We start from the raw sequence: 222,254 nt of genomic DNA, 5'->3' as shown, positions 1-222,254 counted from the left end.
GACCGATAGTGAACCAGTACCGTGAGGGAAAGGTGAAAAGCACCCCGACGAGGGGAGTGAAACAGCTCCTGAAACCGAACGCCTACAATCAGTTGGAGGGCCCTTGCGGCCTGACAGCGTACCTTTTGTATAATGGGTCATCGACTTGGTCTATCTAGCAAGCTTAAGCCGTTAGGTGTAGGCGCAGCGAAAGCGAGTCTTAATAGGGCGTCGAGTTAGGTGGATCAGACCCGAAACCGAGTGATCTAGGCATGATCAGGCTGAAGGTAAGGTAACACTTACTGGAGGGCCGAACCCACATCTGTTGAAAAAGATCGGGATGAATTGTGCCTAGGGGTGAAAGGCCAATCAAACTCGGAGATAGCTGGTTCTCTGCGAAATCTATTTAGGTAGAGCGTCATCCGAATACCCCGGGGGGTAGAGCACTGGATGGGTAATGGGGCCCCACAGGCTTACTGATCCTAACCAAACTCCGAATACCCGGGAGTACTAGATGGCAGACACACGGCGAATGCTAACGTCCGTCGTGGAGAGGGAAACAACCCTGACCTACAGCTAAGGCCCCCAATTCATGGCTAAGTGGGAAAGCAAGTGGGACGACCAAAACAACCAGGAGGTTGGCTTAGAAGCAGCCATCCTTTAAAGATAGCGTAACAGCTCACTGGTCTAAATAAGTTGTCCTGCGGCGAAGATGTAACGGGGCTCAAGCCATGAGCCGAAGCTTAGGATGCCGTAAGGCATGGTAGCAGAGCGTAGTGTGACATAGTTCCATGTGTCCTTACCGTCTTCGGGCGGATTGGACACAAGGAGCTTTCTGTGAAGCCGGCGCGTGAGCGATCCGGTGGAGAGATCACTAGTGAGAATGATGACATGAGTAGCGACAAAGAGTGTGAGAGACACTCTCGCCGAAAGTCCAAGGGTTCCTGCTTAAAGCTAATCTGAGCAGGGTAAGCCGACCCCTAAGGCGAGGCCGAAAGGCGTAGTCGATGGGAACCAGGTTAATATTCCTGGGCCGTGGAGTGGTGACGGATCTCGAAGGTAGTTCATCCTTATCGGATTGAATGGGCTGCTAAGAGGTTCCTGGAAATAGCCCTCCTATAAGATCGTACCCTAAACCGACACAGGTGGACTGGTAGAGAATACCAAGGCGCTTGAGAGAACTATGTTGAAGGAACTCGGCAAAATACCTCCGTAAGTTCGCGAGAAGGAGGCCCGGTTCCTAGGCAACTAGGGGCTGGGGGCACAAACCAGGGGGTGGCGACTGTTTATTAAAAACACAGGGCTCTGCGAAGTCGCAAGACGACGTATAGGGTCTGACGCCTGCCCGGTGCCTGAAGGTTAAAAGGAGAGGTGAGAGCCTTGAATTGAAGCCCAGGTAAACGGCGGCCGTAACTATAACGGTCCTAAGGTAGCGAAATTCCTTGTCGGGTAAGTTCCGACCTGCACGAATGGCGTAACGACTTCCCCGCTGTCTCCAACATAGACTCAGCGAAATTGAATTACCTGTCAAGATGCAGGTTTCCCGCGGTTAGACGGAAAGACCCCGTGCACCTTTACTACAGCTTCACACTGGCATCAGGCCAAGCATGTGCAGGATAGGTGGTGGGCTTTGAAGCAGAGACGCTAGTCTTTGTGGAGCCTCCCTTGAGATACCACCCTTGCTTTGCTTGATGTCTAACCGCGGTCCGTTATCCGGATCCGGGACCCTGTGTGGCGGGTAGTTTGACTGGGGCGGTCGCCTCCTAAAGCGTAACGGAGGCGCGCGAAGGTTGGCTCAGAGCGGTCGGAAATCGCTCGTTGAGTGCAATGGCAGAAGCCAGCCTGACTGCGAGACTGACAAGTCGAGCAGAGTCGAAAGACGGCCATAGTGATCCGGTGGTCCCGAGTGGAAGGGCCATCGCTCAACGGATAAAAGGTACGCCGGGGATAACAGGCTGATACTGCCCAAGAGTCCATATCGACGGCAGTGTTTGGCACCTCGATGTCGGCTCATCTCATCCTGGGGCTGGAGCAGGTCCCAAGGGTACGGCTGTTCGCCGTTTAAAGAGGTACGTGAGCTGGGTTTAGAACGTCGTGAGACAGTTCGGTCCCTATCTTCCGTGGGTGTAGGATACTTGAGAGGAGTTGCCCCTAGTACGAGAGGACCGGGGTGAACGAACCACTGGTGGACCAGTTGTCGTGCCAACGGCAGTGCTGGGTAGCTATGTTCGGACAGGATAACCGCTGAAGGCATCTAAGCGGGAAGCCCCCCTCAAAACAAGGTATCCCTGAGGACCGTGGTAGACCACCACGTCGATAGGCCAGAGATGTAAGCGCAGTAATGCGTTCAGTTGACTGGTACTAATTGTCCGATAGGCTTGATTTGATCCAGTAGAAGCAAGACTTCGAAAGATACATCAAGAGCATACACACACAATCAGTCGTACATGACTTGGACATACACAGAGGGCTTTTTCGGTTTGGTGGTCATAGCGCAAGCAAAACACCCGGTCCCATCCCGAACCCGGCCGTTAAGTGCTGTTGCGCCGATGGTACTGCGTCTTAAGGCGTGGGAGAGTAGGTCACTGCCAAACCTAAAAAGCCCTCTGTGCGTATCTCTCTGACGATGATCAATAGAATTCAAGCTGCACGGTTCGCGCCGCTGCAGCTTTTTCTTTTTTCGGGCAGTTGATTTGGCATCCGTTCGGGTGATACCGGCATTTCCATGAACAAGCAGATCATGTGTATCAATTGGGGCACCCGTTACGGTGCGCCATATATCAATCGTCTCTACGAGATGGTCCGCCGCAATATCACACCGCCGTTCAGGTTCGTCTGTTTCACCGACACCCGCGATGGCGTGCGGTCCGAAGTCGAATGCTATGATCTGCCGCCAATGCCGGGCTTCATGCCCAAGAATACCTTGGGAAAATGGCCCAAATCGCGTCTGTGGGCGCCCAAATTGGCAGAATTGTCCGGTCCCATCCTGTTTATCGACCTCGATGTCGTGATTTTGGGCAGCCTTGATCCGTTTTTTGAGTTCGGCAGCCCGGATGATGTGGTCCTCGCGCGCAATGCGGCAAAACCGTTTCACAAACTTGGGCAAACCTCGATTTACCGGATGCCTGTCGGTGCCCTGGCCCCATTGCAGGACATGTTCGCGGCAGATCCGCAGGGGATCGCCGACACATACCGGTTTGAACAGCATTTCGTGACGAAAAACGCGCCCGGGGGCGTGTCGTTCTGGCCGAAGGAATGGGTGACGCATTTCCGTGTTGAATGCATTCCGTCCTTCCCGATGAATTTCTTTGTGGAACCGCGCAAGCCAAAGAACGGGCGTGTCGTCATTTTTGCCGGTGGATTGAACCCGCCAGATGCGATCGAAGGCCAATATGGCAAGGACCGGCCCCACCTTCCGCCAGCCGCCCACATCCGCCGTGCGTTGAAATCAAAGCGCAAACTTCGCAGCATTCGACAGTTTCTGTTGCCATCGTCCTGGGTGCGGGAGGCGTGGACGTCCGCGTCGACCGACCAGCCGGAAGAGCGCACATAAAAGTTGCATATTCGCGCTCTGCCCCCTTGCAGACGGGCTGAACTTGCCATACCTGTCCCGCATTGGCGCGGGATGGAGCAGCCCGGTAGCTCGTCAGGCTCATAACCTGAAGGTCGTAGGTTCAAATCCTACTCCCGCAACCACTGACAACGAACGCCCCGCAGTTCCAACTGCGGGGCGTCGTTCGTTTGTGCCCACCATTTCCATAATAGCACCCAATTCACCATGGAGTTCCACGTCAAACCCAGTGTTTGTTGGTGTGATCTTGATGTGGTCGATCAAGCCCTGGATTGTTTCGATGGCCTTCAACCGAATAGCTGGGTCATTCAGCCCATCCGTCAGTTGCCTGATCTTGGTTCGATATACCTCACCGATGTTGTGGATTGGAACGACCGTGGTTTGCGCCTCACCTTGGCTAACTTCGGCTTCAAGCGATTCTTGTTCAGCTTCCAGATCATCCAGCTTATTTGTGACGCTCTTATTACCAATCCCGTTCATGATGTTCTCGACAATGCGATCAATCTGACCAGTGACCTGACGGAGCCGCTTCTTCTTCGCTGCAAGCTCGGATGTATTGGACTTGCGTAGCCGATCAATCTCTTTTTGAAACTCAGCCGTGAATGCGTCCATGTATTTGGAGTCCAACAGGCTCCGCTGCAATCCAGCGAAGACCCTTTCCTCGATCTCGCTGCGAGGCACGGTCTGTTTGTTGTTACAGGTGCGCGAGGCGCGATACGCCGAACAGCCGTAACGGTCCTTCGCTGTGATGGCCATTGGACCACCACAGAACCCACAAACCAAAGTTCCAGACAAGGCATGTGTCTTGCGATGCTTTCGGTTCAGTGCGCGATTGTCCCCGTCCCTTGGCATGACAATTGTGTTCGCCTCTTGGCGCTCTTTCACACGCTCCCAGAGATCGTCGTCAATGATCCTAAGTTCTGGGACCTCAGTCACAATCCAAGCATCCTCAGGCTGGGGCACAGCCACACGCCGCCCAGACTTTGGGTTCTTGACGTATGCTGTCCGCCCATAAATCAACCGTCCAATATATGCTTCATTGTTAAGCAGACCTGTCCCACGGGCACGTTGCCCGCGAATGGTGGTATCCTTCCAGATATTTCCCTTCGGCCCTGAAACGCCTTCATCGTTGAGAACCTTAGCAATTGTCCTGGGACTCACCCCGTCGGCATACATGTTGAAAATGCGGTTCACGACCGACGCTTGCTCTGGATCGATGCTGCGTTCACCAGGTGCTCCGACACCATAGCCATACCCGACACCCCCAGCAGCCTTGCCGTCCAACACACGTCCACGTTGCCCTCGTTTGACCTTGTCTTTCAGGTCACGCGAGAATTGTTCGGCCACCATCCCCATGATCGCAACCATCATGTGATTCACCTCACCTTGGTGAACAGTGAACAAGCGAATGCCTCGAAAGCTAAGATTCTCATAGAGCTTCGCAGTAACGGCCAGGTTTCTGGATAGACGATCAATATTCTCAGACAGGACGACATCAAAGAGGTTTCCCTCTGCATCCGTTTGAAGCTGTTCAAACGCTGGACGATTGCTCGACCCACCGCTCATGGCCGCATCTGCATAGACGTTCACCACCGACCAGCCTTGCTTCTTGGCGTATTCACGAGCTTCGCGCTCCTGATCAATCAAGGAAGTCTCTTTCTGCATATCCGTCGAATAGCGGCAGTAGATTACGCAACGAGTCATTCTGAGCCTCCTTCATTCAGCATGTCAGCATCTTTCAAGAAATCCAGTGCGGACTGTCGCCCAAACAAGCGGCTCAGGAGGAGGAGTGCATCATCCAGTTTGTCTGGCTGGTGCGCTGTCTTTGTCTTCAACTTTTGATATTGTGGTTTAGTGTGTAGGGATTCCATAATCAGGCCCGTGCTTCGGCCTGAGTTTTCCACCCTCAGTTCCAGTTAATGAAGCTCACATACAGGCACGGCGCTTGCGCACCGTTTACATCGCGTTTGACCTGAGTGTGGTTCGGCTCGGACCTATGGTCGAAGCAAGGGAACATCACAGTGATCTCCACTTGGTATCACATCTGCGATGTTTCAAGTCCCCTTTCCAGAATTAGTCAGTCAATAAAATTTCGACCAGCCCATCGAGATGATACTTAGCCTTCCGCCAGTCACCTGCATGGGCGTCGATCAGTTTCCAGAATGCGGTCCCGTGATCGTGGTGCTTCAGGTGCGCCATCTCATGGATCAGCACATAGTCAATGCAGTTGCGTGGGGCTTTGACCAGATGTGGGTTGATGATGATCTCACCAGATGGTGAACAGCTTCCCCACTGGCGTGACATCTCCAAAAGACGAAACGGCGGCGGTGCATCCACCCAGGGCAGGCTCTTGGCCAAGGCATCAATGCGGCGGCTCAGGTAGTCCCGTCCTCGGACGCGATACCAGGCTCGGAGGCGGACCTTGATGTCGTCCTCAGTTCCTTTGGCTGTCTGCACCTCCAGTCGATTGCCACGCATCCGTGCTGGGGCTGGTGTGCTGTCAGTGGGGATCACCTTGAGCATGTAGCGGCGACCCAGATACAGCACTTGTTCGCCAGAGACGTATTCTCGAGGGCGGACGTGGGCGTAGCGTTCCCTGGCTTCGCTGACATGACCTACGACCCAGCGGGCCCGTTTCTGGACAGCCTGCCTGATACTGTCGTCAGAGAACCCGTGTGGCGCATCCACGGCAACTGATCCGTCTGGGTTCACATGGATTGCGACACGGGATTTGCGGCTGTCGGCGTATGACACTTGATAGGGGATACGATCATCCCCGTATGCCAGAACGAATCCAGTCATGACCTGGTTGCACCAGCGCGAACGATACCGACGATCTGGTCAATCAATGCATTCGCGTCGTCCAGGCCACCAAAGAACTTGAAGTAGCGGGGGAGCAGAGCCTTACGTATCTCAGCCTCGATACTGCCTGGATTGATTGAATGGGTCTGCACGGCATCATCAACCGTGCTGTCGATGTGCATGGCCTCTTCGACCATTGTGTCCTCAGGGTGCTCGGTGTCACCTAGCTGCTCAAGGATTGCACCGTAGTAGGCGGCAGCCCGTGGGTGGTCCGTGAAGCGATCAGGCACACCAGGCGTGTTCCGTGCAACCACCTGCTCTTCCAGGTCCTTGAACAGGGTATATTGCTTCCTTGGATGATCGAACATCGCCTCAGCAGCTTCGATGGCTTCCTTGAGCAGTTCAGAGAACACCCGTTGCGCATAAGGGTCGTCGATCAGGTCTTGTTCGATGGTCTTACGAATCCGCGTCTTGATGACATCCGCTTCAGTGCGTGTCTTCTCGTCAGTCCAATCATCAGGATCGTCTGACTGGCCGAGTGTATCAACGCGGATGAAGCCCTCAGGATCAACAACCTCTTGGCCGATGACCTGCTTGTCCACCATGCGGCGGATTTGGTCTTCGTATTCTGAGAAGTCCACAGTTTCTTGGGCGTCACGCTTTGCCTGCACCCGCAGTTCCGTGAAGAACCGCAGATCGCGTTTATAGCCCTGGATGGTCTTTTCATCGAACGCCCCGTCCTCGAAGAACGTTCGTGATGACAGGGCCAGTTTCAGGCACATCCCAAACTTGGTCAGGGCATCATAGAAGTCCTCGCGCACCTTCTGGTTTTGGTCGATGCTATGGCCCGTTTCATCTTCGGCGATTTGAGGGACCAGCACACGGCGGAACTGTTCCGTGTCCTGCTTGTTCGCCACGTCTGCAAAGATCGCCCACAGGGCATCATGTAGCCCAGGGAGGCGCTTATACTCGACCGATACGTTGGACACGGTGCCTGCCAGATCATCAATCTCATATCCAGCCTGCGTTTCCTCTGCCAGGTTCTGGTAATCCTGAATCGATGTATCAAGCTCGGCGAGGATGCCACGGTAGTCGATCAGGTATCCGAACTGCTTGGCCTCATGCAGACGGTTCACACGTGCAATCGCCTGGAGCAGGTTGTGCCCCTTGAGATGCTTGTCGATGTAGAGGACGGCATTGCGCGGTTCATCAAAGCCCGTCAGCAATTTGTCCACGACAATCAGGATATCTGGGGCCCCATCGGTGCTGAACCGCTCGATGACCTCGGTCTCGTAGGTCTCCGCATCATTGCCAACGTTCATCTTCCACCAGGTTTGCACCTCTGGTGTCTTAGCCTCGTCGGTATCCTCATGACCTTCCCTGGTGTCGGGAGCCGAAATCACAACCGCACTGGTCACCATGCCCGTCAGATCGAGGGCGTTCTTGTAGCGGATCGCTGACAGCTTACTGTCCGTCGCAAGTTGCGCCTTGAGACCCAGTCCCAGCTTGGCAAAGTTTTCAGTGAAATGCGTGGCGATGTCCCAGGCGATCAAGTCAATGCGACCACCAGCACCGTAAACCTGGCCACGGCTGGAATACTTCTGCTTCAGGTCCGATTTTTGACTATCCGTGAGCCCCGTCGTGATCTTGTCGAACCAGGCATCAATAGCGGTATCGTTGATATCGACGATGGGCTTTCGTTCTTCATAAACCAACGGGGTGACGGCCCCGTCCTCAACCGCATCCTGCATCGTATAGGCATGAAGAATCGGGCCGAACTTGTTGCGGGTCTTGTCCTCCTTCAACAGCGGTGTCCCAGTGAAGGCGATGAAGGCCGCATTGGGCAGGGCCTGACGCATCCGTTCATGGTTTTCTCCACCCTGGCTGCGGTGTCCCTCATCGACCAAAACGATGATCTTGTCAGATGCGTTCTTGCACTCTGGCAGCTTGGTGGCCGAATTGAACTTCTGAAGCAGCGTGAAGATGATCCGCTCCGACCCTAAGCCGATCCGCTTGGCCAGATCACGACCCGACTGGACCTTGGAGGTCTCGCCCTCCTTCTTGGTGGCCACAGCAGACCCAAAGGCTCCGCCCGTCATGAAAGTTGCAGCAAGCTGCTTTTCCAGGTCCACACGGTCGGTCACGATGATGATCCGACATCCAGCAAGCTCCGCATCCAGCAGAAGCGCCTTGGTCAGGAACACCATCAAGTTCGACTTGCCCGACCCCGTGGTGTGCCAGATCACGCCACCCTCACGGCTACCGTCGGGTTTCTGGTTCGCCACCTGCGACAGGATCGCCTTGGCCCCCTGGACCTGCTGATACCTGGCCGCGATCTTGCCCAGCTTACGGTCGAAGAAAATGAACCGTCTGGTGAAGTCCAGCAAACGGTCTGGGCGCAGCAGGCTTATGATCAACCTATCCTGCTCTGTGGGCAGCACAGGGCCGCTGTGGAGCCTGTCGAAGTCATCCCGCATCCACTTGGGCTTGTCCGCAAACAGGGCCGTGCTCTGGGCCTCTGACAGGGGCGTGGACTTCACGGCCTGCATCTCGGCTTCGGTGATCTCTTCCTCGGTCCAGGCTCCCCAGAACTTTGCAGGTGTGCCTGTGGTGCCATAGCGCCCGTCCGTGCCAGAGATCGACATCAACACCTGTGAATAGGCGTAAAGGTCTTGGATGCCGTCGGGCTTCTGATTGCGGAGGTGCTGACTGATCCCCTCGGTGACCATGGCGGCGTCCTTGGTCGATGACACAGGCCGCTTTGCCTCGATCACCACCAGGGGGATACCGTTGACGTAGCACACGACATCGGGCCGATAGCGGCCCATCCCAGCGGGGCGTTCGACGCTCGACTCGTCGGTGACGTGCAGGGTGTTTGCACTCGGATCAGTCCAGTCGATCAGGGGCACGGTGACGGATGTGCGCTGGCCATCCACGAACTCGGTGACGGTTATGCCGAGGGTCAGATGCTTGTAGATCGCCTCGTTTGCAGGGATCAGCCCTTCATTCAGTCCTGTCGCACTGATGTCACGAATCACCTGATCAATGCCGCCTTGGGACAACGGATAGCTCTGGCCCTTAAAGTCGAACCGATGCGCCTTGAGCCGTTCCCGCAGCACAGGCTCTAGCAGCACAGACCGCTCCGACCCGCGCAGGCCCAGTGCGTCGGTAGGGGACAGATACGTCCAACCCATGGCCATCAGCACATGCAACGCTGGCAGTTTTGAGGCCGCTTCTTCGCGGGTGTCAGGGGTGCGGTTCGTCATGCTCATATCCTGTCGAATACCGATCCAACACGCGGTTCAAACAATTGTTGATACCGTTTCGTCGCGTAGTCGTCGGTCATGCCAGCGAGATAGTCGCAGATCACCCGTTGCTTTAGATCGTCAGTCTCCGCCTCTTCGTAGCGTTTTACGTCACGGGGTGGGAGCAACCTGGTGGGATCAGTTGCAAAGGCATGGAAGAGTTCGGTGACGATCTTCTGTCCTTTGAACTCAAGCTGTTGAACTGTGGTGGTAAAGATCACACGTTTAACGACCAACTCCTGCAACACATCCAAAACTTTGCGGGCATCAGGTGCCAGCACTGCCTGATGGCCAAAGATTGGGTTGCCAAAGCCATGTGGGTTGGATGTGTTCAGAGTCGTGTGCCGAATGCAGAAATCAACCAATGCTCCAATTGCGTTCTTTCGTTGATATGTGTGAGATGAGAACAGGTGACCCACCAGATCGTCATAAGACTGGCCATCGGACCAAGCACAGAATCCAGCGATGTCTTCGGCACTCACGGCTTCCATGAATGATGCGCGGTCGATCAAGCCCAAACCTATCGCATCTTCGAGGTCGTGCACCCCGTAGGCGATGTCGTCAGCGATCTCCATGATTGAGGTATCTAGGGAGTGATGCTGGGTCTTCTTGTGTTTCTTGTCGCCCTGATCTTCGAACTCACTGCTGATCCGTGGCCAATCACCAAGGTCTTTGGCGATCCAGTTGACGACTTCAGTCTCAGTATCCAGGTAGCATTTGGGCGGCTTGAATGGCTTGGCTTTGAACACGGATGACGCACTGGCGTCCGCACCTTCATACTGCTTCTTGTTCACCACGGCGCTTAGCGGCGCGGGATACTTCAGAACACCCAGCAGTGACCTTCGGCTCAGGTTCATGCCGAGTGTCTCATGGTAGGGTTCAATCAGAGCCATAATGCGCAGGGTTTGGCCGTTCCCCTCAAAACCACCGTGGTCAATCATGCAGCGGTTCAGAGCGATCTCACCACCGTGACCAAAAGGCGGGTGCCCCAGGTCGTGGGCAAGACAGATGGTGCGGATCAGGATCGGGTCGGGCAGCACCTTCAAGGTGTCCTCATCACCTTGTGCATCCTTGATGAACCGTCGTGCGATGCCTTCGCCGATCTGGCTGACCTCCATCGAATGGGTCAGACGGGTGCGGTAGAAGTCACTGTCACCTACACCCAGCACCTGGGTCTTGGCCTGTAGTCTGCGGAAGGCGGCAGAGTGCACGACCCTGGCATAGTCCCGTTCATAAGGGGTGCGTCCATCTTTGGTAACACCACCGTCTCTGCGTTCTTCCCAATACGTCATTCAATCCACTCTCATACAAAATACTTCAATAAATCAGACTACCACCCGCCGTTTGCCCGTGAGCAGTTGCTGCATCAGGGCCTTCTTTTCGGTGCGAAGTTTGGCCAACTCACGTCGATGCACATCAACCTTAACCTCTGCACTGCCAATCGCACGGGCTATCAGTTTTTGTTCGGTGAGTGACGGGACACTCAGGCGGGCACGGAAGAAATCAGTTGAACTCACATTCAACAATCCATGGTTGCGGGCACCTTCTTGGGCAATCTTGTAGATTTCATGATTAAATCGCCCAGCTTCAAAGAAATGACGGAAAAACTCTCGACTGTTCGCACCTGCATCCGTCAATGCGAAGCAAAGGTAGAGGCTGGAAACAACCCCTGGCTCATCGATCTCCAGCATCTTGATTGCACCTAAGGGGTAACCTTGGGAGTAGCTCTTGTTGAATGCGAAGTCGCCCTGGTGAAGCAGGGTGTAACCGCTGAGGTCTTTGGCCGCGACGCGCTTGTTGAAATACGTCTCTTGCGAGACCAGCCCATGCTGTGCCGATATAGTAAGAACGTTGTCGTTGCCGACTGTATTCTTCCGTCTTACCCGTGAAAATACATCCTCGAACCGCAACTCTTGCCAGGGTTGGCCTTCGAACTCTGGGAAGCGGCGGCGGCCTGTGAGGAGGGATTGCATGAGGGCGCGTTTTTGGGCTTTGGCGGTGGCAAGCAGGGCCTCTGTCTTCTCGATGGCCGCATCCCAGGTCGAGAGGATATCCGCGATCTTCCGTTGTTCGAGAAGTGGGGGATGTGGAATGGTAATCTTACGCAGGGCGTCCAACGACACCTCTGTAAATGTGCTGCCCTTGGCGACTGCCAAGACTTGCCGCATTGCGATGTCAGAAGCCAGGACATATCGCACAAACCTGTTGTCATAGTCTGGACCTACAGCAATTCTAGCGGTTCCTTGGGTAAGGTTCGCTTCTGGAAGACCATCAGGAACGATGCTGGTTGCACCAGTGTTACCACGGAGCGAAAACACGATGTCACCAGGTTGGACTTTTGATCGGTGATATTTTTGATGAATCGAAAGCGCGGTCTTTGTGAGTGTAATGGGCTGAATGGTTTTGCCCACGTCTGAACTCTTGATGTAAGGCATCCCGCCTTCATCATGGTCACCAGCTTGAACAATGCCGTAGACAATCTTCTTCTCGGCGACATTGGCCAGTGTCGTATCTGACCAGTCCTCAATCTGCAAAACCAAGCTCCTGCAAATACTCTGACATCCGCGCTTCCAACTCGGCCAGATCATCCTTGAGCTTCATCCGCTCGGCACGGACGGCCATCAGGTCGATCTCTTCTTCCTCCTCGAACGTGTCCACATATCGGGGGATGTTCAGGTTGAAATCGTTCTCCACCACCTCAGCCCGTGTGGCGCGGTAGGCGTATTTGTCCACTGTGTCCCGTGCGGCGTAGGTCTGGACGATCTTGTCGATGTGTGTGGCGTCCAGTGCGTTCTGGTTGGTGCCAGAGATGAACTCACGGGATGCGTCGATGAACATCACGCTGTCGTCGGGCTTGTGTTTGCGGAACACCATCAGGGCGGCGGGGATGCCCGTGCCGAAGAACAGCTTTTCAGGCAGGCCGATGACGGCATCGAGCAGGTTTTCCTCGATCAGCTTTTGGCGGATTTTACCCTCGGACGATCCACGGAACAGCACCCCGTGGGGCACGACCACGACAGCGCGGCCCGACTTGGGCTTCAGCGTCTCAATCATGTGCAGGATGAAGGCATAGTCGCCCTTGGTCTTGGGCGGGATGCCACGGCGGAAGCGGGCGAACTTGTCGGTCTCGGCGGCCTCGGTGCCCCACTTGTCCAGGGAGAACGGTGGGTTGGCCACCACGATATCGAAGTGGCGAAGGGCGTCGTTTTTGGTGCGCAGTTTGGGATTGCGGATCGTGTCGCCCCATTCGACCTGGTGGTTTTCCTCGCCGTGCAGGAAAAGGTTCATCTTGGCCAGCGCCCAGGTGGAGCCGATGGCCTCTTGCCCGAACAGCGCATAGCCCTTGCCACCGCTGTTGCGGATCAGCCTGCCGCATTTCATCAGCAGGGATGCGGAGCCACAGGTCGGATCGCAGATGTGGTCCCCAGGTTGCGGGTCGGCCAAACGAGCCATCAGGTCGGACACCTCGGCGGGGGTATAGAACTCGCCAGCCTTCTTTCCCGCCGTGGCCGCAAAACGGGAGATCAGGTATTCATAGGCCCCACCGATGATGTCGAGTTGCCCGACACGGGAGGGACGCAGGTCGAGGGCATCCTTGGCGAAGTCTTCCAGCAGGTGACGCAGGATATCGTTCTTCTGTTCCTCATCTCCCAGCTTGTTGGAGTTGAAGCTGATGTCCTGGAAGACATCACGCAGCTTGTCCCCGTTGGCCTCTTCGATGGCATGGAGGGCCTTGTCGATGCGTTCACCATTGCCCGCCTCGTGCCGCCGTTTGTGCAGGGCGTCGAAGCTGGCCCCATCAGGCAGCTTGAACGCCTCTTGCTGCATCATGGCCTCGACCAGTTCTGGGCTGTCGGGGTGTTCTGCCTGGTAACGGGCCTGGTGGTCCTTCCACACGTCACTCACGTATTTAAGGAACAGCAGGGTGAGCACGTAGTCCTTGTAGACGGACGGATCGACGACACCCCTGAAGGTATCACATGCCCCCCACGCAGCTTTGTTGATTTCGGCTTGGGTGACTGGGGTCATTTTTGGCTTGCCTGCTTGAAGAGGAGGGCAACGAGGCCCTGGTATTTTTCGGGGTCGAGGGGGTCGGTCGGCGGGCTGGTTCGGCCCCGTGTTTCTTGACGAAGGATTTCAACGACGGCTTCGCCAACCACATCAGGCGGCGGCTTGGCGTCCTGGCGTTGCACCTCTTGTTCCACCATTGCCACAATCTCACCAATGCGGCTGTAGAGTGCGGTGTATGACTGTGTGGTCGCGTCGATCCCCTTGAACAATGCATATGGGTCCACCTGGTAGATGGCCGCAATAATGAACAAACGTTCTGCCGTGATAGTTTCTGTCTTGTTCTCCATCCTCCAGATTTGGACCCTGCTCACACCTAACTTTTCCGCCGCCTCGTTCACGGTCAAACCTGCACGTTCTCGTGCTTCCCTGATGCGGTCGTATAGATGTTCCACGATGTCGCCTGATGATACTTACGTTTCACCATATGTAACGTTTTGGAATAAAATGCAACAGTCATGTAAGTTACCTATAGCGAATCAATTTGTTTCACGATAGGTAACGTTGCTATGACACTCAAGGATTACCTCGATCAGAACAAACTCAGCCTCAAGGTCTTTGGGGACCGCTGCGGGCTCAGTGCACCTACCGTTCTCCGTGCTCGTGACGGGATCAACATACCCTCCCGCAGAACGTTACAGGCGATTGTCACGGCCACTGGTGGGAAGGTGAGCATCCAGGACCTGATCAGCGTCGATGATGAGGCAGCCGAAAGTAAAACCGACCACCAGAAGCACGAGAAGATATAATGATTGACGTTTTCCTCATGTCACTTACGAGCCCGCAGATCATCGCCTTATTCGGTGTGACAGTCATCGGTGGCCTGCTGACAGGATTCTTCTGCCTCTTCCCTAGTGAAGCAGTGATCGGTTTGGGGGCAGTCATTTTCTTCCAGGTGGTGTTGTTCTGGACATCCGCGCACTTGGACTCGGTCTTGTATGCCTTCGAGGCGGGCATCATGAACTTCAGCCCTGGTGGCTACATCGGCCTTCACCATGCAATCCAGCTTGGGGTCTTGTGGTTCAGCTTCTGGCTGGGTCGATCCATAGCACTCGGCGGGGCACGGTGAGTGGTCGTCCCGTCTTTACAACCCCGCTGGTGGTCTGTGGGTTTGCAGTTGTAATGATATGCGCGGCGTCGGGTTCAGGCGCGCAGACTATCGACGGCCTATTTCAACCTGTCGGCTCCGATTGGTCATGTTCACCCGACCAGATCGGCATAGAGGGCGGCGCTTTGGCAATCCATGGCGGGGTCTTCCAAGGTGTAGAGAATCAGTGCGATCTGACATTGCCTGTAGCACTCGACGACGGCACCCGTTTTACCGCCGTGTGTTCCGCCGAGGGCAGCACTTACCGCGAACAGATGACGATCACACCGACGGTGGATGGTGTGCGGATCGACAGGGTCAGTGGAACAGCCTTCTGGGACCGCTGTGAGCCGCCCAAAGCAGCCTCCATTGCATCATCGTCCAGCAACGGACCATGGACCTTCAGCGGCGGCCAGGGCGTCTACGAGAGCGGCACCAGTGATGGCAACGGCAACTCGGTTACGTTCACGTGCAATGACATCGGCGAAAATGGCGGGCTCTATGTCGAACTGGATGGGGAGCCTGCCCCTGGTGGCCAGATCAGTATTGATGTGGATGGAACAGTATTTGCCATGACCGTTTGGGCAGAGGGTGGACAGATCAATACTGAGTGCAGCGTCTGCGGCCAGACCTACACCGCGCTTTGGGGTGCCACGGCCTCTGGCAACTTGATGACGGTCACAGCCTCAGAGGGGCGCTCTGCCGCGTTCAGCTTGAATGGATCACGTGATGCCCTCGGTGATGTTGCCTGCCAGCCTGACGACGGGTTTTGAAGGGTGCGAACCAGTCCCTTGGTGTCTGTGGCCTAATCTTATCGTCAGAGTTCAAACAGGCCGTCTTCGAAAGGTTGCTCGAACGCCAGCACATCCGTCGACAGTTGGGTATCAAGCCTCTAAACATCACGGTGCTTTACTGGCGAAAGGTGCAGAAGCATGAGAGTTCTTAGCTGTCCAATCAGTAAATACTGGTGAACCTTAACCAGGAGCAGCAGCATGGCCGAAGTCCCAGGATCGAACATCAGAGACGATCTTCCCACCGAACTGCATCAGTTCATCGAAGAGATGGCTGACGAGGAAGTCCTCATATTCCTCAGGAGCTTCATTGTTGTGGGTGCCAATGAGAAAAGCCAAACCACCATCGGTGATCTGGTCTACGAGATGCTGCTCTGGCCCTACGTCAAGAAGGTGTGGAGGGAAGCTGAGGGCAGTCCTGGTGTCGCTGGTCGGATCAGGATGCTCATGGACACCCTGCGGATCAGCGAGGCTGCTCTGGAGGCCGAGACAGGCCGTAAGCGGAGGGTTCCAAGGATCGTGAACCTGAACGCCTTCCTGGAGCAATATGCCGAAGGGTCCGTGTTCGCCTGATTGGCGTTCGGTGGGTGGATACACGAACCCATGAGGCTACACCTTGTCTTGCTACAGCAAGATCAATAATGCGATGATATGGCAAGCACTGTAGCACTTCCAAAACTCTTTCTTCGTGGCAATCGTTGGTATGTCCGTGTCCAGGTGCCAAGGCCAATGCAGGCCACATTGAAGCGCCGCGAATACTGGGTGTCATTGCAAACCTCCGACAGATCGATTGCCCTGGAAAGGTCCGCCCATGCCGTGGAACAAAAGCGTCGTCAGATCGAACATGCATATCGAGAGGCCAACAAGGGGCAGGCCGACGACCTGATCAGGTCCCTCCTTCCTGGCGATGCTGATGTGCCAGACCGTGTAGGACTACCCCAGAGTGAACGGCTGCGCAAATATGACCACCTCAGCAAAGCCGAACTTGTCGGGCTGCTGGAGGCCCAGGACCGCAGCAGAAAGCTTGGTCTCGTGTGGGAGCATGACCGCATTGGCCACCAGGCCAAAGGTGATCAAACCGTTCCCATCGCGCGGCTCGACCTCACATTGTGTGACAAGGCGGCCCCTTGGGAAAACCTCATAATCGAAGGTGACAACTACGATGCCCTGCGATGGCTACGGTTGTCGCATCGTGGTCGGGTCAAATGCATTTACATCGACCCGCCTTATAATACAGGCAACACCGACTGGGTATATGACGACCGATACCGTGACCCTGGGCATCGCTTTGAGCAGTCCACCTGGTTGGAGTTCCTCTACCGCCGTCTTGTGCTGGCCCGTGATCTATTGACCGACGATGGTGTGATCTTGATGTCGATTAGCGATGAGCAGCGGGCCGTTGCCGAGTTGGTGATGAAGGAGGCCCTACCTGACCTCCAGCATGGAAGCTTGGTTTGGCGCACCAGGAACGGCTCGAACGCCGACCAGGGTATCTACCTGAGTGCTGACCACGAGCATGTCCTCGTTGCGGGCAAACGCGGCTTCGCCTTCGCTGGCAACGCCAAGAGCTATGCAGCCTATGCCAACCCCGACTTCGATCCACGGGGTGATTGGCAGGCTGTTCCAATGAAGCTGAGCTTTTCGCATCTGGAACGCCCGAACCTCTACTACCCACTGCACGACTCGAAGACGGACATCTATTATCCATGCAATGCTGACTCTGTATGGCGGTATGCAACACGTAAGCGCCTACCCAGGGGCCGCCGACTGCAAACACAGCCTGTCGAGGACTTTATTGCTCAGGGCCGCATCGTGTTCCCCCTTGAGCAGCGGGTAGAGACGTTTTCCACCCTGGATGATCTCAAGAGCGCGATAGACAAAAAGGACGTTCCACTGAGCGGTGGAGTCCCGATCCTCCGACATGATCTCCCTGACCTCGAATTCTGGGTTGGCAAGAAAATAGGATACGGCACTCCATGCCGAAAGCTATTCAAAGACGAACTGCAACGCACGACACAGCCACTCTCAAGCTGGATTACCCGCCCGTCAGACACGGACACCTCGAACGACGGCAACATCCAAATTCAGGCAGGTTCATACACCGAGGGCACAAAAGAGGTCCGCAGGTTGTTCGGATCGAAGACGTTCAACCACCCCAAGCCCACGTCGTTGATCCGTGAGCTACTTCGCCAGTCAACATCCGCCAATGACCTGATTCTCGACTTCTTCGCGGGCTCAGCAACAACTGCTCAAGCTGTAATGGAACTGAATGCCGAAGACGGTGGTAACCGCCGCTTTGTCATGGCGTCATCGACGGAGGGGACAAATGATCGACCCGACAAGAACCTGTGTCGCGATGTGACCGCCGAGCGTGTCCGCCTGTTGAACGCCTCCGCTGAAAAGCGGCACACAGACCTGTCAGCCGCCTTCGCGTATCTCCGCATACATGACCTCGACCAGCGGCACCTCGACCATGCCCTGCGACCCTCAGATGCGTGGACAAGCCTTGAGGCCCTCCACGGCCTGCCCCTGACCCCATTCGATCCAGATAGCCCCTGGAACGTCCATGTAGGTCAGGAAATGACACTGGTGCTGGTTAATCGGTTCGACGCAGTATTGATCGAGTGGTTAGGTCAACAAATGTCAAAGACCTGCTACCTGTATGCTTGGGACCAAGGGCCATTTGAACAACAGTTCATGGAAATGGGTATCCAGGTGAGGCCCATCGTTCAGGCGCTGAAGCAGGCCGCGCTATAAGACGAAGTCAGGCTGCATTTTCGAAAGCAAGATCGTTTTCAGCTTCAGCCTCAAACAATTCACTCCAGTATGACTGGATGCAATCTTCCAGGATCGCACCTAGCTCACGGCGTTCTTCGGCCCTGATCTCGGCCAGCATGTCGATGGCATCCTGATCCAGGTTGCGCACGGAAAAGCGTTTCATCATTGGTCGTCCTCCTACTGGTATTTAGGGATGATCGGCCTTGGGGCAGACCTGTATCTGACTATCGTGGAATCCTACTTCCTACCCTGGTTCCCAAGTCTGACTACGGTCTGACTAAATACCGATGTCCGTGGGAGCGGATGTTGGCCACTCACCTGATGTCCACCCCCCGATTAACGCTTCGGCGAAAATCTCACTATGTTCCCTCGGTCCAAAGCAAAAGATCGGAAAGGATCATAGCATGGCACGACCAACGATGCGCAGGATGCGCGACAATATCGAGGCGACCGCAATCGGGAAAACAGGACTGGCGAACGATCAGCACTACAAGAGACGAATCCTTGAACGAGAGTTCCAGGCAACAGGAAACTTGGCCATTGCCTCCGTTTTGAACCAGCAGCAAACAGCAATGGACCGCGCCGACGCAGCGAAGCGATACAACACAAGACCTAGGCGGACGCGTCAGGCCGATGGCCTTCGAACAAGGAAGGACTTCAAGTCTCCTGAGGGATTCAACGCATGTGGCTCTGTCCAGGGGCGATCCTATGCAAGCCGTGCTGGAGAACGCATGGAAAAGAAGCAGCAGGGCTTCCCAGATGTGATGCGCCACCCAACCACCGTCAACAATATGATCCTGCCGCTGACAGCGGATGCAAAGTCCAGCATCGATGCATGTCGCAGTCGAATGCGAGATGCATTGAGCCCATTGACTGACGGTGCACAGGTCTCAGGTCGTTTCCACTTCGCCATGGAGACCGCTGGGTATCTGGCCACGATCTTTCCTCAGGACCAATGGCCCGTCGGCTTCGATCCAATCAACCGTCCCGATGAGGTCTTCGCCCTGCTGCACTGGCACGGGATCGTCGCTGACCCTTATCTGAGCAAACAAGAAGTTCGCCGTATCGTCAGGGAAGCGTTCCCAGGCTGTCGCAGGGTTTGTGTCGCGACTGTTCAGCCAGAACGCATCAACAAGCATGGTGAGGTCACCCACGGTGCCCAGGGCTATCTGGAATACTCTGCCATGGAGAAGACCGAGGTTAAGTTGGACACCACTGAGCAGAAGAAGGATGCCGTGATTGGTCATGCCCTCCTGGGTGGTCAGGTCAACAAACGCAATCTTTCCTTCTCGATGGGCAAGTCCCTGGATGTGACTGGTGTCAGTATTGACCCTGCTCGTGTGATCGAACTCCAGGTGCAGGAACGGTTGGCCTATGTGAAACGAAACTTCGCCAAGCTTTCATATGCAGAGCAGTTCATTCATCTGTGGATGTCAGGATGGAACCAGGTCGTTCATAAGCCCCAGCCTTGGCTTCGACATGGTATGATTACTAGGAGTTCCTTTGTTGCCTTCCTCTCTCTAGTTAAGAAATGGTGCGGCGACCCAGACGCTGAAGATACATGTTTTTATGACTATCTGGACGCCCGCCTGGAATAATAGGCTCAGCAGGGCCGAGCCGTCCCAGATGTAAGCCTGGGTGCCGTCCTCGACGCTGCTGATCACCAAAACCACCCAGCTACAGCATTGAAACCCACGCTGAACTGCCCGCATTAGACCATCTCAACACCAGGTTCATTCTGGTGAATGAGACAGGCATGAAAATCAGCTAGGCACTCAACGACGACCGTTCTTTCCCTGGAAGCCAGCGATATAGGGTCGGGACTGAAACCCCCACCGCAGCAGCAGCATCCCTGACAGCGGTGCCATTCGCCAAAAGTTCACGGGCCGCGTTGATCTTGTCGTCAGTCATCTTCTTCGGACGCCCACCGACCCGACCCTTTGCCTTCGCGGCCCTGAGCCCCGCTTGGGTCCGCTCTATGATCAGATCACGTTCGAAGGCTGAGATTGCCCCCATGACGTGGAAGAGCAGTCTTCCGCCAGGGGTCTTGGTGTCGATGGCCTCGGACAGGCTCTGGAACTCGATGTTGTCCTGGTTGAGCCGATCCATGATTTCGATCAGATGTGGGAGGCTACGAGCCACACGATCCAGCTTGTAGACCACCAGCTTGTCATCAGCGTGTGGACGTAGGTAGGCCAGTGCTTCATTCAGCACGGGCCTGTCCTTCTTCGCACCAGATGCGGTCTCTATGAATATCTTCTCACACCCCGCCGCCTTCAGTGCCGCGATCTGGGCGTCATGGGTCTGTGTGTCTGTGCTGATCCGTGCGTATCCAATCTGCATTCGTTCTCCTTCTCAAAACTCGTGACCATCTTAGCAGGAATAGTGATTCGTTACGATAGGGGTTTATGAGAAATTCAGAACCAACGCTACACGGGCCGTTAGCAGCGGGAAGCCCAAGGGTAACGATAACCTTGAAACCAACCGATTTTGAGACACGGCCAAACTTCTTAAAGAAACCGACCAACCGTCAATCTGTATGTTTGGTATTCCTCACCATACTGATCAACAAGCCAAGGTTCTTCGGCGAACGGTGCGGCGGCTAGGACAACAATGGATGCAGACGCGATCAGCAATGCATTTGGTGACGCCGACATCAACGTCCAGCCGAGCACGATCATCATATCTGATACATATTGCGGGTTACGGGAATACCGATACAGCCCTGACGTTCTCAGGTTACCTGGCGCACCGCCTGTTTGATCGACGCCAAACTTCAGCACTTCCGACCACACACCCAGATTGCCCAGGACGATCAACGTCCCTCCCAAGGAGTATCTGATAGCAGCGGGAATGGACCAAGACCCCCACTCCATGACACCAACTGCGATCATGGTGCCAAACAGGGTGAAGGTTGGCACCCACACCAAGATCGGTGTCAGTGCCGTATACTCTTTTGGCGGCCACAGTCGGCGTTCGGGATAAGCGATGGACCAGACAATCGCTGCCAAGGTCCCGAACGCAATAGCGATCCCCATGGTGGTAAGCAGAACGACCGTCATGTTGCCCCATGGATGTGCTGCATCGCATCTCGACGTTCCTGCAAAGCCTGACGCACGATCTGAAACGCCGACGACAGGAACAACGTCGCCATAATCCCCGCAACGATCAGGTCTGGCCAACCTGTCGCAGTTCCCCAAACACCGAGGGCGGCAAAGACAACTGCCACATTGCCGATGGCATCGTTGCGTGAACACAGCCACACCGATCTGACGTTGGCATCTCCGTCTTTGTATCGAACCAGCAGCAGAACGCTGGCCAGGTTTGTTGCAAGTGCCATAACACCTACGCCCCCCATGATGCCCGCTTCAGGCACTCCAACGTAGAATACGCGGTAAAGGGTCGAGCCGAAGACCCAGAGGCCCATCAAGAGGAGGCTCAGCCCTTTTGCCAATGCAGCATTCGTGCGCACCTGAATGGACGCACCAATGACCGCCAGTGAAATGCCGTAGGTCAGGGCATCACCTAAGAAGTCCAATGCATCGGCCTGAAGAGCCTGAGACTGGGCATAGTGACCCGCCGACATCTCGACCACAAACATCGTGGCGTTCAGGGCGATGACGATCCAAAGGCGGCGTTTGTAATCAGCCGAGACGCCTTCGAACTTCGCATCATGTCCGCAGCAACCCGACATTACATAGCCTCCTTCACATTCGGATGTTGAGGGGGCAATGCTGTTGCGGGACCGTTAGGGATGGTCGGCACCAGGCCACGACGGAGGCGTTCCACACGTGCATTCATCCAGTGGCGGATCATGAGTCTATACAGCAATCCTTTGATGCCACGCAGTTGCTGGTGTTCCGTGTAAAATGCATCTGGTGATGCGAATGCCCCCAAGTCGGCGTTGATCCCCGTTCTCTGGATATATGTGTCACCCCCAGACCAGGCGACAGCAGGGGCATGGAGGTTGTCCGTGCCAGCACCAAATCCGCAGATACTGTCCTGATCGGGGAAAGCTCTTTGCAGTGCATTCAGCACGGCATCATCGAGGATGAAGCCCTCAAGGGTGATCCACCTCCCGTCCAATAAGACTTCTACCCATGAGTGCAGGATATTGGTCGGTGCGAGGGGGTAGACGATTTCGGGAACGATACCACGTTGCAGCGACTTGTGGATCGTGAAGCCATGGAAGCGGCATGGCAAATCCATCGCCCGCAGCAATGCCATCAGTAGGGTGGTCTTTGTATTGCACTGACCATAACCATCCCGCAGCACGTCGGAGGCTGGCAAGGTGTCGTCGCTGTTGTAGCCAAATGCGATTTCATTCCTGACAAACTCATAGGCGGCTTCTGCCCGCTCAGCAGGTTCAAGTTTGGACCACCCACGATCCGCAATCAGTGACTGGATCGGGCCTGCTGAGTAATTGAGGAGTGGGGTCTGTTGGGTCGTTGGATCAGAGGACATACGAATCGCCTTTTCTTTGTGTCCCACCCTATCTACAACCTCTAGTCACTAGAGCTTCAAGAGGTAAATCGCATGTTTTCTATCGGGCAATTGTCAAAGCAGACGGGTGTGAAAGTTCCTACCATTCGATACTACGAACAGGTTGGATTGCTGGTGTCCGCAGGTCGCACCGAAGGCAATCAACGACGATATGACAAAGAGGGTCTGGAACGGCTGGGCTTCATCAGACATGCCCGTGACCTTGGATTCTCCATCGAAGCCATCACCGCGTTGATCGATTTGCAGCAACATCCTGACCGATCCTGCCAAGAGGCCACCGAGATCGCCCAGCATCAACTGACCGACGTGCGTGAGAAGCTGCTAAGACTCAAGGCACTGGAAACCGAACTGGTTCGCATCGCAGACGGATGCGATGGCGAGGGAAGTTCAGAAGAGTGCTATGTTCTGGCATCATTGGCTGACCACGAACACTGTCGTGGTGAACATTGATGCAATCTGGCAAAATTCGCTTCGTTGTCAGTTAGACTTCCAAAATGACAACCATTCGCTTTCGGTGGGTGCGAACTCCCGCAACCAAAAACGCCGTCCCTCGGGGCGGCGTTTCCCGTTTCAGGGGGCTGATGATGCGCGTTTATGTCGTGGGCCCGGAGGCTGCCGATTTCACGATCGCTCCAACTTCCTTGAGCGTGTCGCCCATCGGATTGGTGCGCCGCCAGACAACACCAATGCTTCGTTTGGGAATCGGCGCGTCGAAGCGATTGACGCAGACAGATGCGGACCGTGTTTCGACCTCGATGGCCATTTCCGGGATGAGGGTCACGCCGATCTCTGCGCCGACCATCTGCACCAGCGTGCCCAACGAGCTGCCGTCCATCCCGGCATTTGGGCGGTTTGGACTTATGTTGCAAAACGACATGGCCTGATCCCGAAAACAGTGCCCTTCCTCCAGCAGAAGTAGGCGCATGGCGGACAGGTCAGCCATGGATATGGGGGGCTGATCGACGTCCTTGCCCGGTCGGATCAACACCATTTCCTCTTCGAACAGCGGGGTTTCGACCAAGGACGGTTCGTCCAGCGGCAATGCAACGATGGCGACGTCCAGTTGACCATCCAGCAATTCGTCGACCAGCCGCGGCGTAACCGTTTCACGGACATGCAGGTCTATGGTCGGATGCGCCTGTGTCAAAGCGCCGATCAGGTTCGGCAGAAGGTAGGGCGCAATCGTCGGTATGATGCCCAATCGCAACCGCCCGAGACCGGGCGCGCGTGCGGCTTCCGCCCAGTTCCCCAACTCGTCTACAGTTTGCAGAATAGTGCTGGCCCGGGTCGCAAATTCCTCGCCATGCGAGGTCAGCCGCAAGGATCGCGGGCGGCGTTCGAACAGTTGCAGGCCAAGCCCGTCTTCCAGTTCCCGGATCTGCACCGACAATGCGGGCTGCGAAATCGCACACCGCTCTGCGGCCCGCCCGAAGTGCAGCTCTTGGGACAGGGCCTTGAAGTATCGCAGTTGTTTGAGCGTCAGGTTCATAACCAAAAACTATCGTGATCATAAAGAAATACAACTTAAGTAAATCCATTGCCTCCGTTAGGTTGCGTCATGATCGAGGGGGAAATGGGTCTTGAGCGACGAATCGGGCCCTGACGCGCCTCAGGAAAAAGGAGTTGGAACTCAAGTCTAGAATCATTCTCAACAGACCTTAAGTTCCACCTCAGACCGCAAGACCGCATACATTATCGGAGAGCAATATGGACGGCAACGACATCGGTAAATGCCCAGTGATGCACGGCGCGAGCCTGCAAAGCACCTTTGGTGGGCGCACCAATCAAGACTGGTGGCCAAATGCCCTAAGGGTCGAAGTGTTGCATCAGCATGGGGCGCCGACCAATCCCATGGACCCGAGTTTCGATTACCGGGAGGCCGTCAAGGCGCTGGATTATGATGCGGTCAAAGCTGATCTGCATGCGTTGATGACGGACAGCCAACCGTGGTGGCCCGCCGACTGGGGCCATTATGGCGGCCTGATGATCCGTATGGCGTGGCACGCGGCCGGGACCTACCGGATGCAGGATGGCCGCGGTGGTGGCGCGTCCGGTGACCAACGCTTTGCCCCATTGAATTCATGGCCTGACAACGCGAGCCTCGACAAGGCGCGCCGTTTGCTGTGGCCCATCAAGAAGAAATACGGCAACGCCCTGTCATGGGCTGACCTGATGCTGTTGGCTGGCAATATTGCTTACGACTCCATGGGCTTGAAGACATTTGGATTCGGCTTTGGCCGTGCCGATACATGGGCACCCGGCATCGATATCAACTGGGGCGAAGAGAACGAATGGCTGGCCCCGAGCGAGAACCGCTACGAAGATCTGGATGATCCGTCGACCATGGCGAACCCTTTGGCGGCTGTTCATATGGGTCTGATCTACGTCAATCCCGAGGGGGTGAATGGCAATCCTGATCCCGCCCGCACGGCCCTGCATGTGCGCGAAACCTTTGCCCGCATGGCGATGAATGATGAAGAGACAGCCGCGTTGACTGCCGGTGGTCACACCGTCGGCAAGGCGCACGGCAATGGTGATGCGGGGGCGCTGGGTGCAGAGCCCGAAGGCGCTGGCATCGAGGCGCAGGGCATGGGGTGGACGAACCCCGCTCAGACCGACTCGGCCAGTTCGCTGGTCACGTCGGGCATTGAAGGCGCCTGGACCACGGAACCCACGAAATTCGACATGGGCTATTTCAAGCTGCTCTTTGGTTATGACTGGGAGCTGACCAAGTCGCCCGCAGGCGCGCATCAGTGGCAGCCCGTCGACATCAAGGAAGAAGATATGCCGGTCGATGCCGGTGATGGTGTGACCCGCCGCATGCCGATGATGACGGATGCGGATATGGCGATGAAGGTCGATCCGGCCTATCGCGCGATCTGCGAGAAGTTCATGGCGGATGAGGCCTACTTCCGCGATACGTTTGCGCGGGCATGGTTCAAGCTGACCCACCGCGATATGGGCCCGCGCGCCAACTACATTGGCCCCGATGTCCCCGCCGAAGATCTGATCTGGCAAGATCCGGTCCCTGCCGGCAACACCGGTTACGATGTGGATGCGGTGAAGGCCAGGATTGCAGACAGCGGCATCAGCCATGCTGATCTGATTGCAACTGCATGGGACAGCGCCCGTACCTTCCGTGGGTCGGACAAGCGGGGCGGCGCCAACGGCGCGCGCATCCGTCTTGCGCCGCAACGCACATGGGAAGCGAACGAGCCGGAGCGTCTGGATGCGGTGCTTGCCGCGCTGGAGCCGATTGCGGCCGACACCGGTGCGTCGGTTGCAGACGTCATCGTTCTTGGGGGCAATGTAGCTGTTGCAGCGGCGGCCAAGGCTGCCGGGTTCGACGTGGACGTTCCGTTCACGCCCGGGCGCGGTGATGCCACGGACGAAATGACGGATGCGGAAAGCTTCGATGTGCTTGAGCCACATGCAGACGGGTTCCGCAACTTCGCCAAGAGCGATCTGGCCATCAGCCCCGAAGAAATGCTGCTGGACCGCGCGCAACTGCTTGGTTTGACCAGTCAGGAGATGACGGTTCTGTTGGGCGGCCTGCGTGTTCTTGGGGCAAACCATGGTGGCTCCGAACACGGTGTGTTCACTGACCGCGTTGGTCAGTTGACGCAGGACTTCTTTGTGAACCTGACCGACATGTCCTACAGCTGGCACCCCGCGTCTGACGACAGCTACGAGATCCGCGATCGGGCCTCTGGCGCCGTCAAGTGGACCGCTGCCCGTGCCGATCTGGTGTTCGGCTCGAACTCCATCCTGCGGTCCTATGCCGAGGTGTATGCGCAGGACGACAACGCCGAGAAGTTCGTGACGGATTTTGTTGCCGCATGGACCAAGGTGATGAACGCGGATCGCTTCGATCTGCTGTAAGTCAGCAAAAAAGAACGAAACGCGGGCCCATTGTGGCCCGCGTTTTGCGTTTCAGACGTCGAAAAAGATGGTCTCGTCCGGGCCCTGAAGATGGATGTCGAACTGAAAGGTCGTGGGCGTCTTTTCGGTGGCGATCAGGGTCTGCACCCGGTTCTGATGTTCGATCCGGGTCAGCCACGGGTCGTCTGCCAGCATCGGATCGTTCGGGAAATACATGCGGGTTTGCAGGCCGATATTGATGCCCCGCGCCACGATCCAGAACGAGATATGCGGCGCCATCATGCGCCCATCGGGGAAGGGAACGGCCCCCGGTTTGATCGTCTCGAATGACCAGACGCCCGTGTCATAGTCCCCGGCGGCGCGGCCCCAGCCGGTGAAGTTCTGATCGGCGTCCCCGCGTGGATCGCCGTTTGGATAGATACCGTTGGCATCCGCTTGCCAGATTTCCACCAGCGCGTCCTTGAGCGGGGTGCCGGTGCCATCGAACACGGACCCGGTGACGGTGATCCGGTCCCCCTTGGTCTGATCGTTGACCATGGATGCGCCAAGGTCCTGGTCATAGACGCCTGTGATTCCGCAGAAATTCGGCACGCAACCGATATGCACGTAAGGCCCTGCGGTTTGCGACGGGTTTTCCTTGATGTGGGTGAGCTTTTGCATCAATTCCCCTCCATCCGGTTTTCAAAGAGGGTCGAACGCCGCCCGCGCAGCACGATGTCGAATTTGTACGCGCGGGCATCCATCGGGATGGTGTTGTTCATGTCCAGCGGGGCGATCAGTTGCGCGACCGCGTCGGGGTCGCTGATCGTACGCACGATGGGGCAGAGGGGGATCATCGGATCGCCTTCGAAATACATCTGGGTGATCAGGCGCTGGCCAAAGCTGCGCCCGAAGACGGAAAAGTGGATATGGGCGGGCCGCCAGTCGTTCACGCCGTTGGGCCACGGGTAGGCGCCGGGTTTGATGGTGCGGAAGGCATAGCCGCCATCGTCGCCGGTGATCGTCCGCCCGCAGCCGCCGAAATTCGGGTCGAGCGGGGCCAGATACCCTTCCTTCGCATGGCGATAGCGTCCGCCCGCGTTGGCCTGCCAGAATTCGAGCAGCGCACCGGGCACGCCGCGCCCGTTTTCATCAAGCACCCGACCATGCACAATAATCCGCTGCCCCAGCGCCATCTCGCCCGGTTGGGCAAAGTTCAGGATCAGGTCGTTGTCCAGATCACCCAGCATTTCGTGGCCAAAGACTGGGCCGGTCTCCTCGCTGAGCGTGGTGTTCATCGACAACAGCGCCTTTTGCGGGGATCTCACAACGCTGGTTTTGTAATCGGGGGTGAAACCTTTGGGGTGCCAATTGCGGTCCCGGTGGAACAGGGGGCCGTCGGTCATAGGCCAACCTCCATCTCGGCAAAGGTTTCCTTGGCGATTTGCAGGGCGCGGTTGGCGCGCGGCACACCTGCATAGATGGCGACGTGTTGAAACGCCTCGGCCACGTCCTGTTTGCTGGCCCCCGTGCGGATGGTCGCGCGGATGTGCATGGGGATTTCATCGAAGTTCCCGGTGGCGGCGAGCAGGGCGAGCGTCAGCATTGACCGTTCCCGCAGGCTGATGGCGTCACTGGCCCAGACCGTGCCCCACGCCCCTTCGGTGATCAGTTCCTGAAACGGGGCGTCGAAGGGTGTTTTCACCGCTTCGGCCCGGTCCACGTGGGCGTCGCCCAGCACCGTGCGGCGCACGCCCATGCCCTTCGCCCATTTGTCGTCCATCGAACCCTCCCTTTTTGTCGGTGATAGCATGGGGTCAGGGCCGTTGTCGCCTTGACTTTCCACCCCTTGCCCGGTGTATCTGCGCCGATCTGAATTGCAGCCCCGAAGGGACCACATCATGCATGCTTACCGCTCTCACTCCTGCGCCGCTCTGACCTCGGCCAATGTGGGTGATACCGTGCGTTTGTCGGGCTGGGTCCACCGGGTGCGCGACCACGGCGGCGTGTTGTTCATCGACCTGCGCGACCATTATGGCGTGACGCAGGTGCTGTGTGATCCCGACAGCCCGGTGTTCGCTGAGGTCGAGAAGGTGCGGTCGGAATGGTGTATTCGCATCGACGGCAATGTGAAGGCGCGCGATGCGTCGCTGGTGAACCCCAAGCTGCCCACGGGCGAGATCGAGGTGTTCATTCGCGACATGGAGGTGCTGGGCCATGCGGCCGAATTGCCGCTGATGGTGTTTGGCGATCAGGAGTACCCGGAAGAGACGCGCCTGACCTATCGCTACCTCGACCTGCGCCGCGACAAGATGCAAGAGAACATGAAGCTGCGGTCGGACGTGGTGGCGAGCATCCGCAAGCGCATGTGGGACAAGGAGTTTCGCGAATACCAGACGCCGATCATCACGGCCTCGTCCCCCGAAGGGGCGCGCGACTTCCTGGTGCCGTCGCGTCTTCATCCCGGCAAGTTCTATGCGTTGCCGCAGGCCCCACAGCAGTTCAAGCAGCTGTTGATGGTGTCGGGCTTTGACAAGTATTTCCAGATTGCACCCTGTTTCCGCGATGAAGACCCGCGTGCGGATCGTTCGCCCACCGACTTTTACCAGTTGGACATGGAGATGTCGTTCGTCACCCAGCAGGACGTGTTCGACACCGTGGCCCCCGTGCTGGCCGGTGTGTTCGAAGAATTCGGCGGCGGCAAGAAAGTGGACGCGCCCGAAAGCTGGGAGCAAATCAGCTACCGTGACGCGGCCCTGTGGTATGGATCGGACAAACCCGACCTTCGGAACCCTATCAAAATGCAAGTGGTCTCTGACCGCTTCCGCGATTCCGGCTTTGCGATTTTCGCAAAGCTGTTGGAGCAGGAGGGGACCGAGATCCGTGCGATCCCTGCGCCCACGGGTGGCAGCCGCAAGTTCTGTGACCGCATGAATGCTTATGCCCAGAAGGAAGGATTGCCCGGGATGGGGTATATTTTCTGGCGCGATCAGGGCGAAGGGATGGAAGCGGCTGGTCCGTTGGCCAAGAACATCGGTCCGGAACGCACCGAAGCGATCCGCCAGCAATTGGGTCTGGGCGTCGGCGATGCGGCGTTTTTCCTTGGTGGCAAACCCAAGGCGTTCGAGGCCATCGCGGGCCGTGCGCGCAACGTGATCGGTGAAGAGCTGAAGCTGATCGACGAGGATCGTTTTGCCTTTGCCTGGATCGTGGATTTCCCGATCTACGAGGCGGACGAGGAAACCGGTAAGATCGACTTTGAGCACAACCCGTTCTCCATGCCGCAAGGTGGGATGGACGCGCTGCAAGGCGATCCGCTGAACGTGCTGGGCTTTCAGTATGACCTTGCCTGCAACGGGTACGAATTGGTGTCGGGTGCGATCCGAAACCACCGGCCCGAGATCATGTTCAAGGCGTTCGAGATCGCAGGCTATGACGAGGCGGAAGTGCGCAAGCGCTTCGGTGGTATGGTCAACGCGTTCCAATACGGCGCGCCGCCCCACGGTGGCTGTGCGGCGGGCATCGACCGGATCGTGATGTTGCTGGCAGGTGAACAGAATATCCGCGAGGTGATCCTGTTCCCGATGAACCAGCGCGCCGAAGACCTGATGATGGACGCGCCCAACGATCCGACCAGCGATCAGCTGATGGAACTGGGCTTGCGCGTCATTCCGCAGGACTAGGCAAGCAATCGCGCAATACTGTTCGGTTGCCCCGTGAAATTCGGGGCGATCAATGCTATCTAGGGTCTGTGTTCGATCAGACCCATGGTGTGTAGCGTTGCGTGAATTTGACCCTCAAATTGCTGAAATTCGCTTTGGGTATGGGCTGTCGCCCCTCAAAAAGCCGCCGGAAAACGCCCAGGATGTGCTGGATGGGCTGACCGCTCCGGACGTGATGCAAAGCGCCTTTCCCATCGAACGCTTTGCCAAATTCAGGGCGCGCATGGTGCAGGCACAGGCGCAAAACGCGATTCGCCGGAAAAACCGTGGGACAGACATTGCCGAGGCTGCCCGAAAACAGCGCAACGTGCTGAACAGAGAGGCGCGGACCGCCATGTTTGACTGGTTGGGTCAAACGATGCTGCGGCGGACATATACAGAAACGGCCTTTCGAGAACGGATCATCGCGTTTTGGGCGGATCACTTCACCGCTAGAGGCAAGCGCGGCGTCATTCGGCGCGGCACGTCACCCTATATCGAAGCGGCCATTCGACCCTTTGTGACGGGTCGATTCGACGATCTGCTGCAATCTGCCGTGATGCACCCGCTGATGCTGGATTATCTGGACCAGACCCGCGCCATGGGACCGAACAGCACGCGTGCGATCAAACGCGGGCCCAAAAACCCGGCAGGCCTGAATGAAAACCTCGCGCGCGAGGTTCTGGAACTTCACACGCTGGGTGTGAACGGCCCCTATACCCAAGACGACGTGACGCAATTGGCTGAACTCTTTACCGGCATGACGTTTGATGCCCGAAACGGGTTCAAATTCCGTCAGGATTTTGCGGAACCGGGTGCCGAAACGGTGTTGGGCGTGGCCTATGGCGAAGAGCCGAGAGTGAAATGGGTGCGCGAAGCGCTTGTTGATTTGGCGGCGCACCCCTCCACCGCCCGCCATCTGGCGTGGAAAATGGCGGTCCATTTCGTGTCTGACCATCCCGATCCCAAGCTGATTGACGCGTTGGAGGCTGCCTATATCGATCATGATGGCGCTTTGATGCCCGTCTATGAGGTGTTGCTGGGTCATCCGTCCGCGTGGGAGCCCACGTTTTCCAATTTCAAATTGCCGATTGATTTCGTGTCATCTGCACTGCGTGCCCTCGCCATCCCTGAAAATGCCTTTGCGGGGCGTGACGAAAAGTGGATGAGACGGTTTTTTGCGATGCCGCTTGTGCATATGGGCCAGACATGGGAGCGCCCCGTGGGGCCTGATGGCTGGGCCGAGGAGGATCCCGAGTGGATCACACCGCAGGGTATTTCGGCGCGGGTGGCGTGGGCCATGGACGTGCCTGTTCGAATGAAAGATCCGCTGCCCGACCCGCGCGCGTTCGCCGAAACCGCGCTGGGGCGATTTGCGGATGATGCGGTGCGGTTCGCTGCCGGCGCTGCCGAAAGCCGACCCGAAGCCGTTGGTCTGGTTCTGATGTCCCCTGCGTTTCAGCGCAAATAGGAGATTGTGATGTCTTCGCCTTTATCTCGCCGTGCCTTTCTTGCCCGCAGCGGACTTGTCGGATGCTCGCTGGCTGCCAGCCCCTTGCTGACACCGGTGAGCCTTGCAGCTGCACCTTGGGACACGCGACTTGTCGTGATCATCCTGCGCGGCGGGATGGACGGGCTGGACGTGGTGCAGCCCTATGGTGATCCTGCATTCAGCAAGCTGCGCGGGTCTCTTGCCGTGGGGGCTGAGGGCGGGGCGCATGACCTTGATGGTTACTTTGCCATGCATCCCAGCCTTGGCCCGCTTGTCCCGATGTGGGACGCGGGGCAGTTGTCTTTTGTTCATGCCGTGTCCACGCCCTATCGCGACAAACGCAGCCATTTCGATGGTCAGGACCTGCTGGAGGCGGGGACCACAAGTATGGCGGGCGTCCGTGATGGATGGTTGAACCGTATGCTGCAAGCCGTGCCCGGCGTGACGCCCCAGACGGCCTATGCCGTGGGGCGCAGTGACATGCGGCTGCTTCAGGGTGCGGCCGAGGTGGCCAACTGGGCGCCCGATGCTGACCTGAGATTGAGCCCGCAGGCCGCGCGATTGCTTGAGCTTGTGACGGAGTCTGACCCGGCCTTGCACGCGGCCCTTGCCGAAGCGCAGGTGTTGTCCAGCGTCGGTGAGGGCATCGACAAAAAGGGCAAGAGTGGCCATGTGCAGATCGCTGAGTTTGCGGCTGCGCGATTGTCGGAAGAGGCGCGGATTGCGGCGTTTTCGCTGAATGGGTGGGATACCCATGGCGGTCAGGCCCGGTTCATGGACACGGCACTGACCCGTCTGTCGGAGACCCTTTTGACCCTGCGCGGCAAGATGCGCGGCGACACGTGGCGCAAGACGGCTGTTGTTGCGATGACCGAGTTTGGCCGGACCGCACGGCAGAATGGCACGGCCGGGACGGATCATGGCACCGGCGGTCTGATGATCGTGGCGGGGGGCGCGATCAAGGGTGGTCGCGTATATGGTCAATGGCCGGGCATCGGCGACGGCGATCTGTTTCAGGATCGCGATCTGATGCCGACGGGTGACGTGCGCGCACAGGCGGCTTGGGTGATGCGTGGATTGACCGGTTTGGATCGCAGCGTTCTGGAAAGTTCGATCTTCCCGGGCCTGGACATGGGTGGTGATCCCGGTCTGGTGCTCTGACGCCTGCCGAATGCCCCTTGGCCTTGGGCGTCTGCTTGCCTAACGTCCGGCCATGACTGCGATTTACAAATTGAACGCGGCGCCGGTGCCCAATTGGGTGCCACCGCCTGTCCCGGATGCAAAGACCGTCATGAAAGGCGCGCACACGCGGTTGGAGCCGTTGCGCGCAGATGTGCATGCCGCGCTTTTGTACCGATCCTATGTCGGGCATGACGGTGTTTGGGATTATCTGCCCTACGGTCCGTTTTCGTCGTCCGCGCAATACCATCGATGGGTGCGTGATATGGAACAGGACCCGGCTGTTCAGTTCTATGCGATTTTCAATATCGCCACGGCGCAATACGAAGGCGTGGCAAGCTTTCTACGTATAGCGCCGGAGGCTGGCAGTATCGAAGTGGGCCACATCAATTTCAGCCCCGCATTGCAGCGCACCCGCGCCGCGACAGAAGCGCTTTTCCTGATGATGGAGTGGTCATTTGCGGCCGGGTATCGGCGTTTTGAGTGGAAGTGCAATGCGTTGAACCGTGCGTCGCGCGCGGCGGCCCAACGCCTTGGCCTGAGTTTCGAAGGCATCTTTCGGCAAGCTGCGGTTGTCAAAGGGTGCAACCGCGACACCGCATGGTTTGCCGCCATTGACGCCGAGTGGCCTGCGCTCAAGGAAGCATTTGGCGCATGGTTGTCAGACAGCAACTTCGATGCGGACGGTGCGCAGATCGAGCACCTGTCTGACCTGACCCGGCTGGTGCGTGTGGCAGATGATCCAATGCTGGGTGCGGGCTGACGCCTGGGCTTAGATCGCGATCTTGTCTGCCAACCGGTCCTGGACAAGCCCTGCAATGGCTGCTGTCTCGGATGCGGCTGCGTCACCCCGTGCCCGTTTTTGCGCAAGCGCGTCCGTGGCCTGCAGCAATTCATCGTCCCGCGCACTGCGCGCGACGCCGCCCAGGAATTGAACGACATAATCGAGCGTCCGCATGTCTTGTGCATCTTCCAGAACATCGGCCACATGAACCATGTCGTCGCGATAGGCGATGGGATCGGGTTCAACCTCCCCCTCCGGCACGGCGCGGGGGCCCATCGGCTGCCGATCTTCGGGCAGGTGGGTCAGGATCGCTTCCTGAAAGGCGGCCAGCGAGACAATGGGTTTCGATATGAAGCCGTCAGCGCCAGCCTCCAGCGCGCGGGCTTCGCTGTCTGCGTCGCCCGAGATACCCAGAACCACATCCGGGCGCTGTGCTGCCGTCGCCAAGTCGCGGATCAGGTCAGCGCCGTTGCCGTCGGGCAGGCCCAGATCGATGATCGCAACCGAGGGGCGATAGACCTGCAGGTGCCGCCGTGCCGCGCGCATCGTGTCTGCCCGCCGAATGCGTGCGCTGCTGCGCAGACACAAAAGGCGCATCGCCTCGCACGCATATCGACTGTCCTCGATCACAAGGACTGTCAGGCCCAGCAAGGGACGCATGGCGGTGGGCGCGGGATAGTTTGGTTTGAACGGGTCCGTCGTGTCCATCTGATCCTCCAAAAACTCTTGCGACTCATCGTTACGTGTCCATGCCTAACAGCGCGTTAACGCCCACTTGCACGCAGGCGGCCCCTTGGCGATAAGGGCGCACCGCAGCCCCAACCACAGGAGCCCGCCATGATCGGTCGCTTGAATCACGTCGCCATCGCCGTCCCCGACCTTGAGGCCGCCGCTGCGCAATATCGCAGCGCGCTGGGCGCGAATGTCGGCGCTCCACAGGACGAACCCGATCACGGTGTGACCGTCATTTTCATCGAGTTGCCGAACACGAAGATCGAGTTGCTGTACCCTTTGGGTGAGAACTCTCCGATCCAGGGGTTTCTGGACAAGAACCCGTCCGGCGGGATCCATCACGTCTGCTACGAAGTTGAGGATATCATCGCCGCCCGCGACCATCTGAAGGCCAGCGGCCTGCGGGTGTTGGGGGATGGAGAGCCAAAGATCGGTGCCCATGGCAAGCCTGTCTTGTTCCTGCATCCCAAGGACATGAATGGCACCCTGACAGAGCTTGAGCAGGTCTGATGGGGATCACATCCGCCCTTGTTCTTTATGCCGTCATCTGGTGGCTGTGCTTCCTGATTGCCCTGCCCATCAAGGTACAGACCCAAGGTGATCTGGGCGAGGTTGAGCCCGGCACGCATGCAGGCGCGCCCGAGCATCACCACACCCGCCGCAAGGCGTGGATCGTGACGTGGGTGGCGCTGGTGCTTTGGATCATTATCGCCGGCATCATCCTGTCGGGATGGATCAGTCTGGACGATATGGACTTCTTTGATCGGTCGCTTGAGCCGCTGTAACTGCATGGAAGATGTGAGTGAACGTGGCGGCCCCGATGATCGGGATCAGCAAGTTCACCAAGGGCACGGACAGCGGGATCGCCATCAGCGTTCCCGCAAGCCAGATCGTGCCATTGTGCGCGCGGCGTAATTCCTTTGCCCGTTCCCGTCCCACGCGGCGCATGGCGGCAAGCGTGAAGTATTCCCGGCCCAACAGGAATCCGTTGAGGCCCCAGAAGATGAAGGGCGCTGCCGGGGCGAACATGACATAGAGGATCAGTGCCAGAATGTTGGCAGTGATCAGCACGCCGAGGAAGTTCACTGTATCCACGAGCGCATCGCCAATTGGTATGCTTTTGGCCGGGGGCAGGTGTGGGTAGTGTTTGTCTTCGACCGCTTGCGCGACTTCATCGAGGAACATTGAGGTTATGGCCGAGGCCACTGGCATCATCAGGAAAATCGACAGCACCAAAAACAGGAAGAACGAACTCCAGGTGATGATATCCCCCAGCCATGTGATCGTGCCGATCCACGGCAGCGACACGCCGTCCGCCGTGAGCCAGCCGATGAACCAGACAAAGCCGGATGTGGCGGCGATCAGCAGGGCGACAGTTAGCGCGATGCCGAGGAGCAGGACCCGGCGAAAGCGCGGGTCGCTGATCTGGCCGAGGGCTGCGAAGAAGGACGTGACGATCATGCGTCGACCCATGTGGTGATGGAGGGCACGTCGGGGCGGGGGCGCTCCGGCGGGGTCGCGGTTTCGGTGCCGATGTGGATGAAACCCGCGACGCGTTCGTTGTCAGCAAGGTTCAGAGCTTGGGCCATGAAGCCCCGGTCATGGCTGGGCCAACCGCTGAGCCAGTTGGCCCCCCAGCCTGCCGCAAGGGCAGCGTTCAGAAGGGACAGGCAGACAGCACCGGCGGAGTAAGTCATTTCAAGTGCTGGGATTTTTTCGACTTTGCGGTCGATTTCGATCACTGCAACGGCGAGGTGCCCTTGGTCGAATTGGCTGCGTCCCTTGGTGATTTGTTCGGGGTCGAGGCCGAGGGCACGGCCGCGCGTTTCCGCCGTTTCTGCGAGACGAGGCATGGCGCCTTTGCCCAGCACGATGAAGCGCCAGGGTTCGAGCTTGCCGTGATCGGGGGTGCGGGCGGCGGCGGTCAGAAGCTGTTCCAGCGTTGCGCGGTCGGGGACCGGTTCGGCCAAGGTCTTGGCGGGGCGGGACCGGCGGGTCAGCAGGAAATCGAGGGCGGCTTGGTTGCGTGCGGGCATATGTTACGCCTTTTTACATGTTGAGGGTCATGTCGTGGCGAATGGCTGCGACGTCAAGGGGTTAGAGGCCAAGTTGTTGGACCATATGGTCAATTTCCGCGCGCAGGAACGCATTAAACCGCGGACCGGGTTGGCGGTTGTTCAGGGCGCGGGCCATGGGGTCTGCGGCGGTGATCTTGCTGCCTGACAGCGCCTCGAGCGTGGCGTGACCGCAGAAGGGGACGTAGATTTCGGAATAGCCGCCTTCGTGGCTGAGGACTAGTTTACCGTCACAGATGCGTTCGGCTAAGGCTTTGATTTTTAGCGTCATTTCGCGGAAGGTTTCGGCTGTGGCGAGCATCCGGGCGAGGGGGTCGACGGCCCCTGCATCGTACCCACAGGCGACGATGATCAGGTCGGGGTTGAAGGCTTCGATAGCGGGGGTGGCGACCCGGTCGATGGCATGGAGATACGCGGTGTGACCGGCCCCGGCGGGCAGCGGGAGGTTGAGGTTTGCGCCCTCTCCGGCGCCCGTGCCGCGGTCCGTTAAGTGACCGGTATCCAAGGGGTAATTCCCTTCTTGGTGGATCGAGATTGTGAGCACATCAGGGCGGTCATAGAAGATGGATTCCGTGCCGTTTCCGTGGTGCACGTCCCAGTCGAGAACGGCGACTTTCAGATCAGGGCGGGTGGCTTTGGCGGCCTCGATCGCGATGGCGATGTTGGCCATGAGGCAGAAGCCCATCGGAGTGGCGGCCTCGCAATGGTGCCCCGGCGGGCGGGCGAGCGCATAGGCGTTTTCGTGGGTGCCTTTCAGCACGGCTTCGACGGCGGCTGAGGTCAGGCCTGCGGCGAGGGCTGCGATGTCGTATCCGCCTTTGGCAAAGGGCGCGTGGTGGCCGATCTCGCCGCCATTCGCATCTGATAAGGCTTTGAATTCGTCTAGGTATTCGGCTGAGTGCGCAGCAAGGAGTTGCTCTTGGGTTGCTGCGTCGGCAGAGGTGACGTGCAGGTCGTTCGTCAGGCCGGTGACGTCCATCAGGTTCTTCATGCGGCGCTTGGTCTCGGGGCTTTCTGGCAAACCCCCGGCAGCCAGGGGTTGCACCAATCCACCAAGCGGCACTGTGAAGGCATAGTTGCCGCCGCCGTGCCACATCGTGCGTTCATCCCAGTAGAATCCGGTGCTCATCTCACCCTCCGATTTTTGGGGCAGCGTGGCGAAGGGGGGCGGGGTTGTCCATGGGGGCATGCGGTGGGTTGATCATGGATTTCGGGTGCGGATTTCAGGGCGATGTTCCCATACCTTCCTCAAGCAGGTTGTCGACATCCAGTGGGTCGTTGATCATGGCGAGAGTGCCGTCGGCTTGGCGCGGCCAGTCCGCCTGTGCCCGGTCGCGGTAGAGTTCGATCCCGTTGCCGTCGGGGTCGCGGAAATACACAGCTTCGGACACGCCGTGATCGGCGGCCCCATCCAGCGGCGTGCCGTGGGCGAGCACCCGCCCGAGGGCCGCCCCAAGCGAGGCGCGGTCCGGAAAAAGGAAGGCGACGTGGTAGAGGCCCGCCGCCCGGTCCGGCGCGGGACCTGCACCACGCGAGTGCCATGTGTTCAGGCCAATATCGTGGTGGTAGGCACCTGCCGACAGAAATGCGGCCTGGGTGCCGTAGCGTTGGGTCAACGTGAACCCCAGCACGTCGCCGTAGAAGGCGATGGCGCGATCAAGGTCTGTGACCTTGAGGTGGATATGGCCGACGCGTGTGTCGGCGGGAACGCGGGTGGACATGTGTGCTCTCCTTTGATGTGCAAGGTAAGGGCCGCGGACCCGCGCGCCTATCCGCATATGCGCACAGGATTGGTAGACAGGCGCACGATCCGCGCCCTAGGCTGGATGCCTGCCAACGGAGGATGCCATGGACTTTTTGCGCACCGAGGACGCCCGTTTCGAAGGGCTGCCGGATTATGATTTCGCCCCGCACTATATGGATGTGGACGACACGGACGGTGGAACGCTGCGGGTGCACTATCTGGACGAGGGACCACGGGACGGCGAGGTTGTTCTGGTCATGCATGGCGAGCCGACGTGGTCCTATCTGTATCGCAACATGATCCCGGTGTTCACCCAAGCCGGGCACCGCGTGCTGGCCCCCGACCTGGTGGGCTTTGGCCGGTCCGACAAGCCGACACAGCAATCGGACTATACCTATCAGCGGCATGTGGATTGGATGAGTGACTGGCTGCGGCAGGTTGATGCAAGCGGCATTACGTTGCTGTGTCAGGACTGGGGCGGGTTGATCGGGTTGCGCCTGTTGGCGGCGATGCCGGATCGGTTCAAGCGGTTGGTTGTGGCCAACACGGCCCTGCCCACCGGCGATCAGCCGATGAGTGAGGCGTTCAAGATGTGGCGCGAGTTTTCGCAGACGGTGAACCCGTTCGATTCCGGGCGCATCGTCTATGGCGGGACGGAAAGCAAGCTGACCGAGGATGAAGTCGCCGCCTATAACGCGCCGTTTCCGGATGAGAGTTACAAGGCCGGTGCGCGTGTGTTTCCGATGCTGGTGCCTGACAGCCCGGATGATCCGGCAGCGGGTCCGAACCGGGCGGCGTGGGCCGTGTTGCAAGGGCTGGAATTGCCCGTCTTGACCGCGTTTGGCGCGCAAGACAAGGTGATGGCAGGTGTCGAGAAGGTATTTCAGCGGATCATGCCGGGGGCCGACGGGCAGGCACATGTCATATTTGATGGCGCGGGGCATTTCCTGCAGGAGGATGTCGGACCCGAGTTGGCACGGGCTGCGGTGGCGTTCATGGACGCCAACCCCTAACGCGTGATCCTTGTGCTGCGTCAGGCGGGCCAGCTATTCCAGAATCTCAACCGGCCTTTCCCACTGGATCAGCACCACGCAGCCGGTTTTGGACCAGACCGAATGCGTGCTTCCCTCTGGGTTCAGGACAAATGCACCTTTGGAATAGGTGCCGCGTTCGTCGGATTGCTCCCCTTCGAGGACAAGTATGGTTTCCAGCCCTGTGTGGCGATGACGGGGCACGCGGGCGCCCGCAGCATAACGCAAGAGGGCGACCGCCGGGACGCCGGTCTGTATGTGGTGAATGTCCACACCTGTGCGAAACGGCTCGAACGGCAGATCGTGCAGGCTGCCGGTAAGGTCGGGGATCGAGAACGGCTCAGCCACACCATGCGGCCTTGAGATCAGCAAAGCGCGCCGTCCAGCCGACGATTGCGCCTTGGGCGCGGATCATGTCGAGTGTGGCGGTCTTGAATGCCGGGAAGTAGCTTTCGGTGGCATCCTCGATCAACAGGCAGTCGAAACCGCGATCGTTGGCCTCGCGCATGGTGGTTTGTACGCAAACTTCGGTTGTCACGCCCGCAAGGACAAGGGTGGTGATCTGGCGTTGTGACAGGTGATCGGCCAGTGGCGTGGCATAGAACGCGCCCTTGCCGGGCTTGTCGATCACCCGTTCGGTGTCTGTGGGGGCGAGTGCGGGGATGATCTCTGCTCCCACCTCGCCAGCGACCAGAATGCGCCCCATCGGGCCAGTGTCGCCGATGCGCAATTCGGGATTGCCCCGGTCCCGTTTGGCGCGTGGAAGATCAGACAAGTCAGGCCGGTGACATTCCCGCGTGTGGATGACTTCCGTCCCCTTGTTGCGGCACAGGTCGATCAGAGCGGCTGTTGTGGGCACGATTGCTTGCAAGCGCTTCACGTCATTGCCGAGCGTTTCACCGAAGCCGCCCGGTTCGACGAAGTCGCGCTGCATGTCGATTACGATCAGTGCGGTTTTGGCCGGGTCAAATGCAAAGGGAAAGGGGCGTGCCGCGTCCACCTTGATCATCCTGCGTGCCCCCCCATGAAGTGCCCAAGCGTTCCGATATCTGCGCTGGACGTTGGGGTGTCGTAGGTGATCCGGCCCTCTGACATGACCAGAACACGGTCGGTCAACTCCATGATTTCGTCCAGGTCTTCGGACATGATCAACACGGCGGTGCCTGCGTTGCGGGCGTCCATGATGCGGCTACGGATGTCAGCCACAGCCGAGAAATCGAGGCCGAAGCACGGGTTCGAGATGATCAGCAAATCGACCTGACCCGACAGTTCGCGGGCCAGCACGCTGCGTTGGATATTGCCGCCGGAGAGGGCTGCGATCGGGCTGTCGAGGGAGGTTGTCTTGACCTTGAATTGCCGCACCAGGTCGGCGGCGCGGGCCCGTATGTCACGCCCGGACAGCCAGAACCGGGGCCGCGCACCGTTTGTGTCAAAGCTTCGGAAGGCCATGTTTTCAGCGACCGACATACGTGGTGCGCAGGCGTTTTGCAGCGTCTCTTCGGGCAGAAAGCGAACGTTGTGGCGCAGTGCCTCGTTGCGCCGTGCAGCGTAGGGGGTGCCCTTGACCATGATCTTGCCCGTTTGCCGCGGGCGTTGGCCGGTCAGGATTTCCATCAGCTCCATCTGACCATTTCCGGAGATGCCCGCGATCCCCACGATTTCGCCTGCGTGTACGGTCAACGCGTCAATCCGGATGTCCTTCAAGCCGGTCCTGTCGCGCGCGGTGACGTTGTGCAGGTCCAGCACCGGCGCGCCAACCGTGCCGGACCGGGGCGCGGGGCGAGCAAGCTGCGTGCCGCCCATCATCAGCGCCGCCATGTCGGTGTGGTCGAGGTCGCAAACCTTGCCGCCCCCCACCAGCTTGCCCCGGCGCAGGACCGAAACCTCGTCTGCAAAGGCGGTCACTTCGCGGAATTTGTGGGTGATCATCAGCACGGAGATTTCGCCGTCCCGACACAGCTGGCGGACATGGCCCAGCACCTCGTCCGCCTCGTCCGGGGTCAGCACCGATGTGGGTTCATCAAGGATCAGGAAACGGCGTCCCAGATATAGCTGTTTCAGGATTTCCAGCTTTTGCTTTTCACCGGCTGCCAGTGCGCGCACCGGTTGGTCCAACGGCACCTGAAACGGCATTCGGTCCATGAAGTCTTGCAACGCCGCCCGTTCGGAGCGCCAGTCGATAATTTGAGGTGCATCTTCGCGGCTGATCACAAGATTTTCGGCGGCGGTCAGCGACGGGACCAGCGTGAAATGCTGGTACACCATGCCCAGCCCCAGCGCATGTGCCGCCTTGGGGTCCGTGATCCGGGCTTCGCGCCGGTCCACCAGCATCTCGCCCGCGGTGGCGTGGTAAAAGCCCATCATGCACTTGACCAGCGTCGACTTGCCCGCCCCGTTTTCGCCCAACAGCGCATGGAAACTGCCGGGCGCAATCCTGATCGAGCAGTCGTCGAGCGCGGTGAAAGCCCCGAACCGCATGGTCATATGGAGGGTCTCGACCCCGATGGCCCGAGGTCCGGTCATGGCAGGTGGTCCAGCACTGTGGCGCTGTCGCTGACGGCCCCGAACACACCACCCTGCATGGTCACCATCTTGAGCGCTGCGTCATGGTTGCCCTGATCCGTCGCCCCGCAGCAATCGGACAACACAAGGCATTCAAAGCCGCGGTCATTGCCTTCGCGCATGGTGGTCGACACGCAGACATCGGTGGTGATGCCGGTCAGGATGAGATTGTCGATGCCCCGCGTGCGCAGGATCATTTCGAGGTCTGTGGCGTAAAAGCTGCCCTTGCCGGGCTTGTCGATGATCGGCTCGCCTGCGACGGGATAGAGGTCGGGGATGATGTCCCATCCGGGTTCGCCCCGCACGAGGATCTTGCCGCACGGTCCGGGATCGCCGATACCTGCGCCGATCTGCTGGCTGCGCCAGCGCTTGTTGGCGGGCAGATCGGCCAGATCGGCGCGGTGGCCTTCGCGGGTGTGGATGATGTGATAGCCCTTGGCGCGCATCGCGGAGAGTACCGCCTTGATAGGCTGGATCGGTGCCTGTGTCATCGACAGGTCATAGCCCATCTTGTCGACATACCCGCCCTTGCCGCAGAAATCCGTCTGCATGTCGATGATCATCAGCGCTGTGTTTTCTGGCCGCAGATCACCGTTGTAAGGCCAGGCATAGGGGGTGGCCGCGATGGTCATTCGGCGGCATCCTTCTGCGGGCCGCCAAAGCGCCGTGTCGGGGCGGGGAAGCCGAAATCGGTGCCGTCGGTGGTCTTGACCTCATCCTCCCACGGAAGCTGATACCGCCCCGCCGCCAGATCGGTCATGTAGGTATAAGGACAATCCTGCGCCCCGCCCTTGACCGCGACATAGCCGCGATGGCCGAATTGGTAGATGTTGTTTTCGACCCCCCAGTTCGCCCGCGCTTCGCGCACCAGATCGGGGCGCACCTCGGCGGTGATGATTTCGTCCGCGCGGCCCGACGTGCCGTGCGCGATAATGCTGCCGTCGAAGTTGCAGATCATCCCCTCGCCCATGCTGTCAAAAGTACCGTCGCTGCCGCACATGCAGACATTGGCCGTGACCATCAGATTGCAGAAGGCATTGGATTGGTTGGTGAACTTCCAACTGTCACGGATGGGCGCTGTGTAGCCTGCCGTGCGCAGCATGACCTCCGCCCCTTTATAGGCCGCCTCGCGCGCCATTTCGGGGAACATGCCGTCATGGCAGATGATCAGCGACAGTTTGCAGCCGTTTGGCCCGTCGATCACCGGGATGCCGCCATCGCCGGGCTCCCACGGCTCGACCGGAACCCATGGGTGCATCTTGCGGTAGTAGAGCTTCACTTCGCCTGCGTTGTCGATGATCAGGCCCACGTTGTAGGGCATGCCGCCGGGGTTGGCCTCCATGATCGAAAAGCAGCCCCAGATGTCATTGTCGATGCAGGCCTGCTGGAACGCTGCAACCTCGGGGCCGTCCATGGTGCACATGATGTCGGGATTGATGTCCATCGACAGCCCGTGCAGCGCATATTCGGGAAACACGACCAGATCCATGGTGCCCATGTTGCGCCGCGCCTTGGCCGTCATGTCCACGATCCGCGCGGTTTGTGCCGCCAGATCGGCGGGGGTTTCGACCACGGGCAGCTTCAGTTGCACAAGCCCGATGACAACACCGTTTGACGACTTGTTCAGTCCTCCTAATCCATTCATTGGTGTCTCCTATTTGGTTATGCTCAGTTCGGCTGGCGCGCCGGTCATGGCGCGGGTGGGCGACGAGGTTGCGATCAGAACACCCAGCGTCAGAACGTAGGGTGCCGCGAAAAACAGGTAGTAGCCTTCGGATATGCCGACCGATTGCAGCGTTGGCCCAAGCGCGCCCGCGCCGCCGAAGAGCAGAGCCGCACCGAAACAGGCGAGCGGGTTCCAGCGCGCAAAGATCACCAGCGCGACGGCCATCAGGCCCTGCCCAGAGGAGATCCCTTCGTTCCAACTGCCCGGATAGTAGAGCGACAGATACGCCCCTCCGACACCTGCAAATGCACCGCCCACCGCGGTGGTGCATGTGCGGATCATGGCGGGTCGCAGACCCATCGCGCGGGCCGCATCGGTGCTGTCGCCCACGACGCGGATGATCAGCCCGATCCGGGTGGCGCGCAGCAACCACCACAGTCCAACCGCCAACACTGCTCCGATCAGGAACAGCACGTTCACCTCCAGTGCGGCCCGGATCTGCGGCATATCCGACCAGCCACCGAAACTGATCGCGGGCAGGTCCGGTGCGACCGGCTGCACGAAGGGTTTACCAAAGTAGAAGGCCAGCCCCAGCCCAAGGATCATCATCGCTATGCCCACGGCGATGTCGTTGACCCGTGGCAGCGAACAGATGACGCCATGCAGCAGGCCGAACAGCGCGCCGCAAAGCGCTGCGGCCAGCACCCCCAGCCAAGGCGAGCCCGTCAAATAGGCCAGCGCGTAGCCCGACATGGCCCCGAAGACGAGCGTACCTTCAAGCCCCAGATTGATCCGGCCCGACCGTTCCGTCAGCGCCTCACCAAGGCTGACAAAGAGAAACGGCGTCGACACCCGAATTGCCCCACCTAGGATGGCGAGCGGGATCACCCAAAGGCCCAGATCCGTGTCCATCAGGGTGTCCCCCAACGTTCAGGCGCAAAGATCTTGAACCGTCCATAAAGCGTTTCCGAGATCAGGATCGCCATGAAGACAAAACCCTGCAGCACCAGCACCGTGGCGTCCGGCAGGTCCATGCGGCGCTGGACAAGGCCTGACGACGCCTCGAACCCAGCCAACAAGATCGCGACGGGGATGATGGCCAGCGGATTGTGCCGGGCCAGAAACGCGATCAGGATGCCCGTGTAGCCATAGCCGCCCGCCAAGCTGGCATTGGCCGACCCGTGCACGGCGGCCACTTCGAAGAAGCCGGCCATGCCAGCAAATGCGCCCCCCAGCGCGGTGAAGCCGAGGATCAGTTTGCCCACGGGTAGCCCCTGCACCTGAGCCGCGCGGACGTTGCCACCGGCGATGCGCGCCGCGAAGCCCCATGTGGTTTTGTCGATCAGCACCCAGGCCAGCACGCAGCAGATCACACCGAAAGCCAGCCCCCAATGCACGTCCCAGCCGGGTAGGTTGCCCACCCGCAGTGCGTCATCCAGTGGCGCGGTCGAGGGTTTGTTCAGGCTGGCGGGGTCCCGCAGCGGGCCTTCGACAAGATGGTTCATCAGGGCAATCGCGATGTAGGCCATCAGCAGGCTGGCGATGGTTTCGTTGACGCCGCGAAAGTGGCGCAAGGCCCCGACCGCCCCGATCCAGAGCGCGCCGATGGCCATCGCAAAGCCCAGCATCAGTGGCAGCGCCACGGCGGCTGGTGCGCCGCTGAGCACAACGCCGGCAAACCCGGCGCCGACCCCGCCCAGCACTATCGCGCCCTCGCCGCCGATCACCACCAGCCCCAGCCGCGCAGGCAGGGCCACGCACAGGGCCGCCAACAGCAGTGGGGCCGTGCGCGACAATGTGTTCTGCCAAGAGAACCCGGTGCCGAAGCCACCGCGATAGACCAGCGCGAAGAACTCGGTCGGAGATTTGCCCTGCACCAGCAGAAAAAGGCTGAACACGGCAAAGCCTACCAGCAATGCGCCCAGCGGCAGAACCACCGCCTCGGCGCGGCGGGCCACAACCGCCAGACTGGTCACGGGCTGGACAGGCGTGGCTGCAAGCGGTGGGGACGAGGCGCGCATTGACCCGGTCAGGAGGTTGAGCCGATCACGCCATCCACCAGATAATCCATGCTCTCCAGCGCGATGTCATCCTCGGCAAAGCCTTCGCCATCGGCGGCAATCACGGAGCCTGTGTTGTCTTTGAGCGGCCCTTCGATGGCGGTGAACCCGCCTGCCATGATCTCGGCCTTGGTCGCTTCGAACTGGGCGCGCGCTGCGTCGGACACGGCCGGTCCGAGCGGAGACATCTTGATGAACCCGTCGGCCAGACCGCCCCGCACGAAATTGTCGATGGTGCCGCCATCAAGCACAGTTTGCACCATGCCCGTATAGACCCCGGCCCAGTTCCATTCCGCGCCGGTCAGGTACTTCTCCGGCGCGAGTGCGGATTGGTCGGCGTGGTATCCGCAGACAAAGCAATCGCGCCCGGCAGCGGTTTCCATCACCACTTTGGGGCCATCCACATGGCAGGTGATCACGTCACAACCTGCGTCGGCCAGCGCGTTGGTGGCCTCGGCCTCCTTGACCGCCAGTGACCACTCGCCGGTAAAGATGACTTGGCAGGTGATATCCGGATCGACCTGACGCGCGCCCAGCAGGAACGAGTTGATGTTAAGCAGGACCTGCGGGATCGGCTTGGCCGCGACGAAGCCGATCTTTTTGGTGGCGGTGGCGTGCCCGGCGGTGATCCCGTTCAGGTACTGACCCATGCCGATATAGCCGAAATAGGACCCGACATTTGTGGGCATGCCATCGGTCCAGAGGCCTGCCGCGTGCTGGAACCGCACATCCGGGTGTTTTGGCGCCACCTCCAGCACATGCGGGTTGAAGTAGCCGAACGAGGTCGGGAACAGCAGCTTGGCCTCGTCGAAGGCGATCATCGATTCCATCGATTTCTGCACGTCGATGGTTTCGGCGACGTTCTCTTCTTCGACAACGGTGACGCCTTCGATGGCTTTGACCGCGGCGGCGCCTTCGGCATGGGCCTGATTGTATCCAAAATCATCCTTGGGTCCGACATAGATGAAACCAACTGTCAAAGGCCCGCCGGATGCGGCGTGAGCCAGATGGGGCAGGGCCGTGGCCCCCGCAACGGCGGCGGTCCCTTTCAGAAAGCCACGACGAGACAAGGGTGAGAACGACATTGGCATACTCCTTTAGCGCAAAGCGATATCTGTCTGCAGGCAATGACCATTTGGCCCCCTGCGTGATCGGATTGGAAAATGGCTGGAAAGGAGCGCTGTTGTCGTCTGCTAATATCGCACCGTTGCGATGCGTTTTTTGCAGCGGTGAGCAGAGCACGTCGCCGTGGGGCGGTTACCGCGCGGCCAACGCTTCGAGTGCGGCCACCAATTGTTGACCGAACTTGGATGAGGCGACGGGCAGGGCGCGGCCTTTCATCTGCCCCAGTAACAGCTGTCCGGGCCGCACATCGCGTTCCGCCAGAGGGCGGTGCCCGAAATCCGCTTGCTCTGGCGGTTTGAGGCCAATAGGGATTTGGAACCCGACGGCGTTTTCCTGTGTCACGTAGTGGCGGATCAGATCGAAGGATTCGGTTTCGAGCGTGGGCGTCAGCGTGCGCCCGATGGATGTCGCGCCCAGCTCCAGCAGGTTGCGCACACCGTAGGCTGCCGTTGGCAGGACAAGCCGGTAATTCAGGCAATCACGCAATCGCAGGGTCGGCTTGGTGGCAAGCGGGCTGCCATGGGGGAACACTGCGTGCACCTTTTGCGGCATGGCATAAAGTACATCAAATTCAACCAGATGCACCGGTTCGAACACCAAAGCCAGATCGCTGCTGTAGGATGCGAGATCACGTTCTGCCTGCGCCCTGTCCCGCACATTGATCGAGAACGTGACGCCGGGGTGGTCCGCCCGGTAGATGGCGATTTGTTCCGGCAGGAAGTAGGGCAACAAAGCCTGCGAGCAGGCAATCGAGATGTGACCGCGCCGTTCGCCCGACAGGTCGGCCACCTGCGACTGGACCCGCGCAAGGTCGGTGCGTTGCAGGCGGATATGCTGCATCAGCAATTCACCCGCCGGGTTCAGCCGCATACCGCGCGGCAGGCGTTCGAAGATCGGCCAGCCAAACTCCCTCTCGAACCCCTGAATGCGCCGGTTGAGGGCGGAGGCGGTCAGGTTCGTATCCTCGGCCGCCTTTCGGATGGACCCCGCGCGTACTACTGCCTCAATCAATTCAAAGGTCCGTAAGTATCTCATTTTAGGCCATTTCCAGCTATCGATGCAATTTTTGCACCGATTATATTCTTTTATAGCATTAGATGTGCACGCTGTTCCATCGCAACATCCCTTGCGACGCGATTCCTTCTAAAATTTGACCAACCGCAGGGGTGATGAATGACCGATCCAACTTCGAGACGTAATTTCCTGAAAATGGGTGCCGCTGGTGCCTCTGTTCTGCCGTTCCTGCGCGCGATGCCTGCTGCAGCCGAGGGGAGCGACACCTTGGTGGTGGTGACGGGGGAGACCATCAACAGTCTTGATCTTCATCGCACCGGAACAAGCCGCGCGTCCTATCAGGTCGGCATCAACTGCTATGACCGGCTTTTGACATTCGGCACCAAGGAGGTGCCCGGCAACGGCCTGTCCTATGACTATACGGTTGTCGAACCCGAATTGGCCGAAAGCTGGACGGAATCGGATGATGGGCTGACCCTAACCTTCAAGCTGAAGCCAAACGCGACCTTCTGGGACGGGCGCAAGGTGACGGCGGCGGATGTCAAATGGTCCTTTGACCGCGCGGTGTCTGTGGGTGGCTTTCCGACCGTGCAAATGAAGGCCGGCGGGCTGGAACGCCCCGAGCAGTTCGTCGCTGTGGATGACGACACCTTTGTGATCAATCTGGACCGCCCGTCAAAGTTGACCATCCCGGACCTTGCCGTGCCGGTGCCCTACATCATTAACTCGGTCGAGGCGCTTGCCAATGCCACCGATGACGATCCTTGGGCATTGGAATACTTGCACATGACGCCCGCAGGGTCAGGCGCTTTCAAGGTGGCGCGGTGGAACCCCGGCGAGCAACTTGTCTATGAACGCAATGATAACTGGGTGGGTGGCCCTTTGCCCGCCGCCAAGCGGGTGGTGATCCGCGAAGTGCCCAGCCCGGCGACGCGCCGCGCCCTGATCGAACGCGGTGACGTGCAGGTTGCCTTCAACATTCCGGACAAGGATGCCGCCGAACTGGCGGACAGTCTGGATGTGTTCTCGACCCCTGTGGAGAACTGCATCCATTGCCTGTGCCCGAATTTCGCGTTTGAACCGTTTCAGGACCCGGATGTGCGCAAGGCCATCGCCTATGCCGTTCCCTACGAGGACATCTTTCAGGCTGCCGCGTTTGGTCGGGGTTTGCCGCTGTGGGGTGGGGAGGAAAGGATCACCGACACCGCGTGGCCGCGCAAGACACAGTACAGTACCAACCTCGACAAGGCCAAAGAGCACATGGCCAAGTCGGGCTATGCGGACGGCTTTGATGTGCCCTTGTCGATCAGCCTTGATCTGGCGTCGTGGATGGAGCCGACGGCGTTACTGGTTCAGGAAGCCCTTGGTGAAATTGGCATCAACGTCACCATCGAGAAGATCCCCGGTGCCAATTGGCGCACGGCCGTTCTGGTCGAAAAGCGCCTGCCCCTGCATCTTGAAAACTTTGGCGGTTGGCTGAACACGCCGGATTACTATTTCTTCTGGGCCTACAAGGACGGGCATCTGTTCAACTCGTCGAACTACCGCAACGAGGAGATCGAACAGTTGGTCGATGCCACGCTGCACATGCCGATGGACGATCCGGACTATGCACCGCAGATCAAACGTATGTTCGAGATTGCACTGGACGAGTTGCCACGTATTCCGCTGTACCAGCCCGCGCTGAACGTGGCGGTAAACGGTGCTGAAGGCTACGAGTTCTGGTTCCACCGTCAGCTGGACGCGCGTGTTCTGAAAGCGGTCTGAGCATGCTTGCCGCATCCCCCCGGCTGCGCGCAATTCTGTTGCGCGTGGCCCAGGCCATTCCGGTGGTGATGGGTGTCGTTGTGATCAGCTTTGTGCTGACCCGTGCCTTGCCCGGTGATCCGGCGGTTTATTTTGCAGGGGTCGCAGCAGACGAGGCATCTATCGAACAGACACGCGTGGCCATGGGCCTCGACAAGCCGTTGCCCGTGCAATTCGCGCATTATGTGGCGGACCTGTTGCAGGGTGATCTGGGCCAGTCCCTGTCAAGCGGGCGACCCGTGGCGACCGATCTGGCGAACCGCTTGCCTGCTTCGCTTGAGTTGACCCTGACCGCGCTGATCATCGCCGTCGTCATTGCCGTGCCGCTCGGAGTTCTTGCGGCCACGCGGCCCGGCACTTGGGTCGATCATCTGTGCCGCATCGTGGTGACGGCGGGCGTGTCGTTGCCCACATTCTTCACCGGCATTCTGTTGATCTATATATTCTACTACATTCTGGGCATCGCGCCGTCGCCCCTTGGGCGGCTTGATTTCATTTATCTGGACCCGGATCACGTCACAGGTTTTTATCTGATCGATGCCGCCCTGATGGGTGATTGGGAGACGTGGTGGGGCGCAGCCAAGCAGCTTATTTTGCCCGCCGCGACGCTGGCGCTTTTCACTCTTGCTCCGATTGCGCGCATGACCCGGGCGGCCATGCTGACTGCGCTGTCTTCCGACTTCGTCCGCACCGCCCGCGCGGCGGGTCTTTCCAACCGAACGGTGTTGTACGGCTATGCCTTCCGCAACGCGCTGCTTCCCGTCGTGACCACGCTGGGCATGGTGTTTTCCTTTGCGCTGGGGGCCAATGTGCTGGTGGAAAAGGTCTTTGCCTGGCCCGGCATCGGGTCATATGCAGTCGAGGCGCTCGTCGTGTCGGACTATGCCGCCGTACAAGGGTTTGTTCTGGCCATGGCGCTGCTGTTTGTGGCGCTCAATCTGGTGATTGACCTGCTCTACACGGCGATTGATCCGCGCATCGGGTTTGACGCGAAATGAGCGATATCACCCCCGCCGACCTGCCGCGCCAGAAGGGTACTCTGGATCACATCCTCTATGTGCTGCGGGCCAATCCCGTCACGCTGATCGCTTTTGGCATGTTTGCCTTTCTGATCCTGTCCGCGCTCTTTGGTCCGGCGCTGGTGCCCTATGATCCGCTGGCGACCAATGCGGGCAATGCCCTGCAACCGCCCTCGTGGGCTCATTGGTTCGGCACGGATCAGATTGGCCGCGACGTGTTCAGCCGGGTGATCGTGGCAACCCGGCTTGATCTGACAATATCTGTGGCGGCAGTGGCGATCTCGTTTGTGGTGGGATCGGTGCTGGGTTGCATCGCGGGGTATTGGGGGGGCTGGCCTGATATCATCCTGAACCGGTTTCTGGACACGATCATGGCGTTTCCGCTGTTTGTGCTGGCCATGGGGATCGTGGCGGCGCTGGGCAATTCGGTGGAAAACATCATTTACGCCACCGCAATCATCAATATGCCGTTTTACGCCCGCCTTGTTCGGGCCGAAGTGAACATCCGCCGCGACGCGGGCTTTGTGCGGGCGGCAAAACTGGCGGGCAGCTCGGACATGCGCGTGCTGGCCACGCAAATCTTCCCCAACGCGTTGCCGCCTATGATGGTGCAGGTGTCGTTGAACCTTGGCTGGGCCATCCTGAATGCGGCGGGGTTGTCGTTCATCGGTCTTGGCGTCAGCCCGCCCACGGCGGAATGGGGCATCATGGTGGCCGAAGGGGCCAATTTCATCGTCTCGGGCGAGTGGTGGCTTGCCGTTTTTCCGGGTCTTTGGCTGATGTTCGCCGTCTTCACCTTCAACCTGCTGGGCGACGGGCTGCGTGACATCGTTGACCCCCGCAAGAGGACCTGAGCGATGCTGAGCGTCAAGGACCTGAGCGTCATGTTCCAGACCCGGCGCGGCGCTGTGGATGCCGTGCGCGGCGTCAGCTTCGATGTGGCGAAGGGTGAAATTCTGGGCATCGTCGGTGAAAGCGGGTCAGGCAAATCGGTGACCTCTTATGCCTTGATGCGCATTCTCGATGCGGGCGGCATGATCAAGGCGGGCGAGGCTACCTATTCCGGTGTTGATCTGCGTCGCGCCGCGGAACGGGACATGCGCGACATCCGCGGGCGCGAGATTTCGATGATCTTTCAGAACCCGCGCGCCGCTCTGAACCCGATCCGCAAGGTGGGTCATCAGATCGAGGACGTGTTGCGCCAGCATGCCCAGGCCACTCGCTATGACGCCCGTGGCAAGGCCATCGCGGCGATGGAGGCGGTTCGGATCAACGATGCGCAAGCCCGCTTTGACGCCTATCCGTTCGAGCTGTCTGGTGGGATGTGCCAGCGCATCGTGTGCGCCATTGCGCTGGCCTGCGATCCCAAACTCTTGATCGCGGATGAGCCAACAACCGGGCTGGATATCACCACGCAGAAGGCAGTGATGGATCTGGTCAGCGGGCTGATCCGTGAACGGGACATGAGCAGCATCCTGATCACCCATGATCTTGGACTGGCGGCCCAGTATTGTGATCGCCTGCTGGTAATGAAGGACGGGTTGATAGTCGAACAGGGCGATCCGGCCCAGATATTCGGCCAGCCTGCACACCCGTACAGCCGCAAGCTGGTCGATGCGACCCCCCGTGCAGGCGCATCGGTGCGTGATCTTTTGCCGGCAGAGGCGCGCAGTGCGGAGCCGCGCATGCTGGCAACGGACCAGCCGTTGGTCGAGGTCCGCAATCTGACCAAGACCTATGCCGGCAAATCCGGGCCCGTCCATGCCGTCCGGGGGATATCGTTCACCATCAACCGGGGCCAATGCGTCGGGCTTGTCGGCGAGAGTGGTTGCGGCAAGTCCACCATTTCGGAAATGCTGGTGCGCCTGCTGGACCCCACCTCAGGGCAGATCAAATTTGATGGCGATGACATCGCCAAGACACCAGCACGCCGCTTTGCCCGCGACTCGCGCAGGGCCGATATCCAGATGGTCTTTCAGGATGCCACCGACAGCCTGAACCCACGCCACACCGCCCGCCAGACAATTGCAGAGCCATTGCGGCGTCTGGCCCGGATGCGTGGAAACGCCCTGACCACCCGGATCGAGGAATTGGCTGGTCTGGTTGGTCTGCCGTTGTCCCTACTTGACCGCTTTCCGCATCAGCTGTCCGGAGGGCAAAAAGCCCGCGTCGGCATTGCCCGTGCCGTGGCCCTTGATCCGAAGTTCCTGATCCTGGATGAGCCAACCGCCGCCCTTGATGTGTCGATCCAGGCGGTTGTTCTGAACCTGCTCGTGGACCTGCGCGCCAAGCTCGGTCTGAGCTATTTGTTTGTCAGTCATGATCTGCATGTGGTGCGTCTGCTGTGCGACCATGTGATCGTGATGAAAGACGGTCAGATTGTCGAAGAAGGTCCCGCGCGGGACGTGATGGCGGACCCGAAAGACCCCTATACCAAATCCCTGATCGCGGCTGCGCCAACTCCGCCAGAGCGCGCCGGGGATACTGCCCCTACCCAATTGGAGACAAAGAATGCTCAGCACCTTGCCGTTCACGATACCCGCGCTTCGTGAGGCCTATGCCGCGGGCACCAGCCCCGTTGCTGTAGTTGACGAAGTGCTGGCCCGCCTTGATGCGGTCAATGATCCGGGCATCTTCATCCATCTTTGCGACCGCGACAGCCTTGTGGCGCAGGCAAAAGCGCTGGGCGCGTATGATCCGGACAAACCGCTGTGGGGCATACCTTTTGCGGTGAAGGACAATATCGACGTGGCCGGCATCGAGACGACGGCAGGCTGTCCGGCCTATGCCTACATGCCGGACCGCGATGCCTTTGTGATTGCGCAACTGCGTGCGGCGGGGGCCTTGATGATCGGTAAAACCAACCTTGATCAGTTCGCCACGGGACTTGTGGGGGTCCGCACGCCCTATGGCGCGCCCTTGAACGCCGTTGATCCCGAAATTGTGCCGGGCGGTTCCTCTGGTGGCTCGGGCGTGATCGTGGGGCATGGGATCGTGTCATTCGCGTTGGGCACGGACACCGCCGGGTCGGGGCGCGTGCCTGCGGCGCTGAACAATATTGTCGGGTTGAAGCCTACGCTGGGCGCGCTGTCGGCCAGTGGCGTTGTCCCCGCCTGCCGGACCCTTGATACCGTGTCCATCTTTGCGCTGACCGTCGATGATGCTTATGCCGCGTTTGCTGTGGCGCGGGGGTTTGATGCGTCGGACCCCTATTCCAAAGAGCTTCCGCATCAGGATATGACCGATCCAACCGGCCCGCTGCGTGTGGGCGTGCCGAATGCAGCATCGATCAAATTCTTCGGCGACGAAGTGCAAGGGGCGGCATTCGAGCGTGATGTGGCAACCCTCGCGGCCCGTGGTGCGGTGATCGAACATGTCGATTTCGAGCCGCTCCATGCCATTGCCCGCATGCTCTATGAAGGGGCGTGGGTGGCGGAGCGCTATACAGTGATTGAAGATCTGCTGGCCCAAGCACCGGGTGCCGTCCACCCCGTGACCCGGCAGATCATCACCCATGCCGAAACGATGTCGGCGGCGGATGCCTTCAGGGGCTTCTATCGGCTGGCCGAATTGAAACGCGCTGCCGCACCGATGCTGGACAGGCTGGATATGCTGTGCGTCCCCACCGTTCCCACTTTCTATTCCGTGGCCGATTTGCTGGCGGACCCGGTCACGCCAAATTCCAACAACGGTACCTATACCAACTTCGTTAATCTGCTGGATATGTGCGGTATTGCTGTGCCCACGGCCCCGCGCGGCGACGGGCGGCCCGGAAGCGTCACGCTTTTGGCGGCGGCGGGGGAGGATGCTTTGGTTGCAGCGGTTGCGCGTGGGTTTGAAAAGGACTGTGCCCGTATGATGGGCGCAACACGCCATCCTGTTGCCAACCCCGCGCCTTTGCCTGCTGCTGACCCGGGCACCATCGCGCTTGCGGTGTGCGGCGCGCATATGACGGGGCTGCCGTTGAACTGGCAGTTAACTGATCTGAACGCCAGGTTTGTACGCACGGCGACGACGTCAGCCGATTACAGGTTCTATGCGCTTGCCGATGGACCACCTGCGCGACCCGGTCTTGTGCGGGACAAGGGGCCGAACGCTGGGTCAATTGCGCTAGAGATATGGGACGTGCCGACATCGGCCTTTGGCACGTTCATGGCAGGTATTCCGGCCCCGTTAGGGATCGGTACAATCCATCTGTCGGATGGATCGACGGTCAAGGGTTTTCTGTGCGAGCATGCGGGGCTCGAGGGGGCGACTGACATCACGGAACTGGGGGATTGGCGCCGTTTTCTGGCCAAGTCCAGCGTGCCCGCATGACGTCACAGGCAGAACAGCGCCTCGCCGCTCTGGGGCTTGAACTGCCGCCAGACTGGGTCCCGCGCGGGCAATTTCTGCCGTTCCGCAAGGACGGTGCGACTGTCTATCTGTCGGGTCAAATATGTGAGTGGGCGGGGGACGTTACCCATTCCGGGCCGGTCGAAGACACGGCGCAGGGTATAGAGGCCGCGCGCAAGGCGGCGCAGATTTGTGCCCTGAACCTGCTGTACCGTCTGCGCACAGCCTGCGACGGTGATCTTGACCGCGTCGATGTTGTGCTGCGCTTAGGCGGCTTCGTCAATTGCAGGTCCGGTTTCGCGCAAAGCCCGGCCGTTATCAACGGCGCGACAGAGCTGTTCATCGCCCTTTTTGGCGATGATGGGTGGCATGCGCGCACCGCTGTTGGGGTCGCGGGCCTGCCCGGCAACGCGTCCGTCGAAGTGGATGCTATTGTGCGCCTGAAGGCCTAGGCACGGTCCGGAAAACGGGGGGCGTGCAGTTTTGGTGCATGACGCTCTAACTGTGCTGCGAGGGACAGAAGCCACCGATCGTGCCCCGGGTGTGCTGCCAACATCACCGACCGTGGCCGCGACAGCGCATCAAGACCCCATGGCAGGCAGACAAGCGGGCCGCCAACCACGGTCCAGGGGGTCAGCCAATCCTGAAACCCGGTGCTGCCATCCAGCAAGGGTGCGCCATCGGGAACGGGCAGGGTCAGCACAGCGTTCACCGATGACATCTGTGCCCAGAACGCTTGTTTTGCCTGCGCCAACATGCTCCGAGCGGCTGCCAACGCGTCAGGCGTAACCTTGCGGCCCGCTTCCAGCGCTGCACGGAAATTGGGTTGCAATAGCGGCGCGCGCGCATCCGCGAGTGCGCTGCCATGGGCGATCGCAGCTTCCGCGCCCATTACGGTGCGGTGGGCCGCAACGATTGCGTCCACATCTGCGGGGAGGTGGCTGCTGTTCACGCGACCGGCAATGCTCGCGAACACGTCTTGCGCCTCAAGCAGAGCTTGCGACCAGTCCTGCGCCAAGGTGGCACCTGTGTGCCAAAGTCCGCAAAGGGCTGTTGGCTTTGTTGGGTAACGAGCGGATGCTGGTGGCGCCATTGCGCCAAAGGCGAATTGGACCATGCCAACGTTCCGTCCGATGATCCCAACCGTATCAAAGCTGGGGGCCAGAGGCGTCACGCCTTCCCGAGGCAACAGGCCAGCCGACGGCTTGAACCCAACTGCGCCGCAATAGGCTGCGGGCCGACATAGGGATCCGGCTGTTTGTGTGCCAAGTGCAATGTCCACGATACCAGCGCCAACCGCCGCCCCCGATCCGCTGCTGGAGCCACCGGGTGAGCGTGCCAGATCATGCGGATTGCGGCATTGCGTCGGATCGGTGAAGGCAAATTCCGTGGTGGTTGTCTTGCCCACGATGGTTGCACCTGCGGCCCGTAAGCGGGCCACCACCGGTGCGTCATCCCGTGCGGGCGTCGCGGCCTCGCAGGTGGCGCTGCCGTTTCGAGTGGGCAGGCCTGCGACATCAATGATGTCCTTCACCCCCACCGTGATCCCGGCCAAGGGGCCGGACGCCGAAGCAGAAACCGGATCGGCCAACGTCACGAAGGCATGTATGTGTTGGTCCCAACCCTTCAGCCGCGCCCGGATGTGGGCCGGATCGTCGAAGCCCGTCATAACACGCTGCGCGCCACGCCGATCAAGTGATCGCGGGACACTAGCGCTTCGAGATCCGCGACCCTAAGCGCATGCAAATCCGCCGGGGGTTCCGGCAGGACGAGGTACCGCATGTCCGCGTTGCTATCATGGACATCCAGTTGCACATCGCGGGGCAGGTCCAGCCCGAACTCCGACAACACCCGGCGCGGTTCACGCACCGACCGAGCCCGGTAGGCCTTGGAAATATACCAGGACGGAGGCTGTCCGAGGATTGAGCGGGGATAGCATGAACACAGCGTACAGGTGATCAGGTTGTGTCGTGTTTCCGTATTCTCGACCACGATGATCCGCGCCTCTGTCACCGGAATGTCCAGTTCCTGTACTGCCGCGCGACCGTCGTCCAGCAAGCGCTTTTTGTAGGCCGGATCGGTCCAGGCCTTGGCCACGACCTTGGCCCCCAGATGGATGCCTGGGCTTTCCAACCTCGCAATAGCCGAGGTCACCTCTTTGGCGGTCAGCAGTCCCTTGCGGATCAACAGGTCTTGCAGCGCGTCGGCGATGATCTGGGCCTCTGTGTTGCCCGCCTCATCCTCGATCACCAGCGCTTCGTGTTCTTCGTGAGGGTGATCATGGGGCATGGTGCGCGTCCTCGGTCGGGGCCAGCCAATGGTCGTATATTTCTATGATCAGCCGATCCTGACGAGGGTGGTCCTCATACGGCCAAAGCTGCGTTTGTTTGAAAGCCACGCGATAGAGATCAACGGCGGTGCCCGCGGTGTTGCCCAACGCGAGGTCTTCGGGGTTCAGATAAGTGCCGCAATAGCCCACGATCTGGCCCGTTTGCTGGCGGATGTAGTGCGGAATGCGCACGTGCCCTTGCTTGCCAAGCGCCAGAACGCGCACCTGATCGCCCGCGGCACATCGGTTCATTCGGCGTCTGTCTGGTCCGACCAGCGTGCGCAGACAATTTGGATGCTTGTCTCCAGTTCCGCCCGTGTCACGACCCCTTTTTCGATCAGGATATCGGTCATCGCCTCCAGCCGTCGTCGGTAGAAGGAAAACTCATTGTACTTGTCGATGCCGAAACTTTCGAAGCCGCGCCGGACTTCGTCCAGCGATACGATCCGCCGGGTGCCGTCCCCAAGCAGGCCGCGTATCGCCTCGACCTGCTTTTCCCAATGCAACCACGGCAGTTCGACTTGCGGGATCGCACCGGCCGGATCGCCGCCAACGTCGTGATAGCCGCGTGGCCCCTTGTTGTCCTGCATCTCCGCCCTCCTGTCGGGGGCGAGGATGATCGGGCCAATGCGCAGGCGCAAATGCTATTTTTGCACCTCAGCGGTGCGAATTTCGAAGCAATGCCCGGGGGTGTTAGTCCCCCCGGGCGGGATTGTGCGCTTAACTGCCAACCATTCCAACGATCTCATAGGTTTTCTTGAGGATCGGTGCCGTGATCTCGCGCGCTTGGTCCGCGCCGTGAGCGAGGATCTTGTCGATCTCGGTCACGTCATCCATGAGCCGCGCAATTTCGCCCGAGATGGGAGCGAGCTTTTCGACCGCAAGTTCCGCAAGTGCGGGTTTGAACGTACCGAATTGCGCGCCGCCGTGGTCGGCCAGCACTTGGTCCACGGTCATATCTGCAAGGGCCGCGTAGATGTTGACGAGGTTGCGCGCCTCGGGCCGGTCGTCGAGCCCTTTTGCTTCGGACGGAAGCGCATCGGGATCGGTCTTGGCCTTGCGGATCTTCTTGGCGATCGTATCGGCGTCGTCCGTCATGTTGATGCGCGAGGCATCGGAGGAGTCGGATTTCGACATCTTCTTGGACCCGTCGCGTAAGGACATCACGCGGGTGGCCACCCCTTCGATCACCGGTTCTGTGATTGGGAAAAAGTCCACGCCGTAATCGTGGTTGAACTTCGTTGCGATGTCGCGCGTCAACTCAAGGTGCTGTTTCTGGTCGTCGCCTACGGGCACATGCGTCGCGTGGTAGATCAGGATGTCAGCGGCCATGAGTGCCGGATAGGCGAAGAGGCCCAGCGACGAGGCTTCGGCATTTTTGCCAGCCTTGTCCTTGAACTGGGTCATCCTTTGCATCCAACCCATTCGGGCGACGCAGTTGAAGATCCATGCCAGTTGCGCGTGCTCCGGGACCTGGCTTTGATTGATCAGAATGGATTTCTCTGTAGAGATGCCGGATGCGATGAACCCTGCCGCCAGTTCACGCGTATTGTGCCGCAGTGTGGCCGGATCAAGGAATTTGGCCGTGATCGCGTGCAGATCGACCATGCAGTAGATCGTCTCGAACTCTTCGTTTTGCATGGAAACGAAGCGCTTCATTGCGCCAAGGTAGTTGCCCAGCGTCAGACCACCCGAGGGCTGGATGCCCGAGAACACGCGGGGTGTGAATTGGCTGTCTGACATGGGCTTCCCTCTGGGCAAATTTGCGTCGTTGGCTTACCCATGGGGCAAACAAGCGTCAAGCAGGCAGGCCCCATGTCCGATTACCGTGAACCCAGTCCCGTGAACCCGTTGCCCCCAGCGGTATGGTTGCTGTTTGCGGCCATTGCGCTGCCCGAGTTGGCGTTCTCGCTGGGCGAGGCGAATTTGATTGGTGGCCCTGCCGCTGTTGGTTGGCGCTTGCAGGCGCTGAATGACTACGGGTTTTCGGGGGAAGCCTTTGACTACATGGTATCGAATGGCATTCTATTGCCTAAGCATTTGCTGCGCTTTGTGACCTATCCCTTTGTGCATGGCACCCTCACCTCGACCGTATTTGCGTCCGTGATCCTGCTGGCCATGGGCAAGATGGTGGGTGAGGTGATGGGCGGTTGGGCGGTCATTCTGCTGTTTGTGTTGTGTGGGGTGTTCGGGGCTTTGGTCTTTGCGCTGCTAACGGATCAGGCTTGGCTGATTGGCGCATATCCGAGTGTGTACGGGTTGATTGGGGTGTTCACGTTTCTGCTGTGGCAAAAGCTAGCGGCGACGGGTGGGCCGCAATCGCGTGCCTTTACCCTGATTGGCGTACTGATGGGGTTGCAGCTGTTATTCGGGATGTTCTTTCAGGTGGGTTATGCCTGGGTGGGAGAACTGGCCGGGTTTTGTGCAGGCTTTGCATTGACCGCTTTTGTCATGCCGGGGGGCATGGCGCGGGTGTTGGCGACACTGCGCCGCCGCTAGCTGCGCCGGACAGCGCCTTTGATGTCCGACAGCCGCATCGCGCCGATGGCGTGGGCAATGCCGAAATAGCTGCCTGCGCCCATGACGATCAGGCCCAGAAGCGCGATGTACCTGACGCCATCGGTGCCGAGGGCGGGTTTCAGAACCGTTGCCAGCGCGCCGAGGACGACGCCCATGGCGATAGAGGCTGCAATGATCCGGGGCAAACGATGGCGGTAGCGGTCGTCGGTACGCACCACGTCGCCCATGCCGCGCAGACCCCAGTAGAGTAGGCCGAGCATCGCCCAGCCCGCAACGGTGGTGGCGATGGCCGGTGCGATCCAGCCGATGATCGGGGACAGGCCCACGGCAATCACTGCATTGATGACCATGGCGACCAGCGCGTAATGGAAGGGGCGCCGGGTGTCACCGCGCGCGAAATATTGCGGTTGCAGCACCTTTTGCAGCACAAAGGCAGGCAGGCCCAGCCCGTAGATAGCGACGGCAACCGCGATGGCGGCGGCGTCGTCCACCCCGGTCGCCCCACGCTGAAACAGCACAGACACAAGTGGCAGCGGAATGACCATCAATGCCACGGCGCTCGGCACCGTGAGGGCCATGGAAAACTCGGTCGCACGGGAATAGGCGGTGCGGGCTCCATCGGTGTCGTTGGCCTTGAGCCGTCGGGACAGGTCGGGCAGCAGGACGATGCCCACGGCGATGCCCACGACCCCAAGCGGCAGTTGGTAAAGCCGGTCCGCAGCAAAGAGCCAGCTGACCGCGTTGTCGTAATTCGACGCTACAAGCTGACCCACGACAAGGTTGATTTGCATGACACCGGTGGCAAGGGCAGCGGGCACGGCGGTGCGCACCATTTGGGACATATCGGGCGTCCAGCAGGGCAGGCCGGGGCGCAGGGCAAAGCCCGCATTCGCGGCGGCCCCCCATGTGAGCACCAGTTGGGCCACACCCGCCAGCGGGATGGTCCAGACAAGCCACGTGATAGCCTCACCCCCCGTGGCCCAGGCCAGCGCCATGGCGGTGATGACCAGAACATTCAGCAGGACGGGGGCTGCGGCGGCAGCCGCGAAACGGCCCGTCGCATTCAGGATGCCGGAGAACAGCGCCGAGAGTGACATGAAGAAAATGTAGGGAAAGACGATGCGGCCAAAGCCGACTGTCAGGTCGAACCGTTCCTCTCCGAAGCCGCCTGCGGTGGCCCAGACAAGGGCGGGCATGAAGATCATCGCCAGTGCCATGAGCATCAGCGTGACCAGTGCCAACCCGTTCAGGGCGTCGCGTCCGAATTCGGCGGCATCTTCGTCCCCTTCGAGCTTGGAGGAGAACATCGGGACAAAGGCTGCGTTGAACGCCCCTTCGGCAAAGAAGCGGCGGAACATGTTGGGCAAGCGAAAGGCCGCGACAAACGCGTCCATCAGCGGGCCGGGGCCGATCAGCGACAGGATCATGATCTCGCGCACAAAGCCCAAGATACGGCTGAGCAGCGTCCAGACCCCCACGGTCAGAAAGCCGCTGATAAGGCGGATCGGTTTCATTGTGGAACGGGGTAGCGGGTGGGCGCCGCCTGCGCAATGGGGGGAGGGTGCGAGGGCGCGTGGGTGTGGCAGGCGGGTGATGGATGGCTTCGGTGCAAGCGGTGGCGTGCGGACCATGCGGACGCTGGTTCGGTTGGATTTCGCCGCACTCGCCTGTTTTGGTGAGACAGGGTGGGTGTGCTAAAGCAAAGCCCATGCGCCAAGGGAGGGTGGGCGATGACACGCGACTACTTGTCGATCAACCGAGATGTCTGGGATGCTGACGCTGGCAATTGGGTCGATTTTGCAAAAGGGCATTGGTCGCTCGAGTCTCCGAAGTGGGGCACGTGGGGAAACCCCGATGAGGGCCTGAACCTGCTTCCCGCTGACATGAAAGGTATGGACGCGGTGGAATTGGGGTGCGGAACGGGCTACGTTTCCTATTGGATGACCCGGCGTGGCGCGAGGGTTACGGGCATAGATATCTCCGCAGCACAACTGGCCACCGCCCGGCAACTGGCGACAGACCACAAGGCGGCTATCACCTTTATCGAGGGCAATGCCGAAGCGACCGGTTTACCCGATGCGTCGTTTGATTTCGCAGTGTCGGAGTACGGTGCGTCGATCTGGTGTCGGCCTGACAGGTGGTTGCCGGAGGCGTGGCGGTTGCTGCGCCCGGGTGGACGGTTGGTGTTTCTCGGAAACCATCCGCTATCGCTGATCTGCTCGCCTTTTGATGGGTCGCCTGCAGATCGGACGTTGCATCGTCCTTACCGTGATATGTGGGGTGCGGATTGGACGGAGGTTGAGTTTGAGCCGACAGGCGTGTGCTTCAATCTGACGATGTCAGCCTGGATGGACCTGTTCACCGACATCGGTTTCCACGTCACGAAATATCAAGAGCTTTACGCGCCTGAATGGGCGTTAGGCACTCGTGCGGCAATTCCTGCGGACTGGGCGAAAGACTACCCGGTTGAGCATGTTTGGCACTTGGCAAAGCCTGAATGGCGGTTGTAGTCCACCGCGTCGGGCGCGACACCCAAGCCGCATGTCACTGCATGGCAATGGACCGGCGCCTTTGATCAGACGCCGGTCGCTTTGGGTGCTTCACTGGCCTTTATCGGGGGAACGGCATCCAGATTCCGTCGATGAACCGGGGATATCCCTCATCTTTCCCATCGCTCACCTTTGAGAACCGGGAGTAGCGCGTGCCGTGAAAGAGGTAGATTTGGTCGGTGTCCCTGCGCATCAAGGCGGCGTCAACACGCTGGAGCCCGTCCCAAACGGACGCGATGGGCTTCGGGTATTCGTCTTCCATGGCAATCCCGCTGCCGGTCACTTCCATGCGGACGTATTCGTCGCCCTTGAACAGATAGATACGGTCGTTGGACTTGCGCCAGAACGCGGCCGAAATGTCGGATTGAAAATGTGCGGGCAAACCTTTCCAGCGGCTTTTGATCTTCTTCGGGTATCCGGTCTTCATGGTGTTGCTGCCTTTGTCAAAGCGCACATATTCGTTGCCCTTGAAGAAATAGAGCGCCTCGTTGTCCTCGCGCCACAAAGCCGCATCGATCCCCAGCTTGAAGGACAGGGGCAGCCCTGAGAAGCCGTTCGCGATGTAGCGGGGATAGCCTGTGTCCCGACCGTCCTTGATATCCGAGTAGCGGATGTAGTGCGCCCCTCCGAAAAAGTATGTCTGGCCGGTATCGCCTCGGAAGACGGCCGCGTCGATGTTATCCTCGAACGGACCCCAGCCGACGTGCAGCTTGGTATACTCGCACACGTTGGGTTCGTTGGCATCCATGATGCAGGGTACCGGGCTGGGCGTGCAACTCCGGGAATTGGAGTTCTTTGCCCTGAAAAACCGCCCGTAGAGCTCGGAACAGGATGAGGTGGTCTTGTACTCGTCCTTGGCGCCAAAAAGGTGAAGGGTTTCATGCGCCATTGTGCGGAAAAAGGTGCCCGCGAGGCTTGATTTGGACAGGGTGAACCGATGCCCGCCCGCATAAGCAGAGTGCACGGTGGTCCACTTGGTCACAAAGGCAATGATGGCGTTTTGAGCCCCACTTGCGGCCTTCGCGTTCAAGGCAAGCTGCGATGCGCCGTCCAGGCTCCCCTCGACACCAAGCTGTTCCAAAGCAGGGTTGCGCCACAGCGCTTCGGCATCGTTTTTGGACAAGCCGATGGGCACGCCATTCTTGTATTCGTCGTCGACGGTGAATGTGTCCGGGTCGATTTGCAGATATTTTCCGCCGAAGCGCGAATTGCGGAACATGTAGATTTTCGACGTGCTGTCCCGCCAGAACGCGCAATCAATGCCGTTTGCGAACTTGCCAAGATCGCCGCCGCCCCAGTGATCTGCGATGGATTTGGGATATCCGGGCGCCATGTTGCTGCTGCCGTTGGTAAACTTGATGTATTGAGACCCCTTGAACATGTAGATGCTGTTGTTGCCCTTGTGACCAAGGACGGCATCAACACCTTCCGCAAAGTCGGGATCGATGTTTTTCCAGCCGACTGCGATTTGTTTTGGATAGCCGGGGTCGGCCGCGAAGGTTTCGGGATCGACCCGCACATATTCCGAGCCTTTGAACAGATAGATTTTCTGGTTCTTCTCGCGCCAGCACGCGGCATCCACGCCGCTTTCGAATTGTGCGGGCAGGTCCCAATGGTCTTTGATGTCTTTGGGGTAGCCCGGATCAACCCCGTTGGCGAGGCTGGAGATCCGGAAATACTGTGGCCGAGGTGAAGAGCTGTTGGCGTTGACCTTGATGTCAAACCCATAGATGCGCCCGTTCACAGAGTTGGTGAACATGGCAGACACCCCGTCATAGTTGGGCATGCCTTTCCATGGTGCCCCGTCCCAGGGCGTGATGTCGACCGAGGCGTCATGCACTTCGGTGTACCAGGAGATTTTTGCTGATGGACGTTGGGCACTGATCCATTCGGTTGCTTCCTGCCACTGAACCTCGATGTTCTCGCGCTCGGCCTGTGAAATCTTGAAGTCGGGCCCGGGCCCGTCAACGATCACCAGTGCCACGGCAGTCTTGTTCACCAGCCGCTCAGGTTTTTCGAGGGTCGCTGCCGCATTTGCGAGCGCAAAGGCGACATGGTCACTTTCAGGTAGGTCGTCATGCTCATCCTCCCCGGCGCATCCGGGAAAATAAGCCTCCCAAGACATACCTTCGTCGGGCTGGGGGCTGTCAAACTCTTTGAAATCAGGATGCAAGCGCTGCTCAAGTGCGGCGCGCACGCGTCGTTCACTGGCACGGTTTGCACGGATGTGCGGGACGGTCACTTGCCCTGATACGGCACGCACCGCAGGCACATGCACCCGCCGGAACTGATGGGAATACATCCGGAGCGGGCCGGGTGTGTCCATTTGCGGATCGTCCGGTGTCGCGCGATTGGCAATTACATCGATGTCATCTCTGGACTCGTCAGTCATGGTTTTTCTCCAAAAATACTTGATTGGCTCAACAGATGTGCCGGCAAGTGCAGGACGTGTGGCCGTACGAATGGAGACCCCCGGCAGGAAGGATAATGTGTCTCCGGCTGAAAATGAGATGCCGCACAGTCCTGCAGCAAGCGTCGACGTGCCCATGAATTGAGCACAGCTAAACGGTACAGGGTCGCTTCGCAGCAGTCCGTTGTGTCATTGTGGAGTTTGCCCACCCACGTTTGCCACATGCCCACCAGGCGGCGACGTTGCCGGATGGCACAGGCTTGGATATGTTCAGCACTGTAGTTGCTGCCCAAGTCACAACACCTTTGAAGGTCTTGTTTTGGAACCGCTGTATTTCGACAAGGTGGAAAACAAACTCTGCAGAGCCGGCAAGATCGTTCAGATTACGCCGAAAGCCGCCTCTGTCCTGATCTGCCTTCTGGACAGGCCGGGCGAGATCGTCAGCAAGGACCACATCCTTGATCATGTCTGGCACGGCCTGCATGTGACCGAGGATCTGGTGCGCGAGTACATTTTTGATCTGCGCACGGCGATCGGGGATGATGCCAAGGAGCCTGCTTATATTGAAACCGTTCGCGGCAAGGGGTTTCGGCTGATTGGAAAGGTCATCGAGACGGCGTTGGATGGTCCGAATGTGCAAGGTCCAAGAGCCTCGCCTCAGGATCAGACACCCAACCTTGCCGTGCTGCGGCCCATCGTGCACGGAGATTTGCATACTATCGGCGACCGCTTTGCCGAAGCCGTCATCGCGGGCCTTGTGTCGCACAAATACATGGAAATCGTGTCACGCCAGTCATCCTTTGCAGTTGATCCAACCCGCGAGCTGAGCCAAGTCGCTGGGGAATTGAACGCGCAGTATTTTCTGGAAAGCAGCGTGGCCCGTCTCGACAGCCGTACGCAGATTTCAGTCCACCTGATCGACGGGCAATCGGACCACCATGTCTGGGCCGACAGATTTGAGCTTGTCGACGATGGCGAGGTCGAATTGCTGGCGGCCAAGGTCGTAAATGCAATTTCGGGCTGGCAGGGCGAATTGCACCTTGCCGAATACAAGCAAGGGACCCGAAAACCGCCCCAGACCCTCAGCGCATTTGAGCATTTCATCAGGGGCTGCGATCTGGAGCTCAATTTCGACACAGAAAGCGTGAAGCGTTCACTTGCGCATCTGGACCGCTCTCTTGAGCTTGATCCCAATTTCCCGCGCTGCCTCGTGATGAAAGCGATCATGCTTCAGTGGTCCTATGACGTTTATGCGCAAAAGGACCCGTTTATCCTTGAAGAGTCTGCCGCAGCCATGGCGAAGGCTTTCATCCTCAACCCCCGGGATCCTTTGATTTCCGCCCTGATCGCGCTGCAAAGGGCGCGCGAGGGCGATCTGGCGGGCGCTCTGGAAAGCCTCGAACATGCGGTGCAGACCTGTCACGGCGATGCCGACGCCTGCGTTTGTGTCGCCACATCGCTTTGCGTCATATCGGGGGACTTTTCGCGGGCGCGCGACATGTTTGACCTGGCGCTTCGGCTAAATCCGCTGCCGCCCGGATGGTATCGGTTTGTGGAGGCGCGCATCCGCTTTTTCTTTGGGGACTATGCGCGCAGCGTGGCCGCCTCAAGGTCTGGACCACAGCGGGTGTCCGCGATCATTTACAGATGCCTGTCCCATGTGATGCTGGAGGATCACGCCGCTGCCCGCACGGCTTATCATGACCTCCAGACCCGCTATCCCGGGTTTGCCTTCGACTTTTACGCCAACTATTTCCCCATCGTCGCCAAGGAAGCCCGCGCACATTACGACAACGCCGTCGAGCGCCTCTTCCAAAACGCCCTGCAGAACGAGGACGCGACTCCGATCTGAAAAGTCTTCCGCGGATACGATTCAGGTGACGTTCAATAACGCGGCACCTTCCGGGGCGCTTAGAAGACATCGGACTGACCCGGCAAGGTGAAGCAACGGAATGTGACGCTCTGTTTGCCCCGGATTTCCGGTTTGATGACGAACACCGCAGTCTTCGCATTGTCTCGCAAACGCGCCATCCACGCGATTTCCTACCTGCGACCCCTCTTCCACGCCGTGAATCGTTTGCGTTTTACCTTCCTCGCGCGTAACAGATCGCTTTGAGTGTTAGGGCTAACATTTTGCGAGCGAGGGCATCGACAATGGCAGATGGACAAGACTGGTGGCGCGGGTCTGTGACCTATCAGATCTATCCCCGGTCCTTCATGGACGCGGATGGTGACGGGATTGGGGACCTCAAGGGAATCATGGATCGGTTGGACCATGTGGCATCTTTGGGTGTGGATGCGATCTGGCTGTCCCCGGTGTTTCCGTCGCCCATGGCCGACATGGGCTATGACGTGTCCGACTATCTGGACATTGATCCCACATTTGGCACGTTGGCTGAGTTTGATGCGATGGTTGAAAAGGCCCATGATCTGGGCCTGAAGGTCATCATTGATCAGGTCCTGAGCCACGCGTCGGATCAGCATGCGCTGTTCGAAGAAAGCCGCCAAAGTCGGGACAATCCGAAGGCGGATTGGTTCATCTGGGCCGATCCCAAACCCGATGGCACGCCGCCCAACAATTGGTTGTCGATCTTTGGTGGCCCCGCATGGACATGGGATGCGCGCCGCCGTCAGTATTACATGCACAACTTCCTGAAGGAGCAACCCGACTGGAACCTGCACAATCCTGAGGTTCAGGCGTATTTGTTGGATTGTGTGCGGTTTTGGCTGGACCGGGGTGTGGATGGGTTCCGGCTGGACACCGTGAACTTCTATTTCCACGACCATCTGTTGCGCGACAATGCGGCCAACCCGTCGGATTGGGCGCAGCATGCCGTGCGCCCTTTCGAGATGCAGTATACGCTGTTTTCCAAGAACCGGCCCGAGAACATCGCGTTTCTTGAGAAGCTGCGCGCGCTCCTGGACGAATACGACGCCCGCACCATGGTTGGCGAGGTGGGCGACAGCCACCATTCGATCGAGTTGATGGGCGAGTATACCTCCGGTCAACGGCTGCACATGGCCTACAGCTTTGAGATGCTGGGGCCGGATTTCTCGCCCAAGCACTTTCGTGAACGGATCGAGGCGTTTTTCCGGGATGCACCCGATGGATGGCCGTGCTGGGCGTTTTCCAACCATGATGTGCCGCGCCATGTGGGCCGCTGGTTGGAGCATGGCGTGGATCAGGATGCGCTGGCTAAGCAAGCCGCTGCGATGCTGTTGAGCTTTGAGGGCTCGATCTGTCTCTACCAAGGCGAAGAGCTGGGGCAGGTCGATACCGTTCTCAGCTTTGACGAACTGACCGACCCTGAGGGCATCAATTTCTGGCCGGAAAAGAAGGGCCGCGATGGGTGCCGCACGCCAATGGTGTGGGAGGCTGGGTCTGCCAATGGTGGCTTCAGCCAGGCCAACCGGACATGGCTGCCCGTCAAGGCGCCGCAGCAGGCGCGGGCGGTGTCGGAGCAGGGCGAAAACTCGGTTTTGGCGTTTTACCGCGAGATGTTGGCCCTACGCCGGTCGTCGGATGATCTGCGCGCGGGCAAGACGGAATTTCTTGATCTGCCGGAACCCGTGCTAGGGTTCATGCGTGGAGATAACATGATGTGCATCTATAATCTGTCTACCGAGCGTGTGACGGTGGACTTGCCGCATGCGGTGACGTCTGTTCTGGATCAATCCGCTGATGTGGATGGGTCAAGCGTGACGCTGGGCGGCAGTGGCTTCCTGATCGGGCGTTTGAGCTGATGACGGAGACGGTGACCTTGCCCCCCCATATGAGCCGGGCGGACGTAGATGCGTTGCTGGCGGCGCGCCATGATCGCCCCTTTGATGTGCTGGGTGTGCACAAGACGGGCCGGGCCGCGTGGTGCGTGGCTTTGGTGCCGGATGCAGTGAAGCTGGTGGCAACCGTGGGCCGCAAGAAGGTTGAGTTGGAGCGCATTGAGGGGCCATTGTTTGCCGCCAAGGTGCCAAATTCGAAATTTGCGCATTCCCTGACAGCGACGTTTGAGGACGGGGACGAATGGGCCTTTGACGATCCCTATCGCTTTGGGCCTGTCCTGACGGATATGGATCAGTATCTGATTGGCGAAGGCACGCATCGGCAGTTGTGGTCGGCGCTGGGCGCGCATGTGACTGAGGTGGATGGCGTTACGGGCACGCATTTTGCGGTCTGGGCCCCCAACGCGACCCGCGTGTCTGTCGTGGGTAATTTCAACGTCTGGGACGGACGCCGGCATGCGATGCGCCGTGTGGGCGTGACCGGTATTTGGGAGATTTTCCTGCCGGGGCTGGGCGAAGGCGACCTGTATAAATACGAGATTGCGCCGCAGGACGGCGCGCCGTTTTTGAAGGCGGACCCGGTGGGCTTTGGCGCGCAGCATGCGCCCGAGACGTCGTCCGTGGTGCGCGATATTTCCGGCTATGGTTGGGACGATGATGCGTGGATGACATCGCGCGGGGCGGCGCAAAGTCGCGACAAGCCGGTTTCGGTGTACGAGGTGCATCTGGGATCGTGGCGGCACACAAGCGACGGGCGGCGGCTCAGCTACAAGGAGCTTGCGACCGAGCTTGTCGATTATGCCGTCTGGATGGGGTTCACCCATCTGGAGTTTCTGCCCATCAGCGAGTTTCCGTTTGACGGGTCGTGGGGGTATCAGCCGCTAGGGCTTTATGCACCGACCATTCGTTTCGGTCCGCCGCACGAATTTCGCGATCTGGTGGAGGCGGCGCACAAGGCGGGCCTTGGTGTCATCCTGGATTGGGTGCCGGGGCACTTCCCGTCGGATGCGCATGGTTTGGCGCAGTTTGACGGCACCCATCTTTACGAACATGCGGACCCACGCGAAGGGTTTCATCAGGATTGGAACACCCTGATCTACAATTACGGGCGCACGGAAGTGCGCAATTTCCTGACGGCCAACGCGCTTTATTGGTTCAAGGAATACCATATCGACGGGCTGCGCGTGGATGCGGTGGCGTCGATGCTGTACCGAGATTATTCGCGGGACGGCGATGCCTGGGTGCCCAACAAGGATGGCGGGCGCGAAAACTACGAAGCCGTTGATTTCCTGAAGGAAATGAACACTGTTTGCTACGGTGAGGTCGATGGCATCATGACGGTGGCCGAGGAAAGCACCGCCTTTCCCGGTGTGTCGTCACCCGTCGATGCCGGTGGCCTCGGGTTCGGGTACAAGTGGAACATGGGGTGGATGAACGACACCCTGCGGTACATCGAGAAAGACCCCATTCACCGCAAATACGATCATCACCTGATGACGTTCCCCATCGACTATTCATTCTCGGAAAACTTCATCCTGCCGATCAGCCATGACGAGGTGGTGCACGGCAAGGGGTCGATGATCGACAAAATGCCGGGCAATGAGTGGGAGAAGTTTGCGAACCTGCGCGCCTATTACGGGTTCATGTGGGGGCATCCCGGTAAGAAGCTGCTGTTCATGGGCTGCGAGTTTGGGCAGTGGTCCGAGTGGAACCATGATGTGTCGCTGGATTGGGACGCGCTGCATGGCGCACATCAGCGCGGTGTGCAGGCGCTTGTGCGCGATCTGAACCATTTTTATCGCGAAACGCCGGCGTTGCACCGGCGCGATTGTGATCCGTCGGGGTTTCGGTGGATTGCCAATGACCCCGACCAGTCGCTGACCGCTTTCGCCCGCTTCGGTGAGGACGGCGATGCGCCTGTGATTGTGGTTTGCAACTTTACCCCGGTGGAGCGTCAGTGGCGCATAGGTGTGCCGGTTCCGGGCCTTTGGGAGGAGGTTCTGAACAGTGATGCGGCCGCCTATGGCGGTGGCGACCGGGGGAACGGCGGCGCGGTCCAGAGCCAGTCAGGCGAATGGGACGGGTTGCCGGACTTTGTGGATATCAACGTGCCGCCATTGGCGACGGTGATGTTCCGACTGAAACAATAAGGGAGGAAACGATATGGCGGACATGACACGGTTGTCGCAAAGGTCCATGGCCTTTGTGCTGGCGGGGGGACGCGGATCGCGGCTGAAGGAATTGACCGACCGGCGCGTGAAGCCCGCCGTGTTCTTTGGCGGCAAGACGCGGATTGTCGATTTTGCCCTGTCGAACGCGGTCAATTCTGGCATTCGCCGCATGGCTGTGGCCACACAGTACAAAGCCCATTCGCTGATCCGCCATTGCCAGCGGGGCTGGAACTTCTTCCGGGCCGAGCGGAACGAGTTTCTGGATATCCTGCCTGCATCCCAGCGTGTGTCAGAAGAGATGTGGTATCGTGGCACCGCCGATGCTGTGACGCAAAACATTGATATCGTTGACAGTTACGGCGTCGAATACATCGTCATCCTTGCGGGCGACCATATCTACAAGATGGATTACGAGGTGATGCTGCGCCAGCATGTGGAGCAGGGGGCCGATGTGACCGTGGGCTGTCTGACCGTGCCGCGCGAGGAAGCTTCGGCCTTCGGTGTGATGGCTGTGGATGAGACAAGCCGCATCACGTCGTTTCTTGAAAAGCCCGCTGACCCGCCCAGCACCCCCGAGGATGACACCAAGGCGCTGGCGTCCATGGGCATCTATGTTTTCAACTGGAAATTCCTGCGCGAACTGCTGATTGCGGATGCCGAAGACCCTAATTCGAGCCACGATTTCGGGCACGACCTGATCCCCGACATCGTGAAGAAGGGCAAGGCCGTGGCCCACCGCTTTGACGATAGTTGTGTGCGGGCGAGCGGTGCGCCGAGCTACTGGCGTGACGTGGGCACAATCGATGCGTTTTGGGAGGCGAATATCGACCTTACCAACTTTACCCCCGAGTTGGACCTATGGGACCAAAGCTGGCCGATCTGGACCTATTCGGAAAGCGTGCCGCCCGCGAAGTTCATCCATGATGAGAAGGACCGGCGTGGCGTTGCCATATCATCCATGGTGTCGGGGGGCTGCATCATCTCGGGTACCGAGGTGCGCAATTCGCTGTTGTTTACGGACGTGCACACCAATTCCTATGCGGTGCTGGATCACTCTGTGGTGCTGCCGAATGTGGTCATCAACCGCTCTGCGCGCTTGCGCAAATGTGTGATTGATCGCGGTGTTGAGATTCCGAAAGGGCTTGTGGTGGGTGAGGACCCGACGGAGGACGGCAAGTTCTTCCGCGTGTCCGAAAAGGGCACGACCCTGATCACCAAGCCGATGGTGGAGGCATGGAAGGCCGCACAATGACCAAAGTACTGTCCGTCGCGTCCGAATGTGCGCCGCTGGTGAAAACCGGCGGTTTGGCGGATGTGGCGGGCGCTTTGCCTGCGGCGCTGGCCCCTTTGGGGGTTGAGATGCGGACGTTGCTGCCGGGCTATCCTGCGGTGATGTCGGCATTGGGTGCGGGCCACGTTGTGGCGTCGTTTGACTGCTTTGGCGGGTCAGCGCGTTTGCTGAGCGGTGTGGCCGCAGGGCTGGATTTGTTTGTACTGGATGCGCCGCATCTGTTTGATCGGGATGCAGGGATTTACCTGAATGCCGATGGGCAGGACTGGCCCGACAATCCGGAACGCTTTGCGGCTTTGTGCCGGGTGGCGGCGGATATTGCGGGTGGCACCTTGGGCGAATGGGCACCCGATCTGGTGCATTGCCATGACTGGCAGGCGGGGTTGGTGCCTTATTACCTGAAGCGCGACGCCGTGCCGGTGCCAAGTGTCCTGACCATTCACAACATCGCCTTTCAGGGCCTTGTGCCTATGGACCGGGCCGGGGCGCTTGGGATTGCCAATGCCGATTTGAACCGAGAGGGCGTCGAATACTGGGGCCAGATTTCAGCGCTGAAGGCTGGCTTGATCAGGGCCGATCATTTGACCACCGTGTCGCCCACCTATGCCCGCGAATTGATGACGGCGGAGTTCGGCATGGGGCTGGATGGGGTCCTGCGCGCGCGGCGGGCGGATCTGTCGGGGATTTTGAACGGCATTGATCTGGACGTGTGGTCGCCGTCTGTGGACACCCATGTGCGGCCCTACAAGACCCCGCGCGGGAAGGTGGCGAACAAGGTTGCCCTGCGCGAAGAGTTCGGGCTGCCGGAAGCCGAAGGGCCGCTTTGTGTTGTCGTCTCGCGTCTGACCGAGCAGAAGGGGTTGGACCTGCTGCTTGAGGCGTTGCCTGCTTTGCTCGATCGCGGGGGGCAACTGGCGCTGCTCGGCTCCGGTGATCCGGGGTTGGAGGCGGCGTTTGCCAATTATGATCATCCCGATGTCGCCGCGCGGATCGGGTATGACGAGGCGCTGTCGCACCGGATGATGGCGGGCGGTGATGCGATCCTTGTGCCGTCGCGGTTTGAACCGTGCGGCCTGACGCAGCTTTACGGGCTGCAATATGGCACATTGCCAGTGGTGGCCCTGACCGGGGGCCTTGCCGACACGGTGATCCCCGCGACCCCGGCGACCATGGCCAAAGAGGTGGCGACGGGGCTGCAATTCCATCCAATCACGGCTGATGCTCTGTCAAACGCGCTTGCGCAGCTTTGCGACCTTTTCGAACGTCCCAAGATGTGGTCAAAGATGCAGCGAAACGCGATGGCCCACCCGGTGGGCTGGGCACCGTCGGCGGCGGCCTATGCTGCGCTGTATGCCGACCTGACAAAGGCTGCTGGATGACACCATTCCAATTGAGCGCGGGACGCCCGAACCCGCTGGGCGCCACGTTCGACGGCGAGGGCGTAAACTTTGCCGTCTTCTCGCAACACGCCACGCGCGTGGTGCTGTGCCTGTGCGACGATCAGGGGCGCGAAGTGTACCTTGTCGATCTGGCGGAACGCGAGGGGCATATATGGCATGGTTACATCGCGGGCATGCGTCCGGGTCAGCAATATGGCTACCGTGTGCATGGACCCTACGCGCCCGAGGAAGGGCACCGGTTCAATCCCTACAAGCTGCTGATGGACCCCTATGCCAAGCGGTTGACGGGCCATTTGGAGTGGAACGACGCACTTTATGGCTACGAGATCGGGCATGCGGATCGCGATCTGAGCTTCGACACCCGTGACAGTGCGGAATACATGCCACGGTCGGTTGTCGTGGACCCCGCGTTCACATGGGGCCGGGGTGAGCGGGTGAGCCTTGATACCCCATGGTCCGACACGATCATCTATGAGGCACACGTGAAGGGCCTGACCGCGCAGCGCAAGGATGTGCCTCATGCGGGCAAGTTCCTCGGTATGGCGTCGGATCAGATGCTGGAGCATCTGACCGATCTGGGGGTGACAGCGATTGAATTGATGCCCGCGCAGGCGTCGGTTGATGACCGTTTTCTGGTGGACAAGGGCCTGAGCAACTACTGGGGCTACATGACCTACGGGTTCTTTGCCCCCGAACCGAAGTACCTGAGCAATCACGACATTTCCGAATTCCAGCAGATGGTGGCACGCTTCCATTCCGCAGGGATCGAGGTGCTGTTGGACGTCGTCTATAACCACACGGCCGAGGGCGATCAGCGTGGGCCGACACTGAGTTTCCGGGGCTTTGACAACGCGAGCTACTACCGTCTGGCCGATGATCCGCGGTATTATGTGAACGATACCGGCTGCGGCAATGCGCTGGATCTGGATCATCCCTTTGTGCTTCGCATGGTGATGGATTCCCTGCGCTATTGGGTAGAGGTCATGCATGTGGACGGGTTCCGATTCGACCTTGCGTCGACCCTTGCCCGCACTTCGGGTGGGTTTGACCGCGACGGGCCGTTCTGCCGCGCGATCCGGCAGGACCCTGTGCTCAACAAGGTCAAGATGATTGCAGAACCTTGGGACGTGGGCCCCGGAGGCTACCAATTGGGCGCGTTCCCGTCGCCTTTCGCCGAATGGAATGACAAGTATCGCGACAACGTCCGCAAATACTGGCGTGGCGATGGATGCATCACCCGCAAATTGGCGAGCCATGTGACCGGGTCAGCGTTACGCTTTGACCATGATGGGCGGCCTGCGACCTCATCCATCAACTTTGTCACTGCGCATGACGGTTTCACGCTGATGGATACCGTCAGCTACAATGAAAAACACAACGCGGCCAATGGCGAAGACAGCCGCGACGGGCATGATCACAATTGTTCCGAAAACTGCGGCGTTGAGGGGCCGACTGAAGACCCCAAAGTGCTGGCGTGCCGTGCGCAGCGGCGGCGGAACATGCTTGCTACGCTGATGCTGAGCCAAGGCACGCCGATGATCCTTGCGGGGGACGAGCTGGGGAACTCTCAGGGTGGCAACAACAACGCCTATTGTCAGGACAACGAGATCGGCTGGGTGAATTGGGACGAGGCGGACCCGGATTTTCTGGCCTTCTGTCGCCAGATCATCGCATTCCGCAAGGCCAGCCCCATCCTGCGCCAAAAGCGGTTCTTGCATTCCCGCAAGCGGGCCGTGGATGGCAAGCCGGATGTATTCTGGCGGCGCGCAGACGGTGCGGCGATGTCGGAAGAGGATTGGCAGCGCCCCGAGTTGAAATTCCTTGGCGTCGAGATGCGCATGGCGCGGGGCACGCCGGTGTATGAGCCGCGTCTGGGTGCAATCTATCTGCTCTTCAATGCGGGTGGAAAGACCAAGGCAACCTTGCCCGAGGCTCTGCCCGGCCATCGCTGGCAGCGAGTGATTGATACCTCTGGCCAACCGGCTGACGCGCCGCGTGCCGGTGTCGTGAGTGTGGCACCCAACAGCGTCGTGGCGCTGGAGCTCTGCCCCATTGGCGGCAAAGCGGCCGACGGTCAGGAAGCCCGAGAAAGAAAGGTCAAAGCATGAATGTTCAAACCGTAGAGACTGCGCCCATCGACGGCCAGAAACCCGGCACGAGCGGGCTGCGCAAGAAGACAGCCGTGTTCATGCAGCCCGGGTATCTTGAGAACTACACACAGGCCATTTTTGACGGGATTGGCGGCATCGACGGCAAGACCTTGGTGGTGGGCGGTGATGGCAGGTATTTCAACGACGTGGCCATCGGGATCATCCTGCGCATGGCCGCAGCCAACGGGGCAGCCAAGTGCATCGTGGGGCAGGGCGGTATTCTTTCCACGCCTGCAGCGTCCCACCTGATCCGCAAGCGCGGCGCGGACGGTGGTTTGATACTGTCGGCCAGCCACAACCCCGGCGGGCCGAATGCCGACTTCGGTCTGAAGTACAACGGGCCGAATGGCGGCCCTGCGACCGAGGGCGTGACCGAGAAAATCTTTGCCCGGACAACCGAGATTGGCGCCTACCGCATTCTGGACGGGGGCGACGTCGATTTGGACGCTTTGGGCAACAGCGCCCTTGGTGCGATGCAGGTCGAGATTGTGGACCCTGTGGCCGACTATGCCGAGTTGATGGGCACTCTGTTTGATTTCGAGGCCATTGCGGGTCTGTTCAAGGGCGGCTTTCGCATGGCGTTTGATGCGATGCATGCGGTGACCGGCCCCTATGCGCACGAGATTCTGGAACAGCGTTTGGGCGCGCCTGCGGGGACCGTGATGAACGGTGTGCCAAGCCCGGATTTTGGCGGAGGGCATCCTGACCCCAACCCGGTTTGGGCCAAGACACTGATGGACGTGATGTATGCGGATGATGCGCCTGACTTCGGCGCGGCATCGGATGGTGATGGCGACCGCAACATGATTGTGGGCGCGCATTGCTATGTCAGCCCGTCGGACAGTCTGGCGTTGCTGGCGGACCGGGCTGAACTGGCACCGGGCTATGCCGGTGGGTTGGCGGGTGTGGCGCGGTCCATGCCAACCTCTGCCGCCGCAGACCGGGTGGCCGAGGCCAAGGGTATGGCGCATTTCGAAACGCCCACCGGTTGGAAGTTCTTTGGCAACCTGCTGGACGCGGGCAAGGTGACGCTCTGTGGTGAGGAAAGCGCCGGCACCGGGTCGAACCATGTGCGGGAAAAAGACGGGCTTTGGGCCGTTCTGTTGTGGCTGAACATTCTGGCCATGACAGGTAAATCCGTGTCCGAGTTGATGGTCGAGCATTGGGCGACCTATGGCCGGAACTACTATTCCCGCCATGATTACGAGGCGGTGGACAGCGCCGCAGCGAATAAACTGGTAGCTGATCTGCGGGCGCGCCTAGGCGCGTTGCCCGGTCAATCGGCCGGTGGGTTGACCGTTTCAGGGGCAGATGAGTTTTCCTATGACGACCCGGTGGACGGGTCGACCTCGTCGGGGCAGGGCATCCGCATCTATTTCGACGGTGGTGGGCGCGTCGTGTTCCGCCTGTCTGGCACCGGCACGGACGGGGCTACGTTGCGCGTGTATCTTGAGCAGTTGGAGACTAATCCGGCGGAACTGGACAAAGATCCGCAAGAGGCACTGTCAGGCATCATAGCCGCAGCTGATGAACTGGCTGAAATCACAGCTCGCACCGGGCGCAGCGCACCGGACGTGATCACCTAGTCAAACGGGGCGTGGCGGCGGCGTGCTCTAGCCGGCGGCTCGCTCTACGCCTTCGACAATTGCGGCGCGCAACTTCTTCTCCAGCGCCCTTTGTTTGTTCTCTGAATAGTATTTCAGCCCGAACATGTCCTTGACGTAGAAGGTATCAACCACCTGTTCGCCATAGGTCGCGATGACTGCGTTGGCGATATAAACGTTTGATGCCGCCAGCGTGCGCGTCAGGTCGTGCAGCAGGCCGGGACGGTCGCGGGTGTCCACCTCGATGATCGTGTAGATGTCCGACCCTTCGTTATCAAAGGTGATGTGCGTCGGTACCTTAAAGGCCTTTTCGCGTTTTTTGACCTTGTCGCGGTCCTTGATTGCATCACGGGTCACGACTTCGCCTGCAAGCGTGCGTTCGATCATCTTGCGCAGACGTGGCAGGCGGGCCGCGTCATAGGGGTTGCCGTCGGCATCCTGTATCCAGAACGCGTCCGTCACAAAGCCGTCCGAGGTCGTATAGCTGCGCGCGTCGACCACATTCGCCCCGACCAATGCCAGTGCCCCCGTGAGGCGCGCAAAGATACCTGGATGGTCGGGCATGACAAAGCACGCGCGGGTGGCGTCCCGGTCATCGTCCGGGTGCAGGTCCATTGCGATTTCGTTTTCACCGATGTCACGCAGGAGGTTGGCAAAGACGATGTGGGCTGTGATGTGCAGGCCTTGCCAGTATGGATCGTAATGCCGGCCCGTCTCGGTCTGAAGATCCTTGCGCGGCCAATCTGCCAGTTCGGCCCGCAGTGCCTTCTTCGCCTCTGTTCCACGATTGTCACGGTTGAGCGCTTCCATCCCATCTTCGAGTGCGCGGCGGGTCTGGCGATATAGGGCGCGGATCAGCACCGCCTTCCAATTGTTCCAGACGTTCGGGCCGACGCCCCTGATGTCGCACACCGTCAACACGCACAAAAGGTCGAGCCGTTTGACCGTTTGTACCGCCTTGGCAAAATCACGCACCGTGCGTGGGTCCGCGATATCGCGTTTCTGTGCCATGTCGGACATCAGCAGGTGATAGCGCACCAACCATTCGGCGGTGTCCACCTCGTCCTGTTTCAACCCCAGCCGCGGCGCCACCTTGCGCACGATCTGCGCGCCTAAGATCGAATGGTCCTCGGGCCGTCCCTTGCCGATGTCGTGCAGCAAAAGCGCGACGTAAAGCACGCGTCGGTTCACCCCTTCCTTGAGGATGGATGAGGCAACCGGCAGATCCTCAATCAACTCACCCTTTTCGATCATGGCAAGCTGGGCGATGCATTGGATGATGTGCTCGTCCACCGTGTACGAATGGTACATGTTGAACTGCATCATCGCGACGATGGGTTCGAACTCTGGAATGAAGGCTGCGAGCACACCCAGTTCGTTCATGCGCCGTAGCGCCCGTTCCGGGTTCCCATGCTTCAGCAGTAGGTCAAGAAACAGCCGCTGCGCTTCGGGTGTGTTGCGCATGTCGTCGTCGATCAGATGCAGGTTCGACTTGATGGTGCGCATGGCGTCCGGGTGGATCAGCATGCCGGTGCGCAACGCTTCTTCGAAGATGCAGAGCAGGTTCAGCTTTTCATCCAGAAAGGCGGTCTCATCCGCGATGGCGAGGCGATTGTTGATCACCTCATAGCCGCGTTTGACCCGTGGTTTGCGTTTGAAGAGCCGTTCGAGGATCGGTTCGGCCTTGAGGTGATCCGCTTCAAGTTTGGTCAGGAAGATGCGTGTCAGATCGCCCACTTCTGTGGCATGGAGGAAGTAATCCTGCATGAATTGCTCGACTGCGCGGCGGCCTGCCTTGTCCTGATACCCCATGTCCTCGGCGACGGCGGCCTGCATGTCAAAGGTCAGCTGCTCCGTGGGCCGACCCGAGATCAGATGCATGTGGCACCGTGTGGCCCACAGGAAATCCTCGGCGGCGACGAAACTGGCAAACTCGTCATCCGTGAACAGACCTAGCGGCACCAGTTCGGCGGCATCCTGAACCTTGTGAATGTATTTGCCGATCCAGAACAGCGACTGCAGGTCGCGCAGACCGCCTTTGCCTTCCTTGACGTTGGGCTCAACCACATAGCGCTGGCCCTGCCGGACGTGGCGACTGTCGCGCTCGGCCAGTTTTGCCTCAATGAACTCACGTTCCGTGCCTTGGAACAGTTCGGTCCGCAGCTTGGTGTCCAGTTCGGCGGCAAGGTCCGCGTGCCCAAAAATGAAACGATGTTCCAGCATTGCCGTGCGGATCGTGAAATCTTCGGTCCCAAGGCGCAGGCAATCGCGTACGGTGCGGCTGGAATGGCCCACCTTCAGCTTGAGATCCCAAAGGATGTACAAGGTGGTTTCGATGACGCTTTCGGCCCAGGGGGTGATTTTGTAGGGCGTCAGAAACAGCAGATCCACATCGGAAAACGGGGCCATCTCTCCGCGGCCGTAGCCGCCCACCGCGAGTACGGCCAACCGTTCGCTGCTGGTGGGTGTCGGGTTCGGATGCATGAGCGTCTGCGCGGTCCGCAGAGCCGCTCGCACAAGGCAATCGGTCAGATAGGTGTAGGCCCGCGTGGTTGGGCGCGACGCAAATGGTTCGGCACGGAAAGCGGCAGCAATCGCGTCCCGCCCTGACGTTTGCGAAGCCTTGAGGTGGGCGACAATCTCGTCTCGCTGCGGCGCGCTGGACAGCAGCGCATCGAAAGCGCCGCCATCGAAGATATCGGTGGCGGCGCAGATCAGGCGTTGGTCAGGCGTCTCAAAGGCCTGAAGGGCTGTGTTGCTCAAAATGGTCTCCGATAGCGGAGGCGCGGGTGGATCAGAACCCTACGCCACCAAATCCGCGCGGTGCCGCGTCGATCACGACGACCTGATTGTCACGCACCGTGGCCACCGCCAGCCCACGTTCGTTGGTCCCGTCGGAGCGCAAGCGAAAGATGCCTGTCGCACCCTGGAAGCCTGAGCCTTGTGTCAGCGCCGATCCAGTCAACGCACCGGAATTGCCTTGGGCTGCCAAGGCACCGATGGCCGCGATCCCGTCAAAGGCCAGACCCGCCAACGGGTGTGGCGCGCTGCCATAGGCCGCTTCGTATTGAGACCGGAACGCCCCGGCGCGGGCCGGGTCTGGCAATGCAAACCACCCGCCTTGCACACCGGGCAAGTCCAGCGTCTGGCGCGGGATATCCCAGCGCGTGATCCCCACATATTGCGTGGCGGTCGGGCTCACACCTGCTTCGGGCAGCAGTTGTGACAGAAGTGGCAGGCCACCTGCGGGGGCGGCCGTCATAAAGACCGCATTGGCACCGGCATTGTCGATCGCGGATTTCACGCGTGGCACGGCCGCAACGAGGCCCTGTTGCGAAAGCGGGTAGTCGACCGTGCCTGTCACGGTTGCGCCGCTACGCGACGCAGCCTGTTGAATGGCATTGAGCCCAAGCTGGCCGGCGACATCCTGCGCGTGGACGACCACAATACGGTCCCGGCCCTGTCGCGCGGCATAGCTGACCAGCCTGTTGGCAGTGTTGTCAAAGGTCGACCCCAACACAAAGACATTGCCGCCTGCGATGGTCGTGTTGTTGGAAAAGGCCAGAACGTTCACATTTTGTGGGGCAACCGCGACACCTGCGGCATTCGCGGCCTCGGCATAGAGCGGTCCCACAATGATCTGTGCGCCGTCGTTTACGGCCTGAGCGGCTTGCGCGGCGGCAGTGCTCGCGTTCCCGGCGGTACCGTAGACCCTCAGGTCGATCTCAACGCCATTCAGGTCACGCATGGCCAGAAGGGCTGCGTTCTCAAGGTTGTTTGCCAAAAGCTCGTCGCTGCCCTGGCCCGATCCGCGGGGTACCAAAAGGGCCACCGGTACAGGTTGTGTTGTGTCGATACGGGGCCCACTGTTCGACAGTCCACTGCCCAATCCACCCAACGCGGCGGGATCACAGGCCGCAAGCGCAAGGGCGGCCACAGGCAGGATCGCCTGCCGCACCGCCTTGCGCAGAGTCTTGAAAAACGCAAACATGAACTGTCACTCCCAACGTTCCGGGGCATGACGTTCGCCTGCCCGATCTTCCCGGGCGGATAATAGACGTAAGGTATGGCGGGTCCAGCGTTGAATCATGTCAAAGTCCCCCTCAGCCCGGGGTTGTGGTTCGTGGGCGTGCCCATCGGCACGGCGCGGGACATCACACTTCGCGCTCTGGATGTATTGGCTTCTGCCGACGTGCTGGTGGCCGAGGACACGCGCAGCTTGCGCAAGCTGATGGACATCCACGGCGTCCCTTTGGACGGTCGTCGGATCGAGGCGTTGCACGAACATTCCAAGGCCGGGCAGGTGACACGTCTGGTGGCGCGGGCCGCAGGCGGAGAGAGCGTGGCCTACGCCTCGGAAGCCGGGATGCCGCTGATTGCCGATCCGGGGTTTGAGCTGGGCCGGGAGGCCCGCGCTGCCGGTGTTCCTGTAACCTGTGCGCCGGGACCTTCTGCTGTTGTGACCGCGCTGGTGATCGGGGGATTGCCGACGGACGCCTTCCATTTTGGCGGGTTTCTGCCCGCGACACGCACCGCCCGGCAGCGCGCGTTACAGGAGTTGGCCGGTGTTCAAGCAACGCTGGTGCTCTACGAATCACCCAAACGGGTGGGGGCGCTGCTGGCGGATGCAGCAGAGGTGCTGGGGGCGGAACGGCAAGGTTCGGTGTGTCGCGAGATCACCAAGCGGTTTGAAGACGTCAAAACAGGTACCTTGGGTGAATTGGCCGAGACATATAGCTCTGAGACCCCCAAGGGAGAGATTGTTGTCCTGATCGGGCGATCCGAGGCCGTGGCCGTTAAGGAATTGGACATTGATAGCGCGCTAAGCTCGGCACTGGATGATATGTCAGTCAAAGATGCGGCGGCGTTTGTCGCTGAAACGTTGGGCGTCCAGCGCAGGCGTGTCTACCAGCGCGCATTGGAATTGGCGCGGGACCGGTAAAACAGATCAGGTGCAAGACGATGGCCCGACATGAAAGGTCTTTTGAGACAGCGCAGCCCGTTGACAGCCGGAGTACGCGGGGCCGCGTGTCGTACTTGGCAGGCATGGCCGCCGAAGAGATCGTTGAACGCGCTTATCGCAATGCCGGGTACGTGTTGGCGGCGGAGCGTTGGCGCGGACGGCGTGGCGAAATCGACCTGATCTTTTCGACTATCAAAGGCGTCGTGATGGTCGAAGTGAAAGCCAGCAAGACATTCGCATCTGCTGCGGCTCACGTTACGCCGGCGCAAGTGAAACGGCTATATGCCACCGCAGACGAGTATCTGGCGACGTTGCCGGATGGTGCCTTGACCGATGTCCGATTTGACGTCGCATTGGTGGATCAGACGGGCATGCTCGATATTCACGAAAACGCCTTCGCCGCCTACGTTTGACCTCATGCGCAGCCCGCTCTGCAGCACCGCACAGCGTGTTGCCATTGCGCGTTTGCCTGTGCTGCGCCATCTAAGGGCGCAGACCACAGCGGAGTTGCGCCATGAAAATTGCCTTTCAGATGGACCCGATCGGGGCCGTAGACATCAATGCCGACAGCAGTTTCCGGCTTGCGGAGGAGGCGCAGGCGCGCGGCCATTCCTTGTTTTTCTACTCCCCCGATCAGCTTGCCTATCAGGAAGGGCATGTTACCGCCCGCGGGCATGACTTTACGGTGCAAAGAGTGCAGGGGGATCATGCCGCACTTGGTCCTCTGCGCGAGGTCGATCTCGCAGATTTTGACGTCGTTTGGCTGCGGCAGGACCCGCCATTTGACATGCACTACATCACCTCGACCCATTTGCTGGACCGTCTCAAAGGGGATGCGCTGGTGGTCAATGACCCGTTCTGGGTTCGCAATTACCCAGAAAAGTTGCTTGTTCTCGACTTTCCCGACCTGACCCCGCCCACCACGATTGCGCGCGATCTGGACACCATCAAGGCGTTCAAAGCCAAGCACGGCGATGTCATTTTGAAGCCACTCTATGGCAATGGCGGTGCGGGGGTGTTTCGTCTGGATGCCAACGACCGCAATCTGACCTCATTGCATGAGCTGTTCACTGGCTTCAGCCGCGAGCCATTGATTGTCCAGAAATTCCTGCCCGATGTGTCCAATGGCGACAAGCGCGTGATCCTTGTGGATGGCGAAGCTGTGGGCGCTATCAACCGTGTCCCTGCCGCAGGTGAGACGCGGTCCAACATGCACGTCGGTGGACGCCCGGAAAAGATTGGCCTTTCCGAGCGCGATCTTGAAATTTGTGCGGCCATAGGCCCGCTTCTAAAAGAAAAAGGCCAGGTTTTTGTCGGCATCGACGTGATCGGCGACTACCTGACCGAAATCAACGTGACCTCCCCCACCGGCATTCAGGAGTTGGAGCGCTTTGATGGCGTGAACATCGCCGAGAAGATCTGGCAGGCAATCGAGGCCAAGATCGTTTGAGCCTGCTTCGGCCCCTTCTGAACCAATACCTGCGCCTGACCGAAAAGCCGCATATGCGCAAGGCGTCTGGCCCCGATGCTTTGCGTCGGAGCTTCGAGTTCAAGGCACGCCTGTTCTTTCATGCACCGCGAGCCACACGGCTCGAGCGCGGCGAATTGGCGGGATCAGAGGCGTTGTGGGTACGCCCTCGCCGTGGGCCAATGTCACAATGCACGATCCTTTACTTTCATGGTGGCGGCTTTGTCTTCGGCTCCCCGCGCACACACGGCGCGATGGTGGCCGCCCTAGCGTGCCGCGCTGACGCGGACGCGGTGCTGCCCCGCTACCCTTTGGCGCCGGAACATCCGTTTCCCGCAGCACTCGATCACGCCTTGGCCGCCTATCAAGCGGTGCGGGCAACAGGTGGATCTGTCATTGTGGGCGGCGACAGCGCGGGCGGAGCGCTGACCCTGTCATTGCTGGCGCGTCTGCTGGCTGACAAAGCACCGTTGCCCGAGGCTGTTTTTGCCTTTTCTCCGCTGACCGATCTGACATTTTCGGGTGACAGCTTTGCATCCAACGCTGACGCGGATGTCGAACTGCCTGCCGAGCGGGCGCATGAGATGGCCCAAATGTATCTGAATGGCACCGATCCCACCGATCCGTTGGCCAGCCCGCTTTTCGCTGATTTCACCGGTGCGCCGCCGGTCTGGATCACGGCCGGAGACACCGAAATTCTGCTCGACGACAGTCGCCGCATGGCGGCGCATCTGCAAGCGCAAGGGGTGGATGCCACCTATGTCGAGGAGCATGACTTGCCCCATGTCTGGCCCATTTTCCACAGTACCCTGCCCGAAGCGCGCGCCACTCTGAACACGCTGGGCGCATGGATCAAAGCTCAGACCGGAGCAAGAGCGGTCACGCGGTAACTCACCGCCTCGGCCACGTGAGGTTTCCGAACGTTGTCAGAGCCATCGAGATCCGCGATCGTGCGGGCCACGCGCAAGACGCGGTGGTAGCCACGGGCGGACAATCCAAACCGATCAGCGACTTTGGTCAACAGCGCACGCCCGTCCTCGTCCGGGGACGCGTATTCATCCAGTGCAGCCCCGGACAAGTCCGCGTTGCTGCGCATGCCTGTATCGGCCAATCGTGCGGTCTGGATCTGCCGCGCAGCCGCCACGCGCGCTGCAACGGTGGCTGAACCGTCACCAGAGGGTGGCAAATCGAGATCTGTGTAGGTGACGGGCGGCACATCCACGCGCAGGTCAAACCGGTCCATCAGCGGGCCCGAGATACGCCCCAGATAATCGTCTCCGCAGGCCGGTGCCCGGCCGCAGGCGCGCGACGCATCCGACAGGTAGCCGCATTTGCACGGGTTTGCCGCGGCCACCAGCATGAACCGGCAAGGGTACTTGATGTGGTTGTTGGCGCGGGCCACCATCACTTCGCCTGTTTCAATTGGCTGGCGCAGGGTTTCGAGCACGGTGCGGGGAAATTCTGGAAACTCGTCCATGAAAAGGACGCCGTTGTGCGCCAGAGACGCCTCGCCCGGTTTGGCCCCACGCCCGCCACCGATGATCGCGGCCATCGACGCGGTGTGATGTGGTTCGCGAAAGGGGCGGTCCATCGAAATACCACCTGCGTCCAGCAGCCCGGCAAGGGAGTGGATCATGGACGTCTCAAGCGCCTCCATTGCGGACAGCGGCGGCAAGATGCCGGGCAGGCGCGCGGCGAGCATGGATTTGCCTGACCCCGGCGTGCCGACCATCAGGAAATGATGCCGTCCCGCGGCGGCGACCTCCATGGCGCGTTTGGCCCGTTCCTGCCCTTTGACGTCGCGCAGATCGGGCAGGCCGGTGCCGCGTGCGATCTGCCCCGCCTTGGCCGGTTCCAGCGGCACCTGCCCGGTGTAGTGCCGCACCACGTCGCCCAGCGATGCGGCGGCAATAACTTTTGTCGCATCAACCCACGCCGCTTCAGCCCCCGATCCGGCGGGGCAAAGCAGCCCGCGATCCTGTTCGGCGGCGGACATGGCGGCGGGCAGGGCACCGAGGACGGGCACCAACGTGCCGTCGAGGGACAATTCGCCCAAGGCCACCGTTCCCTCGACCGCGTCTTCGGGCAGAATGCCAAGCGCGGCCAACAGAGCCAATGCGATGGGCAGATCGAAATGCGACCCTTCCTTGGGCAGGTCGGCGGGCGACATGTTGATCGTGATCCGTTTCGATGGCAGCGCGATGGACATGGCTGTCAGGGCTGCGCGCACGCGGTCGCGGGCCTCTGACACCGCTTTGTCCGGCAGCCCAACGATTGAAAAAGCGGGCAGGCCCGGGGTCATGGCGCATTGCACCTCGACCTCTCGTGCCTCGACGCCCTGAAATGCGACTGTGTATGCCCGTGCGACCATGAACCCATCCACCGAATATGGTTAATGGCTAGCGGTCTGCGGTTTACGATTGGTTAACGCGGCGAAGTCGCATTTGGAGGTGTGATCAGGTATACTCGGACCATGATCCGCAGTGTCCAACAGTTGATCGAACGGCAAATACAGAAAGCCCGCGCGCAAGGCGGGCTCTCTGGACTGAAGGGTGAGGGCAAGCCATTGCCCGCCCGCCCCGAAGAGGCGCTGGTAGATACGGCAGATGCCGCAGGGTTTCGCATCATGGCGCAAGCGGGCGTCGTTCCCGAAGAGATCGAGATCAAGAAGGCAATGGAGGCATTGCGCAAGTGTCTTGCAGACATCCATGCCGACGACTCGCGCAAGGATGCGTTGGCCGAACTGGCGCGGCTTGAAATGCGCTACAACATCGCCCGCGAGGCGCGGCAGAAATTCATGCAGCGGTAAACGTCATGCGGGCCAAGGCCGCGTGGGCACACGCATGTCATAGGGGAATGGGTCGTACGTTACCTTTTGCCCCTCCGCCCGCCATGTCTGGAACGCAGTGTCCGTGATCACAGTGTGGCAATAGGCGCGGGATGCGTCCGACATTGGCAAATCGTAACCAACGATCCGTGCGCATACAGGGGCATAGAAGACGTCGGCCAACGAATAAGCTCCAAACAGCCATGGCCCGTCTGTCTTGAATCTTGATGCATGGACCCAGAGGGTTTCAATCCGGTCCAGATCGGTCTGAACCACGTCTGACACCGCAAACCCTTCGTTCACGTGCTGCAATTGCATTGGGCATGCCCCCCGCAGCGCGGTAAAGCCTGCCACCATTTCGGCACACAGCCAGCGGGCTGTCGCACGTGCAGCGGGATCGCTGGGCCACATGTCTGCCTCCGGGTTCTGTTCTGCCAGTGTTTCGGCCAAGGCGAGGCTTTCGCCCACGACCGTGCCGTCTGGCAGTTTCAGCGCCGGCACCAACCGGGCAGGGGCGAGAGGCGCCATTTCCTCGGCCATGGTGCCGGAATACAGTCCAATCATGTGAGTGCGGTAGGGCAGGCCGAATTTCTCAAGCATGAGCCAACCGCGCAAGGACCAGCTCGAAAACGTGCGGTCACCGATATAGAGTTCATAAGTCATGGAGCGCAGGCTAGGTGCAGCGTGCCCCGAATGCCCAACGCTGATTTGTGAGGGGTCGTATCACGGGCAGTGATTGATCACTTCGGCCTGCCCCGTTGCGCGGTCCAGCGTCGTTACAGACAGAGGATCGATCTTGTGAGCGAGCACGTCAGTGGCGCTGAGCCTCAGCACCGCTTGTACCTGTGTCAGGATCACACCGAAATGCGCCACGGCAATGATGTCGCGCCCCGGATGCGCAGCCTCGATCCGGCGCACAGCCATGGCCACACGGGCGGCAGAGGTGTTCCAGCTTTCGCCACCGGGTGGGGTGGGATCGCCTGGTGTTTCCCAATAAGCGCGGCTGAGATCGGGGTGCCATTCAGCCACGGTCGAAAAATACACACCGTCCCAGACACCGAAATGAAACTCACGCAGGGCCGGATCATGGGGCAGGCGCGTGCGATCGCGTTGCACAGCGGAGGCAGTGTTTACGGACCGGGTCAGGTCCGATGACACAACAAGGGCGTCCTCGGGTAAATGCGCCGCCAACCGCTCCACCGCGCCGGTGTCTGACAGATCTGCATCCACGTCACGCCATCCGGTGAAAGCCTTTTGGTGGGTCGGACCGTGCCGGACCCAATGCCACGTGGTCATGGGGCTTCCCCCTTGCGCAATTGCGGCAGCCCGGCCAGCACGTGCCAAACTGTATTGGCCTGTGTGGCGAGCGCGATGTTCAACCGGCCCTGCGCCTCCCGGAACCTGCGTGCAAGCGCGTTATCGGGCACAATTCCCTGTCCTACCTCGTTCGATACGACAACCACGGGTGCGTCACATGCCCCGAGCGCTTCAAGAAAAGTGGTTTGCGCATCGGCCACTTCCAACTCGTCCATCATCACATTGGTCAACCACATGGTGGCGCAATCCAACAGCACGGTTTGATCCGCCGTTGCAGCGCCCAGACCCGCCTCAACACCTTTGGATGCGTCCACTGTAATCCACTCTTCCCCACGCCGTGCTTTGTGCAAGTCAACCTTGGCTTGCATCTCCTGATCCCAAATTCGTGAAGTCGCCAAGTACACCGGGCTTAACCTACTGTTAAGAATAAGGCTTTCCGCCCACTGCGACTTGCCCGAGGCGGCTCCACCTAGAACGAAGGTCAGTGCTGGCAACATTTTTTCATCCCAAGAGTGAACCAATCGCGGATCCGACGCGTAGACAGTTCAAGTGCGCAAAACAAGCATAACCATCCAGGGGGATGACACATGGCGTTGGATAATGTTCGAGACATGTCACTGTCGCGCACGGCCATGAAGGCCGAATTGCTGGACGCAGAGACAGAACTTCGACTTGCATATGCGTGGCGGGACGAGCGGGACGAGGCGGCCTTGCACCGTCTGATCACCGCTTACATGCGCCTTGCCATCTCGATGGCGTCGAAGTTCAAACGGTACGGCGCACCGATGAATGACCTCATTCAGGAAGCTGGACTTGGGCTGATGAAAGCCGCCGACAAGTTTGATCCCGATCGGGGCGTGCGCTTCTCAACCTACGCCGTGTGGTGGATCAAGGCGTCCATCCAGGACTATGTGATGCGCAACTGGTCGATGGTGCGCACCGGTTCAACATCGTCGCAAAAGTCCCTGTTCTTCAACATGCGTCGTGTTCAAGCCCGTCTGGAACGTGAGAGTGCTGCTGCGGGCGAGACGTTGGACAAGCACCAGTTGCGTCAGATGATCTCGACCGAAATCGGAGTGCCCCTGCACGATGTGGAAATGATGGAAGGACGCCTGTCCGGCTCAGACTATTCACTGAACGCGACCCAATCCGTGGATGATGAAGGTCGCGAATGGATTGACGCACTGGAAGATGACAGCGCGCAGGCCGCAGAAACTGTGGAACACAGCCACGACACAGAACAGCTGCGGGAATGGTTGCTCTTGTCGCTCAATGCGCTGAACGAGCGGGAGCGGTTTATCGTACGCGAGCGCAAGTTGCGCGATGCACCCCGTACCTTGGAAAGCCTGGGCCAAGAACTGAGCCTATCAAAAGAGCGCGTACGCCAACTCGAAGCTGCAGCCTTCACAAAAATGCGCAAATCGCTCGAAATGCAAAGCCGGGAAGTACATCACTTCCTCGTATGAAAGACGCGATATACCCCCTGATCCTTGCCGCCGTTGCGACCATGTCGACGGCGGCATTTTCATTTGCGGCGACCGACTGGTCCGACTTTTCCGGCGACGTGCTGATTTTGGGTGAATTCCACGACAACCCCGACCATCATGCCGAACAGGCAAAAGCTGCGCGGATCATCGTGCCCAACGCCGTGGTGTTCGAAATGCTTACACCCGCAGAAGCATCAGCTTTGGCGGACATCCCACGGAACCCCGGCGACATGACCGAAGCCACGGAAGGCTTCCATTGGACCAATATCGCCGACTATGCCGACATCCTCGCAGCCAGCTCCGTGATCATCGGCGCGGCTTTGCCCCGCGAAGACATGCGCGCCGCTTTCAGCGATGGGGCGGCACAGACGTTTGGCCCGGAAGCAGACATTTTTGGCCTGACCGAACCGCTCTCGGAAGACGAACAGGCGGCCCGAGAGCTGGGTCAGTTCGACGCCCATTGCGAGGCGATGCCGCTTGAGATGATGGGCGGCATGGTCGAGGCGCAGCGTCTGCGCGACGCCGCGTTCGCCCGCACCGTTCTGACCGCCATCGACAAGTACGGCGCGCCCGTCATGCTGATCACTGGCAACGGCCACGCGCGCCTTGATTGGGGGGTGCCCGCCTACCTCGCCCGCGTCCGCCCTAATCTGGATGTCACCAGCATCGGTCAGGGCGAAAGACAGGAACCGCCCGAAGGGGTTTTCTCCTGGACCCTGAACGGCGCAGCATCCCCGGACCGCGGCGATCCCTGCGCAGTGTTCACGCAATAGCGCGCGGCACTTTTCCCGTTCAAAAAGGTCTCTGGTGGCAAGGGGGCTGGGCCCCATATGGCCCGAGGGCTGGTCCTTGGCCCACCGTCCGCCTATGGTCACGACACTAAAAGACAGCCGGACGCGCCAACATGCTGCAAAACAAACGTATTCTGCTGATCCTGACGGGCGGCATCGCCGCCTACAAAGGGCTGGACCTGATCCGACGCCTGCACGAACGCGGTGCGGCTGTGACACCTGTTTTGACCCGTGCGGCAGAACAGTTTGTGACGCCTTTATCTGTGTCTGCACTCGCTGGCGAAAAAGTCTATCGCGATCTCTTCGACCTCACGGACGAAGCCGAGATGGGACATATCCAGCTTTCCCGCTCTGCCGACCTGATCCTTGTGGCGCCAGCGACCGCGGACATCATGGCAAAGATGGCGCAAGGCCGGGCGGATGATCTTGCCTCGACCCTCCTTTTGGCCACCGACACGCCTGTTATGATTGCGCCTGCGATGAACGTGCGCATGTGGGATCACCCTGCGACACAGCGAAACCTTGAACAGCTAAGGGGTGACGGCGTTGCAGTCATTGGCCCTAATGACGGAGATATGGCATGCGGTGAATTTGGCCCGGGCCGCATGTCAGAGCCGCTTGAGATCGTTGCCGCGGTTGAGGCGCACTTCGGCCCCAAGCCCCTGACGGGCAAGCATATCCTTGTCACGTCCGGCCCCACGCATGAACCGATTGATCCGGTGCGCTACATCGCCAACCGCTCTTCCGGCGCGCAGGGCACCGCCCTGGCCCGCGCCCTCATCGCGTTGGGTGCCAATGTCACCTTTGTGACGGGTCCGGCAGATGTGGCCGCCCCGCAGGGCGCGACGGTTGTCCCGGTCCAAACCGCACAAGAGATGCAGGCAGCGGTCAATGCCGCCCTCCCGGCTGACGCCGCCATCTTTGCCGCGGCCGTTGCGGATTGGCGCGTGACCTCTGCCAGCGACAAGAAGCTGAAAAAGTCCAAGGACGGCCTGCCGATATTGGAGTTCGCGGAAAACCCAGACATCCTTGCGGGCGTGTCACAAATGACCAAAGGCCGCCCCGGTCTCGTCGTGGGTTTTGCTGCTGAAACCAACGACGTTGTGGATCACGCCACAGCCAAACGCGCCCGCAAGGGTTGCGACTGGATCGTCGCCAATGATGTCTCGCCCAAGACAGGGATCATGGGCGGAACAGAGAACGCTGTGGTCCTGATTACCGACAAAGGTGCCGACGCGTGGCCGCGTATGTCAAAGGCAGATGTGGCAATGCGGCTTGCCCGAAAGATCGCGGATGCACTGGTCTGAGCCCGTCGCCTCTGGCCGCCATGGGATTTGAGTTTATTTGGCAAGATGAAGATGAATACAGTCGCCCTGAAAATCACGCGTGTCGCTGGATCGGACCCGGACATTGCCTTGCCCTCCTATGAAACGGATGGCGCGGCGGGGGCAGATTTGCGCGCCAATTTCCCGGACCAAAAGGCTGTGACCCTTGCCCCCGGCGCCCGTGCGCTGATCCCGACGGGCCTTGCCATGGCCATCCCCCACGGATTCGAGGTACAGGTGCGTCCCCGCTCGGGCCTTGCGCTGAAACATGGCATCGCGCTCGTGAACAGCCCCGGCACTATCGACAGCGACTACCGGGGGGAAGTGGGCGTGATTGTCCTGAACACCTCAAACCTCCCGTTCGACGTAACCCATGGCATGCGCATCGCGCAAATGGTGCTGGCCCCTGTCGTGCAGGCTGGCTTTGAGCTTGTCGACACGCTCGATGAAACGACCCGCGGCGCGGGTGGCTTCGGTTCGACGGGGCGCGGCTGATGCTTCTCGTCTTTGTGCTGGCGGGCGTGATCTGGGGCATTGGCGCTGCCATGAAAACCCCGCGCCGCGCGCGTTGGCTGATGATCGGCATCCTTTATGTGCTGGTCCTTGCCATCCAGGTGGCGCTTCCGGACCTGCACCCCCTGCGCATTGCTACGGGCGAAAGCCCGGCCCTGTGGCTGATCGTAGGCGGGTTTGCCGCCATTGCTGTCGGTTACCGCGCCATCCTGCGCAAGTTGCGTGGTCGGGTTGAGGTGAAGGAGGCCGAGGCCGCCCCCAAACCGGATGGACCGTTCACCGACACCGAACTCAACCGCTATGCGCGGCACATTGTTCTGCGCGAGGTAGGGGGCGTGGGCCAGAAACGCCTTAAGGATGCAAAGGTTTTGGTCATCGGTGCAGGTGGTCTTGGTGCGCCTGTGTTGCAGTACCTCGCTGCGGCAGGGGTCGGAATCATTGGAGTGATCGACGACGACACCGTCGAGAATACGAACCTGCAGCGCCAAACCATCCACACCGATGCGCGCATCGGCATGCCCAAGGTGTTCTCGGCCCAGGCCGCTATGGAGGCTCAAAACCCCTATGTCACGGTGCGCCCCTATCATCGCCGCCTGACAAACGACATTGTGGATGATCTGGTGGCCGACTACGACCTGATCATCGATGGCACCGACAATTTCGACACGCGCTACATGGTCAACGCCGCCGCTGTGCGGGCGGGCGTGCCGCTCATCTCGGGTGCGCTCACGCAGTGGGAGGGGCAGGTGAGCGTCTTCGACCCGGCCCGCAACGCCCCCTGTTATCGCTGTATCTTCCCAGAGGCACCTGCGCCCGAGCTGGCCCCGAACTGTGCCGAGGCGGGCGTGATCGGCCCCTTGCCCGGTGTGGTCGGGTCGATGATGGCGGTCGAGGCGATCAAGCTGATCACCGACGCAGGCACGCCCCTGCGCGGTGAAATGGTGATCTACGATGCGCTCTACGGTGAAAGCCGCAAGATTGGGCTCAAACGTAGAAACGACTGCGAAACGTGCAAAGACGTAGCGGCGCCCTGACCCCGCCCTACATCGTCGTTCAAAGGAGATTGCCCCCATGACAAACGTGCTGCTGCAAGACTGGGACACGCCGTTTCAGATCGCCCCCTTTGATGCCATCTCGGACGATGATTTCGCCCCTGCGCTCGACACTGCGCTCGAAGCGCATAAGGCTGAGATCGACGCCATCGCCGGGTCGGATGAGGCACCAACATTTGCCAACACGATCGAGGCACTGGAGGCGGCAGGTGAAGGGCTGGAAAAGGTGCTTGGCACCTTCTTCACCGTCGCAGGCGCCGACAGCAATCCGCAGCGGGAGGCGTTGCAACGCGACTTTTCCCCCAAGCTGGCCGCGCATTTCGCGGATATTTCCAGCAACAAAGCGCTCTTTGCCCGGATCGCAGCCATCTGGGACGCGCGTGACGAACTGGAGCTGACCGACGAACAGCAGCGTGTGCTGATGCTGACCCATCGCGGCTATGTCCGGTCCGGTGCGGCCCTTGAAGGGAACCAAGAGGCCCGCATGAAGGAAATCAAAGGGCGGCTTGCCGAACTGGGCACCGCTTTTACCCAGAACCTGCTGGCGGACGAACGCAACTGGTTCATGCCGCTGGGCGAAGGCGACCTTGCCGGGCTGCCCGCGTTCGTCGTGGATGCGGCGCGCGCGGCGGGTGACGAAAAGGATGCAGGTGGCCCCGTTGTCACCCTGTCCCGGTCCATCATTGTGCCTTTCCTGCAATTCTCCACCCGCCGCGACCTGCGCGAAAAGGCCTATCGCGCATGGACGGCCCGTGGTGCCAATGGCGGGGACACTGACAACCGCGCCATTGCCGCCGAAATCCTGAAGCTGCGCGAAGAGCGCGCCAAGCTGTTGGGCTACGACAACTTTGCCAATTACAAATTGGAAACCGAGATGGCCAAGACGCCGGAAGCGGTGCGTGAACTGCTGATGGCCGTGTGGGAGCCCGCCAAATCTCAGGCCAACGCCGATGCATGGGCACTTGAACAAATGCTCAAAGCAGATGGCGTCGATGGCCCGCTCGAGCCATGGGATTGGCGTTTCTATGCAGAGCGGCGGCGCAAGGACCTGCACGATCTGGATGAGGCGGAAGTGAAGCCGTATTTCCGACTCGACCGCATGATCGACGCATCCTTCGACTGCGCCAGCCGCCTCTTTGGGCTTGAGTTCAAACTGCTCGACGTGCCCCTCTACCATCCCGACTGCCGCGCATGGGAAGTGACCCGCGCAGGCGCGCATGTGGCGGTGTTCATCGGGGACTACTTTGCGCGCGGCTCGAAACGCTCGGGCGCGTGGTGCTCGGCCATGCGGGCGCAGGCCAAGTTCCCCGAACCGCAGACACCCATCGTCATCAACGTGTGCAATTTCGCCAAGGGCGATCCGGCGCTTCTGTCCTATGACGACGCCCGCACGCTGTTCCATGAATTCGGCCACGCCCTGCATCAGATGTTGTCCAACGTGACTTACGAGTCGATCTCGGGCACCTCCGTCGCCCGTGATTTCGTCGAACTGCCCAGCCAGCTTTACGAACACTGGTTGGAGGTGCCGCAGGTCCTGCACCAATTCGCGATCCACGCGGATACGGGCGAGGCGATCCCGCAGGCCATGCTCGACAACGTGTTGGCGGCGGCGACCTATGACATGGGGTTCCAGACGGTGGAATACGTGGCCTCAGCGCTTGTGGACCTCGAATTTCACGACGGACAGGCGCCTGCCGATCCGATGCAGAAACAGGCCGAAGTTCTGGAAAGCCTCGGCATGCCTCGCGCCATCGGAATGCGTCACGCAACGCCGCATTTTGCGCATGTGTTCGCGGGCGACGGATACTCATCCGGCTACTACAGCTACATGTGGTCCGAGGTGATGGATGCCGACGCCTTTGCCGCCTTCGAAGAAGCCGATGGACCCTTCGATGCAGAAAAGGCCGCCGCACTCGAGGAACATATCCTCAGCACGGGCGGCAGTGTAGATGCGGCTGATCTTTATACAGCGTTCCGGGGCCGCTTGCCCGGTGTTGAGGCGCTGCTTAAGGGGCGGGGGCTGGCCGCGTAGCGCAGCCCCCGGGTCACGGGTTATTCTGCAGGGTGCGCGACGATCACGTCGTCACCTTTATGCAGGCCAACCACCGCCAGTACGGTGCTGCCGATGACAAGATAGTAGGCCATATCAAGGCCGGTGAAGCCGAACAGGAACGGTGCCGCGACAAAGGCGGCACCGACAAGGGCATCAACGGCCAAGTGGAATTTGTAGGGCAGCACCGGCAGCAGGCCGGTTTCGTGGTCGGTCAATGCGGTCAGCAGCAATGCCGCGATACCGGTTGCGATGGACAGGGCAAACGCAATGGCGTTGTCCATGCCGATGCCCAGAACGAAGGGGGCGGCAATCAGGCCAAGGGCCACGGGATAGTCGATGTAAGCGTGCAGTTTTTGGGTCACGAATTTGGACATTGGATCTTCTCCGAAAGGTTAAGCCAGATGGCAGGGGCGCTCTGATGCACCTTACTTAGAGTTTGGAACCAATCGGTTCAAAACAACCTGTCGTGACGATCCTGTAATATTCGTTCAGTAGCCTGCGCCACGATCCACCAGATACAGAAACGGCTCTCCGGCCTCACCCCGCCGTATGTTTTCAGCGATGGTCTTGCTGGAATATGCGGCGCGTGTTTCTGATGCGATATGCGGTGTGACGGTCACCCTCGGGTGGGACCAGTAGGGATGCTCGGCGGGCAAGGGCTCTACGCGGAACACGTCCAAAGTGGCATGGTCGACGTGGCCCGCGTCCAACGCGGCCAGCAAGGCATCGTCATCAATCAGGGGTCCGCGCCCGGGGTTCAGAATGCGTGTACCCTTCGGCATCAACGCAAGCGTGCGGGCATTGAGCGTGTTTTCTGTCGCCGCTGTCTTGGGCAACAGCAACACGCAATAAGTCGCGACGCTCAGCGCGTGATCCAACCCCGCGTCACCCGACAGGCAGGTGATGTCGGGGATGTCTTTTTGAGTCCTGCTCCAGCCAGTGACCGGAAAACCCAATCCGGCCAAGGCGTGCGCGCAGGCGGTCCCCAACTCTCCGAGCCCCAGCACGGTCACAGGCGTGTCAAAGGACAATGGCGGCGCTTGCGGCTCCCATGTCCCTGCGGCGGCATTGATGTGTGCGTCCATGCCCAGATGCAGACGCAGGACGTGGCCCACAACCCATTCGACCATGCCCTGGGTCAGCGCGGGATCGACCATACGCGCCAAAGGCAGGTGCAGGGTTGGATTGCCCACAATCTCCTCCACCCCCGCCCACAGGTTCAGCACCGCCTTGGCACGTGTGAAAGGGGCAAAGTCCTTTACCTCTGAATTCGGGGCATAGACGATGTAGTCGACCTGATCTGCGGGAATATCTGTGGCAACATGTGCGTCGATGCCCGCCGCAGCTATCTCTTTGCGCAAGGGGGTTTCGTACTCCGTCCAGCGGTCTTCCGTGGCGGCAAAAAGGACGTTGACACTCATGTGGTGCAGGCTCCGTTAAGGTCAGCAATGTCCGCAGTCTCGATCGGGTCGCCGGTTGGGTCAGTAAAGATCATGGTCAATTGTTCCCCCGGCTCCTTTTCGGGCTGGGAACGCGGCATCAACGCACCCCGATCACCCACTTTATCCGTGTCGGCTCTGCCCAAAGGGAACCTGGACCGATCCCCGATGAAATCGCGACCAATACACATGCCCGCGCTGCGCCCTTCGGCACAGCCCATCAGCTTACCATGGAAGGTACGGGGCATGTCCCAGTCGGTCACATCAAAGGCAAGGTGAAGCGGGGCCATGGCATCTCCGGTCAGCGTTTGGCACAGGTGTAGCGGCACGGCGATCAAATGCAAAAGCATTGATCGTGATCAGGACCACGCCGTGTCGCGACGAAGTGGATCAGCCAGCTGTCCGGTTTAGATACAGGGTCGACCTGTCGTCCGGTGTGCCCTTGTCGACAAGCATTGTCGTCTTCCATGCGTTGACCTCGAACGCGACAAGCTCCATTTCCCAGACACAGCCAAACACGTCGGCTTGCCCATCGTCGAAGGATGTCGGCGCAGACCATGGCGCGCGGATCTGTTGGATATGTGCCAGCACACTGCCCCACTGCCAATAGAACACGGGCGATACGACAGCCACTTCGGCAAAATGGATGATCTGGAAGCCGACGCCATGATTGCCAGCGACGGCTTCCAACGGTCCGGGGGCGGGCAATCGGTCGAAGGCCGCGTCAGTGCTTGATGCAGCAACCTCGTCTGAAAACTCACGCCCGTCTGCCAAGATGGCGTAGCGTTTCAACCGCCAACCGTCGCGGTCTGCAACGGACAAGGCCCGCACATCTCGCCCCTGAAACGCTTGCAGATGGTCCATCAATGACCTTGCCGTGGGCGATGCACATGGGCGCTTTGGGCCAGACCAAAGGCCAGCATCAGAACCAGCATCGCCGACCCGCCATAGCTGACGAGCGGCAGGGGCACACCCACGACCGGAGCCAGTCCCATGACCATCGACATGTTCACCGCAAAGAACAGGAAGAAGTTGAGTGCGATGCCCAAGGTCAAAAGCGACGAAAACCGGTCCTTGTTGGCCAGCGCAGAGACCACGCAGAACAGGATGATCAGGGCATAGAGGGCCAGCAGCGAAAACGCTCCGATGAACCCGAACTCTTCGGCCAGCGTGGTAAAGATGAAGTCGGTGTGCTTTTCCGGCAAGAAGTTCAGGCGGCTCTGTGTGCCCTGCATGAACCCACGCCCGGTCCAGCCCCCGGACCCCAGCGCAATCTTTGACTGCGTGATGTGATAGCCCGCGCCAAGCGGGTCGGACCCCGGGTCCAGAAAAGTATCAATCCGCCGGTACTGGTAGTCTTTCAGCAACTGCCATTCTGTCCCGCGCGACTGAAACACCGTGGTGATCAAACCCACGATGGCAGCAATCACAGCTGCAAAATAAGCCCAATGCACTCCGGCCAGAAACATGAGGCCCCCGCCCGCCGCCAGCAGCAGGATCGAGGTGCCAAGGTCGGGTTGCCGCAACACCAAGGCGACAGGGATCAGGATCAGAATGACGGGCAAGAGCACCCAGAACGGTCTCGATTTCCGGAAAGCGGGCAGCCAGTCGTAATAGGCGGCCAGCATCATCACCAGCGTCACCTTCATCAACTCGGACGGCTGCAAACGCATGAACCCAAGGTCGATCCAGCGTTGCGCGCCCATACCGACAGAGCCAAAGAACTCCACCGCCACCAGCAAGAGCAGTGACGTCAGATACGCGACCCCCGCCATGCTGCGCCAGAACCAGATAGGCACCATCGCCACCATAAGCATCAGCACGAAGCCGGCGGCAAATCGTTTCATCTGCGGTTCGGCCCATGGGCTGAACGATCCACCCGCGACCGAGTAGAGCATCAGAAAACCGACACCGGCAACAGCCGCCAACAGCAACGCAAGCGGCCAGTTCAGGAACAGGATCTTGCGCGGCCCGGCGGGGACATTTTTGACCGTGTACTCAAGATAGCTCATGCCTGATCGCTTCCCGCGATATTGGCAAGCGGCTGGACACCGCGCAGGACTTGCTGCTGGTTCTTGATCCGGTCACGGTCCTTGGTGGGATACGCCTCCAGCGGTGGCTCACCGCCATAGAGCGCCTGCAAAGTTACGTCCCGTGCGATGGGGGCTGCGGCCTTCGATCCACCACCGCCATGTTCAACAACGACGGCTACGGCATATTTGGGATTGTCGTAGGGTGCAAAGTTCACAAACAGCGCATGGTCGCGGCGTTCCCATGGCAGGTCCTCGTTCCGGACCACGCCTGCGCGCCGCTCGGCTGCAGTGATGTTGCGCACTTGGCTGGTGCCGGTCTTGCCTGCCATCCGCACGGCATCGTCGATGATGCGGCTGCCATAGGCCGTGCCGCGCCGGTCGTTGACAACCTCGTACATCGCCCGGCGCATCTTGCGCAGGTTGTTTTCGTTCATGCCCATGCTTTCACCTGCGCCCGACGGTTGTTCGATCCCGTCAATGGTCTTGATCAGGCGTGGCTTGACCGCCGTGCCCGATGCCAGCCGCGCCGTCATCACCGCCAACTGCAAGGGCGAGGCCAGCATGAAGCCTTGCCCGATCGAGGCGTTCACAGTGTCACCCACAACCCAGCTTTGGTCATGCACGCGCCGCTTCCAGTCCTTGGTCGGCGTCAGCCCCTTTGCCACTGCCGACATGGGGATGTCATGGCGCTCACCCAGCCCAAACCGGTTGGCCATGGCGGTGATCTTTTCGATGCCGACCTTGACCGCCAGATCGTAGTAATAGACGTCGCATGACCGTTTGAGCGAGGTTTCCAGATCGACCCATCCATGTCCCGCGCGTTTCCAGCAGTGAAAGCGGCGGCCGCTGACCGTCAGGTGCCCGGGGCAATAGACCGTTTCGTCGGGACCGATCAGCCCGGCCTCAAGTGCGGCCATGGCCGTGATCATCTTGAAGGTCGAGCCGGGCGGGTACGTGCCCTGCACCGTCTTGGAGGCCAGCGGGCGATACTTGTTTTCGGTCAGTGCCTTGTAGTCGCGGCTGGAGATGCCGCGCACGAACAGGTTCGGGTCAAAGGTCGGCGCTGACGAGATTGCCAGCAGATCGCCGGACTGCGCGTCCATGACCACGGCACTGGCGCTTTCACCGCTCAACCGCGCCTGCACATAACTTTGCAGCTTGGCGTCGATGGTCAGTTGCATGTCGGACCCGGCGATCCCTTCCTGCCGGTCCAGTTCGCGCATCACCCGTCCTGCGGCGTTGACCTCGACCCGGCGGGCGCCCGCCTTGCCGCGCAGGGTTTCTTCGATCTTGGCCTCGACCCCGACCTTGCCAATCTGGAAGCGGGGGATGCGGAGCAGCTGATCGGGGTCTTCGATCCGTTCCAGATCGTAGTCACTGACCGGGCCCACATAGCCCAGCACGTGGGCATAGTCTGATCCGAGCGGATAGACCCGGCTCAGGCCGACTTCGGGCGTGACGCCGGGCAGGGCGGGGGCGTTGACACTGACCCGGCTCAGATCGTCCCAGCTGACCTCATCTGCGAATGTGATGGGCAGGAATGGAGCAGAGCGTTTCATCTCGGCCATGGCCCGCACGACCTCATCGGGGTCCAGGGACACCAGTTTACTGAGTTCCTGCACCACCTCTTCGACATCGCCCGCATCCTCGCGCACGATGACGATCCGGTAACTGGGCACGTTGCGGGCCAGTGGCACGCCGTTGCGGTCAAAGATCTCCCCACGCGAGGGCGGGATCAGGCGGATGTTGATCCGGTTTTCCTCGGCCAGCAGGCGGAACTGGTCGGCCTGATCGACTTGCAGGAACTGCATCCGCGCCCCAAGCGCGCCGACAAAGGCCAGTTGCACCCCGCCCAGGATCGCCGCGCGGCGGCTGAGCAGGCGGTGGTTCGCTTCGACATCAATCCGAGGCCGTTTCATGATCGTACCCCTTTGCCGTCAATGTCACCCGGACCGGGTTTGCGCACGCCCATGAAGGCGTGTGTGATCGCCACGACCAGCGGATAAGCGATGGCCGTGACCACGATCTGGATCAATGCGGGACCAAGCTGTGGCACTTCGACCAGCATGATGGCGAGGATCAGGCGATACGCAATGCCAACCCCCACGATCCACAGGACGGCAGACACCAATTCGGTCGCGAGGCTCGCGTCGCGCAGGGATCGCGATTGTTTTTTCATCTGCTCGCAGGCGATCAGCGCCAGCAGCGCCCAAAGCCCGGGCGGGCGTTGCAGCAGCAGGTCCGCCATCAGGAATGTCAGGGCCAGCAGCACGGCGGGCACGTATTCGGGGCGGCGCACGGACCATGCAATGGCAAAGGTCAAAATCAGATCGGGCCAGATCAGTCCCCCGGTGGCCGTTTGCAGTGGCAACAGGTGAAAAAACAGGATGGCGAGCACCAAGGCGACGAACGAGATGCGCATGGTCCACATGCGGGAGGAAGGGGCGGTGTCGATCATTCCGTCGCCTCCGGTGTCAGAAGGGCCGCCCCGCCCGGCGCGAGCACGTTGCTGTCGTCGCTTACGGGTTCGTTGCCGTAGTGGCGCAGCACGCGCAGGAATTCGAGCCGTTCGTAGTCTGCGGCGAGCCGCACCCGCAAGCGTCCGCCGGGGTCTGCGGCCACTTGGCCGATCAGCAGCCCCGCGGGGAACACGCCGCCGTCGCCGGAGGTGATCACGCGGTCTCCGGGGCGCACAAGCTCCCGATTCTCCAGAAAGTCCACCGGCGGCGCGGCGGAGTTGTCGCCTGCCACGATGGCCTTTTGCCCCGAGGGCTGGATGATCGCGGGCACGCGGCTGGAGGCGTCGGTGACCATGATCACCCGCGCGGTGTTCTGCGCCACACCAGAGATGCGGCCCACGAGGCCGATGCCGTCCATGGTGGCCCAGCCTTCGACAATCCCGTCCCGAGCGCCGACGTTCAGGAGGACGGACTGGCGGAAAGGGGAACCTGAGTCTGCGAGGACCACGCCGGTGATGTATGTCAGGCGCGGGTCGAGGCGGACATTGTTGAGATCGAGGAGGCGGGCGTTTTCCTGTTCGAGCTGGAGGGCCGCCTCTTTCCACGCCTGCATCTGCCGCAACTCGCGCCGCAGTTCCGTATTCTGCTCGGCGATGCGGCGGTAGCTTTGGAAGTCGCGGAAAAGATTTATGGTGCCCGTCACGGGGGCCATGGCCCAGTCCATGTTGGGCACGATCCGGTCCGTCACCTGCGCCCGGAACCGCTCCACCCGCGGGCTGTCGATGCGCCACAGCAGGAACGTGCCTGCCAGAGCCAGCACCAGAACAGCCAGAACCAGCCGCCGCAGCGGGCCGCCGTAATCTACCTGTGTGCGGTCCTTGGCCAAGGCGGTGTCACCTCAAGTTTTGGTCCGTTCCCGGGATGGTCCGACATTTGCCCCGCCAGAGCAAGGGACCACATGTCCCACGCTGGGACATTTTACTTTATGCGCCAAATCAGTGCGTTAGCTGGTTAACCAGACATTAACGCGCATTAGCTGTCGTAGTCGATGGCGTGACGCAGTTGTTTTTCGTATTCCAGCGCCTTGCCGGTGCCAAGGGCCACGCAGTTCAAGCTTTCGTCAGCGATGGACACGGCAAGACCCGTCTGTTCGCGCAGCGCGAGGTCCAGATCACCCAAGAGTGCGCCGCCGCCGGTGAGCATGACGCCCCGGTCCACAATGTCGGCCGCCAGATCGGGCGGGGTGGTTTCAAGGGCGGTCATCACCGCTTCGCAGATTTGCTGGACGGGTTCTGCCAGTGCCTCGGCAATCTGGGCCTGGGTCACTTCGATTTCCTTGGGCACGCCGTTCAGCAGGTCGCGGCCGCGGATCTGCATCGAGGTGCCGCGCCCGTCATCGGGCATGCGCGCCGTGCCGATGGAGGTCTTGATCCGTTCGGCGGTGGTTTCACCCACAAGCAAGTTCTGCTGACGGCGCAGGTAGGAGATGATCGCTTCATCCATGCGGTCGCCACCGACGCGGACCGAGCGGGCATAGACGATGTCACCGAGCGACAGAACGGCCACCTCGGTCGTGCCGCCGCCGATGTCCACGACCATGTTGCCGGTGGGATCGGTGATTGGCATGCCCGCACCGATGGCCGCCGCAATCGGTTCGGCAATCAGACCGGCGCGGCGTGCGCCAGCGGACAGCACCGACTGGCGGATCGCGCGTTTTTCAACGGGGGTCGCGCCGTGGGGGACGCAGACGATGATTTTCGGTTTCGAGAAGGTGGAGCGTTTGTGCACCTTGCGGATGAAGTGCTTGATCATCTCTTCGGCGGTGTCGAAGTCGGCAATCACGCCTTCGCGCATGGGGCGGATGGCTTCGATGCTGCCGGGGGTCCGGCCCAGCATCAATTTGGCGTCTTCGCCCACGGCCAGCACTTTCTTGACGCCGTCCTTGACGTGGTAGGCCACGACCGAGGGTTCCGACAGGATCACGCCGCGCCCTTTGACGTAGACCAGCGTGTTGGCGGTGCCGAGGTCAATCGCCATATCGGACGAAAACAGCCCACCCAGATTTCCGAAAACTGACATGCCCGTACACCCTGCCTTTGCGTGGCCCCAATGAAGTTGGGTCCGCGACTCAGGGCGAGGCGCGGACCGAGCGCTTTATAGGACCGTGCAGGCACGGACGAAAGGGTTGAAAAAGGGGGAAAGTCGGCGAGACCTCGCCAACCTTTGATCGCAATTTGAAAAATTTTCCGACGGGAAGCGAATAAACTGGGTCCGAGTCGTGTTGATACGACAGCTGGGCCCGCTTGCCCGGAGCAACCTGCATTTCGGGAGGATAGAATGAAGACATTGCGTATGGCGGCCCTTGGACTGGGATTGGCACTGGCGGCAACCACTGTATCTGCAGACGGCTGGACGCTGGATGGCGATGCGTCGAACCTTGCGTTTGGGTCCATCAAATTCAATGACACCGGTGAAGTGCATAGCTTCAAATCCCTTGACGGATCCGTGGCCGAGGATGGCACCGTGACCCTTGGCATCGATCTGTCTTCGGTCGAGACGCATATCGACATCCGCAACGAGCGTATGGTCGAGCATGTGTTCAAGAACGCCCCGCGTGCGACCGTGTCCGCCCAGATCGACATGTCCGCGATGGAGGCCGTGGCCGTGGGCGACAGTGCCGTGATGGAGGTTGAGGGCACCCTTGATCTGCTGGGCGTCGAGGTGCCGTTGTATGGCGATATGTTCGTGATGCGCCTGACCGACGACAAGGTGATGGTCACAACAGACAGCATGATGTTCCTGTCGACTGCTGATGCAGAGATTGACCCCGGTGTCGACAAGCTGATGGAGCTTGCCAGCCTGCCCAATATCGTCCGTGCCGTGCCCGTCACCTTGCGTCTGATGTTCGATGCGGATGGCACCAGTGGGTAAACGTGGCGGTGTGCCGTGTATGCGCACCCTGCGGGGTCAGGTGTTCAGTATCTGATCCAACCAGTTAACCAGTGCGTTCTGCTGCTGCGGTGGCAGGACTAGTGACACGTACTGATCGGGGCGCACGAGAACGAGCGCCCCGATCTTTCTGTCGATGCCGCGCGCATCGAAGATGTCTGCCGCAGGGTCCGGGCAGAACAGTTTTTCCATGTCTTGCAGGTGAAGCGTGCCCTTGGTGGGGAAGCGTGTGGCGTCTGTCTGCGTATCCCGGTGCGGGGTTTGCAGAACCGTGCGCAGGTCGATGATGCTGTCCGGGTCTGCGCCTGTGGGCGTGTACCGGGCGATGGTCTCTGTCAGTGCGTCGGTCTGGTCAACGCTGCCCACGAAATTGAACAGCCGCCAGCGCCCGTCTGCTGTGATCGTGTGGCCAAGCTGCATTTTGTGGGCGTCCGCCCAGCGGATCACCGGTGCCGAGTGGAACCGTTTGCCGATTGCGTAGCCTGTGGCGAGGTGCTGGTGTGTGTCCGCGCCTGTGAGTGGCCCGGATTTGTATTGGGTTTCGACGCCTGCGGTGTAGCGGGCGTGTTTCTGGAAGTGGCTTTGGAAGGCTTTTGGGTCTTTGCCGCGGGCCGCAAAGGCGCGGGCGAAATCGCGATCAAAGTCGATGAGGTCCTGCGCGATGGTTTGGCGTTCTGCGGAGTAGCTGTGCAGGAGTGCGGGGTCTGCCCGCCCTTCGATGACGCTTTGCAGTTTCCAGCCGAGGTTGAACGCGTCCTGCATCGACACGTTCATGCCTTGCCCCGCTTTGGGGCTGTGGGTGTGGCAGGCGTCGCCTGCGATGAAGACGCGGGGCGGTGTCGTGTCGCCGGGGGCGGTGTTGGCGAATTGGTCCGTGACCCGTTGCCCGATTTCGTAGACGGACCACCAGACGATTTGTTTCACATCCAGAATGTAGGGGTGGAGGATCCTGTTTGCCGCAGCGATCAGGTGGTCGGGCGTGAGGTCCCGGTCGGCCACCCGTTCGTCGGGGTTGAGCTTGGCCAGTTCGATGTAGAAGCGGACCATGTAGCCGCCTTCGCGCGGGATGATCAGGAGGCTGCCCTGATCGCGGGACTGGATGGCGGATTTGAGCCGGATGTCGGGGAAGTCGGTGGTCGCAAGGATGTCCATGACGCCCCAGGCTGCGTTTTCCGCTTCGCCTTTGAGAGGGATGTCCAGCGCTTTGCGCACCGCGCTGCGTGCGCCGTCGCAGCCGATGACGTATTGGGTTTGGATGTCGCCTTGGGTCGTGTGCGCCGTGACCCTGTCCCCGATGGTGAGCCCGGTGAGTTGGGTGTTGTAGTCCGGTTCCAGCCGCGTGGGCGATTTGCGCATGAGATCGAGGTAGAAGTCGTGTACCCGCGCTTGGCTGAGGATGACATGGGGTTGTTCGGAAAGCCCGTCTTCGACGTCGTCGATGCGCCCGGTGCGTGTGATCTGGCCTGTGTCGTCGGGGTTCCAGAAGGTGGTTTCATTGACGTGGTAGGCTTCGTGTTTCACGAGGTGGGCGATGTTGAACGCTTCGAACATCTCCATCGTGCGGCAGGCGATGCCATCGGCTTGCCCCATGACCAGCGGGCCGTCGCGCCGTTCGATGATGCGCGTGCGGATGTGGGGGAATTGCGCGAGGTAGGCCGCGAGCGTGAGTCCGGCGGGGCCGGTGCCGACGATCAGGACGTCGGTGTCGGTTTTGGTGGTGTCGGCCTGTGGGTGCTGTGTGGGGTCGCCGGGGCGGAAGCCGTTGAGGTGGTATTGCATTGGCTTCGCCCCGGTTGGGTGTTCAGGTCAGCTGACGTCTTTGTAGCTAATCTCGGCCTTGTCGGTGCCGCCCTTTTCGCGCCGGACCAGCAGGCGGTTGAGGGCGTGGACGTAGGCCTTGGCACTTGCCACCACCGTGTCGGTGTCGGCCGATTGGCCGGTGACGATGCGGCCGTCTTCCTCCATGCGGACGGAGACTGTGGCCTGCGCGTCGGTGCCTTCGGTCACGGCGTGGACCTGGTAAAGCTGCAAGCGAGCGTCGTGGGGGAAGAGCGCCTTGACCGCGTTGAAAGTGGCGTCGACCGGGCCGTCGCCGGTCTGGGTGGTGCTGTGCACCGCGCCGTCGATCTCCATGGTCAGTTCGGCCTGTTGCGGGCCTTCGGTGCCGCATTGCACGGCCAGCGAGACGATGCGAAGGCGGGTGGAGTCCTCGTCCTCGGACGTGCGCATCAGCGCGATCAGGTCGTCGTCGAAGATTTCCTTTTTGCGGTCGGCGAGCGCCTTGAACCGGACGAAGACGTCCTTGAGTTGGTTGTCGCCCACTTCGAAGCCCAGCTGTTCGAGCTTGTCGCGCAAGGCCGCACGGCCGGAGTGTTTGCCCATGACGAGGTTGGTCTCGGACAGGCCGACGTCTTCGGGGCGCATGATCTCGAACGTCTCGGCGTTTTTGAGCATGCCGTCCTGGTGGATGCCACTTTCGTGGGCGAAGGCGTTTTTGCCGACGATGGCCTTGTTGAACTGGACGGGGAAACCGCTGACGGCGGCGACGCGGCGCGAGATGTTCATGATCTTGGTCGAGTCGATGCCGGTCTGGAACGGCATGATGTCGTTGCGGACCTTGAGGGCCATCACGACCTCTTCGAGTGCTGTGTTGCCCGCGCGTTCGCCCAGACCGTTGATCGTGCATTCGATCTGGCGTGCGCCTGCTTCGACCGCGGCGAGGGAGTTCGCCGTCGCCATCCCCAGATCGTTGTGGCAGTGGGTGGCGAAGATCACCTCATCCGCGCCGGGCACGTTTTCGATCAGTTTGCGGATCAGATCAGCACTTTCGCGCGGGGCGGTGTAGCCGACCGTGTCGGGGATGTTGATCGTGGTGGCCCCTGCTTTGATCGCGATTTCGACGACGCGGTAGAGGTAATCCATCTCGGTACGGGTGGCGTCCATGGGCGACCATTGCACGTTGTCGCAGAGGTTGCGGGCGTGGGTGACCGTCTGTTCGATCCGTTCGGCCATTTCGTCCTTGGTCAGGTTCGGGATGGCGCGATGCAGGGGCGAGGTGCCGATGAAGGTGTGGATGCGCGGTTTATCGGCGTGTTTGACCGCCTCCCAACAGCGGTCGATGTCACCGAGTTGGGCGCGGGCAAGGCCGCAGATCACCGAGTTTTGCGCGTTCTTGGCGATCTCGCTGACCGCGTTGAAGTCCCCTTCGGACGCGATGGGAAAGCCCGCTTCGATGATATCGACGCCCATTTCGTCCAGAAGGCCCGCGATTTCGAGCTTTTCGGCGTGGGTCATGGTGGCGCCGGGGGATTGTTCGCCATCGCGCAGGGTTGTGTCAAAGATGACAACCCGGTCCTGAGTTTTCGTGTCTTGGGTCATTTGAATTCTCTTTTTCTGTCCTAAGGCCTTGGCGCGAAAGGCATCCTCTGAGCGGTCGCGCCGTTGGGCACGCTCAGAGGCGGATTAGGAGCAGGAGGCCACGCAGGAGCGCGCCGGAACGGCGTGCGGTCGGGATATGCATGGCGTGTGTCATGGGGATAGTTATACGCGCTGCGTTTGAAATGGGAAGTGGGGAATTCCGGAGGCTGGCCGGCCCTCCGGGGGGAGTTTATTTGGCAAGATGAAGTTGATGGATCGGGATTGGCGGCTAGCTGGTGCGGTCATGGATAAGGTTTTGATATTGGGGGCGTCGGGCGGCATTGGGTCTGCCTTGGCGGCCGGGTTTGAGGCGCGCGGGGCTGAGGTTGATCGGCTGTCGCGCTCTGAGGACGGGTTTGATGTGACCGATGCGGCGTCTGTTGCACGGCATTTGGCGGGGCGTGGGCCGTATGGTGTTGTCGTCGTGGCGACGGGGGCGTTGGAGATTGATGGGGCGGGGCCTGAAAAGACCATCAAGGGTTTGGAGCCTGCTGCGATGATGGATCAGTTTGCGCTGAACGCGGTGGGGCCTGCGCTGGTGTTGAGCCATGCGCATGGCCTGCTCGATCGGGATGCGCCGGGCGTTCTGGCGGTGTTGTCGGCGCGGGTTGGGTCGATCGGGGACAACCGGATTGGCGGGTGGATTTCGTATCGGGCGGCCAAGGCGGCGGTGAACCAGGTGGTGCGCACGGCGTCTGTGGAATTGGCGCGCACGCACAAGCAAGCGGCGGTTGTGGCCTTGCATCCGGGGACGGTGAAGACGGCGTTTACCGAGAAATATCTGGGGCGGCATCCGGCGGTGGAACCGGGGCAGGCCGCTGATGAGTTGATATCCGTCATGAAGGGGCTGGGACCGGAGCAGACCGGCAAGTTCTTTGACTATTCTGGGGCGGAGGTGCCGTGGTGAGCCGGTTGATTTTGGTTTTGGGCGATCAGTTGTCTGAAGATGTGGCGGCGTTGAATGCTGCCGACAAGGCGTCGGACATCGTCGTGATGGCTGAGGTGGCGGAGGAGGGGTCTTATGTGCCCCATCACCCCAAGAAGATCGCGTTTATTCTGGCATCCATGCGCAAGTTTGCGGCGCGGTTGCGGGAGGGTGGCTGGACCGTTGCCTATTCCGAATCGGATGATACCGAGAACAGCCAGTCGATCCCCGGCGAGTTGCTGCGCCGGGCGGATCAGTACGGCGCGTCGGAGGTGATTGCGACGCGGCCCGGGGAGTATCGGTTGATTGCGGCGCTGGAAGATTGTCCGCTGACCGTGACGCTGCTGGAGGATGATCGGTTCATTGCCTCGCACAAGGAGTTCGAGGACTGGGCCGAGGGGCGCAAGGCGCTGCGGATGGAGTATTTCTATCGCGAGATGCGCCGCAAGACCGGGTTGATGATGGAGGGCGATAAGCCCGCCGGGGACAAGTGGAATTACGACCACGACAACCGCAAACCTGCGCCCGATGATGTGGATTTTGGCGGGCCGATGCAGTTCACGCCCGACGCGGTGGTGGAAGAGGTGCTGGCGCTGGTCGAGCGCCGCTTTGGCAATCATTTTGGCGATTTGCACCCGTTCTGGTTTGCCACCGATCAGGGGCAAGCGCGGCGGGCGCTGACCCATTTCGTGAAACATGCGTTGCCGAAGTTTGGCGACTTTCAGGATGCGATGCTGGCGGAGAACCGGTTTCTCTATCACGCGGTTGTGGGGCTTTATATCAATGTGGGCCTGCTGGATCCTTTGGAAGTGTGCCGCGCTGTGGAGCAGGCGTGGAAGGATGGCGATGCGCCCATCAATGCAGCCGAAGGGTTCATTCGTCAGATCATTGGCTGGCGGGAATATGTGCGGGGCATCTATTTTCACGAGGGGCCGGACTATCCGCGCCGCAATGGGTTGAACCATCAGCGGAAGTTGCCGGAGTTTTACTGGGGGGCCGAGACGCGGATGCGTTGCGTGTCGAAGGCGGTGGAGCAGACGGGGGCCGAAGCCTATGCCCACCATATTCAGCGGCTGATGGTGACGGGGAATTTTGCGCTGCTTGCGGGGCTTGATCCGGCGCAGGTGTCGGAGTGGTATCTGGCCGTTTATGCGGATGCGTTTGAGTGGGTGGAGGCGCCGAATGTCGTGGGCATGTCGCTGTTTGCCGATGGCGGGGTGATCGCGTCGAAGCCCTATGTGTCGTCAGGCGCCTACATCAACCGGATGTCGGATTACTGCAAGGGGTGCCATTACAAGGTCAGCGTGAAGACGGGCGAGGGGGCGTGTCCGTTCAACCTGCTGTATTGGCATTTTCTGGATCGGCATCGGGACCGGTTTTCGAACAATGCGCGGATGGGGAACATGTACCGGACGTGGGACCGGATGGACGCGGACCGCCGTGCGACCGTGTTGTCGGAGGCGGAGGCGTTTCTGGAGCGGATGTCGGCGGGGGAGCTTGTCTGAGCGCGGATAGCCCGGGGCACAGGTTTGGCCGGATACTTTACAGTTTCGCCGTTACGATACGCGGGCGAATTCCGGCCAAATCGGGTCACATTGGCAATCTTATGCGCCCCGAATTCGTAGCCTGTTGTGCGGCCGGCCCACGTGATCTGTTGGGACACGGGGGGCTGGCTGAAAAATGGTTTCAAATACGGTTACAGGTCTTCCTTGTGTACGCGGTCGGACAGTTCGATCAGCCAGTACAAGGTCTCGGCCTGATCCTGCGACAGGTCCGGCAGGCCATGCATGGACTTGGCCACGGGGCGAAACTCGTCCCAGCGGATGTGGAAGTCGATCACGTCCCGCGCGGTCAGCGGCTCGCCGGTTGCGGCCGTACTTGGCAAGCATTTGGGTGTAATGATCATTGCGCATCTCCCATCCTGAAAGTCCCCCGACATGGGCGCAGGGTGTCCCTGAGGTGAACTATGGCAGGTCCGGTGGATTGCGGCGCGTGAATAAAGCGTGAAGTCGCTTTTTCGGACAGGGGAGTTCCGTTAACTTCTTTGTGTGGCGCTGGGGGAGTTTTCGTGGCTGGCAAAGTGCTTGAGATCAATCTGTTCGGTCCGTGCGTTGTGCGCAAGGCGGGCCAGAACGGCTATGAGATTACCGGAACCAAGCACAAGGCCCTGTTCGCCTTGCTTGCCACTGCGCCCTTTGGGCGTCGCACCCGCAGCTTCCTGCAGGACACGTTGTGGGGCCAATCCACGTTCGACAGTGGGCGGCAGAGCCTGCGGCGGGCGGTCTCTGACATCAAGGCGCTGCTGGGCGAGGATTTCGAGGACTTCCTGACGGCAACCCATTCCGAATTGACGCTGACCATGCAGAACGTGCGGTTTCTGGGCCGTCCGGGGGGCGCCACGTTCCTGGAAGGTCTGGACATCCGTGAACATGGGTTCGAGGAGTGGCTGAACAACATCCGGCAAAACCCCAGCCAGATTTACGGGCTGTTCAGTACCGCCCACCAACCCCCACCGCCGTCCATTCTGCCAACCGTGGCCGTTGTGCCGTTCCGGCTGATCTCGAGCGACCAAAGCATGAGCGTCATGGGGGATTTCGTGGCCGAGGAAGTGTGCCGGTCGCTGTCGAAATCCAGCCTGATGTCGGTGATCTCGCATATGTCGGCGCGACAGTTGAGCGTGCAGAACCTCGATACTCAGACCATCCAGAACACCCTTGGGGCCCATTACTGCCTGAACGGATCGCTGCGCACGCAGAATCTGAATGCCACGCTGGACGCCGATTTCATCGACACGTCGACGGGACGTATCCTGTGGACCAGATCCTTTACCGCGCCTATCGCCGATTTCCTGTCATCCAAAAGCGAGGCCATCGCAGAGCTGACAACCGCCGTCGGGCGCATGATTGCCTCTGACACCGTGCGCTATGCCCGGGGCCGCCACCTGTCTGATCTGGAGGATCACCGCCTGCTGCTGGCCGGGGTCGGCATGATGCACGAGCTGAAACTGGCAAGCTTTGCCAAGGCCCGCCAATTGATCGAGGAATCCGTCGCCCGCGCGCCCCATGCTGCCGAACCACTGGCGTGGTTGGGCGACTGGTACATCATGTCGATCTGGAACGGGTGGAGTTCGGATGCCAAATCGGATGCGCTGCTGGCCTCTGAATTCACGCAGCGGGCGTTGGATCTGGACCCGGACAATTCGTTGTGCCTTGCTGTGGACGGGGTCGTCCATTCGGCGCTGAACAACAGTCAGGGCGTTGCCGAAAAACGGTTCTCAAAGGCTTTGGAGGTCAACCCCAACGACGCGATGTCGTGGCTGTTCAGCGGTGTGACCCATGCCTTCCGCGACAATTCCGCGACGGCGGTCGAATATGTGGAAAAGGCGCATCGCCTGTCGCCGATTGACCCGTTGGGATATCTGTTTCATTCCTTTGCATCTTTTGCTCACGTGTCTGCGGAAGAGTATGAACAGGCGGTCGAATTGGCTGACCTGTCGCTTGAATTGAACGCGCGTCACGTGTCGACCCTGCGCACCAAGCTGTGTGCCCATTATCACTTGGATCAGCATGAAGAGATGATGCAGACGGGCCAGCGCCTGCGCCGTCAATTGCCGTATTTCGATTTGGAGGAATACCGCCAGAAGCACCCGGCCGCGGATTACGACGTTGGCCGTCGCATGGTCACTGCGCTGCAAGCGGCAGGTTTTTAAGGCAAGATTTTTTGCGAATAATTCAGGGGATTTAGTAATGTCATTATTCGGGCCATTTCACGCCGGTCATGCGGGCCACGCTGGCCATGCAGGACACGCGGGGCACGCGGGCCATGCCGGTCATGCCGGTCATGCAGGACATGCCGGGCACGGTGATGCGTATGCCGCCGGAGGCGCGGTGCAGGCCAGTGCAATGGCTTTGGTTCATCTGGCGGGCACCGATGATTATCCGCCTCTCGGGGCCGGGGGGACGCTTGATCCGAATGCGACCACCCACATGGGGCGTTACGGTCAGGATGTACGCGCGACACTGTTGACGATGGAGTTCCTTGAGGCCTTCAAGGCGGTCTACACGTCTGATCCCGATGCGGGGTGCGTGGCATTGTCGTGGGCGGGTACGGACTTTGCGCGCTTTGTGCCTGCGACGGCCACGACCTTGTCCACTCAGGTCAATCTGGTGCGCTATTACATGGATCAGCGCGGCGATCGTGCGTCCGAGATTATCACCCAGACCGGGGGCATCACGCAGTTCTTTGCCCCGGTGCTGGGGGTGCCTGCCAGCCGGTCGACCCATCTGATCGAATTGATGTTGCTGGTTCAGCATCTGGCCGGGATGGCCTCCATGCCTGCCAAGCACGCGCTTGCCTGTCGTCGTCCCGATGAACTGGACAGCCGTCTGGTGCCGCTTGTTCCGACGCCGTCCCATGGCAGCATGCCCAGCGGCCACGCCACGCAGGCCGCTGCGGTGTCGACCGTTCTGGTGGCCTTGCTGGATGCCGCGGGGCAGGGCGTCAGCCATCTGTCCGAGCGGCGTGCCATGATCCGGGCCACGGGCCACCGGGTTGCCGTCAACCGCACCGTGGCGGGCGTGCATTATCCTATCGACAGTGCCGCCGGGTTCATGATCGGCATCAATGTGGGTCGGATCATTGCGGCCCTTGGCCAGAACGCGAAGGCGGAGTTGACCTGCTTCTCCTTTGATCCCAATGACGCGGAGGCCCGGAGCGCCGATTTCATCCTGCGCGACGCCATGGCCCTGTTCGAGCCTGCGTCTGCAACACCGCTTCCCGGGGTCACGATGCAGCGCGAGACCGTCGGTATGCCTTCTGACGACAGCAAGTTTGCGTGGCTGTGGAGCCGCGCGCAGGATGACATCAAGCATCTGCTTGCGTCGGCATGAGTGTGCAGGTGCCCTATGCGCGGTGTGCGCAAGGCCCGTATGAGAATTGGGTCCATGGGTTGGGTCAGGCCTATGCCCATCCGGGGCTCGACCGTGCGTCTGACGTGTTGTCCTGTGTCTTCGAGGCGGATGACCCGTTCGCGATTGGCGATGTGCCGGGGCATTGGTCCACCGGGCAGGGCACGTTTCGGACCCCGGTGTTGTGGTCTGCCAATGGCTTCAGGTCGCGCTTTGTCCCGGCCTTGTTTTGCGAGCGTGATGACGCGCCAAGCGACACGCCTGCGCAAGGTTTGAAGCTGTTTGCCGATGCTGTGAACGAGACCCCGGTGCCAACCGTGGCGGGGCAGGCGGCGGGTTCAGAGGTCGTTGCCCATGTGAACTATCCCGTGCGCGCGCCGACCCTGTGCGCAGATTGGAGCGACAGCGCCGCACCTGACCCCGCACCGCAGCAGGACGCTATTGTTATTGTCGCCATCGTGGATGACGGCATTCCCTTTGCCCATCGCAACTTTATCGCGGCATCCGGGCGTGGCACGCGCATTGAGTATTGCTGGTCCCAGTCCGCCACCAAGGCGGGTCAGCCGATGCTGTTTGGTCGGGAATATGACAAGGCCGCCATTGACGCATTGTACCGCCGTCACGGTGGCGATGAGGGCGCCGTGTATCAGGCTGCCGGTCTGGCCGGTGGGGGCGATCCGACGGTGCGGTTTCCGCTGGACCGGATGTTTTCGCACGGGGCGCATGTGCTGGACAGTCTGGCGGGGCAGACCCCCGGACATGGCGACCCCAGGCAGGACCGCGTACAAATCATTGCCGTCGATTTGCCCGCCATGGCGAGCGCCGATACCTCGGGCTTTGGCAAGGACATGTTTGTTCTGTCGGCCATGCATTACATCTTTGATCGGGCCGAGCGCATTGCGGCGGCTTATGCGGCCCCCGGCGCGCGTGTGCCGCTGGTGATCAACCTCAGCTATGGTCATTCATCGGGGCCGCATGATGGCAACGGGCTGGTCGAGGCCGCCTTTGACGAGATGATCGCGGCCCGCCGTGCCCACCACCCCACGGCCGTGGTGCTGCCCTCGGGCAACATGTTCATGCAGAGCATTCACGCGGTGATGACAGAGCCGCATTTTGCGCAGGCCACCGGCCCTGTGGCTCTGGATTGGTTTTTGCCCCCCGATGATCGCACGTCGAGCTTTCTCGAGATCTGGTTTCCCGATGGTGTGAACCCGGATGATCTGCGTGTGGAACTGGTGCCGCCTGCGCACGCGCGTCTGGATCAGTACGCGTTCGCCTTTCCGGCGGCGCAGACCGTCGCCCATGCTCCCGTCACCAAGGGCGGTGCACCGATTGGTCAGCTGTCGACCGAGCGGTGCCGTGGGGGGCGCTGGCGCCATGTGGTGGCACTGGCCCCGACGGATGTGGGGCAGGATCAGACCCCGGCGCCTGCCGGGCGCTGGACGCTGCGTGTGACCAAGCGCATGGCCGACCCCGTGCCCGGATACGCCACCGATCCCACCCAGCAGATCAAGGCGGGCGGTCTGCAATTCTGGATACAGCGCGATGAGGATTTCGCGGCCAGCGGGTCCGGGGCGCGCCAAAGCTATTTCATCGATCCGCACAACGCCCTGTACGCCGATGACGGGCGTTTGGCGGAGATGGATTCGGGTCCCGGGGCCGCCCTTGTGCGCCGTTTCGGCACGATGAGCGGGATGGCCACGGGCGCACATGTGCTGCGCGTCGGAGGCTATGACGAGATGACCTTGCGGGCGGCGCGGTACAGTTGTGCAGGTGCCTTGCGCGCCAAGGACGGGGCGTCGCCAGAGGTGATGCCCGCGGGCGCGCAAGTGCAGCTTTCCGCAGTGTCGGAGCGGTCTGTCACGCAGCCGGGCATCGTGGGGGCCGGGACACGCAGCGGCACCTATATCGCGCAAAGCGGGACATCATCAGCCGCCCCGCAGGTGGCGCGGGCACTGGTCGACATGTTTCTGGACACGCCGTCCAGCGCGATGACGACGGTGGCGGACTATCTGGACAAGCTGGACGTGCAGACGGGCACGGGCGATCCGAAAGGGCCGGATCGCTTGGGCCATTATGTTTTGCGCCAGCCGCGCCAGTCCGGTGCGGCAGACGAGCAGGTGCGAATAGATTTGATGGTGCAGGCCCGGTCCGTGGATCCGGTCGCCGGGGCCTGAGTGCCTAGTCCCCGGCTGCGACGCAGCTGTCGAAGCCGTCGATGTCACGCTCTTTGCTGATCTTGTCCGAGCAGGTTGTGACCTTCTGAACGCAGGCCATGTCCAGGGTTGGGAACTGGCATGTGGTCATGGCGGCAAGGATGGCCTGCGATGCTGCATCTTCCCACTCCTGCCCGGCGGCGGCCCCTTCGATAGTCAACCCCAGGGCCTGTGCAATCGGGGTGCCTGCGCCCTCCATCGTCCATGTGCTTTGCAGGTCCGAGCCATCCGACAAGGTGAGGCTGGCGGTGACGGCGGGTGCCTCGATCAGGTCATGCAATGTGCCGAATGCGGGTGCGGTGCCTTCACCGTGCCAAAGCCTGTCGCGCAGGGTGCGGCCTGTGCTGTTGGCAAATTCGACGACGCGGCCGGGTTCGGAGCGTGCTTCGATCACCTTGCTGTCGAACCCTTCGGGCGTCAGCGTTGCAACCTGTCCTTCGGGGGCGATGTCTGCGGCACCTTCGGGCAGGGTGATCAGGGCATAGACCCGTCCGATCGGGTTGCGATAGAGGTGCAGGGTGGTGCCATTGGGCGCGGTGCTGGCCGCGGCGTTGGTGTCAAACCCGTTCACCGGGTCGGTAAATCCGTCGACAAAGCGCCACTCGGCCCAGGCAGGTGCACCGCAAAGCAGGCACATGAGGGTTGCGGCGGCGGCCCTAGCTGTCTTCGTTGAGCGCACCGCTTTCCCACTCGCCTGTGGCTTCCTCGCCGGTGGCGTAGCGCATGGTGCCCACGCCCTGACGCTTGCCGTTCTTGAAGGTGCCTTCGTACACGTCGCCGCTGGCATAGGTGGCCACCCCTTGCCCGTTGATCTCGCCCTGCTGCCATTCACCTTCATATGTGAAGCCCGATGCCATGACGATCTTGCCCGTGCCGTGGCGCTGACCATCCAGAAATTCGCCGGTGTAGACCGTGCCATCCGGATAGGTGGCCGTGCCCGTGCCTGCCCGTTTGCCATCTGCCCACGCGCCTTCATACCGGTATCCATCCGCATAGGTCATCACGCCTTTGCCATGGTTGCGCGCGTTCTTGAACCCGCCTTCGTAGACGATGCCGTTCGGGTAGGTGATCTTGCCCTGACCTTCGATCACGCCTGCGATCCATGCGCCTTCATAGACGGAGCCATCCGTATAGGTGATCTTGCCCGTCCCCTGGGGCAGGTCATCGACGAACTGCCCCTCGTAGACCGAACCGTCAGGATAGGTCACCCGGCCCGTGCCTTCGATCTGCCCTTCGGCCCATTGGCCGATATAGGTGTATCCGTCATTGCCGATAAAGGTGCCCTGACCATGGCGGCGGTCATCGGCGAACTGCCCGTCATAGACGTCGCCGTTGCCATAGGTCACGCGGCCCTTGCCTTCGCGCTTGCCCGACAGGAGCGCACCTTCGTAGACGTCGCCATTGGGTTGGGTGAGCGTGCCTTTGCCGTCGATCTGGCCGTCCGCCCACAGTCCCACATAGATCAGACCGTCAGGTGTGGTCAGCTTGCCCTCGCCCTGCCGTTTGCCCGCGTCGATCTGGCCATCATAGACAGAGCCATCGGGATAGGTGATCACCCCCATGCCCTGTTTGATGCCGTCGATCCAGTCGCCCTTGTATTCATAGCCGCTTGGGGATTGCATGACCCCCTTGCCATGGTGCTTGGCGTTGCGAAACTGGCCTTCGTAGCGTACGCCATTGGCGTAAAGTGCCACGCCTTCGCCCACGATGGCCCCCGACAGCCATTCGCCTTCATAGGTGCCCCCATCGGCAAAGGTGATCTTGCCGAAGCCTTCGGGTTTGCCCTTGGAAAACGTGCCTTCGTAGACCGACCCGTTGGGAAAGCGGGCTGTGCCGGTTCCCTTGATCTCTCCGTCCACCCACTCGCCGGAATATTCGTAGCCATTGGGCAGGCGGTACGTGCCCTCGCCATGCTGGAGGCCGCCGCGGAAGGTGCCTTCGTAGACGCCGCCATCATCGTATTGCTTGGTCAGCACATTGCCCGACTGGGCCAGCGCTGCCCCCGGCAACAGGCATAGGCAGAAGATCAGACCGCGCACGGACATGGCTCACCTCTCAGATTCGTTGGCCTGCCCCACCTTTGGCAAGCGGGGAAAGGGTAAGACAGGGGGCGGCGAGGGGCAATGGGGTTCAGGTCGACGTGATCCGAAGGACGCGCGTGCGCGCGACACGATCCATTTCTGGCCATTTCTGGCTGACGAGGGGGCTGTCTGCCCCCTCGAGCTCCCCCGAGGATATTTGCAGCCAAGAGAAGGAAGAGGTGGTGGTGTCGCGGTGGGTTCCCTCGGCCCGGCTTTCTGCTACATGAGCCGGGACGTTGAAGGAGCGCCAGCCATGGCCGATAGATTTCGCATCACTCTGGGTCAGTTGAACCCCACCGTCGGGGATATTCCCGGCAATGCCGCCAAGGCCCGCGCCGCGTGGGAGGCGGGGCGTGACGCGGGGGCTGATCTGGTTGCTCTGCCCGAGATGTTCATCACCGGCTACAACGCGCAGGATCTGGTGATGAAGCCCGCCTTTCACACGACCGCCATGCGCGCGGTCGAGGCCTTGGCCGAAGACTGCGCCGATGGTCCGACCCTTGCCATTGGGTGCCCCTGGACCGAAGGGGCGGAGTTGTTCAACGGCTATCTGATTTGTCGGGGCGGCAAGATCGTCAGCCGTTTGCTGAAACACAACCTGCCCAACGAGACCGTCTTTGACGAGGTGCGCATCTTTGATGCAGGCCCCTTGGGCGGTCCGTATTCCGTGGGCAACACCCGTGTGGGCAGCCCCATCTGCGAAGATGCGTGGCACCCGGAAGTGTCTGAAACCTTGCAGGAAACCGGGGCTGAGTTTCTGCTGGTCCCCAACGGATCCCCCTATTACCGCGACAAGTTCGAAACCCGCCTGAACCACATGGTTGCGCGCGTCGTCGAGACCGGTCTGCCGTTGATCTACCTGAACATGGTTGGCGGGCAGGACGACCAGGTCTTTGACGGGGGCAGCTTTGCCCTGAACCCCGGCGGCGCCCTTGCCCTGCAACTGCCCGTCTTTGACGAGATGGTGGCCCATGTCGATCTGGAGCGCGGGCCCAAGGGCTGGCGCGTCGTCGAGGGCCAAAAGGTGCATCACCCCGATGCGTGGGAGCAGGATTACCGGGTCATGGTCACGTCCTTGCGTGACTATTGCGCCAAGACCGGGTTCAAGAAGGTGCTGCTGGGCATGTCCGGTGGGGTGGATTCCGCCCTTGTGGCCACCATCGCCGCCGATGCGCTGGGCCCCGAGAATGTGCGCTGCGTGATGCTGCCGTCGGAATACACCTCCCCCCATTCGCTGGAGGATGCAGAGGCCTGTGCCACCGCGCTGGGCTGCCACTATGATTACGTGCCGATTGCCGAGACGCGGGCGGCGGTGACCTCGACCCTCGCGCCGTTGTTCGAGGGGTTGGAGGAGGGCCTGACCGAAGAGAACATCCAGAGCCGTATTCGTGGCCTGCTGCTCATGGCCCTGTCCAACAAGTTTGGCGAGATGCTGCTGACCACTGGCAACAAGTCCGAGGTGGCGGTGGGTTATGCCACGATCTATGGCGACATGGCGGGCGGCTACAATCCCATCAAGGATCTCTACAAGACCCGCGTGTTCGAGACGTGCCGCTGGCGCAATGCCAACCATCGCGACTGGATGATGGGCAATGCGGGAGAGGTGATCCCGGACCGGATCATCACCAAGCCGCCCAGCGCCGAGTTGCGCGATGACCAGAAGGACAGCGACAGCTTGCCGGACTATCCTGATCTGGACGCGCTGCTGGATATTCTGGTGGATCAGGACGGATCGATTGCCGATTGCGTGGCTGCCGGGTTTGAACGGGACGTAGCGCAGAAGGTGGAGCGGCTGATTTACCTCAGCGAATACAAACGCTTCCAATCGGCACCCGGGGCACGGCTGACAAAGCGGGCGTTCTGGCTGGACCGACGCTATCCCATCGTGAACCGGTGGCGCGACCCCAGTTGATTTGGCGAAAATTGTCGACAGAAACTGAACGAAACGGGCCTTGGGTTTAACGCGCCATTCGCGCCTTCGTGGTTTTGGTGTGCGGGAAAGGACCCGTGCACCATGCCGCTTACATTTTACGCAGAAGACAATGAATTTGCGGCTGCAACCGATGACAACGTCAACTCAGGCGACGGCACCAGTACGTTCGACTATCCCCCCACGTCCACCAAGAACCTGGTGATCACCTCGCACGCGGATGATGATGATGCGCGGCTGTTCGAGGTGGGCGAAACCTATACACTGTCGTTTCAGGGCAATGGCGGCACGTCGATCGAAAACGCGACCGTGATCCGCAGCGATCCGCTGACCGGCAATGAAGGGGCCGTCGTGTTCGAGGGGCTGAATCCGCAGGGCGATTTGGTGCAGGTTGTCTGGTCGCCCAATTTCGATCTCGAAGGGTGGTATTTCGACAATTTCGACCAAGGCCAGTCGCCCGGGTTTTACACGACAGATCAGGATGCGCAGCAATACAGTTTTGCCTGCTTTGCGTCCGGCACGCTGATCGATACCGTGGCAGGTCCGAAACGCATCGATGATATCGTGACGGGCGACCATGTGCCGACCTGCGACGGGCGCACGGAGCCTGTGTTGTGGGTCGCGTCGTCGACCGTGCCCGGGCTGGGGCGCGGCGCGCCTGTCATCCTTGAACCGGGTCTGCTGGGGGCCGAGGCGCCCTTGACCGTATCCCTGCAGCACCGCGTTCTTGTCAGCGATCCCCGGTGCGAAGCGCATTTCGGCGCGTCCCAAGTGCTGATCCCGGCCGGTCATCTGATCGACGGACATCAGGTCCGGCGCGAAAATAGAAAGCTGGTCACTTATTTTCACCTGCTGTTTGAGCGGCACGAGGTCATTCGTGCGCATGGGTTATGCAGTGAAAGCCTGCTTTTGGGTGACGACATGCGCGGCGTAATGTCTGAGGCGGCGTATGTCCGGTTCGAGGACGCGTTTGGTGGTCGTTTCCCGGATCGCCCGGCGCAAGCCACCGCACGCCGGGTCTTGCGCAAGCGTGACGCCCCGCTGGTGCGCAAATGGCTGGGCCTCAAACCACGTGATCAAACAGTAAACCCGCCAAGTTTCTTTTATGCCGCCTGAAGCGCCGGACACGGGCATGTGAATTGCGGGACACGCCAAGCTGGGCAAGGTGGACACACCCTTTGCCAAGCCGGACCGTGACACATGATTGCTCGACTTCTCTCTGCCTGCATTGCCGGACTGTTGCTCAGCGCCCCGGCGATGGCATGCGGCCCCGACACCGATTGCGTTCTGGGCGACCGGCACTATCGGATCGCGCTGCCCGAGGGGCATGATGGGGTGACACCGGTGGGGGCGATTGTTTTTGCCCACGGCTACCGCGGGTCGGCACAAGGCACGATGCGCAACATGAACATGCGCCGGATGGTGTCGGACATGGGCCTTGCCTTTGTCGCCGTGAAGTCGGCAGGACCGGACTGGGATTTGCCCGGCTCCCCCAGTGACATGGACAGCACCGGCGCGACCGAAATGGCGTATTTCGATGCGGTGGTGGAGGATATCACCACGCGCTTCAGGGTCGACCCGGACCGGATCATGATGTCGGGGTTTTCGGCAGGTGGCATGGTGACGTGGGAATTGGCGTGCAACCGGCCGGGCCTGTTTGCAGGCTTTGCCCCGGTGTCGGGCACCTTCTGGCAAGGCCCACCCGACACGTGCACCGCCCCGGCCAGCGTGATCCACATCCATGGCACCGCAGATCGCACCGTGCCCCTGTCGGGCCGCCCGATTGGCGACACGACCCAAGGCGATGTGGCCGCAGTTCTGGCGATGTACCGGGATTTGGGCGCGTTCGGGGGCGTTCAGACCAGCGAGGCACTAGACGATCTCAGCTGTCAGCGTCAGGACAATGCGGCAGGCGATGTCCTTGAATTTTGCACGTTTCCGGGCGGTCATTCGTTCCGCCGCAGTTTTCTGAGCTATGCCTGGGATCGGTTGCGCGTGGCTGGAAAAGTGTAAGGCGGACCTGTTGGTCCGCCTTGTCCTGTCTTTCAAACTGTAAGGCGGAGGTGTCCTCCGCCCCGCCGGTCAAAGCATCAGCTGATAGCTATGTGCTTCGTACCGGTAGCCGCCTTCGCCGTTGCCAACGACATAGCCGATACCGGGCCATGGCATGTGATAGCCGATAAACGCGGTGCGGTCGGTGGCCATCATGTCAAGCAGGCTCTTGCGTGTCGCGGCTGCGGCTTCCTTGTCCATGTCGAACCGCACTTCCCAATCGGGATGGGCCAGAGACCAGACATAGTGATTGGCAAAATCGGCGCCAATCACCAGCTGCGTGCCGCCGTCTTCGACCATGTAGACCATGTGCCCCGGCGTGTGCCCGAAGGCGGCCATGGCCGTGATCCCGGACGCGGCGGACCCGCCATCGTCCAGCATGGTGAACTGTTCGGCCAGCGGAGCCACTTTGCCATCGAAGTTCTCGTTTCCGGTGCCCGACCACGCATCAAACTCGGTCGCCCCTGTCATGTAGGCGGCGTTGGCGAAGGTCGGTGTGCCATCGGTCGAGATGCCGCCGATATGGTCGCCGTGCATGTGCGTGATGACAACCTTGTCCACCTGATCTGCGGTGTAGCCTGCCGCCTCGATCGCGGCGACGGTGCCTGCGCCTTGCAGGCCGGTGTCGAACAGCACCAGTTCCGACCCGTTGTTCACAAGCGTCGGCGTAAAGAAGAACTGGGCCGCGTCCGTGGACAGGCCCGCCTCTGCCGACACGCCGTCGAACGTTTCCTTATCGACGTTCATGCCGAAGATGCTGTGCGGGTCGTCAACGGACCGTGTGCCCGCCAGCAGCGTGGTCACCTCGAAATTGCCGACTTTTACGCGGCGAAACGGGGCCTGGGCCACGCCAAGCATCGGGGCGGCGGCGCGTGCCTGCGTGGCGGTTGCGGCGGCCAAAGGCAGCGCTGCTGCACTCATCAGCGCCGTGCGGCGGTTGAATTTGGGGGGTGTGGACATGGGTGTTATCCTTCCTGTCAGAGAACCACAACATAGCCCGCCTGCCGCATAGTCACGCGTCACAACGCACGGTGGTCTGTTCATTTTTGCGAGAGGTCCCATGTCCGAGCCGAAAACCAAGGTACTGGCGGCCCCGTTCGAAGATTGGGTCACGGATGTCGAACCAGAGCTGCGCCGGGACGAGGCGCGGGCGCTGGACATTCTGTTTCGCGGTGTGACGGGTTTTGAGGCGCAGGTCTGGACCGGCGGTATCGTGGGCTATGGTGCGTATGATTACACCTATGCTTCGGGTCGGTCCGGGACATGGATGGCAACAGGCTTTGCGCCGCGCAAGGCCAAGCTGAGCGTCTATATCATGCCGGGCTATGCCGATTTCGCGCCCATCCTGGATCGTCTGGGGCCGCATTCGAAGGGCAAGTCCTGTTTGTACATCACCCGGCTGGCACGGGTGGACATGGATGTGCTGGGAGAATTGATCGCCGCCGGGTTGCGTGATCTGGCGACCCATTGGCCGGTGCGGGACCGCGCTTAACTGGACAAGGCGCGGCCCCTGTGACAAGGCAGGCGCAACCTTCGGAGACTGCCATGACCACCACACGTTTCGCCCCGTCCCCCACCGGCTACATCCATGTGGGAAACCTGCGGACGGCCCTGATGAACTACCTGATCGCGCGCAAGGCCGGTGGGACGTTCATCCTGCGCATCGACGACACGGACCCAGAGCGGTCGAAGGAAGAATATGTCGATGCGATCAAACAGGATCTGGAGTGGCTGGGCCTGCATTGGGACCGGGTGGAGCGTCAGTCCGAGCGGCTGGATCGCTATGCCGCTGCCGCTGACAAACTGCGTGAGATTGGCCGGTTCTACGAGGCCTTCGAGACGCCGACCGAGCTGGACCTGAAGCGCAAGAAACAGCTGAACATGGGTAAACCGCCGGTCTATGACCGGGCAGCACTTGCGCTGAGCGATGATGAAAAGGCGGCCCTGCGCGCAGAGCGTGGCCAAGGCGTGTGGCGGTTCAAGTTGAACCACGAGCGCATTGAATGGACCGATGGGATCATCGGTGATGTGAGCATTGATGCGGCCAGCGTGTCGGACCCCGTGCTGATCCGGGGCGATGGGCAAGTGCTGTATACCATCGCGTCGGTGGTCGATGACACCGAAATGGGCGTGACCCATGTGGTGCGTGGATCGGACCACGTGACCAACACCGCCACGCAAATTCAGATCATCGAAGCCTTGGGCGGCACGGCCCCCAGCTTTGCCCACCATTCGTTGTTGACCGGCCCGCAAGGCGAGGCGTTGTCCAAACGTCTGGGCACGCTGGCCTTGCGCGATCTGCGCGACAACGGGGTTGAGCCGATGGCGATCCTGAGCCTGCTTGCACGCCTTGGGTCGTCTGATCCGGTCGAGTTGCGCATGGATATGGAAAGCCTGATTGACGGCTTTGACGTTGGTCATTTCGGCACGGCACCAACCAAGTTTGACGTGGCCGATATCAATCCGCTCACCGCCCGGTATTTGCAGTCGCTGCCCGTCGAGGCGGTGCAGTCTGACCTTGATGCCGCCGGAGTGCCGTCGGATCAGCAAGACGCGTTCTGGTCCGTCATCCGCGAAAACATCGACACCCGCGCCGACATCGCGCCGTGGTGGGCGTTGTGCCGTGATGGTACCGATCCGGTGATCGAGGATGAGGACAAGGATTTCGTGGCCGAAGCCATGGCAATGCTGCCGGATGGCCCGTTCAATGCAAGCACGTGGGGTGAATGGACCGGTGCCGTCAAAGCCGCGACGGGTCGCAAGGGACGGGGGCTCTTCATGCCCTTGCGGATGGCCCTGACCGGGCAGCGGCATGGGCCTGACATGGCGTCACTGATGCCGCTCTTGCAGGTTGTGAAGGCCCGCGCCTGATGCGTGCGGGGGGCGCTTTGACAAAGCGGCCCTCCCCTTATGGCGGCACAGCCGCCTGCCGGGCAATGGGGTGGAGCTTTCCTGGCAAGATGAAGGAATCCGGCCGTGGCTGACGGGCAGGCAAAGTTCCTGTCCGGGTCGCTTTTGCGCCATGTGAGTGTGATGTCCCTGACCTCGACCATCGGGTTGATGGCAGTGTTTCTGGTGGACTTCATCGACATGGTTTTCATCTCGATGCTAGGCAAGGCGGAACTTGCTGCCGCTGTGGGATACGCCGGGTCGATCCTGTTTTTCACCACGTCCTTTTCCATTGGCATGGCGATTGCTGTCGGCGCGCTTGTGGCGCGCGATCTTGGGTCTGGCGATACGGATCGGGCCAAATCGCGCAGTGCGCATGGGCTGGCCTATGGTGTGGGCTTTGGCGTGCTGTTTTCCGCCTTTGTCTGGTGGAACATCCCGACCTTCGTGTCCTGGATCGGTGCGACCGGAGAGACGGCGGCGCTGGCCGAGGGGTATCTGCAGATCATCGTTCCCTCGCTGCCATTTCTTGTGGTGGGCATGATGGGCAGCGCCGTTCTGCGCGCCTATGGCGATGCGCGGCGGGCCATGATGGCGACCATCTGGGGTGGCGGTGTCAACGCGGTGCTTGATCCGATCCTGATCTTTGGCTTTGGGCTGGACCTGACCGGGGCCGCCCTTGCATCCGTGGCGGCCCGTGTGGCGATTGGCGCTGCGGCCCTGTTGCCGATCCTGCGCCATCATGGGGGCCTGCCGCGTCCCGATCTACCGGGCATGATCGGGGACCTGCCGCCGCTTGTGACGATTGGGTTTCCGGCCATCCTGACCCAGTTTGCGACGCCCGTGGGGCAGGCGATTGTCACGCGCTCCATGGCCCAATACGGGCTGGAGGCCGTGGCGGGGATGGCCATTGTCGGGCGCCTTATGCCATTGTCCTTCGCCGTGATCTTTGCCCTGTCGGGTGCTGTCGGGCCGATCCTTGGTCAGAACTTTGGCGCGGGGCGGCATGACCGGGTGCGGTCGGGGTTCAACGCGGCGCTGATCTTTGCCGGGGTTGTGATTTTCGTGATTGCGGGGGCGCTGTTTGTGCTGCGGGGGCCGATTGCTGATCTGTTTGCCGCTACGGGGCTGACCCGGCAATTGGTGTTCCTGTTCTGCGGCCCACTTGCGCTGCTATTTTTCTTCAATGGTGTGTTGTTTGTGGCCAATGCGGCGTTCAACAATCTGGGCCACCCATTTTATTCCACGTGGATGAATTGGGGGCGCAATACGGTCGCTATGATCCCGTTGGTCTGGATCGGCGCGCAGCTTTTTGGGGCACCGGGGGTGCTGATCGGGCAGGCGTTGGCAGGTGTCGTCTTTGGCAGCGTTGCGTGGGTGTTGGCGCGCCGCGTGATCGCAGCGGAAGGCGGCGATGTAACGCGTGACAGCTTTGCCCGCGAGGGGCGGCTTTTGTCCCTACTGAACCTGCGCAAGTAGGCGATCGGTGAGCGCCCGTTCCTGCGCCGTCAGCACCTGAGCGCGGGGATAGAGCGGAGCGGCGCGGTCGTCATGCACCTGTGTCTCCCACCCGTCGGTGGTGGCAAAGAAGTGCTCTGCGCCCGCCTGACCGAATTCGCGCACAAAGCCCTGCACCACGACGTCGAGATAGCTGAGAAGGATGCGGTGATCGCCGCCCATGCGTTGGGATTCTTGTGGCACCTGGTAGACGGCAATGTCGCCTGCATCTGCCCCGTGATGCACGGCATGGCTGGCGTCGATCCGGTTGTACCCGCTTTCACGCTGATCAAGTGCTGCCCAATCCGCGCCCGGGACGGAGGCGATCAGCCCGTCGATGCTGTGCCCCGGCGCCTCGTGCACCGACAGAAACACCACGTCGCGCAACGCGGTCCGCACCCATGTGCGTCGCCAGCCTCGCAGCGTGGCCTGTTGCGCCTGCGGGTAGTCGTGCGTGGCGCGGTTGACGAGGCTGCCATAGCCGAAGAACCAGGGCGTCATGCGTCTGACATCAGGTCGCCGAACTGCCGGGCGGCGATCTCCCACACTTGTTCGGACGACGCGGTCAGCAAGTAGCCGCTGTCGACCGTGGCGTTGTAGTCCGATCCGTCCAGCATCGCCGCCTTGCCGCCCGCCTGCTGGCAGATGAGCACGCCCGCGGCATGGTCCCAACTGTTCAGGTGGCCGGACAGCACGAAGTCCACCGCTCCGGTTGCGACCAGTCGGTATTCATGGGCCGAACAGCGCAGTGACCCGGCATGGGCGATGGCTCCCACCTTGGTCCACATGAGGGCGCGATCCGCGGGGGGCATCAGCCGGATGTGCATGTACCCCGCCAGTTGATCGAGCGGTTTTGGCTTGGCTGTCTGGATGGCGCGCACCCGGCCCGTTTGGGTGAGCCATTGGGCGGGGCTGGTGTTGTCGGCCATGATCAGATCGTTGCCGACGGGATCGTAGATCAGCCCAAAGACGGGCTGTCCGAACCGGCACACCGACACCATCGTGCCAAAGAGCGGCATGCCCTTGGCGAAGTTCCACGTGCCGTCCACGGGGTCGATGATAAAGCACAGTTCCGCCTCACCCACGCCGTTCAGCAGGTCTGGTTTGGCGGATACGGCTTCTTCCCCGATGACGAGGGCGTGGGGGAAGGCCATTTGCAGACCGCGCGTGATCATCGCCTCGGCTGCAGTATCGGCTTGCGTCACCAGATCGGTTTCGTCCTTCTTGGTGTCGATGTCACCTGCGTCGAGGCGGCGGAAGCGGGGCATGATCTCGGCCCGGGCGGCGCGACGGATCAGGTTGATGATCTGGGTTTTCTGCGCCTGTGACAGGGGCGCTGTGACGGCCATGGGCAATTGATCGGTCATCGGGCGGGTCCTTGATTCCATTGCGCGCGATAGATGTGCCATGTCTTGCTGCACCGCCGCAACGGGGCTTATTCGCGCCCGCGCAGAACCTGGGCGGGGCGCGCGGCGAGCGGACCCCAGGCAAAGGCGAGACCGGCAAGAAGGGTTGCCGTGACCCCACCGATGATGATGGCAAGGGCTGAGGGCCAGATCACCGTGAAATCCGTTTCCATGACGAAATTGCTGACGGCCCATCCGCCTGCAATGCCTGCGGCCAGTGCCACGGCCCCGGCACCAAGGCCAAGAAGGGCGGCCCGGGTTGCAAAGCTGATCAGGATGCGACGGCGGGTGGCCCCCAGTGTTTTCAAAACGGCGGCTTCGTAGGTGCGCGCTTGGGTGCCCGCAGCGGCTGCCCCGATCAAGACCAGAAAGCCGGTCAGAAGGGTGGCCGCCGCGCCGTAGGAGGTGGCCGCGGCCAGTCCGGACAGCACTTCGCTGACCCGGTCGATGGCGTCGCGCACGCGGATGGCCGTCACGTTGGGATAGGCATTGGCGATGTCACGCAGGATCTGGGTTTCTGCCCCGTCCGTCGCATAGACGGTCGAAATGAATGTGTGTGGCGCGCCCTGCAAGGCGCTCGGGTTCATCGACAGGATGAAGCCGATGCCGGCTGTGGAAAAGTCGACCTCGCGGAAGGATGTGATCGTGCCGGTGATGTCGCGGCCAAGGATGTTGATGGTCATGCTGTCGCCGATGGACAGGCCCATCTCTTCGGCCTCTTCGGCGGCAAAGCTGATTTGCGGTGCGCCTGAGTAGTTCTCGGGCCACCATGCACCGTCGGTGATGCGTGTGTTTTCGGACGGGGTTTCGGAATAGGTGATGCCCCGGTCGCCCGACAGGACCCAGTGATCGCCTGCGACGTCTGCGGCCCGTTGGCCATTGATCTGGGTGATGATGCCGCGCAGCATCGGCGCGCTGTCGATGCGGCTGACGCCCGCATCGTTTTCCAACCGCTCGGTGTAGCCTGCCATCTGGTCGCGCTGGATATCGACGAAGAAATAGCTGGGCGCGACCTCGGGCAGATTGCCGGAGATGGCGTTGCGCAGATTGCCGTCGATCTGCCCCACGGCGGCCAGGACCGACAGGCCAAGACCCAGCGACAAGACCACGGAAGCGGCCCCTTCGCGTGTGCCCGAGATGGCCCCAAGCGCCCACCGCATGGCAGGCCGCCCCTTGGCCCGTGGCGCGAGTACGCGTGACAGAAAGCGGATCAAAGTGGCCGCAAGTGCCAGCAGACCCAGCGCAAAGGCGATGCCGCCAGCCGTCCACAGTGTCAGCCGCCATGTGCCGGAAAAGACACCCGCCAAGCCGATCAACGCACCCAGACCAGCGGCGATCCAAAGCAGGTAGCCCGCGCGGGGCAAGAGCCGTGCCTTGTCCAGCGCGTCGCGGAACAGGGTGGCTGCACGGACATCCTCGGCCCGTGCCAGCGGCCACAGCGTAAAGACAAAGGCCGTGAGCAGGCCATAGATTGCAGCCTCAATCAGGGGAACGGGATAGAGTGCGAAGCTGGCCGGGATCGGCAGCCGCGCCTCGATCACCGGGGCAAGGGCGATGGGCACAAGGGCACCGAGTCCCAGACCGATGACAATGCCCAGAAGCGAAAGGGCACCAATCTGGATGAAATAGGTTTGAAAGATCGTGCTGCGTTCTGCCCCCAATGTGCGCAAGGTGGCAATGACGCTTGTCTTGCCCGCCAGATACGCGCGCACGGCGGCTGACACTCCGACACCGCCCACGGCAAGGCCGGACAAGCCGACAAGCACCAGAAATGCGCCCAACCGGTCCACGAACTCTGCCACACCCGGTGCGCCGTTGCGCGCATCCGTCCAGCGCATTCCGGTCGCTTCGAATTGATCGCGGGCCTGCGTTTCCAATGCTTCCAGATCAGTGCCGGCTGGCAGTTTGAGCCGGTATTTGGAATTGAACAGCGTGCCAGCCGCCAACAGCTGCGCGTTCTCAAGCGATGTCCGCAACACGATGGTGCGCGGTCCAAGGGCAAAGCCGCCCGCCGCGCTGTCCGGTTCGCGTGCCAGCGTCGCCATCAGCACAAAGTCCTGTGTTCCAAGCCGAAACACGTCACCCACAGCCAGCCCAAGCCGGTCGATCAGCGCGCGTTCCATCACCGCGCCGGGTCGCCCACCGGTTCCGGCCAATGCGTCTGGCAAGGACATCGCGGGATCAAGCTCAACCGCGCCAACGAGGGGGTAGGCGCTGTCGACGGCCTTGATTTGCGTGAGACCGCGTTCGGTCTCGCCCCCGCGCTCGACCACGGCCATGGATCTGAAGTCCGCGATTTCAGACACGTCGTCGGCCACGTCTTCCATCCAGGCGCGTTCCGCGTCGCTGGCAAAGCGGTAGGTGAAGTCCATCTCGGCATCGCCGCCCAACAGCGCCGCGCCTTCGCGTGCCAAGCCAGCCTCGATGGCGGAGCGGACGGACCCGACAGCGGCAATCGCGGCGACCCCAAGGGCGAGGCACGCCAGAAAGATGCGAAAGCCGCGCAGGCCGCCCCGCAACTCGCGGCGGGCAAAACGGGCAGAGGTGGCAAGGCTCATTCTGCGGCGGCTTTCATCGGTCCAAGGGTCCGGCCATCGGCCAGTTGGATCACGCGGTCGCAGCGCGCGGCCAGTTCCGGGGCGTGCGTCACCAACACGAGTGTCGCCCCGTGCCGGTCCCGCAGGTCAAAAAGCAGGTCCATGATCGCTTGTCCGTTTGCCCCATCAAGGTTGCCTGTGGGCTCATCCGCCAACAAAATGTCGGGCCTTGTGACAAGGGCGCGGGCGAGGGCCACGCGTTGCTGTTCGCCGCCTGACATCTGGCTGGGATAGTGGCCGCTGCGATGGGCCAGCCCCACAGCGTCCAATTCAGCTTCGGCCCGGTCAAACGCATCGCGCACGCCCGCAAGCTCCAGCGGTGTCGCGACATTTTCCAGCGCCGTCATCGTGGGGATCAGGTGAAAAGACTGGAAGACAACGCCCATGTGCCCACGCCGAAACCGGGCCAACGCGTCTTCATTCATGGCCGTCAGGTCCTGCCCCAACGCCATAATTGAGCCGCCGGTCGCCCGTTCCAACCCGCCCATCAGCATGAGCAGGGATGATTTGCCCGAACCCGATGGACCCACCAGACCGACCGTCTCTCCCTTCATCACATCCAGCGTGATGCCGTGCAGGATATCCACCCGCCCGGCATTGCCATCGAGACTGAGTGCTGCATTTTTGAGGGATAGGGCTGGATCGGACATGCAAGGCGGCCTTTATATCATCTACGAGGTCATATGGAGATCGGATCAGCATGGGCAAGGTAACCGGTGCAATTGTCGTCAGTCTTTGGGCCGGGTTGGTGTCGGCCGAGACGGTGACCATCGCCGCTTTGGGGGACAGCCTGACCCAGGGGTACGGGCTTCCTGTCGAACAGGGGTTTGTGCCACAACTTGAGGCGTGGCTGGAGGCGGAGGGCCATGACGTTGACCTGATCAATGCGGGCGTGTCCGGTGACACGACCCAAGGGGGGCTGAGCCGTGTGGCGTGGACCCTCACGCCCGATGTGGATGCCATGATCGTGACCTTGGGCGGCAATGACCTGTTGCGCGGGATCGGGCCGGAGGTGAGCCGCGCCAACCTCGAAGGGATTGTGCAGGCGGCCAACGCGGCAGGTGTCGAGGTGCTTGTGGTGGGCATGCAGGCGCCCGGCAACTACGGACCCGAGTACAAGCAGGCTTTTGATGCGATGTATCCAGAGATTTCGGCGCAGTTCGGCACGCTTTACCTTGAAAGCTTCTTTGCGGGTCTTGGTGGGCCGGACACGGACCCGGCTGCTGTGCGCAGTTTCATGCAGCCGGACGGCATACACCCGAACGCAGACGGCGTTGCGCGGATTGTCGAGGGTGTAGGCCCCAGTGTTCAAGACCTGATTGCACGGGTGGACTGAAGGTGCCGGGGCGGTTCTTCCTCACCGATCCGGTGTCGGACCTGACCGCCGCCCTTGGTGTTCCTGCGGGGACAGTTGGCAACGAACCTGCCCGCCAGAACATCGCACCCGGTCAGGAAATTGTCGTATTCGATGGCGCGCTCAAACGGATGCGTTGGGGGATCGTCCCGGTGGGGCGCGTCAATGCACGCGGACGCCCGGTGATGGAGCAGATCATCAATGCGCGGTCCGAGACAGTCTTTGACAAGACGGCCTTTGATGGTGTGGGCCGTGCCGTCATCCCGGTGAATGGCTGGTATGAATGGACCGGTGAGAAACGCAAGAAAACGGCCTGGCGGATTGGCCCCAAGGACGGTGGGTTTTTGTATTTTGCGGCCATCACCGATCTCTGGACCGCGCCCGGTGGTTTGGAGGTGCCGCAAGTGGCTGCCGTGACCTGTGAACCCAATGCCGACGTGGCTCCGATCCACCACCGCATGGGCGTGCTGTTGGAGCGTGCCGATCTGACCACATGGATGGGAGACGATCTGGAGGCGGCCAAGGCCCTGATGGTCCCTTGGCCGGAGGGCCGGTTGCACATTGAAGAGGCCGGCGACGTCAACTGGGACGGCCCGTGATCCAAAGGCCGCTGCGCGACGCCATTTTTAAGTGAAGCAGCCCATCTACTTCCCTGTTTCAAAAAAACCCTGCGGGAAGCTCCGACACTCGCAAAAGGAAAAGGCGGCGCACCGTGAAGTGCACCGCCTCGAATTCTGGTATCGCGTGTGGCTTAGGCCAGTGCGATGTTGACCGCGCTTTCGCGACCGTCACGGCCGGATTCCAGGTCGAATGTCACTTTCTGGTTGTCGGCCAGACCGGTGAGGCCCGAACGCTCGACTGCCGAGATGTGGACAAAGATGTCTTTGCCGCCGGATTCCGGTGCAATGAAGCCGTAGCCTTTGGTGGTGTTGAACCATTTGACGGTGCCGTTGGCCATCGTCGTTACTCCTAAGATGTGCTGCCCGCGTTATGCGGCAGCCTTGGCGTTGTCATAAGATCGAAGTGACTGAGCCGAAAGGAGCAGTGGGTCGATAGATGATGTAGCAGGGAAAAATATGGCACTGTTTTGGTGCATTGCAAGGTTTTCCGGGTGGTTTCGGGATTTCCGGCGGTCTGCCGCTTCTTTGTGCGGCAATGCTTTTTCGGGCTTGCGAACGCTTTTTTACCAGTTGATAAAATTTTGAACCTGTGAGACCGTTTCAGGCGAATGATTGTTGCGATGGAGCGGACATGACGCAATCTCCTTTCTCACCGGGTGTGGCGGCGGGCCGTTTGGACGACGCGGCATATGCCGAGAATTTTTCGGACCTGCACCCGGCTTTGGACGCACACGAGGCGCTTGTGGCGGCGGATCGCTGCTATTTCTGCCATGACGCGCCCTGTATCACGGCGTGTCCCACGGATATCGATATTCCGCTTTTCATTCGCCAGATCGCCACCGGTACGCCGGACGCGGCGGCCAAGACGATCCTGACGCAGAACATCATGGGGGGCATGTGCGCCCGGGTCTGCCCCACAGAAACGCTGTGCGAAGAGGCGTGCGTGCGCGAATTGGCCGAGGGCAAGCCTGTCCTGATTGGGCAATTGCAGCGCTATGCGACCGACCACTTGCAAGAGCAGGGGGTGCATCCTTTCACCCGTGCTGCGGCCACCGGCAAGTCCGTGGCTGTCGTGGGGGCGGGGCCTGCGGGTCTGTCCTGTGCGCACCGCTTGGCGATGCTGGGCCACGATGTGACTGTCTATGATGCACGACCCAAGCCCGGCGGGCTGAACGAATACGGGATCGCGGCCTACAAGACACCCGAAGGCTTTGCGCAGGAAGAGGTCGATTGGCTGCTCAAGATCGGGGGCATCACGCTTCACCACGACACTGCGTTGGGTCGCGACGTTGCGCTTGAAAAGCTGACAACTGGCTTTGACGCTGTGTTTCTTGGCATGGGACTGGGCGGCGTAAATGCCCTGACGGTTGACGGTGGCGACAAGGAAGGCGTTTTGGATGCCGTCGACTTCATCGCGGACCTGCGCCAGTCAGGTGATCTGGGTGCCCTGCCTGTTGGCCGCGATGTGGTGGTCATCGGTGGCGGGATGACCGCCGTGGATGCGGCCGTGCAATCCAAGCTGCTGGGTGCCTTGAATGTGACATTGGCTTACCGTCGTGGGCGGGATCGCATGAACGCAAGCGTGTTCGAGCAGGATTTGGCCGCATCCAAGGGCGTGCGGATCACGACACATGTCGTGCCCAAGGCACTGCACGGCAATGGCGCGGTGCGCGAGATCGAATTTGAATACGTGAACGATGATATGACCGGCACCGGCGAAATGGTACGGATTCCTGCCGATCAGGTGCTGCGCGCCATCGGCCAAACGCTGGAGGGTGAGTCCCTGCCTGCGCTTGAACGTGGTAAGATCGCTGTGACGGAGACCGGGCGCACATCCATGGATGGCATCTGGGCAGGCGGCGACTGTGCGACCGGCGGCGACGACCTGACAGTGACTGCCGTGGCCGAAGGGCGCGACGCGGCGATGGACATTCATGCAAGCCTGATGGGCTGAGCGGAGGACGACAGATGGCAAACTTGCAAAGCAATTTCGTCGGGATCAAATCCCCAAATCCGTTCTGGCTGGCCTCGGCCCCGCCCACGGACAAGGAATACAACGTCCGTCGCGCATTCGAGGCCGGGTGGGGCGGTGTCGTCTGGAAGACGCTTGGGTCCGAGGGGCCGCCGGTGGTGAACGTCAACGGCCCCCGCTATGGCGCGATCTACGGGGCGGACCGGCGGCTCTTGGGTCTGAACAATATCGAATTGATCACCGATCGTGACCTTTACACCAATCTCGAAGAGATCAAGCGCGTCAAGGCGGACTACCCTGACCGCGCGATGATCGTGTCGATCATGGTGCCATGCGAAGAAGAGGCGTGGAAAGCCATTCTGCCACTGGTCGAAGACACAGGCGCGGATGGGATCGAGCTGAACTTTGGCTGCCCGCACGGGATGAGTGAGCGCGGCATGGGTGCTGCGGTGGGCCAGGTGCCCGAATACATCGAGATGGTCACGCGGTGGTGCAAGCAGTACTATTCGAAACCCGTCATCGTGAAGCTGACACCCAACATCACCGATATCCGTAAACCAGCCGCCGCCGCCAAGGCTGGCGGGGCAGATGCGGTCAGCCTGATCAACACGATCAACTCGATCACATCCGTCGACCTCGACAGCATGTCGCCCGAACCGTCTATTGATGGGAAAGGATCGCATGGGGGGTATTGCGGGCCTGCGGTCAAGCCCATCGCCATGTCGATGGTGTCGGAAATCGCGCGCGGAGAGGACACTCGTGGCCTGCCGATCTCGGGCATCGGTGGGATCACGACGTGGCGGGACGCGGCGGAGTTCATCACGCTGGGCTGTGGCAATGTGCAGGTGTGCACGGCCGCCATGACATACGGCTTCAAGGTGGTGCAGGAGATGATCAGCGGCCTGTCCGACTGGATGGATGAAAAGGGTCACGCCAGCATCGATGATTTCCGCGGCGCTGCCGTGCCGAACGTGACGGACTGGCAGTATCTGAACCTGAACTACGTGGCCAAGGCGAAGATCAATCAGGATCTGTGCATTTCGTGCGGTCGCTGTTTTGCGGCCTGCGAGGACACCTCGCATCAGGCAATTTCCATGTCCGATGAGCGCGTGTTCGAAGTGATCGATGATGAGTGCGTGGCGTGTAACCTGTGCGTCAACGTGTGCCCTGTCGAAAACTGCATCACGATGGAGGCGATGGAACCCGGCCAGACGGACCCAAGGACGGGCAAGACGGTTGAACCGGAGTATGCCAACTGGACCACGCATCCAAACAATCCTGCGGCGCGCGCGGCGGAATAGATTTTTCGTACGAAAAATCTCGGGCGCGGGAAAACCCTGCGAATGTGTTTAGAAGAGCAGGCGGATCGGACCGTTGTGGCAGACAACCACCAATTGGTCGGCGGTCTCGATCAGGTGATAGCCGCGTTTGCGCACTTCGGCCTCGAACTCTGCGCGACCAACCTCACGATGAACCCAAGCCAGAGAACGCCGCACGACGGCCCCCTTGCGCGCGGCCTTGGACGAAAACAACTGGTCGATCCAGGCATCATTGGGTGGTGCACGTTGGGCCAAATACATGCCGTAACCGTTCATGATTCTGGTTAATGAACTCTCAAGGTGTGAGCAGCCTGCTGAAAAGCTGGACCAGATACTGGCGCGCACTGTCATGTGGATCGCCGCCCATCAAAACCCGGACTTGCGTGTCAAAGTCCGCGTAGTGTTGGGTCGTTGACCAGATCGAAAACACAAGGTGCCGCGGATCCACCGGCGCGAGTTTGCCCTCATTGATCCAACGCTGGATCACGGCGCATTTCTCATCGAAGAGTGGCTTCAAACCCGCTTCGAGATGCGGCAGCATCCGCGGCGCGCCTTGAATGATCTCACCGGCGAACAGCCTGCTTTCGCGGGGCAGGTCGCGCGCCATGTCCAGCTTGCGCTGTACATAGGCCAGCAATTCCTCCAGCGGGTCGCCATCGGCATCCATCTCGACAAGCGGGTCCAGCCATGTCTCCATCAACTGGTTCAGCAAGGTGACATGAATTTCTTCCTTGCCGGAAAAGTAGTACAGGATGTTCGGCTTCGACAGCCCGGCCGCCTCTGCGATCTGATCCAAAGTTGTGCCGCGAAACCCGTGGACCGAGAATACATCAAGCGCCGCATCCAGGATCAGGCTGCGGTTGCGCATCTGGATGCGGCTCGGCTTCTTTTCTGTCCCTTCGGGCATGGGGCGTCCTGTTCGTGTCTGGTGCCGCAACTCTAGGCAATTGCACCCGTGTTGGGCAAATCGGGCTAAACCAGTTCTTGACAGAAATGGGCTGTCTGGCAATCGTAGCTTTACCAATTGGTCAAAAAGTTATCGACCATCGGCAAAAGGGGACATCACATGGCGGCACCGGGCGAAAATCTTCGGATCAATGGTGAACGGCTGTGGGACAGCCTCATGGAGATGGCCAAGATCGGCCCCGGCGTGGCTGGGGGCAACAACCGTCAGACCCTGACCGATGAAGACGCAGAAGGCCGCGCCCTGTTCCAGTCGTGGTGTGAGGCCGCGGGCTGTACCATGGGGCTGGACCAGATGGGCAACATGTTCGCACGTCGCGAGGGGACGGACCCGGACGCGCTGCCGGTCTATGTGGGCAGCCATCTTGATACGCAGCCGACCGGCGGCAAGTACGATGGGGTTCTGGGCGTGCTTGGCGGTTTGGAAATCATCCGCACCCTGAATGATCTGGATGTGAAGACGAAGCACCCGATTGTCGTGACCAACTTCACCAATGAAGAGGGCACGCGATACGCACCAGCGATGCTGTCTTCGGGCGTGTTCGCGGGCATTCATACGCAGGATTGGGCGTATGATCGTGAGGATGCGGACGGGAAAAAGTTTGGCGATGAGTTGAAACGCATTGGTTGGCGCGGCGATGAGGATGTCGGCGCGCGCAAGATGCACGCCTTTTTCGAGCTGCACATCGAACAGGGCCCGATCCTTGAGGCTGAGGGCAAGGACATCGGCGTTGTCACGCACGGGCAGGGTCTGTCGTGGACGCAGGTGACAATTGAAGGCAAAGACAGCCACACTGGATCAACCCCAATGCCGATGCGCAAGAATGCGGGTCTGGGCATGGCGCGGGTGCTGGAGAAGGTGGACGAGATTGCCTGGTCCCATGCGCCGCACGCTGTGGGCGCCGCCGGGCATATCGATGTCTACCCGAATTCGCGCAACGTGATCCCGGGCAAAGTGGTCTTTACCGTTGACCTGCGGTCGCCGGACCTGAGCGTGATCGAGGATATGGAAGCGCGGCTGCGCACCGAAGGTCAGACAATTGCGGACGAGATGGGGCTGACCATTGCCTTTGAGAAAGTGGGTGGGTTTGATCCTGTCGCCTTTGACGAAGGCTGCGTCACTGCGGTACGTTCTGCGGCGGAACGGCTGGGATACTCGCACCAGAACATCATTTCGGGGGCCGGACACGACGCCTGCTGGATCAATCAGGTGGCCCCCACGGCCATGGTGATGTGTCCATGCGTGGACGGGCTCAGCCACAATGAGGCCGAAGAAATCTCAAAGGAGTGGGCATCGGCTGGCACAGATGTGCTGATGCATGCGGTTGTCGAGACGGCGGAGATCGTCGGGTGATCAACCCTGATCTGAGCCTTGCCGACCGGATCGCTGATCTGGTGGCCGCAGAGGCCCTGGATGCGCCAAGGCGCACCGAGGCTGACAGGGCCCTGGTGCAGGCGTTTGAAGATGCCTTGGTGCACCCCTTTGAGACAACGGTTAATTTTAGCGGCGGCATCACGCAGCGCTGTTGGACCGTGACGCGCAACGATGGGGCCTACCGCGTGGTATACTTGCCGCGCGCGGGGTACTTCTCGTTATGTGTAGAGAGTGACTTCGGGCCCTTGGACATCGGCGTGCATGGGCCAGCGCTGGGGTGCTTTGCAAGCGTCTGACTGGGGCTCTGCCCCAGACCCCGGGATATTTCTGGCCAAGAGAATTGGCTGACAGAGGAGCGATGACATGACCAAGGTAATCAAAGGCGGGATGGTCTGCACGGCGGACCGGACCTGGAAGGCCGATGTGCTGGTCGAGGGTGAGACGATCAAGCAGATCGGTGAGGACCTGTCGGGAGATGAGTACATCGATGCCGAGGGGGCTTATGTCATCCCCGGCGGGATTGATCCGCATACGCATCTTGAGATGCCGTTTATGGGGACGACCGCGGCGGAGACCTTCGAGTCCGGCACTTGGGCGGCGGCTGTTGGCGGGACAACGATGATCGTGGATTTCTGTCTGCCGGGTGCCGATGGGTCGATCAAGAACGCGATCAACGAATGGCATCGCAAGTCCGCGCCGCAGATCTGTTCCGACGTTGGCTACCACATGGCGATCACCGGCTGGAACGAGAACATCTTTGACGAGATGAAGGATGCCGTCGATATGGGCGTCAATTCCTTCAAGCATTTCATGGCCTACAAGGGCGCGTTGATGATCGAGGATGACGAGATGTTCGCGTCCTTCAAACGCTGCGCCGAGTTGGGCGCACTGCCCATGGTGCATGCGGAGAACGGCGATCTGGTAGCCGAGATGCAGCAGAAGTATTTCGACCAGGGGATCACGGGGCCGGAGGGCCATGCGTATAGTCGTCCACCAGAGTTCGAAGGGGAAGCGGCGAACCGGGCCATTACGATCGCGGATGCAGCGGGTGTGCCGCTCTATATCGTGCACGTTTCCTGCGAGCAGGCGCACGAGGCGATCCGGCGCGCACGGCAGAAGGGGATGCGGGTCTATGGCGAGCCGCTGATCCAGTTCCTGACGCTGGATGAGTCTGAGTATTTCAACAAGGACTGGGACCACGCGGCGCGCCGCGTGATGTCGCCACCGTTCCGGTCGAAGGACCATCAGGATTCGCTTTGGGCGGGCCTGCAGGCGGGGTCGCTGCAGGTGGTGGCGACGGACCACGCGGCGTTCAACACAGACCAGAAGCGGGCGGGGCGGGATGATTTCCGGATCATTCCCAACGGGTCCAACGGGTTGGAGGAACGGTTGGCCGTGCTTTGGACCGAAGGGGTCGAGACCGGGCGCCTGACGCCCAATGAGTTTGTGGCGAGCACGTCGACCAATGTCGCCAAGATCCTGAACATCTACCCCAAGAAGGGGGCGATTGTGGAAGGAGCGGATGCGGACATCGTGGTGTGGGATCCGAAGATCACCAAGACGATCAGCCCCGCCAACCATCATTCGGTGCTGGACTACAACGTGTTCGAAGGGTTCGAAGTGAAGGCGCAGTCGCGCTATACACTCAGCCGGGGTGAGGTGATCTGGGCCTGGGGGCAAAACTCGCAGCCCGCGCCGGGGCGGGGCAAGTTCGTGCCGCGGCCTGCGTTCCCGAGCGCATCGGTGGCGCTGTCGAAGTGGAAGGCGCTGACCGCGCCCAAGATGATCGAGCGGGATCCGTTGAACATTCCGGCGGGGATTTAGGTGTGGGGGCTTGGGTAGTACCTTCGGACGGGTGTTGTTCTTGAGGGCGGTGGTGGCATATTCCATCGGTCTGCTCGTCCTGAGCTGCATCAACTTCATTCCGCAGATGCTTGGATCTGATGAAGCGCCAATGGTGTTCCCGCTGGTGATCATCGGCACAGCCATCATGGTTGCGATCTGGTCAGCCATACCTGTGTTCGGGATCTTTTTGCCGCTTGTGTGGGGCCTAAGGTCGTTGGGCGTTCCAACGCGCCTGAGTGCCGTGCTTGCCGCCGGGACTGCATCTGGATTTGGGGCCGTTCTGAGTGCGCGCTTCTACGGAGAGGTTTTCGGGACAATTGGCGGGGAAGGAAGTCTTGCGCGCACTGAGATCATAGCAATCATTCTTATTGCAATGGCAGCCGCCTTTCTGGTTTGGACCGTATCACCCGCGATGGCCGAAAACGCATGACAATTAAAAACGTGATTTCCGCTCAGAACCTTAATCTGACGTTCCAGACCAATGACGGCCCTGTGCACGCGCTGAAGGGCGTGTCGCTGGACATTGCCAAGGGCGACTTCGTGTCTTTCATCGGACCTTCGGGCTGCGGCAAGACCACCTTCCTGCGCTGCATGGCGGATCTGGAACAACCCACAGGCGGGTCCATCACCGTAAACGGAACAACGGCTGAGGCGGCGCGCAAGGCGCGGGCTTACGGGTATGTGTTCCAAGCGGCGGGGCTGTATCCGTGGCGGACGATTGGGCGGAACATATCCTTGCCGTTGGAAATCATGGGGTATTCCAAGGCCGATATTGCCGACCGGGTGGCGCGGACGCTGGAGTTGGTGGAGCTTGCAGGCTTCGAGAAGAAGTCTCCCTGGCAATTGTCAGGCGGCATGCAGCAGCGGGCCTCGATTGCCCGCGCGCTGGCCTTTGATGCGGATATTCTGCTGATGGATGAGCCGTTTGGCGCGCTGGACGAGATTGTTCGCGATCACCTCAACGAACAGCTTTTGCAGCTTTGGGCGCGGACCGAAAAGACTATTGCCTTTGTCACCCACTCGATCCCGGAGGCGGTGTATCTTTCGACCAAGATCGTGGTCATGTCACCGCGGCCCGGGCGGATCACGGATATCATCGAAAGCACATTGCCCAAGGAACGCCCCTTGGACATTCGCGAAAGCCCGGAGTTTCTGGAGATTGCGCATCGGGTGCGGGATGGGCTGCGTGCGGGGCATGCCTATGACTAAGGCGGTGCAAACGGCGTCTGGTGTCATCCTGTTGGTTTTGGCCCTCACGTGCGCTTTGATCGCTTCAGCCGCAAGGTCAGACTTCTTGTTTCGAGGATGTGCTGACATTCCAAAAGCGAATTGGAACGCGACTGCAAATTGCTCTGACGGCTGGTTCTCGCAACTGTTTTTTGGCGGTCTTGGAGGTGCAGCACTGGCATCTGCCACTCTGGCTTTTTGCTGGAGGATAAGGGCGTGAAGAACCTGGTGCCCGTCTTCACTGTTTTGGCCGTGATCGTCGGCATCTGGTATCTGGCTGTCGCACCGATGAATGTGCGCGTTGCACTGGATCAGGCGGAGCGGGCAGGAGAGGTGGTTGTGCCCGAAGGGTCCGTGCCCCGGCGCGCCGTGTCGGTCTGGCGCTTGATGCTGGACAATTCAGATCATGTGGCCTTGGGGTATGCACTGGAGCGGCCACGGTTGCCCACGCCGGGCCAAGTGGGTCAAGAGCTTTGGAAGACCACGGGGGAGATGGTGCAGAAGGGGCGGCCTTTCTCCAAACGTGGGTTGATTTATCACGGGTGGATCACATTGCAATCGACGCTTTGGGGCTTTGCATTGGGCACGCTTCTGGGCATCGTTGGAGCTGTGGCGATTGTCTATTCCCGGACCGCACAGCTGAGCCTCATGCCATGGGCGATCATCAGTCAGACCATTCCCATTGTGGCACTGGCGCCGATGATCATCGTCTTGTCGTCGCAGGTCGGGATCGAGGGGCGTGGGGTGCCGAAGGCGATCATCTCGGCCTATCTGTGCTTCTTTCCGGTTCTTGTGGGCATGGTCAAAGGCTTGCGCGCACCGCAACCTGCGCAGCTTGACCTGTTGCGGACATACAATGCCACCGGGCTGCAAAGCTTCCTGCGCCTGCGGTTGCCAGCCTCGGTGCCGTACCTTTTTACGTCGCTCAAGGTTGGCATTGCCGCCGCTCTTGTCGGGACGATCGTGGGTGAGCTGCCAACCGGTGCGATCTCTGGCCTTGGTGCCCGTATTCTGATCGGGGATCAGTTTGGAACACCCCTCGCCATTTGGTCGGCCCTGTTTGCTGCGGCCGTGTTGGCGGGGGCGCTGGTCACCCTGCTTGATCTTGCGCAGCGGGTGACGCTGAAACGCATGGGGATGGCACCATGAGCTGGCTGATCCTTGCGCTGGTACTTTGGCTGGGGGGCTGGGCGCTCAACATGTGGCTGGCTGGTCGCAAGGAAAGCCGGGCAATCCGCATTGCGGTTCCGGTGATCTTTGGCCTGACCCTGTTGCTGGTGTGGGAGGCGCTGGTAAACGCCTTCGGCATCTCTCCGGTCATCCTGCCCGCCCCGTCCACAGTGGCGCAGACGTTTGCGGCATCCACCGACATCCTGTGGACTGACTTTCAGCAAACAGTGGTCAAGGGCGCTTTGCGTGGCTTTGCCATCGGGGCGATTGCCGCCCTGATCGCCGCCGTTTTGATCGACCGGTCTGCCTTCCTGACGCGGGGCTTGCTGCCCATCGGGAACTTTGTCGCGGCCCTGCCCATCGTCGGCATCGCGCCCATCATGGTGAACTGGTTCGGCTTTGATTGGCAGTCCAAGGCCGCAGTGGTCGTGGTGATGGTGTTCTTCCCCATCCTCGTGAACACGGTGCAGGGCCTGAACGAAGCGTCAGCGATGCAGCGCGACCTGATGCGCACCTATGCTGCCGGGTATTGGCAAACGCTTTTGCGCCTGCGACTGCCTGCGGCCATGCCCTTCATCTTCAATGGCTTGAAAATCGCCACCACACTGGCGCTGATCGGGGCCATCGTTGCCGAATATTTCGGCTCTCCCACACGCGGCATGGGCTTCCGCATCTCGACCGGCGTGGGAAGCTTGAGCATCGACCTTGTCTGGGCTGAAATCGCCGTCGCCGCCTTGGCGGGCACGGCATTCTACGGCATCGTGGCCTGGATCGAAAAGCGGGTGACCTTCTGGCACCCATCACAACGCGGATAACAAAACCAACCTCGGAGGGTATCATGAAGATCAAAGCAACTTTGGCAGCACTTTCGCTGACCGCAACAGGGGCCATGGCGGCGGACGACGTCACGCTGCAACTGAAATGGGTCACGCAGGCGCAGTTCGCGGGCTATTACGTGGCGCTTGAAAAGGGCTTCTACGAAGAAGAAGACCTGAACGTCACCATCAAACCCGGCGGGCCCGACATCGCGCCTACGCAGGTGCTGGCCGGTGGCGGTGCTGACGTGACGGTGGAATGGATGCCCGCCGCGCTGGCCGCCCGCGAAAAGGGCCTGCCCATGGTCAACATCGCGCAGCCGTTCAAATCGTCCGGCATGATGCTGACCTGCCGCAAGGATGCAGGGGTCGAGACGACCGAGGATTTCCCCGGCAAGACGCTGGGTGTCTGGTTCTTCGGCAACGAATTCCCGTTCCTGTCGTGGATGAGCCAGCTTGAAATTCCAACGGATGGCTCGGAAAACGGGGTCGAGGTGCTGAAGCAGGGCTTTAACGTCGACCCAATCGTGAACGGACAGGCCGCGTGCGTGTCGACCATGACCTACAACGAATATTGGCAGGTCATCGACGCAGGGCTGACGCCCGAAGAGCTGACGGTTTTCAAATACGAAGACAACGGTGTCGCGACGCTCGAAGATGGGCTGTATGTGCTTGAGGAAAACCTCACCGACCCTGCGTTCGAGGACAAGATGGTCCGCTTTGTGCGCGCGTCGATGAAGGGCTGGAAATACGCCGAAGCCAACCCGGATGAAGCCGCCGAAATCGTGCTGGAATATGATGAGACCGGCGCGCAGACCGAAAAGCACCAGAAGCGGATGATGGGTGAAGTGGCCAAGCTGACCGCTGGCTCCAACGGCGCGCTGTCCCCTGCGGATTACGAGCGCACCGTGCAATCGCTGCTGTCGGGCGGCTCGGACCCGGTGATTTCTGCGGCACCCGAAGGGGCATGGACGCACCAGATCACGGACAAAGCACTGAATTAACACCGGCAATCGCCGATTGAGCAAAGGCCAGCCTGCGGGTTGGCCTTTTTTGTCGCGGGTGCTGGATTTGAGCGGAATTTGCCCCATCTTCTTTGCCAACACGGGAGAGCGCACCACATGACACGTATGGAAAATCTGCAACCAGACCTCGAAGAGCAAACCCGCCAGGACGCGCGGTATCAAGCGGCGATGGCGTCGATCAACCGGTCCAAGATCGAACGGGAGAAAAGCGGCTATGTCGTGATGTCCGCGGCCATGAACTACGGCGAAGGGGCACTGGGCGACGGGCTGTTCGGCAAGGTGAGCCATGCGGCGAAACTGTTCATGATCGCATTTGCTTGCGCGCTGCCGGTGATGTTTGTGTGGGCGTATTTGTTGTAGTCTGCATACATCTAATATCCGAAGGGCCGTTGTTTCAGCGGCCTTTTTTGTGCCTGTAGGGTGCGCATTCACTGCTCACCGCGCGCCCGCAACTGACATCTGCACAGTGCGCGATAAACGCACACCCTAAGTTAACCATCGAATGCATATCCTTTCGGTATGTCCAGTTACATCAGGCCGCGTATTCCCGGCGCTTCCATCTTTTTCACGGTCAGGCTTTCGCCTTGTGCCGGGGGTTCATTGGTTGGTCACATCGATCATCTGCGCAGTGCCGTGCGCCTGACGCACGCAGATCATCCGTTTGACATCGCCGCCTGGGTGGTATTGCCAGATCACATCCACGCCGTCTGGACACTGCCCGTTGGGGATTGCGACTATTCAAAACGGTGGAGTGTCATCAAAGCGCGGTTTTCGCGGCAAGTAACGGCGGTCCGCCGCCGCCCAAGCCATATTCTCAGGCGCGAGCGGGGCATCTGGCAACGCCGGTTTTGGGAACATCACCTGCGGACGGAATCGGACAAGGCAGATGCGATCCGGTATTGTCTGATCAACCCGGTGAAACACGGGTTGGTGCCCGATCCGCGTGACTGGCCGTATTCATCCATTCACCGCGACATCAGAAACGGACGCTGGGCCGCGTAGGGTGCGCATTTACTGCGCACCAATGGTCGGTCGATTTTCGGGGAATGGTGCGCAGTAAATGCGCACCCTACGGCAATTCAGTTTGAAATTGAGATGCTGAGATTGATTACGCGATGTCAGCAATTTTATAGTCTGGACTATGCAGGATCTGGGAAGTTATCGAAGGCGCTAAACCACTCTTCGCGAACTTCTGGCGACAATTCTTCTATGACCCGAAGGTGTGTAGTCGTTTGATGAACTGAGACTTCTGACATCGCGTGTGCAGTCAACGCGATCAAAGCATCTTGGTCGGTATCTTTAATAAACTGAAGGACTTCGTTCAGGGTTACTCTGTTTGGCATCAACAGTTGCCTCCATTATCCAACCACGTTTCCTACAATTATCACTACTGCCACTAGGTGCCGCTACGCGCGTTTGCTTCGCAAACACGCTTTCGTGCACGCCTTGAACCCAAACGTAAACACAAGAACTCCGTCCGCTTAGCGGACGAATTTCTTGTGTTTCAGCCTTTTGGGTTCAAGGGCATCCGGCCCCAGCCGCCGCTTCTTGTCTTCCTCGTAGTCCTCGAAATTCCCCTCGAACCACTCCACATGCGCGTCGCCCTCGAATGCGAGGATATGCGTGCAGATCCGGTCGAGGAAGAACCGGTCGTGCGAGATCACGACCGCACAACCCGCGAAATCCACCAAGGCATCTTCCAGCGCCCGCAGCGTCTCTACGTCCAGATCGTTGGTCGGCTCGTCGAGCAGCAGCACGTTGCCGCCCTCTTTCAGCAGTCGTGCCATGTGAACGCGGTTGCGTTCGCCGCCTGACAGCAGCGACACCTTCTTTTGCTGGTCGCCGCCCTTGAAGTTGAAGGACGAGCAATAGGCGCGGCTATTCACCTGCGCGTCACCCAGTTCGATGATCTCGGCCCCGCCGGAAATGGCTTCCCATACCGTGTCATTCGCGGCCAGATCGTCGCGCGACTGGTCGACATAGGACAGTTGCACCGTGTCGCCCAGTTCGATGGTTCCGGCATCGGGCGTTTCCTGCCCGGTCAGCATTTTGAACAGCGTGGATTTGCCGGCACCGTTGGGGCCAATGACGCCCACGATGGCGCCGGGGGGCAGGGAAAACTCCAGCCCCTCGACCAGCAGCTTGTCCCCCATGTGCTTGGACAGCCCGTGCACATCGATCACCTTGGACCCAAGGCGCTGCCCGTTCGGAATGACAATCTGCGCGCGGGTCAGCTTTTCGCGCTCGGACTGGTCGGCCATCTCGTTATAGGCGTTGATCCGGGCCTTGGACTTGGCCTGACGGGCCTTGGCGCCCTGCCGCATCCACTCCAGTTCCCGCTCCAGCGTTTTCTGGCGGCTCTTGTCTTCGCGCGCTTCCTGCGCGAGGCGCTTGGCTTTCTGTTCCAGCCACGAGGAATAGTTGCCTTCCCACGGCACACCCTTGCCGCGGTCCAGTTCAAGAATCCAGCTGGTGATGTCATCCAGGAAATAGCGGTCGTGGGTGACGATCAGGATCGTGCCCTTGTAGTCGATGAGGTGCTGTTGCAGCCACGCGATGGTCTCGGCGTCGAGGTGGTTGGTGGGTTCGTCCAGAAGCAGCATTTCAGGCGCTTCGAGCAGCAGCTTGCACAGGGCCACACGGCGGGCTTCACCGCCCGATAGCGTCGTTACATCCGCATCATCGGGGGGGCAGCGCAGCGCCTCCATCGAAACGTCGATCTGCGAATCCAGATCCCACAGGTTCTCTGCATCAATCTGATCCTGCAAAGCCGCCATCTCGTCCGCCGTCTCGTCCGAGTAGTTCATAGCCAGATCGTTGTAGCGGTCCAGAATGGCCTTCTTCTCTGCCACGCCCAGCATCACGTTCTCCCGCACGGTCAGGGCCGGGTCCAGATGCGGCTCTTGCGGCAGATACCCAACCTTGGCGCCCTCTGCGGCCCATGCCTCACCCTGAAAATCAGTGTCCAGACCGGCCATGATCTTCATCAGCGTGGACTTGCCCGCGCCGTTCACACCCACGACGCCGATCTTCACGCCGGGCAGGAAGTTCAGGTGGATATTCTCAAAGCACTTCTTGCCGCCGGGATAGGTCTTGGACACACCCGACATGTGATAGACATATTGATAGGCAGCCATGGCATTCTCCCGGAAAAAACTGTGCAGGTCCGTCTACCCGGCAAGAGGGCAAAGGGCAATGCGCCGCCCGTCGCGGAAATGGGATTTGGTGATGGTGGCGGAGTCGTGTTAGCGGTGACAGACAAAACCTATGGAAGTGTCTGACATGCGGCGGTTAATCCTGCTGGCAGCGTGTTTCATTCTGGGGGGATGTGCGGTCGGCATTGGCCTCGCACCACCGCCCAACCTGTATCGCGGCGGCCTGAACTATCCCGACAATCTGGTGCCTGAGGTCTGGCGCACGGCGGAACCCAAGATTTTCTACATGACGGATCGGGCGCCCGATGACGAAAGCTATGGCTCGGGCCGATCGGATTCGATGGCGTTTGGGGCAGCGACGGTCAAGTTCGGGCGCGATCTGGGGTGGGAAGAGTTGCTGAACCGGACCCGCGCGGATTCCGATGAACAGGTGTCGACCCTCTGGGTGCCCGACTTCGAAGAGATCGTGCGGTTCGAAACCACGCCACTGCCATACGCGCGTTCCGACGGGCGGCTCCGCCATTTGCAGGATACGCTGGATATCTACAACGAACAGGCGTCGCGCTTTCAGGCAGTCATCGCAGATGAGATTGCCCAGACCGGCAACCGTAGCTTGCTTGTCTATATCCACGGCTTCAACAACGACTTCGAAGACAGCCTGACGACGCTGGCCAACATGTGGCACTTTGCCGGGCGCGAATCCGTACCGGTGTCGTTCACATGGCCTGCAGGCAACGGGATCGGGCCGCTTGGGTATTTCCGCGACCGGGATGCGGGCGTGTTCTCGGTCCACCACACCAAGGAATTCCTGCGCATGCTGGCGCAGATGCCCGAGGTCGACAGTATCGACATCATCGCCCATTCGCGCGGCACGGATGTGGCCACGACGGCCTTGCGCGAATTGATGATCGAGGCGCGGGGCGCCGGCGTTCATCCCAAGCTGATGCTCAAGACCGGTACGCTGATCATGGCCGCGCCCGATCTGGACGTGGACATCGTGCGCCAGAGGCTGCAGGCCGAAAGGTTTTCGGAATCCTTCGAGCAGATCAACCTCTATATCAACCCGAATGACGGGGCCTTGCGCCTGTCGGCTTATCTGACCCGATCCACCCGGCTGGGGGCGCTCAACAACGAAGACTTCCGCGCAGGGGAACTGGAGCGCCTGCGCAAGGAAGCGTTGGTGCATTTCATCCGCGTCGAAAACGTGCGCGGCGGGTTCGGGCATGCCTATTTCCGTGACAATCCTGCGGTGCTGTCCGACGTGGTTCTGGCGCTGCGTACACGGGCTTTCCCGGGGGGGACGTTGCGCCCGCTGGATCAGGACGAGGACGGCGTTTGGGTGCTGCATCCGAATTATCCACTGGAACGGCTGCCTGACTTGCTGAGCATCGAGGCACGCGCCGCCCGTCGCGATGAACGATGAGCGAATTGCACGACATGATGGCACGCTGGGCACAGCCGGGCGTGGTGGATTGGATCGGGGTGCGCCCGGCGCGGGCGGCTGACATTCAGGTGCTCGACCGGGCCGAGATCGGCGACAACGGAATTGAGGGTGATCGGGGGCGTAATGGCAAACGCGCCGTCACGCTGATCCAGGCTGAACATTTGCCTGCCATCGCATCCTGCCTTGGTCGCGACAGCATCGACCCGACCCTGTTGCGCCGCAACATCATGGTGCGGGGCCTCAACCTTAATGGCCTCAAGGGGCGCGAGGTACGGGTGGGTACGGCCATCCTGCGCTTTACCACCATCTGTGCACCATGCAGCCTGATGGAGCGGCTGATGGGCCATGGGGGGTATGCCGCCGTGCGGGGCCACGGCGGCTGGTGCGCCGAGGTGGTCACACCCGGCACCGTCGCAATGGGCGACACCGTGCAGCCCGTTGATTGACAAGGCGTCAGGTTTGGCGTCCGGTCCGCATACGTGATCAAGACGGACAGCCACGTGACGCAATCTGCCTTTCCCCTTGCCAGACCGGGCCAGACCATCGGCCTTTTGGGCGGTTCGTTTGATCCGGCCCACGCCGGGCACGTGCATATCACCCGGGAGGCGATGAAACGCTTCGGCCTCGACCGCGTGTGGTGGCTGGTATCTCCGGGCAATCCCCTCAAGACGACGGGACCAGCACCGCTTGTTGACCGCATGGCCCATGCGCGCCGGATCATGCAGCACCCCCGCGTGACCGTGACAGATATCGAGACGCATCTGGGCACCCGCTACACGGCAGAGACACTTGCGGCGCTGATGCACAGGTATCGGGGCGTCCGGTTTGTCTGGCTCATGGGCGCGGACAACCTCGCCCAATTTCACTTTTGGCAGGATTGGACGTGGATCATGGAACATGTCCCGGTCGGCGTGCTTGCCCGGCCGGGTGATCGCATTTCAGCCCGGATGAGCCCCGCCGCCCGGCTTTACCGGCACTACCGTATCTCGGGTCGGGCCAGCCAGATGCTGGGGTCCTCCGACCCGCCGGCCTGGTGTTTTGTCAATGTTGCCATGACGGCAGAATCCTCCACCGCGATCCGGGCGCAGGGCGGCTGGGCACACTCTTCGGATTTGTGATCGTCAGGTGCTTGTTTGCGGCGCAAAGCTGCGGTTACATGCTCCTATGTTGCGCGTGATTTCGAGACGGTTTTTTCTGGCTGCATTGGCCGGGTCCACGGCCACTTCAGCCCTAGCTGCCCCACCGACGGCATCGCTCAGGCCCAGTGCGCGCGGCGGCAATCATTTCAAGAAAGCCATCGCTGATCCGCAGGCCATCATCGCGGATGCCCGGCTGGGCGGGCGCGTCTGTTACGCGGTGGCCGACGCCAAAACCGGCACCAAGCTTGAAGGCGGCAACGCAAAGGTCGGCACGCCGCCTGCCTCCGTGGCCAAGGCCGTCACGGCGCTTTACGCCCTCAACACGCTTGGGCCGTCTCACCGTTTCAGCACCCGCGTCGTCGCCACCGGCGGTGTATCGGGTGGGGTGGTACAGGGTGATCTGGTGCTGGTCGGCGGGGGCGACCCGACGCTGGACACCAATGCATTGGCGGGGCTTGCCGCAGCACTCAAGGCCAAAGGTATTCGCGAGGTGCGCGGCGATTTCAAAGTGGCGGAGGGTGTATTCCCGCAGGTCCACACCATCGACAAGGATCAGCCCAATCATGTCGGCTACAGCCCGGCACTGTCGGGCATCGCGCTGAACTTCAACCGCGTGCACTTTGAATGGAAACGGCAGGGCACCCGCTACGATGTGACCATGGACGCACGCTCGAACCGCTACCGGCCCGATGTGGCGATGGCCCGCATGCAGGTCAGCGAACGGCGGGCCCCGGTCTACACCTTTGCCGACGGCGGGCGCACCGACAACTGGACGGTTGCACGGGGTGCACTTGGCAATGGCGGCGCGCGCTGGCTGCCGGTGCGCAAACCCGCGCTTTATGCCGGTGACGTGTTCCAGACCCTCGCCCGATCACAAGGTATCGTGTTGAAAAACGCCAAGGTGGTCAGCCGCGCACCGCAGGGCACCACGCTTGCCCTGCACCAAAGCGACGATCTTCAGACGATCCTGCGCGCCATGCTGCGCTTTTCCACCAACATCACCGCAGAAATGGTCGGCATGGCCGCCACGGCCAAACGCAGCGGGCGACCGTCTTCGCTGCGCAGCTCGGCCACCGAAATGAACCATTGGGCCAAGGCGACACTTGGGGCCGCCAACATGCGCCTCGTGGATCACTCGGGCCTGGGTGCTGCCAGCAAGATGACGGCGGATGACATGGTGCTGACGCTGGTCAAGGCACGGCAGAACGATGTGCTCCGCCCCATTCTCAAGGCGATCCCGATGCTCGACAGCCAACGCCGCGCGATCAAGAACCACCCGGTGGAGGTGCACGCCAAGACGGGCACGCTCAACTTCGTGTCGGGCCTCGCAGGCTACATGACCGCCCGCGATGGCACCGAAATGGCCTTTGCCATCTTCGCCGCGGACGAGGCGACACGCGCGCGCATCACCCGTGCCAACCGCGAACGCCCGCAAGGCGCACGCAGCTGGAACCGGCGGGCCAAGATCATGCAGCAAAAGCTGATCGAACGCTGGGGCGCCGTGTACGGCAGTTGAGGCTGGCGAAGGACACCTCCGCCTGTGCCCCGTAAGGCGGATCTTGATCCGCCCCGCCCCTCAAGCCGCGTTCTTCATGCGGTTCACGTCAATGATATCCGCAGTCGCCTGAGCCGTGGCGGCCGATAGCGTCCAGCCCAGATGCCCGTGCCCTGTGTTGTAGTACACACCCGGCTTCGCACCCGGTCCGACCTTGGGCATCATCGATGGCAACATGGGGCGCAACCCGGCCCAAGGCACACAATGCTCCGTCGACACGTCGGGAAAGAACGCCTCGCACCATTCGCGCAGGGGGCGGATACGGTCATCGCGGATATCCAGATTGTAGCCATTGAACTCCGCCGTCCCGGCAATCCGGAAGCGCTTGCGACCCAGGCGCGAGGTCACGATCTTTGCCTCGTCATCCAGCAGGCTGACCCAAGGGGCCGCCGCCTGGCTCTCCACGTCATCAAGGTTCACGGTGATGGAATACCCCTTCACCGGGTAGATATTCACCCGGTCGCCAAGCTCTGACGCAATGGCACGGCTGCCGACACCGGCGCAGACGACAATGCCGTCGAAATCCTGCTTCTCGACCACACCGGCATCGTCCCACGTCAAACGCACTCCTGCGCCCGTGTGCGTAATGTCGGTCACGTTGCTTTTGTAGTGGAACGCCGTGCCCATCTTCTCGCACCCGTCGCTCAGCGCGCGGGTATAGCGGTGGATGTCGCCGGTAAAGTCGCTCTCGGTGTAAAAGCCACCGATGGTGTCGGCCTTCAGTGCAGGCTCAAGGCGCTGCACCTCGTCGGCCGTCACCTCACGCCGCTCAAGGCCCGCCTGTTCCAGCAGGGCATTCACACGGCGGGCATGATCGAACTCGGACTGCTTGCGATAGACATGCAGAATGCCGCGCTGCTCCATATCGAAATCGGCACCCACTTCCTTGGCGAACTCCAACAGATGCGCACGCGCGGCAATGGCCAGCCGGGCGGTCTCGACCGTGTTGCGCTCATAATCGGGGATATTGCCCATGAACTCGGCCATCCAGGACAGCTTGTGCCAGCTGGGGCGTGGGTTCACCAGCAGGGGGGCGTCGGATTTCATCATCCATTTCAGGCCCTTGAAAATAGTACCCCAGCGGGTCCACACCTCGGCATTGCTGGCAGACAACTGCCCACCATTGGCAAAGGATGTCTCCATCGCGGCATAGCGGTTGCGGTCAAACACGCTCACTTGGTAGCCACGGCGGGCAAGGGCATAGGCGGTTGTGATGCCGGTGATACCGGCGCCGATCACGGCGATATGGGTCATTGGGGGTCCTCCCAAAACACGCGAACCAAGGACGCCGCCCTGCACCATGCCGGGCATCCGTCCCCATCTGTCGCGAGACCTGAGAGCTTGACGCCGCATGCGGCGCTTTCTCCTTCGGTGGGCCGGGCGCGTGACGTCCAACCACTCTCCAGATGATCACATGTGCCCCTCTGCTGGGGCGCGGCCGGCACGGTTCTTGGTGCCTGAGAGTTTCCGGGGCGTTGCTCCTTCGGCGGCGGGCATGTCCCGCGCTCTCCCATGTCGGCCTCTGCGACTGCGCCCGACATAGGAAGCCTGCGCGAGTCGCGCAAAGGGTTTGTCGATCACGCACTGTCACAGATGCGCATGCGTGATGCGCGCGCTACAGGGGCGCTGGCGCAGCACAGCGCGCTGCGGTTTTCAACACCAAACGACGTCTTCTGGATCGCAGCCAATGTCTGCTCGAGGTGAGTGCCGATGGCGGTGTCGGAAACCTGTCGCGTACACATCGGCAAACTCATGCCAAGCCGACCTGTGGTCCGGTTGAATGGCTCCTATGTCAGTGCAACACTCATCGGGCATGGAGGTGAGTCCAGTGTCAGACTACCAACACCGTTTCAAAGCCGCAGAACTTGAAATGCAGGACGCAGGGATTTGGCCGTCCAATGCCGTACCACTCTACACCCGGCTCCTGTACAAGTTTGGCCTAAAACCCGTTCCACCCCACTACAAACCTTTCTGGCGCGGCTTTCTGGGACAAAGCGTTTTCTTCACCCTGTTGATCGGACTGGTCTCGATTTCGTCTGGCAGTATTCCCGGGGGAAGATCAGTATTCGAATTTTGCGTAAGAACCGTTTTGATCGGGTCGGTGTCGGGCCTCATTTTGGCGGGCTATTATGCCTCCAGCAGTAAGACCAACGCACTGAGCCGTTGGACAGACCTGTAACCAGAACACGTATTTTGCATGCGTCGGACGGCTGTGAGAGTGATACTTTTCCAAGTGTAAGGATCGTGAGGGTAAGGCGTGGGAGTTGTAAGTGATTTGACGTTTTGTCGTGGGTCGGGCGGTGCTTTCAGTGGGTGCCCGGTCTGAGCATCAAATGCATTGATGCTGCGTCGCGGCGGACGTCGGTCTTTGTAAGATGCTATGAATTTTGCGAAACAAATCCGTACAGAACGGCTTTTGCTACGTTCGCTCGGAAAGCGGGATTTTTGGTTTTTTTACAAGATCTTAGGGAAGGCATGCGTCAGGCGGTATCTCGGCGGCCCTGTTCCTAGAAGGCAACGGTTTCCACGCTTCAAGCGATATTTGACTTGTCCGAGCAACGCGGGCGTCTGGGTGGTAAGCCTGACAGAGCGCAACCAGCCCATTGGTCTCGTCGAACTGGGACTGCACAAAGACGGAAAGGACTACGAAATTTCCTACCAGTTTGCCCCCGACTTTTGGGGTATGGGATTCGCCACCGAGGCTATCCGGGAAGTCGTCAGGCATGCTCTTGATGAGGCCGGATTGCGGCGGATCATTGCAGAAACCCAGAGCGCCAATTCAGCATCCTGCCGCCTGTTGAGGGAACTTGGGATGGTGGAGGTTGAACGGGTTCAGAGATTTGGAGCAGAGCAGATCATTTTTGCGACCGATCAAAGGCCGCCATTGCCGTAGTGGTGGCTAATGATTGCTTTTTCCCGCAATCCTAACCTAAAGCGTCAAATGCCGCGCCCGGGCGCCGCGTTCGATGGCTGCTGCGTGCAGCCGATCGATGTTTAACTCGTAGCGGATTTCTTCGAGCAAGCGCAGCTCCGCTTCCTCCAGCGTCCCGTCCGCAGCCGCCACGTCGCAGGCCAGCGCATATGCGGTCTCGAACAGCCGCTCCGGCAACGCCTCGCGAACAAGCCCGAAAAGTGCGTCAAGCCCGTCTTCCTGTTCGAACAGATCAAACACCATCTGCGCCATGCGGTTCAGCCGATCCAGATCGTAGCCCGCAAAGACAGGCAGATTGTTGACGGCAGAGTTGATCTTGACCAGTTCCGCGGTGCGGATGTCTTCGTCCGAGGCCGACACCGCAATCATCAGGGCGACCAGCGCATCCTGCGCGGTCAGGGAGAGTTGTGAGTTGGCCATGGCGTGCGTCCTTTTTGGGTGCGTGCTCCCTCAATATTGACGCCTGACCCGGCCCGCAATAGGTACCGGCGGGATTGTCCCCGCGGGGACATGTCCGAAGGGCCGCGCATAGGGCGGAGGCCTGCCATATGGGACCAAAGCCATGTCAACTTTCCGTGACGCCGCGATGAGCAGCAAAGCCTGGCCGTTCGAAGAAGCCCGCCGCTTGCTCAAACGTTACGAAAAGGCGCCACCCGAGAAGGGATATGTGTTGTTCGAGACGGGCTATGGCCCCTCGGGTCTGCCTCATATCGGGACCTTCGGCGAAGTGGCGCGCACCACGATGGTCCGCCGCGCCTTCGAGGTGCTGTCGGATATTCCCACCAAGCTGATATGTTTCTCGGATGATCTGGATGGCATGCGCAAGGTGCCGGGCAATGTGCCCAATCCTGACGCGTTGCAGGAATACCTGCAGATGCCGCTGACTTCGGTGCCCGACCCGTTCGAGACGCATGAGAGTTTCGGCCATCACAACAATGCCATGCTGCGCAGGTTCCTGGACACGTTCGGGTTCGAATACGAGTTTATTTCGGCACGCGAGTTTTATCGCTCTGGTCGGTTTGACGAGGTATTGCTGCGCTGTGCGGAACGCTATGACGATCTGATGGCGATCATGCTTAAGTCTTTGCGCGAAGAGCGTCAGCAGACCTATTCGATCTTTCTTCCCATTCATCCTGACACGGGCCGCGTCATGTACGTTCCGATGAAGCATGTGGATGCGGCCAATGGCACCGTCACTTTCGACGATCCGGACGGGGGTGAGATGACGCTTCCCGTAACGGGTGGCAACGTGAAGCTGCAGTGGAAGCCGGACTTCGGCGCGCGCTGGGCGGCTCTTGGCGTGGACTTCGAGATGTATGGCAAGGAGCACGCAACCAACGAAAAGATCTATGACGCGATCTGTCGGACCCTGGGTGCGCGCCCGCCGAACCACTTTTCCTATGAGCTTTTTCTGGATGATCAGGGACAGAAGATTTCGAAGTCGAGCGGGAATGGTGTCAGCATCGACGAGTGGCTGACCTATGCCAGCACGGAATCGCTGTCCTATTTCATGTATCAAAAGCCCAAGACGGCGAAGCGGATGTTCTTTGATGTCATCCCCAAGGCGGTGGACGAGTACCATCAGCAGCTGCGCGCCTATGCGGGACAGGATGACAAGGCGCGGGCCGCGAACCCGGTGTGGCATATCCATTCGGGCGACGTGCCCGAGAGCGATATGGTGGTGCCTTTTGCCATGCTTTTGAACCTCGCGTCGGTGTCGTCGGCGGAGGACAAGGGCAAGCTGTGGGGCTTCATTCAGCGCTACGCGCCGGACACCGGGCCGGAGACGCATCCCGGCATGGACAAGGCGGTGGGGCACGCGGTGCGCTACTACAACGACTTTGTGAAACCGGCGAAGGTTTACCGTTTGCCGACGGATGCCGAGCGAGAGGCGTTGGAAGCGCTGAAGACCGAGTTGGAGGCCTATGACGGTCCCATCGAGGACGAGGCGTTGCAGTCCGTGGCCTATGCCGTTGGGCGGGATCGGTTTGATCCGCTGCGGGAGTGGTTCACGGCGCTGTATGAGGTGCTTTTGGGCGCGAGCCAAGGCCCGCGATTTGGCGGGTTCATTGCGCTTTACGGGGTCGAAGAGACTGTCTCCCTGATCGAAAAAGCGCTGGCGGGAGAGCTGGTGGGCTGATCTGTCCCCGCGGGGACAGCCTGTTCGGTGGCTTTGCCTGATCTTTAGAGAGATGTGAAAGCCAAGCGGGATCAACCGCTTGGCTTTTGCACGGTTGGGTCAGGGAAAATTAACCACGCATCCGGCAGGATGGACCGCGAAGGCGGGCAGCGATTTTCGTTTTGGCTAATCCGATCCTTCGAGGAACTCGTTGAAACGGAAAACACGTGAATGGGCGCCGTTTTTCGTGACAGCCATACGAGGCTGGAACTTCTACCAGCCCGTCGCCTGTTGCAAATTCATTTAGACGATTGGGCGCTATCGCAATTCTCCTTGAGATAGTAGAGGTTTTGCGTTTCTTTTCGAGCGAAATAAGCCAAGGAGTATTTAGTGAAACAGTTACTTGCCGTCGTTTCGGCCACCATCGCTCTTTCTGCTTGCGATGCAACGGCTCCACAGACCCAAAACACTGAGGCCGTATCGCAGACACCGGTCGCAACCCCTCAATCACAGGTCAGAAATAAACCGACTTTTGCCAACCGTGGCTTCCGCATCCAACGCTCTGATTGGAAGAACGCGCATTTTGAGATGCCCAATAAGCAATACGGCAACATCACCTATTTTGCATTTACGCGCCTCGCGCTTGTCGCGTCAGCGGAATGCGGTGTACCGCTGGATTATTTGTATTTCGACCGAGCGGCAGCGATCGGCAGGCGAGCGATTTTTCAAGACAAACAAGCACGTGAAGCGACAGCAAAGGCGCAACTGGATGCATTTAAGCAGGAGTATGGCCCGTTTGACCCGAACGATCCCACCCTGCTGTGCCGCGCGGTTGAACGGAACAAAGCAGACAGAACATTGTTCGGAGCTTTGTTTTTCTGATTGCACGCCGCCATTGTTCTGAGCGTGTCCAGCGCTATCCTTTGGTCAAGAGCCAAGAGGATATCAGATGCGGAAATGGATGATGGGGGCCGTGTTGGCCGTGGGTCTGGCCGGTGCCGCGATGGCGCAGGGGACTGAAATTGAAGGCGTCATCGGCAGTCAGATCGAAGCCTTCAAGGCGGATGATTTTGAGCAGGCGTTTACCTTTGCGGCGCCTTCTATTCAGGGGATGTTCCGGACGCCTGAGAATTTTGGGCGCATGGTCACCCAAGGCTATCCAATGGTGTGGCGGCCGGCGGATGTCACCTATCTCGACCTGCGGGAAGAAGGCGGGCGGTATGTGCAGACGGTGCGGATTGAAGACGCAGAGGGTGCCGTGCATTTTCTGGCCTATGCCATGATCGAGACCGCTGACGGTTGGAAGATCGGTGGCGTGCAGTTGCTGGATGCGCCCGGGGTGAATGCCTGAGACTATGAGAAGTGCGGCAGCCCTTTGGCCCGCGCGGCGCGGACCCATGAGGGGACGAAGGGCACGATCTGGTCCTGTGTGGGCACGCGGATTTCTATGAAATTGGCGCCTTGGTTGGCGATGGCGCGGGCAAGGGCTGGTTCGATGTCGTCGTGGGACGTGATGCGCGTGGCGTCGAACCCGAACCCTTCGGCGACCTTGATGTAGTCGACGCCGCCGAAGTCGGTGGACCAAGGCTCGTCCACGTCATCCAGCAGGATCGCCTCGCCCCTGATCCAGCCGAAGCTGTCGTTGCGGTTGAGGATAATTGTCACGTTTTTGCCGGACCGTTTGATCGTTTCCATGTCGCCTATGACAAAGCCGAAGGAGCCGTCGCCGGTGAAGGAGATGATCGGCCCATCATGCGCGTAGGACGCGCCGATGGCCGCCGGGACCGAGTAGCCGAGTGCGCCCATGGAGTAGTTGGTGATGTAGCGGCGGCCTGCTTTGCGGAAGGTCAGCAGGGCCGAGGGGAAGATCGCGCTGACGCCGGGTTCGGACGTGACGATGGCGTCGTCTGGCATCAGCCTGTCGAGCGCCTGCGAGAGTTTGACGGGCGACAGCGTGCCGTCGGGCATCGGGATGTTGGCGTTGAAGACTGTGTCGAGTGCGGTTTGTTTTAGGTCCGTCAGGTCGACTTTGGGTCTGTTGAGATTTGGGTGTTCGGTTTTGATCAGTTCGACCATGTAGTCGAGCGTCGCGCGGGCGTCACCGACCATGCCGAGCTTGAGCGGAAAGTTGTTGCCCACATGCGCTTCGGCAATGTCGAGATGCAGGAAGGTTTTGGTGTTGGGGTCACCGTAGAGCTTCCAGTGGTCCGTGGCGGCGCTGTCGGTGTTGGTGCCGATGAAGAAGATCATGTCGGCGTCCAACAGGTACTGGTTGGCGTGTTCCATCCCGCCGCGTGCACCGATGACCCGCAGGGAGAGCGGGTGGTTTTCGGGGATCGTGCCCTTGCCCGGGGTGGTGGTGCCGATGGGGATTTGCAGCAATTCCGCGAGGTCAAGGATGGTTTGGGAGGCTTTGGAGATCAGCCCGCCCTGGCCCACGACGATGGCGGGTTTGCTGGCGCAGAGCAGCAGATCAATGGCTTGCCGGATTTTGCTGTGGTCCGCGACGGGGCGGTGGGCCGGGTAGTGCTCGTAGTCGGGTTCGGCGTAGAGGTCTGTCAGGTTTGCTTCTTCGCCGAAGATATTGATGGGGACACGGATATGCACGGGGGCGGGGCGGCCCGAGGTGGCGACGCGGAAGGCGCGGCGCAGCAGGAACGGGATGTCCGCGACCTTGGTGATGGTGAAGGATTCTTTGCAGATGCTGTTATAGAGCGCGGTTTGGTCGACACCTGTGAGCCCGTGTTTCTTGTCCTGGTTCACGGGGATGTCGGAGGAGAAGAAGATGATGGGGACCGACGAGAGGAACGCCTCCGTGATGCCGGGGGTGCAGTGGGTGACGCCGGGGCTGGGCGCCTCAAGCACGGCGGGTTTGCCGGTGATCTTGGCGTAGGCTTCGGCCGCGTAGGAGGCGGTGCGTTCGTCGCGGGTGAGCACAAATTCGATGTTCGAATGGGCGCGCCATTCCTTGTACCAGCCTATCGTCGTCTCGCCCGGCAGGCCGAAGACGTGGGTGACGTCATGCAGTTCGAGCATGTGGAGGAGCGCCTGGGCGCCGTTCATCTGGGTCATGTTTCCTCCAGCAGATCTGTGCGATAGCGGGCGAGTGTGTCGGGGTCCGGCGCGGTGCCGAGGCCGGGTGTGGTCGGCACATGGACGTGGCCGCCTCGGACCGGGAAGGGCGTCTGGGCGATGTCCGTTTCGGCGTAATAGGTGGACATGTAGAATTCGCATCCCAGCGTGAGGTCGGGGATGGCGGCCATGAGGTGCGCGCCTGCCATGTGAGCGATGGAGGTTTCGAACATGCAGCCGCCGTAAACCTCAACCCCGGCGGCGCGGGCGATCGCGGCGATCTCAACGCAGCGCCGGACGCCCCCGGATTTGGCGGTCTTGAGCGAGAAGATGTTGGCGATGCGATTGTGCGCGCCTTGGAGGGCGTCGCGCACGTTGAAGACGGATTCGTCGGCCATGATGGGGACATCTACGGCGCTTGTGATGGCGGCGAGTGCCTCGCGTTCGTGCATTTTCACGGGTTGTTCGACAAAGTCGGGGCGGAAGGTTTCGAGATCACGGATGTGGCGGATGGCGTCGTAGGCCGGGAGCCCCTGGTTGTAGTCGATGCGCAAGCGGGCGGCGTCGCCATATGTGCTGCGCAGTTTTTCGAGTCGCATGAGGTCGAAGGCGTGGTCGGCAAAGCCGGTTTTCAGTTTGAAGATGCGGATGCCGTCGGCCCAAAGCTGTGTGATGTCGTCGAGGTCGGCGTCGAAGTCGGGATTGGCAACCGAGAAGCTGAGGGGGATTTGGGTGCGATGCCTGCCGCCGACAAGCTCTGCGATGGGCAGGTTCGTGATCTGGCCGGTGAGGTCCAGCAGTGCGCATTCGAGGGCGGCTTTGGCCTCTGGGTGGCCGACGAGGGTGCGGTCGGCTTGGGCCATGATCGGTTCGATTTGGGTGGGGTTCTGGCCGATCACGTGGGGGCGCAGGTGGGTGTGCAGGGCGGCGGCGTTGCCCTCGACCGTGCCGGTGAAGACGGGCCAGGGGGAGGCTTCGCCCCAGCCTGTGAGGCCCGTGTCCGTCGCGAGTTCCAGAAGGGCTGCGTTGATGCCGCCGACGTCGCCGGAGCCGTGGGAGTGGACGGCGCGTGCCGGAATGGTCACGCAGTGGACACGCAGGTGGGTGATGCGGTGGTCCGTCATGCGCGCAAGTCGTCGAGGTTGGATGGAAAGCGGCGGGGCAGGAGGCCGGATTGGAACCACAGCAGGTACGTGTAGATCGAGAAGACGGGGCGGCCCGTGGCGCGGCGGATGTCGGCGGCGTAGGGGACCATGTTTGTGCATTCCAGAAGGATCGCGCCGATGTTGGGGTGGTCGGCCACAAGCTGTTGGGCGGCCTGGACGTTGTCGGTGCGGGCTTGGTCGAAGTCGATTTCGGCGGCGTCCCCCAGCACTTGGGTGGTGAAGTGGGACCCCGCGCCAGTGCCGCCGACGGGCGTGTCGTGTGGGATGCCTGCGGCGTCGAGATGGGCGGTGGTCAGGGTTTCCGAAGATATGGTGAGGATGCCCAAGCTCTGATCTGCGGGCAGGGTTTGGCGGATAAGGGAGGCTTGGAGCAGCGAGGAGGACGCGACGGGCACACCGAGGGCGCGGGACATGTCCGACTGGAACGGGACGAGAAAGCCGCAATTGGTGGCGATGCCGTCACAGCCCAGATCAACAAGCTCGCGCCCCGCGTCGATGAACGCGCCCAGAAGCGGGGTGGCGTCGCCGCGCACCACGTTGTCGGGGGTGGCCGAGGGGACGACCTTGTATTGGACGGGGAAAGGCCATGTGCCTGCGTTGCCGATGTCGCCGGGGATGCGGGGGAAGCGGGTGTTCAGCATCAGGATGCCGACGGACGCGCCGAAGACGGTTTTGCCGCCATGTGTTGTCATGTGTGGTCTTTCCGAGGGACGCTTTGAGGCAGCGCAATTTGCGGCACGCTAGCGCGGGTCTTGCGTCACGCACAAGGCTGTGCCTTGTTTCACTTGCAATTTGGCGGACGGGCTTGGCCTGCTCTTGGGGGACGCGACAATGCCGAAACATGTGATCATCGCCGGGGCGGGTATCGTCGGTGTGTCGACGGGCATCTGGCTGCGCCGCTTTTCGGATGCAAAAGTGACGATCATTGATCGTTTGCCGCCCGGTGAGGGCACGTCGCATGGCAATGCGGGTGTGCTTGCGGCCTGTTCCATGGTGCCTGTCACAGCGCCGGGCTTGGTGCGCAAGGCGCCCAAGATGCTGATGAACCCCGATTTCCCGCTGTTCATGCGTTGGGGATACTTCCCGAAGTTGCTGCCGTGGCTGATGAAATACCTGTCGAATGCCAATGACAGCGATACGCGCCGGACTGCGACCGGTTTGACCACGATTGTCGGGGATTGCGTTGATCAGCACAAATCGCTGGTGGCGGATACGGATGCCGCGCATTGGGTAAGCGAAAGCGACTATTCCTTTGCCTATGCCAACCGGGCGGCGTTTGAAGCCGACAGTTATACCTGGGGTTTGCGCCGCGATGCGGGGTTTGAGCCGGTGATCCGTGAGGGTGCCGATGTGCGGGCCTATGAGCCGCAACTGTCGCCGTCGGTTGGGTTGCTGGCGACGATGACCGACCACGGTTTTATCCGCGATCCGGGTGGATATGTGAAGGCGCTGGCCGCCGTGTTCGAAGCTGTGGGCGGCACTATTGTGCAAGCTGAGATCAAGGATTTCGAGATGGCGGACGGCAAGGTGGCTGCTGTTTTGACGACGGAAGGGCGGCAGCCTTGTGATCAGGCCATTCTGGCAACGGGCGTGTGGTCGAAGCCGTTGATGCAGAAGCTGGGTCTGTCCATCCCGATCGAGTCAGAACGCGGCTATCATATCATTTTTGAAGAGGCGGAAGGCGGTCCATCGCATCCCATCATGGTGGCGAGTGGCAAGTTTGTGGCGACACCCATGGCTGCGGGCCTGCGCTGTGCGGGTGTGGTCGAGTTTGGTGGCTTGGAGGCGGGCCCGTCCGAGGCGGCCCTGAACCTGCTGCGAAAACAGGCAAAGGCGGCCTTTCCAAACCTTTCATGCAAAGGGGAAATCGAGTGGCTTGGACACCGGCCCGCGCCCTCGGATAGCTTGCCGTTGATTGGCGAGGTGCGGGACACGGGCGTGTTCACCGCATTTGGTCATCATCACATTGGATTGACCGGTGGCCCGAAAACGGGAAGGATCGTGGCAGGTCTTGTCGCGGACCAACCTATGAACACCGATATCGGCGCGTTCGACCCCATGCGTTTTGCATGAGTCCGCAGAAAAATGACCATCAGGGAGTAAGACATGACGAAACTTAAGACAACTTGCGCAACCCTCGCCACGGCGACTCTGCTTGCCCTGCCTGCAATGGCAGAGGAGAAGTGGGACCTGCCCATGGCCTATTCCGGGTCCAACTTTCACTCGGTGACGGGTGCGGAGTTTGCCCAATGTGTGACCACAGGGACGGGTGGCGAGATCGAGATTACGACGCACCCGTCGGGGTCGCTTTATGCGGGCGCGGACATCAAGCGTGCCGTTCAGACCGGTCAGGTGCCGATTGGTGAGCGTCTGCTGTCGGGTCACCAGAACGAAAGCGCCATCTTTGGCTGGGATTCCGTGCCCTTCCTCGTGTCGTCCTTTGACGAGCATGAGAAGCTTTACGAAGCCGCCTTGCCCCACGTGCAGGAGCTGTTGGCCGAGCAGAACATGACCATGCTCTATTCCGTGCCGTGGCCGCCGCAGGGTCTGTACTTCAACAAGGAAGTGAATTCTGTCGCTGATATGGAAGGCCTGAAGTTCCGGTCCTACAACAACGCGACGGCCCGCATGGCCGAGCTGACCAAGATGCTGCCTGTGTCCATTGAGGCGGCCGAGATCAGCCAAGCCTTTGCCACCGGTGTGGCGGAGTCCATGGTGTCGTCTGGTGCCACTGGCTATGACCGCAAGGTGTGGGAAAGCCTGAGCCACTTCTATTCCGTCGATGCGTGGCTGCCCCGGAACTACATGCTGATCAACAACGATGTGTGGTCGGGTGTGTCTGATCAGAACAAGAACGTGATCAATGCCTGTGCCGCGATGGCCGAGTATGCTGGCACGTGGCGCGCCAAGGAATACACCGGCTTTACCCTTGCCGGTCTGGCCGAAGGTGGCATGACCGTGGCCCCCGCGGGCGATCAGCTGATGAGCGATCTGCGCGGTGTGGGTGAGACGATGGCCGCCGAATGGCTGGAAGCTGCGGGTGACACCGGTGCTGCCATTCTGGATGCCTACAACGCTGCGCAATAAGCGCGATTTGCCCGGGCTGCATGTGCTGGCCCGGGCGCTTTTCAGCCCCGGAGACTGACCTATGACGGGTGCCCTGCGCGGCCTGCGCCGCTTTCTTGATTTTTTGTATCTTGCTGCCGGAGTGCTGGCTGCCTTGTGCCTGATCGCGATCCTTTTGCTGATCGTGGCGCAGATGGTGGCCCGCTGGACGGGCGAGATTTTTCCGGGTGCGGCCAACTACGCGGGCTATGCCATGGCCGCCGCCAGCTTCTTTGCCTTTGCCAATGCGCTGAACCGCGGCTCGCACATCCGGGTGTCGATTGTGCTGAATGCGGTGCCTGAGCGGTTTCGTCGGTTCCTTGAGATCTGGTGTTTCGGGATTGCGGCGGGAGTGATGTGGTATTTCACCTACTACGCTTATTGGTTCACCTATTGGTCGTGGAAATTCAACGAGTTGAGCCAGGCGCAGGATGCCACGCCGTTGTGGATTCCGCAATCTGTAATGGTCATTGGTGGCGGTATTCTGGCCATCTCGCTGACCGACCATCTGATACACGTCATTTTCCGAGGGGATCACCGCATTCAGCGCGACCTCGTTGATCAAAGTTTCGCGGAGTAGGGTGATGGAAGAAGTCTATGCGATCAGCCTGTTTCTGTTTGTGTTGTTCCTGCTGCTGGGCAGTGGGGTCTGGGTTGGCTTGGCCCTGATGGGTGTGGCCTGGGTCGGGATGGAGCTGTTCACGACAAGACCTGTGGGCGACACGATGATCACGACGATCTGGGCGTCGTCATCCAGTTGGACGCTGACAGCGTTGCCGCTGTTCATCTGGATGGGAGAAATCCTGTTTCGAACGCGGTTGTCGGAAGACATGTTTCGGGGCCTGTCCCCATGGCTGGCGCGGTTGCCGGGCGGGTTGGTCCATACGAATATTGTCGGCTGTACCGTCTTTGCTGCTGTCTCGGGATCGTCTGCGGCGACGCTGACCACCGTTGGCAAGATGTCCATTCCCGAGTTGCGGGCGCGGGATTATCCCGAGCGCATTGTCATTGGCACGCTGGCGGGGGCTGCGACGCTGGGTCTGATGATCCCGCCATCGCTTGCGTTGATCGTTTATGGCGTGACTGTGAATGAAAGCATCACGCAGCTCTTCTTTGCTGGCGTGTTTCCCGGGCTTTGTCTGGCGCTGATGTTCATGGGGTATGTGGCCATCTATTCGTGGATGTCGAGCGGTTGGAATCCCAAGCAGGAAACCGGCATGAGCTTTGGCGAGAAGCTGAAGAATTCGCGGTTTCTGATCCCTGTGCTGTGCCTGATCTTTGTGGTGATCGGGTCGATGTATGCAGGTTACGCCACCGCGACTGAGGCAGCCGCCATTGGCGTGATTGGCGCGCTTGTGCTGGCCGCAAGTCAGGGGTCGCTGACATGGAACACGTTTTCGGAGAGCCTGATGGGGGCCACGCGCACGTCGGCCATGATTGCGCTGATCCTTGCGGGCGCTGCGTTTCTGAAGCTGGCGATGGGCTTTACCGGGCTGCCGCGTGCCTTGGCCGACGGGATTGCGACCATGGAGCTGTCGCGCTTTGAGTTGCTGATGATCCTGATGGTGTTCTACATCGTGCTGGGCATGTTTCTGGATGGGATTTCGTCTGTCGTTCTGACCATGGCCGTGGTCGAGCCGATGGTGCGCGAGGCGGGGATTGACCTGATCTGGTTTGGCATCTTTGTCGTTGTGGTGGTCGAGATGGCGCAGATCACGCCGCCCATCGGTTTCAACCTGTTTGTGCTGCAGGGCATGACCGAGCATGAGATGGGGTACATCACCCGTGCGGCCTTCCCGATGTTCATGATCATGGTGCTGATGTGCTTTGTCCTGATCTGGTTCCCGGACATCGCCATGTGGCTGCCCGAGACCATGCGACAGGCCCCCTGACGGGTGATCCGGGCGCTTTCCACGATTGGGCGGCACGGACAGTTCTGCCTGATTGCCGGGCTGGTGGCGGGGCTGCTTTTGCCTGGTGTGGCGGCGGTGCTGACGCCGTGGATCGGGACAATGGTGGCGCTGCTGTTGTTCGTGACGGGCATGCGTGTGGGTGCGCGGCGGGCCTTTGGCAATCTTGAGGCGTTGCGGCCCACGCTGACGCGGCTCGTGATTTTGCAGACAATCCTGCCGGTAGTGGTCGCGGTGTGCCTGACGGCGATGGGGGTGATTGATGCGCCGCTTGCGCTGGCTGTGGTGCTGATGCTGTCGGCCCCATCGCTGACAGGTGGGCCGAACTTTGCGATCATGCTGGGGCATGATCCGGCGCCGGGGATGCGGTTGCTGGTGTTGGGCACGGCCCTGTTTCCGCTGACCGCTTTGCCGGTGCTGATGATCGTTGATCCGGTGGGGACCGGGGCGCTTGGCGCGGTGTCGTTGTCCTTTGGACTGCTGAGCGCGATTGTGATTGCCGTGGGCTGCGGGTTTGCCGTGCGGCGGATGGTGCCGCGCTTGGGCGAGCGGCCTGCGCAACAGGCGCTGGATGGCTGTGCGGCGATCCTGTTGGGGGTCGTCGTGGTCGGCCTGATGAATGCGATTGGGCCGTTGCTGCGGGCTGACCCACTTGAGTTGGCGTTGTGGCTGGCGGCGGCTTTGCTGATCAATTTCGCCCTGGTGCTGGTGACGCTGTGGCTGTGTCGCCGGTTCGGGTGGACGATGCCGCTGGCAACCGGGATCTACGCGGGCAATCGGAACATTGCGCTGTTTCTGATTGTGTTGCCCCCCGAGGTGGCGGCCCCGCTGATGATCTTTGTGGGGTGCTATCAGATCCCGATGTATCTGACGCCGTTTCTGCTGCGTCGTTTCAAGCAGATCGCGACCTGAGCGGCGAGTCAGTCGAGTGCCGCTTCGATCAATTGATAGAATTGGTCCTGTGCGTGGACCTCTTGCCATGGCTTGTGGCCGCATTTTTCCAGCAGAGTGAAGGTGGCCGACGGCAAGGCCGCTTGCAGAGGGAGGCGCACACCATCTGCGGGCCGTGGGTCATGGTCCCCGTGCAAGGCGATGACGGGGCAGCGGATGGTCGCGAGGGTGTCCAGTAACGCGCCGCTTGTGCGCATGGCGTTGGCTTCGGGCCAGACGGATCGGTGAATGTCTGCGTCGAACTGCACGTCCGGCAGGGGGGACGTGTCGCGTTCGAATGTGTCCGCCACGTCGTTGAGCGCGATGAAGCGGGCGGTGCGTGTGGGATCGCCGGAACCGAGGTTGAGAGTGGCAAGCTCTGCGCGTTGGGCATCGGTTAGGCGGGCCGCTTTGGTCGCCTTGATAGCCTCGGTGTGGCGCGCTTCAAACGGGCCGCTGCCGACGAGGACAAGCTTGCGCACCAGGTTGGGGTGGCTTGCGGCAAAGAGGCACCCGAGCCACGCGCCCCAGGACCAGCCGATCAGGGTGATCGGTGGTGTGCTGTGGTGCGTGATCTGTTCGCGCAACTCTTCGATCTGCGCGCCCACCGAGTGTTGCGTCTGGAACGGTTCAAGGACGGCGTGGCCCCGGTGCCCAAGCTTATGCGCAAAGGCTTCAACCTCTCCCGCGCCGCCGGGACCGCCGTGCAGAACGACGACTTTGGCAGGTTCGGCGCCGTGGTGCCGGACGGTGTGCTGCGTTTGGGTCATTGCTGCGTCTGCCTGTCGGCCCAAGGGACACCGGTGCGTTGCCTATTCTGCAGCATGTACGCTGGGTTTTGGTTCCGTGTCGTGGTCTTCGTGCAGGGGACGGAGGCCGGTGATGAGCCGAGCCCCTTTGGAGAAGGTGAGGTAGGACCAGAACCAGTTCATAGCCACGAAGACCGGGTTGCGCACGCCGATCAGGAAGTAGATATGCGCGACGCCCCAGAGCCACCATGCGACAAAGCCCGACATGCGGATGCTGCCGAAGTCGATGACCGCGGCGTGCCGTCCGATGGTGGCGAGGTTGCCCGCGTGACTGTAACGGAAGGGTTTCTTGTGGGCTTTGCCAGCGGTCAGCGCCTTGATCCGTTTGCCCACATATTTGCCGCCCTGTTTGGCCGCAGGCGCGATGCCGGGCACATCGAGCCCGTCTTTCCACGGCACCTGGGCCGCATCGCCGATCACGTAGACATTGGGCGCGTCGGGCAGGCTGAGGTCGGGGTTGACGGGCACGCGGCCTGTGCGGTCGGTCGTGGCATCAAGCCAGCGGCCCACGTTTTTGACCGCGACACCTGCGCCCCAGACCTTGGTAGCGGAGGGGATGAATTGGTCGGCCAGTTTCACGCCGTCTTCGGTGATGTCCTCGACCCGCGTGTCGACCATCACTTCGACCCCCAGTTTTTCAAGCGATTGCTGCGCCTTGGTGGAGAGGCTTTCGGGGAAGGCCTTGAGCAGGCGGTCGCCCGCCTCGACAAGGATCACGCGGGCATCGCGGGAGTTGATGCGGTGGAAGTCAGCGGCCAGCGCGTGGTTGGCCAGTTCCGCAATCGCGCCTGCCATTTCCACGCCGGTGGGGCCGCCACCGACAACCACAAAGGTCAACTGGCGGCGTTGTTCGGCATCGGAGTTCGAGATTTCCGCCCGCTCAAACGCCATCAGCACCTGTTTGCGAATTTCCGTCGCGTCGATAATGCGCTTGAGGCCGGGAGCGTGCTTTTCCCACTCGTCACGGCCAAAGTAGGAGTGGTGCGCACCCGAGGCCACGATGAGGTGGTCGTAGTCGAACTGTCCCTCTTCAGTGATGACCTTTTGGGCCTGTTTGTCCACATCGAGCACTTCGGTCAGGGCCACCGACACGTTCTGCTGGTTGGAAAAGATGCCACGGATGGGCCAGGCCACGTCTGCGGGCGACAGGTCTGCCGTGGCGACTTGATAGAGCAGGGGCTGGAACAGGTGGTAGTTGCGTCGGTCGATTACCTTGATATCGACGGGCGCGTTTTTCAGTGCGCGGGCGGCGGCCAAGCCACCAAAGCCAGCGCCAATAATGACGACCTTGGGTCGGGATTGCGTAACCTTTGACATGGCGACCTCGCTGCGGTTGCAAAGGGATTTGCTGCGTTTGCACATAGCATAGGTCGGGTCGCCCTACGGATTATTCCACAATCGATGCAAAGGTTGTGAGCGGTTGTAACAATCGAGCGCTGTGTTGCGCGGGTACAGAACCGTCCGCACGGTCCTGTCGGCGCCCGTTAACCCATCGTTGATACTTCCCTTGCCCGCGACGGCCGAACCATCTGGCCGATTTCTGGTGACTGCGAGACACGGGCTGTTTCGGCCCCTGTGGAAAAGGGATGATTGGATGAACAAGGCAATTACTGACGGCGTACTGCTGATGCCGCCCGCGTTTGCGGATGGTTTGAATGTGTGGTCGAGCGGTGATGGTACGCCGGGATCGGACACGTATCAAAACGCTCCCAATGCGGCCTTCGTACCGGCTGATCAGGACTTTGGCGGTTGTCTTGAACTGCAAAAGACATCCAACACGACGCGCGTCCGCTACATGGGCGAAACACCGTTGCTGCCCGGATGTTACCTGCGTGTCATCGTCCGTTTGAAGGCGATCAGCGGCAGCCTGCCGTCGGTACGCGTTGCAGGGTTTGCGGCGCGCGCCAACGGTTCGTCCGTACCGGGTGTGGATACAACCGGAGAGAGCGTTGCCCTGACGAGCTACGGCGAAGTGACCGAGGTGTCGGCCATCATCGGTGCTGGCAACCGGGCCGGTGTGGACCTTGTTTGGGGATCGGATGCAATCTACGGCCACTTCGGCCTGGATCTGACAGGCCCCAATGGCGGTGTCGTTCGCATTGATGACATCATCATCGAAGACATCACATCCGTTTTCCTGCGCGATATCGTATCTGTCGTGGATGTCCGCGACTTTGGCGCCATGGGAGACGGGTCAACCGATGACAGCGATGCCTTTGATGCGGCGATTGCGGCCGCCAACGGGCGCACCGTTCTGGTGCCGGACGGTGTGTTCCGCCTTGAGAAGGATGTGGCGTTCGAAGAGCTGGTGAAGTTCGAGGGTACGCTGAGCATGCCTGACGACAAGATGCTGCTGTTGCGCAAGAGCTTTGATCTGCCGACCTATATCGAAGCGTTCGGCGACGAGGTGCTGGCCTTCAAGAAGGCGTTCCAAGCCCTTCTGAACAGCTCTGACCACGAAAGCCTCGACATGGGCGGGCGCCGTATTGCAGTGTTCGAACCCATCGACATGCAGTCCGCAGTGCCGAACCGTGACCAGTTCAACACCCGGCGTGTTATTCGGAACGGTCAATTCGAAGCGCAGGGCGAAGACTGGAACACCGTCACTGTGATCAGTCAGGCGACCTACTCGTCCACGAACGGTCGCACACTGACGGATGTGGCGAACATCGCCAATGTACCTGTCGGGGCGCATGTCAGCGGCAACGGGGTCGGTCGCGAGATCTACGTGCGCAGCAAGAATGTGGGTGCGGGGACCATTGAACTGAACGCCCCTCCTTTTGATGCGGATGGCACGCAGAATTTCATCTTCCGCCGGTTTGACTACCTGATCGATTTCGGCGGGTTCTCCAAGCTGTCGAAGTTCAACATGTCGAACATCGAGTTCCAGTGTAACGACAAGTGCAGCGGCATCATGCTAGCGCCCGCCGGACCGACATTCGAACTTCAGGAATGCTTTATCAGCCGCCCCAAAGATCGCGGGATCACCTCGATCGGTGGTGGTTGCCAGGGCATTCTGATTGACCGGTGCCAATTCCTGTCATCCGAAGAATCCGAGACTGTCGCGAACCGGACTACGATCGGCTTCAACGTGAATTCCAATGACGCAAAGATCCGCGACTGCCGCGCGACCCAGTTCCGTCACTTCATGCTGCTGGCCGGGCAGAACCACCTGATCAAAGGCAACCACTTCTTTCAAGGCGATGGCGTTGCGGATGGCGTCCGCACGGCGGGCATTGTGCTGCAGGACAATTACACGGCCAGCGTGATCACCGGGAACTACATTGACAATTGTTTTGTCGAATGGACCAATGAACGCGACCCCACGCCCCAGTTTACCAGCGGCTTTTCGTTCAGTTCCTTCAGCTTGACGGACAACGTGTTCCTGTCCGGCGATGTGGCGCCCTGGTTCAGCTATCTCGTGGTCAAACCGCATGGCACGGGTCATTTCCTGAACGGCATCACAGTGACGGGCAACCGGTTCCGTTCCATCAACGGAAATATCGACCGGGCGGAACGTGTCGATACCAGCTTTGCCGATCTGGACTACAACCGGAACCGGTCTGTCTGGTTCAAAGGCAACTCCTATCACAACGTGAGTGAGCATGCCGAAAACCCGCTTCTGGTGGCTCATACCCAAAGCACCAACGCCCGGACATGGACGGTTGGCACCAGCAAGAAGCTGCCCTTTGAAAGCTTCTGCCATTTTGTCGACTCTGTCGTGCTGACGGGCGACTTGCGCAACAACTCCAACCAACGCCGCTATGAGGCGCCGGTGGGTCGGGGTCGGATTGGTCCGAACGAAGACGAGTTTTCGCTCGAATTCAGTGAAGACATGCGTGGGTCGATCCGGGCCACTGTCCGCATGGACAAGGATTGATCCAGCGCGGTCAGAATGACTGCCACATGCCGAATTTAAGGGCGAGGACACCTTCCTCGCCCTCGATACCGACGACAATGCTGGGCGCTTTCGGCTTTTTTGGCTGCCATATCAGCGATGGAGCGAGCGTCGTTGATACGTCTCCGTCCGCGCTGCTGACGAATACCTGCATCATCACTTTGAACCTGTCATTCAATGTTAGTCCGAATGTGCTGTCGATTTTCAGTGTGTTCGGTCCGTCGTCGATGGCCCATTCAACGGCACCATCCACGGCCAACCATCCATATTTCTCCCAAACCTTTATGCCTTTCCCATAGCTCAACCCTGTGCGCAGGAGCGGGTCCATGGCGATGCCAAAAGTGCTGCCAACACCTATCTCGTAGGCCAATTTGTACTCGCGTTCGCCGGTGGGGATCGGCTTGCGTAGAAAGACGAATGCGGTGCCATTGCCAAGTCGCCCGCTTGTCATGTCCACATCGACCTTGGCACCCAGCGTCAGCTTTGGTCGCAGCCCGTATTCGATGAACAACGACCCGTCGAGCCGCCCGCTTTCCTCGTAGACGCTGCTGTATGACAGAAAGCCTTTGCGGTGCTCCTGCAACCACGCCCCAGCCATCGCGCCGGTTCCGGCAAGCAGCGCGGTCAGAAGCAGGGGTAGGATGTGCAGGCGGATGGTCTCGGTCCACTGGAAGGTTAACAAAGTCCAACCGTGGCCCAAACATGGTTAACAATTGGTGAGTCATCACTTTTTGGCACTCAGGATGTAAAATTTTTCGGAACCTTTCGGGCACCCATCTGCGTTTGCCCACCGACGCAAGTGATGCGAAAGGAGATTTGAGATGAAAGCGACAATGACAGTTTTGCTGGCCGTGGTGGCCGTTCTGGCCGTGGGTGCTGCCGTGTACATGGTGGACATTGACCAGACACAGGAAACACGTCTGCCAGAAGTCAGTGTCGAGGGTGGCCAATTGCCCGCATTCGACGCCGAGGTCGGGGAAGTGAACCTGACCGAAGAGACAGTCGACGTGACAGTGCCGGACGTGGACGTGTCCATGGAAGAGACCACAGTGACCGTGCCCGGCATTGAAGTCACGCCGCCCGCAAACGACGGCTGATTTTCAAATCGCCCTGTTCAATCTGAGCCCCTGCGTCGTGCGCGGGGGCTTTTTTGTGCGGTGTCCCTATGGGGGGCGTGTTTCCGCACTATATTGGTCAAGTAATCAACGGAGAGATGCCCATGCAGTGCCCTATCGACGGAACCCAACTTGTCATCACCGACCGAAGCGGGGTCGAGATTGACTATTGTCCGCAGTGTCGCGGCGTGTGGTTGGACCGGGGTGAGCTCGACAAGATCATCGAGCGTGCGTCCGCTTATTCTGCACCGCCCCCGCCGCCTCAGGCCGAACCGCAGATGTCCCGCGGGTATGACGATCGCCAGTACGATCCACGCCGCAAGAAGAAAAAGGGCATGGGTGATCTGCTGGGCGATATCTTCGACTTTTAGGCGAGGCGGCTCATCAGGATCATCGACAAGAGTGCGCAGCCCAGCCCCGCATATTCGCGGGCGTGGAGCGTTTCGCCGAAATAGACGGCTCCGATTATGGCCAGTGCGATCAATGTGAGCATGGAGTAGGCCACGCCGGCCTGCGCCAATGTCACGTGCTGCATGGCATAGAACCAGAAGAGCGCCGATGTGCCGTAGAGAACAACACCCAGAATGACGGGCCAGGACCACATGGGCTGGTTCCCGTCCGCGGCGAGTTTGATGGCATAGTCACCGACGACGACAATCATCGCGGTGACAAAGGTCAGTGAAAATCCAAATAACAAATGGTCCATGTAAAAGCCCCTTGGACGGGCCTCGCGATGGTCTGCGGGGCAGTGAAATATGAGATCACTGTAACAGGCATGCAGCGGCGCGCTTAGTCAGGTATTCCTGACGTCTCAGGCGATGGGGGCTGTGGTGCAGGCGCGAAACTGTTGGACCGGTCCGGGTGCACCATCAAGTGACACCGTGATTGCAGCCGTCTGGGTGAAGGCGTTGGCAGTGCTGTTGAACTCTAGCCCATCCAGCACGTTGCCAAAGCCGCTGTCCGTGACCGTGAGGGTCTGGTCGGTGGTCTGAAAGGTCTGGGTTGAGATGGTGTTTGGACGGGCACCGTCAAACCGGATGGAGAAGGCGGGCGCACCGGGCCACCCCTCTGGGCTGGTGATCGCGATGGCATAGAGGGCCGTCGCGTGGTTATAGGTGACCTGCACATCCGCCCCACTTTCGCTGTGCGACAGAGTGCAGATCGGGGTGGTCGAGAACTCCCACGCGTGGGCAGGCGTGGTCAGCAGGACGAGGGCAATCAGAATACGCATGGCATTATGGTAGAGCGAATTTCGTCGGCGGACATCTTCCGACGCGTTTCGAATACCCTTGTGCTTTGGCGTGGATGCTGTAGAGCCGGGCTTGCATAGCTATTCTACTCGATGTTCTGACTTTCCTCACGGCGACCAGTCTCTCGATCAAGACGACTACGCCGGACCGCTGCATTCCCGTGAGCGGTAATTATTGAAGGAAGACATCACATGGCCACTGGCACAGTGAAATGGTTCAACTCCACCAAAGGTTTCGGCTTCATCGCACCCGACGGCGGCAGCAAGGACGTGTTCGTCCATATCTCCTCCGTTGAGCGTTCGGGCCTGACCGGTCTGGCCGACAACCAGAAGGTCACGTTTGACCTGGAATCCGGCCGTGACGGCCGCGAGAGCGCGGTCAACATCGCTCTGGCATGATCGGGGTAGTGGGGTGAAACCCCACCCTACGGTTCAAGATTTGGCGCGGCGCCCGTATGGGGGCCGCGTTTTTTGTTTCGCGCGCGAAACATTGTTTGTTATCAAATGGTTAATTCTAGGCAGATCGTGCGAGGCTCGGCCCGATAGGTACGAGGGATGGGTTGCGTGATGCGCCCTTGATCCGTGCGGTGCCAAGCTGTGCTATGATGCGGGCAGGGAGGATGCCCATGCTCAAGATCGACACCGCCACCGACTGCCAGACCGTGATCACCACCTTCGAATGTTCGCCCGGCACCTGTGCCGATGTGCTGGACAAGCTGCAGGGGGCGTACCGGGATCTTATCTCTCATCAGCCGGGGTTCATTGCCGCCGGGTTGCACGTGAACGACGCGCAGACGCGGATTGCCAATTACTCGCAATGGCAGCGGCGTGAGGATTTTCAGGCGATGCTGCGGACGGACGAGATGCGGGACCGCAACCGGGAGATCGCGGGGATGTGCACGCGGTTCGAGCCGGTGATGTATGAGGTGGCGGGGGTGTTTTGAGGCGGAAACTTTTCTATTGGCGCGGATAGCCACAGATGAAAGGTGCATTGTTGCCTCAATCATCGGGGTTGTTAGGCCAAATCTACCGGTCAGACTCTGTGGGAGAATATGCATTTTTTTGCTTTTCACCGATTAATGCATTGTTTTTGCTCGTCACACAGAAAAAAATCAAATAGCAAGCCTCGCTCCATAGTTGTGTGCTTGCGCCTTTTATGGTATAGGTGAGTTTTAAATGAATATATTCTCGTGATTGTTATGGTTAAAGAAGATAATAAAAGCGAAGCTCAAAGCGAACCTGAGTATGATCAATCAGATGTTGCTTCAGTCGAGGAGCCGCGTAAGCGCGATACAGAAGCATCAAAATCTCCAGTAATCTTGGATGGTAGACTTGTTGAACGAGCCGGTCTGATAGTCTTTGTCCTTTCTGGAGCTGTTGGTGTACTTTTCCTGTTCTTTTCGATCATTTTTGCGGATAATGTTGAGCCGTGGATTCGCTTCCGAAGTGTTGAGCTTTTTGCAATGCTCGCGGCTATTGGGATTATTGTCTCTTTAATTTCTCGCACTCGGGATAAATTCATTTCAGCATTAGGAGTGTTGATTATTGGAGCCTTAATTATTCCAACTAAGGATATGGTTTATTTTACACTTCTAATAACAGGCCGGAGCCTTTCCGAAGAAGTCGGGGGTGCAGCACTAAAAGATGGGTCTGAGTTCAAGGGGCGGGACTCGGATTTGGCGAATAAAATTATTACGAATTTGCAAGAGACCTCAAGGCAAGAAGGAGAGCGGGTTACTAGTCCTAGTACTGCAATTATTGGAGACTTGGATAATAAAGCAAGAACTCAGGCAGTTTTATCAATCTCTAGAACTGTTGCAAATGATAGAATCACGACGCACCTAGAGCGCTTGCGTTACAGTGGAGCGTTGGGTTTGCTGCTGTCTTTCCGACCGTCAAGAAATTCCGAAATTGATGGCGAGGGCGGATCATTCAGGGAATTTTATTACCGCTACGGTGAGGAAGAAGAGTTCTTAGAAGACTTAAGGACGTTACGTGCTCAAGAGCTTGTTAACTACAGTTATACAGACGTGGCAGAGGCGGAGGTTACTTTTTTGGGTAAGCAAGTTATTTGCGAATACCACCGGATATTTGACTCTGCCGAATGCCCATTCCTAGAGGTTCTTGAGTTTCAGGACAGGGTACAGGCACGAATCCCGCAAATCCCACGTGAGTCAATTGGAAACCTATCGAGCCCACGTAGTCAAGCGCTGGCAGAGTGTCGCGACGGATTCCGAAATTTGCAAGGGGAGCTTACTGGAGATGTTGACGTTGCGCTGCCTTACTACGCTCCACTTAAAGTGGCGTCGACGGAAGGAATTAGAGTAACTATCGAATTGACTGATTTGGTGCGAGAGGTATTCGTGGACCCATACCTCGTGCTTCTTCGAGTTGGGTTAGTAAATAGTTGTGAAATCGTAGAATATGACGATGATGGAGGCGGTGGTCTAAATTCAAGAATTACGGTCAGTTTGCAAAAAGGCGACTATGTTGTAGCGGCACTCAACTATGGACGGTCCGTTGAAGGATTCAATAGTAGACTTTCGATCAAAATGAACAGTGTGGAACGCTAGGATAACCTAGCTGGCGAAACTCTGCCCTACCGTTTCCGCCGCTTCACATTCCCACCCCTTTGACCAGCCCGCCCCGCCGTTGAGCGACCGGACGCCTTCTGCGCATCGTCCACGGCTTTCTCCACTGCATACTGACGCGCCAGGGGATCATCCGCCACGACCAGATCGACCGTTTCCAGACGTTTGACCTCGTCCCGCAACCGTGCCGCTTCTTCGAACTCAAGATTCTCGGCCGCTTTGCGCATGTCGGCGCGCAGGCCATCGAGGACCGCTTGCAGGTTGCCGCCCGCCATCTGGTTGTCGATCTTGGCGGTGACGCGATTCATGTCCGTGTCGCCTTTGTAGAGGCCCGCCAGCACATCCTCGACGTTTTTCTTCACCGTCTCGGGCGTGATCCCGTGTTCTTCGTTATAGGCCATCTGCTTGGCGCGGCGGCGGTTGGTTTCGGCCAGTGCACGCTCCATCGAGCCGGTGACCTTGTCGGCGTACATGATCACGCGGCCATCGGCGTTGCGTGCGGCGCGGCCGATGGTTTGCACAAGCGAGGTCTCGGACCGCAGGAACCCTTCCTTGTCCGCATCCAGGATCGCGACCAGCCCGCATTCGGGGATATCCAGCCCCTCGCGCAGCAGGTTGATCCCGATCAGCACGTCGAAGGCCCCAAGCCGCAGGTCGCGCAGGATTTCGATCCGTTCCAGCGTGTCGATGTCGGAGTGCATGTAGCGCACGCGGATGCCCTGTTCGTGCATGTATTCCGTCAGATCCTCGGCCATGCGCTTGGTCAGCGTGGTGCAGAGAGTGCGCATGCCGGCCTTGGCGACCTTTTGGACCTCGTCCAGCAGATCGTCGACCTGCATGGAGACGGGGCGGATTTCGACGGGCGGGTCCAGCAGGCCGGTGGGGCGGATGACCTGTTCGGTGAAGACGCCGCCTGTCTGTTCGATCTCCCATGCCGCGGGGGTGGCGGAGACGAAGACGGATTGCGGGCGCATGGCGTCCCATTCCTCGAACTTGAGGGGGCGGTTGTCCATGCAGGAGGGCAGTCGGAAGCCGTGTTCGGCCAGTGTGAACTTGCGCCGGTAGTCGCCCTTGTACATGCCGCCGATCTGGGGGACGGAGACGTGGGATTCGTCCGCGAACACGATGGCGTTGTCGGGGATGAATTCGAAGAGCGTGGGGGGCGGTTCGCCCGGGGCGCGGCCCGTGAGGTAGCGGGAGTAGTTTTCGATGCCGTTGCAGACGCCGGTGGCTTCGAGCATTTCCAGATCGAAGTTGGTGCGCTGTTCGAGCCGTTGCGCTTCGAGCAGTTTGCCTTCGCCCACGAGTTGGTCGAGCCGCATCTTCAGCTCTTTCTTGATGCCAATGATGGCCTGGTTCATCGTGGGTTTGGGCGTGACGTAGTGCGAGTTGGCGTAGACGCGGATGTGGTCGAGCGTGTCGGCTTTTTCGCCGGTGAGCGGGTCGAATTCGGTGATGCTTTCCAGTTCTTCGCCGAAGAAGGACAGCCGCCATGCGCGGTCTTCGAGGTGGGCGGGGAAGATTTCGAGGCTGTCGCCGCGCACCCGGAAGGAGCCCCGCTGGAAGGCGTGGTCGTTGCGTTTGTATTGCTGGGCGACGAGGTCTGCGATGACCTGCCGTTGGTCGTATGTCTTGCCCGTTTTCAGGTCTTGCGTCATGGCCCCGTAGGTTTCCACCGACCCGATGCCGTAGATGCAGGAGACGGAGGCCACGATGATCACGTCGTCCCGTTCGAGCAGCGCCCGCGTGGCGGAGTGGCGCATGCGGTCGATCTGTTCGTTGATCTGGGATTCTTTCTCGATATAGGTGTCGGAGCGGGCGACGTAGGCTTCGGGCTGGTAGTAGTCGTAGTAGCTGACGAAGTATTCGACGGCGTTGTCGGGGAAGAACCCTTTGAACTCACCATAAAGTTGGGCGGCCAGCGTCTTGTTCGGCGCAAGGATGATCGCGGGGCGTTGAGTTTCCTCGATCACCTTGGCCATGGTGTAGGTCTTGCCGGTACCCGTGGCCCCCAGCAGGACTTGATCGCGGTCGCCGGAAAGAACCCCTGCGCTCAGCTCCTTGATCGCGGTGGGCTGGTCGCCTGCGGGCTGGAATTCGGTGTTCATCACCAGATCTTTGCCGCCCTCCAGCTTGAGACGGGTGCGGACATCCTCGGCCGGGTTGGCGAGGTAGGTGACGGGATCGGTGGAATCGGTGTGCGTGTATGCCATGTTTTGTTATCTGTCGCGCGCCCGCCCGGATGCAAGGGGGGCGGGCCCGGTGGGTGCCGCCTGAATGTGCATTGCTGTCAGAATGTGTCAGGAGGTCGCCGGTTCGACGCAATGCTGCGAGGCGTCGGCTTTACGGGACAAAACGGGAGTGCATGGCTGTGCGTCCGGGTTCGTTTCTGACGACATGGATGTGCAACAAGCGATCTGCCGCGCATCCAAGGGGCGCGCGCATCCTGTTGTTTGATCTGTCACGCGCGCTGGCTAGCCTGTCCTGATACCTCAACCATGGAGATGCTCAATGCCCAGTGACGACGACACAGAAACAGAGAACGAGATTGTGGTAACAGCGGACCGGATTTCCACAGACGACAATGGTGGCGGTGGGTTTTGGGGTGGTTTCGGCGGCACCTTCGGCACCTTCGGCGTCGTCCAAGGCCAACAAGGCCCTGTCGGTGGGGGCGGAGGGGGCGCAACGCCACCAAGCCCGGAGGAAGAGAATGAGATCATCGTGACGGCACCGCGCCCGTCCGACGCCGACGGCGATGACACACCGCCCACGGTTGGCGACTTCGTGGATGCCGCCTTTGATTTTCTCGACGGTCGCCTCGACGGTGAGGACGGTTTCGAGTTCAAGTCGACGCCTCCGAACATCGAGTACGATTTGTCCGTGGAGCCGGGTGGCGACAGCGCAACCTTCTCTGTCTACGACCGGATGAACGAGACGAAGACGACCTATTACTACACCAATGATGGCAGTTTCGGCACCTTCGATGTCCCCCTCGACAACTCTGACTTCAGCAGAGGAGGCCAGTACAGCAACCCTGCGCCAAGCATCGACTACGATTTCTTCTGATGCGTGAGGGTGCCGCCGTGTGCGGCACTCTCGCCCTTGCAGGCTCTCATATGCACGCGCATTGACTCCCAATTCCGCGCAGGTTTTGTGGCACCGGGCACAACCGTGCTTTGGCGTGTACAGCGTGTTGCGGGGCGAAGGTCAGGGGACGTTCGGTGCGTGCAGGGGCATGGGCATATCCAGCCCCTTCAGCACTTCGGTGGTCACGTGGCGGGTGGGCATGCCCGTCAGCCGGGCGGCGTGGTCCGACAGCAGAATGGGTTCGTCGAGCCTGCCGCAGAACGCCTCGACCCGGGCTGCGATGTTGACGGACTGGCCCAGCACGGTGAAGTCGATCCGTTCGCGCGCGCCCACATTGCCATAGAGCAATTCGCCATAGTGGATGCCGGTGCCGAAGGGGACGGGCAGGTCGGCCAGTCGGGCGATCCCGAGGGCGGCGTGGGCGGCGCTGAGGGCCTGTCGGCAGGCCTGCACCTTGCCCGCATCGCTGCCGTCGGAGGGGAAGAGCGCAAGAATGCCGTCGCCCATGAACTTGAGGATTTCGCCGCCGTTGTTGTCGACGGCATCCGACATCACCTCGAAATACCCGTTGGCGATTTCAAGCACCCGCTCTGGTGGTTCGGCGGCGTTCAGGGCGGTCCAGCCGCGGATGTCCGAGAACAGGATCGCGGCCTGCGTCGTCTCGATGTCACCGCGGGTGATCTGGCCGTCCAGCACCCGCTGGCCCGTATTGGGGCCGAGGTAACTGGTGGCGATGGCCGTGGCGAGGTGGAAGTTGCCGTGGGCTTCGGCCACGGGTGACAGAACCTGCGACAGCGTGGTGAGCAGCGCAATATCGTCGTCGCTGAACCCGTTTGCGCCATCGGACACGACCATCATGATACCGCTTGATGCGGCCACGAAGTCCAGCGGAACACCGTAGTAATCCGTCGCACCACGTTCTTTCAGTTCGTGCAGAATGGTATGGTCCGTGTCCGTCAGTGGCCCTGTCAGATTGCGCCGGTACGGCGTGCGTGTCGTGGCCACATGTTCCATCGGGCTGCCGACATACGCGGAGCGGCTTTCCAGCCCATGCGGGGCTGCGACCTGAACAATCGGTCCGCCCTCATTTTCCCACACGAAGCTGAGCGCGGTGGTCAGCGGGTGCGTGGTGCGCATGCCCAGCCTGAAGCGCATCAGGTCCATGCCCCCGTCGCGCAGGCGTGGCCCCAGGCCGTCCACCAATGCCTGAAGGCCCAACATGCGTCCTGTGGACAGGATCCAGGCGATATGCGCGTCTGTGTCTTGCATCTGTTTGTTATGGCACGCTTTGCATCTGAGACAATTCGCATCTTGCAGCGCGGGCCGGAATTCCCGATATATTCGGGAGCCAGAATGGAGCGACCTCATGCGCGCACGCATCTTTCAACCGGCCAAGACGGCCATGTCATCGGGCACGGCCAAGACCAAGCATTGGGTGCTGGAATTCGCACCTGCATCTGCCCGGTCCGTTGATCCGCTGATGGGCTGGACGTCATCGTCCGACACGCAAGCGCAGGTTCACATGACATTTGAAAGCAAAGAGGCTGCCCTCGACTATGCCAAGGAACATGGCATCGACGCGCAGGTGCAAGAGCCAAACAAGCGCAGGGCCAACATTCGCCCCGGCGGATACGGTGACAACTTTGCCACAAACCGGCGCGGTGCCTGGACCCATTGATGGGTGGCGCGGTGCACACGCCTGCAGGGGCGGGCGCCCCGAATGACGCGTTTGGATTGCCCCGGCGCTTTCACGTCACAGGCGACGCGACCCTGCCATCGGTCTGGGAAGAGGACGTGCCCGAGGGCGCGGGCCCGCCCCGACACATCCACACCAGCGCAGCCGAGCTTTTCGTCGTGCGCACCGGTCGTGTCCTGTTTGAAGCCGATGGCGCGCAGTTCGAGGCGGGCGCAGGCGACACCGTCTTGATCCCCATGGGTGTGCCCCATGCCTTCAAGGGGCTGGCCCCGGACGGGTCCGTTGTGCTGATCACCCTGTCACCCGGCGGCGGCGACGCGTTTTTCCGCGCCGTGTCGGATGAAGGGTTGAGCCCGGCCACCGACATGCCGCGCATCACAGAACTTGCGGAACTGTATGACGTCGCTTTCGTGGGGCCGCCGTTGTGAGTGGTCTGACGGTGGAACGTATGGGCGTGGACAGCCCTGCCGTGACGGCGCTGTTGCAACGTCATTTCGATTTGATGCGCGCATCGTCCCCCGAGGAAAGCTGCCATGTGATGCAGCCCGATGCGTTGCTGGAGCGCGACGCGGCGCTGTTTGCCGCTCGCGAGGGGGCTGCCGTTCTTGGCGTTGGTGCGATTGCCGTGATTGGCCCAGAGCATGGCGAGTTGAAGTCCATGCACACGGCTGCCGAAGCCCGCGGGCGGGGTGTGGCCCGTCACGTCCTTCTGGCTTTGCTTGCGCATGCCCGCGACATCGGTCTGACCCGCGTCAGCCTCGAGACCGGGACGGCAGAGATGTTTGCCCCGGCCCGCACCTTGTATGCTGCGCACGGCTTCACGGAATGCCCGCCTTTCGGGACCTATCGTGAGGACCCCTTGAGCGTTTTCATGACCCGCACGCTCTGAACCCTTGCCCTGCGCGTTGACCTGCGGCAAGACGGGTACAGCGGTCCCTTAGCTCAACTGGATAGAGCAGCTGACTTCTAATCAGCAGGTTGAGGGTTCGAGTCCTTCAGGGATCGCCATTTTTTGTATTTTGGGGTGTGCACGTTTGGATGCGCCTGTTCAGGTGGGGCGCGCAGCCGCGGTTCAGAACATTTGGCTTGGCCGTATGTTCGGGGCTTTGACGTGATGAGTTGGTCTAGGGACATGTGAGCTACAGTGCAGGCGATTGTGCCTCGCGTTGACGGATTGGCGCGGGTCAAAGTGGATTTCTGAGACCCTCGCACAACCGAGTATGGCTGTCGAAGACCAGTGAGCCCTGCAACACCGTCAACCGCGCCGTACATTCGGCTGTCAGGACACGTTCTGCACGCACCAAGCGCTTGCATTTAAGCGGCATTCCCTACATATTCATATTAAAGAATGCGAGGTGACATGGTGAAGCTGAATAGACGATCGCTCCTCTTGCAAGGCGGTGCCGCTGCGGCAGCATCCTTGTCCGTTTTCCCCAAAGTGACCAGCGCGAGCGTCGGGCAGGCGACATTGACGACGGTGAGTGACGGGAACCTGATACTTCCCGGAGATTTCATCTTTGAGCCGATGCCTCAGGATGGGCTGAAGCGCGTTTTGGCAGACTTCGGTATTTCCCACGAGCGTTTGACACCGGAATGCAATCTGGCGCTGTACCGGGATGGTGAACGCACCGTCCTGTTCGATGCCGGGTCGGGTCCGGACTTCATGCCAACCGCGGGCACGGTTCTGGAGAGTTTGAACGCGGTGGAGCTGGCGCCGGAAGACATCACCGACGTGGTATTCACCCATGCCCATCCGGATCACATCTGGGGGCTGATCGACGAATTTGACGATCCGCTGTTTTACAATGCCACCTACAGGATGGGCCGTGCAGAGTGGGACTACTGGTGGGATCCGGACACGGTAAACACCATTGGCGATGCCCGTGCCGCATTTGCGGTCGGTGCCAAGCGGCGGATGGAAGTGATCGAGGACAGCGTTGTGTTCTTTGAGGACGGGCAAGAGATTTTGCCCGGCATTGCCGCCGTCTCTTCGCCCGGTCATACGCCGGGGCACATGAGTTTCGAGCTTCGCAACGGGTCGGACAGTGCGCTGGTTCTGGGCGATGCCATTGGCAATCACCACGTGGCCTTCCGCAAGCCCGATTGGATCAGCGGGGCGGACCAGAATGGTGATCTGGCGGCCGCCACGCGCGCTGTGCTGTTTGACCGGATCATGTCCGAGCAGATGCAGATTGTCGGCTTCCATCTGCCTGAAGGTGGCATGGGTCGTGTGGATCGTGATGCGGAGGGATATGTGTTCCTGCCGGGTGCCGCGTGATGCGCTGGGCATGTACATTGGTTCTGTGCGCTGCACCTGCCTTTGCCAGTGAGGACATAGCGGATCAGTATCCGGCGTCGCTGCTGTATTCAAAACCGGTGGAGGTGATCCCGCATGTCTGGTCGGCCATTGGTGCGACGGCGCCGCCCACCTACGAAAACAGTGGTCACAACAACAACCTGAGCTTCATTGTCACGGGCGACGGTGTCGTCGTGATCAATGGCGGCGCTGCGTATCTGCTGGCCAAGGCGCTGCATGACGAGATCAAGGAGATCACGGACCAGCTCGTGAAACTGGTCATTGATGAAAACGGACAGGGCCACGCGATGCTTGGCAATTCATACTGGGCAGAGCAGGGGGTGCCGATCCTTGCTCATGTGGATGCCGCGCACGAGATCGAAGAACGCGGCAATCGCATCCTTGAGAACATGGAACGCTACAACCGGGACAAGGCCGAAGGAACCTTCGTCGCCCCTCCGACAGAGACCTTTGAGGACAGGAAAGTGATCGAGATGGGCGCGTTCCGGATGGAAGTCCTGCATCTTGGTCCTGCGCATGGACCCGGTGACACGCAGGTCTGGTTGCCGGAACAGGGGCTGGTGATCGCAGGCGATATGGCGTTTCACGAGCGGATGCTGCCCATTTTCGAGGACACGATTGTGCTGGACTGGATCGAAACATGGGAGTGTTGTTTCGAGCCGCTTGGCGCAACTTACGTCATTCCGGGCCACGGGCATCCGACCAACATGGATCAGGTGCGCCGGTACACGCGGGACTATCTTGTCCATCTGCGCGAGGCGGTGGGCGCACATCTGGACGCGGGCGGCGAATTGGCAGAGGCCTATTACGTCGATCAAAGTGCCTATGCCCACCTCGACACGTTCGAGGAGTTGGCCACCAGAAATGCGGGCCGCGTGTTCGAGCAGATGGAATTCGAATAACCCGGGGCCATTTGCGATGGGTCAAGGCGTAGGTGTCTGCGGTCTGTCACTGCGTGCATACGTGGTCTGAGACGGGAGCGTATGGACATGGAAAGCCTGATAGACCGATTTGGCGATCCGGCAGTAATGTGCGCGGCGGGCGCGCTTGTGGGATTGGTGTTCGGTGCCGCGGCGTTGCACGCGCGGTTCTGCCTGCGTGCGGCAGCCGTGGAGGTGGCGGAGGGGCAGGCGGGGCCGCGTCTGGCGATCTGGCTTGTTGCCTTTTTCGCGGCCCTGCTGGCTGTGCAAATCACGGTCATGACGGGCGCTGTTGATCTGAGCGGGGCGCGGCAGTTGGCTGCGACGGGCAGCCTGTCCGGGGCGATCATCGGTGGGGGGATGTTCGGTGTGGGCATGATCCTTGCGCGCGGTTGTGTGAGCCGCCTGCTTGTTCTGTCGGCCACCGGCAATCTGCGGGCCATTGTCACGGGGCTGATCGTCACGATCGTGGCCCAGGCCGCGCTGAGCGGCGCGCTGTCGCCGATCCGCGAGTGGATGGCGTTGCTGTGGACCGTGCCGGGTGGCGCGACGCGCAGCATGGCTGCGATCCTTGGTCTTGGCTTGCCCGTGATCACCGGTGTCGCGGCGTTGGCGTTGGTGGGGGCGCTGATCTTTGGCTGTCTTGAGCGTGTGCCCGTCTCCGAGCTTGTGGCGGCGGCCTTTGTAGGGCTGGCCGTCTTTCTGGGGTGGGTCGCGACCTATGCCATTGCGCAGGCCTCGTTTGAGGTGATCGCGGTGCAGTCCGTCACCTTTACCGGTCCGTCGACCGACACGCTGATGGCGCTTGTCACGGCCCCGCAGGTCGCGCCCAGCTTTGGTCTGGGCCTTGTTCCCGGCGTTTTTGTCGGCGCGTTGGTCACGGCGCTGATCAAGGGCGAAGCGCGCATTCAGCGCTTTGACGCAGATACGCCGATGGAGCGGTATCTGGTCGGCGGTATCCTTATGGGGTTCGGCAGCATGTTGGCGGGTGGCTGTGCCGTGGGGGCTGGCATGGCGGGCGGCTCCATCATGGCGCTGACCGCATGGGTTGCCGTGTTCTGCATGTGGCTGGGGGCCATGGGTACGCATCGTTGGATGGCGTCACGGGGAAAACTGCTGCGATCAGCCTAGCCCGTCACTGTGCCGCCATGGGGCGTCGCGCCAATTGGCATTGGGTCCAGAGGTCTTCCAGTGCCGCCGCCAATCGCTCCACATCCGCATCGCTGTGCACGGGCGACGGTGTGATGCGCAACCGCTCTGTCCCCGCGGGGACGGTCGGGTAGTTGATGGGCTGGATATAGATCCCGTGATCCTTGAGCAGCGTGTCCGAGATGAACTTGCACTTCACCGGGTCGCCGACCATCACCGGGATGATGTGGCTGGGATTGTCGATATGCGGCAGGCCGATCGCGTCGAGGCGCGCACGCACGTCAGCCACGCGGGCTCGATGTGCGCTGCGTTCCGATGTGCTGGTTTTGAGGTGTCTGATTGACGCCGCAGCACCGGCGGCCACGGCGGGCGGCAGGGCGGTTGTAAAGATGAACCCGCTGGCAAAGGACCGGACGAAGTCGCAAATCTCGGCGGAGGCCGCGATATACCCGCCCATCACGCCAAAGGCCTTGCCAAGTGTGCCTTCGATCACGGTCAGCCGGTCCATAAGGCCTTCGCGTTCCGCAATGCCCCCACCATGCGGGCCGTAAAGGCCAACGGCGTGCACCTCGTCCAGGTAGGTCATGGCGTTGTAGCGATCTGCCAGATCACAGATTTCGGCGATGGGGGCGATGTCGCCGTCCATGGAATAGACGGATTCGAAGGCGATCAGTTTGGGCGCATCAGGGGGCAGGGCGGCCAGCTTTGCCTCGAGATCGGCCACATCGTTGTGCTTCCAGATCACCCGCGCGGCTTTGGAATGCCGGATCCCTTCGATCATGGACGCGTGGTTGAGGGCATCGGACAGGATTGTCAGCCCGGGTATCCGTGCGCCCAAAGTGCCAAGGGCTGCCCAGTTCGACACGTAGCCGGACGTGAACAGCAGCGCCGCCTCTTTGTCGTGGAGGTCGGCCAGTTCCGCCTCGAGCAGCACGTGGTCATGGGTGGTGCCCGAAATGTTGCGCGTGCCCCCGGCGCCCGCCCCCGTCCGGTCGAGCGCCTCGTGCATGGCATCCAGCACAACGGGGTGCTGGCCCATGCCCAAATAGTCGTTGGAGCACCAGATCGTCACCTCACCCGGGCCGTTGTGGCACGTGGCGGATGGGAAGGCGCCGCGACGGCGTTCGAGTTCAGCAAAATCGCGGTAGTTGCCGCTGTCGCGCAGGGAGTCCAGTTCGGACCGGAAAAAGGCGGTGTAGTTCATCAGTTCTCCACGGCGTCGGCGACGATGTCGGCCAGCAGCGCCTGTACTTTCTGCATCTCGCCGTCGGGGTAGTCGCGGTAGCCCACCATCACCTCTCCGTCCCGTTCGGCGACGAAGATGCCATAGGGGCAGTGGGCGATGTTCATCGGATCGGCTTCCATCACCTCGCGTGACACAACGGCTGAGCAAAAGATGAAGATGTCTGCATTGTCGAAAAGCTGCGTGTCGCTGCCCACATCCGCACCCGTCCGGTTCAGCATGTCGCCCACATGGCTGACATAGTCGATCACCAGCCCCTGACCGACAATGGCGCTTTCGACCGCAAAGGTCGCATCATCGAATGACCCGTCATAGGGCACCACGATGGGGCTGTCTGCGTGGGCGGCACCGGCGAGGCCGAGGGTCACGGCAAGAATGGTCTGTTTCATCTTATCCTCCTGATCATGCCGCAGAATTGCACGCATGTGCGGGCGGGGCCTTGAGAAGTATCAAGGCCCCGCCGCGGTATCAGACAGACGCGCCGAACATGTCGGCGGTGATGCCCGCGTACCAGCCTTCGGATTCCTCGTAGGTGGCTTTGCGCACGTCCGATGTTTCACCGGTCTGCGAGATGAAGCCATCGACCTTGGCGATCTTTTCGTCCGTCGCCTCATACGTCGCGCCCACCTTGACCCCGTCATTGGCGTCAATGAGCGACCAGCACGTGTTCGAGAACTTGGCCGGGAACACCTTGGACCCGGTCAGCGCGCCGCGCACGGCGTTGGCGCAGACCTTGGCCTGACTGTTGGCCGAGAAGCCGGATTTGGGCATATCGCCCTGCTGGCTGGCGTCGCCCAGAACGTAGATATCCGGGTCGGCCTTGCTTGACATGTCGGCGGCGTTGACAGGGGCCCAGTTGCCATCGGTCACACCAGCGATTTCGGCAATGCGGCCCGCTTTCATGGCGGGGATCACGTTGCAGACATCCACCTTGGTCTCTTCGCCGTCGATGGTCACGGTCATGGTCGCGGGGTCCACGGACACTTCGCCACCGCCAAAGTCCTCACCGATCCAATCCACCATACCCGCGTAGTGGTTGTTCCAGCCTTCCTGGAACAGTGCCATTTTCGAGAATTTCGGCTTGGGGTCGGCGACGATGATCTTGGCCGTCGGATTGTTGGCCTTGAGATAGTGCGCGACCATCGACACCCGTTCGTAGGGGCCTGGGGGGCAGCGATAGGGGTTGGGCGGGGCCACCATGGCGAAGGTGCCGCCTTCGGGCATCGCCTTGAGCTGCGCCTTGAGCAGTTCGGTTTGCGACCCGCCCTTGTAGGCATGTGGCATTGCGTTCTGGGCCGACAGGTCCCAGCCACTTACAGCGCCGTCGACAAAGTCGATGCCGGGCGACAGGATCAGCTTGTCATAGGGCAGCGACCCACCCCCGGCGAGGGTGACGGTCTTGGCATCGCGGTCCACGCCCACGGCCCAGTCATGCACCACGTTCACGCCGCCTGCGGCCAGACCACCATAGCTGTGGCCCAGATCATCAATGTCCTTGATGCCGCCCAGATACAGGTTCGAGAAGAAGCAGGTATAGTATGTGCGCGTGGGTTCGATCAGGGTGACATCAACGTCCCCCTTGCTGTCCTTGGCGATGTAGCGCGCGGCCGTGGCCCCACCTGCACCGCCGCCGATCACGACGACGCGCGGTTTGCCTTGGGCCCGTACCATCGGCGCTGCGAGCGTCGCGGCGGCCACGGCAGATGCGCCAAGGAACGTCCTTCTGTTCAGTGTCATGTCAGTCTCCTCCCTAGGGTTGCCTCAGTTTTCGAGGTCTTTGAAATACGCGGCGAGGGCCGCAATTTCGTCATCGCCCAGCCGCCCGGCGATCATCTGCATGACCGGGTGATTGCGTTGCTTGGTCTTGTAGGCGTGCATGGCCACGACGAACTGATCCTCGGGCCAAAGCGTGATCGACGGGATGCCGTCATCACCACCGGCGGCTTGATGGCAGGTGGTGCATTCGCCGCTCAGGTACTCGCCGTATTCCGGGTCACCTTTGAGCGCCAGAATGGCCGGGTCGAGGTCATGGTCCAGCGCTTGGGCGGTTGGATCCGCCTCGGGGATGTTTGCGGGATCGTCTGAGAAGGTGCGCAGGTAGACGATCAGGTTTGCGCGATCATCGGCGTTTTTGATGCCTCGAAAGCTCATCCGCGTGCCGCTCGCCATGGCGCGCGGGTTTTCCAGAAACACGTCCAGTGTGTCGGCGTGCCATTCCAGCCCGCCTGCGCCTGCGCGCTGGAAACTTTTGGAATAGCGGAAGTCGTCAAGGCTCGCGGCCTTGCGCCCGAACAGGCCGTTCAGGTGCGGCCCGCTGCGGTGCTTGGCCCCCGCGCCGACCTGATGGCAGCCCTTGCACTGCTGGAACACCTTTTCGCCCGCCTCTGCGTCGCCGGTGTCGGCGTGGCCCGCGATGGGCAGGCCGAGCAGCGATGCGACCGCGAGGTATTTGAACACGGACCGCATGGCCGTCAGTTCCCGAAGCTCGCCAGATAGGCGTTGATCGCTGCCAGATCCTCGTCCTTCTTCAGCCCGGCAAAGGCCATTTTGGTGCCTTTCATGTAGGTTTTGGGCTTGGCCAGGAAGGCGGCCATTTCTTCGGGGGTCCAGGTCTTGCCCTCGGCGTTCGCTTCGGCAAATCCGTTGGAATACTTGAACCCTTCGACCGACCCCATGGTCCGGCCCATGACACCGTTCAGCTGCGGTCCAACCTTGTTCTTGGCACCGTCCCCCACGGCGTGACAGGCGGCGCATTTCTTGAACACCTTTTCCCCGTGTTTCAGCATCGCGTCGTCGTCGGTTGCGGCGGTTTGTGTCGCCTCGGGTGCAGGCGCCTCTATAGGTTTGGGTGCCGCCGCCGGGATGAAAGAGGGGCCGTCCGCGGTGAAGGAGGGCAGATCGTCGACCTTGGCGGGGTTCATGATGGAGTTCGACCCCCCCTCGGGCGGTGTTTCCACCAGAAAGACGGAGCGCATGGTGATCTCGACCTCGTCCTTGCAGTTTTCCATGCAGGGTTCGGTGCGCCATTCGGCATATTCTGTCTGCGCCCGGTCATCGACGACAAAGCCATCTGCGTTGTGCATTTCGACGTCTGTGAAGGTTTCGCGGCTGAGCACGAAATCATCATCCACCATGTCGTTGGAGTAGAGGATGTAGGCGACAATGGCGTAGGTCTCATCATTGGTGAGCGTGCCTGCCCCGCCGAAGGGCATGGAGCGGTGCACGTAGTCCCAGACGGTCGAGAGATAGGGCCAGTAGCTGCCCACGGTCTTCACCGGATCCTTGTCGGCCAAGGTATCGAAACCGCCTGCAAGCACGGGCCAATTATCGACCCCTTCGGCAAAGTCGCCGTGGCAGGAGGCGCAATTGTCGACAAAGACTTCTTCGCCGGTCCACACATCGCCGCTGCCCTCGGGCAGGCCACGACCATCGGGCAGGACGTCCACGTCCCATGCCGCGATCTCTTCGGGCAGGGCCGCGCGGCCCAGACCGTAGCGGCCATCGGCATCGGGTGCAGGTTCTGCGATCAGACCGCCAGACGCCACGGCCTGTATCTCGGCCACTTGCTGTTCCAGCTCAGCGGCGCGGGCGGCTTCGGCCCTGGCCTTTTCGGTGGCGCTGGTGGCTTGTGCCGACACCTGTTCCACACGGGTTTCAAGCGTGTCGATCTTGTCGGCCGCATAGTCGCGGTTCATCAGGGCAAAGGCCGCCCCAAGGACAAGGGCCGTACCGCCAAGCGCGGGGATAAGGAAGTTAGGAGACTTCGACATTCTCTGCGATCCCTTCTGCATTCACGTACCATGTCTGGATACAGTTGTTGTGATAGACGGAGTTCTCGCCCCGCTGTTCGCGCAATTGCTCTTTGGTGGGCTGCACATATCCGGTGTCGTCCATGGCGCGGGATTGCAGCAGCATTGGCGCGCCGTCCCAGTCCATATCGAGGTAGAAGCGGGTGAGCGCCTTGGTGTCTCCCTGCTTGCCGAGACGGGCCGTTTCCCATGTGATGCCGCCATCCTTGGACACGTCCACGCGGGTGATCTTGCCGTGACCGGACCACGCGAGGCCCGAGACGACCAGCGGCCCCTTGCCATGAGTGATCGGCATCTGCGGGCTGGGCGAGGTGATGACGGATTTGGCGTCCATCTCCCACGTCCACTTGCGCGCCGTGCCATCCTCCAGCACGTCGGTGTACTTGCTGGTTTCCTCGCGGCTTTCGACAGCCATGTCGGTCACTTCGATGCGGCGCAGCCACTTGACCCACATGTTGCCTTCCCAGCCCGGCACGACCAGCCGGACGGGATAGCCATGTTCCATGCGCAACGCCTCACCATTGGCCTTGAACGCCACCAGCACGTCATCGAGCGCCTTTTCCATCGGGATGGACCTGCCGTTCGAGGACGCATCTGCGCCTTCGACATAGACCCATTTGTCGGATGAGATATCCGCGCCCGCCTCTTTCAGCAGGGTCCGCAGGGGCACGCCGGTATATTCCATATTGTGGATCATGCCGTGGGTGAACTGCACCCCGTTCAGCTGTGCACCTGCCCATTCCATGCCGGTATTGGCGGCGCATTCGCAGAAATAGACGTGGTTTTCGCGCGGGAAGCGCATCAGGTCGTCATAGGTAAAGACCAACGGTTGATCGACGAGGCCGTTGATCATCAGACGGTAGTCCGGCTTCGACAGCTCGATCGCACCCGAGTGGTGCCGTTCGAACGCGCAGCCTTGCGGCGTGATCGTGCCGTCCAGCGCATGGATCGGGGTGAAGTTGATGGACGAGATGGGCGAGGCGGTCAGCCACTCGACATTGCGGCGCACCACGTGGCTCTCGAAGCTGATGGGCATGCCATAGGGTGTTTCGTCAACGCCCACGCCGGTGTAGCTGGCCCAGTCCTGCAATTCGGTGATCAGCGGGTCGGGTCCGCTGGCCGATGCCGCCCCCGCGACAGATCCGGCGGCCACGGCGGCAGAGCCGCGAAGGAAGGCCCGCCGGGATGGTTTGAACATGTCATCCATGGTTTCGATGTCCCTTGGTTAAACGCCGGTGACGACGACGCTGTTGTTGTCCTGATTGACGGTGACGGTGCCCATCTTGGCGATGTGATCTTCGACCACGTCCCAGATTTGCGGGCCTTCGGTGTCTTCGTTGACCGAAGCCCAGCCCGCGACCACGTAGCTGCGCGCCGGATCAATCGCCTCGCCCGTGTTGAGCAGGGTCATGTTGCTGATGCGGCTGCCTTGCGGCTGGCTGACGTCGATGTGGTAGCCAAGCCCGCCCGTGCGCACCATGTCGCCGCCCTGTTGATAGTAGGGGTCCGGGTTGAAGATGTTATCGGCCACGTCTTCGAGCACGACCTTGAGGAATTCGCCGGTCATTTCCGTGCGATACGCCTTGCCATAGGTCATGGAGGTGACGTTGAAGATATCCTCGCGGGTGATGTCCTGGCCGGGGATAAGCGATGGCCCCCAACGCACGCCGGGGCTGAGCGCGATCTCGGCCTCGCGCTCGCTGAGCAGGGCGTCGCAGATCAGGTCATCCCACGTGCCGTTGAAGTTGCCGCGCCGGTAGAGCAGGCTGTCGGTTTGACCGATCACTTCCGACAACTCGGCCTCAAACGGTGCGCGCTGGGCGTCGATCAGGGCGGTCATGTCGGCGTCTGGCGTGATCACGTCGGAAAAGATCGGGATCAGCTTGGATTTGTAGCCCAGCACGCGCCCATCGCGGATATCAAGGTCAATGCGGGTGACAAACTTGCCGTTGGAGCCTGATGGGAAGATCAGTGTTTCGCCCGACACCACGGGTTCGGGCAGGGCGTCATGGGTGTGGCCCGACAGGATCACGTCGATGCCCGACACGACCGTGGCCATTTTCTTGTCGACGTCAAAGCCGTTGTGGCTGAGTACGACAACGCATTCGGCCCCAGCGGCGCGGACCTCGTCCACCATGGCCTGCATGTTCTCGTCCCGGATGCCAAAGGCGTATTCGGGGAACATCCAGCCGGGGTTGGCGATGGGCATGTAGGGGAACGCCTGTCCGATCACGGCCACCTTGGTGCCGCCGCGCTCGAACATCTTGTAGGGCGGGAACAGGTCTGTCGGTTCGTCCCATTCGACGTCGAATATGTTCTGGCCAAGGGCCGCGAATGGCAGGCTTTCCACCAGTTCGTTCACGCGGTCGGACCCCAGCGTGAACTCCCAATGGAAGGTCATGGCGTCAGGGTTCAACGCGTTCATCACGTTGACCATGTCCTGGCCTTGGGTCTTGAGGCAGGTGTAGGATCCGTGCCACGTGTCGCCGCCATCCAGCAGGATCGCATCGGGGCGGTCGGCGCGGATCGCCTTGATCACGGTGGCAACCCGGTCCAGCCCGCCGACGCGGCCATAGCCTTGGGCAAGCGAGGAGAAGTCGCCGGAGCTGAGCGCGTAATGCGCGGGCGAGCCATCGTCGATGCCATAGAGCTTGCGGAAGTCAGCGCCGGTCACATGCGGTACTGCGCCTTTGTTGCCGCCGACGCCGATGTTCACCGAGGGTTCGCGGAAATAGATTGGTTTCAGTTGCGCATGGATGTCGGTGATGTGGATCAGCGATACGTTGCCGAACGTGTCAAAGTTCAGCAGTTGGTCCTGCGTAAGCGCCTGTTGGGCGGCCAGCCGCGCCCAGTTGCCAAACCCCGATGCGCCGATCAGCGCCGAGGCCGCCATACCAACCTGAAGAAAGTCCCGCCGCGAGATCATGGTTCGTGTCCTTTAGTACATATGCGCATATTTGAATTTAATTAGTGCAGAAAGGGGCGCAGCATGCCTGCGCGCCCCTTTTTTGTTTGCCTACTGGCGAACAGCAGGTGTTTCGATATCCAGCCCGTTTGCGCGGCTTGCCACATAAAGCTCAAGCGCCTTGAACTCGTCCGACCCTTCGGCAAATGTTTCGGCCCGTGTGTCGCGGATACAGCCACGGAACCGGTTGTGCCGCGAGATCAGCTTGGCCTGTTTCAGACGATAGGTCGGAAAGCCGTTGATCTGGCCCTGGCTGAGGTGGTCGGCGCGGATCATGTTGCCGTAGTTGTCTTCGTGACAGTTGGAGCACGACAGTTCGAGCTGACCGTAGCGGGTGTAGTAGATCTCTTTGCCTTTTTCCCAAAACGGGGCGGCGTCACCGTCAATCACCACGTCCATCGGCATACCGCGCGATTGCAGCCCGATCAGGGCGACCATGGCCTGCATGTCGGCCCCGGACCATTTCCATGGCTCTGCGCCCATCACCTCTTGGCGGTGGGTGTTGATCAGATCTTCCATCACGACCAGCTTGCCATCAACGACCTTTGGCATCTGGGCGTGCAGACCTGCAAATTCCTCTGGCCCGCCCGTGTGACACGAAGCGCAGGACTTGCCCTCGGTGCCGTCGACCGCGTTGAAGAGGTCAATGCCTTGGTCGACAAAGATCATGGCCGGGTTGTCGAAGTCATCAATCTGCAGCGCCTGCGTTTCAGGCGTACGGAAGCGCCAGCCCGAATAGATCGTGCTGAGGTTGTCCAGATGCGCGGGCGCGGCTGTTTCGGTGACGAAATCCTCGCCATCGATCGACAGCGTGCTGTCATCTTGCGCGAACGCGGCCCCGGCCATCCCTATGACGGCGGCTGCTATCCATGGTTTCAAGTTCATTAGTGTCCCTCCCTGGCGAGACCCCGTCTTCTTAAGAGACGTCGATCTTCTTGGCTGTTTCGTAGACGTCACCGTCATCGTCGTACCAGGTGAACTGGAACTCGCCGGATTCCGGCACGATGGCTTCGAACTGGAAATACGGGTTGGTCGAAATCGCGGGTTCCAGCGTGACATCGATCACGTTCTGGCCGTTGAAATCGGCTGTGAAGCGGTTGATGATCGAGCGGGGGATGACGTTGCCGTCATCGTCCTTGCGCTGGCCACTTTCCATCTTGTGGCTGATCAGGGTCTTGATCGTGATCGTGTCGCCAGCAGCCGCCGTTTTGGGGACTTTTACGCGGGGTTTCACTCCGGATGCCATGTTCTCTCTCTCCAATATCTGGTGCCCGACATCCGCCGTGTGCGGGTGGGCAGATTGTAAGATCAGCCGCCGCAGCCGCCGATGGTCACTTTCACGTTGGCCGATGCCTTCTGGAACGAGCCGTCTTCCATCTGTGCGATGGCAATGACGTCCTGCGTGGTGGCCAGACGGATGCGCGTGGATGCGCTGCGCGATGCGCTGAGCGGGCCGAATCTGATGGTGGCCACATTGGGCACCGGGTTGCCGTCCGCGTAAAGCGTGATCGCCACCGCGCCGGGGGCCGACACCTCGATGGGAACGGTGTTGCCATTCTCGGCAATCTCGGGGGCCGTGATCGTCACCGCACCTTCGCCCACCTCTGCGCCGCCCGTCAGTTCCGCAATTGCGTCGTCGGTCAGGCTGGCAAAGGCCGGTAGGCCGGTCAGGCTCGACAGCGCGACCGCGCCAGAGCCAATTACAAGCAGTTTTCGCCGTGTCAGTTCCATGGAACGCTCCAGTTGTCTCGGTTCATTCTTCTTTCAGGGTCACAAGGAACGCGACAACGTCCTCGATGTCCTGAGCTGTCAAAAGGGGTTGGACCTCACCGTCAGCATGGGCCTTGCCGGTGTAGGCATCACCAAGACGGGTGAAACCCGTCGTTTTGTAGAACGATGGCATCACCGTGCCGTCGAACATCATCTTTGCGTCGGCCACGATCCCGCGCAGTTCCGCTTCGCTCCAACGGTCTGCAACGCCATCAAGGGGCGGGCCAACCTCGCCGTGGAAGGGCAGGTCCGACAGGGCATCCACCGAATGGCAGGCGATGCAGTTGCCCGATCCCTTGTTCATCAGGATGGCACCGTTTTCCGCGTCACCAGCCGCCCCGCTGAGGGAAGCGGCAATCGCGCCATCCTCAAAAACAACCTGCGTGGGCTTCACAGCCTCCGCGCCAACGATGGTGGCTGCAAATGTCGCGGCCAGACCTAGTCCAATTATGTGTTTCATGCACCCTCCCTTGGACGATTCCCGTCCGTTCTTGGGGGTACACTACTGTACACATTCACGGTTGAGCAATATCAAATTCAACTACATGAATTTTTGTATCTGTTCGCAGTTGCAGCATGAGACGCAAGATTTTTCTCGCACCTGCAGCAAGGTGACTATCCGTTCTGCTCTTCGAACTTCCGCGCGTGGTATTTCTGGAACGGCTCGTCCCCGTCATAGCCCTTCTCGACAACCCAGTTCAGCATGTTGAAAGTGGTCCAGCGCCCGAACGCGCCCGGCATGTTTGCCACAGCGGCCTGTGTTGCGATCACATCGTCCGCCACCTCTTCGGGAAAAAAGTAGATGCTGGGGGTAAACAGCGCGCCCCAGCGTTTGACCATATCCTTTTCGGGCAGGGTGGTGCCGTCGAAGTCGGTGACGTCAACATCACCAAACATGTTGATCTGCACGACAAAGAAGTTGTCCTCGATATATTGCGCCACCTCGGGCACGACAAAGACTTCCTCGTGCATCTTCTTGCAGTAGATGCAGCCGCGTTGTTCGACCATGACCATCAGGCGCTTGCCTTCGGCATTGGCCTCTTCCAGATCTTCGGTCAAATCCTTGAACGTATCGCGCATCCACGGCGCCTTGTGCAGGCCGTCATCGCCAAGCTCGGCGGCGTTCACCTGAAAGGCGAGAATCAGGGCGGTCAAAAGGGCAAATAAGCGAAACATGGCAAGTCTCCCGGTTTAGCCAATGGCGCTGAACCACGGGACGTGCTCCAGCATCCATTGCGCGATGTAGTTGATGGAATTTGTGGCGATCAGCACGCCGAACAGGATCAGAAGTGCGCCCATGATCTTTTCGACAAGTCCAAGGTGGCGGCGAAACTGCGCCATGAACCGCATGAACGGACCGATGAAAAGCGCCGCTGCTATGAAGGGCAGGGTCATGCCTAGCCCATAGACGAACAATAGGGTGGCCCCCTGACCAGCCGTTTCCTGTCCTGCGGCGGTGAACAGGATGGCGGCCAGCACCGGCCCCACGCAGGGTGTCCAGCCAAAGGCGAAGGCAAGCCCGATGACAAAAGCGCCCAACAGACCCACGTTCGACGTGTTCCCGGCATCTGCCCGGAGCTGACGGTATAAAAACCCGATCCGCAAGACGCCAAGGAAATGCAGGCCCATTGCAATGATGATGGCCGCGGCCACCCACCGCAGGATATCGAAATAGTCGCGCACCATCTGCCCGAACGCCGTGGCCGTGGCGCCCAGCCCCATGAAGACGGTGATGACCCCAAGCGCAAAGCAACAGGCCGCCAGAAAGGCACGCATGCGCACCTGAGGCGTCATGTCGGCCTGTGCAGAGATCTGGTTCATGCCGACGCCGGCAAGATAGCTGAGGTAAAACGGCACAATCGGCAGGATACAGGGCGACAGAAAAGACAGCAGACCTGCAAGCAAAGCGCCCAAATATGTCACATCAAACATGGTTTGGCGGCCCTTTGTCTTGAGACATTCAAAAATTAGATTATGATGAATTATGAAATGGCGTCAATCGGAGCGATCTTGTGAAGCCACTGCGCATACTTGCCGTCACGGTCCTGACGTGGCTTCCGTTCAACCTTTGGGCGGACACTTATCTGCTGATGGCGGAGGAGGATGGATGCTATTGGTGCGCCAAGTGGAACGAGGAAATCGCCCACATCTATCCCAAGACAGCTGAAGGCAAGACGGCCCCGTTGCAGCGTTATGACCTTCGCGGTGAGGCGCCGGACGTCACCTTTGTGCAGCGCGTACACTTCACGCCAACCTTCATTCTGGTCGAGGACGGTGCCGAAGTTGGCCGGATCGAAGGTTATCCGGGCGAGGATTTCTTTTGGGGCCTGCTCACAATGATGTTTGAACGCGCCGACATCCCATTGGACAAGACCGGGTAAAAAGCTATGACCCTTGATATGACAAGCCAGCCTGACCCAACGACCGATACCGCATCCCGTTTGCCTGTGTTCGACGCGAATATGTGTGCCGAAGACATGGAAAAGATGATGCGCAATGCCCAGGAGGCATCGAACTTCCTCAAGGCGATCAGCCACGAGGGGCGGTTGATGATCCTGTGCCATCTGGCGTCGGGCGAGAAGTCGGTCACCGAACTTGAGGACCTGCTGTCCGCCCGGCAAGCGGCGGTGTCGCAGCAGCTGTCCCGTTTGCGGCTGGAGGGGTTGGTCAAACCCCGGCGGGATGGCAAGGCGATCTACTACAGCTTGACAGATGACCGGCCCCGGCAAATCATGGAAGTCGTCTACGACCTGTTTTGCAGGGAAGACTGACCGGTCGCCTCGCCAGTGATCGGTCCTCGGGAGGAAGCCGACATGCTGGACCTGCTTGGTGAAGCCAACACCGTTGCTTTGATTGGACTGTTGGGCGGCATCGCCCTTGGCCTTGCCGCGCGCATTGGGCGCTTTTGCACGCTGGGCGCGATTGAGGATGTGCTTTACGGATCTGATGACAGACGCTTGCGTATGTGGGCAATTGCCATCGGTGTCGCGATCATCGGAACGCATGTTGCCATGTTTCTGAACATGTTTGATGCTGGTGCATCTGCCTATCTTGATCGGGTCTGGAATCCACTTGGTACGGTCATCGGCGGGCTGATGTTCGGTTACGGCATGGCGATGAGCGGCAATTGCGGCTACGGCGCGTTGGCGCGGCTGGGTGGCGGTGATCTGCGATCCTTTGTGATTGTGATCGTGATGGGGCTGTCCGCATATTTCGTAATGTCGGGGCCGCTGGCACATGCACGCGTCTGGCTCTTTCCGGTCGAGACGGGTGCGACAAGCCCACAGGGCCTGGGCCAGTTGTTCGACGTACATTTCGGCATCTCGCCGCTTTTGACCGGTCTGATCATTGGGGCAATGATAATCGTTGCGGGGCTTTCGAGCTCTGAAATGCGACGCTCACCGAAGCACGTGTTCTGGGGCGGCGTTGTCGGCCTTGTCATCGTATCGGGATGGATCGGCACATACTGGGTCGCAAGCATCGGATTTGAACCCGAACCCATTGAGACCCACAGCTTCGTCGCACCAATCGGCGACACGCTATTCTATGTGATGACGGCCTCTGCCACCACATTGTCGTTCAGCGTCGGATCCGTCGTTGGCGTGATGATTGGTGCGGCAATGGGATCGTATTCCAAAGGGCATTTCCGCTGGGAAGCGTGCGAGGATCCAAGAGAGTTGCGACGCCAGATCGCGGGTGCCGCACTGATGGGGCCGGGGGCTATTCTGGCCGTTGGTTGCAGCGTCGGTCAGGGCATTTCCGCGTTCTCGACATTGGCATTCAGCGCACCGGTTGCGTTCCTTGCCATCTTTGCAGGCGCAAGCTTTGGATTGAAGCAACTGATAACAGGCTTCTCGCCAGCAGAGTGAGGGCAGGGCGCTCAACCTTGGCCGGCTCCCCGCGCGCGACGGAAAAAACGTGAGGCCGCGCCGTCCAACAGCACAAAGGCGAGAGGTTGCGGATCAAGAATCTGGCATCGGTTCAGACAGTCATCGATGATGTGCTGAGCCTGCTAAAGTGTCAGGTTCATTGCGGCTTCCTTTCAAGGCTTCAGTGTCTGAAACCTGCGGGAATCTGGTTTCCACGCTCAAGGCGTTGCGCGGCCACAAGTTACGGCGAAATCACAGCATTCGCTTGGATCAACGCTTCGATTTCTGCGCTGTCATACCCGACCTCGGCCAACACCTCGCGACTGTGTTGGCCCAGGACCGGGGCGGCCTGATCCACGCTGGCCGGTGTGCGGCTGTATTTGACCGGATGCCCAATGGTTTTGACCCGGCCCGCGGTCGGGTGATCAACATCCACGATCATATCGCGCGCATTGGCTTGTGGGTCGTCGTGCATTTGCAGGATATCGTTGACCGGCCCGGCTGGAAGATGGGCAGCGTCCATACGGGCCAGCCAGTTTGCGGTGGTGTCCCGCGCAAGGTAGCCGTTCAGAATGTCAACCAACGCAGGCAGGTTTTGAAGGCGGACCGCGTTCGAATTAAAGCGCGGGTCGTCGTCTAGCTCGGGGGCCGAAATGACGTCGAGAAAGCGCAGCCAGTTTCGTTGGTTCGCGGCACCCACGTTGATCCAGCCATCACTGGTCCGGAAGGACTGGTAGGGTGCATTGAGCGGATGAGCAGAGCCAAGCGGTTCGGGTTTGTCGCCGGTCGCAAAAGCGATGGCGGATTGCCAGTAGGTTTGCACGATGGCGGCTTCGAACAGGGACGTGTCCACCTTTTGCCCCTGACCCGTTTTGAGCATGTTCGCGTAGGCCGCTGAAACACCCATAGCACCCAGAATGCCCGCGTTGATGTCCGAAATTGGCGCGGCGACTTTTACTGGCGGTCGGCCCGGCCCTTCGCCCGTGATCGACATCAGACCGGACATACCCTGCGCGATCAGATCAAACCCGCCGCGGTCTGCGTAGGGGCCTGTGCGGCCAAATCCCGAGATTTCGCAATAGATCATGCGCGGATTTACCGCCGCAAGATCCTCGTACCGCAGACCCAGCTTTTCCATCGTGCCTTTGCGGTAATTCTCGATCACCACATCCGCGTCAGCCAGCAGTTTGCGCAGGACGTCGACGGCAGACGGGTCTTTCAGGTTCAGCGATATCCCGCGTTTGTTGCGGTTCATCATCATGTAGGCTGCCGCCTCGCCGCCGATATCCGGTGGCACGAAACGCCGACTGTCATCACCAGTTGGTTTTTCGACCTTGATGACATCGGCCCCCATATCCGCCAGCATCAAACCGCAGACGGGACCGGCCATGATGTGCGCAAGTTCGATCACGCGCATACCGCTGAGCGGGCCGGTCTTGGCGCTCATTTTCCTTTCCACGCGGGTTTTGTCTTGGCGAGGAACGCTTCCATGCCAGTGCGGAAATCTTCGCTCATGTAACAGGACACAATCAGATCGGAATCGTCCACCTGAAGTGCTGCGCGGTTGCGGCGCAGTGCTTCCTTGGTGGCGCGCAAAGTTAGGGGGGCCATGCCACCGATCTTGTCGGCAAGCTCGGATGCGCGAGCCATCAGCGCGGTTTCATTTGGTAGAACTTCACTGACAAGTCCGGTGTCCAACGCTTCCTGTGCTTCGATCAGGCGGGCGGTAAAGATGATCTCGCGCACACGACCCGCGCCGATCAGCTCAGACAAGCGGGCAAGGTTGCCGGCTGCAAGGCAATTGCCCAAGGTGCGGGCGATCGGAAATCCGAACTTGAGGCTGGCCGACGCCACCCGAATATCGCAGGCCGCAGCGATGGACCCGCCGCCACCGGTGCAGGCCCCGTTGAGTGCTGCGATGGTCGGCAGAGGACACCGCTCGACCGCCTCCAGCACTTCGTCGATGCGGTGTTCGTAGTCCAGCGCATCCTGCGGCGTCTCGAAGGCGCGAAACTGGGTCATATCCGTGCCAGCCGCAAAAGCCTTGCCCCCTGCGCCCGAAATCACCACTGCGCGGATGGAGCCGTCGGTGGGCATCGTTGTGCAAAGCTCGGCAAGTCGATCATACATGGCGAAGGTCAGCGCGTTGCGCGCCTCCGGCCGGTTGAAGGTGATCCAGAGTACGCCGTTGCGCACCTCATCTGCTATTTCGCGGCTCATCTGTAGAAATACTCCACCAGGAACATCGGCACGGATGGGACGTAAGTACACAGCATCAGCACAGCCAAAAGCACGCCGACAAACCAGATGTTGACCTTGGACACTTCCCAGATGTTCGCCCGCGCGACCGAGCAGGCGGTGATCAACACCGATGCCACGGGCGGGGTCTGTTGACCGATGGCGAGGTTCAGCGTGACCACGAGCCCGAAGTGGACGGGATCGATCCCGGCGGCAGTGATCAGCGGGATCACGATCGGGATCACCAGAATGATCGCGGCGGCTGAGTGCAGGAAAAACCCGACAATCAGAAAGAAGAAGTTCAGGATCAGCAGGATGACCCACTGTTGGGTCGTGATCGACAAGATGCCTTCGGCCAGTTGCTGCGGGATTTGTGCGCGGGTCAGGAACCCGCCCATCAACACAGAGGCGGCGACCAGCAGCATCACGACGGCTGTTTGAATGCCCCCGTCCAACATGGCGCGGCGCAGGTGGCTGAAATCAAGATTGCCGTACCAGGCCGACACGGCAAGAGACGCCAAGACGGCAAGCCCGGCGGCCTCGGTTGCGGTGACATAGCCGCCGAAGATACCGCCCAGAATGATCACCGGCAGAGTGAAGGCCGGCAGCGCGTCCACAAATGTCTCGCGCAGACGGGCAAGACGAAACGCGTCTTCGGTCGGGAAATTGTAGCGTTTGGCAAAAAGATAGGCGACCGTCATCAACCCTCCGGCGCCCAAAAGGCCCGGGACGACGCCCGCAACGAACAACTGCTCCACGGAGGTGTTGGCCGATGCCGCATAGAGGATCATTGGGATCGACGGGGGAATGATGATCGCAAGCGAGGCGGAGGATGAGGTGACAGCCGCCGAAAACTCCTTGCTGTAGCCGCGCTTTTTCATCTGCGGGATCAGGATTGATCCCATGGCCGCCACATCCGCCACAGCCGAACCGGAGATTTCGGCAAAGAACAGCGAAACGCCGATATTGACCATCGCAAGACCGCCACGGATGAAGCCGATGATGGCGCCGACGAAGTTGATCAGCCGGTCCGTAATCCCGCCTGCGTTCATGATGGCACCGGCCAGCACGAACATCGGGATCGCGATCAGCGAAAACTTGGTGGAGCCATCATACATATCCAGCGCGATGGTCACGAGGCTGTCCACCCCTTCGGTCGCCAGCAGGCCCAGCACGCCGCACATAGCAAGGGCCACGGCGATGGGGATATTGATGCAGATCATGATCAGCATCGCGATGAAAATACCGGCCATCAGCATCAGACGCGATCCTTGTTCTTTTCAAGCTCGGTTTCGACCTCTTCCTCAATCTCGGCATGTTCGAGCGAGACGCCCGCAGCCGTGATCTTGAGGTAGCCCGGCAAGCTGAGCAGCTGGCACAGCATGAAGAGGATGGCCCCAATCGGAATGATGGACTGGGTGAACTGGATCGGCACCCAGGTGAGCGAGATCAACGTGTCGCCAGCCAGCACTTCAAGGACTTGCAGCCCGGCGCGTGCCATCAGGAAAAAGAAGGTCAGTACAATTGCCTCGCCGAACAGCACCGCCGCGATGCGCAGTTTTTGCGGGAGCTTCAAAAGCACCGTATCAAAGCCGATGTGGCGTCGGTGCAGGGCGGCCAGCGCCGACCCGTAGTAGGTGATCCATGCCAGCATGATGGCGGCCACCTCATCGTACCATGAAAAACTCTGCCCCATCAAACGCGCCAGAACCGCCGCCGTGACCACAAGCGTGAGCAGGATCATAAGGCTGATCGTGACCCATTCCAGAACCTTGCTGAGAGCCCGATTTATCCGAGACAAGGTCGGGTAGGCTTCATTTTCCATGCCGGCAAACCTGTTGGGTATTTATCGACCTCCTCCGCCCGGCAACCGGGGCGAAGGAGTGTATTGGATTTACAAACAACACGTGCAGCAAAGCAAAGCCGTTTCTCAGCCCGAATTGCCAAGAGCCAGAACTTTGTCGATCATGCCCTGACCGCCATCGACCTCATCGGCAAACTGCTTGTAGATCGGTGCAGAGGCTTCGATGAACGCCGCCTTGTCCGCGGTGTTCACAGCAACGCCCGCATCTTCGATTACCTTCAACAGGCTGGCTTCCAACTCAGCCGCCTTTTCATAGGTGAAATCCTGTGTCTGGTTCGCGCAATCCGTCAGACCGGCCTGCACTTCGGCATCCAGATTGTCGTACTTCTTTTTCGACATCAGAATGTAGGCAGGTGTGTAGACATGGCCTGTGACCGACAGATACTTCTGCACTTCCTGAAACTTGGCTGACGCGATCTGAGCATAAGGGTTTTCCTGCCCGTCGATCACACCGGTTTGCAGGGCGGTGAACACGTCCGAAAACGCCATCGGTGTCGGGTTGGCCCCGTATTCCTGGAACATCTTCAAACGCCACACCCCGTTCGGTGTGCGCAGCTTGATCCCTTCAAGGTCGGCCGGCACGTTGATGGGGCGGGTGTTGTTGGTGATGTTGCGAAAGCCATTTTCGGCCAGACCGACGATGTGATAGCCGTTTGCATTGGCCGCGTCCTGAAAGACATCCATCATCTCGCCCTGCACGCGGCGCATATGGTCGCGATCCGCGATGATGTAGGGCATCTCAAAAATGCCAAACGCATCATCCACCGATGACATGACCGAAGAGGGCAGGGAGAAATCGACCTGACCCAGCTTGAGCTTTTGCAGCAATTCCTTGTCCTTGCCCAGCTGCGATGACCCAAAGGTCTGCACCTCGACCTTGTCGCCCATCGCGCCGTTCACGCAGGCGGCAAAGTTATCGACCGTCGCCTCGAACAGTGAGCCGGGCGCACCGACATGGCCGAATTTCATGGTGACGTCCGCCGCAAAGGCACCCGTCGCCATGCCAATCGCTGTGGTGACTGCAAGTATTCTTGAGATTACTTTCATGATCTTCTCCTCCCAGAGATTTTCGATTTTCGCTTTTTCTTATTGGTATTGGCCCTTTCTGTGCGGGCGGTTTTGTTAACTGAGGTGGTTCATCGCCTCCTGCACACCGCCTTTCGTGTGCGGTACGCTGGCCTGGCTCAGCCCCATTTCGACCCCTGCAAGTGTTGCGATCAGCATGAGGTCATTGAAGTCCCCAAGGTGGCCGATGCGGAACACCTTGTCGGCGACCTTGGACAGCCCGTTGCCTAAGGAGATGTCGTAGTGCTTGAGCGTTGTGGCGCGGAACGCATCCGCGCTGTGACCATCGGGTAGCTTTACGGCTGTAAGCACGCCGCTTTCCTGGCCTTGCGTGGCGCAGAGCACCTCAAGTCCCCATTTGCGCACCGCTGCCCGGGCCGCGGCGCCGTGGCGCGCGTGGCGGGCAAAGACATTGTCGAGCCCTTCCTCGTGCAACATATCAATGGCTTCGTTCAGCCCATAGAGCAGGTTGGTGCCGGGGGTGTACGGGAAATAGCCTGTCTTGTTTGGCCCGACCATGTCGGCCCAATCCCAGTACGACCGCTGCAGCTTGGCTGTTTTGTTGGCGGCCATCGCCTTGGCGCTTGCCGCATTGAACGACAGCCCCGGCGGCAGCATCAGACCTTTTTGTGAGCCTGAGACGGTGACATCAACACCCCACTCATCATGCCGATAGTCCAGTGACGCCAGACCAGAGATTGTGTCGACCATGAACAGGGCAGGATGCCCGGCCCGGTCAATCGCCTTTCGCACTTCGGCGATGGGGGACACGGACCCGGTCGAGGTTTCGTTGTGGACAACACAGACCGCCTTGATCTCATGCGCCTTGTCTTCGGCAAGATACGCCTCGATCTGCTCAGGATCGGCACCGCTGCGCCAATCCCCTTCGATGAATTCGGCCTTTAGCCCCAGCTTTTCGGCCAGTTTCTTCCACATGGCGGCAAAATGGCCCGTCTCGAACATGAGGACCCGATCGCCGGGTGACAGGGTGTTGACCAACGCCGCCTCCCAAGCGCCTGTGCCGGACGCGGGGTAGATGAACACATGTTCGTCGGTTCTGAAGATCGACTTCATGCCGTCAAGCGCACGTAGGCCGACCTTGGCGAAATCCGGGCCGCGGTGGTCGATGGTTTGCTGGCCGATTGCGCTTAGAATCCGGTCCGGCACGGCGCTTGGTCCAGGAATTTGCAGAAAATGGCGGCCAGCTTTTCTCATGACGGCAGGTCTCACAAGCAAGTGTTTGCGTGGGCTTGGCAGAGCAGCCTTACCCACGAATTCTGATTTTTGTTGTCGCAACGTAATTTTGAATTCATAATTAAGTCAAACGAAAAGACGGCCGAATGATACAGGACAGATCATGCAGAACCTCTCCGATGCCCTGAAAAATCGTGTCGAGGGTGACGTGATGTTCGACAGCTTTTCGCGTGGGCGCTATGCGACGGATGCGTCGCTGTATCAGATGATGCCGGTGGGCGTGTTATCTCCGAAATCCGAAGACGACATTGCCGCCGCCATCGACGTGGCAAGGGCGCAAGGCGCACCCCTGCTGGCACGCGGCGGTGGAACATCGCAATGTGGTCAGACCGTGAACGCGGCACTGGTTCTCGATAACACGCAGTATTTCAATGACATTCTGGAGCTGGATGTTGAGGGCATGCGCTGTGTGGTGCGGCCGGGCATTGTTCTGGACGACTTGAACCGCGCCTTGGAGCCTCATGGCCTGTGGTTTCCCGTCGATGTCTCGACCGCCTCGCGCGCGACGATTGGAGGGATGGCGGGCAACAATTCCTGCGGGGGTAAATCGCTGCGCTATGGCATGATGCGCGACAATGTCCTGTCGATCGAAGGGTTTCTGGCCGATGGCAGCAAGCACCGCTTTGGTCCCATCGGCAATGACCGCCCCGCTGATCTTGCCGCGCTGCAAGACGATCTGTTGAAACTGGGCGCGCGCGAAGCCGCTGAGATCGACGCGCGATTCCCCAATGTGATGCGCCGGGTGGGGGGCTATAACATCGACGCGCTGGTGCCCAAGGACACCGCCAACAACCTTGCCCATCTGCTGGTGGGGTCCGAAGGAACGCTGGCCTACTCCACCGCGATTGAACTGAAGCTGTGGCCGATCCTGACGGAAAAGGTTCTGGGTGTTTGCCACTTTCCCACCTTCCATCAGGCCATGGATGCGGCACAGCATCTTGTCAAACTGAACCCGCAAGGGGTCGAACTGGTGGACGCCACAATGATCGCGCTGGCCCGCGACATACCCATGTTCCGGGATACCATCGAGGAATTCGTGACTGGCAAACCGGATGCCTTGCTGCTGGTCGAATTCGCAGAGGAAGACAGCAGTACGCATCCCCAAAAGCTCAAAGAGCTTGAAGAAGTCATGGGCGATCTTGGATTTGCCTGGGACAAAACCGGCAAGAACTGGGGCGGTGTTACGGCTGTGCCTGACCCCAGGATGCAGGCGCGGATCGCGGATCTGCGCAGCTCGGGCTTGAACATCATGATGTCGATGAAGGCCGATGGTAAACCTGTCTCCTTCGTCGAAGATTGCGCCGTCGAACTGCCTGATCTGGCCGACTACACCGCAGGTCTGACCAGGATTTTCGACAAACACGGCACCCGCGGCACATGGTACGCCCATGCCTCGGTCGGGTGCCTGCATGTGCGTCCGGTGCTGAACCTCAAACTGGATCAGGACGTCAGGAAAATGCGCGCGATTGCCGAAGAGTGCTTTGATCTCGTCGCGCGCTACAAGGGCTCGCACTCGGGCGAGCATGGCGATGGCCTTGTCCGGTCAGAATTTCACGAGAAGATGTTTGGCGCGCGGATGGTGGCAAATTTCGCTGAGGTGAAGCAGCGGTTTGATCCCGGTGGCCTGTTCAATCCCGGAAAGATCGTGGATGCGCCCAAAATGGATGACCGGTCTCTGTTTCGCTACGGCCCCGACTACAGAGTGCCGGAGTTTCAGACCGGTCTGGATTGGTCGGAATGGACGGGCAGCGGCGGCGGATTTCAGGGCGCTGTCGAGATGTGCAACAACAACGGGGCCTGCCGTAAGCTGAAGGGCGGTGTGATGTGTCCCTCGTTCCGTGTCACACGCAAGGAACAGGACCTGACACGGGGTCGCGCCAACACGCTTCGTCTCGCAATCTCGGGGCAGTTGGGACCTGACGCGCTGACCTCTGATCAGATGGCCGACACGATGAAACTGTGTGTGTCCTGTAAGGGTTGCAAACGCGAATGCCCCACCGGTGTCGATATGGCCCGAATGAAGATTGAGGTCCAAGCCGCGCGTATCGCAAAGAACGGGCTTAGTCTGCATGACCGTCTGGTCGCCTATCTGCCGCGCTATGCCCGCTGGGCGGCGCGGGTGCCGTTTCTGGTGAACCTGCGCAACGGCATGCCGGGCCTTGCGAAACTGACCGAAAAGCTGACCGGCTTCACCGCCACCCGCGATCTGCCAAAATGGCATGGACAGCCGTTCAAGGATGATGAAGTCATAGCCTCCGGACCACCCAAGGCGGTTCTGTTTGCCGACACCTTCAACCGCTATTTTGAACCCGAAAACCTGCGCGCGGCCGCTAAGGTGTTGAACGCCGCGGACGTCCCGGTGCACGTGGCGGCAGCCCCCAAGGGTGAACGCCCCCTGTGCTGTGGGCGCACTTTTCTGTCCGCTGGTCTGATTGAGGAAGCAAAGCAAGAGGCGCAACGGCTGGTCGATGCGCTGCTGCCTTTCGCGCAACAAGGCGTCCCGATCATCGGCCTTGAACCCAGTTGCCTGCTCACGTTACGCGATGAAATCCCGGCCTTGTTGCCCGGAAAGGACACCGAGCTATTGGCCCAACACGCCCGGATGCTCGAGGAATTCATCGCGGATCAGGACGACAATCCGGATTTCGACCTGCCGCTATCCTCGCCGGCACCCAAGGTGCTGTTGCATGGCCATTGCCACCAAAAGGCGATGGGGGTGATGTCCTCCATCGAAAAGACCCTCGCGCGCCTTCCCGACACAGAGGTCGAGGTGATCGAGACAAGCTGTTGCGGCATGGCGGGCGCCTTTGGCTATGGCGTCGAAACCCACGAGGTGTCGCGGAAAATGGCGGAGCTTGATCTATTGCCCGCCGTGCGCGACGCCGACCAAAACACATTAATTGTTGCGGATGGCACATCTTGTCGTCATCAAGTGGCCGATCTGACAGACCGAAAACCCATACATATCGCACGTCTGCTGGAACGTGCGTTGACGCAATGAGGTGACGCGATGACACTGCACACATCACAGACAATCATGCGCAAATCCCTGCATCATGAGCTGGTGGATCGCCTGCAAACCCTGATCATCAATTCCGAATTGAAACCGGGCACCAAGGTGCCGGAAAAGCAATTGTGCGACCAGTTCGGCGTGTCTCGCACTCCGTTACGCGAGGCGCTCAAGGTACTCGCTTCTGACGGGTTGGTCAGGTTGGAGCCGAACCGCGGCGCGTGGGTGACGCAAGTCACCCAAGAGGAAGTCGAGGAAGTGTTTCCCGTGCTGGGCGCGCTCGAGGCATTGTCCGGTGAATTGGCCTGCAAGCACATCACTGACGCTGAAATCGAAGAGGTGCGTGCGCTGCACGCCCAGATGATCGAAAGCTATGAACGCCGGGACTTGGACGCCTATTTCAGCATCAACCAGAAAATCCACCGGGCCATCCTGATGGCGGCGCGCAACGGAACACTGACCACATCGTCTCAGGCGCTGTCGCTGCGTATGCAACGCGCCCGTTATCTGGCCAACATCTCGGAGAGCCGTTGGTACGACGCCGTGCAGGAGCATGAGAAAATCCTGCAATACCTTGTCGCGCGCGACGGTCCCAACCTTGCGGCCACTTTGCTGAACCACATGGACGCAAAGCGGGCTTCGGTCGTGAAATGGTTGCAATCGCAAGACACCGCTGGCGTCGCGTAGCGATCAAATCAGCTGATCATGCACTACCGTCCTTGATTGCATTTTGGCCAGCATGGCCGGACCAATCCGCCCATTGGTCAGATTGATCTCTCAGATTTCAACCCGTATGCCAAGCGGGACCCGAAATATGGAGCTGCTCAATGTCTGATTACGTCATCCCCACGCCACCCGTAACGTCGATCCCCGTCGCATCGGGCGGCGCATTCCCGGTGCGTCGGGTGTACTGCATTGGCCGCAACTATGCAGCGCACGCCATCGAGATGGGCCATGACCCGGACCGCGAGCCGCCCTTCTTTTTTCAAAAGAACCCCAACAACCTCGATACCACGGGGGAGTTTCCATACCCGCCTCACACATCTGATGTTCATCACGAAGCTGAATTGACCGTTGCACTGAAATCCGGTGGCAAGAACATTCCGGTCGAGAGCGCGATGGATCACGTCTATGGCTATGCATTGTCGCTCGATATGACCCGCCGGGATCTTCAGGGCGAAATGAAAAAGGCAGGGCGGCCTTGGGAGATTGGCAAAGCGTTCGAGCGCTCGGCACCCATCGGTCCGATCCACACCGTCGCTGAGGTTGGTCACCTTGATGAGGGCGCGATTACGCTGAAAGTAAACGGGGAGCTGCGCCAGGAAGGCGACCTGAACCAGTTGATCTGGAAAACGCCCGAGATGATTTCTTACCTGTCCGAATATTTCGAACTGGCAGCGGGCGATGTGATCATGACCGGTACACCGTCGGGCGTTGGTCCGGTGGTCAAAGGCGACGTCATGGAAGTGGCGATACCCGCGCTTGGTACGCTGACCGTCACCGTGACCTAATCGCTCTGGCAGATCAAAAGCCGTCAGTGATGCTCCCGTCTTGCGGGGGTGTCGCGCATCAGTTGGTGCGCTGCACTGCAGTCTCGTCGAGCGATGGCAGAATGCGGCCGTAAACAGAACGCAGATGCTGCTTCATATAATGCGCTGCCAAATCGCCGTTAGTGTCGTCGATCGCTTTCACGATCAAGTCGTGCTCCAGAAAGCTCGAGTAGTTTTTCACCGGTTTCGCAGTCGTGCGTGGCTGCGCCCATACCATGGATCGCCGCACCACATTGAGCGTCTCGAAGTAGTACAGGAACAGCTGGTTCTTTGCACCGCGGGCGACCGCGAAGTGGAACTTGTTGTCCCACGCCTCATAGCTGCGCCAGTCAGGGGCGTCTCGGCAACGCTCCGCGCAGGTTCGAAGCTCTTCCCGATCCGTGGGCGTACTGTTGGTTGCTGCGAGACGTGCCAACTCCGGTTCGATGGCCAGCCGAACGGACGCGACCTGCGGTGGCGTCACCTGATCGCGGAGATACAAGACGTCATCGAGGTTCAAAACGGGGCGTTCTCCGACAAACGTGCCACGCCCCACGTGACGCCATATCAGCCCCCGCGCTTCCAGCCGCGCCAGCGCCGACCGCAATTGGTTGCGCGTGACGCCAAGCGTCGCGCACATCGCCCGTTCCGGCGGCAGTCGGTCGTTATGAGTGTAGCCGTCAGACGCAATCATCTGCCTGATACGCTGCACAAGAAGCTCGGTTTTTGGCATTGAGACCCACCCAATCAACGAATTGGTCAGTTGATTTCATGGTGCAGAGCGCTCTTTGTCAATGCAGGAGAGCTGCAATAAGTCGGCCTTTTGCCTTCAGCATTTGGTCGCAGAGTCGCAAAAATCAGCCAGTCAAGCAGCTGAACGCGACGCCGCTCGGAGGGAGAAAAAATGAGATTGGCGACACTTTCAGTTGGAGGCAAACCCTCTGCAGTGGTGGAACTTGGCAACGGAAGCTGGCTCGTTGTCGCGCAGGCAGCGGGGGCATCGAACAGTGACGCTCTTAAAGCCGGCAGCTTACAGGCCATCATCGAAGCGGGCGACGACGCTGCCCCTGCGCTGCGTGAATTGGTGTCGCAAGCCGAGGCAGGCCAACACGCCGGTGCGGTCGTTACTGATCCTCAGTTGATGGCGCCCATTCCTCAACCACGCAAGAACGTCTTTTGCGTCGGACGAAACTACGCCGAACACATCGCTGAAGGTGATCGGGCGCAAAACCAGAAGGTTGGTGTGACGGAACACCCCGTCTTTTTCACCAAGCCACCCACATCAATTGTTGCCCCCGGTGGTGATATCTTGCTGTTTCCCGACGTTTCGACATCCATCGACTACGAAGTGGAACTTGCGGTTATCATCGGCCAACCGGGGCGCAACATCACAAGGCGAGACGCCTATGATCACATCTTCGGCTATACGATTCTGAATGACGTTACCGCGCGCGATGTGCAGCGGCGTCATGGAGGGCAGTATTTCAAGGGCAAGGGGCTGGACGGCTCTTGCCCCGTTGGCCCTTGGATCGTGACCGCCGACGAAATCAGTGACCCGCACAAGCTGTCGATTGGTCTGACCGTAAATGGCGAGCAACGCCAGGACGGTACGACGGCAGATATGATCTTTGATATCCCAACGCTCATTGCCTCCCTGTCGGAGGGTCTGACGCTGGAACCCGGTGACATCATCGCAACCGGCACGCCATCTGGCGTGGGATACGCGATGGATCCGCCCCGCTTTCTGGCAGCAGGCGACACGGTCGTCTGCACAGTCTCGGAAATCGGGGAGCTGAGCAACTCTGTCCGCGTCGCCTGATCAAGGCGGCACGCAACAATCAGAGACCTCGGCACGCATTCAACCAAGGGAGGAGACCCAAAATGACAACCAGAAGAACTTTTACAAAGCTTCTTGCCGCAATCCCCGTGGCTGGCCTTTTGAGCACCGGCGCTTTGGCGCAAGATATGCGAGACATCACGTTTGTGCAGCCCAGCCCATCGGCGATCAACTCGTTCCCCGTCTTCGTGGCCATTGGCGAAGGTTTCTTTGCGGATGAAGGCCTCAACGTTACGGTCGAAGCCATCAACGGCTCGGGTGCCGTCATTCAGGCGCTGTCCGCCGGGCAAGCGCAGTTTGGCCGCCCCGGTCCGGGTCCAATCCTTGCCGCCCGGTCGCGCGGTGTTGAGGTGGTCCACATCTATAACGTGGCCGCACGCAGCAACTTCGGGATCGCGGTACAGGAAGGCTCCGACATTCAGGACATCGAAGGCCTGCGCGGCAAAGTCATCGGAACAGGCACCGCAGACGGCGCGGAAGTGGGCTTTGCCCGCAACGTGATGTCGGGCGCGGGATTGACCGCCGGAACCGACTACGAGTTCCTGACGGTGGGCGACGGTGGTCCGGCGACTGCTGCATTTCTCAATAACGAGATTGATGCCTATTCAGCCTCCACAGCGGACACCGCGATCCTGAATCAGCGCGGTATGGCCGTGCGGGACATTACGCCTGCCGAGTTTGGCCGCTTCTTTGGCAACGGCATCGCAACAATGGCCGACACCATCGCCAATGACCGTGAACTGGTCGAAGCGTGGAGCCGTGCCTTTGCCAAGGGCCATGCCTTCGCGCTGGATGACGCCAACCGCGAGGCAGTGTTGAAGCATCTGGCCGACGGCAACCCGCAGGAAGGCGAGGACAAGGAGTTCCAGTCGGCCCTGTTTGATGCGGTTCGGTCCAAGACCATTTCGACCAGCCCGGAAAACGGTTTGGGTTGGTACCCAGCCGAGGTTTGGGCCGAATGGCAGGACGCGCTTGTGACCGGTGGCGAGATTGCTGCCCCGCTCGATGATCTGAGCGCGGCGTGGACAAACGAGTTCGCAGCCATTGGAAACGCGGCCGCCAGCGAATGAACACCGAATTGGTAGAAAACGAAGTTGGCGCACCCTTGGGTGCGCCAGTTTATGAGCTGAGCCGCGTCAGCAAAACTTATGCGCGCAATCTTGTCGTGGCGCTCGAAGGGGTGAACCTGACATTGCGCAAAGGCAGCTTTACCTCCGTGATCGGGTCCAGCGGCTGTGGGAAATCCACATTGCTCAAGATCATGGCGGGCCTCATTCCCCCGTCACAGGGCCGCGTCGTCCTGCAAGGCAAACCAGTGACCGGGCCACGCCGCGACATCGGAATGATGTTTCAGCAAGCGACGCTGTTTCCCTGGAAGACAGCCGTTGAGAACATCGTGCTGCCGATCGAAATCCGTGACGGAAAAGCAGCCGCCAAAGCGGCGATGGAAAAGGCTTATGAGCTTCTGGATATTGTAGGGCTCAAGGGGTTCGAAAACGTCTACCCCAACGAGCTTTCAGGCGGCATGGCGCAACGGGCTTCGATCTGCCGGATGCTGATCACCGAACCCGCCGTGCTGCTGCTGGATGAGCCGTTCAGCGCACTGGACGAGTTGTCCCGCGACATGATGAACATGGAATTGCAGCGGATTTGCACTGAGCAGGACGCCACCGCCTTTCTCGTGACCCACTCGATCCAGGAAGCGGTGATCTTGTCGGACGAAATCGTGGTGATGAAGCCGCGCCCGGGCCGCGTCGCCGAGGTCGTGAAAGTTGATCTGCCCCGCCCCCGCACGCTTGAGATGATGACGACGCCGGAATTCGGTGAGATCGTCGAATACATTCGCGGACAACTGGACAAGGGAGAAGACATGTGACCGATGTTTCGAACGCTCCATCACCTGCGGACAACGCCGAAGACACCGTCTGGGTGCAAGAGGTCGCGTTCATCGACTCGGTGCCCCGCTGGATCGCCATGACATTTGTCTTTCTGGTGTTCATCGGCACCTGGCAATTCGTGACCAGCTTCGGCCTCGTGTCTCCGATCATTCTGCCGACGCCCGCCGAAACGCTCAAGGACATGATTTTTGTCGGCCAGAACCTTTTGACCGGCGGCTACATGCTGACCGCACTGTGGATCACCATACTGGAGGTGATCTATGGCTTTGCTCTCGCCATCGCAATTGGCTTTACGCTTGGTGTACTGGTGGGCGAAACAGCCTTTGGCGAAAAGGCGGTGATGCCTTATCTCGTGGCGATTGACACGATGCCAAAGGTGGCCTTCGCGCCCCTGTTTGTGGCATGGCTGGGCTTTGGGATTGAATCGAAAGTGGCCCTTGCCGCCTTTATCGCGACTTTTCCGATTGTGGTTGGCACCGCCGCCGGGCTGCATGCCGCTGACGAGAACGCCCGTATGCTGTTCAAGACGATGGGGGCCAGCCGTATGCAGACCCTGATCAAGATGAAACTGCCCACTGGCCTGCCGCAGATCTTCACTGGCCTGAAAATTGGCGCCGTCGGGGTGATGGCTGGGGCGATTACCGGGGAGTTTCTTGGTGGGGGCAAAGGGTTTGGTGAGTTGATCCGTGTCGCGGCCTCGCAGTTGAACACACCAAGGGTGTTCTCGTTGATCCTGTATCTCAGCCTTGTCGGCCTTGCGCTTTACCTTCTGGTACAGTTCGCGCAGCGCAAGATCGTGTTCTGGCATAAGGAGCGCGTGGGCTCTTACGATGGCTGAGGACGCGCCAATCAAACCCGAGGCGCTGCGCAGTTTTGTGGCGCAGGCGCTTGGGTCGCAAGGTGTGCCAGATGACGACGCTGCATCAGTTGCCGCCCTGATGGTCGAGGCGGATGTCTACGGCTACGCGACCCACGGTGTCTTTCGCTTGCGCCAATATCTGGCCCGTCTGGCGGGTGGAGGCTGCAACCCGAAGGCAAATGTCTCCGTGGCACATGAAACAGCCGCGACCGCCGTGATCGACGGAAACGACGGTCTGGGCCATTTGGCCATGGCTGCAGCGCGCGACCTTGCCATGGAAAAAGCGCGCGCCGCCGGGATCGGTTGGGTCGGGGTGCGGCGTGGTAATCATGCGGGTCCTCTGGCGCTTTATGTGCGTCCTCAGGCAGAGGCAGGTTTGCTGGGCATGGCCGCGGCGGTGGGCAGCGCCAACCACGTGCCACCCTATGGCGGGTCAGACCTGCTTCTGGGCACGAACCCCATCGCCTTTTCCGCACCAAGCGATGGCGCGGATCCCTTCGTATTCGACATGGCAACGACCGTAGCGGCCATGGGCAAGATCAAAACGCTTCTGCAGCAAGGCCAGCCTATGCCCGAAGGATGGATGGTGGGGCGCGATGGCAAACCCCTGACCGACCCGGCGCGCAAATCCGAAGGCTTCCTGCTGCCCATCGGCGGCCCCAAGGGCTTTGGACTGTCCGTCGCAATTGGACTCATGGCCGGGGTCTTGAATGACGCCGCCTTCGGCTCGGATGTTGTGGACTTCACCAACGACACAACCTCCTCGACCAACACCGGACAGTTCGTGATGGCGCTCGATCCGGCGGCCTTTGGCATTACAGATTTCGGAGAGCGGGCTGAGCGCGTGTTTGACGAAATGCGCGCCTCGCAACCTTTGCCCGGCCACGACACCGTGCGCCTGCCCGGAGACGGCAAGACTGCGGCGGCCAAAGGACGCATGGAGCAAGGTCTCATCCTCAAGCCCGCCTTGCGCCGGGATCTGGAAGCTCTGACCGCCGAATACGGCCTCGACGCATCTTTCACCTGATCCGGCACGATTTGGCACTACATGACCCTCTTCGAGCAAGACGACCCGTCCATCTTGCCAAACCAGCGATCACCGGAGCGTTGAGCCGTGCAAAAAACTGACCAAATTGCCGTTATCGGCGCTGGGCTTGCGGGGCTGACGGTCGCAAGGGCTTTGGTGGACAGAGGACATTCGGTTGTCATCTTCGACAAGGGACGCGGCCTTGGCGGGCGCATGGCATCACGCCGCAAAGATGGCTGGCGCTTTGATCACGGGGCGGTTGCCCTGCGCCCAACAGAGGATGCGTTTGCGGCCTTCGTCAATCAGAGCGAAGCCCAAGGATATGCCGCGCATTGGAAAGACGCGGGCGGCTGGACGGGTCTGCCGGGGATGAGCGGTCTCGTAAAACCCGTTGCCAACGGGCTGACGATCCACACCCAAGCTGAGGTGACCGGGCTTGATCGTGGTCCGGATGGCTGGACCCTACGTGGCCCCGCTGAGGCCGTGGGCATATACTTCGACCACCTTATCCTCGCGATACCGCAGCCACAGGCACACAGGTTGCTGTCGCCGTGGCCCTATCTTCAGACACAGATCGAACCCGCTGAAATGGCCCCCTGCTGGACACTGATGGTTGGGTTTGAGACGTCCCTGCACACAGATGCCACCTATGCCAGTCACAAAGAAGGCCCCATTTCCGTCATCGCCCGCGAGACCGCAAAACCGGGCCGAGATCTGCCCGGCGACGGCTGGGTCATCCAGGCCAGCGCCGAATGGAGCCGCGAACATCTGGAACGCGACCGCGCAGAGGTGGAGACCCATTTGCTGGAGGCGTTTTTCACAGCACTCGATTGCGCACCCGTTACGCCTGAAATCAGCATGGTGCACCGTTGGCGCTATGCCCAGACGTCCAAACCATTGGGGCAGGCATATCTGCATGACGTGTCGCTGGGGCTTTCGGTCTGCGGGGATTGGTGTCTGGGCAATACGGCCCAAGACGCGTTCAACAGTGGCAGACTGCTCGCAAAGGCATTGATATCGGAATAAGGCTTGGTCAAAGCCGCCAAATGACTGAGGGAGGATCTTCATGGAAACCACACTGAAAGCGCTCATTGCGGATCAGGCAGGCGCCCGGCCCGCCATTGGCGCGACGGGCCGCGATTGGCTCAGCTATGACGCGTTGCGCGGATTGACGAACGAGGTTGCCGCAAGCCTGAACGCCATGGGCATCGATGCCAATGACCGTGTGGCGATTGTCCTGCCCAATGGCCCCGAGATGGCCACGGCCTTTGTCACCGTGGCCCAAGCGGCCACAACCGCACCGCTCAACCCGGCCTACCGCGAGGATGAATACGCGTTCTACCTGGATGATCTGAAAGCCAAGGCGCTGCTGGTCGCCGATGACTATGACGGCCCGGCCTTTGCGGCCGCCACCAAGTTGGGCATGTCCGTGATCCGCCTGTCGGTGCCCGAAGGTGCTGCTGCCGGGTACTTCACCCTGTCCTCCGACATGAGCGGGGACGCATCGCGCGCGCCAAACGCGGATAACATCGCTCTGATCCTGCACACGTCCGGCACCACGTCGCGCCCCAAGATCGTCCCGCTGTTGCAATCCAACGTGGCCGCCTCGGCCCAGCATATCCGGGACAGCCTCGCCCTAACCTCGGAAGACCGTTGCATGAACGTCATGCCACTGTTCCACATCCACGGGCTTTTGGCTGCAGTGTGTGCCTCGCTCGCAGCGGGGGGCTCGATCTTTTGCACGCCCGGCTTCAACGCGCTCAACTTTTTCACGATGATGGATGAGGCTGCACCCACCTGGTACACTGCCGTGCCCACGATGCATCAGGCGATCCTGAGCCGCGCGGACCGCAATGCGGACACCATTGCCAAACATCCGTTGCGATTCCTGCGCTCGTCGTCCGCGTCGTTGCCTGCACAGGTCATGGTGCAGTTGCAGGACACCTTCGACGCTCCGGTGATTGAAGGCTACGGCATGACCGAGGCCGCGCACCAGATGGCCTCCAACCCCCTGCCGCCGCGCGCGCAAAAGCCCGGTGCCGTGGGTGTTGAAGCGGGCCCGAAGGTCCGCATCGCCGACGAGACCGAAAACCAATTGATCCATGGCACCGGAGAGGTCGTGATCTCCGGCCCCAACGTGACGCCGGGGTACGAGAGCAACCCGGACGCCAATGCAAAGAACTTTTTCGAGGCCGACGGCGCGCGCTGGTTCCGCACCGGCGATCAGGGTGCGTTCGACGACGACGGCTATCTGCACCTCACCGGACGCCTGAAGGAAATCATCAACCGCGGCGGCGAAAAGATCAGCCCGCTGGAGGTTGACGGTGTGCTGCTTGATCATCCGGATGTGGCGCAGGTGGTCACCTTTGCCCTGCCGCATCCCAAACTGGGCGAGGAGGTCGCGGCGGCCGTGGTGCTCAAGGAGAGTTCCGCAGCGACCGAGAAGGACATCCGCGCCTTCGCGGCCGAGCGCATGGCTGACTTCAAAGTGCCGCGCAAGGTCATCATCATGGATGAGATCCCCAAGGGCGCGACGGGCAAGATGCAACGTATTGGTCTGGCTGAAAAGCTTGGCCTCGTGGAAAAGGCGTAAGTGCGATGAAGATCTGTGTGTTCGGCGCGGGCGCAATCGGCGGCTATATGGGCGTGAAACTGGCCCAGGCGGGGGCGGATGTGAGCCTTGTGGCACGCGGCCCGCATCTTGCAGCAATGCAGGACAAGGGTCTCACGATGATCGAGGAAGACGGCGCACCCCAAACAGTGCAAGTGACGGCGAGCGACAATCCGGCGGAGTTGGGCGTACAGGACTACGTGATTGTCACGCTCAAGGCCCATTCCGTGCCGCCAGTGGTGGACAAGATGCAGCCGTTGATCGGGCCAGATACCACTATCGTTTCAGGCGTAAACGGCGTGCCGTGGTGGTATTTCCACAAGATCGGCGGCGATCTGGAAGGCACCCGGCTTGAAACAGTGGACCCAGGCAACGCGCAGTGGGATGGTTTTGGGCCGGACCGTGTGCTTGGCTGCGTCGTCTACCCGGCGGCCGAGGTGTCCGAACCGGGCACGATCAAGCATATCGAGGGCAACCGGTTCTCATTGGGCGAACCGGATGGCTCAAAGTCCGACCGAGCGGTGGCACTGTCCAAGGCATTGATGGCGGCAGGTCTCAAGGCGCCTGTGCGCCCTCGGCTGCGCGATGAGATCTGGGTGAAGCTTTGGGGCAACCTGTCATTCAACCCGATCTCCGCGCTCACCCATGCCACGCTCGACGTGCTGTGCACCGATGATGGCACCCGCGCCGTGGCGCGCAACATGATGCTTGAGGCGCAGACCATCGCAGAAAAGCTGGGTGTGAAATTCCCCATCGACGTGGACCGCCGGATTGATGGTGGTGCCGCGGTCGGTGCGCACCGCACCTCGATGTTGCAGGACCTCGACCAAGGCCGCCCGATGGAGATCGACGCACTTGTGGGCTCGGTGCAGGAACTGGGCCGCGTGACCGACACGCCGACCCCCACAATCAACACCGTTCTTGCGTTGATCAAACTGAGAGGACGCAGTGCGGGCTTGTATGTATAGGTGACGTTGGGCGGAAAGAGTAAGTTGGCTGTAGGTGAGACCTTCTTGTCGATTTGGAAGATGTCAGACATCCAATGAAAGCAACCAGAACGCTCGGAATTCATCAATCTAACCCGATTTCTCAACCGCACTTTTTTCTTAGGACAGACTGACCAGCGGCGTTCAATCCACGGTGCCAAGCGCGGGTTTACCAGAACTCGCGAGACAGTTCCAAACCATCTTCGCTCAAGTCAGTTTCGCCGTGCCTAAGTAGCCGTGCTCGTCTGTGATTGCCAATTTGGACTGATTGTTGCGCTTGTTCCGTGCTTCATACGCCAAAGTCACAGACTTAGCGCCATTGTCCGTTTTAGAGAGCTCTACTGACAAAGTTTTCGATCCCGACAGTGTACTATTCTCGGTTGGGAGAAATTCGATATCTGTCCTGAACCAGGATTGTCTTATCCGCACATCAAATCTGACAGACATTACAAACCTACCTCGACCCCGCCCATACAAAGCGCAGTGCGAGAGTGTTGGACTTCACAACATACGCAGCTTTCACGATTTCCATCGTTCGCTGATTTATGCCCTTAACGCCGCTGTAGCAACGGCCAACCCGGTGTGCGGCCATGGTGTGGTCCGGTTTGGTTGCCGGTGCCTCGTCGGCCTCTGGATCATCGGCACGATGCTTCTCGGGGCGGGTGGACGATATCCCAATGCACTGTGCGGTTCCAGTCAGGCTTCCGGCATCTTGCGGACGAATGCTTTGGAATGGCCAATCAGCCTGCAATATCCCCTTAGATCATGACGCTGGCCCAACTGGCTGCAATCCACACTCCTCCGGTTAAGTGATATCAGCATGACGTCGCAGCATGGCCGCGATACTGCGCGCAGCAACGCGTCGAGGCCTGTCACCAGCGGGGATATCTTTTGGCGAAGGGGCCCCCGAAAGAGTCTCTGATCGCAGGGCGAGAATGCCGGCGGGCGTCAGCCCCGTGTTCCGTTCGTGAACATGATCGGGGCCCAGCTCCATAAATGCCACCATCCAGCAGCGCCTGCCACCCCACCGGGTCAGCCAATTCAGACCGAGGGCTCTCGTGCGCGAGACGCTCATCTCTCCGACAGCGTGACATCCGGCAAGCGTTACCCATCGCATCTCGTCCGATCCGGCCTCGCGCAGAGCAAACGCGGGAAACGTCGCAAACGGCGCGTTTACGCCAGTGACCTGAACATCCGGCCAAGGCGCTGACCACGTCTGCCCGTTTTGTTGCGTCCAGATCAAGCCGCGTGCGCAATCAAGGGCCAACGGAGCGGACGTCTGTCGCATCACGAGAAAAAGCCAGATGGGCGGGACAACAAATACAGCGATCCATACGATCCGCTCGAGATAGAAATAGGTCGATATTTTCTCTGCAAGCGTCGTGAACTGAGAGGCTTCGCCAAAGATGCGACGGAACTGGCACCATTCAGATCGAGCATAATTTACGAGCGATGCGTCAAGAGAAATCTTCTCGCACCACTCCGCCGGAAGTCATGAAGTGCTGATGGCACGTTCGCCCGCCGCGCGCGAAAAACTGCAAGACTTCGGAGGCCTCGATAATCAGAACCACTGCGTAGATGGGAAAGAAAAACCCACAACTGATTGCCCAACGGGCCGCGATACTGTCTCCGCCGGCTCGCAAGAGTGCGCGATTTTCATCGATCTGAAGAACATGCGGTCCCATATATGGAATGATTTCAGAGTCTTTGTCGACGGGACCAGGCACGCTGCTTTGCCACTCAGCAATACCAAAGAAACGCGCGGCCGGAGACGCCTTTATCTTGGGATCGCCCAGCAATTCCATGGCAACGACAAAAAACTCAGCTATCACGGATCAATGATTGCAATCGGTGCACGTCTCGTTTGTTTGATCCTTCGAAAGTATCGCGCATCCAATGCAGCCTTTCCCAATCGGCCTTGATGCTCTCAACCGCAGTCGCGCTTGCGATGGCGTCAGTCAGGATCTTACCTGTCGTGTCGAACCGCATCGACGAACTTCGCAAAAGTTGCGGGGCTCGGTCTGCGCAGGGGCGAAAACGACCGGGCGTGTTTAAAAGAGCGGATCTTGCGTACCCTTATGGCAACGTCTGCGCGCAGCCAAAGAGAGGATACCACGGTCCAGTGAAACTCACGTCGCGCCTTAGCCATTGGATCGCTATTTTGGCTCTGGCAGGCATTGGCTTGTTCGGTTTTCAGCACCGCCATGGCTCAAATGGAGCGCTTGCCAAGGAAGATTATAAATCAAGTAGATTTGAGTTTCAGGATGTCTGCCTCGGGCGCCACCAAGTGACCCTGCCGGTCGGTTGGGACATGACCCTACATGTTTTTTCGCCGGAAACCTTGGCATATCGCGCCTAGAGACGGAACAAGAGGGCGCAGAGGACCTCTGGCGCGCGCGTGTTGCGGCGTTGAGGAGCGGCACAACCAACGACAATGGCCAGAAGATCACTTTACGATGGTTCGAGCCACAAGGGGACGCGATTATTCTGGGCCATAGCGTGCCACTAAAGGAGGGCTGGCCCGAATTCCCTGTCACCGTGGAGGGATGGATTGAAAGAGAAGGTGCCGTTTTGCACGTGGAAGGCGTGCCGCCAGAAGAAAACGCGACACCGCTTTTCGCCGCCGCGCTGCTTGGACGATTGCGCCCTGAGCCCTGGCAGCGCGAAAACCCCGGCGCCTGTTTCAATGGCGGGTATCTGACTGGTCCCGCCAATCTTGAAGAGGCGACCTACATCGTTCTCAAACAGAACGTCGCTTCGGTTGACGCGGAGGTTACTCTGACCGTCGACCTCTCCGTTATGCTCAACCGCAGTGGGGTGTTTGATCCTGCGCGTTTTGGCGACCTCACGCGCAGACTTGATATCGCTGGCGTGCCGGGAGGAGAGCGGGTCGCGATCTGGAAAGGTGAAGTTTCCCGAACTAGTGGGTTCGAGTTTCTGGTAACTGCCGGGGGCCAAGTCGATGATCACGGTATCCAAGCTCGGGCGACGATGAACCGTCAGCATCAATTCCCGGATACGCCGCCGCTGACCGCTCGGGAGGCCTTGGTGATCTGGCACAGTGTTCTTCGGTTCATTGCACGGGTGGGTTTTTGATGTCGGAGGTGCTCCCGATCAAAATCCGTATCGCGACGTTGATGTCCGCGATCTAGTTGGCGCTTGCCCCGGCCTCTGTATCAGGGAACACCGACAGTCTTCTGGCACTGGAACAAACGAATGGAGCCATAACCTTCTGGAAGCAGACGACAGCGCGGGATGAACCAAGCGCGGTGTTCCGAAACGTCGCGCGTGGAGCGCCGGACCGCTGTTACACATATGATCCGCAGCCGCGGCGTCTGACGACTGACGCGGATGATATCACTTGTTTGTCCTATTTGCTCGCTGCACCGCCTTTCGTGACCAGCGAACCAGAACCCTATGACATAATCGGTGTCCCAGCCTTTCAGGTGGGCCCACTGTCCGAGTATTCGACAGGCCTCATGGCTGCGGACGTCCAAGGGATCGCCCATT

General features: G+C 60.3%; 211 protein-coding genes, 2 tRNA genes, 2 rRNA genes, 1 pseudogene and 2 riboswitches (2 of these 218 only partly in view). Of the genes and pseudogenes, 116 read left to right on the top strand and 100 right to left on the bottom strand.

The genetic code is table 11. The annotated features are described in order from the left end of the window. The 5 genes from Q1A32_RS04290 to Q1A32_RS04270 all read left to right on the top strand — a co-directional run. Nucleotides 1-2,365: ribosomal RNA gene (locus Q1A32_RS04290) — 23S ribosomal RNA — on the top strand (it extends 463 nt beyond the left edge of the window). A gap of 93 nt (nt 2,366-2,458) precedes the next feature. Continuing rightward, nucleotides 2,459-2,573 (top strand): 5S ribosomal RNA (rrf, locus tag Q1A32_RS04285). A gap of 131 nt (nt 2,574-2,704) precedes the next feature. Beyond that, entirely contained in the window at nt 2,705-3,532 is an 828-nt protein-coding gene (locus Q1A32_RS04280; protein WP_299650004.1) for a glycosyl transferase, read from the top strand. Nucleotides 3,533-3,598: 66 nt separating this feature from the next. Beyond that, nucleotides 3,599-3,675, top strand: a tRNA-Met gene (locus Q1A32_RS04275). 82 nt (nt 3,676-3,757) lie between these two features. Next, a complete protein-coding gene (locus tag Q1A32_RS04270) occupies nt 3,758-4,120 on the top strand; it encodes a hypothetical protein (RefSeq protein ID WP_299650001.1) in 363 nt (120 codons plus the stop codon). 81 nt (nt 4,121-4,201) lie between these two features. On the opposite strand, the pseudogene Q1A32_RS24010 reads toward Q1A32_RS04270, so the two are convergent. From Q1A32_RS24010 to Q1A32_RS04240, 7 genes and pseudogenes are all read right to left on the bottom strand, one after another. Beyond that, nucleotides 4,202-5,254 (bottom strand): annotated as a pseudogene (locus Q1A32_RS24010) (recombinase family protein); the annotation flags it as partial. A gap of 369 nt (nt 5,255-5,623) precedes the next feature. Next, entirely contained in the window at nt 5,624-6,352 is a 729-nt protein-coding gene (locus Q1A32_RS04265; protein ID WP_299649998.1) for a M48 family metallopeptidase, read from the bottom strand. Continuing rightward, the gene (locus Q1A32_RS04260; protein WP_299649995.1) at nt 6,349-9,618 is read right to left on the bottom strand and encodes a type I restriction endonuclease subunit R; all 3,270 of its coding nucleotides are present in this window, start codon (nt 9,616-9,618) and stop codon (nt 6,349-6,351) included. The genes Q1A32_RS04265 and Q1A32_RS04260 overlap by 4 nt, the downstream gene beginning before the upstream one ends. Nucleotides 9,619-9,620: 2 nt before the next feature. Continuing rightward, a complete protein-coding gene (locus tag Q1A32_RS04255; RefSeq protein WP_299649992.1) occupies nt 9,621-10,949 on the bottom strand; it encodes an anti-phage deoxyguanosine triphosphatase in 1,329 nt (442 codons plus the stop codon). Between the two features lie 33 nt (nt 10,950-10,982). Next, nucleotides 10,983-12,191, bottom strand: a complete 1,209-nt coding sequence (locus Q1A32_RS04250) for a restriction endonuclease subunit S (RefSeq protein WP_299649989.1) — start codon at nt 12,189-12,191, stop codon at nt 10,983-10,985. Further along, complete coding sequence (locus tag Q1A32_RS04245; protein WP_299649986.1) at nt 12,181-13,686, bottom strand: type I restriction-modification system subunit M; 1,506 nt, start codon at nt 13,684-13,686, stop codon at nt 12,181-12,183. Before Q1A32_RS04245 ends, Q1A32_RS04250 begins: the two co-directional genes overlap by 11 nt. Then, nucleotides 13,683-14,120, bottom strand: coding sequence for a helix-turn-helix domain-containing protein (locus Q1A32_RS04240; protein ID WP_299649983.1), 438 nt, complete (start codon nt 14,118-14,120; stop codon nt 13,683-13,685). The genes Q1A32_RS04245 and Q1A32_RS04240 overlap by 4 nt, the downstream gene beginning before the upstream one ends. 114 nt (nt 14,121-14,234) lie before the next feature. On the opposite strand from Q1A32_RS04240, the gene Q1A32_RS04235 reads away from it, so the two are divergent. From Q1A32_RS04235 to Q1A32_RS04215, 5 genes are all read left to right on the top strand, one after another. After that, entirely contained in the window at nt 14,235-14,474 is a 240-nt protein-coding gene (locus tag Q1A32_RS04235; RefSeq protein ID WP_299649980.1) for a helix-turn-helix transcriptional regulator, read from the top strand. Beyond that, nucleotides 14,474-14,794 carry a hypothetical protein gene (locus tag Q1A32_RS04230; protein WP_299649977.1) on the top strand — a complete coding sequence of 107 codons (321 nt, stop codon included), beginning with the start codon at nt 14,474-14,476 and terminating at the stop codon, nt 14,792-14,794. The genes Q1A32_RS04235 and Q1A32_RS04230 overlap by 1 nt, the downstream gene beginning before the upstream one ends. Nucleotides 14,795-14,847: 53 nt before the next feature. Next, complete coding sequence (locus Q1A32_RS04225) at nt 14,848-15,585, top strand: hypothetical protein (protein WP_299649974.1); 738 nt, start codon at nt 14,848-14,850, stop codon at nt 15,583-15,585. Between the two features lie 219 nt (nt 15,586-15,804). Next, nucleotides 15,805-16,176, top strand: a complete 372-nt coding sequence (locus tag Q1A32_RS04220; protein ID WP_299649971.1) for a hypothetical protein — start codon at nt 15,805-15,807, stop codon at nt 16,174-16,176. Between the two features lie 78 nt (nt 16,177-16,254). Further along, nucleotides 16,255-18,360 carry a site-specific DNA-methyltransferase gene (locus tag Q1A32_RS04215; protein WP_366141201.1) on the top strand — a complete coding sequence of 702 codons (2,106 nt, stop codon included), beginning with the start codon at nt 16,255-16,257 and terminating at the stop codon, nt 18,358-18,360. A 7-nt stretch (nt 18,361-18,367) separates the two neighbouring features. On the opposite strand, the gene Q1A32_RS04210 is transcribed toward Q1A32_RS04215, so the two are convergent. Next, nucleotides 18,368-18,547, bottom strand: a complete 180-nt coding sequence (locus Q1A32_RS04210; protein ID WP_299649965.1) for a hypothetical protein — start codon at nt 18,545-18,547, stop codon at nt 18,368-18,370. A 238-nt stretch (nt 18,548-18,785) separates the two neighbouring features. On the opposite strand from Q1A32_RS04210, the gene Q1A32_RS04205 reads away from it, so the two are divergent. Further along, nucleotides 18,786-19,979 (top strand): hypothetical protein, encoded by a 1,194-nt coding sequence (locus tag Q1A32_RS04205; RefSeq protein ID WP_299649962.1) that lies wholly within the window; start codon nt 18,786-18,788, stop codon nt 19,977-19,979. 169 nt (nt 19,980-20,148) lie between these two features. Here the strand turns inward: Q1A32_RS04205 and Q1A32_RS04200 are convergent, their stop codons facing one another. The 4 genes from Q1A32_RS04200 to Q1A32_RS04185 form a co-directional block, all read right to left on the bottom strand. Beyond that, entirely contained in the window at nt 20,149-20,724 is a 576-nt protein-coding gene (locus Q1A32_RS04200) for a recombinase family protein (RefSeq protein ID WP_299649959.1), read from the bottom strand. A gap of 167 nt (nt 20,725-20,891) precedes the next feature. Beyond that, nucleotides 20,892-21,443, bottom strand: a complete 552-nt coding sequence (locus tag Q1A32_RS04195) for an isoprenylcysteine carboxylmethyltransferase family protein (protein WP_299649956.1) — start codon at nt 21,441-21,443, stop codon at nt 20,892-20,894. Then, nucleotides 21,440-22,075, bottom strand: coding sequence for a cation transporter (locus Q1A32_RS04190; RefSeq protein ID WP_299649953.1), 636 nt, complete (start codon nt 22,073-22,075; stop codon nt 21,440-21,442). The genes Q1A32_RS04195 and Q1A32_RS04190 overlap by 4 nt, the downstream gene beginning before the upstream one ends. Next, a complete protein-coding gene (locus Q1A32_RS04185; RefSeq protein WP_299649950.1) occupies nt 22,075-22,845 on the bottom strand; it encodes a transglutaminase family protein in 771 nt (256 codons plus the stop codon). Before Q1A32_RS04185 ends, Q1A32_RS04190 begins: the two co-directional genes overlap by 1 nt. Before the next feature lie 72 nt (nt 22,846-22,917). On the opposite strand from Q1A32_RS04185, the gene Q1A32_RS04180 reads away from it, so the two are divergent. Continuing rightward, nucleotides 22,918-23,334, top strand: coding sequence for a helix-turn-helix domain-containing protein (locus Q1A32_RS04180; RefSeq protein ID WP_299649947.1), 417 nt, complete (start codon nt 22,918-22,920; stop codon nt 23,332-23,334). A gap of 142 nt (nt 23,335-23,476) precedes the next feature. Here the strand turns inward: Q1A32_RS04180 and Q1A32_RS04175 are convergent, their stop codons facing one another. After that, a complete protein-coding gene (locus tag Q1A32_RS04175; RefSeq protein WP_299649944.1) occupies nt 23,477-24,373 on the bottom strand; it encodes a hydrogen peroxide-inducible genes activator in 897 nt (298 codons plus the stop codon). A gap of 218 nt (nt 24,374-24,591) precedes the next feature. Between Q1A32_RS04175 and katG the strand changes: the two genes are divergently transcribed. Continuing rightward, nucleotides 24,592-26,766, top strand: coding sequence for a catalase/peroxidase HPI (gene katG / locus Q1A32_RS04170; protein WP_299649941.1), 2,175 nt, complete (start codon nt 24,592-24,594; stop codon nt 26,764-26,766). Between the two features lie 51 nt (nt 26,767-26,817). Here katG and pcaG read toward each other — a convergent pair whose 3' ends face one another. The 3 genes from pcaG to pcaC are packed head-to-tail and all read right to left on the bottom strand — an operon-like array spanning nt 26,818 to nt 28,528. Then, nucleotides 26,818-27,426, bottom strand: coding sequence for a protocatechuate 3,4-dioxygenase subunit alpha (pcaG, locus tag Q1A32_RS04165; protein WP_299649938.1), 609 nt, complete (start codon nt 27,424-27,426; stop codon nt 26,818-26,820). Further along, on the bottom strand, nt 27,426-28,151 hold the full coding sequence (pcaH, locus tag Q1A32_RS04160) for a protocatechuate 3,4-dioxygenase subunit beta (RefSeq protein ID WP_299649935.1): 726 nt from the start codon (nt 28,149-28,151) through the stop codon (nt 27,426-27,428). Before pcaH ends, pcaG begins: the two co-directional genes overlap by 1 nt. Then, entirely contained in the window at nt 28,148-28,528 is a 381-nt protein-coding gene (pcaC, locus tag Q1A32_RS04155; protein ID WP_299649932.1) for a 4-carboxymuconolactone decarboxylase, read from the bottom strand. The genes pcaH and pcaC overlap by 4 nt, the downstream gene beginning before the upstream one ends. A gap of 118 nt (nt 28,529-28,646) precedes the next feature. Here pcaC and aspS point away from each other — a divergent pair, with 118 nt between their 5' ends. The 4 genes from aspS (at nt 28,647) to Q1A32_RS04135 (ending at nt 33,880) form a co-directional block, all read left to right on the top strand. After that, nucleotides 28,647-30,428 carry an aspartate--tRNA ligase gene (gene aspS, locus Q1A32_RS04150; RefSeq protein WP_299649929.1) on the top strand — a complete coding sequence of 594 codons (1,782 nt, stop codon included), beginning with the start codon at nt 28,647-28,649 and terminating at the stop codon, nt 30,426-30,428. 97 nt (nt 30,429-30,525) lie between these two features. Next, a complete protein-coding gene (locus tag Q1A32_RS04145) occupies nt 30,526-31,917 on the top strand; it encodes a DUF1800 family protein (RefSeq protein WP_299649926.1) in 1,392 nt (463 codons plus the stop codon). A 9-nt stretch (nt 31,918-31,926) separates the two neighbouring features. Continuing rightward, nucleotides 31,927-33,099, top strand: a complete 1,173-nt coding sequence (locus Q1A32_RS04140; protein ID WP_299649923.1) for a DUF1501 domain-containing protein — start codon at nt 31,927-31,929, stop codon at nt 33,097-33,099. 52 nt (nt 33,100-33,151) lie between these two features. Continuing rightward, a complete protein-coding gene (locus Q1A32_RS04135) occupies nt 33,152-33,880 on the top strand; it encodes a GNAT family N-acetyltransferase (RefSeq protein WP_299649920.1) in 729 nt (242 codons plus the stop codon). A 9-nt stretch (nt 33,881-33,889) separates the two neighbouring features. Here the strand turns inward: Q1A32_RS04135 and Q1A32_RS04130 are convergent, their stop codons facing one another. After that, the gene (locus Q1A32_RS04130; protein ID WP_299649917.1) at nt 33,890-34,609 is read right to left on the bottom strand and encodes a response regulator; all 720 of its coding nucleotides are present in this window, start codon (nt 34,607-34,609) and stop codon (nt 33,890-33,892) included. 129 nt (nt 34,610-34,738) lie between these two features. On the opposite strand from Q1A32_RS04130, the gene mce reads away from it, so the two are divergent. Together mce and Q1A32_RS04120 are read left to right on the top strand one after the other, a co-directional pair. Next, nucleotides 34,739-35,143 carry a methylmalonyl-CoA epimerase gene (mce, locus tag Q1A32_RS04125; RefSeq protein WP_299609215.1) on the top strand — a complete coding sequence of 135 codons (405 nt, stop codon included), beginning with the start codon at nt 34,739-34,741 and terminating at the stop codon, nt 35,141-35,143. Next, the gene (locus Q1A32_RS04120; protein WP_299649914.1) at nt 35,143-35,418 is read left to right on the top strand and encodes a DUF1467 family protein; all 276 of its coding nucleotides are present in this window, start codon (nt 35,143-35,145) and stop codon (nt 35,416-35,418) included. The genes mce and Q1A32_RS04120 overlap by 1 nt, the downstream gene beginning before the upstream one ends. On the opposite strand, the gene Q1A32_RS04115 is transcribed toward Q1A32_RS04120, so the two are convergent. The 4 genes from Q1A32_RS04115 to Q1A32_RS04100 form a co-directional block, all read right to left on the bottom strand. Further along, nucleotides 35,369-36,094 (bottom strand): EI24 domain-containing protein, encoded by a 726-nt coding sequence (locus Q1A32_RS04115; RefSeq protein WP_299609221.1) that lies wholly within the window; start codon nt 36,092-36,094, stop codon nt 35,369-35,371. The genes Q1A32_RS04120 and Q1A32_RS04115 overlap by 50 nt on opposite strands. Then, nucleotides 36,091-36,669: a nitroreductase family protein gene (locus Q1A32_RS04110; protein WP_299649911.1), complete on the bottom strand. Its 579-nt coding sequence runs from the start codon at nt 36,667-36,669 to the stop codon at nt 36,091-36,093. Before Q1A32_RS04110 ends, Q1A32_RS04115 begins: the two co-directional genes overlap by 4 nt. A 61-nt stretch (nt 36,670-36,730) precedes the next feature. Then, a complete protein-coding gene (locus tag Q1A32_RS04105) occupies nt 36,731-37,837 on the bottom strand; it encodes a class II histone deacetylase (RefSeq protein WP_299649908.1) in 1,107 nt (368 codons plus the stop codon). Nucleotides 37,838-37,931: 94 nt separating this feature from the next. Beyond that, nucleotides 37,932-38,429: a VOC family protein gene (locus Q1A32_RS04100; RefSeq protein ID WP_299649905.1), complete on the bottom strand. Its 498-nt coding sequence runs from the start codon at nt 38,427-38,429 to the stop codon at nt 37,932-37,934. Nucleotides 38,430-38,556: 127 nt separating this feature from the next. Between Q1A32_RS04100 and Q1A32_RS04095 the strand changes: the two genes are divergently transcribed. Continuing rightward, nucleotides 38,557-39,465, top strand: coding sequence for a haloalkane dehalogenase (locus tag Q1A32_RS04095; RefSeq protein WP_299649902.1), 909 nt, complete (start codon nt 38,557-38,559; stop codon nt 39,463-39,465). A 33-nt stretch (nt 39,466-39,498) separates the two neighbouring features. On the opposite strand, the gene Q1A32_RS04090 is transcribed toward Q1A32_RS04095, so the two are convergent. The 9 genes from Q1A32_RS04090 to Q1A32_RS04050 all read right to left on the bottom strand — a co-directional run bounded on the left by Q1A32_RS04090 (nt 39,499) and on the right by Q1A32_RS04050 (nt 47,931). Next, complete coding sequence (locus Q1A32_RS04090; protein WP_299649899.1) at nt 39,499-39,831, bottom strand: cupin domain-containing protein; 333 nt, start codon at nt 39,829-39,831, stop codon at nt 39,499-39,501. Beyond that, nucleotides 39,824-40,492, bottom strand: coding sequence for a cysteine hydrolase family protein (locus tag Q1A32_RS04085; protein ID WP_299649896.1), 669 nt, complete (start codon nt 40,490-40,492; stop codon nt 39,824-39,826). The genes Q1A32_RS04090 and Q1A32_RS04085 overlap by 8 nt, the downstream gene beginning before the upstream one ends. Further along, nucleotides 40,489-42,006: an ABC transporter ATP-binding protein gene (locus Q1A32_RS04080; RefSeq protein ID WP_299649893.1), complete on the bottom strand. Its 1,518-nt coding sequence runs from the start codon at nt 42,004-42,006 to the stop codon at nt 40,489-40,491. Before Q1A32_RS04080 ends, Q1A32_RS04085 begins: the two co-directional genes overlap by 4 nt. Beyond that, nucleotides 42,003-42,677, bottom strand: coding sequence for a cysteine hydrolase family protein (locus Q1A32_RS04075; RefSeq protein WP_299609240.1), 675 nt, complete (start codon nt 42,675-42,677; stop codon nt 42,003-42,005). Before Q1A32_RS04075 ends, Q1A32_RS04080 begins: the two co-directional genes overlap by 4 nt. Further along, nucleotides 42,674-43,690, bottom strand: coding sequence for a formamidase (locus tag Q1A32_RS04070; RefSeq protein ID WP_299649890.1), 1,017 nt, complete (start codon nt 43,688-43,690; stop codon nt 42,674-42,676). Before Q1A32_RS04070 ends, Q1A32_RS04075 begins: the two co-directional genes overlap by 4 nt. Before the next feature lie 9 nt (nt 43,691-43,699). After that, nucleotides 43,700-44,623 carry an ABC transporter permease gene (locus tag Q1A32_RS04065; RefSeq protein WP_299649887.1) on the bottom strand — a complete coding sequence of 308 codons (924 nt, stop codon included), beginning with the start codon at nt 44,621-44,623 and terminating at the stop codon, nt 43,700-43,702. Next, nucleotides 44,623-45,732: an ABC transporter permease gene (locus Q1A32_RS04060; protein WP_299649884.1), complete on the bottom strand. Its 1,110-nt coding sequence runs from the start codon at nt 45,730-45,732 to the stop codon at nt 44,623-44,625. Before Q1A32_RS04060 ends, Q1A32_RS04065 begins: the two co-directional genes overlap by 1 nt. Before the next feature lie 8 nt (nt 45,733-45,740). Further along, the gene (locus Q1A32_RS04055; RefSeq protein ID WP_299649881.1) at nt 45,741-46,856 is read right to left on the bottom strand and encodes a BMP family ABC transporter substrate-binding protein; all 1,116 of its coding nucleotides are present in this window, start codon (nt 46,854-46,856) and stop codon (nt 45,741-45,743) included. 172 nt (nt 46,857-47,028) lie between these two features. Next, nucleotides 47,029-47,931, bottom strand: a complete 903-nt coding sequence (locus Q1A32_RS04050) for a LysR family transcriptional regulator (RefSeq protein ID WP_299649878.1) — start codon at nt 47,929-47,931, stop codon at nt 47,029-47,031. 138 nt (nt 47,932-48,069) lie between these two features. Here Q1A32_RS04050 and Q1A32_RS04045 point away from each other — a divergent pair, with 138 nt between their 5' ends. The 6 genes from Q1A32_RS04045 to Q1A32_RS04020 are packed head-to-tail and all read left to right on the top strand — an operon-like array spanning nt 48,070 to nt 55,522. Continuing rightward, the gene (locus tag Q1A32_RS04045; RefSeq protein WP_299649873.1) at nt 48,070-49,677 is read left to right on the top strand and encodes an ABC transporter substrate-binding protein; all 1,608 of its coding nucleotides are present in this window, start codon (nt 48,070-48,072) and stop codon (nt 49,675-49,677) included. A 2-nt stretch (nt 49,678-49,679) separates the two neighbouring features. Beyond that, nucleotides 49,680-50,714 carry an ABC transporter permease gene (locus Q1A32_RS04040; protein ID WP_299649870.1) on the top strand — a complete coding sequence of 345 codons (1,035 nt, stop codon included), beginning with the start codon at nt 49,680-49,682 and terminating at the stop codon, nt 50,712-50,714. Then, a complete protein-coding gene (locus tag Q1A32_RS04035; protein ID WP_299609261.1) occupies nt 50,711-51,589 on the top strand; it encodes an ABC transporter permease in 879 nt (292 codons plus the stop codon). Before Q1A32_RS04040 ends, Q1A32_RS04035 begins: the two co-directional genes overlap by 4 nt. 3 nt (nt 51,590-51,592) lie before the next feature. Beyond that, on the top strand, nt 51,593-53,287 hold the full coding sequence (locus Q1A32_RS04030; protein WP_299649867.1) for an ABC transporter ATP-binding protein: 1,695 nt from the start codon (nt 51,593-51,595) through the stop codon (nt 53,285-53,287). Then, on the top strand, nt 53,247-55,052 hold the full coding sequence (gene atzF / locus Q1A32_RS04025) for an allophanate hydrolase (protein ID WP_299649864.1): 1,806 nt from the start codon (nt 53,247-53,249) through the stop codon (nt 55,050-55,052). The genes Q1A32_RS04030 and atzF overlap by 41 nt, the downstream gene beginning before the upstream one ends. Beyond that, complete coding sequence (locus Q1A32_RS04020) at nt 55,049-55,522, top strand: RidA family protein (RefSeq protein ID WP_299649861.1); 474 nt, start codon at nt 55,049-55,051, stop codon at nt 55,520-55,522. Before atzF ends, Q1A32_RS04020 begins: the two co-directional genes overlap by 4 nt. Here Q1A32_RS04020 and Q1A32_RS04015 read toward each other — a convergent pair. The 5 genes from Q1A32_RS04015 to trpS form a co-directional block, all read right to left on the bottom strand. Continuing rightward, the gene (locus Q1A32_RS04015) at nt 55,519-56,739 is read right to left on the bottom strand and encodes an amidase (protein ID WP_299649858.1); all 1,221 of its coding nucleotides are present in this window, start codon (nt 56,737-56,739) and stop codon (nt 55,519-55,521) included. The genes Q1A32_RS04020 and Q1A32_RS04015 overlap by 4 nt on opposite strands. After that, nucleotides 56,736-57,359 (bottom strand): nitrile hydratase subunit alpha, encoded by a 624-nt coding sequence (locus Q1A32_RS04010; RefSeq protein ID WP_299649855.1) that lies wholly within the window; start codon nt 57,357-57,359, stop codon nt 56,736-56,738. Before Q1A32_RS04010 ends, Q1A32_RS04015 begins: the two co-directional genes overlap by 4 nt. Next, nucleotides 57,349-57,651: an SH3-like domain-containing protein gene (locus Q1A32_RS04005; protein WP_299649852.1), complete on the bottom strand. Its 303-nt coding sequence runs from the start codon at nt 57,649-57,651 to the stop codon at nt 57,349-57,351. Before Q1A32_RS04005 ends, Q1A32_RS04010 begins: the two co-directional genes overlap by 11 nt. Then, a complete protein-coding gene (locus tag Q1A32_RS04000; RefSeq protein ID WP_299649850.1) occupies nt 57,648-57,989 on the bottom strand; it encodes an SH3-like domain-containing protein in 342 nt (113 codons plus the stop codon). The genes Q1A32_RS04005 and Q1A32_RS04000 overlap by 4 nt, the downstream gene beginning before the upstream one ends. 130 nt (nt 57,990-58,119) lie before the next feature. After that, nucleotides 58,120-59,142 carry a tryptophan--tRNA ligase gene (gene trpS, locus Q1A32_RS03995; protein WP_299649848.1) on the bottom strand — a complete coding sequence of 341 codons (1,023 nt, stop codon included), beginning with the start codon at nt 59,140-59,142 and terminating at the stop codon, nt 58,120-58,122. Between the two features lie 72 nt (nt 59,143-59,214). On the opposite strand from trpS, the gene Q1A32_RS03990 reads away from it, so the two are divergent. Then, nucleotides 59,215-59,898 carry a rhomboid family intramembrane serine protease gene (locus tag Q1A32_RS03990; RefSeq protein ID WP_299649846.1) on the top strand — a complete coding sequence of 228 codons (684 nt, stop codon included), beginning with the start codon at nt 59,215-59,217 and terminating at the stop codon, nt 59,896-59,898. Here Q1A32_RS03990 and murJ read toward each other — a convergent pair. Then, a complete protein-coding gene (gene murJ, locus Q1A32_RS03985; RefSeq protein WP_299649843.1) occupies nt 59,895-61,433 on the bottom strand; it encodes a murein biosynthesis integral membrane protein MurJ in 1,539 nt (512 codons plus the stop codon). The two genes, Q1A32_RS03990 and murJ, sit on opposite strands and share 4 nt — an antisense overlap. Before the next feature lie 216 nt (nt 61,434-61,649). On the opposite strand from murJ, the gene Q1A32_RS03980 reads away from it, so the two are divergent. Further along, nucleotides 61,650-62,429, top strand: a complete 780-nt coding sequence (locus Q1A32_RS03980; RefSeq protein ID WP_299649840.1) for a class I SAM-dependent methyltransferase — start codon at nt 61,650-61,652, stop codon at nt 62,427-62,429. 100 nt (nt 62,430-62,529) lie between these two features. On the opposite strand, the gene Q1A32_RS03975 is transcribed toward Q1A32_RS03980, so the two are convergent. Then, nucleotides 62,530-64,860, bottom strand: coding sequence for a hemopexin repeat-containing protein (locus Q1A32_RS03975; protein ID WP_299649836.1), 2,331 nt, complete (start codon nt 64,858-64,860; stop codon nt 62,530-62,532). 337 nt (nt 64,861-65,197) lie between these two features. Between Q1A32_RS03975 and Q1A32_RS03970 the strand changes: the two genes are divergently transcribed. The 7 genes from Q1A32_RS03970 to Q1A32_RS03940 all read left to right on the top strand — a co-directional run bounded on the left by Q1A32_RS03970 (nt 65,198) and on the right by Q1A32_RS03940 (nt 77,256). Beyond that, nucleotides 65,198-66,730, top strand: coding sequence for a winged helix-turn-helix domain-containing tetratricopeptide repeat protein (locus tag Q1A32_RS03970; RefSeq protein WP_299649833.1), 1,533 nt, complete (start codon nt 65,198-65,200; stop codon nt 66,728-66,730). Between the two features lie 302 nt (nt 66,731-67,032). After that, the gene (locus Q1A32_RS03965) at nt 67,033-68,622 is read left to right on the top strand and encodes an alpha-glucosidase (protein ID WP_299649830.1); all 1,590 of its coding nucleotides are present in this window, start codon (nt 67,033-67,035) and stop codon (nt 68,620-68,622) included. Continuing rightward, nucleotides 68,622-70,808, top strand: coding sequence for a 1,4-alpha-glucan branching protein GlgB (gene glgB / locus Q1A32_RS03960; protein ID WP_299649827.1), 2,187 nt, complete (start codon nt 68,622-68,624; stop codon nt 70,806-70,808). The genes Q1A32_RS03965 and glgB overlap by 1 nt, the downstream gene beginning before the upstream one ends. A gap of 22 nt (nt 70,809-70,830) precedes the next feature. Then, nucleotides 70,831-72,081: a glucose-1-phosphate adenylyltransferase gene (gene glgC, locus Q1A32_RS03955; RefSeq protein ID WP_299652757.1), complete on the top strand. Its 1,251-nt coding sequence runs from the start codon at nt 70,831-70,833 to the stop codon at nt 72,079-72,081. Further along, the gene (gene glgA, locus Q1A32_RS03950; RefSeq protein ID WP_299649824.1) at nt 72,078-73,499 is read left to right on the top strand and encodes a glycogen synthase GlgA; all 1,422 of its coding nucleotides are present in this window, start codon (nt 72,078-72,080) and stop codon (nt 73,497-73,499) included. The genes glgC and glgA overlap by 4 nt, the downstream gene beginning before the upstream one ends. Next, nucleotides 73,496-75,628, top strand: a complete 2,133-nt coding sequence (gene glgX / locus Q1A32_RS03945; protein WP_299649822.1) for a glycogen debranching protein GlgX — start codon at nt 73,496-73,498, stop codon at nt 75,626-75,628. Before glgA ends, glgX begins: the two co-directional genes overlap by 4 nt. After that, the gene (locus tag Q1A32_RS03940) at nt 75,625-77,256 is read left to right on the top strand and encodes an alpha-D-glucose phosphate-specific phosphoglucomutase (RefSeq protein WP_299649819.1); all 1,632 of its coding nucleotides are present in this window, start codon (nt 75,625-75,627) and stop codon (nt 77,254-77,256) included. The genes glgX and Q1A32_RS03940 overlap by 4 nt, the downstream gene beginning before the upstream one ends. A gap of 27 nt (nt 77,257-77,283) precedes the next feature. On the opposite strand, the gene Q1A32_RS03935 is transcribed toward Q1A32_RS03940, so the two are convergent. Beyond that, on the bottom strand, nt 77,284-80,037 hold the full coding sequence (locus Q1A32_RS03935; protein ID WP_299649816.1) for a [protein-PII] uridylyltransferase: 2,754 nt from the start codon (nt 80,035-80,037) through the stop codon (nt 77,284-77,286). 31 nt (nt 80,038-80,068) lie between these two features. Then, nucleotides 80,069-81,265: a penicillin-binding protein activator gene (locus tag Q1A32_RS03930; protein WP_299649813.1), complete on the bottom strand. Its 1,197-nt coding sequence runs from the start codon at nt 81,263-81,265 to the stop codon at nt 80,069-80,071. A 90-nt stretch (nt 81,266-81,355) separates the two neighbouring features. On the opposite strand from Q1A32_RS03930, the gene rsmI reads away from it, so the two are divergent. The 4 genes from rsmI to Q1A32_RS03910 all read left to right on the top strand — a co-directional run bounded on the left by rsmI (nt 81,356) and on the right by Q1A32_RS03910 (nt 84,595). Beyond that, nucleotides 81,356-82,216: a 16S rRNA (cytidine(1402)-2'-O)-methyltransferase gene (gene rsmI, locus Q1A32_RS03925; RefSeq protein WP_299649810.1), complete on the top strand. Its 861-nt coding sequence runs from the start codon at nt 81,356-81,358 to the stop codon at nt 82,214-82,216. Between the two features lie 20 nt (nt 82,217-82,236). Continuing rightward, entirely contained in the window at nt 82,237-82,650 is a 414-nt protein-coding gene (locus tag Q1A32_RS03920) for a YraN family protein (RefSeq protein ID WP_299649806.1), read from the top strand. A 101-nt stretch (nt 82,651-82,751) separates the two neighbouring features. Continuing rightward, nucleotides 82,752-83,687 carry a glutathione synthase gene (gene gshB / locus Q1A32_RS03915; RefSeq protein WP_299649803.1) on the top strand — a complete coding sequence of 312 codons (936 nt, stop codon included), beginning with the start codon at nt 82,752-82,754 and terminating at the stop codon, nt 83,685-83,687. Then, nucleotides 83,684-84,595, top strand: coding sequence for an alpha/beta hydrolase (locus tag Q1A32_RS03910; protein ID WP_299649800.1), 912 nt, complete (start codon nt 83,684-83,686; stop codon nt 84,593-84,595). The genes gshB and Q1A32_RS03910 overlap by 4 nt, the downstream gene beginning before the upstream one ends. On the opposite strand, the gene Q1A32_RS03905 is transcribed toward Q1A32_RS03910, so the two are convergent. Continuing rightward, the gene (locus Q1A32_RS03905; protein WP_299649797.1) at nt 84,565-86,076 is read right to left on the bottom strand and encodes a YifB family Mg chelatase-like AAA ATPase; all 1,512 of its coding nucleotides are present in this window, start codon (nt 86,074-86,076) and stop codon (nt 84,565-84,567) included. The two genes, Q1A32_RS03910 and Q1A32_RS03905, sit on opposite strands and share 31 nt — an antisense overlap. Before the next feature lie 102 nt (nt 86,077-86,178). On the opposite strand from Q1A32_RS03905, the gene Q1A32_RS03900 reads away from it, so the two are divergent. Then, nucleotides 86,179-86,514: a DUF1992 domain-containing protein gene (locus Q1A32_RS03900; RefSeq protein ID WP_299649794.1), complete on the top strand. Its 336-nt coding sequence runs from the start codon at nt 86,179-86,181 to the stop codon at nt 86,512-86,514. 3 nt (nt 86,515-86,517) lie between these two features. Here the strand turns inward: Q1A32_RS03900 and Q1A32_RS03895 are convergent, their stop codons facing one another. From Q1A32_RS03895 to cobU, 3 genes are read right to left on the bottom strand one after another with little or no spacing between them, the layout of a single operon-like run. Beyond that, on the bottom strand, nt 86,518-87,195 hold the full coding sequence (locus tag Q1A32_RS03895; protein ID WP_299649791.1) for a glutathione S-transferase: 678 nt from the start codon (nt 87,193-87,195) through the stop codon (nt 86,518-86,520). Between the two features lie 60 nt (nt 87,196-87,255). After that, nucleotides 87,256-87,828, bottom strand: coding sequence for a histidine phosphatase family protein (locus Q1A32_RS03890; RefSeq protein WP_299649788.1), 573 nt, complete (start codon nt 87,826-87,828; stop codon nt 87,256-87,258). Beyond that, nucleotides 87,825-88,346 (bottom strand): bifunctional adenosylcobinamide kinase/adenosylcobinamide-phosphate guanylyltransferase, encoded by a 522-nt coding sequence (gene cobU, locus Q1A32_RS03885; protein WP_299649785.1) that lies wholly within the window; start codon nt 88,344-88,346, stop codon nt 87,825-87,827. Before cobU ends, Q1A32_RS03890 begins: the two co-directional genes overlap by 4 nt. Before the next feature lie 90 nt (nt 88,347-88,436). On the opposite strand from cobU, the gene Q1A32_RS03880 reads away from it, so the two are divergent. From Q1A32_RS03880 to Q1A32_RS03855, 6 genes are all read left to right on the top strand, one after another. Beyond that, nucleotides 88,437-89,315 (top strand): RNA polymerase factor sigma-32, encoded by an 879-nt coding sequence (locus Q1A32_RS03880; RefSeq protein ID WP_299609342.1) that lies wholly within the window; start codon nt 88,437-88,439, stop codon nt 89,313-89,315. Then, complete coding sequence (locus Q1A32_RS03875; RefSeq protein ID WP_299649782.1) at nt 89,312-90,109, top strand: ChaN family lipoprotein; 798 nt, start codon at nt 89,312-89,314, stop codon at nt 90,107-90,109. Before Q1A32_RS03880 ends, Q1A32_RS03875 begins: the two co-directional genes overlap by 4 nt. A gap of 131 nt (nt 90,110-90,240) precedes the next feature. After that, on the top strand, nt 90,241-91,434 hold the full coding sequence (gene coaBC / locus Q1A32_RS03870) for a bifunctional phosphopantothenoylcysteine decarboxylase/phosphopantothenate--cysteine ligase CoaBC (RefSeq protein WP_299649779.1): 1,194 nt from the start codon (nt 90,241-90,243) through the stop codon (nt 91,432-91,434). 51 nt (nt 91,435-91,485) lie between these two features. Continuing rightward, the gene (gene dut, locus Q1A32_RS03865; protein WP_299649776.1) at nt 91,486-91,947 is read left to right on the top strand and encodes a dUTP diphosphatase; all 462 of its coding nucleotides are present in this window, start codon (nt 91,486-91,488) and stop codon (nt 91,945-91,947) included. Further along, a complete protein-coding gene (locus tag Q1A32_RS03860; RefSeq protein WP_299649773.1) occupies nt 91,947-92,999 on the top strand; it encodes a molybdopterin-synthase adenylyltransferase MoeB in 1,053 nt (350 codons plus the stop codon). The genes dut and Q1A32_RS03860 overlap by 1 nt, the downstream gene beginning before the upstream one ends. A gap of 37 nt (nt 93,000-93,036) precedes the next feature. Next, on the top strand, nt 93,037-95,049 hold the full coding sequence (locus tag Q1A32_RS03855; RefSeq protein ID WP_299649771.1) for a M3 family metallopeptidase: 2,013 nt from the start codon (nt 93,037-93,039) through the stop codon (nt 95,047-95,049). 20 nt (nt 95,050-95,069) lie between these two features. On the opposite strand, the gene Q1A32_RS03850 is transcribed toward Q1A32_RS03855, so the two are convergent. From Q1A32_RS03850 to Q1A32_RS03810, 9 genes are all read right to left on the bottom strand, one after another. Further along, a complete protein-coding gene (locus Q1A32_RS03850) occupies nt 95,070-95,444 on the bottom strand; it encodes a hypothetical protein (protein ID WP_299649768.1) in 375 nt (124 codons plus the stop codon). A 114-nt stretch (nt 95,445-95,558) separates the two neighbouring features. Further along, a complete protein-coding gene (locus Q1A32_RS03845) occupies nt 95,559-96,491 on the bottom strand; it encodes a glyoxylate/hydroxypyruvate reductase A (RefSeq protein ID WP_299649766.1) in 933 nt (310 codons plus the stop codon). After that, entirely contained in the window at nt 96,488-96,799 is a 312-nt protein-coding gene (locus Q1A32_RS03840) for a hypothetical protein (protein WP_299649763.1), read from the bottom strand. The genes Q1A32_RS03845 and Q1A32_RS03840 overlap by 4 nt, the downstream gene beginning before the upstream one ends. Before the next feature lie 100 nt (nt 96,800-96,899). Further along, a complete protein-coding gene (locus tag Q1A32_RS03835; RefSeq protein WP_299649760.1) occupies nt 96,900-97,373 on the bottom strand; it encodes a hypothetical protein in 474 nt (157 codons plus the stop codon). Beyond that, on the bottom strand, nt 97,373-98,521 hold the full coding sequence (gene rodA, locus Q1A32_RS03830; protein WP_299609364.1) for a rod shape-determining protein RodA: 1,149 nt from the start codon (nt 98,519-98,521) through the stop codon (nt 97,373-97,375). The genes Q1A32_RS03835 and rodA overlap by 1 nt, the downstream gene beginning before the upstream one ends. Further along, a complete protein-coding gene (gene mrdA / locus Q1A32_RS03825; RefSeq protein ID WP_299609365.1) occupies nt 98,518-100,461 on the bottom strand; it encodes a penicillin-binding protein 2 in 1,944 nt (647 codons plus the stop codon). Before mrdA ends, rodA begins: the two co-directional genes overlap by 4 nt. Next, nucleotides 100,458-101,000: a rod shape-determining protein MreD gene (locus tag Q1A32_RS03820; RefSeq protein WP_299609367.1), complete on the bottom strand. Its 543-nt coding sequence runs from the start codon at nt 100,998-101,000 to the stop codon at nt 100,458-100,460. Before Q1A32_RS03820 ends, mrdA begins: the two co-directional genes overlap by 4 nt. Beyond that, nucleotides 100,997-101,887, bottom strand: a complete 891-nt coding sequence (gene mreC, locus Q1A32_RS03815; RefSeq protein WP_299609370.1) for a rod shape-determining protein MreC — start codon at nt 101,885-101,887, stop codon at nt 100,997-100,999. Before mreC ends, Q1A32_RS03820 begins: the two co-directional genes overlap by 4 nt. Before the next feature lie 146 nt (nt 101,888-102,033). Then, nucleotides 102,034-103,080: a rod shape-determining protein gene (locus Q1A32_RS03810; protein WP_076629964.1), complete on the bottom strand. Its 1,047-nt coding sequence runs from the start codon at nt 103,078-103,080 to the stop codon at nt 102,034-102,036. Nucleotides 103,081-103,338: 258 nt separating this feature from the next. Between Q1A32_RS03810 and Q1A32_RS03805 the strand changes: the two genes are divergently transcribed. Then, entirely contained in the window at nt 103,339-103,932 is a 594-nt protein-coding gene (locus Q1A32_RS03805) for a YceI family protein (protein ID WP_299649757.1), read from the top strand. A 36-nt stretch (nt 103,933-103,968) separates the two neighbouring features. On the opposite strand, the gene Q1A32_RS03800 is transcribed toward Q1A32_RS03805, so the two are convergent. Continuing rightward, nucleotides 103,969-105,729 carry an FAD-dependent monooxygenase gene (locus tag Q1A32_RS03800; RefSeq protein WP_299649754.1) on the bottom strand — a complete coding sequence of 587 codons (1,761 nt, stop codon included), beginning with the start codon at nt 105,727-105,729 and terminating at the stop codon, nt 103,969-103,971. Between the two features lie 27 nt (nt 105,730-105,756). Then, nucleotides 105,757-107,328: a 2-isopropylmalate synthase gene (locus Q1A32_RS03795; RefSeq protein WP_299649751.1), complete on the bottom strand. Its 1,572-nt coding sequence runs from the start codon at nt 107,326-107,328 to the stop codon at nt 105,757-105,759. Nucleotides 107,329-107,611: 283 nt separating this feature from the next. Between Q1A32_RS03795 and Q1A32_RS03790 the strand changes: the two genes are divergently transcribed. Further along, the gene (locus tag Q1A32_RS03790; RefSeq protein ID WP_299649748.1) at nt 107,612-108,274 is read left to right on the top strand and encodes an SDR family NAD(P)-dependent oxidoreductase; all 663 of its coding nucleotides are present in this window, start codon (nt 107,612-107,614) and stop codon (nt 108,272-108,274) included. Further along, the gene (locus Q1A32_RS03785; protein ID WP_299649745.1) at nt 108,271-109,797 is read left to right on the top strand and encodes a cryptochrome/photolyase family protein; all 1,527 of its coding nucleotides are present in this window, start codon (nt 108,271-108,273) and stop codon (nt 109,795-109,797) included. The genes Q1A32_RS03790 and Q1A32_RS03785 overlap by 4 nt, the downstream gene beginning before the upstream one ends. Nucleotides 109,798-109,988: 191 nt before the next feature. Here Q1A32_RS03785 and Q1A32_RS03780 read toward each other — a convergent pair whose 3' ends face one another. Beyond that, on the bottom strand, nt 109,989-110,198 hold the full coding sequence (locus Q1A32_RS03780) for a hypothetical protein (RefSeq protein ID WP_299609391.1): 210 nt from the start codon (nt 110,196-110,198) through the stop codon (nt 109,989-109,991). A 162-nt stretch (nt 110,199-110,360) separates the two neighbouring features. Between Q1A32_RS03780 and Q1A32_RS03775 the strand changes: the two genes are divergently transcribed. Next, nucleotides 110,361-112,001, top strand: coding sequence for a hypothetical protein (locus tag Q1A32_RS03775; RefSeq protein ID WP_299649742.1), 1,641 nt, complete (start codon nt 110,361-110,363; stop codon nt 111,999-112,001). A gap of 43 nt (nt 112,002-112,044) precedes the next feature. On the opposite strand, the gene Q1A32_RS03770 is transcribed toward Q1A32_RS03775, so the two are convergent. Next, nucleotides 112,045-112,209, bottom strand: a complete 165-nt coding sequence (locus tag Q1A32_RS03770) for a hypothetical protein (RefSeq protein ID WP_299649739.1) — start codon at nt 112,207-112,209, stop codon at nt 112,045-112,047. Here Q1A32_RS03770 and Q1A32_RS03765 point away from each other — a divergent pair. Beyond that, nucleotides 112,195-113,181, top strand: coding sequence for a phosphatase PAP2 family protein (locus Q1A32_RS03765; RefSeq protein WP_299649735.1), 987 nt, complete (start codon nt 112,195-112,197; stop codon nt 113,179-113,181). The two genes, Q1A32_RS03770 and Q1A32_RS03765, sit on opposite strands and share 15 nt — an antisense overlap. Further along, the gene (locus Q1A32_RS03760; protein ID WP_299649732.1) at nt 113,178-115,376 is read left to right on the top strand and encodes a hypothetical protein; all 2,199 of its coding nucleotides are present in this window, start codon (nt 113,178-113,180) and stop codon (nt 115,374-115,376) included. Before Q1A32_RS03765 ends, Q1A32_RS03760 begins: the two co-directional genes overlap by 4 nt. Nucleotides 115,377-115,380: 4 nt before the next feature. On the opposite strand, the gene Q1A32_RS03755 is transcribed toward Q1A32_RS03760, so the two are convergent. Beyond that, complete coding sequence (locus Q1A32_RS03755; protein ID WP_299649729.1) at nt 115,381-116,052, bottom strand: hypothetical protein; 672 nt, start codon at nt 116,050-116,052, stop codon at nt 115,381-115,383. Between the two features lie 19 nt (nt 116,053-116,071). Then, on the bottom strand, nt 116,072-117,460 hold the full coding sequence (locus Q1A32_RS03750; RefSeq protein WP_299649726.1) for an MORN repeat-containing protein: 1,389 nt from the start codon (nt 117,458-117,460) through the stop codon (nt 116,072-116,074). A 289-nt stretch (nt 117,461-117,749) separates the two neighbouring features. On the opposite strand from Q1A32_RS03750, the gene Q1A32_RS03745 reads away from it, so the two are divergent. From Q1A32_RS03745 to Q1A32_RS03735, 3 genes are all read left to right on the top strand, one after another. Next, nucleotides 117,750-119,408, top strand: a complete 1,659-nt coding sequence (locus tag Q1A32_RS03745) for an NAD+ synthase (protein WP_299649723.1) — start codon at nt 117,750-117,752, stop codon at nt 119,406-119,408. A gap of 102 nt (nt 119,409-119,510) precedes the next feature. Next, the gene (locus tag Q1A32_RS03740; RefSeq protein ID WP_299649720.1) at nt 119,511-120,542 is read left to right on the top strand and encodes a Hint domain-containing protein; all 1,032 of its coding nucleotides are present in this window, start codon (nt 119,511-119,513) and stop codon (nt 120,540-120,542) included. 84 nt (nt 120,543-120,626) lie between these two features. Then, nucleotides 120,627-121,439 carry a PHB depolymerase family esterase gene (locus Q1A32_RS03735; protein ID WP_299649717.1) on the top strand — a complete coding sequence of 271 codons (813 nt, stop codon included), beginning with the start codon at nt 120,627-120,629 and terminating at the stop codon, nt 121,437-121,439. Between the two features lie 69 nt (nt 121,440-121,508). On the opposite strand, the gene Q1A32_RS03730 is transcribed toward Q1A32_RS03735, so the two are convergent. After that, on the bottom strand, nt 121,509-122,438 hold the full coding sequence (locus tag Q1A32_RS03730; RefSeq protein ID WP_299649714.1) for an MBL fold metallo-hydrolase: 930 nt from the start codon (nt 122,436-122,438) through the stop codon (nt 121,509-121,511). A 100-nt stretch (nt 122,439-122,538) separates the two neighbouring features. On the opposite strand from Q1A32_RS03730, the gene Q1A32_RS03725 reads away from it, so the two are divergent. From Q1A32_RS03725 to Q1A32_RS03715, 3 genes are all read left to right on the top strand, one after another. Further along, nucleotides 122,539-122,970 (top strand): DUF1801 domain-containing protein, encoded by a 432-nt coding sequence (locus Q1A32_RS03725; RefSeq protein WP_299649711.1) that lies wholly within the window; start codon nt 122,539-122,541, stop codon nt 122,968-122,970. Between the two features lie 53 nt (nt 122,971-123,023). Beyond that, complete coding sequence (gene gltX, locus Q1A32_RS03720; RefSeq protein ID WP_299649708.1) at nt 123,024-124,349, top strand: glutamate--tRNA ligase; 1,326 nt, start codon at nt 123,024-123,026, stop codon at nt 124,347-124,349. Nucleotides 124,350-124,454: 105 nt separating this feature from the next. Continuing rightward, nucleotides 124,455-125,846, top strand: a complete 1,392-nt coding sequence (locus tag Q1A32_RS03715; RefSeq protein ID WP_299649705.1) for an MATE family efflux transporter — start codon at nt 124,455-124,457, stop codon at nt 125,844-125,846. Here the strand turns inward: Q1A32_RS03715 and Q1A32_RS03710 are convergent. From Q1A32_RS03710 to Q1A32_RS03695, 4 genes are all read right to left on the bottom strand, one after another. Next, on the bottom strand, nt 125,826-126,365 hold the full coding sequence (locus Q1A32_RS03710; RefSeq protein ID WP_299609426.1) for a gamma-glutamylcyclotransferase family protein: 540 nt from the start codon (nt 126,363-126,365) through the stop codon (nt 125,826-125,828). The genes Q1A32_RS03715 and Q1A32_RS03710 overlap by 21 nt on opposite strands. Beyond that, complete coding sequence (locus Q1A32_RS03705; RefSeq protein ID WP_299649702.1) at nt 126,362-127,231, bottom strand: inositol monophosphatase; 870 nt, start codon at nt 127,229-127,231, stop codon at nt 126,362-126,364. The genes Q1A32_RS03710 and Q1A32_RS03705 overlap by 4 nt, the downstream gene beginning before the upstream one ends. A 68-nt stretch (nt 127,232-127,299) precedes the next feature. Then, the gene (locus Q1A32_RS03700) at nt 127,300-129,828 is read right to left on the bottom strand and encodes an ABC transporter permease (RefSeq protein WP_299649699.1); all 2,529 of its coding nucleotides are present in this window, start codon (nt 129,826-129,828) and stop codon (nt 127,300-127,302) included. Then, nucleotides 129,825-130,517, bottom strand: coding sequence for an ABC transporter ATP-binding protein (locus Q1A32_RS03695; RefSeq protein ID WP_299649696.1), 693 nt, complete (start codon nt 130,515-130,517; stop codon nt 129,825-129,827). The genes Q1A32_RS03700 and Q1A32_RS03695 overlap by 4 nt, the downstream gene beginning before the upstream one ends. Before the next feature lie 50 nt (nt 130,518-130,567). On the opposite strand from Q1A32_RS03695, the gene Q1A32_RS03690 reads away from it, so the two are divergent. Then, a complete protein-coding gene (locus tag Q1A32_RS03690; protein ID WP_299649693.1) occupies nt 130,568-131,203 on the top strand; it encodes an arylesterase in 636 nt (211 codons plus the stop codon). 2 nt (nt 131,204-131,205) lie between these two features. Further along, complete coding sequence (locus tag Q1A32_RS03685) at nt 131,206-131,820, top strand: SOS response-associated peptidase (RefSeq protein ID WP_299649690.1); 615 nt, start codon at nt 131,206-131,208, stop codon at nt 131,818-131,820. A 152-nt stretch (nt 131,821-131,972) separates the two neighbouring features. Here Q1A32_RS03685 and Q1A32_RS03680 read toward each other — a convergent pair whose 3' ends face one another. Further along, the gene (locus Q1A32_RS03680; protein WP_299609442.1) at nt 131,973-132,179 is read right to left on the bottom strand and encodes a cold-shock protein; all 207 of its coding nucleotides are present in this window, start codon (nt 132,177-132,179) and stop codon (nt 131,973-131,975) included. A gap of 293 nt (nt 132,180-132,472) precedes the next feature. Here Q1A32_RS03680 and Q1A32_RS03675 point away from each other — a divergent pair, with 293 nt between their 5' ends. Next, the gene (locus Q1A32_RS03675) at nt 132,473-133,795 is read left to right on the top strand and encodes an NAD(P)-dependent oxidoreductase (RefSeq protein WP_299649687.1); all 1,323 of its coding nucleotides are present in this window, start codon (nt 132,473-132,475) and stop codon (nt 133,793-133,795) included. A 14-nt stretch (nt 133,796-133,809) separates the two neighbouring features. Further along, the gene (gene preA, locus Q1A32_RS03670) at nt 133,810-135,114 is read left to right on the top strand and encodes an NAD-dependent dihydropyrimidine dehydrogenase subunit PreA (protein ID WP_299649684.1); all 1,305 of its coding nucleotides are present in this window, start codon (nt 133,810-133,812) and stop codon (nt 135,112-135,114) included. Between the two features lie 48 nt (nt 135,115-135,162). On the opposite strand, the gene Q1A32_RS03665 is transcribed toward preA, so the two are convergent. Then, nucleotides 135,163-135,408, bottom strand: coding sequence for an N-(5'-phosphoribosyl)anthranilate isomerase (locus Q1A32_RS03665; protein ID WP_299649679.1), 246 nt, complete (start codon nt 135,406-135,408; stop codon nt 135,163-135,165). A gap of 19 nt (nt 135,409-135,427) precedes the next feature. Continuing rightward, complete coding sequence (locus tag Q1A32_RS03660) at nt 135,428-136,039, bottom strand: TetR family transcriptional regulator C-terminal domain-containing protein (RefSeq protein ID WP_299649676.1); 612 nt, start codon at nt 136,037-136,039, stop codon at nt 135,428-135,430. Nucleotides 136,040-136,198: 159 nt separating this feature from the next. Between Q1A32_RS03660 and Q1A32_RS03655 the strand changes: the two genes are divergently transcribed. The 10 genes from Q1A32_RS03655 (at nt 136,199) to Q1A32_RS03610 (ending at nt 144,554) form a co-directional block, all read left to right on the top strand. After that, complete coding sequence (locus Q1A32_RS03655; RefSeq protein ID WP_299649673.1) at nt 136,199-137,449, top strand: Zn-dependent hydrolase; 1,251 nt, start codon at nt 136,199-136,201, stop codon at nt 137,447-137,449. Further along, the gene (locus Q1A32_RS03650; protein ID WP_299649670.1) at nt 137,446-137,766 is read left to right on the top strand and encodes a hypothetical protein; all 321 of its coding nucleotides are present in this window, start codon (nt 137,446-137,448) and stop codon (nt 137,764-137,766) included. The genes Q1A32_RS03655 and Q1A32_RS03650 overlap by 4 nt, the downstream gene beginning before the upstream one ends. 67 nt (nt 137,767-137,833) lie before the next feature. Further along, nucleotides 137,834-139,294 (top strand): dihydropyrimidinase, encoded by a 1,461-nt coding sequence (gene hydA / locus Q1A32_RS03645; protein WP_299649667.1) that lies wholly within the window; start codon nt 137,834-137,836, stop codon nt 139,292-139,294. 52 nt (nt 139,295-139,346) lie between these two features. Further along, nucleotides 139,347-139,745 (top strand): hypothetical protein, encoded by a 399-nt coding sequence (locus Q1A32_RS03640; RefSeq protein WP_299649664.1) that lies wholly within the window; start codon nt 139,347-139,349, stop codon nt 139,743-139,745. Beyond that, complete coding sequence (locus Q1A32_RS03635; RefSeq protein WP_299649661.1) at nt 139,742-140,524, top strand: ABC transporter ATP-binding protein; 783 nt, start codon at nt 139,742-139,744, stop codon at nt 140,522-140,524. Before Q1A32_RS03640 ends, Q1A32_RS03635 begins: the two co-directional genes overlap by 4 nt. Before the next feature lie 234 nt (nt 140,525-140,758). Next, complete coding sequence (locus tag Q1A32_RS03630) at nt 140,759-141,691, top strand: ABC transporter permease (RefSeq protein ID WP_299649658.1); 933 nt, start codon at nt 140,759-140,761, stop codon at nt 141,689-141,691. Beyond that, a complete protein-coding gene (locus Q1A32_RS03625; protein WP_299649655.1) occupies nt 141,688-142,527 on the top strand; it encodes an ABC transporter permease in 840 nt (279 codons plus the stop codon). The genes Q1A32_RS03630 and Q1A32_RS03625 overlap by 4 nt, the downstream gene beginning before the upstream one ends. Before the next feature lie 23 nt (nt 142,528-142,550). Continuing rightward, entirely contained in the window at nt 142,551-143,531 is a 981-nt protein-coding gene (locus Q1A32_RS03620) for an ABC transporter substrate-binding protein (protein ID WP_299649652.1), read from the top strand. 117 nt (nt 143,532-143,648) lie between these two features. Then, nucleotides 143,649-143,912 (top strand): hypothetical protein, encoded by a 264-nt coding sequence (locus Q1A32_RS03615; protein ID WP_299649649.1) that lies wholly within the window; start codon nt 143,649-143,651, stop codon nt 143,910-143,912. A 240-nt stretch (nt 143,913-144,152) separates the two neighbouring features. Then, nucleotides 144,153-144,554: a transposase gene (locus Q1A32_RS03610; protein WP_366141200.1), complete on the top strand. Its 402-nt coding sequence runs from the start codon at nt 144,153-144,155 to the stop codon at nt 144,552-144,554. A gap of 479 nt (nt 144,555-145,033) precedes the next feature. On the opposite strand, the gene ettA is transcribed toward Q1A32_RS03610, so the two are convergent. Further along, on the bottom strand, nt 145,034-146,689 hold the full coding sequence (ettA, locus tag Q1A32_RS03605) for an energy-dependent translational throttle protein EttA (protein WP_299609474.1): 1,656 nt from the start codon (nt 146,687-146,689) through the stop codon (nt 145,034-145,036). A gap of 145 nt (nt 146,690-146,834) precedes the next feature. Between ettA and Q1A32_RS03600 the strand changes: the two genes are divergently transcribed. Genes Q1A32_RS03600 through dacB form a run of 4 tightly spaced genes read left to right on the top strand, consistent with a single transcriptional unit; the run spans nt 146,835 to nt 150,806 of the window. Beyond that, nucleotides 146,835-148,130: an alpha/beta hydrolase gene (locus Q1A32_RS03600; RefSeq protein ID WP_299649643.1), complete on the top strand. Its 1,296-nt coding sequence runs from the start codon at nt 146,835-146,837 to the stop codon at nt 148,128-148,130. Continuing rightward, a complete protein-coding gene (locus Q1A32_RS03595; RefSeq protein ID WP_299649640.1) occupies nt 148,127-148,597 on the top strand; it encodes an MOSC domain-containing protein in 471 nt (156 codons plus the stop codon). Before Q1A32_RS03600 ends, Q1A32_RS03595 begins: the two co-directional genes overlap by 4 nt. Before the next feature lie 54 nt (nt 148,598-148,651). Further along, nucleotides 148,652-149,269: a nicotinate-nucleotide adenylyltransferase gene (locus Q1A32_RS03590; RefSeq protein WP_299652754.1), complete on the top strand. Its 618-nt coding sequence runs from the start codon at nt 148,652-148,654 to the stop codon at nt 149,267-149,269. A 46-nt stretch (nt 149,270-149,315) separates the two neighbouring features. Then, nucleotides 149,316-150,806: a D-alanyl-D-alanine carboxypeptidase/D-alanyl-D-alanine-endopeptidase gene (gene dacB, locus Q1A32_RS03585; protein WP_299649637.1), complete on the top strand. Its 1,491-nt coding sequence runs from the start codon at nt 149,316-149,318 to the stop codon at nt 150,804-150,806. A 60-nt stretch (nt 150,807-150,866) separates the two neighbouring features. On the opposite strand, the gene Q1A32_RS03580 is transcribed toward dacB, so the two are convergent. Further along, nucleotides 150,867-152,099, bottom strand: coding sequence for a D-amino acid dehydrogenase (locus Q1A32_RS03580; RefSeq protein WP_299649634.1), 1,233 nt, complete (start codon nt 152,097-152,099; stop codon nt 150,867-150,869). Between the two features lie 57 nt (nt 152,100-152,156). Further along, nucleotides 152,157-152,261: riboswitch (glycine riboswitch) on the bottom strand. Nucleotides 152,262-152,279: 18 nt separating this feature from the next. Further along, a riboswitch (glycine riboswitch) is annotated at nt 152,280-152,368 on the bottom strand. Between the two features lie 257 nt (nt 152,369-152,625). Between Q1A32_RS03580 and Q1A32_RS24005 the strand changes: the two genes are divergently transcribed. Together Q1A32_RS24005 and Q1A32_RS03575 are read left to right on the top strand one after the other, a co-directional pair. Next, complete coding sequence (locus tag Q1A32_RS24005) at nt 152,626-153,024, top strand: DUF6404 family protein (protein WP_366141199.1); 399 nt, start codon at nt 152,626-152,628, stop codon at nt 153,022-153,024. Between the two features lie 201 nt (nt 153,025-153,225). Further along, nucleotides 153,226-153,738, top strand: coding sequence for a GNAT family N-acetyltransferase (locus Q1A32_RS03575; protein WP_299649631.1), 513 nt, complete (start codon nt 153,226-153,228; stop codon nt 153,736-153,738). Nucleotides 153,739-153,774: 36 nt separating this feature from the next. On the opposite strand, the gene Q1A32_RS03570 is transcribed toward Q1A32_RS03575, so the two are convergent. Next, entirely contained in the window at nt 153,775-154,197 is a 423-nt protein-coding gene (locus tag Q1A32_RS03570) for a tellurite resistance TerB family protein (RefSeq protein ID WP_299609487.1), read from the bottom strand. A gap of 142 nt (nt 154,198-154,339) precedes the next feature. Here Q1A32_RS03570 and Q1A32_RS03565 point away from each other — a divergent pair, with 142 nt between their 5' ends. The 3 genes from Q1A32_RS03565 to Q1A32_RS03555 all read left to right on the top strand — a co-directional run bounded on the left by Q1A32_RS03565 (nt 154,340) and on the right by Q1A32_RS03555 (nt 157,247). After that, nucleotides 154,340-155,917: a lysine--tRNA ligase gene (locus Q1A32_RS03565; RefSeq protein WP_299649628.1), complete on the top strand. Its 1,578-nt coding sequence runs from the start codon at nt 154,340-154,342 to the stop codon at nt 155,915-155,917. A 369-nt stretch (nt 155,918-156,286) separates the two neighbouring features. Then, nucleotides 156,287-156,778 (top strand): hypothetical protein, encoded by a 492-nt coding sequence (locus Q1A32_RS03560; RefSeq protein WP_299649625.1) that lies wholly within the window; start codon nt 156,287-156,289, stop codon nt 156,776-156,778. 67 nt (nt 156,779-156,845) lie between these two features. Further along, the gene (locus Q1A32_RS03555; RefSeq protein ID WP_299649622.1) at nt 156,846-157,247 is read left to right on the top strand and encodes a DUF4864 domain-containing protein; all 402 of its coding nucleotides are present in this window, start codon (nt 156,846-156,848) and stop codon (nt 157,245-157,247) included. Nucleotides 157,248-157,249: 2 nt separating this feature from the next. On the opposite strand, the gene Q1A32_RS03550 is transcribed toward Q1A32_RS03555, so the two are convergent. From Q1A32_RS03550 to Q1A32_RS03540, 3 genes are read right to left on the bottom strand one after another with little or no spacing between them, the layout of a single operon-like run. Then, nucleotides 157,250-158,968, bottom strand: a complete 1,719-nt coding sequence (locus Q1A32_RS03550; protein WP_299649619.1) for a thiamine pyrophosphate-binding protein — start codon at nt 158,966-158,968, stop codon at nt 157,250-157,252. Further along, complete coding sequence (locus Q1A32_RS03545; RefSeq protein WP_299649616.1) at nt 158,965-160,092, bottom strand: enolase C-terminal domain-like protein; 1,128 nt, start codon at nt 160,090-160,092, stop codon at nt 158,965-158,967. Before Q1A32_RS03545 ends, Q1A32_RS03550 begins: the two co-directional genes overlap by 4 nt. Next, nucleotides 160,089-160,826 (bottom strand): aspartate/glutamate racemase family protein, encoded by a 738-nt coding sequence (locus Q1A32_RS03540; RefSeq protein ID WP_299649613.1) that lies wholly within the window; start codon nt 160,824-160,826, stop codon nt 160,089-160,091. Before Q1A32_RS03540 ends, Q1A32_RS03545 begins: the two co-directional genes overlap by 4 nt. A gap of 139 nt (nt 160,827-160,965) precedes the next feature. Between Q1A32_RS03540 and Q1A32_RS03535 the strand changes: the two genes are divergently transcribed. The 5 genes from Q1A32_RS03535 to Q1A32_RS03515 all read left to right on the top strand — a co-directional run bounded on the left by Q1A32_RS03535 (nt 160,966) and on the right by Q1A32_RS03515 (nt 166,061). Continuing rightward, complete coding sequence (locus Q1A32_RS03535; protein WP_299649610.1) at nt 160,966-162,207, top strand: FAD-binding oxidoreductase; 1,242 nt, start codon at nt 160,966-160,968, stop codon at nt 162,205-162,207. A 33-nt stretch (nt 162,208-162,240) separates the two neighbouring features. Then, complete coding sequence (locus Q1A32_RS03530) at nt 162,241-163,221, top strand: TRAP transporter substrate-binding protein (protein ID WP_299649608.1); 981 nt, start codon at nt 162,241-162,243, stop codon at nt 163,219-163,221. A gap of 61 nt (nt 163,222-163,282) precedes the next feature. Next, nucleotides 163,283-163,819 carry a TRAP transporter small permease gene (locus tag Q1A32_RS03525; protein ID WP_299649605.1) on the top strand — a complete coding sequence of 179 codons (537 nt, stop codon included), beginning with the start codon at nt 163,283-163,285 and terminating at the stop codon, nt 163,817-163,819. A 4-nt stretch (nt 163,820-163,823) separates the two neighbouring features. After that, nucleotides 163,824-165,131, top strand: a complete 1,308-nt coding sequence (locus Q1A32_RS03520; RefSeq protein ID WP_299649602.1) for a TRAP transporter large permease — start codon at nt 163,824-163,826, stop codon at nt 165,129-165,131. A 3-nt stretch (nt 165,132-165,134) separates the two neighbouring features. Continuing rightward, on the top strand, nt 165,135-166,061 hold the full coding sequence (locus Q1A32_RS03515; RefSeq protein WP_299649599.1) for a hypothetical protein: 927 nt from the start codon (nt 165,135-165,137) through the stop codon (nt 166,059-166,061). An 8-nt stretch (nt 166,062-166,069) separates the two neighbouring features. Here the strand turns inward: Q1A32_RS03515 and Q1A32_RS03510 are convergent, their stop codons facing one another. Both Q1A32_RS03510 and Q1A32_RS03505 read right to left on the bottom strand, forming a co-directional pair. Next, complete coding sequence (locus tag Q1A32_RS03510) at nt 166,070-166,849, bottom strand: alpha/beta fold hydrolase (RefSeq protein ID WP_299649596.1); 780 nt, start codon at nt 166,847-166,849, stop codon at nt 166,070-166,072. 42 nt (nt 166,850-166,891) lie between these two features. After that, nucleotides 166,892-168,205, bottom strand: a complete 1,314-nt coding sequence (locus Q1A32_RS03505; protein ID WP_299649593.1) for an NAD(P)/FAD-dependent oxidoreductase — start codon at nt 168,203-168,205, stop codon at nt 166,892-166,894. 277 nt (nt 168,206-168,482) lie between these two features. On the opposite strand from Q1A32_RS03505, the gene Q1A32_RS03500 reads away from it, so the two are divergent. Next, the gene (locus Q1A32_RS03500; protein ID WP_299649591.1) at nt 168,483-170,768 is read left to right on the top strand and encodes a glycosyl hydrolase family 28-related protein; all 2,286 of its coding nucleotides are present in this window, start codon (nt 168,483-168,485) and stop codon (nt 170,766-170,768) included. A gap of 10 nt (nt 170,769-170,778) precedes the next feature. On the opposite strand, the gene Q1A32_RS03495 is transcribed toward Q1A32_RS03500, so the two are convergent. Continuing rightward, nucleotides 170,779-171,468, bottom strand: a complete 690-nt coding sequence (locus Q1A32_RS03495; protein WP_299649588.1) for a hypothetical protein — start codon at nt 171,466-171,468, stop codon at nt 170,779-170,781. A gap of 139 nt (nt 171,469-171,607) precedes the next feature. Between Q1A32_RS03495 and Q1A32_RS03490 the strand changes: the two genes are divergently transcribed. Both Q1A32_RS03490 and Q1A32_RS03485 read left to right on the top strand, forming a co-directional pair. Further along, nucleotides 171,608-171,883 carry a hypothetical protein gene (locus Q1A32_RS03490; RefSeq protein ID WP_299609521.1) on the top strand — a complete coding sequence of 92 codons (276 nt, stop codon included), beginning with the start codon at nt 171,608-171,610 and terminating at the stop codon, nt 171,881-171,883. Nucleotides 171,884-172,005: 122 nt separating this feature from the next. Beyond that, complete coding sequence (locus tag Q1A32_RS03485) at nt 172,006-172,272, top strand: zf-TFIIB domain-containing protein (RefSeq protein ID WP_299649585.1); 267 nt, start codon at nt 172,006-172,008, stop codon at nt 172,270-172,272. On the opposite strand, the gene Q1A32_RS03480 is transcribed toward Q1A32_RS03485, so the two are convergent. Further along, nucleotides 172,269-172,607 (bottom strand): EamA family transporter, encoded by a 339-nt coding sequence (locus Q1A32_RS03480; RefSeq protein ID WP_299609527.1) that lies wholly within the window; start codon nt 172,605-172,607, stop codon nt 172,269-172,271. The genes Q1A32_RS03485 and Q1A32_RS03480 overlap by 4 nt on opposite strands. A 105-nt stretch (nt 172,608-172,712) precedes the next feature. Next, nucleotides 172,713-173,132 (bottom strand): hypothetical protein, encoded by a 420-nt coding sequence (locus Q1A32_RS03475; protein WP_299649582.1) that lies wholly within the window; start codon nt 173,130-173,132, stop codon nt 172,713-172,715. Between the two features lie 210 nt (nt 173,133-173,342). Between Q1A32_RS03475 and Q1A32_RS03470 the strand changes: the two genes are divergently transcribed. From Q1A32_RS03470 to Q1A32_RS03460, 3 genes are all read left to right on the top strand, one after another. Next, nucleotides 173,343-173,549, top strand: coding sequence for a cold-shock protein (locus Q1A32_RS03470; protein ID WP_299609533.1), 207 nt, complete (start codon nt 173,343-173,345; stop codon nt 173,547-173,549). Between the two features lie 227 nt (nt 173,550-173,776). Then, the gene (locus Q1A32_RS03465) at nt 173,777-174,094 is read left to right on the top strand and encodes an antibiotic biosynthesis monooxygenase (protein ID WP_299649579.1); all 318 of its coding nucleotides are present in this window, start codon (nt 173,777-173,779) and stop codon (nt 174,092-174,094) included. Between the two features lie 246 nt (nt 174,095-174,340). Then, nucleotides 174,341-175,723: a hypothetical protein gene (locus Q1A32_RS03460; RefSeq protein WP_299649576.1), complete on the top strand. Its 1,383-nt coding sequence runs from the start codon at nt 174,341-174,343 to the stop codon at nt 175,721-175,723. Between the two features lie 26 nt (nt 175,724-175,749). On the opposite strand, the gene uvrB is transcribed toward Q1A32_RS03460, so the two are convergent. Beyond that, entirely contained in the window at nt 175,750-177,954 is a 2,205-nt protein-coding gene (gene uvrB / locus Q1A32_RS03455; protein ID WP_299649573.1) for an excinuclease ABC subunit UvrB, read from the bottom strand. Between the two features lie 298 nt (nt 177,955-178,252). On the opposite strand from uvrB, the gene Q1A32_RS03450 reads away from it, so the two are divergent. Continuing rightward, nucleotides 178,253-178,807, top strand: coding sequence for a hypothetical protein (locus Q1A32_RS03450; protein ID WP_299649570.1), 555 nt, complete (start codon nt 178,253-178,255; stop codon nt 178,805-178,807). A gap of 141 nt (nt 178,808-178,948) precedes the next feature. Here the strand turns inward: Q1A32_RS03450 and Q1A32_RS03445 are convergent, their stop codons facing one another. Next, nucleotides 178,949-180,097 carry an adenylate/guanylate cyclase domain-containing protein gene (locus Q1A32_RS03445; RefSeq protein WP_299649567.1) on the bottom strand — a complete coding sequence of 383 codons (1,149 nt, stop codon included), beginning with the start codon at nt 180,095-180,097 and terminating at the stop codon, nt 178,949-178,951. A 97-nt stretch (nt 180,098-180,194) separates the two neighbouring features. On the opposite strand from Q1A32_RS03445, the gene Q1A32_RS03440 reads away from it, so the two are divergent. The 7 genes from Q1A32_RS03440 (at nt 180,195) to Q1A32_RS03410 (ending at nt 184,892) form a co-directional block, all read left to right on the top strand. Beyond that, nucleotides 180,195-180,506, top strand: a complete 312-nt coding sequence (locus Q1A32_RS03440) for an ETC complex I subunit (protein WP_299649564.1) — start codon at nt 180,195-180,197, stop codon at nt 180,504-180,506. Beyond that, complete coding sequence (locus Q1A32_RS03435) at nt 180,506-180,952, top strand: cupin domain-containing protein (protein WP_299649561.1); 447 nt, start codon at nt 180,506-180,508, stop codon at nt 180,950-180,952. The genes Q1A32_RS03440 and Q1A32_RS03435 overlap by 1 nt, the downstream gene beginning before the upstream one ends. Next, complete coding sequence (locus Q1A32_RS03430; RefSeq protein WP_299649558.1) at nt 180,949-181,413, top strand: GNAT family N-acetyltransferase; 465 nt, start codon at nt 180,949-180,951, stop codon at nt 181,411-181,413. Before Q1A32_RS03435 ends, Q1A32_RS03430 begins: the two co-directional genes overlap by 4 nt. Nucleotides 181,414-181,455: 42 nt before the next feature. Continuing rightward, nucleotides 181,456-181,532 (top strand) — tRNA-Arg (locus Q1A32_RS03425). A 352-nt stretch (nt 181,533-181,884) separates the two neighbouring features. After that, complete coding sequence (locus tag Q1A32_RS03420; RefSeq protein WP_366141198.1) at nt 181,885-182,802, top strand: MBL fold metallo-hydrolase; 918 nt, start codon at nt 181,885-181,887, stop codon at nt 182,800-182,802. Further along, nucleotides 182,802-183,743: an MBL fold metallo-hydrolase gene (locus tag Q1A32_RS03415; protein ID WP_299649555.1), complete on the top strand. Its 942-nt coding sequence runs from the start codon at nt 182,802-182,804 to the stop codon at nt 183,741-183,743. Before Q1A32_RS03420 ends, Q1A32_RS03415 begins: the two co-directional genes overlap by 1 nt. A gap of 87 nt (nt 183,744-183,830) precedes the next feature. Beyond that, nucleotides 183,831-184,892, top strand: coding sequence for a YeeE/YedE family protein (locus Q1A32_RS03410; protein ID WP_366141197.1), 1,062 nt, complete (start codon nt 183,831-183,833; stop codon nt 184,890-184,892). Nucleotides 184,893-184,896: 4 nt separating this feature from the next. Here Q1A32_RS03410 and hemA read toward each other — a convergent pair whose 3' ends face one another. The 13 genes from hemA to Q1A32_RS03345 all read right to left on the bottom strand — a co-directional run bounded on the left by hemA (nt 184,897) and on the right by Q1A32_RS03345 (nt 196,629). Further along, a complete protein-coding gene (gene hemA, locus Q1A32_RS03405; protein ID WP_299649550.1) occupies nt 184,897-186,114 on the bottom strand; it encodes a 5-aminolevulinate synthase in 1,218 nt (405 codons plus the stop codon). Further along, the gene (locus Q1A32_RS03400; protein ID WP_299649547.1) at nt 186,114-186,542 is read right to left on the bottom strand and encodes a DUF302 domain-containing protein; all 429 of its coding nucleotides are present in this window, start codon (nt 186,540-186,542) and stop codon (nt 186,114-186,116) included. Before Q1A32_RS03400 ends, hemA begins: the two co-directional genes overlap by 1 nt. 79 nt (nt 186,543-186,621) lie before the next feature. After that, nucleotides 186,622-187,890, bottom strand: coding sequence for an NAD(P)/FAD-dependent oxidoreductase (locus Q1A32_RS03395; protein ID WP_299649544.1), 1,269 nt, complete (start codon nt 187,888-187,890; stop codon nt 186,622-186,624). Nucleotides 187,891-187,914: 24 nt separating this feature from the next. Next, nucleotides 187,915-188,619 (bottom strand): c-type cytochrome, encoded by a 705-nt coding sequence (locus Q1A32_RS03390; protein WP_299649541.1) that lies wholly within the window; start codon nt 188,617-188,619, stop codon nt 187,915-187,917. Nucleotides 188,620-188,624: 5 nt separating this feature from the next. Further along, a complete protein-coding gene (locus Q1A32_RS03385; protein WP_299649538.1) occupies nt 188,625-189,923 on the bottom strand; it encodes a c-type cytochrome in 1,299 nt (432 codons plus the stop codon). Further along, entirely contained in the window at nt 189,907-191,169 is a 1,263-nt protein-coding gene (gene soxC, locus Q1A32_RS03380; RefSeq protein ID WP_299614968.1) for a sulfite dehydrogenase, read from the bottom strand. Before soxC ends, Q1A32_RS03385 begins: the two co-directional genes overlap by 17 nt. An 18-nt stretch (nt 191,170-191,187) precedes the next feature. Further along, the gene (gene soxB, locus Q1A32_RS03375; protein WP_299649535.1) at nt 191,188-192,888 is read right to left on the bottom strand and encodes a thiosulfohydrolase SoxB; all 1,701 of its coding nucleotides are present in this window, start codon (nt 192,886-192,888) and stop codon (nt 191,188-191,190) included. Nucleotides 192,889-192,978: 90 nt separating this feature from the next. Further along, complete coding sequence (gene soxA, locus Q1A32_RS03370) at nt 192,979-193,812, bottom strand: sulfur oxidation c-type cytochrome SoxA (protein ID WP_299649532.1); 834 nt, start codon at nt 193,810-193,812, stop codon at nt 192,979-192,981. 31 nt (nt 193,813-193,843) lie between these two features. After that, the gene (gene soxZ, locus Q1A32_RS03365) at nt 193,844-194,173 is read right to left on the bottom strand and encodes a thiosulfate oxidation carrier complex protein SoxZ (protein ID WP_299614974.1); all 330 of its coding nucleotides are present in this window, start codon (nt 194,171-194,173) and stop codon (nt 193,844-193,846) included. A gap of 62 nt (nt 194,174-194,235) precedes the next feature. Continuing rightward, complete coding sequence (gene soxY / locus Q1A32_RS03360; RefSeq protein WP_299649529.1) at nt 194,236-194,658, bottom strand: thiosulfate oxidation carrier protein SoxY; 423 nt, start codon at nt 194,656-194,658, stop codon at nt 194,236-194,238. A 22-nt stretch (nt 194,659-194,680) separates the two neighbouring features. Next, entirely contained in the window at nt 194,681-195,157 is a 477-nt protein-coding gene (soxX, locus tag Q1A32_RS03355) for a sulfur oxidation c-type cytochrome SoxX (RefSeq protein WP_299614979.1), read from the bottom strand. Nucleotides 195,158-195,312: 155 nt separating this feature from the next. Next, nucleotides 195,313-195,873, bottom strand: a complete 561-nt coding sequence (locus Q1A32_RS03350) for a thioredoxin family protein (protein WP_299649526.1) — start codon at nt 195,871-195,873, stop codon at nt 195,313-195,315. A gap of 15 nt (nt 195,874-195,888) precedes the next feature. Next, nucleotides 195,889-196,629: a cytochrome c biogenesis CcdA family protein gene (locus tag Q1A32_RS03345; RefSeq protein ID WP_299649523.1), complete on the bottom strand. Its 741-nt coding sequence runs from the start codon at nt 196,627-196,629 to the stop codon at nt 195,889-195,891. A 158-nt stretch (nt 196,630-196,787) separates the two neighbouring features. Here Q1A32_RS03345 and Q1A32_RS03340 point away from each other — a divergent pair, with 158 nt between their 5' ends. Genes Q1A32_RS03340 through Q1A32_RS03330 form a run of 3 tightly spaced genes read left to right on the top strand, consistent with a single transcriptional unit; the run spans nt 196,788 to nt 198,566 of the window. Then, nucleotides 196,788-197,078 (top strand): hypothetical protein, encoded by a 291-nt coding sequence (locus tag Q1A32_RS03340; RefSeq protein WP_299615495.1) that lies wholly within the window; start codon nt 196,788-196,790, stop codon nt 197,076-197,078. Nucleotides 197,079-197,084: 6 nt separating this feature from the next. Then, nucleotides 197,085-197,468, top strand: coding sequence for a helix-turn-helix transcriptional regulator (locus Q1A32_RS03335; RefSeq protein WP_299649520.1), 384 nt, complete (start codon nt 197,085-197,087; stop codon nt 197,466-197,468). A gap of 42 nt (nt 197,469-197,510) precedes the next feature. Then, nucleotides 197,511-198,566: a YeeE/YedE family protein gene (locus Q1A32_RS03330; RefSeq protein WP_299649517.1), complete on the top strand. Its 1,056-nt coding sequence runs from the start codon at nt 197,511-197,513 to the stop codon at nt 198,564-198,566. Between the two features lie 241 nt (nt 198,567-198,807). Here the strand turns inward: Q1A32_RS03330 and Q1A32_RS03325 are convergent, their stop codons facing one another. The 6 genes from Q1A32_RS03325 to Q1A32_RS03300 form a co-directional block, all read right to left on the bottom strand. Beyond that, nucleotides 198,808-200,013, bottom strand: coding sequence for a CaiB/BaiF CoA-transferase family protein (locus Q1A32_RS03325; protein WP_299649514.1), 1,206 nt, complete (start codon nt 200,011-200,013; stop codon nt 198,808-198,810). Next, on the bottom strand, nt 200,010-200,786 hold the full coding sequence (locus Q1A32_RS03320) for an enoyl-CoA hydratase/isomerase family protein (RefSeq protein WP_299649510.1): 777 nt from the start codon (nt 200,784-200,786) through the stop codon (nt 200,010-200,012). Before Q1A32_RS03320 ends, Q1A32_RS03325 begins: the two co-directional genes overlap by 4 nt. Further along, entirely contained in the window at nt 200,783-202,063 is a 1,281-nt protein-coding gene (locus Q1A32_RS03315; protein ID WP_299614992.1) for a TRAP transporter large permease, read from the bottom strand. Before Q1A32_RS03315 ends, Q1A32_RS03320 begins: the two co-directional genes overlap by 4 nt. After that, on the bottom strand, nt 202,063-202,629 hold the full coding sequence (locus tag Q1A32_RS03310) for a TRAP transporter small permease (protein WP_299649507.1): 567 nt from the start codon (nt 202,627-202,629) through the stop codon (nt 202,063-202,065). Before Q1A32_RS03310 ends, Q1A32_RS03315 begins: the two co-directional genes overlap by 1 nt. 105 nt (nt 202,630-202,734) lie before the next feature. Further along, nucleotides 202,735-203,715: a TRAP transporter substrate-binding protein gene (locus tag Q1A32_RS03305; protein WP_299649504.1), complete on the bottom strand. Its 981-nt coding sequence runs from the start codon at nt 203,713-203,715 to the stop codon at nt 202,735-202,737. 75 nt (nt 203,716-203,790) lie between these two features. Continuing rightward, nucleotides 203,791-204,948: an alanine--glyoxylate aminotransferase family protein gene (locus Q1A32_RS03300; RefSeq protein ID WP_299649502.1), complete on the bottom strand. Its 1,158-nt coding sequence runs from the start codon at nt 204,946-204,948 to the stop codon at nt 203,791-203,793. A 142-nt stretch (nt 204,949-205,090) separates the two neighbouring features. Here Q1A32_RS03300 and Q1A32_RS03295 point away from each other — a divergent pair, with 142 nt between their 5' ends. The 3 genes from Q1A32_RS03295 (at nt 205,091) to Q1A32_RS03285 (ending at nt 209,508) form a co-directional block, all read left to right on the top strand. After that, a complete protein-coding gene (locus tag Q1A32_RS03295) occupies nt 205,091-207,988 on the top strand; it encodes an FAD-binding and (Fe-S)-binding domain-containing protein (RefSeq protein ID WP_299649499.1) in 2,898 nt (965 codons plus the stop codon). A 9-nt stretch (nt 207,989-207,997) separates the two neighbouring features. Continuing rightward, a complete protein-coding gene (locus Q1A32_RS03290) occupies nt 207,998-208,684 on the top strand; it encodes a GntR family transcriptional regulator (RefSeq protein WP_299649496.1) in 687 nt (228 codons plus the stop codon). A gap of 140 nt (nt 208,685-208,824) precedes the next feature. Next, entirely contained in the window at nt 208,825-209,508 is a 684-nt protein-coding gene (locus Q1A32_RS03285) for a fumarylacetoacetate hydrolase family protein (RefSeq protein ID WP_299615004.1), read from the top strand. Nucleotides 209,509-209,566: 58 nt separating this feature from the next. Here Q1A32_RS03285 and Q1A32_RS03280 read toward each other — a convergent pair whose 3' ends face one another. Continuing rightward, on the bottom strand, nt 209,567-210,259 hold the full coding sequence (locus Q1A32_RS03280) for a FadR/GntR family transcriptional regulator (RefSeq protein WP_299649493.1): 693 nt from the start codon (nt 210,257-210,259) through the stop codon (nt 209,567-209,569). A 171-nt stretch (nt 210,260-210,430) separates the two neighbouring features. On the opposite strand from Q1A32_RS03280, the gene Q1A32_RS03275 reads away from it, so the two are divergent. The 8 genes from Q1A32_RS03275 to Q1A32_RS03240 all read left to right on the top strand — a co-directional run bounded on the left by Q1A32_RS03275 (nt 210,431) and on the right by Q1A32_RS03240 (nt 218,726). Beyond that, nucleotides 210,431-211,345, top strand: a complete 915-nt coding sequence (locus Q1A32_RS03275; RefSeq protein WP_299649490.1) for a fumarylacetoacetate hydrolase family protein — start codon at nt 210,431-210,433, stop codon at nt 211,343-211,345. A 62-nt stretch (nt 211,346-211,407) separates the two neighbouring features. Next, nucleotides 211,408-212,433 carry an ABC transporter substrate-binding protein gene (locus Q1A32_RS03270; protein WP_299649487.1) on the top strand — a complete coding sequence of 342 codons (1,026 nt, stop codon included), beginning with the start codon at nt 211,408-211,410 and terminating at the stop codon, nt 212,431-212,433. Beyond that, nucleotides 212,430-213,239 (top strand): ABC transporter ATP-binding protein, encoded by an 810-nt coding sequence (locus tag Q1A32_RS03265; protein WP_299649484.1) that lies wholly within the window; start codon nt 212,430-212,432, stop codon nt 213,237-213,239. The genes Q1A32_RS03270 and Q1A32_RS03265 overlap by 4 nt, the downstream gene beginning before the upstream one ends. Continuing rightward, nucleotides 213,236-214,099, top strand: coding sequence for an ABC transporter permease (locus Q1A32_RS03260; protein WP_299649481.1), 864 nt, complete (start codon nt 213,236-213,238; stop codon nt 214,097-214,099). The genes Q1A32_RS03265 and Q1A32_RS03260 overlap by 4 nt, the downstream gene beginning before the upstream one ends. Then, nucleotides 214,092-215,147 carry an Ldh family oxidoreductase gene (locus Q1A32_RS03255; protein WP_299649478.1) on the top strand — a complete coding sequence of 352 codons (1,056 nt, stop codon included), beginning with the start codon at nt 214,092-214,094 and terminating at the stop codon, nt 215,145-215,147. Before Q1A32_RS03260 ends, Q1A32_RS03255 begins: the two co-directional genes overlap by 8 nt. Before the next feature lie 87 nt (nt 215,148-215,234). After that, the gene (locus Q1A32_RS03250; RefSeq protein ID WP_299649475.1) at nt 215,235-216,173 is read left to right on the top strand and encodes an NAD(P)/FAD-dependent oxidoreductase; all 939 of its coding nucleotides are present in this window, start codon (nt 215,235-215,237) and stop codon (nt 216,171-216,173) included. Between the two features lie 40 nt (nt 216,174-216,213). After that, nucleotides 216,214-217,740, top strand: coding sequence for an acyl--CoA ligase (locus Q1A32_RS03245; protein ID WP_299649472.1), 1,527 nt, complete (start codon nt 216,214-216,216; stop codon nt 217,738-217,740). Nucleotides 217,741-217,745: 5 nt separating this feature from the next. Next, entirely contained in the window at nt 217,746-218,726 is a 981-nt protein-coding gene (locus Q1A32_RS03240) for a 2-dehydropantoate 2-reductase (protein ID WP_299649469.1), read from the top strand. Nucleotides 218,727-220,201: 1,475 nt separating this feature from the next. On the opposite strand, the gene Q1A32_RS03235 is transcribed toward Q1A32_RS03240, so the two are convergent. Continuing rightward, nucleotides 220,202-220,576, bottom strand: coding sequence for a hypothetical protein (locus tag Q1A32_RS03235; protein ID WP_299649467.1), 375 nt, complete (start codon nt 220,574-220,576; stop codon nt 220,202-220,204). 667 nt (nt 220,577-221,243) lie between these two features. Here Q1A32_RS03235 and Q1A32_RS03230 point away from each other — a divergent pair. Further along, entirely contained in the window at nt 221,244-221,840 is a 597-nt protein-coding gene (locus tag Q1A32_RS03230; protein ID WP_299649464.1) for a hypothetical protein, read from the top strand. Nucleotides 221,841-222,139: 299 nt separating this feature from the next. Continuing rightward, nucleotides 222,140-222,254 carry the 5' portion of a hypothetical protein gene (locus Q1A32_RS03225; protein WP_299649461.1) on the top strand. Its footprint extends 176 nt past the window's final position, so 115 of the gene's 291 nt are visible here — the first part of the coding sequence; its start codon is at nt 222,140-222,142; its stop codon lies beyond the right edge, outside the window.

It is taken from the genome of uncultured Tateyamaria sp., assembly GCF_947503415.1.
Classification (GTDB): domain Bacteria; phylum Pseudomonadota; class Alphaproteobacteria; order Rhodobacterales; family Rhodobacteraceae; genus Tateyamaria.
The sequence above is the reverse complement of the archived record's forward strand: the minus strand, read 5'-3'. Positions and strand labels throughout refer to the sequence as shown.

Excerpts from the sequence above, each read along its gene's own strand:
- soxY (WP_299649529.1), bottom strand. The coding sequence starts at position 194,658 with ATGGAACTGACACGGCGAAAACTGCTTGTAATTGGCTCTGGCGCGGTC.
- Q1A32_RS03400 (WP_299649547.1), bottom strand. The coding sequence starts at position 186,542 with ATGAAACAGACCATTCTTGCCGTGACCCTCGGCCTCGCCGGTGCCGCC.
- soxX (WP_299614979.1), bottom strand. The coding sequence starts at position 195,157 with ATGAAACACATAATTGGACTAGGTCTGGCCGCGACATTTGCAGCCACC.
- dacB (WP_299649637.1), top strand. The coding sequence starts at position 149,316 with ATGTTGCGCGTGATTTCGAGACGGTTTTTTCTGGCTGCATTGGCCGGG.
- Q1A32_RS24005 (WP_366141199.1), top strand. The coding sequence starts at position 152,626 with ATGGCTCCTATGTCAGTGCAACACTCATCGGGCATGGAGGTGAGTCCA.
- Q1A32_RS04045 (WP_299649873.1), top strand. The coding sequence starts at position 48,070 with ATGACCGATCCAACTTCGAGACGTAATTTCCTGAAAATGGGTGCCGCT.
- Q1A32_RS03300 (WP_299649502.1), bottom strand. The coding sequence starts at position 204,948 with ATGAGAAAAGCTGGCCGCCATTTTCTGCAAATTCCTGGACCAAGCGCC.
- Q1A32_RS03940 (WP_299649819.1), top strand. The coding sequence starts at position 75,625 with ATGAATGTTCAAACCGTAGAGACTGCGCCCATCGACGGCCAGAAACCC.
- Q1A32_RS03470 (WP_299609533.1), top strand. The coding sequence starts at position 173,343 with ATGGCCACTGGCACAGTGAAATGGTTCAACTCCACCAAAGGTTTCGGC.
- Q1A32_RS04055 (WP_299649881.1), bottom strand. The coding sequence starts at position 46,856 with ATGTCGTTCTCACCCTTGTCTCGTCGTGGCTTTCTGAAAGGGACCGCC.
- Q1A32_RS03780 (WP_299609391.1), bottom strand. The coding sequence starts at position 110,198 with ATGATCATTACACCCAAATGCTTGCCAAGTACGGCCGCAACCGGCGAG.
- Q1A32_RS03540 (WP_299649613.1), bottom strand. The coding sequence starts at position 160,826 with ATGACAACACATGGCGGCAAAACCGTCTTCGGCGCGTCCGTCGGCATC.
- dut (WP_299649776.1), top strand. The coding sequence starts at position 91,486 with ATGAATACAGTCGCCCTGAAAATCACGCGTGTCGCTGGATCGGACCCG.
- Q1A32_RS04205 (WP_299649962.1), top strand. The coding sequence starts at position 18,786 with ATGGCACGACCAACGATGCGCAGGATGCGCGACAATATCGAGGCGACC.
- Q1A32_RS03625 (WP_299649655.1), top strand. The coding sequence starts at position 141,688 with ATGAGCTGGCTGATCCTTGCGCTGGTACTTTGGCTGGGGGGCTGGGCG.
- Q1A32_RS04040 (WP_299649870.1), top strand. The coding sequence starts at position 49,680 with ATGCTTGCCGCATCCCCCCGGCTGCGCGCAATTCTGTTGCGCGTGGCC.
- hydA (WP_299649667.1), top strand. The coding sequence starts at position 137,834 with ATGACCAAGGTAATCAAAGGCGGGATGGTCTGCACGGCGGACCGGACC.
- Q1A32_RS04135 (WP_299649920.1), top strand. The coding sequence starts at position 33,152 with ATGACTGCGATTTACAAATTGAACGCGGCGCCGGTGCCCAATTGGGTG.
- Q1A32_RS03270 (WP_299649487.1), top strand. The coding sequence starts at position 211,408 with ATGACAACCAGAAGAACTTTTACAAAGCTTCTTGCCGCAATCCCCGTG.
- Q1A32_RS03600 (WP_299649643.1), top strand. The coding sequence starts at position 146,835 with ATGCGGCGGTTAATCCTGCTGGCAGCGTGTTTCATTCTGGGGGGATGT.
- Q1A32_RS04260 (WP_299649995.1), bottom strand. The coding sequence starts at position 9,618 with ATGACGAACCGCACCCCTGACACCCGCGAAGAAGCGGCCTCAAAACTG.
- Q1A32_RS03565 (WP_299649628.1), top strand. The coding sequence starts at position 154,340 with ATGTCAACTTTCCGTGACGCCGCGATGAGCAGCAAAGCCTGGCCGTTC.
- Q1A32_RS03310 (WP_299649507.1), bottom strand. The coding sequence starts at position 202,629 with ATGGAAAATGAAGCCTACCCGACCTTGTCTCGGATAAATCGGGCTCTC.
- Q1A32_RS04035 (WP_299609261.1), top strand. The coding sequence starts at position 50,711 with ATGAGCGATATCACCCCCGCCGACCTGCCGCGCCAGAAGGGTACTCTG.
- Q1A32_RS03255 (WP_299649478.1), top strand. The coding sequence starts at position 214,092 with ATGGCTGAGGACGCGCCAATCAAACCCGAGGCGCTGCGCAGTTTTGTG.
- Q1A32_RS04175 (WP_299649944.1), bottom strand. The coding sequence starts at position 24,373 with ATGAACCTGACGCTCAAACAACTGCGATACTTCAAGGCCCTGTCCCAA.
- Q1A32_RS03850 (WP_299649768.1), bottom strand. The coding sequence starts at position 95,444 with ATGTCCAAATTCGTGACCCAAAAACTGCACGCTTACATCGACTATCCC.
- Q1A32_RS03415 (WP_299649555.1), top strand. The coding sequence starts at position 182,802 with ATGCGCTGGGCATGTACATTGGTTCTGTGCGCTGCACCTGCCTTTGCC.
- Q1A32_RS03615 (WP_299649649.1), top strand. The coding sequence starts at position 143,649 with ATGACACGTATGGAAAATCTGCAACCAGACCTCGAAGAGCAAACCCGC.
- Q1A32_RS03795 (WP_299649751.1), bottom strand. The coding sequence starts at position 107,328 with ATGACCCAAGACACGAAAACTCAGGACCGGGTTGTCATCTTTGACACA.
- aspS (WP_299649929.1), top strand. The coding sequence starts at position 28,647 with ATGCATGCTTACCGCTCTCACTCCTGCGCCGCTCTGACCTCGGCCAAT.
- glgX (WP_299649822.1), top strand. The coding sequence starts at position 73,496 with ATGACACCATTCCAATTGAGCGCGGGACGCCCGAACCCGCTGGGCGCC.
- Q1A32_RS03595 (WP_299649640.1), top strand. The coding sequence starts at position 148,127 with ATGAGCGAATTGCACGACATGATGGCACGCTGGGCACAGCCGGGCGTG.
- Q1A32_RS03730 (WP_299649714.1), bottom strand. The coding sequence starts at position 122,438 with ATGTCCACACCCCCCAAATTCAACCGCCGCACGGCGCTGATGAGTGCA.
- Q1A32_RS03765 (WP_299649735.1), top strand. The coding sequence starts at position 112,195 with ATGGCTTTGGTTCATCTGGCGGGCACCGATGATTATCCGCCTCTCGGG.
- Q1A32_RS03435 (WP_299649561.1), top strand. The coding sequence starts at position 180,506 with ATGGGTGGCGCGGTGCACACGCCTGCAGGGGCGGGCGCCCCGAATGAC.
- glgB (WP_299649827.1), top strand. The coding sequence starts at position 68,622 with ATGACGGAGACGGTGACCTTGCCCCCCCATATGAGCCGGGCGGACGTA.
- Q1A32_RS03530 (WP_299649608.1), top strand. The coding sequence starts at position 162,241 with ATGACGAAACTTAAGACAACTTGCGCAACCCTCGCCACGGCGACTCTG.
- Q1A32_RS03655 (WP_299649673.1), top strand. The coding sequence starts at position 136,199 with ATGGCGGCACCGGGCGAAAATCTTCGGATCAATGGTGAACGGCTGTGG.
- Q1A32_RS04255 (WP_299649992.1), bottom strand. The coding sequence starts at position 10,949 with ATGACGTATTGGGAAGAACGCAGAGACGGTGGTGTTACCAAAGATGGA.
- Q1A32_RS04220 (WP_299649971.1), top strand. The coding sequence starts at position 15,805 with ATGGCCGAAGTCCCAGGATCGAACATCAGAGACGATCTTCCCACCGAA.
- Q1A32_RS03855 (WP_299649771.1), top strand. The coding sequence starts at position 93,037 with ATGACAAACGTGCTGCTGCAAGACTGGGACACGCCGTTTCAGATCGCC.
- Q1A32_RS03555 (WP_299649622.1), top strand. The coding sequence starts at position 156,846 with ATGCGGAAATGGATGATGGGGGCCGTGTTGGCCGTGGGTCTGGCCGGT.
- Q1A32_RS03445 (WP_299649567.1), bottom strand. The coding sequence starts at position 180,097 with ATGCAAGACACAGACGCGCATATCGCCTGGATCCTGTCCACAGGACGC.
- Q1A32_RS03265 (WP_299649484.1), top strand. The coding sequence starts at position 212,430 with ATGAACACCGAATTGGTAGAAAACGAAGTTGGCGCACCCTTGGGTGCG.
- Q1A32_RS04270 (WP_299650001.1), top strand. The coding sequence starts at position 3,758 with ATGGAGTTCCACGTCAAACCCAGTGTTTGTTGGTGTGATCTTGATGTG.
- Q1A32_RS03525 (WP_299649605.1), top strand. The coding sequence starts at position 163,283 with ATGACGGGTGCCCTGCGCGGCCTGCGCCGCTTTCTTGATTTTTTGTAT.
- mrdA (WP_299609365.1), bottom strand. The coding sequence starts at position 100,461 with ATGAAACGGCCTCGGATTGATGTCGAAGCGAACCACCGCCTGCTCAGC.
- atzF (WP_299649864.1), top strand. The coding sequence starts at position 53,247 with ATGCTCAGCACCTTGCCGTTCACGATACCCGCGCTTCGTGAGGCCTAT.
- uvrB (WP_299649573.1), bottom strand. The coding sequence starts at position 177,954 with ATGGCATACACGCACACCGATTCCACCGATCCCGTCACCTACCTCGCC.
- Q1A32_RS04215 (WP_366141201.1), top strand. The coding sequence starts at position 16,255 with ATGGCAAGCACTGTAGCACTTCCAAAACTCTTTCTTCGTGGCAATCGT.
- Q1A32_RS03860 (WP_299649773.1), top strand. The coding sequence starts at position 91,947 with ATGCTTCTCGTCTTTGTGCTGGCGGGCGTGATCTGGGGCATTGGCGCT.
- Q1A32_RS03450 (WP_299649570.1), top strand. The coding sequence starts at position 178,253 with ATGCCCAGTGACGACGACACAGAAACAGAGAACGAGATTGTGGTAACA.
- Q1A32_RS03290 (WP_299649496.1), top strand. The coding sequence starts at position 207,998 with ATGACACTGCACACATCACAGACAATCATGCGCAAATCCCTGCATCAT.
- gltX (WP_299649708.1), top strand. The coding sequence starts at position 123,024 with ATGACCACCACACGTTTCGCCCCGTCCCCCACCGGCTACATCCATGTG.
- Q1A32_RS03690 (WP_299649693.1), top strand. The coding sequence starts at position 130,568 with ATGGGCAAGGTAACCGGTGCAATTGTCGTCAGTCTTTGGGCCGGGTTG.
- Q1A32_RS04280 (WP_299650004.1), top strand. The coding sequence starts at position 2,705 with ATGAACAAGCAGATCATGTGTATCAATTGGGGCACCCGTTACGGTGCG.
- Q1A32_RS03725 (WP_299649711.1), top strand. The coding sequence starts at position 122,539 with ATGTCCGAGCCGAAAACCAAGGTACTGGCGGCCCCGTTCGAAGATTGG.
- Q1A32_RS03980 (WP_299649840.1), top strand. The coding sequence starts at position 61,650 with ATGACACGCGACTACTTGTCGATCAACCGAGATGTCTGGGATGCTGAC.
- Q1A32_RS04245 (WP_299649986.1), bottom strand. The coding sequence starts at position 13,686 with ATGACCCCAGTCACCCAAGCCGAAATCAACAAAGCTGCGTGGGGGGCA.
- Q1A32_RS03990 (WP_299649846.1), top strand. The coding sequence starts at position 59,215 with ATGTCCGATTACCGTGAACCCAGTCCCGTGAACCCGTTGCCCCCAGCG.
- Q1A32_RS03660 (WP_299649676.1), bottom strand. The coding sequence starts at position 136,039 with ATGCCCGAAGGGACAGAAAAGAAGCCGAGCCGCATCCAGATGCGCAAC.
- Q1A32_RS04030 (WP_299649867.1), top strand. The coding sequence starts at position 51,593 with ATGCTGAGCGTCAAGGACCTGAGCGTCATGTTCCAGACCCGGCGCGGC.
- Q1A32_RS04095 (WP_299649902.1), top strand. The coding sequence starts at position 38,557 with ATGGACTTTTTGCGCACCGAGGACGCCCGTTTCGAAGGGCTGCCGGAT.
- Q1A32_RS03895 (WP_299649791.1), bottom strand. The coding sequence starts at position 87,195 with ATGACTTATGAACTCTATATCGGTGACCGCACGTTTTCGAGCTGGTCC.
- Q1A32_RS03245 (WP_299649472.1), top strand. The coding sequence starts at position 216,214 with ATGGAAACCACACTGAAAGCGCTCATTGCGGATCAGGCAGGCGCCCGG.
- Q1A32_RS03510 (WP_299649596.1), bottom strand. The coding sequence starts at position 166,849 with ATGACCCAAACGCAGCACACCGTCCGGCACCACGGCGCCGAACCTGCC.
- Q1A32_RS03635 (WP_299649661.1), top strand. The coding sequence starts at position 139,742 with ATGACAATTAAAAACGTGATTTCCGCTCAGAACCTTAATCTGACGTTC.
- Q1A32_RS03790 (WP_299649748.1), top strand. The coding sequence starts at position 107,612 with ATGGATAAGGTTTTGATATTGGGGGCGTCGGGCGGCATTGGGTCTGCC.
- Q1A32_RS03665 (WP_299649679.1), bottom strand. The coding sequence starts at position 135,408 with ATGAACGGTTACGGCATGTATTTGGCCCAACGTGCACCACCCAATGAT.
- Q1A32_RS03700 (WP_299649699.1), bottom strand. The coding sequence starts at position 129,828 with ATGAGCCTTGCCACCTCTGCCCGTTTTGCCCGCCGCGAGTTGCGGGGC.
- gshB (WP_299649803.1), top strand. The coding sequence starts at position 82,752 with ATGAAAATTGCCTTTCAGATGGACCCGATCGGGGCCGTAGACATCAAT.
- Q1A32_RS03505 (WP_299649593.1), bottom strand. The coding sequence starts at position 168,205 with ATGTCAAAGGTTACGCAATCCCGACCCAAGGTCGTCATTATTGGCGCT.
- Q1A32_RS04065 (WP_299649887.1), bottom strand. The coding sequence starts at position 44,623 with ATGGACACGGATCTGGGCCTTTGGGTGATCCCGCTCGCCATCCTAGGT.
- Q1A32_RS03330 (WP_299649517.1), top strand. The coding sequence starts at position 197,511 with ATGCTGGACCTGCTTGGTGAAGCCAACACCGTTGCTTTGATTGGACTG.
- Q1A32_RS04265 (WP_299649998.1), bottom strand. The coding sequence starts at position 6,352 with ATGACTGGATTCGTTCTGGCATACGGGGATGATCGTATCCCCTATCAA.
- Q1A32_RS03570 (WP_299609487.1), bottom strand. The coding sequence starts at position 154,197 with ATGGCCAACTCACAACTCTCCCTGACCGCGCAGGATGCGCTGGTCGCC.
- Q1A32_RS03875 (WP_299649782.1), top strand. The coding sequence starts at position 89,312 with ATGAAAGACGCGATATACCCCCTGATCCTTGCCGCCGTTGCGACCATG.
- Q1A32_RS03385 (WP_299649538.1), bottom strand. The coding sequence starts at position 189,923 with ATGTCGAAGTCTCCTAACTTCCTTATCCCCGCGCTTGGCGGTACGGCC.
- pcaC (WP_299649932.1), bottom strand. The coding sequence starts at position 28,528 with ATGGACGACAAATGGGCGAAGGGCATGGGCGTGCGCCGCACGGTGCTG.
- coaBC (WP_299649779.1), top strand. The coding sequence starts at position 90,241 with ATGCTGCAAAACAAACGTATTCTGCTGATCCTGACGGGCGGCATCGCC.
- Q1A32_RS03695 (WP_299649696.1), bottom strand. The coding sequence starts at position 130,517 with ATGTCCGATCCAGCCCTATCCCTCAAAAATGCAGCACTCAGTCTCGAT.
- katG (WP_299649941.1), top strand. The coding sequence starts at position 24,592 with ATGGACGGCAACGACATCGGTAAATGCCCAGTGATGCACGGCGCGAGC.
- Q1A32_RS04000 (WP_299649850.1), bottom strand. The coding sequence starts at position 57,989 with ATGCAGGACAACAAGGGGCCACGCGGCTATCACGACGTTGGCGGCGAT.
- pcaH (WP_299649935.1), bottom strand. The coding sequence starts at position 28,151 with ATGACCGACGGCCCCCTGTTCCACCGGGACCGCAATTGGCACCCCAAA.
- soxZ (WP_299614974.1), bottom strand. The coding sequence starts at position 194,173 with ATGGCATCCGGAGTGAAACCCCGCGTAAAAGTCCCCAAAACGGCGGCT.
- Q1A32_RS03840 (WP_299649763.1), bottom strand. The coding sequence starts at position 96,799 with ATGGCCCCGCTTCACCTTGCCTTTGATGTGACCGACTGGGACATGCCC.
- Q1A32_RS04230 (WP_299649977.1), top strand. The coding sequence starts at position 14,474 with ATGATTGACGTTTTCCTCATGTCACTTACGAGCCCGCAGATCATCGCC.
- pcaG (WP_299649938.1), bottom strand. The coding sequence starts at position 27,426 with ATGCAAAAGCTCACCCACATCAAGGAAAACCCGTCGCAAACCGCAGGG.
- Q1A32_RS03800 (WP_299649754.1), bottom strand. The coding sequence starts at position 105,729 with ATGCAATACCACCTCAACGGCTTCCGCCCCGGCGACCCCACACAGCAC.
- Q1A32_RS03760 (WP_299649732.1), top strand. The coding sequence starts at position 113,178 with ATGAGTGTGCAGGTGCCCTATGCGCGGTGTGCGCAAGGCCCGTATGAG.
- Q1A32_RS03275 (WP_299649490.1), top strand. The coding sequence starts at position 210,431 with ATGAGATTGGCGACACTTTCAGTTGGAGGCAAACCCTCTGCAGTGGTG.
- Q1A32_RS03930 (WP_299649813.1), bottom strand. The coding sequence starts at position 81,265 with ATGTTTGCGTTTTTCAAGACTCTGCGCAAGGCGGTGCGGCAGGCGATC.
- Q1A32_RS04195 (WP_299649956.1), bottom strand. The coding sequence starts at position 21,443 with ATGACGGTCGTTCTGCTTACCACCATGGGGATCGCTATTGCGTTCGGG.
- Q1A32_RS03520 (WP_299649602.1), top strand. The coding sequence starts at position 163,824 with ATGGAAGAAGTCTATGCGATCAGCCTGTTTCTGTTTGTGTTGTTCCTG.
- soxC (WP_299614968.1), bottom strand. The coding sequence starts at position 191,169 with ATGGATGACATGTTCAAACCATCCCGGCGGGCCTTCCTTCGCGGCTCT.
- Q1A32_RS03920 (WP_299649806.1), top strand. The coding sequence starts at position 82,237 with ATGGCCCGACATGAAAGGTCTTTTGAGACAGCGCAGCCCGTTGACAGC.
- Q1A32_RS03325 (WP_299649514.1), bottom strand. The coding sequence starts at position 200,013 with ATGAGCGCCAAGACCGGCCCGCTCAGCGGTATGCGCGTGATCGAACTT.
- Q1A32_RS03420 (WP_366141198.1), top strand. The coding sequence starts at position 181,885 with ATGGTGAAGCTGAATAGACGATCGCTCCTCTTGCAAGGCGGTGCCGCT.
- Q1A32_RS03680 (WP_299609442.1), bottom strand. The coding sequence starts at position 132,179 with ATGGCCAACGGCACCGTCAAATGGTTCAACACCACCAAAGGCTACGGC.
- Q1A32_RS03880 (WP_299609342.1), top strand. The coding sequence starts at position 88,437 with ATGGCGTTGGATAATGTTCGAGACATGTCACTGTCGCGCACGGCCATG.
- Q1A32_RS04110 (WP_299649911.1), bottom strand. The coding sequence starts at position 36,669 with ATGCCCGCACGCAACCAAGCCGCCCTCGATTTCCTGCTGACCCGCCGG.
- Q1A32_RS04200 (WP_299649959.1), bottom strand. The coding sequence starts at position 20,724 with ATGCAGATTGGATACGCACGGATCAGCACAGACACACAGACCCATGAC.
- Q1A32_RS04060 (WP_299649884.1), bottom strand. The coding sequence starts at position 45,732 with ATGCGCGCCTCGTCCCCACCGCTTGCAGCCACGCCTGTCCAGCCCGTG.
- Q1A32_RS03770 (WP_299649739.1), bottom strand. The coding sequence starts at position 112,209 with ATGAACCAAAGCCATTGCACTGGCCTGCACCGCGCCTCCGGCGGCATA.
- Q1A32_RS03295 (WP_299649499.1), top strand. The coding sequence starts at position 205,091 with ATGCAGAACCTCTCCGATGCCCTGAAAAATCGTGTCGAGGGTGACGTG.
- Q1A32_RS03900 (WP_299649794.1), top strand. The coding sequence starts at position 86,179 with ATGATCCGCAGTGTCCAACAGTTGATCGAACGGCAAATACAGAAAGCC.
- Q1A32_RS04115 (WP_299609221.1), bottom strand. The coding sequence starts at position 36,094 with ATGATCGTCACGTCCTTCTTCGCAGCCCTCGGCCAGATCAGCGACCCG.
- Q1A32_RS03710 (WP_299609426.1), bottom strand. The coding sequence starts at position 126,365 with ATGACGCCCTGGTTCTTCGGCTATGGCAGCCTCGTCAACCGCGCCACG.
- Q1A32_RS04100 (WP_299649905.1), bottom strand. The coding sequence starts at position 38,429 with ATGTCCACCCGCGTTCCCGCCGACACACGCGTCGGCCATATCCACCTC.
- hemA (WP_299649550.1), bottom strand. The coding sequence starts at position 186,114 with ATGAACTACACCGCCTTTTTCCGGTCCGAACTGGACTCCCTGCGCGAC.
- Q1A32_RS03280 (WP_299649493.1), bottom strand. The coding sequence starts at position 210,259 with ATGCCAAAAACCGAGCTTCTTGTGCAGCGTATCAGGCAGATGATTGCG.
- Q1A32_RS04120 (WP_299649914.1), top strand. The coding sequence starts at position 35,143 with ATGGGGATCACATCCGCCCTTGTTCTTTATGCCGTCATCTGGTGGCTG.
- Q1A32_RS03410 (WP_366141197.1), top strand. The coding sequence starts at position 183,831 with ATGGAAAGCCTGATAGACCGATTTGGCGATCCGGCAGTAATGTGCGCG.
- cobU (WP_299649785.1), bottom strand. The coding sequence starts at position 88,346 with ATGTTGCCAGCACTGACCTTCGTTCTAGGTGGAGCCGCCTCGGGCAAG.
- Q1A32_RS03320 (WP_299649510.1), bottom strand. The coding sequence starts at position 200,786 with ATGAGCCGCGAAATAGCAGATGAGGTGCGCAACGGCGTACTCTGGATC.
- Q1A32_RS03975 (WP_299649836.1), bottom strand. The coding sequence starts at position 64,860 with ATGACTGACGAGTCCAGAGATGACATCGATGTAATTGCCAATCGCGCG.
- Q1A32_RS04180 (WP_299649947.1), top strand. The coding sequence starts at position 22,918 with ATGTTTTCTATCGGGCAATTGTCAAAGCAGACGGGTGTGAAAGTTCCT.
- Q1A32_RS03350 (WP_299649526.1), bottom strand. The coding sequence starts at position 195,873 with ATGTTTCGCTTATTTGCCCTTTTGACCGCCCTGATTCTCGCCTTTCAG.
- Q1A32_RS03305 (WP_299649504.1), bottom strand. The coding sequence starts at position 203,715 with ATGAAAGTAATCTCAAGAATACTTGCAGTCACCACAGCGATTGGCATG.
- Q1A32_RS03500 (WP_299649591.1), top strand. The coding sequence starts at position 168,483 with ATGAACAAGGCAATTACTGACGGCGTACTGCTGATGCCGCCCGCGTTT.
- Q1A32_RS03810 (WP_076629964.1), bottom strand. The coding sequence starts at position 103,080 with ATGTCAGTTTTCGGAAATCTGGGTGGGCTGTTTTCGTCCGATATGGCG.
- Q1A32_RS03395 (WP_299649544.1), bottom strand. The coding sequence starts at position 187,890 with ATGACACTGAACAGAAGGACGTTCCTTGGCGCATCTGCCGTGGCCGCC.
- soxA (WP_299649532.1), bottom strand. The coding sequence starts at position 193,812 with ATGAACTTGAAACCATGGATAGCAGCCGCCGTCATAGGGATGGCCGGG.
- Q1A32_RS04105 (WP_299649908.1), bottom strand. The coding sequence starts at position 37,837 with ATGAGCACCGGATTCTACTGGGATGAACGCACGATGTGGCACGGCGGC.
- Q1A32_RS03345 (WP_299649523.1), bottom strand. The coding sequence starts at position 196,629 with ATGTTTGATGTGACATATTTGGGCGCTTTGCTTGCAGGTCTGCTGTCT.
- Q1A32_RS03620 (WP_299649652.1), top strand. The coding sequence starts at position 142,551 with ATGAAGATCAAAGCAACTTTGGCAGCACTTTCGCTGACCGCAACAGGG.
- Q1A32_RS03490 (WP_299609521.1), top strand. The coding sequence starts at position 171,608 with ATGAAAGCGACAATGACAGTTTTGCTGGCCGTGGTGGCCGTTCTGGCC.
- ettA (WP_299609474.1), bottom strand. The coding sequence starts at position 146,689 with ATGGCTGCCTATCAATATGTCTATCACATGTCGGGTGTGTCCAAGACC.
- Q1A32_RS04210 (WP_299649965.1), bottom strand. The coding sequence starts at position 18,547 with ATGATGAAACGCTTTTCCGTGCGCAACCTGGATCAGGATGCCATCGAC.
- Q1A32_RS03440 (WP_299649564.1), top strand. The coding sequence starts at position 180,195 with ATGCGCGCACGCATCTTTCAACCGGCCAAGACGGCCATGTCATCGGGC.
- Q1A32_RS03705 (WP_299649702.1), bottom strand. The coding sequence starts at position 127,231 with ATGACCGATCAATTGCCCATGGCCGTCACAGCGCCCCTGTCACAGGCG.
- Q1A32_RS03550 (WP_299649619.1), bottom strand. The coding sequence starts at position 158,968 with ATGACCCAGATGAACGGCGCCCAGGCGCTCCTCCACATGCTCGAACTG.
- trpS (WP_299649848.1), bottom strand. The coding sequence starts at position 59,142 with ATGTCAGACAGCCAATTCACACCCCGCGTGTTCTCGGGCATCCAGCCC.
- Q1A32_RS04020 (WP_299649861.1), top strand. The coding sequence starts at position 55,049 with ATGACGTCACAGGCAGAACAGCGCCTCGCCGCTCTGGGGCTTGAACTG.
- Q1A32_RS03390 (WP_299649541.1), bottom strand. The coding sequence starts at position 188,619 with ATGCGGTCCGTGTTCAAATACCTCGCGGTCGCATCGCTGCTCGGCCTG.
- Q1A32_RS03745 (WP_299649723.1), top strand. The coding sequence starts at position 117,750 with ATGGCCGATAGATTTCGCATCACTCTGGGTCAGTTGAACCCCACCGTC.
- rodA (WP_299609364.1), bottom strand. The coding sequence starts at position 98,521 with ATGAGCTATCTTGAGTACACGGTCAAAAATGTCCCCGCCGGGCCGCGC.
- preA (WP_299649684.1), top strand. The coding sequence starts at position 133,810 with ATGGCAAACTTGCAAAGCAATTTCGTCGGGATCAAATCCCCAAATCCG.
- Q1A32_RS04185 (WP_299649950.1), bottom strand. The coding sequence starts at position 22,845 with ATGTCCTCTGATCCAACGACCCAACAGACCCCACTCCTCAATTACTCA.
- Q1A32_RS04075 (WP_299609240.1), bottom strand. The coding sequence starts at position 42,677 with ATGACCATCGCGGCCACCCCCTATGCCTGGCCTTACAACGGTGATCTG.
- Q1A32_RS04050 (WP_299649878.1), bottom strand. The coding sequence starts at position 47,931 with ATGAGATACTTACGGACCTTTGAATTGATTGAGGCAGTAGTACGCGCG.
- Q1A32_RS03485 (WP_299649585.1), top strand. The coding sequence starts at position 172,006 with ATGCAGTGCCCTATCGACGGAACCCAACTTGTCATCACCGACCGAAGC.
- Q1A32_RS03845 (WP_299649766.1), bottom strand. The coding sequence starts at position 96,491 with ATGAGTGTCAACGTCCTTTTTGCCGCCACGGAAGACCGCTGGACGGAG.
- Q1A32_RS03580 (WP_299649634.1), bottom strand. The coding sequence starts at position 152,099 with ATGACCCATATCGCCGTGATCGGCGCCGGTATCACCGGCATCACAACC.
- glgA (WP_299649824.1), top strand. The coding sequence starts at position 72,078 with ATGACCAAAGTACTGTCCGTCGCGTCCGAATGTGCGCCGCTGGTGAAA.
- Q1A32_RS03740 (WP_299649720.1), top strand. The coding sequence starts at position 119,511 with ATGCCGCTTACATTTTACGCAGAAGACAATGAATTTGCGGCTGCAACC.
- Q1A32_RS03535 (WP_299649610.1), top strand. The coding sequence starts at position 160,966 with ATGCCGAAACATGTGATCATCGCCGGGGCGGGTATCGTCGGTGTGTCG.
- Q1A32_RS04070 (WP_299649890.1), bottom strand. The coding sequence starts at position 43,690 with ATGAATGGATTAGGAGGACTGAACAAGTCGTCAAACGGTGTTGTCATC.
- Q1A32_RS03835 (WP_299649760.1), bottom strand. The coding sequence starts at position 97,373 with ATGGACCATCTGCAAGCGTTTCAGGGGCGAGATGTGCGGGCCTTGTCC.
- Q1A32_RS03905 (WP_299649797.1), bottom strand. The coding sequence starts at position 86,076 with ATGGTCGCACGGGCATACACAGTCGCATTTCAGGGCGTCGAGGCACGA.
- Q1A32_RS04140 (WP_299649923.1), top strand. The coding sequence starts at position 31,927 with ATGTCTTCGCCTTTATCTCGCCGTGCCTTTCTTGCCCGCAGCGGACTT.
- Q1A32_RS03735 (WP_299649717.1), top strand. The coding sequence starts at position 120,627 with ATGATTGCTCGACTTCTCTCTGCCTGCATTGCCGGACTGTTGCTCAGC.
- Q1A32_RS04080 (WP_299649893.1), bottom strand. The coding sequence starts at position 42,006 with ATGACCGGACCTCGGGCCATCGGGGTCGAGACCCTCCATATGACCATG.
- Q1A32_RS03545 (WP_299649616.1), bottom strand. The coding sequence starts at position 160,092 with ATGACGGACCACCGCATCACCCACCTGCGTGTCCACTGCGTGACCATT.
- Q1A32_RS03335 (WP_299649520.1), top strand. The coding sequence starts at position 197,085 with ATGACCCTTGATATGACAAGCCAGCCTGACCCAACGACCGATACCGCA.
- Q1A32_RS03315 (WP_299614992.1), bottom strand. The coding sequence starts at position 202,063 with ATGCTGATGGCCGGTATTTTCATCGCGATGCTGATCATGATCTGCATC.
- Q1A32_RS04085 (WP_299649896.1), bottom strand. The coding sequence starts at position 40,492 with ATGATCAAGGTGGACGCGGCACGCCCCTTTCCCTTTGCATTTGACCCG.
- Q1A32_RS04010 (WP_299649855.1), bottom strand. The coding sequence starts at position 57,359 with ATGCCCCATGATCACCCTCACGAAGAACACGAAGCGCTGGTGATCGAG.
- murJ (WP_299649843.1), bottom strand. The coding sequence starts at position 61,433 with ATGAAACCGATCCGCCTTATCAGCGGCTTTCTGACCGTGGGGGTCTGG.
- Q1A32_RS03675 (WP_299649687.1), top strand. The coding sequence starts at position 132,473 with ATGACGCAATCTCCTTTCTCACCGGGTGTGGCGGCGGGCCGTTTGGAC.
- Q1A32_RS04005 (WP_299649852.1), bottom strand. The coding sequence starts at position 57,651 with ATGAACCGATGTGCCGCGGGCGATCAGGTGCGCGTTCTGGCGCTTGGC.
- Q1A32_RS03475 (WP_299649582.1), bottom strand. The coding sequence starts at position 173,132 with ATGCGTATTCTGATTGCCCTCGTCCTGCTGACCACGCCTGCCCACGCG.
- Q1A32_RS04130 (WP_299649917.1), bottom strand. The coding sequence starts at position 34,609 with ATGGACACGACGGACCCGTTCAAACCAAACTATCCCGCGCCCACCGCC.
- soxB (WP_299649535.1), bottom strand. The coding sequence starts at position 192,888 with ATGATCTCGCGGCGGGACTTTCTTCAGGTTGGTATGGCGGCCTCGGCG.
- Q1A32_RS03465 (WP_299649579.1), top strand. The coding sequence starts at position 173,777 with ATGCTCAAGATCGACACCGCCACCGACTGCCAGACCGTGATCACCACC.
- Q1A32_RS04015 (WP_299649858.1), bottom strand. The coding sequence starts at position 56,739 with ATGACGGGCTTCGACGATCCGGCCCACATCCGGGCGCGGCTGAAGGGT.
- Q1A32_RS04235 (WP_299649980.1), top strand. The coding sequence starts at position 14,235 with ATGACACTCAAGGATTACCTCGATCAGAACAAACTCAGCCTCAAGGTC.
- Q1A32_RS03965 (WP_299649830.1), top strand. The coding sequence starts at position 67,033 with ATGGCAGATGGACAAGACTGGTGGCGCGGGTCTGTGACCTATCAGATC.
- Q1A32_RS03340 (WP_299615495.1), top strand. The coding sequence starts at position 196,788 with ATGGCGGAGGAGGATGGATGCTATTGGTGCGCCAAGTGGAACGAGGAA.
- Q1A32_RS04190 (WP_299649953.1), bottom strand. The coding sequence starts at position 22,075 with ATGTCGGGTTGCTGCGGACATGATGCGAAGTTCGAAGGCGTCTCGGCT.
- Q1A32_RS03240 (WP_299649469.1), top strand. The coding sequence starts at position 217,746 with ATGAAGATCTGTGTGTTCGGCGCGGGCGCAATCGGCGGCTATATGGGC.
- Q1A32_RS03575 (WP_299649631.1), top strand. The coding sequence starts at position 153,226 with ATGAATTTTGCGAAACAAATCCGTACAGAACGGCTTTTGCTACGTTCG.
- Q1A32_RS03480 (WP_299609527.1), bottom strand. The coding sequence starts at position 172,607 with ATGGACCATTTGTTATTTGGATTTTCACTGACCTTTGTCACCGCGATG.
- Q1A32_RS03890 (WP_299649788.1), bottom strand. The coding sequence starts at position 87,828 with ATGACCACGTGGCATTGGGTCCGGCACGGTCCGACCCACCAAAAGGCT.
- Q1A32_RS04225 (WP_299649974.1), top strand. The coding sequence starts at position 14,848 with ATGATATGCGCGGCGTCGGGTTCAGGCGCGCAGACTATCGACGGCCTA.
- Q1A32_RS03820 (WP_299609367.1), bottom strand. The coding sequence starts at position 101,000 with ATGATCGACACCGCCCCTTCCTCCCGCATGTGGACCATGCGCATCTCG.
- Q1A32_RS03805 (WP_299649757.1), top strand. The coding sequence starts at position 103,339 with ATGAAGACATTGCGTATGGCGGCCCTTGGACTGGGATTGGCACTGGCG.
- glgC (WP_299652757.1), top strand. The coding sequence starts at position 70,831 with ATGACACGGTTGTCGCAAAGGTCCATGGCCTTTGTGCTGGCGGGGGGA.
- mce (WP_299609215.1), top strand. The coding sequence starts at position 34,739 with ATGATCGGTCGCTTGAATCACGTCGCCATCGCCGTCCCCGACCTTGAG.
- Q1A32_RS03750 (WP_299649726.1), bottom strand. The coding sequence starts at position 117,460 with ATGTCCGTGCGCGGTCTGATCTTCTGCCTATGCCTGTTGCCGGGGGCA.
- Q1A32_RS03285 (WP_299615004.1), top strand. The coding sequence starts at position 208,825 with ATGTCTGATTACGTCATCCCCACGCCACCCGTAACGTCGATCCCCGTC.
- Q1A32_RS03755 (WP_299649729.1), bottom strand. The coding sequence starts at position 116,052 with ATGTGCCTGCTTTGCGGTGCACCTGCCTGGGCCGAGTGGCGCTTTGTC.